Below are 228,262 nucleotides of genomic sequence, written 5' to 3'. Positions count from 1 at the left end.
GTCATCAAGCTCCTTGTTGAGCAATTTCAACCGGCGGCCTTCTGATTCGTATTGCTCACGTCCGATGATCTGATAGACGCCGCGAGGCCTGTACTTCCAGCCCTCTTTAAGTGCTGAATTATAGACCCCGCTCTGAAAGTTATTGCCGAAGATATTCTTCTCCCATCCCCAAACCAGTTCGGCCAGATCCTCTGGCTTGTTAATCAACGTACTGACATCAACGTCTTGCGCGGATGGGTTCGCATCCTTGCGAATTTTGTTTATCCGCTGGATTCGCGACCACCATGGGCTTGCCTCGATCTGGCTGGCGGACTTGAAAGTCACATTCTCGGTGAGCCGCCGGAAATCATTGCTGTCGTAGGACAGTGACCCGAGGACATATGCGAGGACGGCCGGATCCTTGACACCGGACAGGACCGCCGGGTCCGTGAGAGTGTTGAGCCGATCCCATTCACGAAGCAATTCTCTGACATGCTCCGCCTGATTGTGGGAGAGATAATTCTTCTTGTAGGGCGTCAGCGTCGTCCCCTTGACCTTCTCCCATTCCCTGAACTTTTCGTCCCGCCATCCACGCTCATAGCAACTCAGCAGATTTTCATGATCGACACGCTTCGGCGGGTCGCCTTCCGCCTTCGCAAGGTCAGCCATGCGGGCTGCTATCTTGTTTGCCTGTTCAAGGCCGGCCAGCGCGGAAGTCGCTGAACCGTTGAGCAGGTGATAGATCTGAAGCTGGACGCAATCCGCGTTGCTCAGGTTGACGTTTGTCTGCACAAAACTCGTACTGGGCTGGCAATCCCAGAACCGTCCGCTGTCGAGCGCGATGATGTCGCGCGTCTTGTCGGACATCGCCCAGCCAAGCGGAAGATCATAGAAGTAACTCCGCAAATTGGTGCGGTTAAACCGCGGCAGCTCCGGCTGGCCGCTCACCTTTACGATCTGGGATTCCATCCGGGCCCTGTTGAGAGCGATCGCCGCCCGCGCTTCCCGCCCGTTCAGCAATGCACGGATGGGCTCCATCAACTCGTTCATGGAGTAATCGCGCTTGCTCGGGAAATCACCGCTCGACAGGGAAATCAGATAAATCGGGAACGGATCTCCGCCGGTGTCTCCACCCTTGTCCCTCACCGCTCTCTTCATCTCGGTCACCAGATCAAGCGCAGTCTCGACGCCCGAATTGTCGATGTAGCCGCCGTCGACAAGCCTGATCTTCTTGACGAGCTTGTCTGCAATGCAGGGATTGGGGTCGAGCAGACGCGTCGTCGCCGCGGGCGTCACCCACGGAAATCGCGCACTAATGAAGGCCGCTGTGCTGAGCGCAAAGTCATCGGCGCGCTTCGCCGGCGCTAGAACGCAAATATCAGACGCCTCGGACTTCGCCTTGTCGAGGTCGAACGGCGACATGACGATGCGCTTGCCGGAACCACTGTCGGTCGCATTCAGCAGAAGGGCCGGAATCGCTCCTGATGGGCTCCAGTGAGCCTGAAAACTTTCCTCCAGAAGATTTCGCGGCTTTCCCGATGTCAGGACCGTCTTGCTGTCACTGGACCCGATCGGTGATTGCTTGCGCGCATACATCTGTTGCGCCGCCGACTCGAACGTGAACTCCAGCGCCCGGGCACGATCAAGCGAGCCAACGGGTCTTGGAATCAGCGACTGCATGAAATCGGGAAACAGCGTTGACGCCAGGAGCGGGGACAGAAAATCGGAAGACAGGGCGAGGTCTACGTTCGCCTCGGTGTTCCCGATGATATCCAGATTGTCGGCATGTGCGTTCGACAGAAAGCGCCTCATTCGTGGACAGGGGTCCGGCGAAACATCACCCGGCTGAGGACCCGCCTTGCCTGCCGCGTCCAGCGCCGCCGCGAAGGTGGATGCTCCTATGCTGCCGCCAGATACCCCGCTGATTGCGAACAGATGATGGTGAAAGGTCGGGCAAAGATCCTGCATGCGAGCGAGAAATATGGCGGCGTTGTACGCCGCGTAAATTCCGCCGCCCTGTGCCGTGACGACGAACACCGGATACGGGCTCTTGTTGTAGGGCCCTCCAATCGGCAGACCCCGCTGAGCGAGCCACGTCTCAAACGCCGCGCTGGCGTTCAGGCGCTTCGGCATGCTGGTTTCGCCGTCCGCAGGCGATTTTGCCGGCAGCGTCCTGATCACATGATTATCGTTGAGATCAAACAGCGAAATGAGCAGCACGCCAATCAGGATCAGCGGGATGTACGGGATGCGATCCCGGATGGTGATCAAGGAGAGATGAACGCATACGGCGGTCAGGCAGACCGTGAACAGCGCAAGGACGCCAAAGCTCCCGAGAGCGCTCGCAAAGCCGACAGGGTAGCGGACGAACAGAACCGCAAGCAGGATGGTGATAATCGCCGTCGCAGCAAGGAACCGCCGCCTTGCAAAGTAGACCCGGTTTGTCTTGATGGAAACTGCGAGTATGCGGCTGTTCAGCATGGACATCGCTGCTGCGATCAGACAGGCCATCGCGAGAAACACGAATCCGTAAATCAGGAGCGTGTCCTTGACCACGACCAGCGTGTCGTACTGCACACGGAGCACGCTTCCGACCTGCCGCGCCTCCTCCGACACTTTGTCCAGTGACGGCCGGGAGCGGAACAGAGCGATGGCAGCGCATAAAAGCGGGAACGTTCCCAGTACGACAGGCAGATAGTTGTTCAGCTTGGCCGCGCAGGGATCTGCTATGCTGCCTGACGACTGTGTTTGCGCAGCAATCTGTATCGCGCCCAGCCAGATCGCCAAACCGATAAGGGCTACCGCTCCGAACATAAAGAGCGCGACAATTCCGCCTTCGATCGCCGCGATGCGATAAAGTTCGATGACCTGGTTCGGCAACAACAGAGCGCCGCAAAGCAGCAGCGTAATCGCGATCATCCACTTTGAATCGCGAAAGACCTGATAGATCTGACCCAGCATGAAAAATCTCTTTTGATTGAAAAATTTGAAAAATCAGAAATTCAAAAACTCCCCAACTCTAGACATCGGGCGGCGCGCATATCAAGCGTGCCGTTGGCGCCCTATCCGTTGTCTGTCATGCACCACCACAGAAAGCGAAGCCGTAGAACGGCTTATGAGCAGCCACTGACAGCGCATCCGTAGTTTAACGGATGCTGCCGCAACGGAGCGGTTTACCCAGCTCGAGCGAGCCCAGACAGTGCATCCGGTGCCGATTTTATGAGCTCGCTCGATTGCCCTCCTCGTGTATGATGATTTATAAATATCGTCATACTCGCCAGTGTGGCTGGCGCGACTTTATATTACTGAGTGCAGACAGGCCGTGGGCGAGATCGTACCTTCCATTTTCAAAGAAACCTTCCGCTCGCCTCTGATGCGGCGCATCAAGACCGACGCCGCACAGGCCGGACTTGTCGCCCTCGTTTCCTCGCTCATGCTCGCATCCGAAACTGCGGCTCAGCAGGCGTCTGCTCCCGCCGCCAGCACGCTTCCTTCGATCGAAGTGGTCGGCAATCGGCGGAGCAACGTTTCAACAACGAGAGTCAACAACACGCCGCCGTCCACTGACGCATCGATGGGCGGGCCGGTTTCCTCGGCCAGCGAAAAGAATGTCAGCGGAGAAGAGGTCAACGCACGACCCATCTCGCGCCCCGCTGAGGCCCTTGAGGTTGTTCCCGGCCTGATGATCACGCAGCACAGCGGCGAGGGCAAAGCCAACCAGTACTTTCTGCGCGGCTTCAATCTCGACCACGGGACCGATCTCGCCATTTCCGTCGACGGGATGCCTGTCAACATGCGCACCCATGGCCACGGACAGGGCTATGCCGATCTGAATTTTCAGATCCCGGAACTGATCCAGTCGGTCAACATCAGGAAGGGCCCCTACTTCGCCGATGAAGGCGACTTCTCCTCGGTGGGTGCGGTCCACATCAATCTCATCGACAGCATCGCGAAATCGACGCTGTCATCCACCATCGGCAGCTTCGGGTATCGCCGGATGCTCGGAATCACATCCGGGAAAGTTGGAGACGGCACGCTGCTCGTGGCCGGTGAAGCCGGCACCTACAACGGCCCGTGGGACAATCCGGACAAGGTGCGCAAGCTCAACAGCGTTGTCCGCTACACGCAGGGCACGCCCGATAACGGCTTCTCGCTGACCGGCATGGCTTACAGCAACAGCTGGAATTCGACCGACCAGATTCCGCTGCGCACGATCTCGCAAGGACTGATCGGCCTTTACGGCGCGCTCGATCCTACCGACGGCGGCAGATCCAATCGCTTCTCGATTTCTGGCCAGTTCAGGAAGACCGAGGCGGAGGGAACCACGAAGGTCAACTTCTACGTCATCAGGAGTTCGCTCGACCTCTACAACAACTTCACCTATTTCCTGAACGACGCCATGGTGCCTCCCGGCGATCCTCTCAATGGGGATCAGTTCCATCAGCGCGACAGTCGCGTGATCGGCGGTCTGAACGCATCTCATACGTTCAACCACACGTTTGCCGGCCTGCCCATGCAAACAGAGGTCGGCATACAGAACCGCTACGATTCCATCAGGGTCGGACTCTCGAACACGGTTCAGCGCCAATTCCTGTCCGGCACGCGAGACGACAAGGTGCAGGAAGGCAGTACCGGCCTGTTCATACAAAATACCGTTTACTGGACCAACTGGCTGAGAACCATTGTCGGCTATCGCGGCGATTTCTATGCGACCAATGTCAATTCACTTCTCAATCCGGTGAATTCCGGCAAGGCGACGTCCGTAATCGGCAGCCCAAAGGCCAGCATCGTGTTCGGACCGTTCGCCAAGACGGAATTCTTCATCAACGCCGGCGAAGGCTTCCACAGCAATGACGCCAGAGGCGTGACCATCAAGGTATCACCAACCGACCCAAGCGAAGCCGTGTCGTCGTCACCGTTCCTGGTCAAAACGCGCGGAGCTGAGGTCGGAATCCGCACCAAGCTTATTCCCGGTCTGGACAGTTCTCTAAGTCTGTTCGTGCTGGATTCCGCATCCGAAATTCTGTTCGTGGGCGACGCCGGCGACACCGAGCCGAGCCGTCCCAGCCGGCGCTATGGCGTCGAATGGACCAATCACTATCAGCCGGCCTCATGGCTGGCGTTCGACGGCGACATTGCCGTCACGCATGCGCGCTTCCGCGGCACCAATCCGGATCAGCCCGCGGCCTATGCCGAACTGGCGGGTTATCCCGCGGCCCAGATCGGAAATGCGCGAGGCAATTACATTCCAGGTGCGCCCAACATGATCGCATCTGCCGGTGTCAGAATCGGCGAGCGGACAGGATGGTTTGGCGCATTGCGGTACCGTTATTTTGGGCCGCGGCCGCTCACGGAAGACGGCGCTTTCGTTTCACCGGCGACAGGTCTTCTCAACGGCCAGGTCGGCTACCGGTTTGAGAACGGATGGCGCATTCAACTCGACGCCTACAATCTGACCGACAGCAAGTCCGACCAGATCACCTACGCCTATGGCTCGCTGCTGAAGACCGACGCGCTGTTCGCGCAATGCCAGGCGGGCATACCGCCAGCGGCTGTATGCGCGAATGGAGTCATGGACCGGGTTCTGCATCCCGTCGAACCGCTTGCAGTTCGCCTGACGGCGGCCGGGCAGTTCTGACGCATCCGCCGCCCGGACAAACCGGTCGGCCAAGCCGAAACATCGACTCGTCCTCACCAATCCAAAACAACAACCTGTTTGATTTGTTTGGTGGGCGCACCAGGGCTCGAACCTGGGACCCGCTGATTAAGAGTCAGCTGCTCTACCAACTGAGCTATGCGCCCGGATCCAATCCGGATGTCCGTTGAGGACGGCGTCGTTTAGCAAAGCGAAACGGCCATGTCCAGCAAGGTTGCAAGGTTTTCCCGGCCGTGGGCGGCGGGAAAATCGGAGTGGTTCCGAACGAGAAAAACCGCCGGAAAACCGGCGGTTTTTACCTTAACGACAGGCTTTCAGCCGGTCTCTCAGAGGCGTTCGGAGCCGCCTGCGCCGCGATCACGGTCAGGTCCGCGATCCCCGTCGAATCGGTCGCCGTCCAGCCCGCGCTCGAAGCCCCGTCCGCGCCAGCCATGATGGCCGCCCATCCGGGTCAGCACCGCCAGCCGGCGCTTCTGGCCGTCGTTGAGGGTCTTGTAGAGCGGGTCGGCGGCATCGGCGATCTTCTTCAGACCGGCAGCGGTCTCGGCCATCCGATCGGCGCGCTCACGGAGCCGGGCGACCGGATCGCGGGTCTGATCGGGGGCTGACGGCTTGCCGTCCTGACTGCCCTTCAGGTCGCGTTCGGCGCGGCGCGCATCGCGTTCGCTGGCGCGTGCATTGGCCTGCGCCATGCGCTGCTTGGCGAAATCTCGTACCGCCGCCTCGACCGGCGGCCAAAGCTTTTCCTGGTCCGGCGTGAGCTGAAGACCGGCTTTCACCGACGCGATCTTCGCATCGACGAAGGCCGCCCGATCTTCCATGCTCATATGCTGATGATGATGGCGATGCTGTGCGTAGACGGCGGTCGAGCCGATGATTGCAACCGCTGCAACGCCGGCAAGGATGGCTTTCTTCATGGGGACATCTCCAGATGAAACTTCCACGAAGATGGCAGCCCCCGCCGCGCTTTCAACTTAAGCTTTGGACACCTAGGTGAACGCGCATTAATTCAGCATCCCCAACGTTCGCGGCAGCCACAGCGAGATTTCCGGCACGAAAGTCACGGCCACCAGGAACATCAGCATTGTCAGCAGCCATGGCCACACCGCAATGGTGAGTTCGGTAATGCCCATCTTGGCGATACCGGACGCCACATAGAGATTTAGGCCCACCGGCGGGTGACACATGCCGACCTCCATGTTGACCACCATCAGGATGCCGAGATGCACCGGATGGATGCCGAGCTTCACCGCGATCGGGAACAGGATCGGCGCGGTGATCAGCACGATGGAACTGGCTTCCATCACGTTGCCTGCCACCAGCAGCAGGACATTGACGAAGATCAGGAAGGTGACCCAGTTGACGCCCTTCTCCAGCATCCATGCGGTCAGTTGCTGCGGAATCTGCTCACTGGTCATCAGGAACGAGAACAGCACGGCGTTGGTGATGATGTAGAGAATCATCGCGCTCATGCTGGCGGAGCCGAGCAACACGCGCGGCACGTCCCTGATCGTCAGATCCTTGTAGACGAACACCGCGATCACGAACGCGTAGACCGCGCTCATGGCCGCCGCTTCCGTCGGCGTGAACAGGCCGGCGTAAATGCCGCCGAGCACGATCACGATCAGCAGCAGGCCCCAGATGCACTCGCGGAATGCCTTGAACCGTTCGACCCATGTCGCGCGGGGCAGCCGCGGATAATCGAACTTCCATGCGCGGTAAACCGTTGTCAGGCCGAGCAGCGAGGCCAGCATCAGTCCGGGGATCACGCCCGCCATGAACAACTGCCCGACGGAGGCCGATGTCACGCGTTCGCCGCCGGGACCGAAGGCTACGCTGCCGCCGGTCGCGACCGCGTAGATCACCATCACGATGGATGGGGGAATCAGAATTCCCAGTGCGCCCGAGGTCGTGATGACGCCGGCGCCAAAGCGCTTGGGAAAGCCCTGCGCGACCATTGCCGGCATCAGGATCGAACCGATTGCGATCACGGTCGCCGGCGACGAGCCTGAAATGGCAGCGAACAATGCGCAGGCCATCACACCCGCGAGGCCGAGGCCGCCATACCAATGCCCGACCATCGAGGTCGCGAAATTGATCATGCGTTTGGCGACGCCGCCGTGGGTCAGAAAATTACCGGCGAGGATGAAGAACGGGATCGCCATGATCTCGAAGTTCTCGATGCCGGTGAACAGCTTCAGCGCCACCGCTTCGATCGGCACGCTGGTCAGGAAAAACAGGAACGTCAGAACCGTCAGGCCGAGTGCGATCGAGATCGGCATGCCAGTCAGCATCAGGGCGATGAGAAGCGCGAAGATAAACAGCGTGGTCATCGGACGCCCTCCGGCGTCGGACCAATCGCGGTGTCGACCTCGATGCCTTCGACGTGCGTATGATCGTGATGCGGCAGATCACCCGTGCGCCAGTAGGCAAACGCCACTTGCAGGAAGCGGAAGCACATCAGGTAAGAACCCAGCGGGATGCAGAGATAGACGATCCAGCTCGGCAGTTCGAGATCTGGCGAGGTCTGATCGGTGTGCGACAGGCCGTAAACGAAACTGGCGCCCATGGTGCCGATGATGCCGGTGAACAGCGCGCCGCACAGCAAGCCGAACAGGATGGTCCACTTCCGCCACTTCGGACTCAGCGCCAGAACCAGAACGTCGACACCGACGTGAATGCCGGTGCGCACGCCATAGGCCGCGCCAAACTTCGCCATCCACACGAACATGTAGATGCAAAGCTCCTGCGCCCAGGACAGGTGAATCTTGCTGAGAAACACATAAGCGGGCACCGCGCCGGGCCAACTGCGATGGCTGACCACGAAATCCGTGGTGTAGCGATGCGCAACAGCCACAAAGATCACGATGGTCGCGGCCGCTATCAGCGTCGCGATCAGGGTTTCCTCGAGGCCATCGAGGATGCGCATGAATGATTTCAAGTTTGTCCCCACCCGCAGCGGCCGCGTCTTCGCGCGGTCCGATATTCAGCTGACGCCCCGCATCATCCTATCAGACGAAAGTGGCCCGGGTCGATCCCGGACCACTTTCCTGTCACGAAAGCTGTCTCAATTCGTCTTGGCGTTGGCTTCCTTCTGGAACGCCGTGATCAGATCCTTGCCGACGCGCGACGCCATATCGTTGGTGACCGGCTCGAGGGCCTTCATCCACTCGGCACGCTCCGCGGGGGTCAATTCATAGAAGGTGGTGGTTCCCGCCTTCTTCATCGCCGCCAGCGCGTCGTCGTTTTCCTTCTGCGAAATGTCGTTGGCGAACTCCGTCGCCTCCGCCATCGCCTTCTCGACCTGCGGCTTCACGTCCGCCGGAAGGCCATCCCAGAACTTCTTGTTCACGATCACCGCATAGCCGATGTAGCCGTGGTTCGAGATGGTGGCGTGCTTCTGCACTTCGTGCATCTTCTGAGTGTAGACGTTCGACGGCGTGTTCTCGTTGCCGTCGACAACGCCGGTCTGCATCGCCTGATAGACTTCGGAGAATGCCAGCACCTGCGGGATGGCGCCGAGCGCGCGCATCTCGGCTTCCAGCACCTTCGACGACTGGATGCGCATCTTCAGGCCCTGGAAATCAGCAACCTTATGCATCGGCTTGTTGGCCGTCATGATCTTGAAGCCGTTGTCCCAGTACGCCAGTCCCTTGATGCCCTTCGGCTCAAGCTTGGCGAGCAACCCCTGCCCCACCGGACCCTTGGTGATGCGGCCGAGCGCCGCCTTGTCCGGAAGGATGTAAGGCAGATCGAACACCTCGAATTCCTTCACGCCGAGCGGACCGAACTTGGCAAGCGACGGCGCCAGCATCTGCACGGCGCCGAGCTGAAGCGCTTCGACCTCTTCCTTGTCCTTGTAGAGCTGGGAGTTCGGATAGACCTCAACCTTCACCTTGCCGTTCGTGTACTTCTCGGCAAGCTGCTTGAATTTCTCGGCGCCCTGCCCTTTCGGCGTGTTCGGCGCGACGACATGGCTGAACTTGATGACGATCGGCGATTGCGCCGTGGCAGGTCCAACGAGCGCAAGCACGGCGACTGAAGCCGCAGCCAGAATGAGTTTTTTCATGTTACCTCCCAAAGGCATTGTTGAGCCGCGGTTGTTCCGAGGCTTAATTCCGGACCAAACCGGATCATCGCAGACTGGCGTGGTCAAGACCATTGCCCGTTAGAAGGGGGCGCGCCGTCGCGATTGCTGCAACGCAAAACGCGGTGCACCGAAAGATGCACCGCGTTTCGTTTATTCGCAGACGAAGAGACGATCAGTGACCCGCGGCAGCCACCGCAGACGTGTCACGCTGCTTCTTCATGACAATCTTGTTCAGCGCACTGAGATACGCCTTCGCCGAAGCCACCAGCGTGTCAGGATCCGCAGCACGCGCCGTGACGGAACGCCCGTCCTGCGACAGCCGCACGGAGACCTCGGCCTGCGCATCGGTGCCGGCAGTTACCGCATGGACCTGATAGAGTTCCAGCTTTGCTTCGTTCGGCACCAGCGACTTGATGCAGTTGAACGTCGCGTCGACCGGACCGTTGCCCTCGGCTTCCTCGATTCTGACCTGACCATCGATATCGAGCTTCATGGTCGCGCGCTGCGGTCCATGCGTGCCGGCGATCACCGTCAGGGACACGAGATGAATCCGGTCGTGCGAGTGGGCGATCTCCTGATCGACCAGCGCCTCGATGTCTTCGTCGTAGATGTCCTTCTTGCGGTCGGCCAAAGCCTTGAAGCGCACGAAGGCGTCTTCCAATTGGTTCTGCGCCAGCTTGTAGCCCATGTCCTCCAGCTTGTGGATGAAGGCATGGCGGCCGGAATGCTTGCCCATCACCAGCGAGGTCTGCTTCACGCCGACCGTCTCCGGCAGCATGATCTCGTAGGTCTGCGCGTTCTTGAGCATGCCGTCCTGATGGATGCCGCTTTCGTGCGCGAAGGCATTACGACCGACGATGGCCTTGTTGTACTGCACCGGGAACGACGTCGCCGCAGCCACCGACTTCGATGCGCGCGTCAGCATCGTCGTGTCGATATTGTTCCAGTACGGCAACTTGTCGTTGCGCACGCGCATCGCCATCACGACTTCCTCGAGCGCGGCATTGCCCGCACGCTCGCCGATGCCGTTGATGGTGCATTCGATCTGCCGCGCACCCGCACGGACACCGGCCAGCGAATTCGCCACCGCCATGCCGAGGTCGTTGTGACAATGGACCGAGAACACCGCCTTGTCGGCATTCGGCACCGTCTCGCGCACGCGCTTGAACAGGTCGTAGTATTCCTCCGGCACGCTGTAGCCGACGGTGTCCGGGATATTGATGGTGGCGGCACCGGCCTTGATCGCCGATTCCACGCAGCGGCACAGGAAGTCAAATTCCGTGCGGGTGCCGTCTTCCGACGACCACTCGACGTCATCGGTGTGATTGCGCGCCCTCGTGACCTGCGAGATCACCAGTTCGTGCACATCTGCCGGCTCCATCTGCAGCTTGTACTTCATGTGCACCGGCGAGGTGGACAGGAAGGTGTGGATGCGGCCGCGGCGCGCCGGACGGATTGCCTCGGCGCAGCGGTCGATGTCCTTGTGGGCCGCGCGGGAGAGACCGCAAACCACCGCGTTCTTCGTGCGCTTGGCGATTTCGCGGACGGCTTCAAAATCGCCGTCGGAGGCGATCGGAAAACCGGCCTCGATGATGTCGACGCCCATGGAGTCGAGCAAATCCGCGACCTCGAGCTTTTCCTCGAAGGTCATTGTCGCTCCGGGGCATTGCTCGCCGTCACGCAAGGTGGTGTCGAAGATAACGACGCGGTCCTTGTCGGACTTGTTCGCGGTATTCATTGGGAAAATCCTTTGGTCAGATGCGCCACGTCAGGGCGCTCGGGTTTCGGTGCTGTCGTCGAACCCCTGAGTGCCCAGGCGCAAATGCCCAGACGGCCCTCAGGGGCAGATAAGAAGCAGAAGCCCGCCAAGAAGGGACGAAATCGGCGCAGCAGGAATCGCGTCGAGCCCGGCGGCGAATGCCACCGTTCCCTGCTGTCCCTGAATGCCGTCGCGAATCATCGATTTCATCCTCGAAACCGCATAATCGGCCCAAAACCATTGATGGATGGTTGCCGACGCGTTCCGTCAGGCCGTTCTAGACGAGAAAGGCGAGGTCCCGCAACGCCAAAGATTGGTCAGGAAGGCTGCCCTATCGCCCTGGGCGGGCGGATGGCGGCAGGCTGAGAGGGCGCCTCTCGTTTGGCATCCGCGCCCAGCAAGGCGTGCTTCAGATCCGTCACGGTGGCCGTGATTTTTGCCAGCCCGCAGGCCAATGCGTCGTCCTTGCAGGCCGGCTTTTTGCGGGCCCGCATCGGAGGAGCGGCAACAGGCTGCTTTGCGGCAACCGCTGGCTGCGCCGGCTTCTGGCTGACCGGCCTCATCTGATTATTGATCGCCGCGATGGCCTGACCTGCGTCAGCAACCTCAACGGGAGGCGCAGGGTTCACCTCGAGATAGGCCAGATATTCCTGATCCATCCGCTTCAATTCCTGCGGTGTGGGATTCGGACCGGCGATGTCGAAGTGACGGTTTTGCATGAAATCGAAATACGTGTAGCCGCCGCCCGCCTTGCGCCGACCTGCGAATTTTGAATCGCATCCCGAGATGATCTTTTCCTGGGCATCCTTCGAAAGTCCTGGCTGTCCCGCGCTTTGGGAACACTCCTCGAAGTCTTTTGGAGTGTAAAACTTCCACCACTCGGCATGCGCCATCGGACTCAATGCAGCGCCGAGGCCGATCAAGAGCAACAAGAAAACAAGCGTACGCAGGTTAGCCACAGAAGGAATCCTCGCCCATCCGCATACTATTTTCAGCATGCCCTCCCGGCAACCCGCGATGTGATCATTGTGAATTACGGGGGCAGACCAATACGGGAACATATTTTGTTCAAACGTTTCCCTTTTTCGCAGCAGTTGCCTTTGCTTTCGGCACACGAACAGCGCTCCTCCCCTCGCCTTCGAGAGCAGCCTTTACCTTCTTGAGTTCCCCGGCGTCGCTCTTGTCCACTTCCGGGAACTTCAGATTCAGCTTTTCCATCGCGCTCACGATGGCTGAACTGATCACGACCCGGGCAAACCATTTGTGGTCGGCCGGCACGACAATCCACGGCGCATGCTTTGCCGACGTATGATGAATCAGATCCTGATAGGCCGCCTGATACTTGTCCCATAATTTGCGCTCGGCCACGTCGCCGAGCGAGAACTTCCAGTTCTTCGCCGGCTGATCGAGACGGTCGAGAAAGCGCTGGCGCTGCTCCTCTTTGGAAATATTGAGAAAGAATTTCAGGATCAGCGTGCCGTTGCGCGCAAGATATCTTTCGTACGACGTAATATCCTCGAAGCGTTCGCGCCAGATATTCTTCGTCACCAGTTCAGGCGGAATCCGCTGCTTCGCCAAAATCTCCGGGTGCACACGAACCACCAGCACCTCTTCGTAATAGGAACGATTGAAGATGCCGATACGCCCGCGCTCCGGCGCACACTTCGACGTGCGCCACATGAAATCGTGGTCGAGTTCTTTGGTGGACGGCTGCTTAAACGAATAGACCTGACAACCTTGCGGATTGATGCCCGACATCACGTTTTCAATTGCGCTGTCCTTGCCGGCGGCGTCCATGCCCTGGAAGATCAGCAGAACCGACCAGCGATCCTGCGCATAAAGCTTCTCCTGCAGCTCGCGCATCTTTCCGCGATTGGCGTCGACGAGCGCGCGCGCCGCGTCCTTGTCGAGACCGCCCTTCTCGCCGGGCTTATGTGATTTGAGGTGAAATTCCTGCGAACCATCGACCCGGAACGGGTCCACATAGGACTTCAACTGTTTCGCGCTCGGTTGCGCGGACTTGCCGTTCCTGGCCATAACGAAAACTCTCCGATTGATCGCGGCACGCTACACGGCGGCGCACGGCCCGTCGACAGCTTAGCACCGATGGTCCATCATGCAGCATGACCAGCGCCGCGCCGTCCATCGCCTACGAAAATGTCGGCAAGAGCTTCGAGCGGGGCCGTATCAAGGCCGTCGACGGCGTCTCGCTCGATGTGACCGCCGGAGAATTTCTGGCCGTCGTCGGCGGCTCTGGCTCCGGCAAAACCACGCTGCTGCGGCTGGCCAACCGCCTGATCGCCCCCGACAGCGGCACTGTGCGCGTTCACGGCGACGATGTGCGCGGACTCGATCCCATCGCGCTTCGCCGAAGCATCGGATACGTATTCCAGAGCGGCGGGCTGTTCCCGCACATGACGGTCGCAGAAAATATCGGCATCACACCGCGGCTGCTGGGCACCCCGGCTCAAAAGATTTCCGCGCGTATCGATGAATTGATCGATCTGGTCCGACTGGAGCGGGCACACAAAGACCGGTTTCCGCACGAACTTTCCGGCGGCCAGCGCCAGCGCGTCGGCGTGGCGCGAGCCTTGGCAGCAAATCCCAGGATCGTTCTCATGGACGAGCCGTTCGGCGCACTCGATCCCCTCACCCGCGATGCGCTTGGCGAAGACTATCGCGCACTTCACCGCAGCCTCGGCCTGACCACCGTGATGATCACCCACGACATGACCGAAGCTCTGCTTCTTGCGGATCGTGTTGCAGTGATGCGTGCCGGACGCCTCATCGCACAAGGTACCGCGCAGCAATTGTCGAACGCCACGGATGTTTATGTCGGCGAGCTGCTCAACAACCCGCGCCGGCAAGCCGAGCGATTGCAGGAATTATTGCCAAAGGATCGGGCATGAATTTCTGGTCCGATCCACGCTGGAGCGACGCCCTGACGCGCCTGCCCGACTATCTGGGCAGTCACGTCCGCGCCAGCCTGACGGCATTGGCGCTCGGGCTCGTGATCAGCTTTCCGCTCGCGCTGATCGTCCGAAAGCGGCCGTTGCCGCGTGACATCGCACTCGGCGTCGCCAGCATTGTGCAGACCGTCCCGGGGCTCGCACTGCTCGCGCTGTTCTATCCATTGTTACTGGCGCTGGCCGGACTGTCGCTGCAATGGTTCGGCCATGGCTTTTCGGCCTTCGGGTTCCTGCCATCGGTTCTGGCGCTGGCGCTCTACAGCATGCTGCCGGTGCTGCGGAACACCATCACCGGGTTGCAGGGGATCGATCCTGCGATCATGGAAGCCGCGGAAGGTGTCGGCATGACACAGCGGCAATCGCTCACGATGGTTGAGCTTCCGCTGGCGCTGCCGGTGATCATGGCCGGTATCCGTACTGCTGCCGTCTGGGTGATCGGCACGGCAACGCTGTCGACGCCGATCGGCCAGACAAGCCTTGGCAACTACATCTTCGCCGGATTGCAGACGCAGAACTGGGTATTTGTGCTGTTCGGCTGCGCCGCCGCGGCTTTGCTGGCCCTCGCAGTCGATCAGTTGCTGGCGATGATCGAAGGCGGCGTGAAACTGAATAGCCGCATGCGCATCATTGCCGGCTGCCTTGGTCTGATCGCATTGATCGCCGCCACATTGATGCCTGCAATGTCCCGCGCCAGGACGAACTATATCGTCGGCGCCAAGACATTCACCGAGCAGTACATTCTCTCCTCGCTGATCGCGCAGCGCCTGCAGACCGCGGGGCTGTCGGCCTCGCCGCGCGAAGGCCTCGGCTCCAATGTGATCTTCGAGGCACTCGCCTCCGGCGACATCGACGTCTATGTCGATTATTCCGGCACGCTGTGGGCCAACCAGCTCAAGCGCACCGACATCAGGCCCCGCAAGGAATTGCTGAGCGACCTGTCGGTGACACTTAGGGACAAATACGGAATCTCCCTGCTCGGCGAACTTGGGTTTGAGAATGCCTATGCGCTGGTGATGCCGCGCAAGCGCGCCGAAGAACTCGGCATCCGTACCATCGCCGATCTCACGCCGCGCGCTTCCTCGCTGTCGATCGCGGGTGATTATGAATTCTTCTCGCGGCCGGAATGGGCGGCTTTGCGGCAGAGCTACAATCTATCGTTTCGCCAGCAGCGGCAGATGCAGCCGGATTTCATGTATGCGGCGGTTGCATCCGGCGAGGTTGATGTGATCGCGGGCTACACCAGCGACGGCCTGATCGCGAAATACGATCTGGTCGTGCTGGGCGATCCGAAAGCAGCGATCCCGCCCTATGACGCTGTCGTGCTGATTGCGCCGAAACGCGCCGGCGACACGAAGCTGCGCGAGGCATTACAGCCGCTGCTCGGCAGGATCGACATCGCCACGATGCGCGAGGCCAACCTGCGCGCCGGCGGCGGCGATGGGGCCAGTTCACCGGACGCGGTGGCGCGGTGGCTTTGGGAGGAGATTGGGAAGCGCTAAAGGTTCTTCACGAACCCCGCGTCCATCAGAAGGCGATTGAAGCGTTTCGCTTCCGCGCCATCCTTGCATGCATAGAACAGCCCCCGGCAGCGGAGCATGATCTTCTTCTGCTCGACGAACGACGGATCGAGCGGAATGCCCGCTGCATCCTGAATCGCGAGCGGCAGATAGGCCGCATCAAGCGTCTCCAGAGCCGACGACATGTCCGGCTTGTAGTTGAGTGCGTCGATCGCATAGTAGGTTTTGTAGTAGCGCGGATCGTGGGTCATGATGCGATCGGCCAGCAGCGATTGCGGCAGCTTCGGCTCCAGCAACTTCTGCGAGATCGCGGGCTGATGGTCACCGAACCGCACCAGCAGGAACGGCTCATCGGGGTGTTCGCTCTTCAGCCGTGCCACGAAGCTTGCATAGTCGTTGGCCGTCATGGACTGGCGGCGGATGTATTCGTCGACTTCAGCCGTATTGCCCGGCGCCTTCCACCCAGCCGGCGTGAGATCGGAGCGATAGGTCGACGTCCATGGAAAATGATTGGCGGTCAGGTAGACAAAGACGAACATCGGCTGCTCGGCCTTGCGCTCCCGCGCGATCAGTTGCAACGCCTGATCGAAGTAGAACTTGTCGGGCTGCATGTCCTCGCTGACGCCCATGTCGGCCATGTCAATGAATTTTCCGACACCGGCAGAGGTCTGGAAATTCCGTGCACTGAGGAAATTCCCGTACGTCGGATACAGCGAGAATGTCCGGTAGCCGCAGCGTTGCAACGCCTGCGGCAGTCCGCGTGAAATCTTCCCCGCCGTAATCCGCGTCACATAGAACTTCATCTTGCCGAACGACCGCGCCGACAGGCCGGTCAGCACGTTGAACTCGGTGTACCAGGTCGGTCCGCCGCTGGATTCCGTGACGAACGAGCGCCTCTGCCCGTCGGCGGACCTGAAATAGTCCCGATAATCCTCGGGAACCTTGATGCCGGGAGCAGCCGTGATGTCGAAGCTGGATTCGTCCAGCACCATGATGATGTTCGGACGCTTCCCGCGCGGCGTGCAGGTGGTGAGCGGTGTGGCCTGCGCGGACCCGACAAGGCTTTTCGAGTCCGCCTCGATCCATCCTGTCGTCGATGTCAGATGCGACACAGAGACGACGCCGGATCGCGCAAGATTGGAAATGTGATTGACGCCCTGGAACGGCTCCCACGGCTGTTCGGGATTGGCCACCGACAGGCCGACGACCCCAAGCATGCAAACGCCTGCACCGGCAGCGGCCGTCGCGCGGCGAATGCGGAACGGGTCCGCGCGCCAGATCAGCCACATCACAGGCACGGCGATGGCCGCGAGCAGGACGGACTGCGTCTTAAGCTGCGGAAAGATCGAATGCAGAAACGAAACCGTGTCGCGATCGATGATCAGAAAATCCAGAAACGTCAGCGTGAGCTGCGTGATCCCGTACTTGAACTGCGACAGCACGATCAGGCCCGCAACCAGCGCCAGCGACAGCGCGGCTGAAACGCCTGGCCGGCGGAAGACAACAAGCCACGAGAAGTTCAGCAGCGCCCACGTCAGCAGCGCCAGTGTCATCGCGAATGGGCCGTACTCGACCGACGCCAGAACATAGACAGCGGTGAGATGTATCGCCGCGATCAGCGCAACACGCAGACGCCAGAGCCACCCGGTATCGCCGAGCCGTTTCAGCCAAAGCTGAACCCTGCCGCCGGCCGGAGTCGATGTGGTGATCACGGACACGGTGCGCTCCGCTACGGCAGAACGCGACGGCGGGCGGCCATCGAATTCATCGCTGGAGAAGCTGGTGTCGGCAGCGGCAACATTGCCTCGACGCGAACTAAACCCGGCACTGTCCGAGGCCTTGGCTGGCGAAGACCAGGAGGCCAACCGCGCGGCCGGAAACCGCGACGTGTCACAAAAACGTAATAGAACCGTCATGAAGCCGCAAGGGACTGACCCTGCGACATATTTCGTTCGGTTAAGGCCGACATTCAGCCGGTGTTCAGCTGCCCCAAAAGAAAAGACCGGCTACCTCGCGGCAGCCGGCCCGGCCTCCCGAAAGGAGGAGAGATCAGTTCTTGGTCTTGTCGACCAGCGCCTTTTCCTTGATCCACGGCATCATGTCGCGGAGCTTGGCGCCGACCGCTTCGATGTCGTGCGCGTTGGCGCGGGCGCGGGTCGCCTTGAACGACGCCTGGTTGACCTTGTTTTCCAGCATCCAGTCGCGGGTGAACTTGCCGGACTGAATGTCGGTCAGCACGCGCTTCATCTCAGCCTTGGTCTCGGCGGTGATGATGCGCGGACCGGTGACGTACTCGCCGTACTCGGCGGTGTTGGAGATCGAGTAGTTCATGTTGGCGATGCCGCCTTCATAGATCAGGTCCACGATCAGTTTCAGTTCGTGCAGGCACTCGAAGTAGGCCATTTCCGGCGCGTAACCTGCTTCTACCAGCGTCTCGTAGCCGGCGCGGATCAGTTCGACGGTGCCACCGCAAAGAACAGCCTGCTCGCCGAACAGGTCGGTCTCGCACTCTTCCTTGAAGGTGGTTTCGATGACGCCGGCGCGGCCGCCGCCGATGGCAGAGGCGTAGGACAGGCCGAGGTCATGCGCGTTGCCCGACGAATCCTTGTGGATCGCGATCAGGGTCGGCACGCCGCCGCCACGCTGGTACTCGGAGCGGACGGTGTGGCCGGGGCCCTTCGGCGCAACCATCAGCACGTCGAGGTCAGCGCGCGGCTCGATCAGGTTGAAGTGCACGTTGAGGCCGTGGGCGAACAGCAGCGCAGCGCCCTGCTTCATGTTGTTGTGCAGATGATCGCGATAAATGTCGCCCTGCAATTCGTCAGGCGTGAGCATCATCACGACGTCGGCCCACTTCGCGGCGTCGGCAACTTCCATCACCTTGAAGCCGGCGTTCTCGGCCTTCTTGACGGTGGCAGAGCCCTTGCGCAGCGCAATAGCGACATCCTTGACGCCCGAGTCCTTCAGGTTCAGCGCGTGGGCGTGGCCCTGGCTGCCGTAACCGACGATGACCACCTTCTTGCCCTTGATCAGGTTCAGGTCGGCGTCGCGATCGTAGTAAACACGCATTTTCGTTTTCCTTCTCAGGCGGCCACGATTGGCCTTGTTCGTGCGTTTTTCGGATGGGATCGGGCCGGGGCCCGGATGAATTGCCGCCGTTGTGTAGGGCGGCTGGTGCTACGAGACAAGCCCGTAAGCCCCATTTCTGCAGTGCAACTAAATCAGGGCTCCTTCAGAACGGGGTAAAGCGAGGCCAGCAAAAGCAGGGCCATGACGACGTTGAAAATGCGGACCGCACGGGGGGATTTCACCACCGCCTGCAGCGAGGTCCCGAGCAGCACCCAGGTCAGCGACGACCCCAGGCCGATCAGGAACAGCAGGATCGAAAGCGCCGCGATGTTCAGCGGATAGGCCGCGATGGCCGCATAGGCGGTAATCGCACCCACCGCGATCACCCAGCCCTTGACGTTGACCCACTGGAACATCGCCGCACCGAGGAACGTCATCGGCTTACCCTCGCCCGCTCCATCGGTATCGGCGGGACCAGACATCGCAATCACGATGGCAAGGTAAATCAGATAAGCCGCGCCGGCATATTTCAGGATCGTATGCAGCACCGGGTAGGCCGCGAACACCGCGCCCAGCCCGAGCCCGATCACCGCCACCAGAAACGAGAATCCGATGGTGACGCCGGCGACATGCGGCAGCGTTCGCCGGAAACCATAGTTCAGGCCGGACGCCATCAGCATGATGTTGTTCGGCCCCGGCGTGAACAGCGCCGCGGCGGCAAAGGCGATAAACGCGATGGCGAGTTGCTGCGAGATCATGGATCAGGCCACTTCAACCAGAGGCGGCGGACGGCGCGACAGCAGCATCACGGCAATGCCAAACACAACGACAACCATGCCGGTCAGACGCAACGTCCCGAACGTCTCGCCGAAAACGATACTCGATGCACCCGCGCCGAAAAACGGCACCAGCAGCGCAAACGGCACCACCTGCGCGGCGGAATACCTCCGCAGCAGCCGGCCCCAGATCCAGTAACCCAGTGTGGTTCCGAGCAGCGCCAGCGCCAGCACAGATGAAGCCGCCAGAAGAGACATGTGCGTCAGCGCATGCCATGTGACGGCCGGCCCATCGACGGTGAACAGAACCACGAGCAGCGGCAGCATTGCCAAGAGACCAATCCATGCGAACAAGTCGAGCATCGACACATCCTGCGCGCGGCGAAGCATCAGGTTGGAGACCGCAAAGCTGATCGGCGCGGTCATCGATACCGAAAACGCCCAGACGCTGAAATCGTAACCGACTGTGAAGCAGATCAGCAGCAACCCGCACATCGCGATCGCGATGCCGAGCATCTGAAGCCGCGTCGGTAGCTCACGCAGGAAAATCGCCGCGAAGGCGACGGTGAACAGAGCCTGGCTCTGCACGATCACCGCAGTCAGACCGGCCGGCACGCCATGCGCCAAGCCGTAGGTCTGCGCCAGGAACTGCGCCACCAGCAGCCAGCTGATCGCGATGATCAACCCCCATGACAGCTTCGGGCGCGGCAGAAACAGGCATGGCAGCGCCGTAATTCCGAAGCGCAGCGTCGTCAGCAGCGTCGCCGACATCTCGTCGACCGCGAACCGGGTCAGCACGAAGCCAACTCCCCATATCACGGCAATCGCGATTGCGAGTGCGATGTCGATCGGTTTCATGGGCAGGATGCGCGCGCGAGATTACATTTTTTCCGGACCGCGCGAGATGGCGGCGACGCCGGTGCGCGACACTTCGACAAGCCCGAGCGGTACCATCAGGTTGATGAACTGGTCGATCTTCGCAGTGCCGCCGGTGATCTCGAACACGAAGCTCTCGGTAGTGGCGTCGATCACCCGCGCACGAAACGCTTCCGACAGCCGGAGCGCTTCCATGCGAAGATCTCCGGTCCCCTTGACCTTCACCATCGCCAGTTCGCGTTCGATGGCGCGGCCGGTGAGCGTCATGTCCACCACGCGATAGACGGGAATCATGCGGTCGAGCTGATGCTTGATCTGCTGGATCACCATCGGCGTACCGGTCGTGACAATCGTGATCAGCGACATGTGCTTGGCGTGTTCGGTCTCCGACACCGTGAGACTGTCGATGTTGTAGCCGCGGCCGGAAAACAGGCCGATCACTCGCGCAAGCACACCCGGCTCGTTTTGCACGAGCACGGACAACGTGTGCGTCTCGTTCGGATCGTGACGCTCCTCCATGAAGTACGCGGATGCGGGCTGTTCCATTGTATCTGCTTTCATTGTCACACCAGCGCCTTGCCGCCGGCGAACGCCGCGGTCGTTGCTTCTTCGTTTGCTTCCGCCGGAAGCAGCATTTCGTTATGGGCCTTGCCCGACGGAATCATCGGGAAGCAGTTTTCCAGTGCGGCGACACGGCAATCGAACAGCACCGGCTTCTTGATCTTGATCATCTCGTCGATCGCACCGTCGAGGTCGGCGGGCTTCATCACCTGAAGTCCGACGCAGCCGAATGCATCCGCGAGCTTGACGAAATCCGGCAGCGCCTCGGAATACGAATGCGACAGCCGGTTACCGTGCAACAACTGCTGCCACTGGCGCACCATGCCCATGTACTGGTTGTTCAGGATGAAGATCTTGATCGGCAGTTCATACTGAACCGCCGAGGACATCTCCTGCATCGTCATCTGCACCGAGGCATCACCGGCAATATCGATCACGAGGCTGTCCGGATGCGCCACCTGCACGCCGAGCGCGGCCGGCAGGCCGTAACCCATGGTGCCGAGACCGCCGGAGGTCATCCAGCGGTGCGGCTCCTCGAAGCCGAAGAATTGCGCAGCCCACATCTGATGCTGACCGACTTCCGTCGTGATGTAGGTGTCGTGTTTCTTGGTCAGTTCGAACAGCCGCTGGATCGCATACTGCGGCAGGATGATGTCGTCGTTCTTCTTGTAGGCCAGCGAGTTGCGCGCGCGCCAGCGGCCGATCTCGAACCACCACGGATCGATCTTCGGTTTCTTCGCTTCCGCCTTGAACACCGTCAGGATGTCGCCGAGCACATTGGCGACATCGCCGATGATCGGCACATCGACGCGGATATTCTTGTTGATCGACGATGGATCGATATCGATGTGAATCTTCTTCGAATTCGGCGAGAACGCGTCGGTGCGGCCGGTGATGCGGTCATCGAAACGCGCGCCGATGCACAGCATGACGTCACAGTCGTGCATCGCCATGTTGGCTTCGTAGGTGCCGTGCATGCCGAGCATGCCGAGCCAGTTCTTGCCCGACGCCGGATAGGCGCCGAGGCCCATCAGTGTCGAGGTGATCGGGAATCCGGTGACCTCGACGAGCTCACGCAGCAGCTTCGAGGCTTCCCGGCCGGAATTGATGACGCCACCGCCGGAATAGATCACCGGCCGCTTGGCCGACGCGAGCAACGCCACCGCCTTGCGGATCTGCGCGGCATCGCCCTTCACGCGCGGGGCGTAGGAAACATGCACGTCAGATTTGCGCGGCGGATGATAAGTGCCGGTCGCGAACTGCACGTCCTTCGGCACGTCCACCACCACCGGACCGGGACGGCCCGTGGTCGCCACATAGAACGCCTCATGCAGAACCTTCGGCAGATCCTCGATCCGCCGCACCAGCCAGTTGTGCTTGGTGCAGGGCCGGGTGATGCCGACGGTGTCGCATTCCTGGAACGCGTCATTGCCGATCAGGTGTGTCGGCACCTGTCCGGTGATGCAGACCAGCGGGATCGAGTCCATCAGCGCGTCGGTCAGCGGCGTCACCATGTTGGTGGCGCCCGGCCCGGACGTCACCAGCGCAACGCCGGGCAGACCGGTGGAGCGCGCGTAGCCCTCCGCCGCATGGCCCGCGCCCTGCTCGTGCCGCACCAGGATGTGCTCGACATCGCTCTGCTGGAAAATCTCGTCGTAGATCGGAAGCACCGCGCCGCCCGGATAACCGAAGATGTGCTTGACCCCATGGTCCTTGAGCGCGCGGACGATCATCGCCGCGCCGGTCATCTGGTTGGGATCGTGTGTCTTGCTGTCACTCATGGTTCGCTCCGGGGCGCCGCTGGCGCTGATTTGGTCGAGGCTTCCTTACCGCATGACCTGATTTGAAACTGCTTCAAACTCTCGGGGTCATGCGCAAAAACAAAAAAGGGCCCGAGAGGGACCCTTCGCACACCGCCTTCTCGTGGGTAGCCGTCAGCTACCCCCAGCGGTGCGCCAGGGTACGACGGTAATAAGAAGGCTGGTAATTTTATTGCGCATGATCGTCTAAGCGTTTCCAAAGGTTGCGCGGGTTATACGACCCACAGGCCGAAAGTCAAGCCCGCGCTTGCCTTTCCGAGCTTACCGGTTTCCCGGCATTTGGCGATAGCGAAAGTGCATGGGTGAGCCATTCCCGGGCCGCATCGGGGGCCACCCATTCGAACTCCGGGAGCTGGTGCCTGAACCAGGTGAACTGCCGCTTGGCATAGTGGCGGGTGTCGATCTGGCCGGTGTAGACCGCCTGCTCCAGCGTGATCGCGCCCGCTAGGTACCCGATCAGCGCCGGCACCCCATGCGCCTTCATCGCAGGCAGCATCGGATCGAGCTTGCGCGCCGCCAGCGCCGCAACCTCATCCAGCGCGCCTGCGTCCATCATCGCTGTGAAACGCCTGTCGATCTGCGCATAGAGGTCCTTGCGCTCGGGTGCGAGAAACACGGCCTTCACACCCTCCGGTTCAAGCAGCGGCGGCAATCCATCACGATGCCAATCCGGCAGCGCACGGCCCGTCGCCTCGATCACTTCCAGTGCGCGCGCGACGCGCGCACTGTCGCGGGGTTTGAGTTTTTCGCCGGACACAGGATCCCGCCGTGCTAGTTCTGCGTGGAGAGCTTCGACGCCCTCGCGCTCCATCCGCGCCCGCACATCGTCACGCACCTCTTGCGGGATCGGCGGCACTGCCGACAGTCCCCGCGTCAGCGCCTTGAAATAGAGCCCGGTGCCGCCGATGAAGATCGGCAGGCGATTTGCTGCCCTCGCCTCCGCCAGCGCCGCCGCCGCGTCCGCAACCCATGTGCCCGCTGAGCAGTTCACCGCAGCATCGCAGTATCCATACAGCCGGTGCGGAACACGCGCTTCTTCTTCCGGTGAGGGCCGCGCCGTGATGATCCGCAAGTCACGATAAACCTGCATGGAATCGGTATTGATGACGACGCCGCCGGTCGCCTCTGCAAGGGCGAGCGCCAGCGCCGACTTGCCGCTGGCCGTCGGCCCTGCGATAAGCACGGCCTTGGTGCCGCCCTTCCCGTCTCCGTCATCCTTCAACATCGAGCCGTCATGTCTCTCGTCGCCACGCTGATCTGCAATCCCGCCGAGCCCGAGCTCGACTCCACCGCGATCGATGCCGCCCGCTCCGCGCTGACTTCGCCGGAACATGGCGACTGGCTGTTCGAAGGCGTCGCGGCCGACATCCGCTTTAGCAGCACCGAGGACATTCGCACAATTTCAGATCGTTTGCGCCAGGCGATGAGCGACATCCGCGTCGATGTGGTGGTGCAGCCCCAGATCGACCGGCGCAAGAAGCTACTGCTGGCGGACATGGATTCAACCATGATCGGTCAGGAATGCATCGACGAACTCGCCGACTTCGCCGGCCTCAAGGCGCATGTCGCGGCGATCACCGAGCGCGCGATGCGCGGCGAGATCGAATTCGAGCCCGCGCTGCGCGAGCGCGTGGCGCTGCTGAAAGGCCTGCCGGTCACAGTGGTCGATGACGTTCTCAAGAATCGCATCACCCTGACGCCGGGCGCGATCGAACTGGCACGGACCATGCGCGCGCACGGCGCCTACACCTGCCTCGTCTCGGGCGGCTTCACGCTGTTCACGAAAGCTGTTGCTGAGATGATCGGGTTTCAGGAAAACCGCGCCAACGTGCTGCTGGTCGAGGACGGCAAGCTGACCGGCCAGGTGGCCGAGCCAATTTTGGGACGCGAAGCGAAGCTCGCGACGCTGGTCGACCTGCGCGAATCCTTCGACCTCGACAATCTGGATACGATGGTGGTCGGCGACGGCGCCAACGATCTCGCCATGATCGAGCAGGCCGGCGCTGGCGTCGCCTATCATGCCAAGCCCGCTGTTGCGGCTGCCGCCGGCGCGCGGATCGATCACGGCGATCTCTCCGCGCTGCTGTACATGCAGGGTTACAAGCGCAGCGAGTTCGTTGCGGGCTGAAACCGCATATCGATCGCCGCCCGAAAACGAAAATGCCCGGCACATTGGCCGGGCATTTTTTATTATGTTGATCTGGCGCGTTACTTCACCGCCAACGCCACAAAGCGCAGCTCACCGCTGCCGTTGGACACCAGAAGCAGCACGGACTTCTTGCCGTCTTTTTTCAGCTGGTCGACCCGTTTCTTGACGTCGGCCGCATTCGTCACCGCTTCCTGCGCGACCTCGACAATGACATCGCCGGCGCTGAGCCGCTTTTCAGCAGCATCCGACCCATCATCAACGCCGGTCACGATCACGCCCTTGACGCTGTCCTTGATCTTGTAGCGCGCACGCAGGTCCTTGCTGAGACCGGCGAGATCGAGGCCCAGCGCCTTTTGCGTCACAGGCTTTTCGGCCTCGACCGGGCTGGTGGTCTTGGCCGAGGCCTCGACCGGCTTCTCGCCATCGTCGAGACGGCCGAGGGTCACCTTCCTGGTCTCTTCCTTGCCCTTGCGGATGATGACGACGTCCACGGCCTTGCCGACCGGCGAGTCGGCAACAGCGCGCGGAAGATCCTTCATCTCCTTGATGTCCTTGCCGTCGAACTTGACGACGACGTCACCAGGCTCGATGCCGGCAGGCTTGGCCGGACCCTTGTCATCGACGCCCGCGATCAACGCGCCGCGAGCCGGCTTGATGCTGAGGCTCTCGGCGATTTCGTCGGTGACCTGCTGAATGCGGACGCCGAGCCAGCCGCGGCGGACTTCCTTGAACTGGCGGAGCTGATCGACCACCGCCATCACGGTCTTCGACGGCACGGCGAAGCCGATGCCGATCGAGCCACCCGACGGCGAGATGATCGCGGTGTTCACCCCGATGACTTCGCCGTCGAGATTGAACAGCGGGCCGCCGGAGTTGCCGCGATTGATCGCCGCGTCGGTCTGGATGTAGTTGTCATACGGCCCCGAGTTGATGTCGCGGTTGCGCGCCGAGACAATGCCGGCGGTGACCGTGCCGCCGAGGCTGAACGGGTTGCCGATGGCAATCACCCACTCGCCGAGGCGCAGGCTGTCGGAATTGCCGAACTTCACCGCGGTGATCTTCTTCTCGGGCGGCGTGAACTTCAGGACCGCGAGGTCGCTCTTCTTGTCCCGGCCAATCAGCTCAGCCTTGATCTTGGTACCGTCGTTAAGAATGACGTTGATCTCGTCGGCATCGGCGATGACGTGATTGTTGGTCACCACGGTGCCGTCGGTATCGATGATGAAGCCTGAGCCGAGCGAGTTCACCTTGCGCGGCGAGTTGCCCCTGGAGTCCGGACCGCCGCGGCGGTTTTTGAAGAACTCATCGAAGAACTCGCTGAACGGCGAGTCCGGCGGCAGTTGCGGATTGGCGCCGCGCTTGTTGCCACGCTCGTCACTGCCCCTGTCGCCGTCGTTGTTCTTGGCGTCGACGGTCTGCGAGGTGGAAATGTTGACGACCGCGTCGATCACCTTCTCCGCGACGTCGGCGATGCCTTCCGGTCCGCGGGCCAGCGCAGGCGTCGCAACGATGGCGAAGCCGACAGCCGCGGCGAGCGGCAACAGGCGGCGGCTCAATGCTTGAAACGCATCGGACATGGTCGAAAAGTCTCCTGAAAGGGGGCGGATCATTTGCATCCAGATTGCGCCTGAACGCGACGGGTGCGCAAGCACCACCATTGCGCGGCATTCCAGCGATCAACCTGCCGATTACGGCGAAAACCCGGCTTTAGGTCAGCCCTGGTGCCGCACCAGCCAGATCAAAAGCAAGCCTACCACCGCCGAGACAAGCCCGACGGCGCGCAGGATGTTGTCCGGCGAGGACAGCGCGCTCTTCATCGCCGAACGCATCCAGTTCGGGAGCGCCGTGAACAGCAGGCCCTCCAGAACCAGCATGACCCCGACCCCGACAAGGAGGTCGCCGTACCCGATCGACTTCATCCGAACACGGCTCCTGCCTGATCCCGCTCTCCGCGCCGCATATTAACGCGCGGAACCCGCAGCGGCGGGAGGCTTGCCCGCCGGATTTGCGAAGTACCGGAAAAACTCCGAATCCGGCCGCAGCAGGAAGCGCGTATCGTTGCTCTTCAGGCTGTTCTCGTAAGCGGTCATCGAGCGATAGAACGCGAAGAAGTCCGCGTCCTTGCCATAAGCCTCTGCGAACAGGCGGTTGCGCTCGCCGTCGCCCTCACCGCGGACCTGTTCGGCCTGCGAGTTGGCGTCGGCGATGATCACCGTCGCTTCGCGGTCGGCCCTGGAGCGGATTTCCTGCGCCTTCTGGCCACCCTGCGCGCGGAACTCGGCCGCTTCACGCTGACGTTCGGTCTGCATGCGCTGATAGACCGCCTGGCTGTTCTGCTCGGGCAGATCGGCGCGGCGAATGCGCACGTCGACCACCGAAATGCCGTAGCTGGTGGTTTCGCGGTCGAGTTGGGTGCGAATCTTGCTCATCAGCGCATCGCGATCATCCCGGACCACGGTGATGAAGGTCACTTCACCGAGCACACGGCGCATCGCCGCGTTCAGCAGCGTCGTGAGCTGGATGTTGGCGGCCTGAATCGAGCCGAGGGTCTGATAGAAGCGCAGCGCGTCCTTGATGCGATAACGCGCGAACGCGTCCACCACGAGGCGCTTCTGGTCCGACGCGATCACTTCCTGCGCCGGATTCTCCAGATCGAGAATACGCTTGTCGATGCTGATCACGGTGTCGATGAACGGCACCTTGAAGTTCAGGCCCGGCGTCGTCACCACGCGCACCGGCTCGCCGAGGCGCACAAGCAAAACCTGCTGCGTCTCGCTCACGGTGAACAGCGAGCTGTAGCCGACGACAACGGCGACCAGAACTACGAAAAGAGCGACGATACCTGCGATGCCGTTTTTCATCGGTTGCTCCCGCCCTGCTGCGGCGCTGCCGGCGTTGTGCGGCGTCCAATCTCGCTCAATGGCAGATAGGGCACGACGCCCGGCGCCGATGCGTTCGCGCCCTGATCGAGCACGAGCTTGTCGGATCCGCCGAGCACCCGCTCCATCGTTTCCAGATAGATGCGCTGCCGCGTGACGTCCGGCGCCTTTTTGTATTCCTCATAGACCTTCAGGAAGCGAGCGCTTTGGCCCTTGGCTTCCGCCACCGCCTGCTCCTTGTAGCCTTCCGCGACCTGCAGGATCTGCGCAGCGCGGCCACGGGCATCGGGAACGACGCGGTTGGCGTAGGTCTGTGCTTCGTTCTGCAAACGCTCGAAGTCGGCGCGGGCCGCCTGAACGTCGCGGAATGCGTCGATGACCTGCGACGGCGGATCGACCTTCTGCATCTGCACCTGCTGGATCAGAATGCCTGAGCCGTAGCTGTCGAGCGTTTTCTGCATCAGTTCGAGCACAGCCGCTTCAGTCTGCGTGCGCGCGCCGGTGAGGATCGGCTGGATCTGCGAACGGCCGATGATGTCGCGCATCGCGCTCTCGGCAACCGCTTTCACGGTGCCTTCCGGATTCTGGATGTTGAACAGGAAGTCGCCGACGCCGTCAGGCTTGATGCGCCATAGCACCGTGAAGTCCACGTCGACGATGTTCTCGTCGCCGGTCAGCATCAGGCTTTCCTCGGGAACGTCGCGAATGGTGGTGCCACCGCCACGGCGCGAGTCATCGACAACACGCATGCCGATGCTCAGGGTCGAAACACGCAGCGCCTTCGGCAGCAGCACGGTCTCGATCGGATAAGGCAAATGATAGTTCAGGCCGGGCTGAACCGTGCGCACATGCTTGCCGAAGCGCAGCACCACGCCGAGTTCTTCTGACTGTACACGGAAGAAGCCGGACAATCCCCAGATCGCCAATGCGGCGACAAGGATCAGCGCTATGCCCATGCCGCTGAAGTTTCCTCCCGGCAGCATCGTCTGCAACTTGTCCTGGCCGCGGCGCAGAAGATCTTCAAGATCAGGCGGCTTGGGTCCTGGCGATTGCGGCCCGGAGCCCCAGGGACCCTTCGGACCGGAGCCCCAGGGGCCTCCGCCTTGATTCTTCCACGGCATCGTCGATCTCCTCCGCGCGAAGCTCGCGCTCCGCAAACTCTTGGGGCCTTATAGGGGACGCGCCCGGTCCTTACAACGCAGGACGCTGCCCTTCGAGAGCTATGGCGCGGGGCGAATTTGTCAATGGAAACATCGCGAAACGGAGTTAATGCCGCACTCTGCGGCACTTTGCGTCGCAGCCCCTAACGCCGTCTTTCATATGTGACGTAGGAGAAATCGACCGTATCTCTTTCGCCCCTTGAATGGCGGGTTCTTGCTGTTTCCCGCCACTCCGCGAGATCAAGCGGCTTCAGGAACGTGTCGCCTTCCGGCGTCGCGTGAACTTCGGTGATCTCCAGCCGGTCGGCCTTCGTCAACCATTGCTCAAAAATCTCGGCGCCGCCGATCACCATGATCTCAGTGACGAAACGCCGCAGCGCATCGCCCCGCGCAATATCGAGCGCGGCGTCGAGCGATGTCGCGACCGCAATGCCCGGCGCCTGAAAGGCCTTGTCGCGCGTCACGACAATATTGGTACGGCCCGGCAAAGGGCGTCCGATAGACGCGAATGTCTTGCGGCCCATAATGACAGGGTGCCCCAACGTAATCGCCTTGAGACGTTTAAGGTCGGAGCTAAGATGCCACGGCATCGCATTATTGAGGCCGATGACGCCGTTCTCCGCGACGGCAACGACAAAGACGATATGCGGACGTGAAGCTGTCGGCGCGTTCAAACCGCGACCTCGGCCTTGATGTGCGGATGCGGGTCGTAGTTCTCGAGCTTGAAGTCCTCGTAGCGGAACGAGAAGATATCCTTCACATCGGGATTGATCTTCATCGTCGGCAGCGCTCGCGTCGGACGCGTCAGTTGCAGCCGCGCCTGCTCGATATGGTTCAGATAGAGGTGCGTATCGCCAAACGAATGCACGAAATCACCCGGCTTCAGCCCCGTCACCTGCGCCACCATCATCGTGAGCAGTGCGTAAGACGCGATGTTGAACGGCACGCCGAGAAACACATCGGCCGAGCGCTGATAAAGCTGGCACGACAGTTTGCCGTTCGCGACATAGAACTGAAACAGGCAATGGCACGGCGGCAGCGCCATCTTGTCCACTTCAGCCGGATTCCAGGCACTGACGATCAGACGGCGCGAGTCCGGATTTTTCCGGATCATCTCGATCACATTGGAAATCTGGTCGATTGTGCCGCCATCCGGCGCGGGCCATGACCGCCACTGCGAGCCATAGACCGGGCCGAGATTGCCGTTCTCGTCAGCCCACTCGTCCCAGATGCGAACGCCGTTGTCGTTCAGGTATTTGATGTTGGTGTCACCCGCCAGGAACCACAGCAGTTCGTGGACGATCGACTTCAGATGAAGCTTCTTGGTTGTCAGCAGCGGGAAGCCCGACGCCAGATTGAACCGCATCTGATGGCCGAAGATCGACAGCGTCCCGGTGCCGGTGCGGTCGGTCTTTTCCGCGCCGTCGCTGAGGATGCGTTCGAGCAGGTGGTGATACTGGTTCATGGGACCTATTTAGCCTGACGCGCGCCGCGATTCGATTTCGGCCGGGCAATTATACCCTGAAAAGTGGCCTCCCGCGGCGCACGCGCATGATCCGGAAAAGCGGGAACCGGGTTTCCGAAAGATCATGCCCCAAATGACAAAAGACAAGGGGCGGAACTCACGTCCCGCCCCTGCCAAACCCGTTAGATTTCAACAATATCAGTTCGAAAGTGGCTTCAGCACGCCCGACCATTTGGTGATTTCGCTGTCGACCAGGGTCTTCAGCGATTCCGGTGTGCGCTCTGCCGGCTTCGGAATGACGCTGCCGAGCTCGAGCAGGCGCTTCTTGACGCCCTCGTCATCCAGCGCCTTCACCAGCGCGGCGTTGAGCTTGGCGACGATCGGCGCCGGAGTGCCCTTCGGCGCGAAAATCGCGTTCCAGGCCTGTGCCTGATACTCAGGCAGGCCGGCCTCGGCGGTGGTCGGCACGTCCGGCAGTGACGGATTGCGCTCCGGCGTTGCCACGGCATAGGCCTTGATGGTGCCGCCCTTGACCTGCGGCACGGCGTTGACGATCTGGTCGCACATGTAATCGACCTGGCCGCCGACCAGTGCATTCATCGCCGGGCCGGTGCCGTTGAACGGAACGCCGGTCGGGCTGATCTTCAGCACCGAGTCCAGCAACTGGCACGACGAATAGGACACCGAGCCGACGCCGGCGTGGGCTTCATTGAGCTTGTCGGTGTTGGCCTTCAGGTAGGCCACGAATTCCTTGAGATCCTTCGGCGGGAAATCCTTGCGCGCAAGGATCAGGATCGGCGTGCCGGCGATCAAACCGACGGGCTCGAAGTCCTTCGACGGATGATAGGCCAGCTTCGGATACAGCGGCACCGATGCGGCGTGCGTGCCCATGTGGCCGGTGATGAGCGTGTAGCCGTCCGGCGCGGCCTTCGAGGCGCGCGTCGATGCGGTGGTGCCGCCGGCGCCAACCACGTTTTCGATGATGATCGACTGGCCGAGCGTCTGCTGCATATGGCCGGTCACGATGCGGGCGATGACGTCGGTCGGACCACCGGCCGCGAACGGAACGATCATCGTGATGTTGCGCGTCGGATAGTCCTGCGCCTGCGCGGGCGCAGCAGCCAGGCCGGCCGCAGCCAGTGCCGAGAACCCGCACGTCGCGAGCATACGTTTAAGCAAATTCATAACGTTCTCCCGAATGTTATTGATTATGGATAGATGCGTCCTGCCCGCAGTCTCAGCATCACCGGGCTGGATGAGTCCATTCAACTTGATACCTAGAAGAGGCAAAGAGGCGCGGCGCAACGCCGCACCTCCTGTTCTCAGTTCTCGGACTCGACGAAGACCTCATCGCGTTTTTTGCGCAGTGCAGGAAGCAGCGAGAGGATCAGCAGGAATGCTGCGACGGCCATCAGGGTGGCGGAGAGCGGGCGGGTCAGGAACACCGACCAGTCGCCGCGCGAGATCAGCAGCGCACGGCGCAGGTTCTCCTCCATCAGCGGGCCGAGCACCATGCCGAGCAGCATCGGGGCCGGCTCGAAGTCGTGCTTCACCAGCCAGTAGCCGACGAGGCCGAAGGCCGCCGTCAGCACCACGTCCATCGGCGCATTGTTCACCGAGTAGATGCCGATCGCGCAGAAGATCACGATGCACGGGAACAGCAGCCGGTAAGGCACCCGCAGCAGGCGCACCCAGATGCCGACCAGCGGCAGGTTGATGACCAGCAGCATCAGGTTGCCGATCCACATCGAGGCAATCATGCCCCAGACCAGTTCGGGTTGCTTCTGCATCACCTGAGGACCGGGAACGATGCCGTGAATGGTCATCGCGCCGACCATCAGCGCCATCACCGCGTTGGGCGGAATGCCGAGCGTCAACAGCGGAATGAACGAGGTCTGCGCCGCAGCGTTGTTGGCGGCTTCGGGAGCAGCGACACCCTCGATGGCGCCACGGCCGAAGCGCTGCGGCTGCTTGGAGATCTTCTTCTCGAAGGTGTAGGCGGCGAACGACGCGATCACCGCGCCGCCGCCCGGCAGGATGCCGAGGATCGAACCCAGCACCGTGCCGCGCAGTACCGCGGGGATGGAGTCCTTCAGGTCCTTCTTCGTCGGCATCAGGCCGGTAATCTTCTGCTGCACCAGGCTGCGTTCCATCGACGCGCCGGGATCGAGGTTGCGGATGATCTCGGCAAAGCCGAACAGGCCCATCGCCACGGTGGCGAACCCGAGACCGTCGGCGAGCTCGGGAATGTTGAACGACATGCGCGAGGCGCCGGTCTCGATGTCGGAGCCGACCATCGACAGCAGCACGCCGAAGGCGATCATCGCGATGGCCTTGAGCACCGAGCCCTTCGCCAGCACCACGGCGAAGATCAGGCCGAGCACCATCAGCGAGAAGTACTCGGCGGGGCCGAACGCCAGCGCGAGCTTGGTCAGCGGCGCGCCGAGAAGCGCAATGAGGACCGTCGCGACGCAACCGGCGAAGAAAGAGCCGATGGCGGCGATCGCCAGTGCCGGGCCAGCGCGGCCCTGCTTGGCCATCTGGAAGCCGTCGAGCGCGGTGACCACCGAGCCGGCCTCGCCGGGAATATTCACCAGGATCGAGGTGGTGGAGCCGCCGTACTGTGCCCCGTAATAGATGCCGGCAAGCATGATCAGCGCGCCGACCGGCGGCAGGCCGAACGTGATCGGCAGCAGCATCGCCACCGTCGCAATGGTGCCGATGCCGGGCAGCACGCCGACCAGCGTGCCGACCAGCGCGCCGATCAGGCAGAGACCGAGATTGACAGGCGAGAACGCGACGCTGAAGCCGAGCGCGAGATTTGCAAAAATATCCATGACGGCCTCAGCGCAGAATGCGTGGGAAGAGATCGAGCGGAAGCCCGAGCGCATACGGGAACAGCAGCGCACACCCGATCGTCAGGAAGATTCCGACGATGACGGCTTCCGTCCACTTGGTCTCGTCGCTTCCCATCGCGGCGATCAGGAAGCTCACGAACGATGAGACGATCAGGCCGAGGGGACGGATCGCAACCGCGAACGCGAGGATCGACAGCGTCACGAACACCGGGCCGCGAATGCCGTAGCGTTGCAGCGGCGGGCCCTCCATCAGAAACCCGGTCAGCGCAACGCCGGCGCCGAGCGCCAGCAGCAGGTAGGCGAACATCCGCGGCGCCGTGCCCGGCCCGAACGAAAAGCCCCGCATGCCCTGAAGATCGCTGGACGCCCACAGGGCGAACAACGCAATCGCCATCAGCGCCAGACCGCCGTAAAAATCCTGTGGGCCCTTGATAAGTCCTCGCGCGGCCTTGCCCGCTGCGCTCTCCGGCGCGTCACTCATACTCGTCATCCCCCTTGAATCACGGGCTTGAGCCCGGTCTATTCTTGTGGCGCAGGCTGTCCCCCCGCACTCTTTGCTTATCGATTTTCGTCAGACGATGCCAGCAAAACCGAGAATCCCGCCCACAAGCAACATCCACAGCGGGTTGAGCCGGGTCACCAATGCAAGCGCTGCAGCGCCAACGATAACGCACGCCGCAACCCATGTACCACCGGTCGTGAGTGCCAGAATGAGCCCGCTGGCGCACATCAGGCCGATCGATATCGGAACCAGCGCCGCCTGAAGGATCGCGGGCCAGATGGACTGGCTCGATCGCCTCAGCATATTGCTGACGAAATAGGCAAACACCGCGGACGGACCGCACATGGCGAATGTCGCGACCAGCGCGCCCGCAATGCCAGCCACATGATAGCCGATCAGCGTCACGATCAGCACATTCGGCCCCGGCGACAATTGCGCGATTGCGAACATGTCTGCGAACTGCGCGTTCGACAGCCAGTGCTGCACATCGACAGCGACCCGATGCATTTCCGGAATGGTGGAATTGGCACCGCCGATCGCAAGCAGCGACATCAGGCCGAATGTCCATGCCAGCGTCAGAAGCGTTCCCGCGGGCGAATTCACGACGCGGCCCTCCTTCTCATCAGGAAGGTCACAACGATGCTGAGCGGGATCGCCGTGAGCAGAACCGCCACCAGCGGCAGCCGCAACAATCCGATGGCAATGAACACGGCGGCAAGCAACGCAAGAGCAACAGGATCGCGCTTCTTCAAAAGCGGCATCATCATGCGCAGGATGACCGCGAGGAACAGTCCGACCGCAGCACACGACACACCTGTCAGTGTGCGTTGCAGCGCAGGAATCTCTCCATAGCGCGCGTAGATCGCGGCGAGGACCGTCACGATCACCACCGGCGGGCCGACCAGCCCGAGAAATGCGGCGATGCTCCCCGGAATGCCGCGAAAGCGCGCGCCGAACACCACGGACAGATTGACGATGTTCGGGCCCGGCAGGAAATGGCACAGCGCGAAGGCTTCATTGAATTCGTCAGGCGTCATCCAGCGGTGCTGGTCGACGATGGCGCGCCGCGCCCACACGAGGACTCCGCCAAAGCCGGCCAGTGACATCTTCGCGAACGCAACGAACAGTTCGAGCAGCCCCGGACGCTCAGGCGTCAATGCATCAGGAGATTGGGGAATCGCGGAAGCGGTGTCTTGAGACATGGCCCGATTTAGAATGGCCGCTGGTGGCGGCCAAACGCTATTCCGGTGCTGGGCGCATGCGCTGGGCGCGTATCGGGGACGAACGCAAACCTCACGCCGCGTGATGCCGTCCCGCTGGCCTCTTCGCGAAAGCAGAACAGGGGCCTTTTGTCGTCGGGGTTTGCCCCCTATATTGAGGGTGCCGGTTCGCCGGCTATGGAAATAAATGGCCGTCGTAATAAACCATTCGGACCCGGGGGCAGCACCCGGCGCCTCCACCAAAGCCCGGATTTCCCGGCCTGAAAGGGCGGGTTTTGGCGGGGGCGAAACAGGATCGACGAGGGCGTAAAGGGCTCGCTTTTTCTCGGTATGGTTCCGCCGTTATCGGGCTATGCAATAGTTGCAAACGACAACTATGCTCCGGTTGCTCAGGCTGCGTAACGCAGTTTGAAAAACCAAGTCTAAAGTCCTAGGGGATTAAGCCCCTCTAGGCGGGGTTCGGAGGCACCTGGCAACAGAAGCCTCCACTTTCATCTTGTTGCATTGAATTTGTCAGGCGGACGCGTTGCGGCGTGTGAGAATATCTGCGATCTGCCGGGCGCAGGTGCTGACCTGCGGGTCATGACCGGATAGCATGGATCAAACCGCGAGTCGGAACGTTCACGTCAAGCGACTGAATTTCGACGAGACCACACTTCGACAGGACTACCTGATGGCGACCGATCACATTCGTTACGACGTCCTTGCACGCGACGCCCTGCGCGGCGTGCTGAAGCATGTGCTCGCGGACGCCGCCGAGCATGGCCTGCCGGGCGAACATCACTTTTACATCACATTCCTGTCCAAGGCCGAAGGGGTGAAACTGTCCCCGCGCCTGCTCTCGCAGTATCCGCAGGAAATGACCGTGATCCTCCAGCACCAGTTCTGGGATCTCGTGGTGACCGACGATCGTTTCGAGGTCGGGCTGTCGTTCAACGGAATTCCCGAGCGCCTCGTCATTCCGTTCAGTGCGATCAAGAGCTTCTTCGATCCCTCCGTTCAGTTCGGACTGCAATTCGAGCCCGTCGAGGAATCCGCCGCGGCGGCCGATGCGCCGACTGTGGAGACGCTGCCGGTTGCAGCCGCCTCCGAGGCTCCTGCTGAAGCTGGCGACGAGCCCGTCAAGCAGGGTGAAGGCGCCGAAGTCGTGCGGCTCGATCGCTTCCGCAAGAAGTAATCCGGCGCAGACGCCTTTCCCTCACACCATCTTGAAGCATTTCTAAATTCAAGCACGCGTTTCCACACATGCGGGAGCGCGCAGCGGTTGCGTGCGCCTGTTACGAAGTCCTAAACTTCGGCATTCACCAAAACGCACCGGAAAAACATCATGGCGACCCAGAAGAAAACGACGCGCACCGAAACCGACACGTTCGGACCGATCGAAGTGCCGGCGGACCGCTACTGGGGCGCACAGACCGAGCGTTCGAAACACAACTTCAAGATCGGCAATGAGCGCATGCCGATGCCGATCGTCCGCGCACTCGCCATCGTCAAGCTTGCAGCGGCGCAGACGAACCTTGAGCTCGGCCTGCTCGACCAGCGCCGCGCCCGCGCTATCGTCCGCGCCGCCCGGGAAATCATCGACGGCAAGCTCGACGACAATTTTCCGCTGGTGGTCTGGCAGACCGGCTCGGGCACGCAATCCAACATGAACCTCAACGAGGTGATCGCCAATCGCGCCAGCGAACTGCTCGGCGGCGAACCCGGCACCAAGAAGCCGGTGCATCCGAACGATCACGTCAACATGAGCCAGTCGTCAAACGACTCGTTCCCGACCGCGATGCATATCGCAGCCGCAGAGCGCATCACGCACGATCTGATTCCCGCGCTGATCCTGTTGCTGAAGGCGCTGCGCCAGAAGGAAAAAGCCTTCGCCAGGATCGTCAAGATCGGACGCACCCACACCCAGGACGCGACGCCGCTGACGCTTGGTCAGGAATTCTCCGGTTACGCCGCTCAGGTGGAGAGCGGTATCGCGCGGATACGCGCCGCCGCGAAAGATCTTTACCCGCTGGCGCAGGGCGGAACGGCAGTGGGAACCGGCCTCAATTCCAAGCCGCGATTTGCCAAACTGTTCGCCAAACAGGTCGCTACGCTGACGAAGCTGCCCTTCACCAGCGCGCCGAACAAGTTCGAGGCTCTGGCATCGAACGACGCCTACGTGTTCGTGCACGGCGCGATCAATTCGATGGCCACCGGCCTGTTCAAGATCGCCAACGACATCCGGCTGCTCGGCTCCGGACCGCGCTCCGGGCTTGGCGAACTGATTCTTCCGGAAAACGAACCGGGATCATCGATTATGCCCGGCAAGGTCAATCCGACCCAGTGCGAAGCGATGACCATGGTGTGCTGCCAGATCTTCGGCAATGAAACGGCTATCACCGTCGCCGGCAGCCAGGGTCATTTCGAACTCAACGTGTACAAGCCGGTGCTCGCGCATTGCATGCTGCAATCGATCCAGTTGATGGCGGATGCCGTACGTTCGCTTACCGAACACTGCATCCTCGGCATTCGCGCTGATGAGAAACGCATCGATGAACTGATGCGGCGTTCACTGATGCTGGTGACGGCGCTGGCGCCGAAGATCGGCTACGACAACGCCGCGAAGGTCGCGAAGACCGCTCACGCGAACGGCACGACGCTGAAGGAAGAGGCTGTGCGACTCGGCTTCGTGTCGGCAGCTGAATTCGATCGGCTCGTGAAGCCCGAAGAAATGACGCATCCCGGCTAGTTAGAATGAATCTTTGCGTACATTAACTCGCCGTAACATTTCGGACATCTCGTCGCACCGCCTAAAGTCCTACGCCAATTGGCTACCACCTACTAGTTATCGCATGCTAACTTTTCGGTGCTGCGCACTGCATGTGCACACCAACCACGAATGACTTTTTGAACGGACCCGTCTGAGCAACGCAGCTCAACGAGTCGCAGAACACAACAAACCCGCGCCATTGCATCTCGCGCTCTTTGTTGCTGTTGTGAAATGAAGGAGGCGTCATGGGCGACCTGGTCAACCTGAAACAAATCAAAAAGCGCATTGCGCGCGAAGAAGCAGACAAGCAGGCCGAGACCAATCGCATTCGCTTCGGCCGCACCAAGGGCGAGCGCAGCCGCGACGAGCGACAGGCGCAGCGTGCGAGCAACATCCTCGACCAGCATCGCATCGATGATGGGACGCCAGCATGAAATCGCCTGTCGTCAAACGATCGATCGTCGTCGCCGGCCACAAAACCAGCGTCAGTCTCGAAGAGGCTTTCTGGAACGGTATGAAGGAAATTGCTTCGGTGAGAAGCCTGACCTTGTCCGAGCTTGTCGGCGAGATCGATGGCGGTCGCCAGCAGGGCAACCTGTCCTCCGCAATTCGGCTGTTTGTGCTGGACTATTTCCGTTCGCGGGCACTCCCTGCGGCTGGAAACGGCAGCGGCCGGATGCAGGTGGAAGACTCCCATCCGTAGTTTTGCGCACAACGCAGCTACGATCCTGACTCCGCCGTAGGTTTTCGCACGAATACCGCAGGTAGCTGGTTTCAGTTACTATGTACCCGTGTCTCGAACCACATACCGTTTCGGGGCCGGCTGCGGGGGCGGCCATACAGTTTTCGCGACAGCGGTCTGTATTCTGATCCGCGCGGTTCGAGCGAACATCTTGCAAAAGCGCCAGAGGCTCATCTCCGGCGAGACATCGTCTCGCCGCGTGCGGATGCCTGGCCGGTGGAGGATCCTTCGATGCAGGACGATACGATGATGCAGGACCTGGACGCCGCAGAAGGCGTCCGGCCCCGCGGCGTGAAAGAATTCGCGGTGGTCAAGCGCTCCGTCGTGGTCGGCGGCCACAAAACAAGCGTCAGTCTCGAGGACGCCTTCTGGACCAGCCTGAAAGACATCGCGACCCGCCGCGGTCTCCCGCTGTCGACGCAGATCGACGCCATCGATCGAACCCGCAAGACCAGCAACCTGTCGTCCGCGATCCGGTTGTTCGTACTGGATCATTTCCGCGCGCGCGCTGTCACGTCGGTCTTCATTGGCGAACGGCTGCCGTCTCCAAGCATTGCGCCAACAAGTTGATTCACCTCCCAGATTGCTGCGGGATCAAAACGTCCCGGCCGGCGATGATGGAGCCGGGCGCTGCTTCGGCAACCTCATGGCGCCGGGGGCCGGCTTGATGTCGATCGGCGGCGGCAGTGGCTGCACCAAGGGGCCTCCGCTCGAAGCGGGAGCAGGTTGCGCGACCGGCGGAGGCACCGCGGGCGGCGTGACCGCAGGGGAAGCGACCGGTGCACGAGGCACGGCAGCCTTCGCCCCTGAATTCTTGCGCCGCGGATCGCGATTCGGAATCTTCACCTCCGACGGCGGGATAGGCTCGGCCTTCGGCAATTCCTCTTCCCACAAGCCGTCAGGGTCCAGCGACGGCGCAACACCACGCTCCAGCTGATCGAGCCGCCGTGTTTCACGATCGATCGCACGCATGCCGAGCCATGACGACAGCGCTGCCACGTCGACCGTACGCGCCAGCCTGTCCGGCGAGCCATTCAGGTCGACGCGAATTTCCGGGCGCCCTTGAATCAGCCGCGTGGTGACCGGCGACATCACTGCGCGAATATCGGCCTGATCCGCCAATAGGTCGTATCCACCGGCAATCGCAACACGGGCGCGCGACGCGTCGAGGGTCGCAGCTTCGACACGCAAACGGCCGTCCTTGATGGTGAAGGGTATCTGCGCGGACGGCACCTTCAACGCCCCCGCAACCAGCATCGGTTCGACGATTTCCTTCAGCCTGATATCGTCAGTCGCCTGGCCACCATCGCTGGCGCGAACCGCCGCTTCGAACGCACGCGGATCAAGCCCCGCGATACGCGCGTCGGTGAGCGTCAGAGTGCCAGCGCCCGAGAGCGCACCGGTCAATCCGGCGGCGCTGCGCCCCTGCCCGGCCAGTGTCATTTTCAGCGCCACCTTCCCGTCCGGCACCGCAAGGCCGCGGTAGCGAAGCGCCGGGCCATCGACGCCGGTCACCTGCACCCGCGCATTGAACGACGTTCCCTGACCCGTTCCCTGCGCGGCCTGACGCGCATCGAGATCGATCACTGCTTCACCGCCGCCCATGCCAGCTTTGACATTCTCGAGCACGAGAGATTGTCCGTCGCCCTTGATCGCGCCGCTGATCGGGCGCAATTCCCCGCCACCGGGCAACGTCCCGCTCAAGGCCTGAAACGCGAGGCGTCCGCGCCAGCCGCGCAACCATCCCCGGCCGAGCGGCGCCGAGGCATCACGGCCGATTGCTCCGAACGCAACGCCGGTCACCGCCGCGACGTCAAGCGTGTCGAGACCAACCTCCCCGTCGACGCCGATCTCATCACCGCGCGTCAATACAAGCCGGCCGCGGATTCGCGATCCACCCACGGTGGTGTCGAGATCATCGAATGTGAAGGTGTTGCCCGCGACACCGAGGCGCGACGACAGCGAAACGCCTGGCGCTGGCATGCTCCCACGTTGCAGATCGAACAGCGCGGCGAGATCGGCGCGGCGCACTGCGACGGTCAACGCGGCCGTCGATTGGTCCGCCCATGGATTGCCGGTGCCTTGAATGTCGCCATCGACACCCGCCCCCGTCAGCTTGGCTTTCAGTTGCAGCGGCGAACCCCAGACGCCGGCGACCGACGATTCAAATTGCGCGGGGCCATCACCCGGCGAAATGATCCGGTCCAGGCCGAGCGATGCCACGATGGTTGAAGTCTGGTTCGCCGTCAGGCTGGTTTCCAGATTGAATGGGTTGCCTCGCAACGCCGCAAGATCAAGCCCGCGCGCAAGATCGATACTCGGAGATCCCTTTAGCGTAATCGTACCCTTGAGCTGCGGCGCTTCGATGTTGAGCACAGCTTCCGCATCGCTACGGCCGGAACGGTCCTTCGCCTTGCCAAGTGTGGCGGCCACCAGCATCACCGCGGATCCGGGCTCCTTCGGAAGCGCTGCCAGCCGCTCGGCCAGCGCGGGAGCAAAGGGCGAGACGAGGCTTCCAACCCGCTCCAGCGATGAAGCCGATGCGTACAGCCCAAGCTTGCCTCCCCCCTCAGCGCGATCGAACGATCCTGTGCCGCTGACGGCAAGATCGCTGTTCGCATTGCCAATCTCAATGCGATCGAGTGCGAACTTTGTGGGACCGAAACTCAGACTGACTGCGACCGGACGAACCGTCTCTCCAGCCAGCACGGCGCTCTCGGCATTGAGCGTGACTTGCCCCTCGTCCGGCCATCCGGATTGTGGACCCACCAGCGCACCTACAAGCGGCGACATCGCATCGAGATCGAAGCTCGGAGCCTTCAGCACCGCCTCAAACCGCGTCTTGCCGTCAGCGACATTCAACAGCGCGAGGCGGCCCTCCATCGTGCCGCCATTGACGTCCGCCTTAATGCCATCGAATGCGACGCGATCCGCTGCGACCGTCGCATCGCCGCGCAGGCGCAGCGGCTTCTGATTGCGATACGTCGCGTCGCTCCGGCCGTGCAGCCATGCTGCGAGCACAGCCGGATCGGACGATTCGATGCTGACCGGCCCCGTGAAGCGCGCTGATGCACCCGGTTGCGCAACGATGCCGTTCGCCGAAACACGCGTCGCACCGGGTGCGCGCATCTCCAGTTTTACGATGGTCCACGCCTGCTCGTCGCCGCGCAGTTCGACGGCAACATTCTGGAGCGGCCGCCCGCCGAGCGCGATCTGATCGGCACTGGCTTCGATCTGCGCCGGAAGCGGCATCACCGGCAGCGACGTTACCAGCGTTCGCATCGCGGGAAACAGCCGCATCGGTTCGGCGTTCGTAGCCCCTTTCGCCAACAACCGATCGGCATCGAGCTGACGCGCCGACAAGACGAGATGCAGCAGCGGCGATGCACCGAACCTGATATCACCGCTACCCGTCAGCCGCAGTGCATGGTCTTCGGGGCCATACGCAGCTTCGACCTGCTCGAATGCCGCTGACGACGGACTGGCTTTCACACGCGATGTCAGCCGCCACGGTTGTCCGGATTCGGTGGATTTGGCATCGGCCGGCCGCGCCAGCGTCAGGCCGCCCTCGAAAATCGGCACGGCGCTATCGAATGTCAGCACGCCATCGAGATCGGCCAGCAGCGGCCGCTCCCCCGGCTCAACAACGAACCGCACACGCGTCCCCTTGCCGTCACTGCTCTGCCCCGACGAAATGCGAAATGGCGTCCGCGCTCCGAGCAGCGTGAAAGACCCATCCCCGCGCAGGCTGCTAGCCAGCGCGCGCACGTCGCCGCTGAACTTCAGATCGTCCATCAGCAGCGTCTTGCCACTCGACGCATCATGCAGCGCGATCCGCCCGGCGACATTCATCCGGTCGATGGCGAGCGAGCCGAGGTTGAAGCGGCCCCCCGTCGAGGGCCACTCGAAGCGGCCCTGACGGTCGAGGCCGAGGTCGAGCATAAACCCGTCCAGCGACAGCTCGCTGGCACGCCACTCGCCGCGCATCAATGACCCGAGGCTGAATTCGACGTCCAGTTTCCCGGCCCGAACCCTGGCCGGATCGTTGTCGCCGCCGATGGCAACCGACCGCAGCCGCAGTGTCGGCGTCGGCAGCAGAAGGGCATCCAGTTTGCCACCGACGCGCACCGGTGCACCGACGATGCGGGACGCCTCCGCCTCGAATTGAGGGCGGAACTGGTTCCAGTCGACGAAATAGGGACCGACCAGCGCTGCGATTAGCGCAAGAATGAAGGCAATGGCCAGTCCGAGCAGCGTGGTCTGCAAGGTCTTTCCTCAGTGGGATCGGACATCGGATGGCACGAATATTGAACCTGTGTGTGGCTTAGAATACTAAGTTTAACAGGCTTCGTTCACAACCCTGTAACCCCGTGGGGAAGATGTCCGAGAAGATTGCGCGGCCAGCGGAAAGAACCGGCGCCTCACCCGAGGCAATCATGTCGCATTACGACATGGGCAATGACTTTTTCCAACTCGTGCTCGATCCCGAGATGATTTATTCGTGCGCGCTGTTCGGAGATGGCGACGATCTCATTACGGCGCAGCGGCGCAAACTCGATCACCATATCGAAGCCGCCGGTGCAGCGAACACCGCGCGGGTTCTCGACATCGGCTGCGGATGGGGCGCGATGCTCCGGCGGCTAGTCGACCATGCCGGCGTCGCCCATGCGGTCGGATTGACGCTCAGCCCGTCGCAGGCCGCCTGGATCCGCGATGGCAGGAATCCCAAAATCGAGGTGCTGGAACAGGACTGGCGCGACCACAAGCCTGAGCGCCGTTACGACGCCATCATTTCGGTTGGGGCGTTCGAGCATTTCGTCCAGAAGGGGCTCGACCCTGCGGCAAAGCTCAAGGCCTATCGCGAATTCTTCGCCTATTGCGACAGCGTGCTTGCGATCAACGGAAAGGTTTCGCTGCAGACCATCGCCTACTCCGAACGGACCAAAGTCCAGCCGCTGCTGGACAAAACCTTTCCGGAAAGCGATCTGCCGCTGGAGTGGGAGCCGATCGCAGCCGCCGAAGGCACCTTCAGCCTGATCGCCGCGCGCAATGACGCCGATCACTACTATCGGACGCTGGTGCTGTGGGAGCAGAACCTGCTCGCCAACTACGACAAGGCGGTCGCGCTGGTCGGCAAGTCGAACACCGATCAGTTCCGCCGCTACCTGAGGATGTCCGCCGGCGGCTTCCGTGCCGGCATGGTCAGCCTGATGCGTTACAGCTTCCGGAAAAAATACTAATCGCTGGCCTTCAGCTGAACCGGACGAACGGGGCAATCTGGCGAGCCTGACCGAGCACCGACAACGCCTCGGTGGCGACGCTGTTCACATCCATGGCTATCGTATCGGTCACGACGGCAGGATCTTGCCGGGGTTCAGAATGTTGTGCGGATCGAGCGCGGCTTTTAGCGCGCGCATCGCCTGCACGGCTTCGGGCCCGAGTTCTGTTTCCAAATACTGCTGCTTGCCCTGCCCGATGCCATGTTCGCCGGTGCAGGTGCCGCCCATGGCCTGAGCCCGCTCAACCAGGCGATGGAGAAATCCATCCGCGCGCTGCATCTCGTCCGGATCGTTGACATCGACCAGCATCGAGCAGTGGAAATTACCGTCGCCGACATGACCAACGATCGGGGACAGGAGACCGACAGTCTCCAGATCCTTTTCGGTCTTCACCACGCATTCCGCCAGCCGCGAGATCGGCACGCACACGTCGGTCGCCACCGCCTGCGCACCGGGGCGAAGCCCGCGTACGGCCCAATAGGCATCATGCCGCGCCTGCCAAAGCCGGGTGCGGTCTTCCGGACGCGTCGCCCACTCGAATCCACCACCGCCGCATTCAGCGGCAATCTCGGCAAACATCTTCGACTGCTCGGCGACCTCGGCCTCGGTGCCGTGGAATTCCAGCAGCAGCAGCGGCGTTTCAGGCAGCGACAGCTTTGAATAAGCGTTGCAGGCCTTCACCTGTGCGGCGTTCAGCAATTCGATGCGTGCCACCGGAATGCCGGTCTGGATCGCGAGAATGGTGGCGTTGCACGCCCCCTCGACGCTTGCGAACGAACATGACGCAGCGGCGATGCTCTGGGGAATGCCGCGCAGCTTGAGCGTGATTTCGGAGATGATGCCGAGCGTCCCCTCCGCGCCGATAAACAGATGCGTGAGATCGTAACCGGCCGAGGATTTCTTGGCGCGCGTGCCTGTGGTGATGATCTCACCGTCGGCGCGCACGACCTTCAGCGCGAGAATGTTGTCCTTCATCGTGCCATAGCGCACGGCGTTGGTGCCCGATGCACGGGTGGACGCCATCCCGCCGATCGACGCATCGGCGCCCGGATCGATCGGGAAAAACAGACCCTGATCGCGCAGGTGCTCGTTGAGCGCCTTGCGTGTCACGCCCGGCTCGATCAAGCAATCGAGATCGTCGGCATGCACCTCGAGAATGCGGTTCATTTCGCGCAGATCGATGCAGACGCCCCCCGCCGGCGCATTGACCTGCCCTTCCAGCGAGGTGCCGGTGCCGAATGGAATCACCGGAACGCGGTGCTTCGCGCAAATCCGCACCACATCCTGAATGTCTTCCGTGGTCCGCGCCATCACCACCGCGTCCGGCGGCTGCATCGGCAGCCAGGTGGTGGTATGGGCGTGCTGTTCGCGCACCGCCTGTGACGTGATCAGATTGTTACCGAACCGCGCGGCAAGCGCTTCGATGGCGCCGGAGAGCGCGGATGGTGCGGGACGTGTCAGGACTGCGTTGGAAAAGGCCACGGCTGCTCGTTTCTTTTCTTCGAGGCGGTTGTGGCGGGGACGGTGGCAAAGGATATATTGCCGGTCAAGAGAATGCCGACGCCAACCGGGAATTGAGATGACATCAAGCACCCCTCAGAAAAACAATGCGCCGCAACATATCGCTGCGCCGTTTCTCACCACGGTGATGCAGATCGAACCGCAATGGATCGACTACAACGGCCATCTGAACATGGCCTATTACAACGTGCTGTTCGACCGCGGCATCGACGAGATGTGGCTCGAACTCGGCATCGGTCCCGACTACAAGAAGTCACGCAACGGATCGACTTTCACGGCCGAGGCGCATGTGCGCTACCTGCGGGAAGTTCATCTGGGCGATCCGGTGCAGGTGTCGGTTTATCTGATTGAGGCAGACGACAAGCGCATCCACACCTTCGAGGAGCTGCGCCACGCAACTGAAGGCTGGCTCTCTGCAACGTCCGAAAACATGACGCTTCATATGGACATGAACGCGCGCAAAACCGCGCCGTTTCCTCCGGACATCGCCGCGCGCATTCGCGACGTTGTCGCAGCGCACGGAACGGTCACACGGCCCGATGGCATCGGCCGGCGCATCGCCATGCCGGCCAAATAACGCCACCGCACCGCTGGCCGTCGCATCACGGACCGCTGCTGCGGCGAGCGAGGCTCACCACCGCCGAGATCACGAACAGGATCAGGGCGACGAAGAAAACGATCTTGGCGATTTCGATTGACGCGCCCGCGATCCCGCCAAAGCCCAGAAGAGCCGCGACCAGCGCAATAATCAGGAATGTAACCACCCAACTCATCATGACACGCTCCTGCGTTTCGTTTCGAGCGCGAGAACGGCGCTCCGACTGAGAAAACAATCCGCCAGAAGCGCCGGAGTTCCAGCTCCGGGGCCACGCCCGGAAGGGCAAAAAATCAAGCAGGAATGGAACAAAAAGGGCGGGACAGCCTCCCGGCCAGCCTGTTGACGGAGAAAACAGCGGTGTCAGGCAAGCCTAATCATGCCTATATGTCCCCGTACCCTGATATGAAGCCTCCCCTTTCGGGCGTCGCGATGCCATCGTGACGGCAAAGACGAATCGCATGACCGAACCGAACAAGCTGCCGCCGTCAGACCTGTCACGCGCCGTGCCGAGCCACCAGCCAGCCGCTGGCGGCATCGCTGCGCGGGCGCGGGCGTCGGCCGCACCGCAATACCTGACCGCGCTCAATCCCGAGCAGCGGGAGGCGGTCGAGACGCTCGACGGGCCGGTTCTGGTTCTGGCGGGCGCAGGCACCGGCAAGACGCGGGTGCTGACCTCGCGCATCGCGCATATTCTCTCGACCGGCCGTGCGCGGCCGCACGAAATTCTCTCCGTCACCTTCACCAACAAGGCGGCGCGGGAGATGAAGCACAGGCTTGGCCAGATGCTCGGTCAGGCGGTCGAAGGCATGCCGTGGCTCGGCACCTTCCACTCCATCGGCGGGCGAATCCTGCGCTATCACGCCGAACTGGTGCAGTTGAAATCCAATTTCACCGTGCTCGACGTCGATGACCAGATCCGTCTGCTGAAGCAATTGCTGCAGGCCGAGAACATCGATGACAAGCGCTGGCCCGCACGCATGCTGGCCGGGCTGATCGATGGCTGGAAAAATCGCGGACTGACCCCCTCGCAGGTGCCGGGGGGTGAAGCCGCCGTGTTCGGTAACGGCAAGGGCGGCAAGCTCTATGCGACCTATCAGGAGCGGCTGAAAATTCTCAATGCCGCCGACTTTGGCGATTTGCTGCTGGAGAACATCCGGCTGTTTCGCGAACATCCCGATGTGCTGCGGCAGTATCAGAACCGCTTCAAATACATTCTGGTCGACGAGTATCAGGATACGAACGTCGCGCAGTATCTCTGGCTGCGGCTGCTCGCACAGGCGCCGTCGCAGTCGTCATTGCCGGGCTTGACCCGGCAATCCATCGAATCTTCACAAGATGGATCACCGGGTCTCGACGCTTCGCGTCGGCCCGGGGATGACAATCGAGAAAAAGTCGCCCCCCTCGCCGCACCCAGAAACATCTGCTGCGTCGGCGACGACGACCAGTCGATCTACGGCTGGCGCGGCGCCGAGGTCGACAACATCCTGCGCTTCGAGCACGATTTCCCCGGTGCGAAGGTCATTCGCCTCGAGCGCAACTACCGCTCGACAGGCCATATCCTCGCCGCTGCCTCGCATCTGATAGCCTATAATGAAGGCCGCCTTGGCAAGACGCTGCGCACCGAGGATGTCGATGGCGAGAAGGTCACCGTCACCGGCGCGTGGGACTCGGAAGAGGAAGCCCGCGGCATCGGCGAGGAGATCGAGCAACTTCAGCGCGCCGGGCAGAAGCTGAACGAGATCGCCATTCTGGTGCGCGCCTCATTCCAGATGCGCGAGTTCGAGGACCGCTTTGTTACGCTGGGACTACCCTATCGCGTGATCGGCGGCCCGCGGTTCTATGAGCGCGCGGAAATCCGCGATGCGCTGGCCTATCTGCGCGTCATCAATTCGCCTGCCGACGATCTCGCCTTTGAGCGCATTGTCAATGTGCCGAAACGCGGCCTCGGCGACGCCACCGTGCAGATGCTGCACGATGTCGCGCGCAAGCGCCGTATCCCGCTGACCGAAGCCGCCCGCGCTGTGATCGAGACGGATGAGTTGAAGCCGAAGGCGCGCGGTAGCCTGCGCGACGTGATGACCAGCTTCGACCGCTGGCGCGCGCAGCGCGATATCGTTCCGCACACGCAGCTTGCGGAAATCGTGCTGGATGAATCCGGCTACACCGAGATGTGGCAGAAAGACCGTTCCGCCGACGCTGCCGGCCGCCTCGACAACCTGAAGGAACTCGTGCGCTCGATGGAAGAATTCGAGAACCTGCAGGGCTTCCTCGAACACATCTCGCTGGTGATGGACCGCGAAGGCGGAGCCGATGACGATGCGGTGTCGCTGATGACCCTGCATTCGGCGAAGGGCCTGGAGTTCGACAACGTGTTCCTGCCCGGCTGGGAAGAAGGCCTGTTTCCGAGCCAGCGCACCCTCGACGAACAGGGGCGCGCGGGGCTTGAGGAAGAACGCCGCCTGGCACATGTCGGCATCACGCGCGCGCGAAAGCGCGCCATGCTCTACTTCGCCACCAACCGGCGCATCCATGGATCATGGACAACCACCATTCCCTCGCGCTTCCTCGATGAATTGCCGTCGGCCAATGTCGAGATCACCGAGAGCAAGGGCGGCTCGGGATGGGGCGGATCTGGCGGCTACGGCGCATCGCGCTTCGACAACGTGGAATCGTTCGGCTCGACCTACACGACGCCAGGCTGGCAGCGCGCGCAGGCCAATCGCGCCCGCACCGGCGGCAAGGGATTTGATGAAACCGGCGCGCGATATGACTCCGGTTCGCGTGGCGGCTTCAGCCGCAAGCCGACGGTGATCGAGGGCGAACTGATCGCCAAATCCACCGGCGCGAATTCCGAGTTCTCCCCCGGCGATCGCGTATTCCATCAGAAGTTCGGCTACGGCCATGTCGCCAAGGTGGACGGCAACAAGCTGACCATCGCTTTCGAGAAGGCGGGCGAAAAGAAGGTCGTCGACAGTTTCGTGACGCGCGCATAGCGGGCGCGACCGCGGCGCATGACAAATTTGAATACGTCGCCATAGAATTTTCAGTGCGCGCATCAGCCCCGCAAGAGGCATTATGTATTGCGCACTGGCTTGCGCGCGCCTATCTCATGCTCCCGCCTCGACAGATTGTTCCCATGTCCCCCATCATCTCGGTTTCCAACGTCTCGAAGACCTATGCGTCCGGCTTCACCGCGCTGAAGAATATCAATCTCGATATTCGCCGCGGCGAGATCTTTGCGTTGCTCGGCCCGAACGGCGCCGGCAAGACCACGCTGATCAGCGTGATCTGCGGTCTCGCGGTCCAGACCGCAGGGTCTGTGACGGTCGATGGGCACGATATCGTCAAGGATTACCGCGCTGCCCGCTCGCTGATCGGGCTGGTGCCGCAGGAACTGCATACCGACGCATGGGAATCGCCATGGTCGACCGCCTCGTTCAGCCGCGGCCTATTCGGCAAGCCGAGCAACCCCGCCCATATCGAGAAGGTGCTCAAGGAGCTCTCGCTGTGGGACAAGCGCAAGAGCCAGATCATCACGCTCTCCGGCGGCATGAAACGCCGTGTGATGATTGCCAAGGCGCTGGCACATGAGCCGCAGATCCTGTTTCTCGATGAGCCGACAGCAGGTGTCGATGTCGAGCTGCGCAAGGCGATGTGGGACGTGGTGCGCGAACTGCGCGCCTCAGGCGTCACCATCATCCTCACTACGCATTACATTGAGGAAGCCGAAGAGATGGCCGACCGCGTCGGCGTCATCAATAAGGGCGAGATCGTATTGGTCGAGGAGAAGGCCAAGCTGATGCAGAAGCTTGGCAGGAAGCAGCTCAAGCTGCATCTGCAATCGAAGCTCGCCGAAATTCCTGCCGCCCTCGCCGCGCATCATCTCGAGCTGTCGCCGGATGGCGAGGAGCTTACCTACACCTATGACACCAAGGGCGAACGCACCGGTATCACGGCGCTCCTGAACGACCTGAGCGCTGCCGGTGTCCGCTTCAACGATCTCAACACCACTCAAAGCTCGCTCGAAGAAATCTTCGTCAGTCTGGTGCATCAATAATGAACCTCTATGCCATTCGCGCGATCTACAAATTCGAGATGGCGCGCACCTTCCGCACGCTGTTGCAGAGCGTCGTCTCGCCGGTGATCTCGACATCGCTGTACTTCGTGGTGTTCGGTTCGGCGATCGGCTCGCGCATCACCGAGATCGACGGCGTCAGCTACGGCACGTTCATCGTGCCGGGCCTGATCATGCTGTCGCTACTGACGCAAAGCATCGCCAACGCATCGTTCGCGATCTACTTCCCGAAATTCACCGGCACCGTCTATGAGCTGCTCTCGGCGCCGGTTTCGTCGTTCGAAGCCGTGGTCGGCTATGTCGGCGCAGCAGCGACCAAATCGATCATCCTCGGCCTCATCATTCTCGCCACGGCCGGCCTGTTTGTGCCGCTGAGGATCGCGCATCCGGTGATGATGCTGACCTTCCTGGTGCTGACCTCGGTGACCTTCAGCCTGTTCGGCTTCATCATCGGCATCTGGGCCGACGGCTTTGAAAAACTGCAGGTGATCCCGCTGCTGGTGATCACGCCGCTGACATTCCTGGGCGGCAGTTTCTATTCCATTCACATGCTGCCACCGGTCTGGCAAACCGTGACGCTGTTCAACCCGGTGGTCTATCTCGTCAGCGGCTTCCGGTGGAGCTTCTTCGAGATCGCCGACGTCAGCGTAGCCATCAGCCTCGGCATGACGCTGGGCTTTCTCGCCCTGTGCATGATTGTGGTGTGGTGGATCTTCAAGACCGGCTATCGGCTCAAGACCTGATCCCGAACGAAACACGCCCCTCAAACGGGGCGTGTTGAACAAGGACAGCGGCGCCGTTTCAGTTCGGGCGCCAGTTTCCGTTGCTGTCGTAATAGCCGCTCGGGCCTGTACCTGGAGGCGGAGGCACCGTCGTCGGCTGCACGGCATTGCTCACACCGGTGCCGACCACGTTGAGCGTGCCGGCCACAGCGCCGACACCTGCGCCAAGCGCACCGCCGACCAGTCCGCCTACCGGTCCGGCCGCGGTCTTACCCTGATACGTTCCTTGTGCAGCGCCGCTGATGGCGCCGTTGATGGGGTCCTGCTGTTGAGCGGCGGCAGGCGCCATCAGAAAAGCCAGCGTCGCCGCCGTCCGTGCGACACCTGAAATCAATGTGACCGAAGCTGCAATTTTCATGAAGAAACCTCCCTGCCCGGCCGAATCCGGCCCTGAAGCAAATCAGCAGCGTCAAGGTTGCGTCAGGTTCGGGAGAAACACAATCCGCGGCTGCGCCTTATCTCACCTCAAATTTAGCTCTAAAGCCGTGATCCGCCGGGCCGGCCCACAAGATCGGGACATGAAAATGGCGCATCCATTTCCGGACGCGCCATTTTGAAATGATCTTACATCAGGTTAGTGATGCCGCCGGTGATGGCGATAGTGCCGGCTGCGATAGTGGCGGCTGCGGTAACTGCGGCGATTGTCGATGCCGAGCACACCGTTTACACCTCCGACGACACCGCCGACACCTGCGCCAACCGCACCGCCGACAACACCACCGACCGGCCCTGCTACGCGATTGCCGCGATAGGCACCCTCGTTCGCCCCGCCCTCCATGCCTCTGAAGACACCTTGCGCATGTGCAGCCATCGGCAATGCAAGGATCGCCAGAGCCGCCGCGATAAACGTAAGGCGGCGATGCGCCGCGGTGAACATGAACAAAGCCTCAGTCTTCGTCTTCATCCTGAAAATCTCCATGAGCGGGCGAACTTTGACCCATCTTGCAACGCCTTAACCGCCGGAAAGTTGCGTCAAGTTTGGCGAAAAGACGCCACAAACGTGCGCCGTTCACGAAACCGTATGGCCGCTTCCGTCAACCTTAAGACGAAGACACTGTTAAAAAAGCCGCTTTCCATGCTCTATTAAGAGCGAGGGGCAGAGACGAGGCGACAGTCATGCGTGCGGTATTGATTTCGGTTACAGGCCTGATGCTGCTTTCGGGCAGCGCGGCGCAGGCTGCGGTATCCATCCTCGTCAACAAGGACACGCAGCAGATGACCGTCTCGGTCGACGGCGTGCAGCGCTACACCTGGCCTGTCTCCAGCGGAAATCCATCGCACGAAACACCCAACGGCAGCTTCAAGACCTTCCGCATGGAAGAGGATCACTACTCGAAGGAGTTCGATGACGCGCCGATGCCGAATGCGATCTTCTTCACCAAACAGGGTCATGCCATCCACGGCACCGATGCCGTGAGCCGCCTCGGCACCCCGGCATCACACGGCTGCGTGCGGCTGTCGCGCGCCAATGCGCTGAAGCTTTGGGATCTCGTCAAGGCTGAAGGACTGCTCACCACCACAGTAACGCTGACAGGCTCATCGCGGGTCGCTCTTGCGCGCAATCCAAAGCCGCGCACCAATGTCGCAACCACACGCGGCGACGTCGATGCCTACGGGCGGCCGTTGCAGATCGCACCCAGCGGACAGGACGTCTATAGCGAGGACCTGAACGCCAACACCCGCGCGCGCCAAGCCTCGCCCGATCGCGTCTATCGCGATTCAACCTACGCGCAGGACCAGGCCTATTACGGCCCCAGCGACGCGGGCCCGATGCAGCGCCGCATCTACCAGTCGCAGGGCGGATACTATCAGGGCTACGCCCAGGGTTATGAGCAGGACGCACGCTATCAGCGGCGCGTTCAGTCTCCTCGCGGCGGCTATTATTACTACGCCGACTGAGTAAGCGGACGAACCGCTACTCGTCGGGATTCCTGAGCCTGCGCCATACGGCGCCGAGCACGTTGGAATAATCGTCGGTCCAGACCCGCTGACCTTCGGTGGCTTCCGTCAGCACCCACTTTTCGTCCGACGCGATCTTGCCGACATCGGCCTCCTCGCGCGCCGAGATCACGACATTCGTGGTGAAGATGTAATCGGCGTCGCGTCCGGAATCCTCGTTGTAGACCCAGCTCTTGAGATCGTTCTCCTCGGCAATGCCGACGACAACGCTCGCCAGTTCGAGATGCCGATTGGAAACATGCATCACCACCGCGCCCTGCGGCGCGAGCTTGGCCTTGTAGATCGCCATTGCTTCTTCGGTCGCCAGATGAATCGGAATCGCATCCGATGAATAGGCATCGACGATGATGAGGTCGTAGGCGCCGTCCTGTTCCTTGGCGAAGGTCAGCCGCGCATCGCCGATCACCGGCTTCATGCCAGGGTCGCATGCGCTGACGTAGGTGAAGTATTTCGGATCGCGCGCGGTATCGACCATGGTCTGGTCGATCTCGAAATACTTCCAGTCCTCGCCGGGCTGCGATTGACAGGCAAGTGTGCCGGCGCCGAGACCGATCACGGCAACGCGGATCGGACCGCCCTTGCGCTCTCGGATCGCGGCGATCGCGCGGCCCATGCCGCCGTCCTTGTGATAGTAGCTGATCGGCTCCGGGCGGCCTTTTACCGGCGAGCCATCGTCCTCCAGGAATTTCTCCGCGCCGTGAATCGTCGTGCCGTGCATCAGCACGTGATACTGGCCGTTCGAGGTCACCACGATCTTGTGGACGCCGAAGAAGCTGCGCACCGTCTCGACGCGGCCGTCATCGGCGGGATAGACCCGGATCAGGATCAGTCCCAGCACAACCAGCGCGGTGATTTGCCAGCGCCCGATCTTCAACAGCACCGCGAGCATCATCATGGCGCACGCAAAGACCGTGACTATCCAGACCCGGTTGGTTTCCAGGAATTCGGTAACCGTCCCCTGCCGGTAGGCCAACGCGATCAGACCAAGGCCCGCGATCGCCGCAAGCACCCAGAGGCTGAAACCGCCGCGCTCGGTCGGTGCCCCGGCCGGGCGGCACAGCGCAGCCAGCGCCAGCAGGATCGGATATTCGGCGATCCACGAGAAGGTGTAAGGCGCTATCAGGCCCGCGAACAATCCGCCGACCATGCCGCCAAACGACAGCGCAACGTAAAAGCCCGTAAGATAGCGCGCGGCAGGCCGCGTACGCGCCAATTCACCATGGCAGGCCATGGCAATGATGAAGAAACAAAGCTGATGCCCGCCAAGCGTCAGCAGCAGATTCTGTTCGCCGCCGATCACCAGAAGGATCATCACGCCCGCGATAGCGAGTGGCTGGAGCAGCAGCATCAGCCAATGCGGCAACAGCGGGCGCGACTGGAACACCAGCACCCATGTCAGAAGATACAGCGACAGCGGCAGCACCCACAGCAGCGGCGCGGCCGCGACGTCGGTGGATATGTGCGCCGTCACCGCGATCAGAAGACCAGACGGCACGGCGGCCAGAAAGATCCAGCGCAGCCGTGTCGGCCAGCTTGGCGCGGGTGCGTCCCCGTCCGCTGCGCTGACAGCGTCAACCGTCATCGGCGGCGAGCGCAGCAGCAAAACGCCGCAGGCCGCGATCAGGACGATGAGTAATGCATAGCCACCGGTCCAGATCACGTTCTGCGTTCGCAGCGAAAACATCGGTTCGAACAGCACCGGATAGGACAACAGCGCAAGGAAACTGCCGATGTTCGAGGATGCGTAAAGAAAATACGGATCGGGGCCGTCAGGATGTCCGGTACGGACGAACCATGCCTGCAGCATTGGATTGTTGGCGGCGAGCGCGAAGAACGGCAGCCCGATCGAGACAGCGAACAGGCCGAGCAGCCAGAACGCATAGCCGCTGGCCGGCGGCTCCCCCCACCCGCTCGCAATCGACAGCGGCAAGGTGAGCAGCGCGGCGGTCAGCAGCATAAGATGGATGACGACCGGAGCAGTCCTGTTCTTCAAGGTCATCAAATAGTGGGCATAGGCGTAGCCGCCGAGCAACAGCGACTGGAAAAACACCATCGCTACCGACCATACCGCGGGCGAACCGCCGAGCCGCGGCAGCACCATTTTCGTGAACAACGGCTGGACCGAAAACAACAGCAGGGCGCTGGTGAAAATTGCCACTGTGTAAACCACCAGCACAAGCGTATTTCTCGCGCCGGTGGACTGGCTCGCGGTGTCGGACGGCACTGAAATCATGGAAGCTCCGGAATGATCCGGCAAATCACCGGACGCGGGACTGGAGTGGAGCATAGCCTTCACAAGCGGGCAATAACATGCGCGTGACAGAAATCACTCGCGCGTGACGCGACCCGCGATTATGACTGAGGCATGTCGGACTATGATGCGCTCATCATCGGCGCTGGCCATAACGGCCTGACCTGCGCGGCCTATCTCGCGATGAATGGCCTGCGCGTCAAGGTGATCGAGCGCCGCGGGGTGGTCGGCGGCGCGGCGGTGACTGAAGAATTCCATCCGGGCTTCCGTAATTCGGTGGCGGCCTACACGGTCAGCCTGCTCAATCCGAAAGTCATCGCGGACCTGCGGCTGCACCATCATGGCTTGCGGATTGTGGAGCGGCGCGCGCAGAACTTCCTGCCCGCGCCGGACGGTCGCTATCTGTTGACCGGCGACGGCCGCACGCATCAGTCGATCGCCAAATTCAGCGAACGCGACGCGTTGCAGATCGACGATTTCAACCGGGAACTGGAAACCATTGCCGACGTGCTGCGCGCCTTCGTGCTCCGCGCGCCCCCAAATATCGTCGAAGGCTTCGGCGTGCAGGCGATCCGTGAGGCCTTCAATGCTTTCAGCAGCGCCAACATCCTGCGCGCACTGACGCTGGAGAGCCAGCGAACCCTGCTCGACCTGTTCACGCGGTCCGCAGGCGACATGCTCGATGACCGTTTTGAGAGCGATCTGGTCAAGGCGCTGTTCGGCTTCGACGCCATTGTCGGCAACTATGCCAGCCCCTACGCGGCGGGCTCGGCCTACGTCATGCTGCATCACGCGTTCGGCGAGGTGAACGGCCGGAAGGGATTGTGGGGCCATGCCATCGGCGGAATGGGGGCGATCACGCAAGCCATGGCTGCGGCGGCGCGCGCCCACGGTGCGGAGATCCAGACCGGCGCCGGCGTGCGGGAGGTGATCGTCGAGAACGACCGTGCCGTCGGAACGGTCCTCGACAACGGCGAAACGGTCCGCGCGCGCTATGTCGTCTCCGGCCTCAATCCGAAGCTGCTGTACACTAGGCTGGTCCCGGCGGACGCGTTGCCAAAGCCGTTCCTCGACCGCATCGCGAACTGGCGCAACGGCTCCGGCACCTTCCGGATGAATGTGGCGCTGTCGGCGCTGCCCTCGTTCAAGGCGCTGCCCGGCCCCGGCGACCACCTCACCGCGGGCATCATCCTCGCGCCGAGCCTCGCCTACATGGACCGCGCCTGGCTCGACGCGCGCCAGCACGGCTGGAGCCGCGAACCGGTGGTCGAGGTTCTGATCCCCTCCACCCTCGATGACTCGCTGGCTCCACCGGGCAAGCATGTCGCCAGCCTGTTCTGCCAGCATGTCGCGCCGCAGCTACCGGACGGCAGGTCGTGGGACGACCGCCGCGACGAGGTTGCCGACCTGATGATCGCGACCGTCGATCGCTATGCGCCGGGATTCGCCCGCAGCGTCATCGAGCGGCAAGTGCTGTCGCCGCTCGATCTGGAACGGGAATTCGGACTGCTCGGCGGCGACATTTTCCACGGCGCGCTGTCGCTCAATCAGTTGTTCTCCGCTCGCCCCATGCTCGGCCATGCCGACTACCGCGGGCCGCTCAAGGGTCTCTATCACTGCGGATCAGGAGCCCATCCGGGCGGCGGCGTCACCGGCGCGCCGGGACACAACGCGGCAGCCGTTATCCTCCGGGACCATCAGGGAATCTTCTCTTGAAGGGCTGGGGAAAGAACGCCCGTCGGCTGTTGAAAAACTGTGGATAACGCTGTGGATAATCAGAGGATTTCCGCCTGGTTAAAGCTTTACTAACGTGTGGAAAACCCCGGTTAACAAAGTGTGAAGAACCCCGGTATGTTCGGTGCGTAACCGGTGGACAGAGCGTGGGAAAATGGGCGATGCAATCACGATCCTCAGCCCGCTGGACCCGCCCGTGACCTCATCCTCCCCCTCGCCCGCGACGCAGGCCACCTTCGCCATCGGCGACGAACGCACGGCCAGCCGCATCGTGGATGCCATCACCGAGCGCTACCCCAGCCATGACCTCGCCATCGCTGCCTTCGAGGCGCCGGGCGGCCGCTGGGACATCACCATGCATTTCGCCGAAGCCCCGGACGAGGACTTCATCCGGGCGCTGGTGACAGAGACTGCGGGAGACGCGGCGGCCCGGTCGATCGTCTTCGGTACGATCGAGACCAAGGACTGGGTCAAGGCGAGCCTCGCGGATCTGGTGCCGGTCAGCGCCGGGCGATTCGTGGTCCATGGCAGCCATGACCGCGACCGGGTGCCCCCCAACAAGCTCGGGATCGAGATCGAAGCCGCGTTGGCCTTCGGGACCGGCCACCACGGCACCACACGTGGATGCCTCCTGCTGCTCGATCAGGTGCTGAGTCAGCGAACCCCCAAGCGGATTCTCGACCTCGGCTCGGGAACCGGCGTGCTCGCCATCGCCGCAGCGAAGGCGCTGCGCCGGCGGATTCTGGCCAGCGATATCGACTTCCGTTCAGTGATCGTGGCGGATGAGAACGCGCATCTCAACGGCGTCGGAAACTGGGTCGAGGCCGTCCATGCGACAGGCTTCCATTCACCTCACTTCGCGGCGAATGGCCCTTTCGGTCTGGTGATGGCAAACATCCTCGCCAACCCGCTACGGCGGCTTGCGCCCGACATGGCGCGGCATCTGGCGCCGCATGCATTCGTGATCCTGTCGGGATTGCTGCCGCATCAGGCGAACAGCGTGGTTGCCGCCTACCGCGGCGCAGGCTTGAAGCTGCTCAAGCGAATCCAGATCGACGGCTGGAGCAGCCTCTTGATGCAACGGCGCTAAGTCTCGCCGACTTGCAGACGTTATTCCCGTTTCATCCGATGCGGTGTGATGTCGGCCTCGGTATAGCCAGCTTCAAATCGTGCCCGCCGTGCCTCGCGCCGCAACCGGCTTTCCGTCAGGCGATCAAGCATCTGGACGATGACCCCGCGCGGCTCCTTGATCGTGACCGCTGGAATGCCGCTCCCCTGATGTACCGGCGGCGAAATCTTCTCAAACATAAATGCTGGCATGCCCTATCCCCTCTTCATTGAGTTGAAAAACACACCCCTTCGCGCTTCCTGGCGGCGCAGTAACCTCAACAGTTGCAGTCGCCAAATCGTTCCCCGTCACCTGTTAGTCCCCACAGCCGTCGTTGGATGCGGGGTTAATTCTGTGTCAAGCACAAGTCATGCCACCATTGAGGGGCAGCGCATTGCCGCCCCCGCCCCGGAATTCTAAGGTCGCCAGATGTTCGAAGCCCAGTTCCAGTCATTCGACGAGCCCGAAGGCGGCGTCGCGCTGACCGCGCGTCTGTCGGCATTCCGCGAGGAATTGCTGCACCGGCAACTGACCGGGTTCGTGATTCCCCGCGCCGATAGCCAGCAAAACGAGTATGTGCCGCCCTCCGACGAGCGGCTGGCGTGGCTGACGGGCTTTACGGGCTCGGCCGGGTTGGCCGCCGTCCTGACGGGAAAGGCTGCCGTTTTTGTGGACGGGCGCTACACGATCCAGGCCGCGAAGCAGGTCGATACGAAAGCCTGGACCATCGAATCCCTGATCGAACCGCCGCCGGAAACCTGGCTCACCGCGAACCTGTCACCGGGTGACCGCCTTGGATTTGACCCCTGGCTGCACACTTCGGCGGCAGCCGAACGCCTTGCCAGGGCCTGCGAAAAGGCCGGGGCGGAGCTTATCGCGGTGGACAGCAATCCGGTGGATTCGATCTGGACTGACCGTCCCGCCGCGCCGCTCGGGGCGGTGAAAGTCTACCCCGCCCAGTTCGCCGGGGAGAGCGAGAGCGACAAGCTTGCGCGCATCCGCAACGAAATCGCCAAGCTCAATGTCGATGCGCTGGTCTTGTCGGACTCTCACGCGGTGGCATGGACCTTCAACATCCGCGGCGCGGACGTCGCGCACACGCCGCTGCCGCTGTCCTACGCGCTGGTGCCAAAAGACGGCAGGCCGACGATCTTCATCGATCACCGCAAACTGTCGAACAGCGTACGCGATCACCTCGAAAAAAATGCGGGTGTCGAGGAGCCCGATGCGCTGATGCCCCGGCTTGCCGAACTGGCCCGCACCAAGGCCGCCATCGGTCTCGATGCCGCAACGGCCGCCGATGCACTGAGCCGGATGATTGTCGCCGAAGGCGGCAAGCCGGTGCGTGTGGCAGATCCGGTCGCCATGCTGAAGGCTGTGAAGAACGCCGCCGAGATCACAGGCACCCGCACGGCGCACCAGCGCGACGGCGCAGCGCTGGTCCGGTTTCTGGCGTGGATCGACAAGGAAGCGCCATCCGGCAAACTCACCGAGATCGACGCCGTCGAAGCGCTGGAAACCTTCCGCCGCGAAACCGGAGCGCTGAAAGACGTGTCTTTCCCGACGATTTCCGGCACCGGCCCGAACGGGGCCATTGTGCATTATCGCGTGACCCGCAAGTCCAACCGCCGCATCGCGCCCGGCGACCTGCTGCTGATCGATTCCGGCGCGCAGTATGAGGACGGCACCACCGACGTCACCCGCACCATTGCCATCGGCGAGCCGACGGACGAAATGCGCGACCGTTTCACCCGCGTCCTCCGCGGGCACATCGCCATCTCGCGCGCGGTGTTTCCCGACGGCGTCACCGGAGCGCAGATCGACGCTTTCGCGCGGCAATTTCTGTGGCATGCAGGAATCGACTTCGACCACGGCACCGGCCATGGCGTCGGCAGCTATCTGTCGGTGCATGAAGGCCCGGCGCGCATTTCCAAACTCGGCACTACGCCGCTGAAGCGCGGCATGATCCTGTCCAACGAACCTGGCTACTACAAGACCGATGCCTTCGGCATCCGCATCGAGAACCTCGAACTGGTGGTCGAGGCGAAGATCGAAGGCGCCGAAAAGCCGATGAACGCGTTCGAGACGCTGACGCTTGCGCCCATCGACCGGCGGCTGATCAACGCCAACCGCATCAGCAAGCAGGAACTGCGCTGGCTCAACGATTATCACGCGCGGGTGCGGCAGGAGATTCGCCCGCTGGTCGACGAGGCGACGAAAGTGTGGCTCGACGCGGCAACCGAACCCCTGACACACGAGAGATGACGGAAGCTACACGCTGACGACAACCAAAAAGATCCGGACAACGTGACCGATCCAAGAACCGCGGCCGTGAAAGCGGCAAACCCAACCTCGTGGAAACTGCTGCTGATGCTGGTGGCGATGAACGGCCTCGCGCCGGTCTCGCTCTACATCCTTGTGCCGGCGCTGCCGATCCTGGCAAAGACCTTGGGCAGCGACGTTTCCGCGGTGCAGCTCAATGTCTCGCTGTTCATGGTCGGGCTGGCGATCTCGCAACTCGTGACCGGATCATTGTCGGACCGTTTCGGGCGGCGGCCGGTGCTGCTGGCGGGGCTCGGCCTTGCAGTGATTGCCACCATCATCTGCATGTTCGCGCAGACCCTGCCGCAGCTGATCGCCGGACGTTTCCTGCAGGCGCTCGGCGGCGCCACCGGCATGGTGATGAGCCGCGCGATCATCCGCGATCTCTATCCGCGCGAGCGTGTCGGCGGCATGATCAGCCTTGTCATCGCGGTGATGATGATCGCGCAGTTGCTCAGCCCGCTAATCGGCGGCGTGCTGGAAACCAGTTTCGGCTGGCGCGCGATCTTCTATTTCATGGCTGCCACGTCGGTCGCGATCGCGGTCGGCATCGCGCTGGGTCTGCCGGAGACTCGCCCCGCACAGGGCCCGGCAGAGGACAGTGGGTTCTTCAAGGACGTCCGTGCACTGTCGGCAAGCCGTGTGTTCATCGGTTATGTGCTGTGCCAGATGCTGGCGTCAGCGATCATCTTCACCTTCGCGGGCGGCGGCCCCTATATCGTCGTCAACCAGATGCACCGCTCCACCGCAGAGTACGGCCTGTGGTTCGCAACGTCGGGCCTGGCCTACCTGCTTGGCAATCTGGTCTCGGTGCGCCTCTCGCCCCGTCACGGAATCGACCGCATGATCTGGCTCGGGATCGCGCTTCAAATCGGCGGATCGATCCTCAATGTCATCTGGGGCGTCACCGGCCTCAACCAGATGCCATCATGGCTGTTCGGCACTCATATGATCGTGATGTTCGGCAATGCGTTTGCGATGGCCAACGCGTCCGCCGGCGCCATCAGCATCCGGCCGCAAGCTGCGGGCACGGCAGCCGGCGCGATGGGATTTCTGCAAATGGGCTTCGGTTCGCTCTGCTCGCAGCTCGGGGCGTTCCTCGGCGGTCAGTTCGCGACGCCGCTGCCGCTCAACATCGCGATCCTGATCATTTCGGCGTCGTGCGCCGTCGTGATCGTGCTGCTGGTGCCGCGCACGCACGTTCTGGTGACGACTGAAAAAATCATCGAAGCGGAAGGCGAAGAGACGGGATTGATCTAGGGCAACCACTTCCCTTTAGATCGAGGCTTCGCCACCTCAATGCTGCTACTCCCTCTCCCCGGCGGGGAGAGGGTTGGGGTGAGGGGCTCTGGATCTATCGAGAGATTCTACGCCTCACCCGACTTCGCTGCCGCGAAGTCGACCTCTCCCCACGGGAGAGGTGGGGTTAAGCACCACCCACCAGCGCCAGCCACTCGTCTTCGGTCAGCACCTTGACGCCGAGCTTCTTGGCCTCGGCGAGTTTCGAGCCAGCGCCCGGCCCGGCGACGACATAGTCGGTTTTCTTCGACACCGAGCCGGACGCCTTGGCGCCGAGACGTTCTGCGGTGGCCTTGGCTTCATCGCGGGTGAATTTCTCCAGTGAGCCAGTGAAGACCACCGTCTTGCCCGCGAGGGCGGTGTCCTTCTTCGGCTTCTCAGCGTCGCGGATCTTTACCTGCCTGGTCAACCGCTCGACAATGCCGCGATTGTGGCTCTCGCCGAAATATGCCGCCACCGCCTGGATCACCGTGTCGCCGATCTGGTCGAGGTCGTCCATCTCCGCGACGGCCTGATCATCGCCCTTGGCGACTTTCACGCAGGCGTCGTGAAAAGCCTCCCATGAGCCGTAACCCCGCGCCAGCGCCAGCGCGGTGGTTTCGCCGACATGGCGGATGCCGAGCGCATAAATGAAACGGTCGAGGCCGATATCACGCCGCTCGTTGATGGCGTCGAACAGGTTGCGCACCGAGGTTTCGCCGTAGCCTTCGATCTCCTCGAGCTTGAGCGTCCTGTTGCGCGCCTCCAGGGTGAAGATGTCGGCGGGCTCCTTCACCCAGCCCTGCTCGAAGAAATACTCGATCTGCTTTTCGCCAAAGCCCTCGATATCGAACGCGCGGCGCGACACGAACAGCATCAGGTGCTGGATCTTCTGGAACGGACAGGCGAATTCGCCGGTGCAGCGTGTGCGAGATCCTTCCTCGCCGGTCGCCGTCTCTTCGCGGACCACTTCGGTGTGTAACGGGCACGGACACTTTTTCGGGAAGTGATATTCTTTCGCGCCCTTCGGCCGCTTGTCCATCACCACATCGACAACCTGCGGGATCACGTCGCCCGCGCGCTGGATGATGACAGTGTCGCCGATGCGGATGTCGCGCCCCTCGCGCAGCACCTCGCCCTTGCCGCCAATCCCCTTGATGTAGTCCTCGTTGTGCAGCGTCACGTTCTGCACGATGACGCCGCCGACACCGACGGGTTCGAGCTTGCCGACAGGCGTCAGCGCGCCGGTGCGGCCGACCTGGATTTCGATGTCCTTGAGCACGGTCGTGGCGCGTTCGGCCGGAAACTTGTGCGCGATCGCCCAGCGCGGCGTACGCGAGACGAAGCCAAGGCGTTCCTGCCAATCGAGCCGGTCCACCTTGTAGACCACGCCGTCGATGTCGTAGTCGAGATGCGAGCGCTGCGTTTCGATCTTCCGATGAAACGCAAGCAGTTCCTCCACCGAGCGGCAGACCTTCGTCAGCGGATTGGTCTTGAAGCCGCAATGCTCGAACCACTTGATCATGCCCGATTGCGTATCGGCCGGCATGTCGCTCATCTCGCCCCAGGCATAGGCGAAGAAGCCGAGCGGGCGCGAAGCGGTAACCGCCGGATCCTTCTGGCGCAGCGAACCGGCGGCCGAATTGCGCGGATTGGCGAAGATCGTCTCGCCCGCCTCTTTCTGCCGTTCGTTGAGCTTCAGAAAGGCGGCCTTGGTCATATAGACCTCGCCGCGTACCTCGCAGACCGACGGAATGTTGCGGCCTTTCAGTTTGTGCGGCACGTCGTGCAGCGTGCGGATATTGGCGGTGACATCCTCGCCTTCCGCGCCGTCTCCGCGGGTGGCGGCGGTGACGAGTTCACCGTCCTGATAACGCAGCGACATCGACAGGCCGTCGATCTTCGGCTCGGCGCTGAACGAAATGGCCTCGGTGTCGCCGAGCTTGAGAAAACGGCGGATGCGGCCGACGAAATCGGTGACGTCCTGCTCGGCGAACGCATTGTCGAGCGACAGCATCGGCACCGCATGGCGCACCTTTTTGAATCGACCGCTCGGTGCCGCGCCCACCTTCAGCGACAGCGACTCCAGCGTGCGCAGTTCCGGGAAGCGCTCTTCGATCGCGTTATAACGCCGGCGCAAGTCGTCGTATTCGGCGTCGGTGATGCTCGGCCGGTCCTGCTGGTAGTAGCGCTTGTCGTGCGCGGCAATATCCGTTGCCAGCCGCGCATGCTCGGCACTTGCCTGCTTCCGCGTCAGGAGCGCAACGGGGGTCTTGTCGGTTTTAACTTTAGGCATTGCTGTTCCGGCGTGCCCGCGGCGAGGATCGTAGCACTAGAGCCTTTTGTTTTGACGCGTTTTTCACGCGATCCGGTTTCCAATTCCCACTCGAAAACGCTCTAGCCCGCGGCTTTGAGCAGCCGTTCAGCGGCAGCACGCGCCTCGGCGGTGATCTCCGCCCCAGCGAGCATCCGCGCGATTTCCTCCCGGCGATGATCCTTGGCAAGCAGCGCGACCCGCGTGGCAACGCGTTTACCCTTGTCGAGCGCATCCTTGGAAATCAGCAGGTGCTGATCCGCGCGCGCCGCCACCTGCGGTGCGTGGGTCACGGCCATGACCTGAACCTTTTCGGCCAGCCGCGCCAGCCGCGCGCCGATGGCGTCGGCCACGGCGCCGCCCACACCGGTATCGATTTCGTCGAACACCAGCGTCGGCGCCGAACCACGGTCCGAAAGCACGACTTTCAGCGCCAGCAGGAAGCGTGACAGCTCGCCGCCGGACGCGACCTTCATCAGCGGGCCCGGCTTGGTGCCCGGATTGGTCTGCACCCAGAATTCGACGCGGTCGAAGCCCTGCGGGCCGGGTGATGCCGGATCAGATTCAATTTGCGTCGAGAATTTCGCACGGTCGAGCTTGAGCGGCGCGAGTTCGGAGTTGACGGCCTTGTTCAGCTTCTCGGCGGCCTTGCTGCGCGCGGCTGAAAGCTTCTGCGCAGCCGCGTCATAAGCCTTGTCGGCGGCGGTGGCCGCCTTTTCCAGAACCTTCAATTGGTCCGCACCAGCATCGATCAGCGCGACGTCCGACGCATAACGCTGCGCGAGCGCCGCCAGCCCGTCGACCGGTGTCGAGTATTTCCGCGCAGCTCCGCGCAATGCAAACAGCCGCTCCTCAATGCGCTCGAGTTCAAGCGGATCGAAGTCGGCGGCGATCAGCGCCGCATTGAGATGCTGGTCGGCTTCTTCCAGTGCATTGATCGCGGCGTCCATCGCCTTCACCGCGGGCTCGATCAGCGCCGGCGCGGTGCCGGCTCGGCGCTCCAGCCGGCGCACGGCCGCCGCCAGCGACGAGACCGGCGACTGCGGGCCGCCGACCGCGGCCTGCGCCTCGCGCAAATCCTCGGCGATTTTCTCGCCCTGCATCATCACGGTGCGGCGTTCCGCCAGCGAGGTCTCCTCGCCGACCAGCGGATTGAGTTTCTTCAATTCATCCGAGGCGTGGCGCAGATAGTCCGCCTCGCGGGCAGCGCGTTCCATCCCGGCGCGATGCTCGTCCAGCGCCGTGCGCGCGGTCCGACGCGCATCCCAGAGTGCTTCGACGGCGCTCACGTCTTTCTCGAGGGCCGCGAAAGCATCGAGCAGCCGCCGATGCGTGGCGGTATCCACAAGCGCGCGCTCGTCATGCTGGCCGTGGATTTCCACCAGCGTGGTCCCCACCGCCTTCAGGGTCTGCACGCTGATCGCCTGATCGTTGAGGAACGCGCGGGTGCGTCCGTCGGCGAGCTGCACCCGCCGGAGGATCATCTCGCCGGTATCCTCAAAGCCGTTCTCGCGGAGGATGGCGCTGGCGGGATGCTTCTTCGGCACATCGAACACAGCCGTCACCTGGCCCTGCTCGGCCCCGTTGCGCACCAGACCCGCATCGCCGCGCCCGCCAAGCGCCAGCGCGAACGCATCCAGCAGGATGGATTTGCCCGCGCCGGTTTCACCGGTGAGGACAGCCAGACCTTTGAGGAAATCGATATCGAGCCGCTCGATCAGGACGATGTCGCGGATCGAAAGCCGGGCCAGCATGCGGGGTTAGTCCTGCAACGAGAAGATCAGCCGAGGCCAACCTTCTTGAATGCGCGGGTCATCCACGAATCCTTGTTGGCGGCCGGTTCGACACCGCCGGACTTTACAAGATTGTAGGCGTCTTTGTACCAGCGGCTGTCAGGAAAGTTGTGGCCAAGCACGGCGGCGGCGGTCTGCGCCTCGCCGACAATGCCGATCGCCATATAGGCCTCGGTCAGACGCGCCAGCGCCTCTTCGACGTGGCGCGTGGTCTGGTACTGAGTCACCACCACCTTGAAGCGGTTGATCGCCGCCGTGTAGTCCTTCTTGTCCATATAGTAGCGGCCAACGGTCATTTCCTTGCCGGCGAGCTGGTCGCGGGCGGCTTCGATCTTCCGCTTGGCGCTGCTGGCGTATTCCGAGGTCGGATACTTGCGGATCACTTCCTCAAGCGCGGCGATGGACTTTTCGGTGCGGCCCTGATCGCGCGAAACGTCCGGAATCTGGTCGAAGTTCGAGGCGGCGATCAGATACTGCGCATAGGCGGCATCCGGGCTGCCCGGATGCAACGCGACATAACGGTTGGCGGACGAAATGCACTCGTCGTAGTCCCCGTTCTCGTAAGCGGCGTAGGCCGACATCAGCAGAGATTTACGCGCCCATTCCGAATACGGATGCTGGCGGTCGACCTCTTCGAACTTCTTCATCGCCGACTTGCGGTCACCCTTCTTGTTCATCAGGTACAAGCCCTCGTTGTAGAGCTTGTCCGCCGGTTCATCGACGAAGGTTTCTTCCTTGGCGAAATACTTGTCCCACAAGGCGCCGGTGCCGCAGCCGCTCAGCGGCACGGCCAAGACCATCAGTCCGAACGCAAGGCGCGCCCGACGGCCGATACGGCTCATCAGGGACGGGTCGGGACTATTGCGCAGTTCGAGCGTCATACGTTTGGGCCGACCTGAATGTGAATCCGACGCGGTTTGGGTCGCTGACCAGCCTGCTGCCGTCGTCGCGGCAAAAAACAATCCCGAAGCAATCCCCAAGGCTTGTCCAGCGCGCCTATGTAACTGAAAAACGGGCCTTAACCAACCGGATAGGAGGACAATTCGCCGGGATTAAGGCGGGTTTCGGCAGTTCAAGAATGGCTTGGTTAAACGGTACCTTGGTCCAAAGACGAATTGGCTAAACCGGGAGTTCCGGAACGCTCAGGACACATCCGGAGCGTAGGCCACGGCGACCATGCCGCCGGCAACATCGGCGTGCCCCCGCACGGCGCGGCGGGCAACGGCCGGGCGTTCCAGCACCGGCTCGGTGGCTTCAACGATCCGCCAGGCGTGACGGTCGGCCATCAGCGCGGTGAGCACGGCATGGTTGAGCTTGTGGCCGCCACGCACCGAGCGATAGAGGCCGATCAGCGGCAGGCCGGCCAGCGCCAGATCGCCCACCACGTCGAGAACCTTGTGACGGACGCATTCGTCGGCGTAGCGCAGGCCTTCTGTGTTCAGCACGCGCGTGTCGTCGAACACGACGGAATTCTCAAGCGAAGCGCCAAGGGCATAGCCTGCGCTCCAGAGTTTGTTGACATCGCCGACGCAGCCGAAGGTCCGGGCGCGGCAGATATCGCGGCGGAAGCTGCCGGCGTCGAGGTCGAAGGCGTAAGCCTGTCGGCCGATTGAAGAATTGGCGAAGTCGATTTCCAGCTCTGCGCGGAACCCGCCGGCATGGGGGCGGAGTTCGCCGAACGATTCGCCCATCTCGACCTTTACGGGCTTCAAAACTTCGATGAAACGGCGAGCTGCGTTCTGCTGAACGATACCGGCTCTATCAATCGCATCCACGAAGGGAGCGGCGCTGCCGTCCATGATCGGCACTTCAGGCCCGTCGACTTCGATGGTGGCGTTATCGACGCCCATGCCGCGCAGCGCGGCCAGAACATGTTCGGCGGTGGAAACGAGCGGACCCTGGTCGTCGCCCAGCACGGTCGCGAAATCGGTGGCGATGACGGAGGCCGCGATGGCGGCAACTTCACGATCAGCGCGGGTGAAGATGAAACCTGAATTGATTTCGGCTGGTCCGATCGTCACACTGACCGGAGATCCAGAATGAACGCCGATGCCCGTCACGGTGACCTGCGACCGGAGCGTTGTCTGCCGACTCGATTTCATTCCCGCTTGCCCAAAGTTTTAGTCATCCCAAGTCGCTGTAACCGAACTGGTTTCGCCTGTTGAGCCGGCGGTGCGACCGTGGATCGTCCCCAAGTGCGAGAACCTTAACCTCTGCAACAAAGAGCGCCACTCACGCTTGTTTACAGATTGTTACCCCAAACTCGCCGCAATCACGCCGCCGGTCTGGCCATTTTCCCGGTCGCGGGGACGGCTTTCACCCCGGTTCAGGGCAGCCTGTAACCAAATAATTTTATCAGGAAAAACAAATATTTAATTTACATTCCGTCGCCCACGACGGCGCCTCATGAATAATGCCCCGGCTTGTGACCGGGGCATTGTTGCGTTCAGCGATTGTAACAATCGTCAGTTGGCCTGACGCCGCAAAAAGGCGGGGATATCCAGATGGTCGTCCCCACCGCCCTGCGGCGCGGCCGGAGCCGGACGGCCGTGCGAATCAAGGCCTTGAGGTGCCGGACGGCGAGCATACTCAGATACCGGTCCACCGGGTCCGCCGAACTCAGCCGGAACCGGACGTTGCGGCTTGCGCTCCGGCAGCGGCGGCATTGACGGCATGGCCGGGCCGGACGCACGGGCGGCGATCGGGGCTTCGGTTTCCTCGTCGCGACGGCCGAGGCCGACATTGGCCAGGCGCTGCAGCAGCGAAGCACGCTTCTGCGGCGGATGCTCCTCGGCGGTCTCGCCGCGCGCCTGCCTGATCTGGTTCTGCGCTGGAACCGGCAATTCCTCGAACTGCGGCATCCGCGGCGCACGGAGCGGCATACGCTCGGCAGGCTGCGGAATGAAGGACGCAGGCGGCGCGGCCTCCTGAAGGTTCATCGGCTCATCGTGATCCGGAAACAGCGAGGGCTTCGGCGGAATCGGACGCACGCTGACGTCGCCATAGGCGGCGGGCTGCATCGGCGCCGGAGCCGGACGCTCGGTCGGAGACACGGCTTCCGCGATGGCGGCGAGCGCCGCGCGGTCGATCTGGTCGGCGGTGGCACGCACCGGCGCAGGTGCGGCGGCGGCCTTCTGCTGTTGGGCACGCTCCTGCATGCGCTGATTGTCGGCACGCAGACGCGCGGTCAGCTCGGCAAGGCGGCTTTCGGGCGCGCCCGAAGTGACCACCGGCGCCGGCGCGGCGCGGCTGGCGGCGACAGTGTCGATGCCCGTGGCGACCACCGACACGCGGATGATGCCGTCGAGGCTCTCGTCGAACGTCGCGCCGACAATGATGTTGGCGTCGTTGTCGACTTCTTCACGGATGCGGGTTGCGGCTTCGTCGACTTCGAACAGCGTCAGGTCCTTGCCGCCGGTGATCGAGATCAGAAGCCCGCGTGCGCCGCGCATCGAGCTGTCGTCGATCAGCGGGTTGGCGATCGCAGCTTCTGCCGCGGTCAGCGCACGCTTCTCGCCCGTCGATTCGCCGGTACCCATCATCGCCTTGCCCATTTCGCGCATTACGGCGCGGACGTCGGCGAAGTCGAGGTTGATGAGGCCTTCCTTGACCATCAGGTCGGTGATGCAGGCAACGCCCGAGTAGAGCACCTGGTCGGCCATCGCGAAGGCGTCGGCGAACGTGGTCTTCTCGTTGGCCACGCGGAACAGGTTCTGGTTCGGGATGATCAGCAGCGTATCGACGACCTTCTGGAGTTCGGCGATCCCGGACTCTGCGGTGCGCATGCGGCGCTGGCCTTCAAAGTGGAAAGGCTTGGTGACGACGCCGACGGTGAGGATGCCCATCTCGCGCGCGGTAGCTGCGATCACGGGTGCAGCGCCGGTGCCGGTGCCACCGCCCATGCCCGCGGTGACGAACACCATGTTCGCGCCCGAGAGATGATCCTTGATCTCATCGATGACCTCCTGGGCAGCCGCGGCGCCAACGTCCGGCTGCGAACCCGCGCCGAGACCCTGGGTGACCTGCGTGCCCATCTGCACGATACGTTCGGCCTTCGACATGGTGAGGGCCTGCGCGTCGGTGTTGGCGACGACGAAATCGACCCCCTGCAAACCGGCGGAGATCATGTTGTTGACAGCGTTACCGCCCGCGCCGCCGACGCCGAACACGGTGATGCGTGGCCTCAGCTCGCGAACATCCGGGGGTGTGAGATTGATGGTCATGGTTGCCTCTCGATTATGCGCGCGCGTGGGGGCTTGGGCTGCACGCCAAAGCGGTTGATGGATTGATCCGATCCGGTGTTGAGATCATCAGAAGCCCTCTCGAAGCCATCTGCCGACCTTTCCGAAATAGCCGTTGGTCCCTGTCATGAGCTGCCGCGTGTGCCGCGGTTCGACGTGTTCAAGATGTGCGAATTGCGGGTAGACTAGGAGACCGGCCGGCACCGCGAACGATGCGCTCTTGGCTTCGTTGGGCAGCCGGCCGAAGCCGAGCGGGCGGCCGATGCGGACCTCGCGGCCGAGAATGCGGCTGGCGAGATCCGGAATGCCGGTGAGCTGCGAGGCACCGCCGGTCAGCACCACTCGCGCCCGCGGCTCTGCCGCAAAAGGGGAATCCGCGAGCCGGTCCCGGACCATCTCAAAAATCTCCTCGACCCGCTGCTTCACGATGTTCGCGATCGTGGCGCGGGAAACAATCTGCGGCGCATCACCGTCGTGACCGCTCACCGTCGGCACACTCATGACTTCGCGCGCGTCAGAACCGCCGGTCAGCACGGTGCCATATAACGTCTTGATTCGCTCGGCATCCGCAATGCACGCACCTAACCCGCGCGCCAAATCCATCGTCACATGTTGTCCGCCGACCGCAAACCCGCTGGCATGGACGCACTGGCCGCTCGAATAGGTCGCGATCGTCGTGGTGCCCGCGCCCATCTCGACCACGGCAGCGCCAAGATCGGCTTCATCGTCGGTCAGGACCGCTAATCCGGCCGTGTAAGGTGCGCAGGCCATGGCTTCGACGTTGAGATGACAACGCTCGACCACCAGCATCAAGTTTTTTGCCGCCGTAGCGTCAGCGGTGATGACATTCATGTCGATGCCGAAGTGGCGGGCGACCATACCGCTGGGATCGCGGACGCCCCTGACGCCGTCCAGCGAGTAAGTGGCCGGCAGGACATGGAGCACGGTGCGCCCCCGCGGCGTCGCATGATGCATTCCGGCGCTGATGACACGGCTCATGTCGGCGGGTGTTACCGCGCCGCCGCGCAATTCCGAGGAGGCCTCGACCATAGCGCCTTGCAGGCGGCCGGCGGAGACCGACAGCAGCACCGATTCGACGCGGACCTTGGCCATCCGCTCCGCCAGCGCCACGGCCTGACGCACAGCCTGTTCGCACTCATTGAGATCGACCACGGCGCCGGCCTTGACCCCGCGCGACTGGATGTGGCTCAGCCCGATCAGTTCGACGGCATGGGTCCGGCCGCGCAGCGCATCGCTCGGCGGGCATGGCTTCAGCCGCGCGATCAGACAGGCGATCTTGCTGGTGCCGATGTCGAGCGCCGCGACCAGCGCCGTCTTGTTCGGCGGCATCTGGCGGGTCTTCGGGGTGTGAACGCCATCGAGACTGGTCATGCGCTTCCAGCCTTCTTCGGTGTTTTCTTGTCCTTGAGCAGGTCGTTGCGCGCCTTCGCCGCGTCCTCCGACAGGCGTACGGTCAGGCGATCCGGCAGCCTCATGTCGATGGCGGTGATGTCGCGCGAGAACAGGCCGGTCTCCTTGTCCATCTTGGACAGGGTTGCCAGCGCCTTCTCAACCTCGAATTCCGGCAGGCGAACATCAACGCCGTCGGCGAGCCGCAGATTCCATCGCCGCTCACCGACAAACACAATCGCCTTCACCTGCGACCGCACCTGCGGGTATTGCGCCAACAGCCCGAGGAAATCCCTGGCGCGGGTTTCCGCCCCCTTGCCCACCACCAGCGGCAGCGACACGAAACGCCGCGCCACATAGGGCTCAAGCACCGTGCCGTCGGCCGAAATCACGGAGACGCGTCCGTTTTCCTGCCACAGCGCGAAGGGCGAGCGCTCGGTGATGTCGATCTGCAGGCGGCCCGGATAAAGCTTCTGCACGGTGGCGTCAGAGATCCACGGATCGGCCTTCAGCTTGTCGCGCGCAGTCGCGGCATCAAGGAACAGCAGCGACGAGCGGCCATTGACGCCGCCGACGGCGAGGATTTCGTCCTGCGTGAGCTGTTTGCGGCCAGTGATCGCGACGCTGGTGATTCGGAAGCCGACGGAATTGGCCGCAGCGTTGCGGGCGTCGCTCAGCGCGCCGAGCACCTCGTCAGTGTGACCGCCTTTGACCACGCCCAGCACGGCAGCGCCGATCAGCACCACGGCAGTCGCAAAGAGCCCGAAACCGCGCGGACGACGGCGCTCGAGCGCAGCGATCCAATGCGGTTCTTCGTATCGGGTGACGGGTGCATTACCGGCACGGCGGGCCGCACCCTGCGCGCGGGCGCGCGGACGCTGGGCTGCTGAAGCGCCCCTCGTCTGAGGATTAGATTGGGGCCTCTGCGATCTCACCGATCGAGAGAGGCGTCCTCCACCATCCATTGCACCAACTCGTCAAATGTTACGCCTGCGTGAGCCGCAAGCTCTGGAACAAGTGACGTCTCGGTCATGCCGGGTTGGGTATTTACCTCGAGGCAGGTCAGTCCCCCTGTTCCCTCGATGCGATCGTCGTAACGGAAATCCGCACGGCTTACGCCCCGGCAGCCAAGCGCCACATGCGCCGCCAGCGTTAACCTTCGGACTTCCTGGTAAACAAAAGGTAAAATAGGTGCAGGCAGGATGTGTTTTGATGCGCCCGGAGAGTACTTTGCCTCGTAATCGTAGAATTTGATTAAAGGTACGATCTCGATCACCCCGGTCGGCTCGCCGTTGATGACCGCGCAGGTGAGTTCCTTACCTGCAATGTATTTTTCAACCAGAAGCTGGTCGCCATGGGGCCAGTCCTCCCGGAACAGTTCCTGCGGCGGGTGGGCGTGAGCCTCGGTGACAATGAAAACCCCGACGCTGGAGCCATCCGCCACCGGTTTGATGACATAAGGCGGGGCCATGGCGTGCCCCTTGGCCACCTCGGCGCGGGTCAGCGTCAACCCTTCCGGCACCGGCACGCCCGCCGTCGCCATCACGGTTTTGGCAAGATCCTTCTGCATCGCCAGGGACGACGACAGCACGCCTGAATGCGAATAGGGAATCCCGAGCGTCTCAAGCACGCCCTGAATGGTGCCGTCCTCGCCGGGCTTGCCGTGCAGCATCACCAGCGCCACATCCGGCTTCAACTGCTGGAGGACGGTCGCGATGTCGCGTTTCACATCGATGCGCGTGACACGATAGCCCTTGCGCTCCAATGCATCGGCGCACGCCTTGCCCGATCGCAGCGAGACCTCCCGCTCCGACGACCATCCGCCCATCAGCACCGCGACGTGTTTCGATCCGCTCATGACAATCCGTTCTTTACTTTCGCCCTACCTACGCTGATTTGCGCCGATGACCAAGCCGCATGGAGTCGGCTAGTGTCTTCGCAAAACGAGAATCAGGCACGATACCAAGCCTCGAAAAGAAGGTTATTTTCATGATCCGAGCATGGCTCGACCTGGCTCCCGGCGGCATCTTTGCCGTACTTATCGTGCTCTATTTCGGCATGCCGCTGCTATTGGCCGTTTTCACTTTTTGCCGCCCGTTCAAACCTTATTTCCAGTCACTCAGCGGTGTCGTCGCTCCCTTCTTCAGCGGCATCGCCATGCTGTTTGCCCTGCTCACCGGCTTCCTCGCAAACGACGTCGCAGTGCGCGGACGGCAGGCGTACAACGCGGTCCACGCCGAGGCGGGTGAATTGCGGAACGTCCATACCCTCAGCGTCGCCTCCGCGTCCGACATGCGCGCCATCCGGGCAGCTCTGAAGGCCTACGTGAACTCCGTCGTCAACGAAGAGTGGCCGGCGATGGATGAAATGAAAACCTCACCCGCTACGGGAGCCGCGTATGACAGCCTGCTGCGCGAAGTCAGCGTTCCCTCAATTGCGAAAGATTCAGGGCAGGCCGTCCACGCCGCGCTTCTCAACGCGACAGTCCGCGCCGGGACGGCACGCAACGACCGTCTTTCGTTGGCATCGGACCATACCAACGACCTGAAATGGCTGGCGGTGATTGCGCTCGGCCTGCTGACGCAGGTCGGCATCGCCCTCGCGCATCTCGACAAGCCGCGCGCGTTTCTTGCATCGCTGGCAGTTTTCGCGAGCGCGGCCGTGGTGGCCCTCGGCCTCATCGCACTCCAGGAATATCCGTTCGACGGCACGTTCCAGGTTTCATCGGACCCGATCAAGGCGCTGCAGTCGCTGAGCGATTAAGCGCCTTACGTACGCGCGACGCCGATCCGCTTGATCTCCCAATGCAGATCGATACCTGAATTCTCCATCACCCGCGCGCGCACGGTTTCGCCCAGCGTCTCGATGTCGTGACCGGTCGCGTCGCCGGTGTTGATCAGAAAATTGCAGTGCATCTCGGACACCTGCGCGCCGCCGACCCGATAGCCGCGCATCCCGGCCGCGTCGATCAGTTTCCACGCACTATGACCCGGCGGATTCTTGAAGGTCGAACCGCCGGTCTTCTCGCGGATCGGCTGCGCCGTCTCGCGGTGGTTCTGGACCTCGGCCATGCGCGCGCGGATGGTCTCAGGATCGGTGACGCGCCCGCGATAAAGCGCAGAGGTGAAAATCACCGATGTGTCGACACCCGAATTGCGATAGACGAATTTCATATCGGCGTTCGAGAACGTGACCTTCTCGCCTGCGCGCGTAATGCCCCTCGCCTCGACCAAAACATCCTTGGTCTCGCCGCCATTGGCGCCTGCGTTCATGCGCAGCGCCCCGCCGATCGACCCCGGAATCCCGAAGTAGAATTCGAGCCCGCCGATATTGGCTGCTGCGGCAGCTTCCGCGACGCGTTTGTCGAGCGCAGCCGTTCCCGCGCGCACCGTATCGCCCTCTGCCTTGACCTCGCCAAAGCCACGCGGCGAGAGACGGATAACCACACCGCTCACGCCGCCGTCACGCACGATCAGATTCGAGCCGACACCGACCGTGTAGACAGAAATGTCCTCCGGCAGTTTCGACAGGAAATAGGCGAGATCGTCTTCATCAGCGGGGGTGAACAGAATCTGCGCAGGGCCGCCGACGCGAAACCATGTGAGAGGTGCGAGGGATTCATTCGCCAGCAGACGCCCGCGCAGATCGGGCATCGCAGACTTCAGATCGGCGCTGATGTCGGGAAAAGCCACTCTATTTGTCCAGCGCCTTCAACTCATCCGGTAACGCGTAGGCCCATTGCGTGATGTTGCCCGCGCCGAGACAAACGACAAAGTCGCCGGACCTGGCGACATCGCGCACGACCGACGCGAGCTTGTCGACGCCTGGCAGCGGAATCACTTCACGATGACCGTGGGCACGCAATCCGAGCACGAACGCGTCGCGATCGATGCCGGGGATCGGATCTTCACCCGCCGCATAGATGTCCGCGACGATGACCGTATCCGCGTCGTTGAAGCAGGTGCAGAACTCCTCGAACAATGACTGAAGCCGGGTGTAGCGATGTGGCTGCACCACGGCGATCACTTTGCCCTTGGTGGAATCCCGGGCGGCCTTGAGCACCGCGGCGATCTCCACTGGATGATGGCCATAATCGTCGATGATGGTGACGCCGTTCCATTCGCCGGTGCGGGTGAAGCGGCGTTTCACGCCGCCGAAGCCCGCCAGCGCCTTGCGGATCGCCTCATCGGAAATGCCGATCTCGTGCGCGACGGCGATCGCCGCCGTCGCATTCAGCGCGTTGTGACGGCCCGGCATCGGCAGCACCAGATCCGAAATCTCGTGCGTGGCATCGGTCTTGCGGTGGCGGAACGCCACCTTGAACTTCGAACCTCCGCTGAACGGCACGAGATCGACCAGCCGCGCGTCGGACTGCGGGTTCTCGCCATAGGTAATGATGCGGCGGTCTTCGATCTTCCCGACCAGCGTTTGCACCACCGGATGATCGATGCACATCACCGCGAAGCCATAGAACGGCACACCCTCCACGAAGGCCTTGAACGCGTCCTGCACGGCATCGAAGGTCTTGAAGTGATCGAGGTGTTCGGGATCGACATTGGTGACGATGGCGACGTCGGCGGGCAGCTTAAGAAATGTGCCGTCGCTCTCGTCGGCTTCCACCACCATCCAGTCACCTGCGCCGAGACGTGCGTTGGTGCCATAGGCATTGATGATGCCGCCGTTGATGACGGTTGGATCGAGAGCACCGGCATCGAGCAGCGTCGCGACCATCGAGGTCGTGGTGGTCTTGCCATGGGTGCCCGCGATGGCGATGCAGCTCTTGAGCCGCATGAGCTCGGCGAGCATTTCGGCGCGGCGCACCACCGGAATGCGCAATCCGCGCGCGGCCATCAGTTCGGGATTGTCGCGCTTGATCGCGGTGGACACCACCATTACGTCCGCGCCGTTCACGTTCTCGGCCTTGTGGCCGATGCTGATCTTGACGCCCTTGTCGCGAAGCCGGGTGACGTTGGCATTCTCCGAGGCGTCCGAGCCCTGCACGGTGTAGCCGAGATTGCACAGCACCTCGGCGATGCCGCTCATACCGATACCGCCGATTCCGACGAAGTGAATGGGTCCGATCTCGCGCGGCAGTCTCATCAATATCTTCCAGTCATGGGAGGACGCCGTCTCAGGCATCTATGGCATCCTTCAAACAGACGAAGCTGGCCGGGACAAGCCCGGCCAGCTCGGAAAAATACACGATTCTTTTCAAATCAGGCCGGAAAGGCCCAACCCGTCCGCTACTCGGCGGCCGCTGGGCAGACAACCGCTGGACCCAGCCTGGCGCGCCGCATTTCGGCCCGATAGCTCGCCATTGCGAGCACAAGACCAGCCAGCGGCACCAGCGCCGCGATCCACGGCACCGACTCAAGGCCCGGCCCGTGGTCGATAATAGTCCCGCCGAGCCACGCTCCGATGGCGTTGCCGAGATTGAAAGCGGCGATGTTGAAGCTCGACGCCAGCGATTGCCCGGCACCATGCGCCTTGTCCAGTACCCACATCTGAAGCGGCGGCGCCGTCGCGAAAGCGGCAACGCCGAACAGCGCGGCAAAGGCAACCACTGCAATCTTGTTGTGAACCGCGAATGTCATCAGTGCGAGCACAACCGAGAGCGCGAACAGGCTGCCAAATACGGTAGGCATGAGCCGCTTGTCGGCGAACCGTCCACCGAGCAGGTTTCCGATCAGCAATCCGATGCCGACCACCAGCAGGATCGGCGACACGGCAGCATCCGAGAAGCCGGTCACCTTGGTCAGCAGCGGCGCGAGATAAGTGAAGACAGCAAACACGCCAACCCATCCAAGAACGGTGGTGAGCAGTCCTGCAAGCACGGGACCGCGCTTGAGAACCGCAAGATCTTCCCTGAGATTGAAGGCTTCAGGCGCTTCCTTGCTGGCCGGCACCAGCAGCGCAATGATGGCGAAAGCCACGACACCAACCAGCGTGACGGCCCAGAACGTCGCGCGCCAGCCGAAATGTTGTCCGAGCCACGTCCCGAACGGCACACCGAGAATGGTGGCAACGGTCAGGCCCGTGAACATGATCGCAATGGCCGATGCCTTCTTGTCGGAGGCGACCAATGAAGTCGCGACCACCGAGCCCACGCCGAAGAAGGTGCCGTGTGCAAATGCCGTGAGCACGCGCGCGGCCATCAGGGTCCAGTAGTTCGGGGCAAGCGCGCAGGCCAGATTGCCGATGGTGAAGACCGCCATCAGCACAAGGAGCGCCGTCTTCCGCGGCCAGCGAGCGGTGGCGATAGTCATGATCGGTGCGCCAACCACGACGCCGAGCGCGTAGCCGGAGATCAGCAGGCCCGCCGCCGGAATGGAGACACCGAGATCGGCGCCGACCTGGATCAGCAGGCCCATAATAACGAATTCAGTGACGCCGATTCCGAAAGCGCCGGCGGTGAGCGCGTAAAGTGCGAGTGGCATGGAGCATCCCTCAGGCGAATCCGGCCAACCGCCGGCAACTTCGGAGAAGTGGACGCAAAGCCATTCGTGAACTAGACTGCCATAAGTAACAATATTTGTGAAACAAAGTCACAATGGCACGTCAGGACGTCAACCGATCCGGCGAAATGGAAGTGTTCGCACGCGTGGTGGAACTGGGCGGCTTTTCGGCCGCCGCGCGCGCTTTCCGGATGACTCCGTCGGCTGTGAGCAAGCTGGTCGCCCGGCTGGAATCGCGGCTCGGCGTGCGCCTTATCAACCGGTCGACCCGCAAGCTGCAACTGACTCCGGAAGGGACGGCCTACTACGACCGCAGCATCCGCATTCTCGACGACATCAATACGGCAGAACGCGAAGCCGCGATCGGCGCAACCCCGCGCGGCCGGGTGCGGGTCAATACCAGCGTGCCGTTCGGGCTGCACTGGCTGCTGCCGCTGCTGCCCGGATTTCTCAAGTTGCATCCCGGCGTCAATGTCGACGTGGCGCTGACCGATACGGTGGTGGACCTGATGGAAGAGCGCGCGGACATCGCCATCCGCGTGGGACCGCTGCGCGAGTCCCGTCTGCTCGCGCGCAAGCTCGGCGAGAGCCGGATGGTCGTGGTCGCGGCGCCAGCCTATCTCGCGGACCACGGCACGCCGCGCACGCCCGCCGAGCTTGCAAAACACAACATGCTCGGCTTCTGCTTTTCAAAGCAGATCGACGGATGGCCGTTTCGTGACAGCAATGGAGCGGGCACGATCTCCGTGCAGCCGGTCGGCAACACGCTGGTCTCCGACGGCGAGGCCATGCAACGGCTGACGGCCGCCGGCGCTGGGCTCTCCCGCCTGGCCCGCTTTCATGTCGATGCGGATATCAAGGCGGGACGGCTGGTGCCGGTGCTGGAAGACTTCAATCCGGGCGATCTCGAACCGATCCATGCCGTGTTCGTCGGCCACGGCGGGCAGTTGCCGGCGCGGGTACGCGCGTTTCTCGATTATCTCGTTGAGAACGTGAAGTTGTGACGGAAATTGCGAGGCAGGAATGACCTCTTCGTCATGGCGAGCGGAGCGAAGCAATCCATCTGTTAGAACAGAAGGAATGGATTGCTTCGTCGCAAGCGCTCCTCGCAATGACGACTTAATGGATGCACGCTCTCTCGCGGCAATCCGCAACAATCAGCTCTTATGCTGACCCGCAGCCCGGATGATCAGGTCCGCGATCTCCTTGGAATGCGAGACCAACGACAGATGACCGGCATCCAGTTCGACCGTGGTCGCGTTCATGCGCTTGGCGAGGAAGCGCTCCAGGTCGGGATTGATGGTCTTGTCGTCCTTCGACACCGCATAGAATGACGGCTTGTCGTGCCATGCTGCCTGCGTGGTACGCCCGGCAAAGATCGATGCCGCCGTGTCGCCTTGCTCCGCATAAAGCGCTTCGGCCTGCCTGTGCGGAACGCCGTTGGCGAAATATTTCAGGAACGAGTCTTTGGACAGGCGCGTGTAGCCGTCATGGGTCTGAATGCCGGCGCGCACCGGCCCCGTCGAGAATTTGCCGGACAGCGCAACGAAGTCCTCTCCGGCATCGGGGGCCCGCGCTGCAACGTAAACCAGCGACGATACTTTCGGATCGTTGCCGACATCGCTGATGACCGTGCCGCCCCACGAATGCGCAACGAGCACGGTCGGACCGTCCTGAAGCGCAAGCACACGGCGTGTCGCCGCATCGGAATCTTCAAGAGAGCTAAGAGGGTTCTGGACGGCGGTCACATGCAATCCTGCCGCCTGCAAACGCGGGATCACCTCGCCCCAGCTTGAGCCGTCGGCCCATGCGCCGTGCACCAGCACCACATTCTTTGCCGCCACCGGCGGGTTGGTCTGCGCGACCGCTTCCAATGTGCAGTATGCGCCTGTCGCCACGCTGACAGCCACCGCCATAACGAGTTTCACAAACTTCATGATCTTGCTCCGTGATTATTCAGGGGCGTTGCGCCCCTTCACAAAGCACTTCGATTCAAACCGCGCAGCGCAACAAACTCACGGGCTTGTGACATGCGGAAAGAACGGGCAGATCGCCCAGCGCATCATGACTCTTTCGTCATGTTCGCAATTGTCGTCGGAATAACAGTGATAAAAATCTAAATTCCCGCGATCTTCACGGCGAGATCGGCAAGCCGTTCCGCGGCATCGAGGCGTCCGACCGAACGCGCGCTGGTCGCCATCGTGGTCAGCCGCGCCGGATCGGCCGCGAGCGTGGAAATTTCCGACGCCAGACGATCCGGCGTGAATTCGTTTTGCGGAATCCGGATCGCGCCGCCTGCTTTCTCCAGCACACCGGCATTGGCGAACTGGTCCTGATCGATTGCGCCGGGGAGCGGCACCAGAATTGACGGACGACCGATCGCTCCGAGTTCTGCGACAGTGCCAGCGCCCGAACGCGAGATCACCAGATGCGTTGCTGCGAGCCGCGCTGGCAGATCGGCGAAGAACGGCGCCAGCTCGGCCTCGATTTTAAGGCGATCGTAGACCGCGCGCACGCGCGTCATGTCTTCCTCGCGCACCTGCTGGACCAGATTCAATCTGCGCCACAGCGCCGGCTCCAGCCGCTCGATCGCGGGCGGCACGATGTCCGCCATGATGCGCGCGCCCTGACTGCCGCCGACCACGAGCAGACGCAACGGCCCCGTTGTATCCGGCGAAGCGTAAGGCACCGCAGCGGCAGCGAGGATGGCAGGCCGCATCGGCGTGCCGGTGACCGTCGCTTTTCCAGCCAGCGCCGGATCGCGGTCGAGCACACCAGGCAGCGATGTCGCGATCGCGCTGACCCGCGTCGACAGCAAGCGATTGGCGCGGCCGAGCACGGCGTTGGAATCGTGAATGATCGTCGGGATGCCGAGCAGTTTCGCGGCAATCAAAGGTGGCAGTGTCGGATAACCGCCGAACCCGATCACGGCTTTCGGCTTCTGCCGTAAAAGCAGCGCGAGCGACATCGCGCCGCCGGCCGCGAGCATTGCGCCGGTGCGCGCGAGCGCCCACGGCGTGCGTCCACGGACGGTTTCGCTCGGCACCACATCCATCATGTCGGGAGTGAACATTCCGCCGTAGCGCACCGCGCGCGAGTCCGTCATCAGCCGCACGCGCGCGCCGCGCTTCATCAGCGCCACGCCGAGCGCCTCGGCGGGAAACAGGTGCCCGCCGGTTCCGCCCGCCGCCAGCATAATCAAAGGTCTGTTGGGCATAACCGCCTCGTCAGGCGAAGCCGTGCGCGGCGTTGGCAGCGCCGATCGATTCCATTTCGACGCGCGGACGCTGCCGCGTCAGGGCGAGCAGCATGCCGACGCCATAGGCCAGCGAGATCATCGACGAGCCGCCATAGGAAATGAACGGCAGGGTCATGCCCTTGGCCGGCATCAGGTGCAGGTTCACCGCCATGTTGATCGATGCCTGGATGCCGAACATGATCGCAAGGCCCGCCGCGGCAAAGCGCGCGAACATATCCTCACTGGCATAGGCCCGCGACAGCGCGCGGATCACGATGAAGGCGAACAGCGCCAGCAGCGCGAGGCACAGGATGATGCCGAATTCCTCGGCCGCCACGGCGAATACGAAGTCGGTATGGCTGTCCGGCAAGATACGCTTCACTGTGCCCTCGCCCGGCCCCTGCCCGAACCAGCCGCCATGGGTGAAAGCTTCCATCGCCGTGTCGACCTGGAACGTGTCACCCGAAGCAGGGTCCACGAAGCGTTTGATGCGGCCTGCCACGTGCGGCACCATCATGTACGCGCCGAACAATCCGACCGCACCCGCGCCCATCAGCCCAAACACCCAGATCATCCGCATGCCGGCGATAAAGAACAGCGTGCCCCACACCATCAGGATCAGCATGGTCTGGCCGAAGTCCGGCTCCAGCACCAGCAGCGTCACCGTCATCAGCAGCAAGCCGAGCGCCATCGACGTCGCCGGCATTTCGGGCCGCTTGGCGGATTCGGCGAACAGCCACGCGACGAGAACGACGAAAGCCGGCTTCAGGGATTCCGAGGCCTGAATGTTGATGCCGAGGATGGTGATCCAGCGCTTGGCGCCCTTCACCTCCGGCCCGAACAGCAGTGTCGCCACGACCAGCAGGATGCTGACCGTAAACACAACCAGCGCGGTGCGGCGCACCTGACGCGGCGACAGGAACGACACGCCGAGCATCACGATCAGCGACGGCACCAGAAACAGCACATGCCGGTTGAAGAAGTGAAACGGATCGAGGCCGATGCGCGCCGCCACCGGCGGACTCGCGGCCAGCGACAGGATCACGCCGCCGAGCATGAGCGTGATGAACGCGGCCACCAGCAGCCGGTCCACCGTCCACCACCATTCGCTCAAGGGTGTGCGTTGTTCGCGGGAGATCATGGGCCGTCCGCCATCCTGGTACCAGTGTCCTTTCGAATCCGAAGTTCGCCAGTCCTGCTGCACGTTCCGTAGCGAACTTCGGATTCGGAAGGACACTGAATAAATATGCCTTCTCGTGTGGCCTTGGTTCGCCGGTCCGCAAATTGAGCTAGCTGCACAGCGATGCAGACCTGCGAACCGCCACACGAGCGGTTAACGGGGTATTACTCCCGCATCATGGTTTCCGGAGGGTTAAGGATGGGCAAATACGAGAAAAAATCTCGTCAAAGTGCAACGGGATAACGGAAGAGGCTCGCTTCAGGGAGGCGTCAGGCCGCCCGGCAGCGCGTTGGCGACTTCGCGGAAACGGTCGCCCCGCTTCTCGAAATTCGGAAACTGGTCGAAAGAAGCGCAGGCCGGAGACAGCAAGACAACCGGCTCTCCGACACCAGACGCTCGCGCATCGCGTGCAGCATGCGGCACCGCTTCCTCAAGGGTCTTGCTGATTTCGTGCGGCACATCGCCAAGCGTCGCCGCAAACTCCTGCGCCGCCTCGCCGATCAGATAGGCCTTGCGGATGCGCGGAAAGAATTCGCGCAAGGATTCGATGCCGCCGGTCTTCGGCTTGCCGCCGGCAATCCAGAAAATGTCCTTGAACGACGACAATGCGCGCGCCGCGGCGTCGGCATTGGTGCCCTTGGAGTCGTTGACGAACAGCACATTGCCCTGGCGCCCGATCTGCTCCATGCGGTGCGCAAGGCCCGGAAAGCTGCGCAGTCCCTGCTGCAACATCTCGTGACTGACGCCGAGCGCCAGCACCGCGGCCGACGCACACGCCGCGTTCTGCGCGTTATGCAGTCCGCGCAGCGAACCGATCTCGTTGATGCTCGCGATCCGCGACCGCGCACCGCTGTCGACGCGGACGATGGTATCCCCTTCTTCGAGACAAATGCCGTCGGCCACCGGGTGCTTGACCGACACGCGGACGACATTCTTGCCTGCCTGCGCGACGCGGTCGGCAATCGCCGCGCACCAGTGATCGTCGACACCGACGATCGCGGTGCCGTTCCGCTGCACGCCCGCCACCAGCCGCTCCTTCACTGCGGCGTAATGTTCGATGCTGCCGTGACGGTCGATATGATCTTCGGTGACATTGAGCAGGATGCCAACGCTCGGATCGAGGGACGGCGTGAGATCGATCTGGTACGACGACATCTCGATCACATGAACGCGGCCCGTCGCAGGCGGCTCCAGCGACAGGATCGCGGTGCCGATGTTGCCGCCCATCTGGGTATCGTAACCGGCTTCGCGCATCAGGTGCGCGACCAGCGCCGTGGTGGTGGACTTGCCGTTGGTGCCGGTGATGGCGACGAACGGCGCATCGGGCGCATGGCGCTTGCGCTCGCGGCAGAACAGTTCGATGTCGCCGATCACCTCGACGCCAGCCTGCTTCGCGGCGACCACGGTCCAGTGCGGCTGGGGATGGGTCAGCGGCACGCCCGGCGTCAGCACCAGCGCTGCGAAATTCGCCCAGGAGACCGTCCGCAGATCCGCGGTGATGAAACCGGCCCTCGCCGCTTCCGCCATCTTCGCCAGTGTGTCGTCACAGGCGATCACCTCCGCGCCACCCGCCTTCAGCGCATGACAGCTTGCAAGCCCCGATCCGCCGAGGCCGAACACGGCAACCGTCTTGCCCTTGAAGGAAGTGACCGGCGTCACGCGTTCACCGCAGCTTGAGCGTGGAGAGACCGGCGAGCGCCAGCATCACGGAAACGATCCAGAAGCGGATCACAATCTGCGGTTCGGTCCAGCCCTTCTGCTCGTAGTGATGATGGATCGGCGCCATGCGGAAGAAACGCTTGCCGGTGAGCTTGAATGACGCCACCTGCACGATGACGGACAGCGCCTCGACCACGAACAGCCCGCCGATCACCGCCAGCACGATTTCATGCTTCGTGGCGACCGCGATCGCACCGAGCATGCCGCCGAGCGCGAGCGATCCTGTATCGCCCATGAAGATCGACGCCGGCGGCGCATTGAACCAGAGGAATCCGAGGCCCGCGCCGAGCACGGCACCGCAGAGCACAGCGAGTTCGCCGGTGCCGGGGACGTAACGGATTTGCAGATACTCGGCGAACACCGCGTTGCCGACCAGATAGGCGATCATGCCGAAGCTCGCGGCCGCGATCATCACCGGCACGATCGCGAGACCATCAAGGCCGTCGGTGAGGTTCACCGCGTTGCCGGCGCCGACGATAATGAACATGCCGAACATCACATAGAACCAGCCGATGTTGAGCAGGAATTCCTTGATGAAGGGGATCGATACAGCCGTGACGGTCGCGTCGCGGCCGAACCAGACGATGCAGGTGCACGCGATCAGCGCGATCAATCCTTCGACCGCGAGACGCGAGCGTCCCGAGAATCCCTTGTCGGTCTGCTTGGAGACTTTCAGGTAGTCGTCATAGAAACCGACAAAGCCGAAGCCGAGCGTGACCAGCAGCACGATCCAGACATACGCATTGCGCAGGTTGGCCCACAGCAGTGTCGAGACGATCAGTCCCGACAGGATCATCAGCCCGCCCATGGTGGGCGTGCCCTTCTTGGTCACCAGATGCGTCGGCGGACCGTCTGCACGGATCGGCTGACCCTTGCCCTGCGCCAGACGAAGCTGGTCGATAATCCATGGCCCGAACATGAACACGAACAGCGCACCGGTGACCATCGCGCCGCCGGTGCGGAAGGTGATGTAGCGGAACACATTGATGCCGGGGATGGTGCCGGCCAATTCAGTGAGCCAATAAAACATTCCAATTGCCTTAGTGTGTGGCGCCGTCGAGCGCGGCCTTTTCTGGAAAACGCTTCTGCAACGCAGTCACAATCAATTTCATACGAGAACCAAGCGAACCCTTGACCATAATGGCGTCGCCGGCGCCGACAGCGGCGACAACCTGCTGTTCGAGCGCGGCGGAATGATCGGCATAGCCGCCCTTCTTGGCGGAAGGAAGAGCCTCCCAGAGATTGAGCATCAGCGGACCACAGCAAAATACCGCATCGATATTATTCGCCTTGATGGCGTCGGCGAGGCCGCGGTGCAGATCCGGTCCGGTGACGCCGAGTTCCAGCATGTCGCCGAGCACCGCGATTCGCCGTCCGCGCGGGCCGACCTCGGCCTGACCGAGGACATTGATCGCAGCTTTCATCGAAGCCGGATTGGCGTTGTAGCTTTCATCGATCAGTGTGGCGGTGCCCTCCGTGAGGGCAAGCACCTCGCGCACACCGCGCCCGGTGGCGGGCTTGAGCTGCGCCAGCGCCAGTGCGGAGAGTGCGAGATCGGCACCCGCGAGCGAGGCTGCGGCAAGCACCGCCAGCGAGTTCATCGCCATGTGCCGTCCTGGCATACCGATCTTGTAGGTAATATCCTGGCCAAGAATGCTGGCGTGCACCGCCGAGCATGCGGGATGCAGCGAGACGTCGATCAGCCGCGCATCGGCTTTTTCGTCACTACCGAACGAGACGATACGTTCGATCTTCGCTGCCTTGGCGCTTTTGCTCAGCCGCGCGAACTGCGGGTTGTCGCGATTAAGCACAACGGCTCCGCCCGGCTCGACGCCTGAGAAGATTTCAGCCTTGGCGTCGGCAATCGCCTCGATCCCGGAAAAGAATTCCAGATGCACCGGCTCAACGGTGGTGATGATCGCCACATGCGGCCGCACCATCTTCACCAGCGGCTCGATCTCGCCGGCATGGTTCATGCCGATCTCGAAGATCGCGAACCTTGACGACGCCGGGCAACGCGCCAGCGTCAGCGGCACGCCCCAGTGATTGTTGAACGAGGCGACCGACGCATGGGTCTCGCCCTGCGCGCCGAGCACGGCGCGTAACGCTTCCTTGGTCGAGGTCTTGCCGACCGATCCGGTCACCGCGATGACCTTTCCGCCAAGCCTGGCCCGCGCCGCGCGGCCGAGGTCCACCAGCCGGGCGAGTACATCGTCCACCACAAGCAACCGCGCATCCGCGGCGAATTTGTCCGCATGCGCCTTCGAGACCACCGCGAGCCCCGCGCCGTTCTTCAGCGCCGCCTCGACGAAATCGTGCCCGTCGTGTACGTCGCCCTTGATCGCGAAGTAAGCCTCGCCCGGCGTCAGTGTGCGGCTGTCGATCGAGATGCCGGTGATCGCATCGGGCAATGCGCCGCGCGTCGAGGCCTGCATCGCCTTCGCCATCGCCGTGCTTGTCCACAGTGGCGTGCTCATGCGGCGTGCTCCGCCAGTGCCGCCATGGCGGCGTCGTGATCGCTGAACGGCAACACTTTATCTCCAACAATCTGTCCGGTCTCGTGACCCTTGCCCGCGATCAGCAGCGCATCGCCCTGTTGCAGGCCTGCGACGGCGGCGCGGATCGCCTCATTGCGGTCGGCGATATCCTTGGCGCCTTTCGCAGCCGCCATGATGGCGGCCCGGATCGAGGCGGGGTCCTCCGATCGGGGATTATCATCGGTAATGATGACAGTATCTGCGTTCTCAGCGGCGATCGCGCCCATCAGCGGACGCTTACCGGCGTCGCGGTCGCCACCCGCGCCGAACACCACCACGAGCTTGCGTTTTGTATAGGGCCGCAGGGCTTCGAGCGCTTTCGCCAGCGCATCGGGCTTGTGCGCATAATCCACGAAGACTGGCGCGCCGTTGCGCTCACCAACCAGCTCAAGACGCCCCGGCGCACCTTCAAGATGTTCGAGTGCCGCGAACACACGCTTCGCATCGCCGCCGGTGGCAATCACAAGTCCAGCCGCAACCAGTGCGTTCTCGATCTGGAATTCTCCGACCAGCGGCAGCCGCACCTGAATGCGCTTGCCGTCATGCTCCAGCGTCAGCTTCTGCGCAAAGCCATCGACAGCCGCATCAATGAGCTTGATGCCTTCACCCTTGCGTCCGACCGTGATGATCCGCAGCTTGCGGATACGCGCGGCATCGATCACCGCCTGCGAATGGTCATGATCGGCGGCGATGATCGCCGCGCCGCCATCGACGACCAGATCCGTGAACAGCCGCAGCTTGGCTGCGAGATAGTGCTCGACCGTGGGATGATAATCCATGTGGTCACGCGACAGGTTCGTAAACGCGCCCGCACTCACCCGCACTCCGTCGAGGCGATGCTGGTCGAGACCATGCGACGACGCCTCGAACGCCAGATGGGTCACGCCCTCGCCCGCGATCTCGTCGAGTGACCGATGCAACGCGATCGGATCGGGCGTGGTGAGCGAGCCGTAGACCGTCCGCTTCGGCGACACGAGGCCAATGGTCCCGATGCTCGCGGCTGCATAACCGAGACGCTGCCAGATCTGCCGCGTGAATACGGCCACGGAGGTCTTGCCGCTGGTGCCGGTGACCGCCGCAATGGTCGCGGGCTGACGTGGGTAGAATCTCGCCGCGGCCAGCGCCAGCGCGCGGCGCGGATTCGGCACGGCAATAAATGCAACGCGACCGTCGCCCTCCGGAATACGGTCGCTGACGACAGCGACAGCGCCGGACGCAACCGCCTGATCGATGAAGCGCGCGCCATCGGTCTTGACACCGGCCAGCGCGAAGAAAACATCGCCCCGCTTCACCTCCCGGCTGTCCATGGCAATGCCCGCGACCGCAACATCGGCATGTTGCGCGCCGACCACGGCATCCCCGCTGAAAAGATCGCGTAACTTCATCTCACCCCGGATTTGGAATCATAGCGTAGTCTAACCGCAGAACCGGCGCCCGCGCTGCGGGATACGCACGTCCACAAAACTCCGTGAGCGGTTACCGGCTTTCCTTCGATGCCGCAAGAATAAGGCGGTCGGACGGCGGCAGATCGAACCGCGGCACCATCCCGAGCAGCGGGGCGATTCGCTCGATGACCTTGCCGCCGGTCGGGACCGTGTTCCAGCCCGAGGTGATGAAGCCGTGGGTTTCGGGCAACGGCTGCGGCTCGTCAAGCATGATCAGCAGTTGATACTGCGGATTGTCCGCCGGCATGATGGCCGTGAAGGAATTCAGCACCTGCTTCTTGGAATAGCGGCCGTTGACCACCTTTTCCGAGGTGCCTGTCTTGCCGCCGACATAATAACCTTTGACGTCGGCCTTGCGCGCCGTGCCTCTCTCCGCATTCAGCCGCATCATGTAGCGCATGCTGGCGCTGGTCTCCGGCTTCACGACCTGCTTGGCGAGTTGCATGGCATCCTCGCGCGATCGCTTCAGGAATGTCGGCGGGATCAGATAGCCGCCATTGACCAGCGCGTTGATGCCCATCACGGCCTGCAACGGCGCCACGGCCATGCCGTGTCCGAACGCGATGGTGATGGTGTTCAGTTCGCCCCAGCGTTTCGGCACCAGCGGCTCAGCGCTTTCGGGCAGTTCGGTGCGAAGCCGCGAGAGCTGTCCCAGTTTGCGCAGGAACGCCTTGTGCGCCTCGACGCCCATCGACAGCGCGACACGGGCCGCGCCGACGTTCGACGATTCAGTGAACACCTCCCACATCGGCACCGCACGCCCCAGATTGTGGGTGTCATGAATCTTGAACTTGCCGTAGGTCAGCGGCGCACGCGCGTCGTAGAGCGTGTTGACGGTGGCGCGGCCGGAATCCAGCGCCATCGCAAGCGTCAGCGACTTGAACGTCGAGCCCATCTCGAACACGCCGGTGGTCAGGCGGTTGATGCGGGTCGGGTCGTTGGCTTCGCGCGGATTGTTGGGATCGTAATCCGGCACCGAGACCATTGCGATGATCTCACCGGTATTGACGTTCGAAACCAGACCAGCGGCCGCCTTCGCCTTGAACTTGTCCTTGGCCTTGAGCAGTTCATCGCGCAGCGCATGTTCGACGCGCAGATCGACCGCGAGCCGCACGGGCTCCTGTTGCCGGTCGGTGGCGAAGCCGGCCCGGTGCAGATCGGCAAGGCCGTTGCTGTCCAGCCACTTCTCGATGCCGGCAATGCCCTGGTTGTCGATGTTCACATGGCCGATCAGATGCGACACCACGGGACCGCTCGGATACACCCGCTTGTTCTCGCGCAGGAACCCGACGCCGGGCAGACCCAGACGATAGATTTCCTTCTGCTGCGTTGGCGTAATTTCGCGCTTCAGCCAGACAAACCCCTTCTTCGACGAAAGACGATCCCGCACTTCGCCCGCGTCGAGATCCGGCAGCGTTCCGGTGAGAAGCTCGATCGCCTCGTCCTTATCGATAATGCGGCGGGGCTCGCCGAACAGCGACGGCGTCTTGACGTCGGTGGCGAGGATCGTCCCGTTGCGATCAAGGATATCGGGCCGTGCCGTGGCGACGGCATCCTGCGAGGCCGTGCGCCGCGTGCCGTGACCATCGCCGCCGATCGCGAACATGACGAGGCGACCGGCAATGATCGCGTAAACCGCCGCGAAAGCGATGATCGCAAGGCCGACGCGCGCACGCGCCTTGGCCGAGCGGTCCACGTTCTTTCCGTAAAGCAGCGTGCGGATCAGCCGTTGCCGCCAGGGTTCCGTAGGCCGTGTGATTTGCTCGGTCACTGCGCGCCCTCCGGTTTGGGAATCGAGCCGGTGAGCGATTCATCTTCCGACGCGGCCTTGGCAAGCGCTTCCAGATCGACGCTTTCGATCATGGTCCCGATCGGATCGGGATCGCCCGGCCTCACGAAGCTCGGCGGACGCGGCGGCAGGTTCTTCAGCGAGTCATATTGTATGGCTTCGATCGAACGCAGCGACAGGTGACGCGAGGCCAGTTCCTGCAAACGTTTCGGTGATTCCAGTTTGGCCCACTCCGCTCTGAGGGCGGCGATGGAATCGCGCTCCTTGCGGATGTCGGCACGCAGCCGGAGAACGCTTTCGGTCCGCACCGTCGATTCCATCTTGATGCGGTAGACGTAGGCCGCGCCGAAGATCAGTGCGCAGATGACAAAGAGGTGGACAAACCGCATGTCAGCCTCCCCTCATCACGTCAGCAAGCTGCGGCCAGTCGAATGATGCGGTCTCCGATTGCGCAGGCGCATCGGTGCGCGCAGCGGCGCGCAGCTTCGCGGAGCGCGCGCGCGGATTGTCCGCGACTTCTTCATCATCCGCCACGATCGGGCGCTTGGTGAGGATTTCAAAGCTCGGCAACGCCTGATCGACTTCGGGCAGATGCCGCGAACCGCCGCCGCGCTTGCCGCGCTCGTTAAGGAAATTCTTGACGATGCGGTCTTCGAGCGAATGGAACGACACCACGGCCAGCCTGCCGCCCGGCTTCAGCATCTGCTCCGCCGCCACCAGCGCCGCGTGAAGCTCATCCAGTTCCTCGTTGACGAAGATGCGCAGCGCCTGGAACGTCCGCGTCGCGGGATGAATTTCATTCGGCTTGGAGCGCACCACGCGCGAGACGATGTCGGCCAGCGCGCGTGTCGTTGTAATCGGCGCTTCTTTCCGCGCCGCGACGATGGCGCGCGCAACGGCGCGGGAATGCCGCTCCTCGCCGAAGATATAAATGATATTGGCGAGGTCGGTTTCGGACGCCTTGGCGACCACATCGGCCGCGGTCGGCCCGTCCTGGCCCATCCGCATGTCGAGCGGGCCGTTGAGGCGGAACGAGAAGCCGCGCTCCGACTGGTCGAGTTGCATGGATGAGACGCCGACATCCATCACCACGCCATCGACGGAGGTGATGCCCTGTGACGCGCAGACATCCGCCAAATTGGAAAAACGATCCTCGACCAGCGTCAGCCGCCCGCCCGAGGAGTCCACGAGATCGAAGCCGCCGGCGATTGCGGTGCGATCGCGATCGATGCCGATCACGCGGGTGCCGGGAACTTTCAGGATCGCGCGGCTGTAACCGCCGGCTCCGAACGTCGCGTCCACGTAAACGCCTCCGTCGCGCGGCGCGAGCGCCTCAACCGCTTCGCGGCCGAGAACCGGAACGTGGCGTACAGGTGCATCGTCGGGCGACATTTCAAACGCCTGCCGGTGAAAGACGGCCGCATGCCGGCCGGAATATCCGGGCCGATCCGCGAGATCGCGGCCGTACAGCCCCAGATTGGCCCTTTCCGGCATCCAGATCGACCTGAACGCGGAGGCGCTGGCGATGACCCGCCTTAAATTCGAGGTTCCGCATGGGATTTTCTGGCCAGCCATCGAGCTTTTCGCGGGGCTTTTTGCGCATTTAAGGACCACAGCCGCACCCTTCTGGCGCGACTCTCCACCCTTCATTGGCGGCAGTTATCGTTAAGGAATGGTTGACGCAGAGGATTGCCTTTGAAGAAGGTGTTTTCCCGGCGCCGGCGAGCAACCCGGCCATGCGCAATGTTCTGGGGGCTATGGAACCGGCCCCGATTGCGCCGGGTGTGCATTACCCTATCACTAGCCGACTACCGCCCTTCTCTCGCCCCGTTTTGAGTACCTCTATGCCGCGAGGATCGTTTGAGTCTGCTGGATTTGGTTCGAAGCGTCAGCGTCCCGATTGTTCACCTGGGGGAGCCTGCTGAAATGCCGAACTTCGTGCCGGATTCGTCTGTCGTCTCGAATGTCACGCCATCGCCGAACTACGGCGACCGCAAGGGCGTGCTATCGCCGAACATGATCGTGCTGCACTACACCGGGATGGCCGATGCCGCGAGCGCGATCGTCCGGCTGTGCACGACGGGGACCGAGGTCTCCGCTCATTATGTCGTGCTCGAGGACGGCAACATCGTGCAGTGCGTGCGCGAATCGGATCGCGCATGGCATGCGGGCGCGTCGTCATGGGGCAACGAAACCGACATCAATTCCCTTTCGATCGGGATCGAGATCGTCAATCCCGGTCACGACCTTGGCTACACCGATTTCCCGCTGCGGCAGACCGCGGCGGTGATCGCCCTGTGCAAAGGCATCATGATCCGCCGCGATATTCCGAAGCATCGCATTCTCGGACATTCGGACGTCGCGCCGGGCCGCAAGAAGGATCCCGGCGAGAAATTTCCGTGGCGGCTGCTGGCGGATTCCGGCGTCGGCCTCTGGGTCGAACCCGCCCCGATCGTCCGCGGCGTGCAGACCATGCTCGGACAATCCGGCGACGACGTTCTCGCCCTGCAAAAGCTGTTGGCGAGCTTCGGTTACGGCGTGCCGCTGAACGGACTCTATGACGCCGCCACCATGGATGTTGTTACAGCTTTCCAGCGGCACTTCCGGCCGGAGCGGATCGACGGCATCGCCGATCAGTCAACATTGACCACATTGAACGATCTGCTCGCGCTCATGCCGAAAGAAGCGCTTGTGAGCTGAGCGGCGGCCCTAGTTCAGTTCAGAGAGGCGCCGAAGATATAGACGCCGCAACGGTTCGAGACTGGTCGCCTCAAGTGCCTGCATATAGGAAGCGCGCGCTTCGTCGACACGTTTCAGCCGCCGCAACAAGTCCGCACGGACAGCGGGCAGCAGGCCGTAGCCGTCGAGTTCACCACGCGCGGCAAGCGTGTCGACCAGCACCAGCGCCTTGGCCGGTCCATCGACCATCGATATGGCCGCGGCGTGGTTGAGCGCGACCACCGGTGAAGGCGCAATCCGCACCAGCACTTCATAGAGCCCTGCGATCTGCGGCCAGTCGGTTTCGGCAAAACTCGGCGCGCGCGCGTGAAGCGCCGCAATGGCAGCCTGCACGACATAAGGATCAGGACGGCCCGGCGACGACAGCGATTCCTCGACCAGCCGCAGCCCTTCCGCAATCTGGACATGATCCCACAGCGTGCGATCCTGATGCTCCAGCAGCACGATATCGCCCTCTGCCGTCTCGCGGCTGGTACGCCGCGCGTCGTGCAGAAGCGTCAGCGCGAGCAGGCCATGAATCTCGCTTCGCCCCGGCATCAAGACGTCGAGCAGACGACAGAGCCGTATCGCTTCCCGCGCGAGGTCAGGCCGCATCAGCTTCTCGCCTGCGGTCGCGGCATAGCCTTCGTCGAAAACAAGATAAACCACGGTGAGCACGCCGCGCAGCCGCGCGCCCAGCGCATCGTGCTGCGGCACTTCATAGGGAATTCCGGCGAGGCGAATCTTCTGTTTCGCGCGGGTCAGGCGCTGCGCCATCGCGTCCTCGTTAACAAGAAACGCGCGGGCGACTTCCCCCGTGGTTAGCCCGCAGATCGTGCGCAGAGTTAGCGCGACCTGCGTCTCGATAGCGAACGAAGGATGGCAGCAGGTGAAGATCAGCCGCAGCGCGTCGTCATCGACGGCGTCCGTCACACCATCGCCGTCCGCAACATCGGCTCCAAGCAGCTCCGTCTCCTGAACGATCTGGTTCTGCTTCGCACGAAACGCGGTCTCGCGGCGGATACGATCGACGGCCTTGTTGCGGCCGGTCGTGATAAGCCATGCCCGCGGATTTGAAGGTGCGCCGTCCATCGCCCAGCGTTCCAGCGCAGCCGCAAACGCTTCCTGCAATACGTCTTCAGCGAGATCGAAACTTCCGACGAGGCGGATCAGCGTCGCAAGCGCGCGACCCGCCTCGTTGCGGAATATGTTTTCGATGTCCGCGGTCTTCATCGCCTCGCCAATCAGAATCGGCACCGCCTGCTAGCTGTTGTACATGTAGATCGGCCGGACTTCGATCGAACCGACCCGGGCGCCCGGAATTCGGGCTGCAATCGCCAGCGCCGCGTCGATATCCTTCGCGTCGACGATGTAGTATCCGCCGAGCTGCTCGTGGGTTTCCGCAAACGGGCCGTCGGTGGTCAGGGTTTTTCCGTCACGCACGCGCACCGTGGTCGCCATCGACGTCGGGTGCAGCCGGTCGCCGCCCTTGAAGTTCCCGCTCTGGATAATGGATTGCGTGAACGCGCCGTATTCGTCGGTCATTGCCTTGGCTTCAGCCTCGCTCCGTTTGGCCTCATCTGCTTCGTTTCGATAGATCAGCAACAAATACTGCATGTGGGTCACTCCGTTTGACCGGCGCCATTCGCCGTAACCCTAGACGAACGGACCGAGGCCCGAACGACATCTTCAGCATAAATTATTTGAAAGGTCCGCCGCACCGCATTTGACTTGACGCGACTGCCGGGAACGCTCATGTCCTCATCTGTCAGTCGGCTGGACGGCCGCTCCGGCAAGGATCGAAAGGTCGCCGGGGAGGAAAGTCCGGGCTCCATCGACATACGGTGCCGGATAACACCCGGCGGGGGCGACCCCAGGGAAAGTGCCACAGAGAACGAACCGCCTTCACTCCGTGAAGGTAAGGGTGAAAAGGTGCGGTAAGAGCGCACCGCGTTTCTAGCAATAGAGACGGCATGGCAAACCCCACCGGGAGCAAAACCGAATAGGGACGGCACAGTGGAAAGTTCGCTCTCGGGCGATAACTCCGCGGGGCGATGTCAAGCCCGCTGTCCGGGTAGGTTGCTCGAGGCGCAACGCAACTTGCGTCCCAGAGGAATGGCCGTCACGTCTGCGTGGTGTGAACCATTCAGGCCCTACAGAACCCGGCTTACAGGCTGGCTGATATTGATCGCATGATCCCGATAGGATCATGCGAAAGAAGGAGGGGTTCGGCGGAATACGCCGGACCCCTCGCCAATTTTGGAACCAGGTTCCAGTTCCCTCAATTTTGAGCCTTCCGCGGACCCTTCATTTTACCGGGTGCGGATAAGAGTGGCGCCGGCCTCGATAACGGGGCTGCAGGAAGAATTGCGTCCGATGGCCATTTCACCGCTGCAACTGCTCCGGCCTCACCGGCTTCCGGATGGCATCTATGTCGAGATCATCAACGATCTCTTCAGTGCAACGCCGTCGATTGTCGTCTTCTTGCTGAGCCAGTGCGTGATCGGCGCGGCCATCTTCGCGCAAACGGGCGACCCCTACGTTCTGGCGCTGACGCTGATCGCTGTTGCTATCTCCATCGAACGCATCTGGATGATCCGCCGCTATCATCGCGCCGCCACCGGACGACCGCTGTCGCGCGACGCAGCCATGATCTGGGAGCGCCGGTTCGCGATCCGCAGCATCGCGACCGCTGTGACGGTCAGTGCGATGGGCGTTCGCTGCTTCATGCTCCCGGACCCGACCGTTCACATGCTGATCAGCGGAGTCATTTTCACCTATGCCGCAGGCACGGTGACACGCGTGGCGTATCGCCCGCGGCTGGCGCTGCTGAATATCTTCATTGTCGCCATTCCACCGAGCATCGCCTGCATATTGAACGGCGGCCTGATCTATATCTGCCTCGGGCTCATCACGCTCATGTTCCTGTTCGGCGCGTTCGATATCGTCAAGCATGCCTATGCGACGGCGGTCAGCCAATTGACCCTCAAGCGAAAGTTCGCGGGCCTCGCGCGACTCGACGCCCTCACCGGCCTCGCAAACCGGCTCGGCCTCGCCGAAAATCTCGAAACCATCATCGCGGATGCACAGCGCAACGGCTATGGCCTCGCCGTGCACAGCCTCGACCTCGACCGCTTCAAGGCGGCGAACGATCTTTATGGCCATCCAGCGGGCGACGCGATTCTCAGAGAGGTCGCACGGCGGCTGACACGCCTGACGCGCGCGAGCGATCTCCTGGTGCGGCTGGGTGGCGACGAATTTGTGCTGGTGCAGACCGGCGTCGCGGAGCGCGAACAGGCCACCGGACTGGCGTCACGCATCGTCGAGGACATCGGCAGCTTTTACAGCGTCAACGGCTACACCATCGAGATCGGCACCAGTGTCGGCATCGCGCTGCTGACAAGCGAGCCACTCACGCCGGACGAATTGCTCGCCCGCGCCGATCAGGCGCTCTATCAGGCCAAGCGAACGCGAAGCGGCTACGCCGTCTACACCGTCGCACCGCACCTTGTTCCTTCATTGAACGACGGCGACGATTTTCAGGACCACAACGCGATCGGCCGCAAAACGGTCAAACTGCGCTGATCCGCAGATCAGCCGATGCGCCGCGCGCCTTCCCGGAACAGTTCGGCGCTCTCCGGCGCGAACTGCATGGCGGTCAGAAAATCATCGACGCGGTATCCGGGAAATCGTTTGCGGATCACCGCCATATGGACCCGCGCCTCGTCAAGGCGGCCTGCCAGCGCGAGGCAATAGGCAGCAATCGCCAGAATATGCACGTGCGCATTGGGACGGGCGGCCGCCTTGACGCCCCACTCGGCGGCTTCGTCAAACTGCTTGAGCCGCACCAGCGCCATCGCCCGCGCGCCGAGCATGCCGAACAGCAACGGATCGAACGGACTCAGGTGACGCGAATGGTCGGAGAACCTGACGGCCGCGCTCGGATCGCCACCCTGCGAATGCACGAATGCGAGCGTGTAGTGGCCGAGGGCAAAGTTCGGACTGAGATCGATCGCCTGCTCCAGCTCGATCAGCGACTGGTCCTGATGGCCGCGCAGCCACAGTGCGCGGCCCATGGCCCAGTGCGCCCCGGGATCGCGGTCGTCGGCCATCAGGCTCTGCCCGGCAGCATCGAACGCGCGCTCCACCTCCGGCTCGCGCGAGGTCCACCCCTGAAACGCGTTCTGGAAATGCGTGAAGGACAAGCCGCCATATGCCCGCGAGAACGTGGGATCGAGATGCACCGCGGCCTGAAAAAACTGTTGAGCCCGCTCGTTGTCGGCCCTGTTGAATCGGTACATGTGCCACAGGCCGCGATGATAGGCCTCCCACGCATCCAGCGAGTTGGGCGGCTTCAGCATCGCGCGGTTGCGCTCGATCATCTCGATCTCGTTGGCGATGGACGCGACAATCCGGTCACCGATTTCGCCAAGGACAAGGAAGGCGTCGTCCACCTTCTGATCGAAGACTTCTGCCCAGACCACGCGGGCGGTGCGGGTCTCGGCCAGCTCGACCGTAACGGCGAGGCGATTGTCCCGGCGCTGCAACGATCCGCTGACGACATAGTCCACGTTGAGCATGCGGCCGGCTTCCTCCGGCCCGACGTGCCGCTCGTTCAGGGCGAAGACGGAGCCCTGCGCAATGACAAAAAGACTTCGCAGCTTCGCGAGCCTTGTAATCAGGTCGTGGGCGAGGCCACCGGCAGGTCCTCCGGGAGTGATCGGCGCCTCAGCGCTCCGTTCGAGAAACGGCATCACGGCGATGGACGCACGGCGAGGTGATGTGATGATGCTCTCGGCAGGTGTCACACCAGCCCCAGCTGACACGACAACCGCCGGCTCAACCGCCTGAACGTGAAGCATCGGCAATTCTCCATGCGCACGCGCAGCGCGCCACGCCTCCCGGATCGGCGCACAGTCGAGACCTTCGGCTTCAAACAGCCGCGCTGTCGCCGACAGATGGTCTTCCCCTTCACGAATCCGGCCACGGCGGGCGAACGCGCTCAGGAGATTTTCATGAACCCGCAGATCGAACGGCGCGAGCTCCAGCCATTTCTCGAGATATCCGAACACGTCATCACCGGCTTCGCTTTCAACGAGCCGTTCAAGCAAAGCGGCGTGGCGGCTGCGAAACTGGCGGCGCTGCGCGGTGAGCCAGGCATTGAACGCGGGGTTTCGGTCAATCTCGAAGCCATCGAGAAATTCACCATGGCACAGGGACAACAGCGACCGCAGCCGCTCAGGCCGCAGCGTCTCCAGTCCCTCCTGTGTCGCCCGTGTGATCTCGACCGCGTCGATGAGACAATCCGTCAGATCGAACGTGACAGTATCTCCATCGGTCACAACGCGCGGCCGATCCGGCTGGTCAACCACGCCACGCAGTTTGCTGAGACACCAGCGCAGCTCGCCGCGCGGATCGTTCGGGACGTCCCACAGCAATTCGCAAAGCTGGCTTCGCGGCACAGCATGCGGAGCCAGCGCCAGATAGGCGAGAAGCGCGCGCACCTTGCGCGACGCCGGCAACTTCAGCGCAGCGCCGTTTCGGGAAATCGTCAGGGCGCCAAGCAATTGCACCTGCAGCGACAAATCACCGCGGCCGGCGCGCCCCAATTCCACGTGCTTTTCCACGCCGGCTACCACGCTCGTCTCCATGTGCGGCCGCTACGGTATGTCGAGGAAATGGCGCAGATGGCCGGATCCAATGCTTGCTCCGCTCGCGGGGCTATCCCAGGACAATCGGAGAAGAACCATGCTGACTTCCGTCGATACCGTTAGCAAGCCAGCGATCGACTTTACGGCGGTCAAGGCCCGCCAGCAAGGAGCCTGGTCGTCCGGCGACTACGCCGTTGTCGGCACCACTCTACAGATCGTCGGCGAGCAGTTGTGTGAAGCACTCGACATACGCGCAGGGCAAACGGTGCTTGATGTCGCAGCCGGGAACGGCAACGCGTCGCTTGCCGCTGCGCGCCGCTGGTGCGACGTCACCTCGACCGACTATGTGGCCGCGCTGCTCGAGCGCGCCAGGGAGCGGGCAGCGGCCGATCGGCTCAACCTCACGATCCGTGAGGCCGATGCGGAGGCCTTGCCGTTTCCCGATGACAGCTTCGACGTGGTGGTCTCGACCTTTGGGGTGATGTTCACTCCGAACCATGACCTCGCCGCGAGCGAACTGGTTCGCGTCTGCAAGCCGGGCGGCAAGATCGGCCTCGCGAACTGGACACCCGATGGCTTCATCGGCCAGTTGTTCAAGACCATCGGCAAGCACGTTCCCCCGCCTGCGGGTGTGAAGTCCCCCGCCCTGTGGGGCACGCGGGAGCGGATCAAGGAGATGTTCGAACCGCACGCGTCGTCGATCGTGACCGCACAGCGGAATTTCGTTTTCCGTTATCGCTCGGCGGACCATTGGCTGGAGATCTTCAGGACCTACTACGGGCCTGTGCTCAAGGCGTTCGCGGCACTCGAGGGGACGGCGCAATCGGCTCTCGAGCGCGATATCAGAGCGCTTCTCGCCCAGTTCAATCGCTCGGGAGATCACACCGTGGTCGTGCCCAGCGAATACCTCGAGATCGTCATCAACAAGCGCTGAAAAAGGGGGCGGGCTGCGAAGCTTTCACGTGATCGGCAGCCCGTCTCGTCGCCCCGTGCGACATAACTGATGTCAGGAAACCAGATGATAGCCGAACAGCTCATTGACGATATTGACTATGACGAAAGCGGCGATGGACCGACTGTCGTGTTCGTGCCTGGATCGTGCAGCACCGGCGCCGCCTGGCGGCCGGTGATCTCCGCACTGAACGGCCATTTTCACTGTGTGACCACGAGCCTGCTCGGCTATGGCGGAACCACTGAGCGCCGCACCACACGCGATCCTTCGATCTCTCATGAGGCCGAAGTGATCGAAGCCGTCATCCGGCGGACGGGCGGCCCGGTTCACCTGGTCGGTCATTCGTTTGGCGGCCTCGCATCACTTGCTGTCGCGCTCCGCGGAAAGGTGCCGCTCCAGAGCCTGACGATCATGGAGGCTCCGGCGGTCAACATCCTGCGCGAAATCGGGGATTACCGGCACTACCGCACGTTCCGGGAAATGTCCGATGCCTATTTCGCCGCCTTTCGCGGCGGAGACAGGGAAGCGATTTCGGCAGTGATCGACTTCTATGGTGGGCCCGGCACCTTCGCATCATGGCCATCGCGTGTCCGCGCATATGCAACGGAGACAACGCACGTCAACATTCTCGATTGGGCGAGCGCATATGCTTTCCCGTTATTTCCGTCGGAGCTTGCCGGTGTCGACATCCCCGTCATGGTCCTGCGAGGCGGAGAAAGCCATCCGGCCGTGAAGCGCGCCAACGAACTGCTGAGCATTTACATCAAGGGCGCATCGCTCGTGACGACCGAAGGCGCGTCGCATTTCATGATCCTGACTCACGCCGAGGACTCTGCGCGCGCGATTGCCGACCACGTCACCCGCGTTGAAAGGCGTTGCGTGTTCGACGGCTGCGCCGCGGGGTGACGAAGCCGGAACCTTTCGATTCCGGCTTCGCGTTCTTGTGGGACAAGGCCTTACTCGGCCGCCGACATGCGGTCGAGTTCAAGCACCTGCCGCTCGAACAGCGAACGGTAGATGCCGCCGGGACGCCTGGCGAGCGATGCATGCGTCCCCTCTTCCGCGATCCGGCCCCGGTCGAACACGAGGATGCGGTCGAGGCTGCGCACGGTCGACAGACGATGCGCGATCACGATCGCGGTACGGCCCTGGATCAGGCGGTCCATCGCCTCCTGAATCAAGGCTTCCGATCCCGAGTCGAGACTTGACGTGGCCTCGTCCAGGATCAGGATCGGCGCGTCCGCGAGGAAGGCACGCGCCAGCGCCACACGCTGACGTTCGCCCCCCGACAGTTTCACGCCGCGCTCGCCCACCAGCGTTTCGTAGCGCTTCGGCAGCCGCATGATGAAGTCATGCGCATTGGCAAGACGCGCCGCTTCCTCGATCTGCGCCATGCTCGCGCCCGGCCGCCCGTAGGCGATGTTTTCCGCGAGCGAGCGATGGAACAGGGTCGGCTCCTGCTGCACGATGGCGATCTGGCTGCGCAGCGACTGCTGCGTAGCCTTCGCGACATCCTGACCGTCGATCAGGATGCGGCCGCCGGTTGCGTCGTACAGCCGCTGCACCAGCTTGACGAAGGTCGTCTTGCCGGAGCCGGAGCGGCCGACCAGACCGACGCGCTCGCCGGGCCTGATGCTGACCGCAAGCCGGTCGTACAGCGGCGTGTCGTGTCCGCGATAGTGGAACGTCACATCGTCGAACACGATGCCGCCGCCAGCGACCTTGATCGGCCTCGCGTCGGGCGCATCGGCAATGCCGATCACCTCGTCGTGCATCGCCACCAGTTCCTCCATGTCGTTCACCGAACGCTGGAGATGGCTGATGTGCTGGCCGATGTCGCCGAGATAACCGTGAATGACGAAGTAGGTCGTCACCACATAGGCCACCTCACCCGGCGAGGCCCGCCCCGCGGCCCACAGCAGAAGCACGCCGCCGATCACGGTCACGCTCATCAGGACCAGCACGGCATGCTGCGCCGTGCCGACATAGGTGTAGCGCGACCATGTCCGGGTCGCGCGGCGACGCCACTTGCCGAGCACGCCACCGAGACGCTCGTCCTCCCGTGCTTCCGCACCGAACGACTTCACCACCGCATTGCAGGTCAGCGCATCCGCCAGCGTGCCGCCCACTTTTGTGTCGAGCGCGTTGGACAGTTGCGCCGCCGGTGCGATGTAGTTCGTGGTCAGCGCAACCGTCATGCCGACATAGATCACCGTCATCAGGGCGATCACGGCACCCAGCACCGGCCAGTGCCAGCCGACAAGGATGGTCGAGCCGAGCAGCACCACCAGCGACGGGATCAGCGCCATCAGGATGGTGTCGTTCAGCAGGTCGAGCGCCCACATGCCGCGCGTAATCTTGCGCACGGTCGAACCGGCAAAGCTGTTGGCATGCCAGTCGGTCGAGAAGCGCTGGATGCGCACGAAGGCATTCTGCGCCACATCCGACATGATGCGCAGCGTGAACGGAATGATCGCCTTCAAACCGATGAAGCGCGTAATCATCGCCGCAAGGCCGAGTGCGACGATGGCACCGAAGGCAATCATCGCGCCGCGCTTTGCGGCAGCCGGATCGGTCAGCGCGATGGCGTCCACCAGCTTTCCGGCGAACAGCGGCATGAACACATCCGCCGCCGCTGCGGCGATCAGGCCACCGGCAACCACGGAGAGGCGCACCGGCTGATGAGTCCAGTGGCGGAAGACGAACGGAAGCACCGCGCGTAAGGCGGACTTTTTATTACGAGACAGAGTCATGGCATATTTCGGCTGCGCGGGCGCAAGCCGACTCCAGAAATTTTGGACGACGCAGCGGCAACCCGCGCGCAATCGTCACGTGTCAAGAAACAGGTTATGGAAGCTGGTCAGCAGGATCCGCGACAACGCGAACCGGACGACCTCGGACAGGCCATCGGAAAACCGACGGCAGCCGGCAACCTTGCGCGGAGGACCGCGGGGTTAACCGATGGGGTATCCGGACGCCGAGGCGCGAATGCGCATGACTCGCGGGGTCGCGATAAACGCAAACTTCAAATCCATGCGATCCTCCCGTGTTCGAGTCATGCAGACTTACGTTGCGTAAGCCGCTGATGATGTTTTGGGCAATAATTGCGGCAAATTTTGTACCGGCCGTTTAAAATCCGGCAATGTCGGCGCGGCGACACGCCGCACATGCTCACGCCTTGACGAAATACGGGATGCGCAAGTTCGTAAATGGCCTGAATTCCGCGGTGACGTTATCGCCGATGCTCAAATCAATGTCGCCATGCGCCATCATGCGAAAGCCTTCCGCCATATCGACCAGCAGGATCGCATACGGCACATGAGCTTTCGCATCCGGCGTTGCCGCACGGCGCACCACCGTCGCGGCATAGACCACACCGTTCCCGCTCGCCTTGTGGACATGCGGCGAAGCATTTCCGCAGGACGGACAGAATGCGCGGCGGAAATACCAGAGATGACGGCACGCGCCGCACAACTGATAAAGAATCGCATCGGCGCCGTCGGTCCAGCCCCTGAGTTCTGTCGCCTCGCTCATCGCACCCGCTCCAGAAACATGCTGACATGGGATGACATCACGCCGCCGTCGCCGTGCAGCAGCGCCAGCGAGGCGTCGCGCACCTGCCGTGGTCCTGCCCGTCCCGTCATCTGCAACTGCGTCTCGACCAGATGCGCCATCGCACCGCCGCAGCCGCAGTGACCGTAACTCAACAGTCCGCCATGGGTATTGAGCGGCAGCGCGCCCTTGACGCCGAAATCGCCGTTGCGCGCACGCGCGGCGGACTCGCCGCGTTGCGCGAGGCCGAGCTCCTCGATCAGGATCGCCAGCGTGATGGTGAAGCTGTCATAGATCCCGGCATACTTGATGCTGCGCGGATCCAAGCCTGCCTTTGCCTGCGCCCGCTTCAGCGCAACCGCTGCACCGACATCGGACAACGATTTCGCCGCCGTGACGTGCTGATGCAGATGCGCCTGCCCGCAACCCATGATGCGGACATGACGATCGCCGGTCGGCTCGCGGCTGACGATAAAGGCCGCGCCGCCGTCCGACACCGGGCAGCAATCGAGCAGCTTGAGCGGCGAGGAAATCTCGCGTGACGCCATCACATCGGCCACCGTAATCGAATCATGAAACTGCGCGCCGGGATGCTGCATGGCGTGATTGCGCATCAGCACCGCGAACTCCGCCATGTCCTCCTGCGTCAGGCCGTAGTCGTGCATGTAACGCGAGGCGAGCAATCCATAATAGGCCGGGATGGTCGGACCGAGCGGCACTTCGTAGTCAGGATGGCCGACCTGAGCCAGCGTGCTCATCGCCGAGTCGCGCGCCTGTCCGGTGAGACGGTTCTCGCCGGCGACGACGAGAATGGTTTTGGCGACTCCCGCCTCGACCAGTTCATGCGCCAGCATCGCCATCGCAAGCCCGGTCGCGCCGCCGACCTGAATCGCATGCGCATAGGACGGCTGCACACCGAAGTGTTCGGCGAACACGGTTGCCAGCATCAGGTGCGGCATGGTGGTGGAGTACCCGGTCAACAGACCGTCGATGTTCGCACGCCTGAGGCCGGCATCCGACAGCGCGGCCTCAGCCGCTTCGGTCATCAGATCGAGCGTCGAGCGGCCTTCGTGTTTTCCGAAAGACGTCAATCCGACGCCGCTGATGAAGCTCATGTGTCCGCGCTTGCCTTTGCCATGTCCGTGACTGATGTGCCATGGCCACAGCCGGACTTCAATGCGCGTCCGGCGGCGGGCCCATCATGTTCGGCTTCTTGACGAAGAACACCAGCACGCTGAGCGCCAGATAGAAGCATGTGAGGATGAAGAAGGCGTCGCCGAAGCTCATGACCACCGCCTGCCGGTGCACAATCTGCGACAGTTGCTTCAGCGCCATCAGCGAGGCGTTGCCCGCGCCCTGGAATTTTTGGGTCAGCATGTTGAGCGTCTCGACCGCCATCGAATTGCCCCAGGTGACCCGGTCATGCAGCCGCGAGATATGCAGATCGGTCCGGTGATCGAGCACCGTATTGATGACGGCTAGTCCGACAGCACCGCCGAGATTGCGCGTCAGATTGAACAGACCGGAGGCGTTCTTCAACCGCGCGGGCGCCAGCGTGCCGAGCGCGATATTGTTGACCGGCACCATCGCCATCATGATGCCGACGCCGCGCAGGATCTGCGGCACCAGCAGTTCATAGAAATCGTAATCGCGGGTGATGCCGGTCATCATCCAGGAGCTGATTGCGAAAATAACCAGCCCGGCGGCGATCATCAGGCGCAGATCGACCTTGGTCATCAGCCGCCCGATAATCGGCGCACTGACGAACATTGCCGCACCCGAAACAAACATCGTCTCGCCGATCATCAGCGCGCTGTAGCCGCGCACTTCGGCGAGATAGCGCGGATAGATGTAGGTCAGGCCATAAAGTCCGATGCCCACGCAGAACGAGAACATGCAGCCAAGCGCGAAGTTGCGGTCGGTGAAGGCGCGGATATCGACGATCGGCTCTTTCTGCGTCAGCGCGCGATAGAAGAAGACCACGGCGGACACAACGCAAACGATCGCAAAGAAGAAGATCGACTCATCCTGCAGCCAGTCGTTGCGAGGCCCCTCTTCCAGCACGTATTCGAGCGAACCGAGGAAGCCGGCCATCGAGATCAGGCCCCACCAATCGAAATGCTCGAGCAGCGCAAAGTTCGGCTTGTCGAAATCCACCAGCGCCAAAACGCCGATGGTGATGCCGATGCCGGGCACGACATTGATGAAGAACAGCCAGTGCCACGACATCAGGTCGGTGATGTAGCCGCCGACAGTCGGCCCGATAGTGGGCGCCAGCGTCGCGACCAGACCGATGATCGGACCGACGATATGAAACTTGCTGCGCGGAAATACCGTGTAAGCCGACGCAAACACGGTCGGAATCATGCCCGCGCCGACGAAGCCCTGGATCGCGCGCCACAGGATCATCTGTTCGATGGTCGAGGTCAGGCCGCACATGAAGCTCGCAAAGGTGAAACCCGCGGCGGAAATCGCGAACAGCAGTCGCGTGCCGAACGCCCGCGAGAGGAATCCCGACAGCGGGATCGCGATAACTTCGGCGATCAGGTACGAAGTCTGCACCCATGCGACTTCACTGGTGCTGGCCGACAGGCCGGCCTGGATTTCATTCAACGATGCCGAGACGATCTGGATGTCCAGGATCGACATGAACATCCCGAACACCATGATGAGGAACGCGATCAGCCGGCGGGTGCTGATCGTTTCCGCAGGAGCCGGCGCGGCCGGGGCGCCGTTCATGGTTGGTGATGCGGTGTTTGACGCCATCACTCTTTCCTTGAGGCCCGCGATGCGGAACCTCGCACGCGGTTATCGTGCGGTGATCGGATCGACGTGGTCCGGATTTGGCTTGGTGTTCACCGTGGTGATCACCGACATACCGGGCCGCAGAAGGTTTTCACGCGCCACCGAGAACGGCACGCGGATGCGAACCGGCACACGCTGAACCACCTTGGTGAAATTGCCGGTGGCATTGTCCGGCGGCAGCAGCGTGAACACCGAGCCTGAGGCAGGCGCGAGGCTGTCGACAACGCCCTTGATGGTGCGTCCGGACACCGCGTCGACAGTGATCGACACCGGCTGTCCCGGCTTCAGGCGGCCAAGCTGCGTTTCCTTGTAGTTGGCATCGATGTAGACGTCATCGATCGGCACGACATTGGCGAGCCGCTGTCCCGGCTGCACATAATCGCCGACATTGACGATGCGGTTGGAGAAAATACCGTCGACCGGCGCGCGCACAATGGTGAACGACAGATCGCGCACGGCTTTCGCAAGCGCCGCGCGCAGCTCCTGCAACTGGCCCTCGGCTTCGGCCTTCTGCGACTTGATGACATCGACCTGCGTTTCCGCAGCCTCTAGCGTGGCCCGTGCAGCCTGCACGGCGGCGACGGCCTGATCGCGTCCGGCCTGCGAGACGTCGAAGGTCGCCTTCGAGGCGAAGCCCTTCGTGCTCAGCGATTCCTGACGTTCGAAATCAGATTGTGCGCGCTTGATCCCGGCCTCGGCGGAAACCAGTTGCGCCTTTGCCTGATCGACCTGGCTTTGCTGCGCCGCGACCTGCCGTCTGATACGTTCGATGGTGGCTTCCTGGGTCGCGACCTTGGCGCGCGCACTTTCGACGGCGAGCTGATAGTCACCGTCATCAATCGTGAAAACGACATTGCCGGCGCCGACACGCGCATTGTCGCCGACCATCACCTTCGAGATGTGCCCGGCGATCTTCGCGCCCATGGTGGAGTTGTTGGCGCGGACATAGGCGTCGTCGGTGGTCACCATGTAACGGCCGACGACCATGTAGTGATAACCGAAATAGATGCCGGCGAGCGCAGCAACCGCGCCGACGCCGACCAGAACGCGTTTGCGTGTTTTGGATTTGGGTTTCGCGGATTGCCCGATGGGATCATCCGATCCGTCCGCCGCCGGCGCTTCCGCCGGTTGCTCCGCAGGGCGCGAACGCTGCTCGATCTCCGCCACCGGAACGGCGCGCGATGCATCGGTGTCAGATGCGTCAGGCTCAGGGTGAACGACCCTTGCAACCTGGTCTCGGGCAGGCACGGCCATCACGGCCTCCTTAAATTTTCAAACTCAAACGCATGCGGCAAACCTCGGGCGCCGCTGACAGCACCCAGCCTGCGACAAAATTATCATTGACCGAACGGTTCGGTCAATTGTAAATTTGAATCGATACTTGGATACCTCGATCCGGGTTCCCGCATCCTTTCCGGCGGCGCGATCCACAGCGAAACGAAAGAACAGACTAAACGAATGGTTTCACAGACCCATCTCACGGTCGCCTCCGGTGACGAGGACAGCGCGAAACGCCATCAGATCATGGATGGTGCGCGGCGTGTTTTCATGGATCTGGGTTTCGACGGCGCCAGCATGAACGAGATCGCGCGGGCCGCCGGCGTTTCCAAGGGAACGCTCTATGTCTACTTCAACGACAAGAATCGGCTGTTCGAGGCCATCGTCGAGCAGGAAAGCCTCGATCATGGCAAGAAGGCGTTCAATTTCGACCCCACGCTGGATGCCGAAACCAGCCTGAAAGCATTCGGCCGCGCTTACATCGAAATCATCTGCCGGCCCGATGGTGGCTCAGCGGTCCGAACCGTAATGGCCATCGCGGAACGGATGCCCGATGTCGGCCGCCGCTTTTACGACCATGTCATCGCGCACACGATGCGGCTCCTCGCGGACTATCTCGGAGCACGGGTCAAGGCAAAGGAACTCGCAATCGACGACTGCTATCTGGCCGCCGCCCAATTCATCATGATGTGCCAGGCGACGCTGTTTCAGCCTTACGTCTTTCAGGTCAAGCCAGCCCCGACCAAAGAGCAGATCGCAACGGTGGTCGACAGCGCGACGCGGGTTTTCCTTGCCGCTTACCGCGCCCGCCAGAAATAATCAGCGCTCCCGGACGCGGGATTCGTCTTCGATCGAGTCGCGATCTTCCTTCGACAGCGGACCACGCGCGAACATCCGCTTCACACGCTGCCCGATCGAACCGGTAACGCCGCCATCGCGCAGCGCATAACCGCGCGGCGCGGCGCGCTGGGCGATCTCCTCGCCGGACACCGCCGCCGGCTGGCAGATGATGCGCCCGCTCGCGCGGCGCATCAGATCGACGTGAATATGATCGTAGTGATAGACGTTCGATCCCGGCGCCAGCACGGTGTTGAACGTCTGACATGCGGCGGCCTGCACGTCGCGCAGGAAGCCCTGCTCTTCGGGCAATCCCTTCCAGCCATCCTTGACCGAGATGCGCCGGCCGTCCGCCAGCGTGAACGAGGCGATGTCGAGCGCGTTGCCGAACGCGTGCTCTGAAATATGCGCGCGCGAGTTGCCGTTCATGCCGCGGCATGAGTAGGCCGAAATCTGCTTGATCTCCGCGACCGGCGAGCCGAACCAGCGCTGGGCGGCTGGCTGAACCGCGTCCGCCAACCAGCGGTCGAGCGCGGATACGATCGGGCACGCCAGCGTCGCAGCCGGCTTCACGGCGACCGCGCCGAACCTGTTCACCGGCGAGCCCTGCGATGGGCCGAGGCGCGGCGGTGTGTATGGCTGGCTCGCGGGCGGATAAGGCTGCGCCGCATAGGGCGCACGGTTTTGCGGGCGGCTGATGGTCGGCGACGCCGAGTCAGGCCCCGTGGCCAGATCTTCCTCGTCAGGCGGCTCTGTTCCCGGCGCATTCAATCGCATCGGCGCCCCGGCCTGCTCTGGATACGACGGCGAACGCGCTGCCGGATACGGCTGCTGCGATGGGTAAGATGATGGATATGATGGCGGCTGCGACGACGAATAAGACGGCTGATAGGACGGAGGCTGCGGTTGCGATGCCGGCCAGCGCGGCTGATTGCCGATGCTGCCGGGCGGACGCAGCTCATCGGCGTAACCGAGGCTGCTCATCGGCTCGCCGAGTGCCGCCACTTTCAGCGGGAATTCAGCACCGCACGCGCCAGGGCCGGAAATCGGATCGATGCGGACGAGATCGGCAGTCTCCTTGACCGCACCGGATTTCAGGCACGCCTTCTCCGCCTCAGCCCGCCAGGGTTCGCGTTCGGCGGTCATGAAACCGCGGCCGCAACCCGCCAGCGCAACAAGGACAAGGGAGCCGACGACGAACCAACTCACTCCACGCGTCATCCGCGCAAGTTCACCGAAGATAATTAAGGACTCTTCAACGCATTGTTATTCAAGGTTTTTTAACCATGTTGACGCGCCCGGCCGGTGATCCGTCAGCAGGTCTGACTTTTTTGAATGGGGAACGTCTTGGTAGCGTCCGCGTTACATGACCCAGCGTTGAGCCAAGGGAGATTCCCCATGACCATCGTCGGACCTCTGAGCGTCGTTGCAGCGTATGCGTCGTTTATTCTGGTCGGCGCGATCGTGCTGGGCATGTTCTAGAGATATTGTCCGCCAAGCGGATCATCAGATTGAGTGACGCGGTCCACCCTTGATCGCTCACAGGAATCTGCAATCATGGTTCCATGATTTTCCGTCAGCTCTTCGACAGCGTTTCCAGCACCTACACCTATCTTCTTGCGAGCCGCCGCGGCGGCGAAGCACTGATCATCGATCCGGTGCTGGAAAAGGTCGACCGCTACATCCAGCTTCTGCACGACCTCGATCTCAAGCTGATCAAGGCGGTTGATACTCATATTCACGCCGATCACATCACCGGCCTCGGCGCACTGCGCGACAAAACCCATTGCATCACCGTGATGGGCGAGCAGAGTGGTGTCGATGTCGTCTCGATGCGCGTGTCCGACGGCGACAAGATCGACATCGAGGGCCTCAGCCTCGATGTGCTTTACACGCCGGGCCACACCGATGATTCCTACAGCTTCATCCTGCCCGATCGCGTTTTCACCGGCGACACGCTGCTCATTCGCGGCACCGGACGCACCGATTTCCAGAACGGCGACCCCCGCGCACAGTATGAATCGATCTTCGGCCGGCTGCTGAAGCTGCCCGACCAGACGCTGATCTTTCCGGCGCACGACTACAAGGGCGACACGGTTTCGACCATCGGCGAGGAAAAAGCCTGTAACCCGCGGCTTCAGGTCAAGTCGATGGAGCAGTATGTCGACCTGATGAACAGCCTGCACCTGCCGAATCCGAAGATGATGGACGTGGCGGTGCCGGCCAACCTGCATATGGGTTTGGCGCAGGACGAAGTCGCGCGGCGCGGCTGGGCGCTGACAGCGTCGCAAGCCCAAGAAATCGCCGGCCGGCCCGACGTCGTGCTTATCGATCTGCGCGAACGGCGCGAGCGCGAAAAACACGGCGTGATTCCGGGCTCGCTGCATGCGCCCTACCCCGCCCTCGAAGATAATGTGAAACCGGGCGGTGTCCTTCACCAGCTCGGCACCATCACCAGCAATCAGTTGCTGTTCTATTGTGCGTTCGGCGAGCGCTCCGCGATGGCTGTGCAGGCCGCGCAGGAAGCCGGACTCACCACCGCCCGCCATATCCAGGGCGGCATCGAGGCCTGGCGCGTCGCCGGCGGCCGGATCGCGCCCGAGCGATGATGCGCGGGGTTTGAACCTCGACCTCTTTCGCATCACAATTGCAATGAAAAATCCGGCTGCCAGAGCGCGTGGCGTTGCATCGCCCTGCGAGGGCTGTCAAAAATGATGCCATTGTGCGGCCTTTCAGATTGCTCCTCGAGCAGGTGAATATCTTGATGCGCTCTGCCCTGCTCGTTGCATCGATGCTGTGCGGCCTCGCCGTTGCGCCCGCCCATGCAGAACAAATCATCCAGCTCGCACAGGCAACTCCCGCACAACCGGCGAGCCCCGCACCCGCACCGGCGGATTCGTCCGCACCGCCTGCGCAGGCGGGCCAGCCACCATCTGCCGATCAGCCTGCAACCGACACCGAAGAACCGGCGGGAAACGTCGCCACCCTGAAGGGCACTGCCACGGTCACCCGCAACGGCATGACCGGGCCCCTCAAACTGCAAGACGACATCTTCAAGGGCGACGTTCTTCAGACCGGCAAGAACTCGACACTCGGCGTGACGTTCAGCGACGATACCACGCTCAATCTCTCCGCCAGTTCACGCGTTGCCGTGGACAATTTCGTCTATCAGGAAGGGGCTAAGGACAACGCCGCGCTTCTCAATGTCACGCGCGGCACCATGGCCTTCGTCGCAGCCGCCGTCGCCAAGACCGGCGACATGAAAATCGAAACACCCACAGCAACGCTCGGCATTCGCGGCACGACCGGCGTCGTCGAAGTGCCCGAACGCGCAACTGCCACGGCAGCCAATGCCAGCAATGTGGGGATCAAGCTTTATCCCGACGCCGACGGCAAGGTCGGCCGCATCGAAGTCAGGGCGCGCGACGGCGCACCGCTCGGCATGCTGACACAGGCCGCGAGCGGATTCACCGTGCGCGGCACGATGGTGCCAGGCTTCGGCATGCGCATGTCGGCGATGCCGATGGTGATGTCCGCGCAGATGATCGCGCGCGATCGCGGCTTCATGCAGCGCGTTCACACCATGCAGGGCATCGGACGCAACATCGTCTTGCAGCAGCGCAATTTCCGCATGCAGAATCCGAATCGTCCGCCGGCTTTCGGACGGCCCGGCTTCAATCCGAACGCTCCGCAGCGCGGCGGGCTTAACCAGCCCGGCCAACGCCCCGGCCTGAACCAACCGGGCCAGCGTGGCGGCCTCAATCAGAATCAACCGGGCCTGAACAACAGGCCGGGACAGCCCAACCAGCCGGGACTACGCAATCAGCCGGGGCAGCCAAATCGTCCGGGCTTGAATCAACCCGGCCAGCCGGGACGACCGGGTCTGCAAAACCCGCCGGGGCAACGCGGCAATTTGCAGCCGGGCACCGGTCAGCCGGGACGGCCCGGCTTGCCGAACCAGGGCGGACTGCAGCGGCCGCCCGGTGCGCCACCAAATGGATTCCAGCGCACGCCCGGTGCGCCGGGTCAGCTCGGTTCTAGGCCACCGCTTCCGAACCAGCCGGGACTCGCACGGCCCGGCATTCAACAGCCCGGAGTGCCGGGCGGATTCCAGCGGCCGACGGCTTCGCCAAGCGCACCTGGATTGCAAGGCCCGGCAGGAATTCTCAACCGGCTCGGCGTGCCGAACCGTCTCGGCATTCCGCAGGTGCCCTCCGCGGTGCCGCGTCCGGGCCAGCCCGCAGTCCCTGCCTTGCAGAAAAAGCTGCCGCAAACACCAAAGGACAAGCCGCTTCCGAAAGAGTTGTTGCGGTAAGTCGATCCGGCCTCCTCTGATACGCGGGGTGGCGTGCGGTGGACGCGGGCTGTAGCATCGCTGTCGTGATGCTGCCGGAGTCGTTATGCGCTTGAAATTCATCCTGCTCGGGTTGGCGGTGCTTGTCGCATCGTTCGCCGCCAGTCTCTATGCGATGAACAAATTCTGGCCGGCTGAAGTTCAGAAGCCCGTGCTGACAAAACTGCCGCCGCTCCCGCCGGTCTCGCGCAATTCCGAAATCCTGACGCCGATTTCCATCTCGATCGCGGCGCTCCGCGATGGGCTCGATCGCGCCGCGCCGCGCAATGTCGGCGGCAAGGCGGAAAATCCGGTCAGCCAGATTCTCCAGAATGCCGACATCAACTGGACGGTGGCGCGCGGGCCGATTGCCGCCAGCGGCGTGCAGAACGCGCTGTCCCTGTCGACGCCACTCGATGGCAAGCTGACCGTGCTTGGCTCATTGTCCGCAGCAAGCGGCACCGCACTCGGCAACGCGCTGGGAAATGTTCTCGGCAGCAACGCCGTCAAGCAGCTCGGCAGCGTGAATATCAAACAGCTGAATGCCAATGCCGCGATCCACGGCAATGTCGCGATCACCTCGCGCCCTGAAGTCCTGCGGGAATGGCGGATCGATCCGAAGCTGACTGCGCAAGTCACGCTCGGCGAAAGCAGTCTCACCATCGCAGGCGCCAAGGTCGCGGTGCCCGCGCAGGTCAAGCCGATGATCGACAAGACGGTCAACGAGCAGATGGCACAGTTGCAGGCGCGGCTGCGCAACGACCGCTCGCTCGAACAGAATGCGCGGCGCGAATGGGCGAAACTCTGCCGCTCGATTCCGTTGCCACCGGCTGCAACCGGAATGCCGACGCTCTGGCTGGAGATGCGCCCGGTTCGTGCGATGGCCGCGCAGCCGCGTATCGATCCCAACTCGGTGAACTTCATGCTCGGCTTGCAGGCGGAGACGCGCGTTCTTCCGACCGAGACCAAACCGGATTGCCCCTTCCCCGCCAATCTCGACATCGTTCCGCCGCCCGATCGCGGCCGCGTTGCCATCGGCGTGCCGATCGATCTGCCCTTCACCGAGGTCAACAAGATCGTTGAAACGCAGTTGAAGGGCCGCACCTTCCCCGAGGACGGCAGCGGTTCGGTCGATGTCACGGTGAAAAGCGCAAGCGTCTCAGCCGCCGGTCAGCGGCTGCTGATATCGCTGCTCGTCAACGCGAAAGAGAAGAAAAGCTGGCTTGGCCTCGGCGGCGAAGCGACGATCCACATCTGGGGCCGTCCCGTCCTGGATCAGGCGCAGCAGATTCTGCGGCTGACCGATCTCGAACTCGCCGTCGAGTCCGATTCCGCTTTCGGCCTGTTAGGGGCCGCTGCGCGCCCGGCGATCCCTTATCTGCAACGCGCGCTCGAGCAGCGCGCCACCATCGATCTGAAAACATTCGCCGCCAACGCGCAGCAGAAGATTTCCGGGATCGTCGCAGACTTCCGCAAGAACGATGACGGCATTCGCGTCGAGGCATCGGTGTCGAGCGTGCGCCTCGGCAGCATTGCGTTCGACTCCAACACACTGCGCATCATCGCCGAAGCAGAAGGTTCGATCAGCGTCGCCGTGACATCGCTGCCGAACCTGCAGTGAACGCCGACGCATAGCTCGCCCGCGCATTCGCATAGCTGCAAGCCGCTCATATCAGTGCGTTAATTTCCGCGAGTTCCCGCGTTAATTCTTAGGACACGTTCTCTCCACATTTGCTCCGCATTGGAACCGCTCGCGCCCGTTGCCGTTGAGCCGGGCCAGCCGTCGCGCCGGCACAGATGCCCGCGCTGAACCCATCTCCAAGAATTCATCGCTGAGGATTTACATCATGAAACGAGTCCTGCTCGCCGCAGCCGCGGCGATGATGCTGATTCATCCCGCCAGCGCACAGCGCGCCAACTACGAATCGATGGTTGCGAGCCACGCTGCCGCAAACGGCGTTCCTGCGGAACTGGTGCATCGCGTGATCGTTCGCGAGAGCCGCTACAATCCGCGCGCTGTCAGCAAGGGCAATTACGGCATGATGCAGATCAAGCTCGCGACCGCGCGCAGCCTTGGCTACACCGGCACCGCGCAGGGCCTGCTCGATCCCGACACCAACCTCACCTACGCCGTGAAGTATCTCGCCGGCGCGTATCAGGCGGCGGGCGGCAATCACAACCGCGCGGTCTCCTATTATGCGGGCGGCTACTACTATGCAGCGAAGCGGCAGGGATTGTTACAACGGCAGGCGGCCAACGCCGCGCCGGAAGGCATCACACTGTTCGACGCGAACGCGCAGGAAATTCCGCGCAAGCATCGGCGTCATCGTCACTGACGCAAGGCCGCCTGACTAGAATGTAGAGCCGGCTTCAGTTAGAAGCCGGCTTTATTTCTGGCTCGGCCAAGTGGCGCGCCGATGGATCGCGCACATGCGCCACGACGTTGTCGTCGGCGAAAACCTTCTTCCAGCCATCGACATGATCGAACAGTTGCGCGGCCGGGGTTCGCCGCCACAGCAGCGTCGCGTCGATGCGTTGTGACTTGAGCATGTCGAACAGCACGTCCGGATTCTTCAGCATCATGGCGCGATCGAGATCGACCATGAAGCGTTCGCCGTACAGTTCGGTTCGCCCGTCAATCGCAACCGGCACTCCCGACCAGATCAAGTAGCCGCCGAAGTCATAATCGTTCAGCACCCGCGATACGCCACGATCCTTCAATGCGGCAACGGCCGGCGCAATACCGGACGGCGGCGTATATCGGCCGGTCGCTATCGCAAATGCTGTTATCGCGATAACCGGCACCAGCGCCGCCACTGCAACCATCGACCGTGGCCGTGTGCCATTCGTCGGCAGGATCGCCGCCTGTCCGAAACGCGCCGCCAGTGGCGCAGCCAGCACGATCGGCAGCAGTAACGCCAGCACCGCGGCATTGCGCACGCTCGCCAGCGCCATGTGAAGCAGCCCAAGCGTCAGCACGATACGCATCAAGGGGAGCTTCAATCCTTTGAACAGGATCGCCCCCAGCCCAAGCAGCAGAACGCCCTCGAAAGCGCCGAAGCGCGTGAAGTCGGCGGGCCGCCATTCGGTAATCATCGACAACGCCGCGCCGAGATTGAGAATGTTGCGGGCCGCGAGCAGCGAATTCCAGCCATAGGGCGTGATGCAACTCGCCGCCAGCGCGATCAAACCAAACACGAACCAGCGCATCAGCAACGGAGCGCGTGCAGGACGCTCTACGTTCATCAGGGCGTCGAGCGCAATCGCCCCGACCAGCACGAGACCGAAGACAAAACTGCCGTGAAGATTGGCCCAGAGGGTCATCAGCGGCAGCAGCCAGAGTGACGGCGCAACGCCGCGGTCGGCCGCTGCAATCAGGCCCGCAACCCAGGCCACCATCACCGGCATGGCGAGGGCGTGCGGCCGCACCAGAAAGTGCGGCGACGCAATCGCGACCGCGGCCATCAGAAGAACGAGGACAACGGATTTATCCAGACGCCGCGCGAGAAACCACGCAAGCAGCGCGAACGCGGTCGCGATCGATGCGGCCGTCAGGACGACGGGTCCGCCCCAGCCTGCGGTCGAGAAAGCGAGCGCGTAACAGGCCTGTGCCAGCCACTGCGTCGAGATCCAGGGCTGGCCCTGCATCGTGAAGGAAAAGATATCGGTTCGCGGAACGGCCCCGTTATCGAGAATCCACTGGCCGACCTTGATCTGCCAGAACGTGTCGGGATCGGCCAGCATGCGATCGCCCAGCGCGAGCAGTCCCGCGTAAACGCACACGCCTGTCACCAACGATAGCCACATTGCCGGAACGCCGCTGGCCTGCGTCGTCATCGCGCGGCGCCTTCCGGCGGCTTGACGTTGGGCTGGACGGTATGGCGCGCGGCCGCATCGCGGACATGGACGACCACATCGTCATCGGCGAACACCTTGCGCCAGCCATCGATCTGATCGAGCAGCTGCGCGCCCGGCGTCTTTTTGCGCAGCAGGGTCGCGTCGATCTTGTGGCGCTCCAGCAGGTCGAAGAAGCTTGCCGGATTGCGCAAGCCTCTTGCCGCACTGTGCTCGACCACAAATTTCTCGCCGTACAGTTCAGTCCGGCCATCAATGTACGGTGCGACACCCTGCGAGATCAGGTAACCGCCGAAATCATAATCGTTGAACACCCGCTGCACGTGATACTGCTTCAATGCCTGCACCGCCGCGACCGGCGACATGTTCGCTGCCGGGCGATATTGCCCCATGGCAAGCGCCGCCATGGTCATCCCGAGCATCAGCACCACCGTGAGCGCTGCCGCGAGTCCTGGAGACTGCGGAAAGGTCAGGCCGGCGTCGCTGCGTCCGCCGAACTGCGCGGCCAGCGGCGCGGCAACCACCATCGGCCCGAGAAGTGCAAACACGTCCGCGTTGCGGATATGCGCCAGCGCCATATACAGCAGGCCGACAAACAGCACCGTGCGCATCAAGGGCAGCTTCACACCCTTGAGAAACGCAAGCACGATGATCAGCAGCGCGCCCGCTTCCAGCGGGCCGAGGAAACTAAAATCGGCCGGGGCCCATTCGCGGATCAGGGTCAGCGCCTCGCCAAGATTGAGAATGGCGCGCGCCGCCAGCAGCGAATTCCAGCCATAGGGCGTGAGGCAACTCGCCGCGAGCGCGACGAGCCCGAACACGAACCAGCGCAGCAACAGCCGCAGCCGCGCGGATGCCTCGACATTCAGGACCGCATCCAGCGCGATCGGGCCGATCAGCATCAGGCCGAGAACGAAACCGCCATGCAGGTTCGCCCACAGCGTCATCAGCAAGACCAAGACGAACGGCGGCGCTTGCCGCCGCTCAGCGGCCGAGAGCAATCCGGCAACCCACGCTACCATCACCGGCAGCGCCAGAGCATGCGGCCGCGCGTAGAAATGTGGCAGTCCGATGAGGAACGAGACCGGAAGCAGGATCATCACCGGCGTGTCGCCGAAATAGCGAACCAGGAACCGCGTCAGCAGCATGTACGTCACGGCAATCGCCAGCGCCGTCAGCGCGACAAGCCCCGCCCAGCCGAACCATCCATGGACCTGGCTGAAGATCACCTGCGCCAGCCACTGCGTCGACATCCATGGCTGGCCCTGCATCGTGAACGAATACACATCTGTCACCGGCACCGTGCGGTGATCGACCATCCACTGCCCGACCGCGACCTGCCAGAATGTATCGGGATCGATCAGCAGCCGGTTGCCGGTGCTCAGCAGCACGGCATAGACGATAAGGCCGACCCATATCGGCAGCGTGCAGCGCTCCGCCGGTGCTGCGTCGATGGTCTGTGCGGTCATCGTGCCGCGCCTTCCGCTGGTTCTGTTTTTTCCATCTTGCGAACGTGAACGACGGCAATGCCGTCGGTATGGATGCGCTGCCAGTCATCGAGCCGGTCGAGAAGTCCGGCCGCGGGCGTCTCCGGCGTCAGCAGCGTCGCGTCGATCTTGTAGCTGTCGAGCAGGCCGAGAAATCCGCCGACGTCCCGGAGCGCGAGCGCGTCGAATGTCTTGACGAGAAACGGCGCGCCATAAAGTTCGCCGCGTCCGTCGAAGAAGGTCGGAATGCCCTGTGTGATAAGATAGCCGCCGAAGCCGGCGTTGTGGAGAATTCGCGATGCCTTGCGGGCCTTCAGCACATCGACCGCCGCAGCGGGGGTCTGGCTGACCATCGGTGAAAAGGTATGGCTCACGGCAAAGGCCGTGGTCGCCCCCACGACACCGAGAACAACAGCGACAACGCCAATCCAGCTTCTCGTCCGCGCAACAGCTTCAGCTCTTCCGAGTTGCGCAGCGAGCGGACCGGCGACCACCAGCGGCGTCAGCAGCGCGAACACCTCGATATTGCGATTGTGCGAAAGCGCCATGTGCAGCAGGCCGAGCACCAGCAGGATGCGGGGCGGCGACAGCACGATGCCGCGCCAGAGCGCACCGGCCACGGCGGCAAAGAGGCAAATCTCGAACACGCCGAGACTGCTGAAGTCGGCAGCCTGCCATTCGGCGATCAGCGGCATCGCGGGACCGAGATCGAGAATCTGGCGCGCGGCCAGCAGTGAATTCCAGCCGTAGGGCGTGATCCAGCTCGCCAGAAGCGCACCGATGCCGAATGCCGCCCATCGCAGCGTCAGCGAAAATCTCTGCGGCGATTGCGCGTTCCACAGCGCATCGAGCGCAAACGGCGCGATCAGCGCCAGCCCAAGCACGAAGCCGCCGTGCAGGTTCGCCCACAGTATAATGAGCGGCAGCAGCCGGAATGACGGCGCCCTGCGCCCATCGCTGGCCTTCACCAGACCGTAAACCCACGCCACCATCACCGGCAGCGCCAGCAGATGCGGGCGCGCGACGAAATGATGCGCGGACATCAGCACCGAGCCCATCGCCACGATGACCGCATGCGCCGCCGAAAAATACCGGCACAGGATGTGAACCAGCAGCGCGAATGCCGCCGCCGTTCCAAGCGCGGCAAGGATCACCGGCCCTGCCCAACCCGCCACCGCGTATGATGCGGCATAGAGAACCTGCGCCAGCCAAGACGACGATATCCACGGCGCGCCATGTCTCGTGAACGAATAGATGTCGGTATGAGGCAGCGCGCGATGATCGATGATCGATTGCCCGACCACGATCTGCCAGTAGGTGTCGGCGTCCTGCAGCGACCGGTTGCCGCCGATCACCATCAGCAGGAACAGCCCGGCGCCGAACCACAGCCATGCCGGCACCTGGCCGAAGATCCTTTCGGCCGTGCCCGGCTTGTGCCCGATGTGATCGAGACCGGCGATACTCATTATTGATCCTGAAGCGCGGAACCTGTTTCCGCGACCTAACCACCGGCGGCATAATTCCGGGTAAACTCGGGCTGCCGATCTTGCCCGGAACAGGCACAAAACGGCCTCGAATTGCGTCACCCCAAGGTCAACGAACCCTTACTCGCCGGCCGCTCGGCGCTGCCTTCGCGATGCGAAATGCGAAAACGCGTTTCCACGATGCGGAAAAGCCATGCCACATCGCGGGTCCAGCCATTGAAACGCAGGATCATCAGGTCTATCGTATTGATGTTCCGAGGGGGGCTCCGGCGTGGAGCTGAGATACCGCACAATGCGCGGTGACCCTTTGAACCTGATCCGGGTCATGCCGGCGAAGGGACAGGGATGTTACAGAGCGTCAAATCTCCGCAAGGGGAATCTTCCATCAATATTATCGGTGCGGGCATTGCCGGCTCATGGCAGGCATTGCTGTTCGCGCGCGCCGGTTACGACGTCACGCTGCACGAGCGCGGCGACGCCGCCATGATGCAGGCGACCAGCCACTGGGCCGGCGGCATGCTGGCGCCGTGGTGCGAGCGCGAAGCTTCCGAACCGGTCATCACCCGCCTCGGCATCCGTTCGCTCGATCTGTGGCGCGAACAGCTTCCGGAGACGCCGTTCAACGGCTCGCTGGTGGTGTCACATCCCCGCGACCGCACCGATTTCGAGCGCTTTGCCAGGCTGACCACCGATCATGAGCGCCTCGATGCCTCCGGCATTGCGAGCCTCGAACCATCCCTCGACGGACGTTTCCGCGAGGCGCTGTTCTTTCCCGGCGAAGGCCATGTCGAGCCGCGCACCGTGCTGCCAAAGCTGCATGCGAAACTGACCGAGGCCGGCGCGGCGATCAAATTCGAAAGCGATTGCGATCCCGACAAGATCACATCCGGTATTGTCATCGATTGCCGCGGTCTGGCTGCGAGAGAATCTGGCGCGCGCGACGCGTATTCCGGTCTGCGCGGCGTCAAGGGCGAGATGATCGTCATCCAGACGCCCGATGTGCAGCTGTCGCGTCCGGTCCGCTTCCTCCATCCGCGCTGGATGCTTTACGTGATCCCGCGTGACGGCAACCGCTTCATGCTGGGTGCGACCTCGATCGAGAGCGAGGACACCGGCGTCAGCGTGCGCTCCGCGCTTGAACTGCTCAGCGCCGCCTATGCGGTGCATCCGGCGTTCGGCGAAGCGCGCATTCTCGAATTCGGCGCGGGCCTGCGCCCGGCTTTCCCTGACAACCTGCCGCGTATCGCGATCGACGCGAAGCGCATTTCCGTCAACGGGCTTTATCGCCACGGCTTCCTGCTGGCGCCTGCCCTTGCCGAACTGACGCTGGCCTATGTCAAGCGCGGCGCCATTGATAACGAAGTGATGGACAACGAGGTGATGCAATGTTCCTGATCGTCAACGGCGAACGCGTCGAGACCAAGGCCACGCGCGTCGACGCGCTGCTGGCCGAACTCGAGTATGAAGGCACGCATCTGGCCGTCGCGGTGAACTACGACGTGGTGCCGCGCGCACGCTGGGCCGAGACGCCGCTGAACGACAACGACGCGGTTGAAATCCTCACGCCGCGGCAGGGAGGCTGAAATGAAAAATCTCTCCACGTCGTCTCCGCGAAGGCGGGAACCCATCTGTCACCTCTCCCCGTTTACGGGGAGAGGTCGGAGACTGAGCGCAGCGAAGGCTCCGGGTGAGGGGCAGGTTCACGCGCAGTGCGCTGCCCCTCACCCCAACCCTCTCCCCGCAAGCGGGGAGAGGGAGCAGAAGGTGCTCCCATGCTGAAATTCTACGACCGCGAATTCTCCTCGCGCCTGCTGATCGGCAGCGCGCTGTATCCCTCGCCGAAGATCATGCAGGACGCGATTCGCGCCGCCGGCAGCGAAATCGTCACGGTATCCGTGCGCCGCGAAACCGCGGGCGGCAAGACCGGCGACCAGTTCTGGTCGCTGATCCGCGAGCTGAAAGTGACGGTGCTGCCGAACACCGCCGGCTGCAAGAGCGTGCGTGAAGCCGTCACCACGGCAAAGCTCGCGCGCGAACTGTTCAACACCCCGTGGATCAAGCTGGAAGTCATCGCCGACGACGAGACGCTGCAGCCCGACGTGGTCGGCCTTGTCGAAGCGGCCTCCATCCTGATCAAGGACGGCTTCGAGGTGTTCCCCTACTGCACCGAAGATTTGAGTGTCGCCTCGCGTCTGGTCGATGCCGGATGCAAGGTTGTGATGCCCTGGGCCTCTCCCATCGGCAGTGCACGCGGAATCACCAACCGCGATGCGCTGAAGCTGCTGCGCGCCCGCCTGCCCGACATCACGCTTGTGGTCGACGCCGGCATCGGCGCGCCGTCGCATGCCGCCGAGGCCTTCGAGCTTGGCTATGACGCCGTGCTGCTCAACACCGCCATCGCCAAGGCCGACGATCCGGTCGCCATGGGCAACGCCTTCCGCCTCGCCGCCGAAGCCGGCCGCGCCGGATATGAAGCCGGCCTGATGGGCGCGCGCGATTTCGCTTCTCCTTCAACCCCTGTCGTTGGGACACCGTTCTGGCATGCCGTATCCTGATCGTTTCTATCCCGTGGTCGACAGCGTCGCGTGGGTCGCGCGGATGACAAAGCTCGGCGTCGGCACCGTGCAGTTGCGGGCGAAGAATCTCGACGACGCAGCGGCGCTCGCCATCGTGAAGGAGGCGCTGGCCGTTACCAAAGACACGCAGACGAAACTGGTGGTCAATGACTACTGGCGCGCGGCCATCGACGCCGGCGCACAGCATCTGCATCTCGGCCAGGAAGACCTCGACACCGCCGATGTGCATGCGATCCGCCGCGCGGGCTTGACTCTTGGCCTCTCGACCCATGACGAAGCCGAGCTCGACAACGCGCTGGCCTACAAGCCCGACTACATCGCGCTCGGCCCGATCTACGAGACCACGCTGAAGAAGATGAGGTTCGCGCCGCAGGGCGTTGAGCGCATCACAGCATGGAAATTGCTGATCGGCGACATTCCGCTGGTCGCCATCGGCGGCATCAAGCTCGAACAGGCCGAAATGATTTTTGCCGCGGGCGCCAATTCCATCGCCGTCGTCAGCGACGTCACCCAGAACGCCGATCCGGATGCGCGCGTGCGCGCCTGGCTCGACGCGGCCGCGGAGTTGGCGTGATGCGAACAGGAAACAACCGTCATTGCGAGGAGCGCAAGCGACGAAGCAATCCATCCGTTCTTCATAAGAATGGATTGCTTCGCTTCGCTCGCAATGACGACCCAGGATCGACAAACACACCTCAAAGGAGGACGCCATGAACAAACAAATCAACACGGCCGACATCAAGCCCGCCGTCACCACCGGCGGCTTGACCTCGTCACGCAAGATCTACGTGACCCCGGACGAGGCGGCGGACCTGCGCGTCCCCCTGCGCGAGATCATTCTGTCCGAGGGCGCGGGCGAACCCAATCTTCCCGTGTACGACACCTCCGGCCCCTACACCGATCCGAACGTCATCATCGACGTCAACGCCGGTCTGGCGCGCAACCGCCTTGCATGGGTGAAGGAACGCGGCGGTGTCGAGGAGTATGAGGGCCGCCAGATCAAGCCGGAAGACAACGGCAATGTCGGCGCGTCCCATGCGGCCGCCGCCTTCAAGGCGCACCACAAGCCGATCCGAGGCGTCGGCAACGCGCCGATCACGCAGCTTGAATTCGCCCGCAAGGGGATCATCACCAAGGAGATGATCTACGTCGCGGCGCGCGAGAACCTCGGGCGCAAGCAACAGTTGGAGCGGGCGGAAGCCGCGCTGGCCGATGGCGAGTCGTTCGGCGCAGAGATCCCGGCGTTCATCACGCCGGAATTCGTCCGCAGCGAGATCGCACGCGGCCGCGCGATCATCCCGTGCAACATCAACCACGCCGAACTCGAGCCGATGATCATCGGCCGCAACTTCCTGACCAAGATCAACGCCAACATCGGCAACTCCGCCGTGACGTCGTCGGTCGAGGAAGAAGTCGACAAGATGGTGTGGGCGATCCGCTGGGGCGCGGACACCGTGATGGACCTCTCCACCGGCCGCAACATCCACACCACCCGCGAATGGATTCTGCGCAACGCGCCGATTCCGATCGGCACCGTGCCCATTTACCAGGCGCTGGAGAAGTGCGACGGCGACCCTGTCAAGCTGACCTGGGAACTGTACAAGGACACGCTGATCGAACAGTGCGAACAGGGCGTGGACTATTTCACCATCCATGCCGGCGTGCGCCTGCCCTACATCCATCTTACTGCCAACCGCGTCACCGGCATCGTCTCGCGCGGCGGCTCGATCATGGCAAAGTGGTGCCTCGCCCATCACAAGGAGAGTTTCCTCTACACCCACTTCGAGGAAATCTGCGACCTCATGCGCAAGTATGACGTTTCATTTTCTTTGGGCGACGGCCTCCGCCCCGGCTCGATCGCCGACGCCAACGACCGCGCACAGTTCGCCGAACTCGAGACCCTCGGCGAACTCACCAAGATCGCATGGGACAAAGGCTGTCAGGTGATGATCGAAGGCCCCGGCCATGTGCCGATGCACAAGATCAAGATCAACATGGACAAGCAGCTCAAGGAGTGCGGCGAAGCGCCGTTCTACACGCTCGGGCCGCTGACCACCGACATCGCACCGGGCTACGATCACATCACCTCGGGCATCGGCGCCGCGATGATCGGCTGGTTCGGCTGCGCGATGCTCTGCTACGTCACGCCGAAGGAGCATCTCGGCCTGCCGAACCGTGACGACGTCAAGGTCGGCGTCATCACCTACAAGATCGCGGCGCACGCCTCCGACCTCGCCAAGGGTCACCCGGCGGCACAGCTCCGTGACGATGCGCTGTCGCGCGCACGCTTCGACTTCCGCTGGGAGGACCAGTTCAACCTCGGCCTCGATCCGGACACCGCGCGCAGCTATCACGACGAGACGCTGCCGAAGGAAGCGCACAAGGTCGCGCATTTCTGCTCGATGTGCGGCCCGAAATTCTGCTCGATGAAGATCACGCAGGACGTGCGCGACTATGCGGCGACCCTCGGCGACAACGAGAAGGCCGCGCTCAATCTCGACGGCAAGCTCCCCGGCGTCGGCATAACGATCTCGGGCGTGATCGCCGACGGCATGGCGCAAATGAGCGAGAAGTTCGTCAAGATGGGCGGACAGGTCTATGTCGAGGCGGAGGCAGTGAAAGAGAGCAACAAGGCTTTCTGATCCGCAGTAACCTCAACGTCATGCCCGGGCTTGACCCAGGCATCCATCGGAAACGGAAGGCCGGGCGAGAGTCCGGCCTTTTTTCTTTCCCAGCATATTTCCCCTTACTTCCTAAGCTTCTCAGTCATCCGCCGCAGCGCCTCCTCGATCATCGGAATGTCCCGTTCGAGTTCTCCTGCAATCTCGCCTGCGCGCTCCGGCGAGATGATCTTTCCTTCCTCGCAATCGAAAACGACTCCACCGGTAGCCTTGGCGTAAGCGCCACCCGCCATGTACGCAGCGATCCCTTCGTAAGGGTTTCCAGTCCAGCGAAACGCGAGGGTATATTTCCAGCGATGGCCGAAATCGATGTCGGTATAGGTTTCCACTAGATCACCCAGATCCCAGTGACCACATTCGAATGCTGTCTGCCTGTCACCGAGTTGAACCGGCAATACACCGCTCAATTCGATGAAAGGCCGCCCCGTGAAGAGCCGCACCGGAAAGCCACCTACGTCAATAGCCCGTTGCCACTCATCAATAGATTCCAGTCGATGGTCGGATAGGACATACAATTCCATCGACATCTCAAACTCTCCTTGCGTTCGGCACAGCATGGGGCCGAGCCACATATATCGTGCGATCAAACATGACGCGCCGACTCAAATTTACAAGTGATGATCACCTTCCTCTCAGCGCCCGCTGGTGTATACGTCTCGCCTTTCCATCAGGCGGCACACCTTATGAACACGTCCAAGAACTCCACCCCCGCCACCTTCGTCACCCCGAACGATTTCGTTCAGGACGCGCCGGTTGCGGCGGCGCAGGCGCCCGCTATCACGCCTGTCGCGGATCTGATCGACGGTGTCACGGTGACGCCGCTGGTCGCGCGCACCGATCATCGTGGCGCGCTGACCGAGCTTCTCACCACGCGCGACGGCTTGAGCGAGCCGATCGTGCATGTCTATGAGGTGGAAGCGAAAGCCGGATCGATCCGCGGCTGGGTGTATCATCGCCATCAGTTCGACCGGCTGGCCTATACGCGCGGCCGCTTTCGGATCGCGCTGTTCGACATCCGGCAGGACAGCCCGACCTTCAACCAGCTTTCGGTTCTGATCCTCGGCAAGGAACGTCCCGGCCTGCTGCGGATTCCGCCTTTCGTTGTTCATGCCGTGCAAAATCTCGGTGAGGACGCGACGTTCACCAATATGCCGACAAAGGCTTACAATCCCCGCGATCCGGACAAGTGCCGCCTGCCGATCGACGATCCGCGCATTCCGTTCAGCTTCCGGGATTGAGGCCGTCGTGGTCTTCGCGGGAGCGCGCTGATCGCCGCCGCGATGCTAATGCTATTGACGGACGCTACACACCGAACGCCAAGACTGTATGCTGATCACCGTCTTGAAGGATCGGCTCTCCTTGAAATTGATAAAACGCAGCCAGCGTCGTTCGATTTGCGAGCCTTTTCATGGCTGCGCGTGAAGGAAAATCGATAGCTTGAAAACAACGCTTTCATATATTTGGAGGCTACCATGGCATCGCTTGGATCGTATTCATTTAGAGATCCGGAAGGGAATACCTATTCGTTGGAGATGGATCTCGACGACGCCGCGATGATGGAAGATGCGGTCAGCGTCGCCATCACCGGCAAGAAGGAATATGCAGTCACCAAGACGACTATTTCGGTCGAGTTCTCGGTTACGCTCGAGACCAGCGAAAAGCCAAAGCCCTGGAAAATTGTGATCCGGCACGGCGATATGGTCGTCGGCACAATACCGCTGCCTGAATTCGGACCGCCCGAAGATGTTGCGTACGACGCGCTTCCGGACGAAGCTTGGAACCATCTGTCAGACCTCGTCGATAATCCCAATGCGTTGGAGCATGCCATCGCCGCCATTCCCGCCGGAGACCCGATCCTGGGCTGCCTGATCAAGGCGGCCGTCAGCACAAGCGTCGGACAGATATTGAGATGTTACAAGGAGCATCGCGAATCGCCGGATTGGCGGGCCGTTACCCGCAAAGTGTTGCGCTGTCTCGGCGCGCATTCGGCGCGCATGCTGATGACGGCGATCTGGCGCACGGGAAAATGTGCCGTGCTGGCAGGATTTGGGTGATGGTTCGACACAGACGCACGCTGTCGCGGCGCACCTGAGAAGGAAGCACAATCATGCACAACCTCACGCCTCTTTCCGGATTGATCGGCGGCGGGCTGATCGGGCTCGCCGCAGCGATGCTGATGCTGCTGACCGGACGCGTCGCCGGCATCAGCGGCATCTTTGGCGGGCTTCTTTCGCCCGCAATAAGCGATCGCGGCTGGCGGATCGCCTTCGTCGCCGGCCTGATCGCAGCGCCGCTGACCGCGGCACTCGCCACCGGCACGCCGCTCCCCTCACCCGCCATGCCCGCGAGCCTGATCGTGATCGTCGTTGCGGGCCTGCTGGTCGGCTTCGGCAGCCGCATGGGCGGCGGTTGCACGTCGGGTCACGGCGTCTGCGGCGTCGCGCGGCTGTCAGCGCGTTCGCTGGCCGCCACCGCGATCTTCATGGCGGCAGCCATCGCCACCGTCGCCATCGCGCGCCACATGATCGGAGGCTGATGCGATGCCGCTCGTTCTCGTGAGTTTCGTCTGCGGACTCATTTTCGGCGCGGGCCTTTTGATCTCCGGCATGACGGATACAGCGAAAGTGCTCGGCTTCCTCGACATCTTCGGCGCGTGGGACGCGACGCTGGCTTTCGTGATGGCCGGTGCGGTCACGGTCTCGAGCATCGGCTTTGTGCTCGCACGGCGGCGGGGCGCGCCGGTGTTTGCCGCGCAATCTCTCTGGCCGACGCGCAAGGACATCGATGCGCCGCTGGTCACCGGTGCGGTGCTGTTCGGGATCGGCTGGGGACTGGTAGGGCTCTGCCCCGGCCCGGCGCTGGTCAATCTCGCTGGCCTCAGCCTGCCGGTGATCGTGTTCGTCGCCGCGATGGCCGTCGGGATGCTGGGTCATGATGCATGGAGCAGATCCCGCGCATCGGCGCGACAGACCACGCAAGCCACTGTTGCGGCAGGCGGAGACGGCTAACGCCGCCGATTCCATCGGCCGCGCCTTCCGCTGAGTTATGGCAGTCATGAAAACGCTGCTAGAAAGACAGCGTAGCAAATCACTTGTAGCAAATCACCTGGAGTGCAGACGTGGCTAACGACGCGACCACACGGCAACCTCGGAGCGGACCGCAAGGCCCGCAGGGAAAACCCGGAAAGCCGGGACCGCAAGGACATCCGGGCCGCCCCGGGCCGGAAGGTCCGCGCGGCAAGCCGGGGATGCCGGGCAAAGCAGGACCGCAGGGCAAGCGCGGCGAAGCCGGACCGGCGGGCAAGCCCGGCGCGCAAGGCCCGCGCGGCGAACAAGGTCCGCAAGGCAAGCAAGGCCCCGTGGGTGCGCAAGGCCCGCGCGGCGAGCAGGGGCCGCCCGGCCGCCTGCCTTCTTTCGAGGAAATCCTTCCCTGGCTCGAAACGATTTTCGACGCATGGGAAGAGCATCGCCAAAAGCGCGAGCGCGAAGCGAAGGAGCGCGAGGAGCAGGAAGCCGCCGCGCGTTATGCCGCAGCCATAGCGGCTGGCGTGCAAGATGATGATGACGGCGATGACGACGACGATCATCACAAAAAGAAAAAGAAGCATCGCAAGGACAAGAAGTAGCGGCACCGTATTCCGCTGCTCCCTGTGGCCATAGTTCATTGATCAAGCAAAAAGGCCGGGCATGTGCCCGGCCTTTATGATTCAGCGAGCGCCGCAGGTGCGCGCTTACTTCAACGTGATCGCAAGTCCGCTGAGGTCGGCGTTCGCCATCAGCCCGACCTGGCGGCCGGACAGTTCGAGCACCGCGCCCTTCTGGTTGGTCAGCACGATGGCGCGCGCGCCGCCGCCAACCGCAATGCCGGCACCCGCCGCGCCATAGACACCCGCGACGTCCGACGGACGGTTGATGTTGCTCACCCGGCCGCGCAGCACCGTCTTCGATCCGCCGAACACCAGCCCATAATCGATGCCGCCGGTGGACAGTGCATAGCTCCTGCCGCGGAAGTTAAGCGTGCCGCTGCCGCCCGAACCACCGATGAACCATCCGGCCTTGTAGATGACGAGCGACACGGTGCCGCTGTCGGCATGAGCGGATGAGAGGCCGGCTCCGATGAGCGCCGTCACAGCGATCAGCGCGGCGCGAATGGCAGATGACAGACGCATGATGAGTTCTCCGGATGTTGGGCAACAGGTGTGAGCAGGAATGTCGCGAATGAATCGGTAAAACCGAATCAAGTTTAGCCCATGACACGGATTCGCAAAACGCTAATGGCGCAAGCGGAACTCTTATAGCGGAAAATCGATCAACAGATTCGGCCCCGCAACGCGTATCGCCGCACGGATTTCTGTTGTTTAATCGATTCGGGCTTCACAAAGACCGACGGGAGGTTCCTGTGAATCGAGTTGAATGGGATCTGCACGCGGCCAAGTTCGAGTCGCTGGTGTGCGATATCGTCACCGACGAGACGAGTGGCCAGATGCCGCGTTTCGTCGCCGCGGCCTGCCGCTCGCGAAAGAATCTTGAACTGGTCGATCTCGGCTGCGGCGTCGGCAGCTTCGTCAAGAAATTCGGCCATCGCTTCGAGCGGATCACCGGAATCGATTTCGCGCCGCGCATCGTCGCGCGTGCGAAGAAGCGGTGCGCGGACATTCCGAATGCGAAGTGGCTCGCGATGGATGTCACCCGGTCGGCGAAGGTCCTCGGCACCGTCGCCGATCTCACGGTCTGCCTGAACGTCATCACCTCGCCGCGTCAGGCCAAGCGCGACGCGCTGTGGTCGACCATGGCCGACGTCACCAAGCCGTCGGGCTTTGCGCTGGTGGTGGTGCCGTCGATGGAATCGCAATTGATGGTCAACAAGCTCGGCGCATCGGCAGACAAGATCAAGGCGGGCGGCCTCGTCCATCGTGACGGCGTCTGGCAGAAATTCTACGAGCGCGACGAGTTGGTCTCCACCGTCTCGGGGACCGGCTTCGAGATGACCCGGATCGCCAAGGTATATTATCCCTGGTCGGTGGACGGCCTGCGCAAGCCGCGCGGCTCGAAGCAGTTGCCCTGGGACTGGGGCTTTTTGGCGCAGCGCGCGGCGTAACGCGCGGCATCAGCCGCCGCGCGGACATTCCCTGTAGCCGAATTCGTCGATGATCCGTGCGCCGGAGATGGTGCTGAACTCCAGCCTCGTAAGATATCCTTGCGCGACGACGTACTGCCGCAGCTTGGCGTTGTAGGCATTCAGCATCCGCTGGGTCGAACCGGCGTTGATGACATACCTGTTGGGGCCGCGCCCGTGACCGGCGTGAAACAACAGCCGCGCGCTGCGCTCGACACAGACGTTGCGGACGCCGAGAAACAGCGTGCAGTTCGACTGGCAGTGACCGCGGATGCGAAACAGTTCGCCGCTGGCATTCGCCTGATCGATGGCGGGCTGGAATTTCTCGATCCAGCCGCCCATGGCGAAGCGATCCGAGGTGTCGGCTTCCGCGACGGACACCGCTCCAGCCAGAGAGATAGCCATCAGCAGCGCCGTGACGACGTGTTTCATCGAATGCCTCCGGGCGGGCGCGATCTTGCGTAAGGTTAACTTGTCGCGATCTGGCAGCAAGACCATTGCGAACGTGAACAGCGAGGCATAGCTTTTATTTCAGACATTGAACGCCCGGCGGTGAGTCGGCGTCCAACTGCCATACGGTCGATCGGAAGGATTATGACAATGTTGGCGGAAATCTTTTTATTGAAGCTTGAAGCCCTGCTGCGGGTCGCGGCAATCGACCGCCGCGCCAGCGATCCAAGGTTCGTGCCGATCGCAATGCCGCGCTCCTGAAGCACTTCGCAACGCAAAAGAAAACGGGCTGGCTCTCGCTGGCCCGTTTTGCGTTTAGCCGAACCGGGCCCGGCTCCGCTCCCGCGCCTTCTCTGCTTCGACCTCACGATCCCGCGCCGGCGCATGGGTGTGCAGCGACGTCAGCAGCTTGCGTGCGCTGGCGGACACCTCGGCGACGGCGCGATTGAACGCTTCTTCATTCGCCTTCGACGGTGCGTTGAACCCGGAGAGCTTGCGCACGAACTGCAAGGCCGACGCGTGAATTTCGTCTTCGGTGGCGGGTGGTTCGAAGTTGAACAGCGTCTTGATGTTGCGGCACATGGTGCTTCTTCCCTTTCACGCCCTGCGGGCCTGCACTTCACTTTATTTTCCGGCTGTGGGGCGCGCAAATTTTAGGCGTGCTGCGCGACCGATCCGATTTTCCCGAACGATCCCCGGCGGTTCCATCCGGTTCCAATTCGTGAGTTCCATGAACGGGTTACCCCGGAAATTAAGGTCCTGTTAACCATATCGGCCCACCCTTTGAGCGGGCTGAGATCGGAGAACCTTGGATATAGTCTGCGTCCCTGACAGGTGCAGCAGTGGTCAGGAGGTCTCGATGACCCAGGAAATGCACGTACGCGCACCGGAAGTATTACCCGATGCGCCGGCCGTGGCACCGGGCCAGGTGGTCCCGCTGCTCATCGGCGCCACAGTCCAGGAAATCGAACGCGAACTCGTTCTGCAAACGCTCGCGCGCTGCGACGGCAATCGCACCCATGCGGCCCGCATTCTCGGCGTCTCGGTGCGCACCTTGCGCAACAAGATCCGGCAGTATTCGGCGGACGGGGCCGAGGTGCCTGCGCATCACTAGCGTGGGCACCGGAGTTGCGCCCAGGCGGAAAGTTAGAATTCGCGCAATCGGGTTTACCGTTTGATGGGCGGGAATGATCAGGTTACGGTTCCCTCACCCGGAACCTGATCATGACCCGACCGCTCGTTAAATCCCTCGCTGCCTGTGCGGCCATCGCGCTGATTGCCGCCTCATCGGCGCAGGCCGCGGGAACGCCGGAGCAACGCCGCGCCTGCCGCAAGGACGCGATGAAATACTGCCGGGAATTCGTCCCGGACGTGAAGCGCATCACGGCCTGCATGCAGAAGAACGTCAGAAAGCTCAGTCCGCTCTGCCGAACGCAGTTCAGATAGGAACGCGGCGGGCCCATGCACATTCCCGCGACGCTGGATCAGGCCCGCAGCACCCTCGCCGTGATGCTCGGCATTGCCGCCACCGAGGGAATGCCGACCGAAATCGACCATGAGACCATCGCCGCGGCCACGCGTTACATTTTTCATCTCGAGCCGCAGTTCGGCCTCGCCGGACTGACACCGCTCAGCCCCTATCGGCAGGCTGAGCTCGCCGACGATCCTGCCCTTGCCGCACAAGCCGTGAGCTTCGCCGCGGTCATGGCGTTCGTTGGCGGCTCGATCAATCCCGCAAAGCTGAGCGGGGTTGTGAAACTTGCGGACTCCCTCAACGTCAAGGACGAGTTCGTCCACGATCTCGCGCGGATCGCGCTCGGCGATCTGAAAGACGCCAAGACCCACATGCTCCGCGCCAATCTCGAGAGCATAACCGGCCGCGCTTGGGCCGCTGCAGAGATGGCGCCGTGGCTGCAGCCTTACGATGCCGAGCCCGATCCCGCACTTGCGACACGCTTCCATGCGCTGGCGCGGTTGCCGGAGACCACCTTCGGCCATGCGTTCGCGATGTTCTATCAGGCCAATGGCTACGCCTATCCGGGCGAGCCGACGGCACTGAACTTCGAGTTCGCCGTGCCGCACGATTCCACGCATATCCTCGCCGGTTACAACACATCGCCGCGCGGCGAACTGCTGACGTCGACATTGACGGCGACCATGCATCGCGCTCACGCGATGGCGGGGCATGTGCTGCCGGTGATCCTGAGCTGGCATCTCGGCATTCCGCTCAACGATGTTGCAGGCTCCGCCACCGGTGCGTTCGAGCCGGAGGAATTCTTCTATGCCTGGGCGCGCGGCGAGGACACCACCGCCGACCTGTTCGCCCCGGAGTGGGATTTCTGGTCGGCGGCGATCCAGCCGATCGACGCGGTGCGCGAAGAGGTTGGTTTGTTCGTTGCAGATGATGAAACCTAGACCGGCGCACGCCTAACCGGGACACGCAGGATGACTTTTAAGGTCCGTCCCGTCGCCTCTTCATCGACGCCGTCATCGCCAGCGTGAAAGAGATGATTGCGATGCCCGCGGCGATCAGCTCGATGGCGCGGAAGACAAAGGCCGTCTCCACCGCCCAGAGCGGCTGCGGTTCGTCCGCGAAGGCAACCGGCACAATGCCCGGCACGAAAAGCTTCTCAAGCGCAGAAGCCCCGCCCAGAACCGCCGCCGAAATCAGAAACAGACGCCAGCCGTCACTCATCGTCACCCCGCTTCGATCCGGTGTTTCAAAGTATCACGCGCCGCCGCGTCGTCCTTGACCGGGATCAAATCGCTGCATTCCGATGTGGCCGCCCGGCCATGGCAAAGCGATGCGGCACCTTGCGGGCCGGTGAACGGTCTGGATAATGACCGGACACAAACCGGATCCGCGCATGAGTAGTCCCGTCGCTCGCTCCCTGACCGTTGCGGCCCTGCTGTCGTTCAACGGCGGTTTCGTCGATACCGCGGGCTTCCTCGGTCTCGCGGGGCTGTTCACCGCACATGTCACCGGAAATTTCGTCACGCTCGGCGCGGCGCTGGTCCATGGCAGCCATGGCATCGTCGGCAAGATTCTGGCGCTGCCCGAGTTCATTCTGGTGATCGCGCTGGCCCGGCTCGCGGGCATTGCGCTGCGCGCGCACAAACTCCCCGCGATGCAGATCCTGCTCGGTGTGAAGGTCGTGCTTCTGCTGGCCTTCTTTCTTCTCGCCGTCCGGTTCGGACCGTTTCCCGATGCCAACACCCCGATGGCGCTGCTGACCGGCTTTGCCGGCGTCGCCGCCATGGCGATGCAGAACGCGGTCCAGCGTGTGCATTTGGCCAGCCTGCCGCCGTCCACCATGATGACCGGCTCCACCGTGCAGGTGACGCTCGATGCCGTCGATCTCCTCACCGGCGCCAAGCCCGAAGAGCGGCCGCAGGTACGAACCCGTTTCAGCCGTCTCGCGCTTGCGATCTGCTTCTTTGCGCTCGGCTGCGCGGTCGCCGCGGTGATGTATGTCTATGTCGGCTTCTGGTGCCTGGCGCTCTCGGTTGCCGTCGGCCTTGCCGCCGCTGTGATCCGGATCGAGGAAACGCGCCCCGCATAAAGCCGCTTGCGCCCTACTCGCCCCGGTTGCAGGATAAGGGCGGGCCGGGGATTGCGTTGTGCGCCGTATCGCGTTCGCCATGATAGCCGTCTTGCTGTGCGCCGGGTTGGGCGCGTGTTACACGCGCGATCCTTATGTCGCGACCCCGGTCACGACGACGTCCGGCAACTGGAAAATCGAAAAACAGGTCGATCGCATCACCGGCGTTCCGGTGCCGAGCGCGATGCTGATCATCAACAACGCCTCGAACAGCTTTGCCGATTACGCCCAGCCGGCCTCGATGCAGCTCACCTGTTTCGACGGCAAGCCGATGGTGCGCTTCGCCTTCGATTTCAAGGTCGGCACCGATCCGAACTCGACGCTCGGCTATCGCTTCGACGAAAAGCCCGGCCACGACAATGTCGCCGCGCGCTTCCTTCAGGAGTACCGCACCGTCGTAATCGAAGACCGCGCGGCGGTGACCACGTTCGCCAATGAACTTTCGATGTCGAACGTGCTCGTCATCCGGATACGCTCGCTTGCCGCGGGGCGCACCACCGCCGAATTCAGGCTCGACGGCGCCCCTGCCGCGCTTGAAGCCGCCTTTGCCGGTTGCCCGCTGACGCCACCTGCCCCGCAACCTGAAACGAAAAAGAAGCGCAGCGCGAAGGCGTGAGCGATGCTGCGCTGCGTCGTGCCTCAACTACGCACGGGAGGAACACCGCGGCTCGCGCGGGTTTGTCTGGACGCCTTCAACCCGAAGTCGGAAACTCACCTGGACGATTCTGATCGCGGAGGATCGCATGAGGTGGCCTGCTCGCCTTGCCCTGATAATTCCGCTGACGCTGTCTGCTGCTTCGGCTCTCGCGGTCGATCGCGGACAATTCGGCGATGTCCCCGAACACATCCGCAAATGGTTCAAGGATGCGCGCAGTCCGGCCGGCGTGCCGTGCTGCGACGTATCGGACGGGCATCGCACCGACTACGATGTGCGCGAGGGCAGCTACTGGGTGCCGATCGAGGGGCAGTGGTGGATGGTGCCGGAGAAAGCGATCATCCGCACCGGCGGCAATCCTACCGGCGGCGCCGTGGTCTGGTACGTGACGATCCGCGGCAACATCGAGATCACATGCTTCGTGCCGGCTGACGGGTCGTGAGGAACGCAGGCGTCTCCCGATCGTCATTGCGAGCGGAGCGAAGCAATCCATAGCTACAGGAAAGAGCTGGATTGCTTCGTCGCCAAAGCGCGTCGAAGACGCGCTAACGGCTCTTCGCAATGACGAGCATTGGTCTTCAGATGCGCCCTACGCGCGCCCCGGATAGCTCACCGCCATGCCGGCGCGCACGTCCTGCTGCACACCATACTGCGCGAACGGATAGCGGAAACCGTTCTTCGACAGCGCCTTCATCCCGGCGATGGCGCTGACGAGATATTCCGGCGGAGTCGCCATCAGCATTTCCTCGTCCAGCACACCGCCATAGCGGCGCTCGGCGAAACACGGGATCGACAGGCTCGGCAGGCGCGTCGTCAGTGCGCGGCCCCATGAATCCGCACAGGCGGATTCGCCGACCACGCTCCAGTCGAACCGCTTGTAGCCCGACCACTGCAATCCGTTGATGAAATAGATCATCGCGCCGGGTGTTGCGTAGAACAGCGCGATGTCGGGCGGGTCGAGCTTGCCCGACGACAGCGGCCCGACCGCGAGCGCATCGTATTTTCCGTCCGGCACGCAATGCATCGCTTCCTGATGCGCCTGCGCATCCTGCTGCGTCGAAAACCAGACGCCGGTCATGTGCTGGCCGGATTGCCAGGCCTCGGTCTTGGCGCCGCCCAGACCAACCACGGCGCGGCACTGCGCGCCGACCAGATCGTCGCTGGTGATGCCGACCGTCCAGCCGATCCGCGCCGCCTGCGCCACGATCTGATCCAGCGTGTGCACCGATTGCGGCCGGCGAATTTTCGGGATCGCTTCCATGTCCTCGCGCCGCGCGAACATCTTCATGCCGAACGGGATCGAACGCAGCTTCAGCAGCGAGTCGAGGTCACCAACAATCGCAGGCCAGTCATAGGTCATCGCGTTTCTCCCGGATGTTCTTGTTGTTGCCGAGGCTAGAGCATTTTGCGGTGAGGTGAAGCGCAAAAAGAAAAGCCCGGAGCCGCAATCAAGCGGTCCGGGCCTTTGTCTTCAATTGGATCGAGGCAGGAGCGATCAGTGCCCCTCGCCTTCGGGCGGATTGTCGTCGCCGATATCGCCGACATGCTTCTGTTCGTAAAGCTGGATTCCGATGCGCTCGACGAGATCAAGCTGGGTTTCGAGGAAGTCGATGTGATGCTCCTCGTCCTTCATGATGCTCTCGAACAGGTCACGCGAGACGTAGTCCTTGATGCTGTGGCAGTAGGTCGCCGCCTCCTGGTAGAGCGTGCGCGCGCCGACTTCCGCGGCGAGATCGCATTCCAGGATTTCCTTGACGTTCTGGCCGATCCTCAGCGGATCCAGCACCTGCATGTTGGGGAAGCCGTCGAGAAACAGGATGCGGTCGGTGAAGCGGTCGGCATGGTGCATCTCCTCGATGGACTCCTTGCGCCAATGCTTGGCCATGCTCTTCAGGCCCCAATGATTGAGCAGCCGGAAATGCAGCCAGTATTGGTTGATCGCAGTCAGCTCGCTGCGCAGGCCCTTGTTGAGATAGTCGATGACCTTGGGGTCGCCCTTCATATTGCACTCCCTTGCGGAACCGTCGCTTGACGGTCCAAATTCAATTTAGAAGCGTTCTAAATGAGATTACAGGCAACTACAACCCCGGGCCGAGGGACCGGGATCGGCTGGGGAAATTTGAATGTCTGAAGGTGTTTAGCAGGCGGCCTGGGCCAGAAGGACCACCGGGTGCTGGTCCTCGTTGGCCGCTTCATGCTGGCTGTGGGGGCATCCAGAGCAGCAAGCCTTGGCGCAGGCACCCAGTGCTTCGTCCATGATCTTCTTGATGGTGCGGGCGCAACGGCCGCATTCGGCGCTACAGCCCAGACAGCCGTAGACCTGCCCAGCCGTGCGCGGAAAATCCTTGGCCTGGGTCACAACGCTACGCACGTCGTGGTCGGTCAGGACATTGCAGGAACAAACGATCATGGAGGCCCGGAGAACCTGTAAGGACTGTTGACCCACAGGTATTGGAGCGAAGCCACCGATGCAAAAGGAAAACAGCCACTTTTAAGCTATTCCAAACTGGCTAACCCCCTGCAATCCAATCTAGAATCAATCTAAACGGAACCTGCCTGCAAGCTGAAAGGGATTTTAGCGCTGTGGCGCACCCTCCAAATGCAGGGCGCTGCAGATTGGGCTACACGTCAATATCGCAAGAACGGGAGCACGGCGTGGCGCATATCGGACCTGACGACCTCGGCGCCATCTACGCGCCGCCCACCGACCGCGTGATCGCGAAACAGCTTCCGCGCATCGATCGCTACGCCGCGCACTTCATCGGCATGTCACCGTTCTGCGTACTCGCAACATCAGGTCCCGACGGCACCGTCGATGCCTCCCCGCGCGGCGGCAATCCCGGCTTCGTGCATGTCGAAGGCGAAACGCGCCTCCTGATGCCGGATCGCCCCGGCAACAACCGCATCGACAGCTTCCGCAACGTGCTGTCCGGCAGCGGCTATGTGCAACTGATCTTCTTCGTGCCCGGCCTCGACGAAACGCTGCGCGTCGGCGGCAATGCAAAGCTCTCGGCGGATGCCGACCTGCTCGCCTCCATGATCGAGTTTGGCAAGCTGCCGCGCGCCGTGCTCGATATCGCCGTGCGCGAAGTCTATTTCCACTGCGGCAAGGCGCTGATGCGCTCGAAGCTCTGGTCGCCGGATTCGCGTGTCGCCCGCTCGGCGCAGCCGAGCATCTCCGAGGTCATTCACGAGCAGACCGGTCAGGGCACGCCTGAATCCCAGGAAGCCGTCGAAGCTCGCTACAAGACACAACTCTGATTCCATCTCGCTGAAAGTCTCCCCATGGACAAGCTGCTGCCGCTCGCGGAAAAAATCGCCGCATCCCTGATCGCGCGAAAGGAAACCATCGCCATCGCGGAGTCCTCCACCGGCGGACTGATTTCGGCGGCGCTGCTCGCGGTGCCCGGCGCATCGGCCTACTACCGCGGCGGCGGCGTGATCTACACGCCGCGTGCGCGCGCGGCGCTGGTGAACATCACAAAAGATGAGATGGAGGCCATCGGCAATCGCGGCGCGACCGAGCCTTATGCCACCCTGCTCGCGAACCGCGCGCGCGAACTTCTCAACACGACATGGGGCCTCAGCGAAACCGGCGCGACCGGCCCGTCAGGCAATCGCTATGGCGACGCCGCCGGGCATTCGTGCATGGCGGTTGCGGGCCCGTTCGTACGCGTCATCACGCTGGAGACCGGCGACAGCGATCGCATCGCCAACATGCGGGCCTTTGCATTTCGCGCGCTCGAATTGTTCGCCGAAACGATCGGCGCGCCGCGCTGAACTGAACTGAACTGCATCGAATCGCGGATATGCGAATTCTCCAGCATTTATCGGCAGATTTGGTCGTTCATGTTCCCGAATTAACCACGGAACCCGCTTCACCTTTGATGAGCGAATGTTACGGGGGCAAAAACAGCATTGTTTTTGCGGAACAAATCCGCCCCCTAAACCTTAACAAAGAGTAGCGCCCCATTTTCCGGGTTTGTTAACCCACTCATCGCATTTTGGTCACATATGGCACGTACCTCGCGTCCATCATTCCCCACACAGAAGTGAGACAAATGCGAAGATTGCCAATCGCGATTGCGTCTGTTGTTGCCACGTTGGCAATTGCCGCCACTGCACCCGCCTCCGCTCAGGACTTCACTGCGTCCGTCGGCACTGAAGCCGCTGCGCCTCAGAAGAAAGTTTCGATGTTCCAGTCGGCGATGAGCGAAGTCGCCATCATGCGCTATCGCGCGGCGCTGAAACTGCGCGCCGAGCAGGCGAAGTACTGGCCCGCCGTCGCCAACGCGCTGCGCGTTCTCGCACGCGAGCCGCAGGTCAACGAAGCCGCCGTTCGCCGCTTTGCGCCGGCCGCGTCGGCGCTGTTCGCCAGCCTCGATGAGGACCAGAAGCGCACCGCGATGGGCCTCGTTCAGAAGGCGGGTCTGCAGCAGTACGCTTCGCTGTTCTGATCACAGGCCACGCCGCTTTTTTCCGCGGCTTTCGAAAATTCCGGCGGCGCTTCGCATTCGCGAGGCGCCGTTTTTCTTAAGCCCGCGCCTGATGATGGCGGAAATCCGGCTCCTCCATTCAGTTCCCGTTCAACGCAACTGTGAAACCTTCATCGCCGGGACCCGTTATCTAAGGGTCACAACGATGAAAGGTGAAAGCCATGCAGAAGATCGGCGCTAGGAAGATCGTCTTGGCAGTTGCCGCTGCCGCCACTGTCGCAGTCACCGCCCTCGCAGCCCCGGCACCGGCCGAAGCGCGCGGCGGGCGTATCGCAGCCGGCGTGGGCCTCGGCATTCTCGGCGGCGCCATCGCAGGCGCGGCGATTGCAAACAGCGGCGGTTACTACGGCCCGGGCTACGGCTATTACGGGGCCGGCCCCGTCTATTACGGTGGCGCGCCCTGCTACTGGCAGCGTGAGCGCTTCTGGGACGGTTACGGCTGGCGCGTCCGCCGCGTGCAGGTTTGCAACTGACGCAATCGTTCATCGGGCGGCCATTTTTTGGCCGTCCGGGCTTGGAAGAAAGGTACACTCCGGACGGCAAAAGCCGCTCCGGAGCGTTTTTGTTAACGGCCCGCGCGCCAGAATCCGCTATATTGGCGCCGGGACAATGCTGAATCGCCGGTGGGGGATGACGCCGGTACTTTCTAACAGGGGCCAAATCGGGCTATCTTGAGTTCCGTCATTGGATCCTTGCAGACCAATCGCCTTGCGCCGGGCTCTGGCGTGATCTGAGGAGAGATAAACATGAAGAAGGTTCTTTCAGCGTTCCTCGCGGTCGCGACGATCGCTGGTTCGCTTGCAACCGCGATGCCTGCCGCTCAGGCGCGTGATGGCGGCGCTGTTGCCGCCGGCGTTGGCCTTGGCATTCTCGGCGGCGCAATCGCCGGTGCCGCGATTGCCAACAGCCGCCCGGCTTACGGCTACGGCTACGCCCCGGGCCCCGTGTACGTCGAAGAACCCGCCTGCCGCCTCGTGCGCGAGCGTTTCTGGGACGGCTACGGCTGGCGTGTTCGCCGCGTTCAGGTTTGCGATTGATCTGAACACCTCACGATTGCGTCGTGAGACATGCGTTTCAAAACCCGGCCTCGCGGCCGGGTTTTTTGTTTATCGCCCCGCGCTCATCGCGCGCAGCACGTCCGCACTCGGCCAGCAATCGACCTTCAGCCCGGCCCGCTTTTGATAGGCGCCGAGCGCTGCGCGGGTCTGCATCCCCGCCTTGCCGTCAAGTTTCGAGCTGTAGAGGCCGATCCGCGTCAGATGCTTCTGCATCGCTTCCACATCGGTGCTGCGCAACTGTGTCGACGCGGACCACGGCGTGGCGAACGGCTGCCCGCCCGCCATGCGGTCGGCGAGATGGCCGACGAACAGCACGTAGAGATCGGAGAAATTGTATTCCTTGATAACGAAGTAGTTCTTCGTGGTCAGGAATGCCGGGCCATAGATGCCCTCCGGCTGCAGCAGCGATGCGTCCTGCGCCTGTTCGGCGGCGGAGAGGCGCAGGCCGCGCACCGGCACAAAGCCTTCGCGCAACCATTGCGAGATCGGCTTGGTCACCTCCGGCACGCCCTGCGCGCAGTCGGCATTGGCCGGCGCACGGACCTCGTAGGCCCAGCGCAGGCCCGGCTGCCAGCCTTTGTTTTTCAGCTGCTGCGCGGCGGAAGCGAGCGCATCCGGCACCGAGGTCCAGATATTGATATGGCCGTCGCCGTCGAAATCGACGCCGTGCTTGTGAAGTTCCGACGGCAGGAATTGCGTCAGCCCCGTTGCGCCACCCCATGAGGTCCGCAGATCCTTGCGCGTCACGTCGCCGTTCTGGATCAGCTTCAGTGCCTCGATGAATTCGCCCCGGTACTGATCCTTGCGCCGCCCGACATAGGCCTGCGTCGCCAGCACCCGCAGCCCGTCATACGGCAGCGCGTAGCGGCCGTAATCGGTCTCGCGGCCCCAGATCGCCAGAATGATCGTGCCGGGGACACCGAAGCGCTGCTCGATGGCTTTCAGCGTCGCCGCATGCTGCTGCATCAGGGTGCGGCCATGCGCGGCGAGCCGCGCGATGCTCGCCTCCTTCAGATAGTCCGCCGGCACCTGCACGAATTCGGCCTGCGACGGCGCGCCGGTCGATGGACGTCCGGGCAGCAGCAGATCCGGCAGCTTGTAGTCCGGCTCCAGCCCGCGCGTTTGCGCATCGAACGTCGCGCGCGAGACACCGGCTTTCTGCGCCTCGGGCCAGAGCGAGGCGACGAAGTTCGTGAAGCCGGCGTCGGCGGCGCGTGAAGAATGCGGAATCAGAAACAACGTCATTGCGAGGAGCGCAGCGACGAAGCAATCTAGTCTTTTATCGATCATCGCTGCGGGTCCGATATGGATTGCTTCGCTTCGCTCGCAATGACGGAAGAAGGAGAAATTCCATGTTCATCCGTCGCCCGCAATGACGGCTTTCGCGTGGCTGCGTCAATGCCCGTGATGGCCCTTCGCCCCGTGTCCGGTATGCGCCGCTTCGCCGTTCGGCGCGAGCACCGGCCCGTTCGAAATCCGGTCGACATAGGCGATGCCGATGGCGGAGAGGATGAACATGCCGTGGATGATGGTCTGCCACATCACGCCGGCTTCGGTGTAATTGGTGGTACGGCCAGCGCCGCCAAGATTGCCTGCCTCGATGAAGGTGCGCAGCAGGTGGATCGAGGAGATGCCGATGATCGCCATCGCAAGCTTGATCTTGAGCACGCTGGCGTTGACGTGGCTGAGCCATTCCGGCTCGTCCGGATGGCCCTTGAGATGCAGCCGCGACACGAAGGTCTCGTAGCCGCCGACGATCACCATCACCAGGAGGTTGGAGATCATCACCACGTCGATCAGACCCAGAACCACGAGCATGATCTGCTGCTCGGAGAAATCGAACGAATGGGTGATAAGGTGCAGGAGCTCTTTCAGAAAGAGAATGACGTAAACACCCTGGGCCACAATCAGACCGACATAGAGCGGCAATTGCAGCCAGCGTGATCCGAAGATCAGCATCGGAATCGGACGCAACGAGGTATCGCCTCGTGGCGGCAAGGGGGTATCGGGCGTAAGGGACATGTGTGCTCCGGCTGGCCGTTTTCAGACGGTACTCAGCTAAGGAACATGTCAGATTCTGTCGAGGCGCGCTCCAGCGGCTTTTCACCGCAGCGGATTTTCCCGTTCGACATCATCGCGTCAGATTTGTCAGGCTGCGGCGCTACTTGACGATCACGATGAAAATCCGCGGAAACCGCAGCAGCACCTTGCCGTCGGCCTGCGGCAGATAGCTTGCGGCGATGCGCGCCGTATAGGCCTCAAGGAATTCCTTTCGCTCCGGGATCTCCAGCGGATCGAGGAACGGACGCAATCCCGTGCCCTTGACCCATTCGACGATCGCGGCGGCGTCATCGAGCACATGGTAATAGACGGTGTGCCAGATATCGATGCGGCTGCAGAGCGGACGCAGCGCGTCGTAATAAACGCCGGGGCCCGGCAGTTCGCCCCTCGCCTCCAGCGCATGCGCGAGTTGGGTATGGAATTGCGGCAGGCGCGCAACCTCGCGCATCAGCACATGCGATGGCTCGTCCATGTTGTCCGGCATCTGGACGGCCATCGCGCCGCCGTCCGGCAACGCCATGGCAAGACGCATCAGCTGCTTGATGTGGTTCGGCACCCACTGGAAGATCGCGTTGGCGAACAGCACGTCGGTGCCGGCCGGCGGCGCCCAGTGCGAGATATTGGCATCGATGAAGGTGTGCTGCGGCAGCCGCTCGCGGGCCTGACGCAGCATGTCCGCGGAGGTATCGATGCCGGTGATCTTGGCCTGCGGCCAGCGCCTGGCGAGCAGTTCGGTGGAGTTTCCGGGCCCGCAGCCGATGTCGACCACGCCCCTGGCATCCTGAACCGGAATCTGCGCCAGCAGGTCGCGGGCCGCCCGCGTCCGCTCGTCCTCGAATTTGAGGTATTGCTGCGCATCCCAGTCGGCCATCGTGACGCTCCACGCTCGCGCGTATTCCGGAGCGCACCTTTTACGTCAGCCGATATACGATGGCCAGATGACGACCGGTTAACCGCCGCAATTTCCCTGAACCGCAGCCGCCGCCTTCTGGCGCGCGATTTCGCTCGCAGCGCCTGTACCGATGTTCGCCGCGGCGCTGGCGGCGGCGCTGCCGAACGGCAGAAACCCGACCGCGCTCGACAGGACAGACGTTCCCACCGCCGTATTCTGCGCGTCACTGACCGCGTCCTGGCAGCGCCTGGCGCGTTCCATCGCCTGCTGCTGCGGATCGACGGCGCGCTTCGCCGCGCGCGGCTTGGATGGACGCGCAGCTTCCTCCGACAGCACCGAACCCGGCGTTAGCAGCAGAAGCGTGAGTGCAAACACAACAAACCGTAAAATCATGATCTTCTCCCGTGGCTGAAAGGCCACCGGGATCACGCACCCAAAAGGTGCGCTTGCGCTACGTGTTCGATAAGAGGCGCTCGACCCCGGTGGCGGAGAACGGTGATCCATTCCCTTGGCCGACGCCTATAGCGGCACCGCACGCAGGGATCACGCGGGATCGATTGCAGTTTTGCTGTCGATGGCGTCGCTGCCCACCCACACAAAGCCGTGATCGCGCATGATGCGGATTCGCGCCTGCAGATAGCCGTGACCGATGGTTTCAAGCCGCCGCGTCGGCAGCAGAAAGATGCGGCGGCGGTCGTCGGGATCGGTCTGGCGCACGATCATGCCGCTTTTTTCCATGTCGTCGAGGTGGCGCGAGACGGTCGCTTCGGTCACGAAGATTTCGAAGTAAGTCGCCAGTTCCTTGTGCGTGATCGCGCGTCCGGCGAGCCAGCGATGCGCGACGATGCTGAACATCATGTCGGCTTCGAACACACTGCGCCACGGCCGGTTCAGCACATTGGCGGCGATCACGGTGCGGCGGAAATCCGCACGCCACTGCACATAGGCGACATCGATGCCGAGCGCTGCGCGCTCCTCTGCATCGATCGTGCAGTCATCGAGATTGAATGTAACCGCTGGACTTGCGCCGATTTCCTCGGACGTCACCTTCTTGTCGTCGTCCCCCACGAACCTTTACCCCGCGTTGTTGCCGCCGTTCCAGACAAAGCCGTTTTCCCGCATGATCCGCAGACGCGCCTGCTCGAATTCATGCCCGATGCCTTCGAGCCGCCGCGTTGGTATCAGGAACATGCGGCGGCGATCGCCTCCATCGACCCGACGTTCGACCAGACCGTTCTGCACCATGTCGTCGATATGGCGGGAGACCGTCGCGTCGGTCGCGATCGATCCGAAATAGGTCGCCACTTCCTTGAGCGTGACCGGCCTCCCCTTCAGCGCGTGGTGAGCGATGATGGCGAAGATCATGTCGGCCTCGAAGATGCTTCGCACCGGACGGCCGAGCACGCCGTTCGCGACAAGCTTCTGGCGGAACTCCGACCGCCACTGAACCCACGCGACATCCATCGCCAGGAGCGCCCGCTCCTGCTCGTCGAGGTCGCTGTTCAGCGAAGCATTCACCGCGTCAGTTTCTTGTATTTCACGCGATGCGGGATCACCGAATCCTGGCCGAGCCGGCGCATCTTGTCTTTCTCGTAGTCCTGGAAGTTGCCTTCGAACCATTCGACATGGCTGTCGCCTTCGAAAGCGAGGATATGCGTTGCGATGCGGTCGAGAAACCAGCGATCGTGGCTGATGATCACGGCGCAGCCGGCGAAATCCTCCAGCGCCTCTTCCAGCGCGCGGAGCGTATCGACATCGAGATCGTTGGTCGGCTCGTCCAGCAGCAGGACGTTGGCGCCGGACTTCAGCATCTTGGCGAGATGCACGCGGTTGCGTTCACCGCCGGACAGCGCGCCGACTTTCTTCTGCTGGTCCGCGCCCTTGAAGTTGAACGCCGAGCAGTAACCGCGCGAGTTCACTTCCTTCTTGCCGAGCAGGATCTGGTCGTTGCCGCCGGAAATTTCCTCCCACACGGTCTTCTTGCCGTCGAGTGCATCGCGCGACTGATCGACGTAGCCGAGATGCACGGTCTCACCGACTGTAATGGTGCCGGAATCCGGCTTTTCCTGTCCGGTGATCATCTTGAACAGCGTGGTCTTGCCCGCGCCGTTGGCGCCGATCACGCCAACAATGCCGCCCGGCGGCAGCTTGAAGGTGAGATTGTCGATCAGAAGGCGATCGTTGAAGCCTTTGCTGAGCCCCTCGAAGTCCACCACGTTGTTGCCGAGACGCTCGGCCACCGGAATGATGATCTGCGCGGTCTGGGTCTGTTTCTCGCTGGCCTGCTTGAGCAGGTCCTCGTAGCGCTGATAGCGCGCCTTAGATTTGGCCTGACGTGCCTTCGGGGAGGATGCGATCCACTCCTGCTCGCGGGCGAGCGTCTTCTGGTGCGCGGCGTCCTCGCGGCCTTCCTGCTCCAGGCGCTTCTGCTTCTGCACCAGCCACTGCGAATAGTTGCCCTCGTAGGGAATGCCCTTGCCGCGGTCGAGTTCGAGAATCCAGCCCGTGACGTTGTCGAGGAAGTAGCGGTCGTGGGTCACGATCAGGATCGCGCCCGGATAGTTGCGCAGATGGCCTTCCAGCCATGACACGGATTCCGCGTCGAGATGGTTGGTCGGTTCGTCCAGCAGCAGCAGGTCCGGCTGATCGAGCAGCAGGCGGCACAGCGCGACACGGCGGCGCTCACCGCCCGAGAGCTTTGTGACATCGGCATCGTCCGGCGGACAGCGCAGCGCGTCCATCGCCTGATCGACCTTGCTGTCGAGATCCCACAGGCCCGCGGCCTCGATCTCGTCCTGCAATTTGGTCATCTCGTCGGCGGTCTCGTCCGAGTAGTTCATCGCCAGTTCGTTGTAGCGATCGAGGATCGCCTTCTGCTTGGCGACGCCTTCCATGACGTTCTCGCGCACGGTCTTGGTGGCGTCGAGCTGCGGCTCCTGTTCGAGGTAGCCGACCCGCGCGCCCTCGGCGACCCAGGCTTCGCCGTTATAGTCCTTGTCGATGCCGGCCATGATCCGCAGCAGCGTCGACTTGCCCGAGCCGTTGACGCCGAGCACGCCGATCTTGGCGTCGGGATAGAACGACAGATGCACGTTATCGAGCACCTTGCGGGTCGGGTAGGCCTTGGTCAGACCCTGCATGAAGTAGACGAACTGGCGAGCCATCGTGATCCTTTGACGGTTCCGGAAAACCTTCGTTGTGCGGGGAAATTTGCTGCCGTTGATGTAGCGGCGGGAACCGCAAAGGGCAACCGGCGCGGCCCTCCAAAGGTAGGGTTTTGGAAAGGCTGCCGAGAGAATTTTCCAGCGATCTGAGGCCGTTGCCACGACGAAAACGGCTTTTTAATCGAATCCGCGCAACTTGCCGGTTCGAACCGCGGACAGACGCGCCGCGACCAATATTCAGGCGTCAAGAATCAGCACTACAGATCGTCGAGCAGAAGCCATGACGACGCACAGCACACCGATCCATATCGCGGAAATGTCCGCACCCCGCACGGCCCCATCCAAGGGACTGCTGGCCGAGATCGCCGAGTTCTGGCGCACCTTCATCAAGGCGGCCTTCGACCCCTACCACCCGGAACAGCACTATATGCGCGGCCCGGGTCCGGCCTGCGCGGCCAAACAGGCCCGTCGCGGCTGACATCGCCAGATGGAGCCGATCAGATTAACATTTATGATTGCCGGATTCTTTGTCGTTGGCCTACTGGCCCTCTGGGGCGGTTGGTTTGTGATAGATTTTATCTTTGCGACATCGCTCAAAGGTGAACCCAGCCAAGCAAATGCGGCTGCGGTATACGTCCCCATCTACTTTCTGGTCCGATTTGTCGGCATGCCAATCATCGCGATTATAGCCGCGAGTTGCGCGGCCTGGGGTGTTGCGCAATATTAGCTCGCAACGATTGGTCTCGCGCTCCGTTCATAATGACGTGTGCGCTGCCTCACCTCTCCCCGCTTGCGGGGAGAGGGAGCACCACATTCCCGCCAGCAGATCAAAAACGGAAAAACAAAAATGCCCGTGCGCTGCGCCATTCTCGACGACTACCAGAACGTCGCGCTCAAGTTCGCGGACTGGTCATCGCTCAAGGACCGGATCGACATCACGGTGTTCGACAAGCCGTTCGCGTCAAGCGACGAGGCGGTGCGCTCGTTGCAGGATTTCGAGATCGTCTGCGCCATGCGCGAGCGCACGCCGTTTCCGCGCGAGACGCTGAGCGCGCTGCCGAAGCTGAAACTGCTGCTGACCTCCGGCATGCGCAACGCCTCGTTCGATCTTGAAGCCGCGAAGGAGCGCGGCGTCACGGTGTGCGGCACCGGCGGCGTCGGCAACGCCACCGCGGGACTGACCATCGGACTGATGCTGGAACTGACCCGCAAGATCGGCTTAGAGAACGCGCGCATGCACGCCGGCGAGCAATGGCAGACCACCATGGGGCAGGACGTCGAGGGCATGACGCTCGGCGTCGTCGGGCTCGGCAAGCTCGGCACGAAGGTCGCCACGATCGCCAAGGCGCTCGGCATGAACGTGATCGCCTGGAGCCAGAACCTGACGCCGGAGGCCTGCGCCGCCGCGGGTGTGACTTACGCCACCAAGGATGAGCTATTCGCGACCGCCGATATCGTCACCATTCACGTCATCCTGAGCAAGCGCACGCGCGGGCTCATCACGCGCGACGATCTCGCACGCATGAAACCGACGAGCTATCTGGTCAACACCGCGCGCGGGCCGATTGTGGACGAAGCCGCGCTGCTTGACGCGCTCCAGCGCAAGGCTATCGCGGGCGCGGGCCTCGACACGTTCTCGCAGGAACCGCTGCCGCTGGATCATCCGCTGCGCAAGCTCGACAACGTCGTGCTGACGCCGCATCTGGGCTACGTCACCGAGAACAACTACCGGCGCTACTACGGCGACATGGTCGAGGACATCGCCGCGTGGCTCAGCGGCGCGCCGGTGCGGGTGATGACGTAGTGTTCACCCCTCCCCGTTTACGGGGAGAGGTCGGATCGTGAAACGATCCGGGTGAGGGGCGGAAGCATCCGTGATGTGGACAGCTTGCCCCTCACCCCAACCCTCTCCCCACAAGCGGGGAGAGGGAGAAGATATGGCTCCTCGCAATGACGGATGGACGAAGCCTTCACCCGCGTATCGCGGCCTCAATCGCGGCCACGTCGATCTTCTTCATGGTCATCATCGCTTCGAACGCGCGCCTGGCTTCCTCGCCGCCCTTGGCCATCGCGTCCGTCAGGACGCGCGGCGTGATCTGCCACGAGATTCCCCATTTGTCCTTGCACCAGCCGCAGGCGCTTTCCTGCCCGCCGTTGCCGACGATGGCGTTCCAGTACTTGTCCGTCTCCGCCTGATCGTCGGTTGCGATGCAGATCGAGAACGCTTCATTGTGTTTGAAGATCGGCCCGCCGTTCAGGCCGATATAGGGAATGCCCGCCACGGTGAAATCCACCGTGATGGTGTCACCCGCCTTGCCTGACGGATAGTCGCTCGGCGCCTTGTGGACGGCGTTGACCTTGCTGTCCGGAAATACGCTCGCATAAAACTTCGCGGCCTCTTCCGCGTCCTTGTCGTACCAGACGCAGATCGTGCTTTTGTTCTTGGCCATGCGGTTCCTTCCTCGGTCGTTGTCACTCCATCAAGATCGCAAATTTGCAAAGGTTGCATGTCATGCGCAACAAAAAGCCCGGCAAAACCTTAAGGTCTTGGCCGGGCTTCTGTTTAACGGATCAAAAAATCAGAAGTGATAGTTCGCGCCGATGCGCACGACATGGAAGTCAAGATCGCTGAAGTGCGTGTTGTAAGATGAAATTGCGTTACCCGGAACGCCGGGGGCAGCCGAAGTGATGCTGCTGCTTCCAAGATTGACGTAGAGATACTCAGCTTTGAAAGAAGCATTTCGCCAGGCCGCGTATTCAAAGCCGCCACCAGCGGTGTACCCGGTCATCACTTTTGTCGTTGGTCCCGTGTAGCAAGCTCCCGAAGCAGGAGGACATGCGGCACCGAAGCCACCGCCCGTTGCGGTATAGCCTATCGTGTTGCTGAGGGTCGAGTTTGCGTGGACCGAGCCGTAAGCCAGACCGCCCGTTCCGTAAACGAGGAGTTTGTCAGTCGCGAGCCATCCAGCGCGCGCGCGCAGCGTTCCGAACCATTCAACATTCTGCTCGGCGTTAACCTGCCCGGGTCGACCGATGAGCGCGTAGGGCGTGGCCGCCGATCCCTTGATGTCACTGCCCTGAAAATCCGCTTCCAGACCAATCAGCCAATTGGGCGAGACCTGCCAGTTGTAACCAGCCTGCGCGCCGCCAAGAACGCCTTTGACATCGTATGCAACCGAAGCCGCCGGGTTTGGATTGGAAAAGTTGAATACGTTCGCGGATACAGGGTCATTGGGCGCAAAGGTCGCAACCGGATCGTTAAAGCCATAGCCGACGTTGAGGCCGGCGTAGAAGCCCGTCCAGCTTGAGACCGCCGCCAATGGAGGCGCTTTTGTATAGGGGCGCGCCGCGATGTCAGCAGCGTGTGCGCCGGTTGCGCCAAGAGCGGCAACCGCAGCAGCGGCCAAAAGCTTTTTCATGAAATTCCTCAAAAACATGCAACAAAATCTGGATGCACCCTAAGGAGAGTCGAAGGTCGTTACTGTAGCGCGCGGGCAACAGCGTGGAACTCTGTCGATAGGCTTCTTCGACACTGCGAGCCCAAACAAAAATGCCCGCGACAGGCGCGGGCATTTTCATTCGAACTGAAATCCTGATTTACCGGATCGTGACCGGCGCGGGCAGCGGCGGCACAGCCGTCGGTCCCTGATTGGCCACGCCCATCGACGCGGTCGGGCGCTGCGGAGGCGCACCGTTCGCCATCGGCGCGGGAGCGGGTCCGCCCTGATACGGCTGCGGCTGGGCAGACGCGGTGACCGGCTGAGGCTGCGGCAAGGCCGGCGGTTTACCGCCCGGCAGCACCACAACCCGGGTGCCGACCTTGGTGCGCTCGAACAGATCCGTGACATCCTCGTTCAGCATGCCGATGCAGCCGCTTGATACGAACTGGCCGATGGTCGACGGCTGGTTGGTGCCGTGGATGCGGTACACGGTCGAGCCGAGATACATCGCACGCGCGCCGAGCGGATTACCGTCACCGCCGGCCATGAAGCGCGGCAGGTAAGGCTGGCGCTCGATCATTTCCGTCGGCGGATGCCAGTCCGGCCATTCCGCCTTGCGGGTGATCTTCTGCACGCCGGTCCAGGTGAAGCCGTCGCGGCCGACGCGCACGCCGTAGCGGATCGCGCGGCCATTGCCGAGAATGTAGTAGAGGTGCGTATTCGGCGTATCGACGATGATGGTGCCGGCCGGCTCCTTGGTCGGATAATTGACCTCGGTGCGCCGCAGGTTCGGCGGCAATTCCTTGCGCGGGCCGGTTTCGGGCTGCTCTTCAGGCGGCAATGCCGACATCACGGAGCGGCCGTTGGCGCCCTGCGCCGTGCCGGGCGCCTGCAGATCGAGCGCACCCGTCGGCGCACCGTCCACTGTCCCAGGCGGACGCGGACGGTCGGTAAAATCGGTGCCCTGCGGCGGACCGCGGTCGCTGTAGATCGGCGCGGGGCCGCGATCGGAATAACCGGGCGCCGGCGGGGTGTAAGCGGTCGGGCGGCCGTAACGCGGATCGTCCGGCGACATCACCGGGCCGCGCGGGTCGAGGCCCGGCTGCTGCTGGTAGCTCTGCTGCTGCGGAGCGGGCTGCTGCTGGTAATTCGGCTGCTGCTGGTAGCCCGGAGGCGACAGCGCCGTGCCACGGTCATCGCCATCGAGGCGGTCGAAATCCGGCACGCTGCGGTCGTCCCGCGCGTAGGGCGCTGGCTGGAGCGGCTGCGAATAGCCCGGAGGCGGCGGATAGGACTGCGCCAGTGCAACAGATGCACCTGCCAGACCGGCCACCGCGGAAACCGCAAAAGCCGTCGTGAAGGACTTGGCAGAAAAACCCTTGGAAACGCGATTGAACATCATGCCCCTTATATAGCGCGAACCCGCCACCGTATCGTTAACGGCAGTTCGCGCAGGATAGCGGCGCATTCAAGACAATCGTTGAAAAAAGTGCCCGAAAACGGCTGACTTTTTCGCGAGATTGCAGCCGGGCAACAGGTTCCCGCCAATGTGACGCCATCCCCAGCCCCGGCCGAAGTTTTTTCAGGCAAATTCATGGCCTGCGGTATCCTTCCCGAAGGCTTGATTCGTGGCCTTCAGCCGCGCTTCCGGCGTTCAGTTTTTGCTTCTCCAGCGTTCACATGCGTTTCGTTTTGGCTCGAGACCTTCGCGCCTCCACCGCCGAAGGCAGGACACGTCACAATGCTCCCCGGATTTCGAATCCTGTTTGCGACGACCGTGCTGGCGATCTCGATTCTGATCTTCGGCCTCGGCGCGGCCGCGCTGCTGCGCGCGGCGCATGAGGAATTCGCGAGCATGCCGTCGTGGCGGCTGGCGCAGCAGCCGATGCTGGCGCCGCAATTCGAACTCAGCGGACCGACACTGGCGATGCTGCGGGTCGAGGCGCTGACGGCGAAGCCGTCCCCGGACCGGACCATCCGCCAGCAGGCCATCATCCGCGACATTCCGCGCGACCTGCCACCGGCCGAAACCGTGAAGCAGGACGCCGGCGACACACTCAGGGAAGCCGAACAGACACCGGCCGAACCCGCTCCGGCCCCGGAGACGTCCGCAGCTCTGAGCGCAAAGGCCAGCACAGAAGCTCCGGCAGCGGAAGCACCGGCCACGGATGCCAAGCCCTCGGATACCCAGACCTCCGAAGCCAGCGCCACCGACGCGAAGGTTCCGGACGTGAAGCCTCAGGAAGCCGCGCCGGCGGGCGTGAAGGCCTCCGAGCTCCGGATCTCCGAAGCGAAAGCCGTCGACGCAAAATCCGAACCCGGACTGGCTGATCCGAAGCCGACCGAGGCCATATCCTCAGAGACCAAATCTTCGGTGACCGAAGCGTCCGAGCCGCGATCGACGGAGACGGTTGCGTCCCTGGAACGATCGACGGAAGCAACGGCCTCCGCGACGATCCCCCGGCCTGCGGCGAAGAAAGTCCGCCGCGTCAATCCGCGCGCCGTCGCACAGCGGCGTCAGGTCGCTCGCGCCCGCGCGGAGGAACGCGCACGGGCTGAACAATTGCGGCAGCAGCAAAAAGCATTTCCGCTGTTCGGCGGCTAAGGCTGGTTACACCGGCCCTGTCGCCACCGGCGGGCCCCCCTGCTCGCCCCACTCCGCCCATGATCCGTCATAGAGCGCGGTGTCGGCAATGCCGAGGCGATAGAGCGCCAGCGTCAGCACGCCTGCAGATACGCCGGAGCCGCAGCTCGTGACGATGGGTTTGGCGAGATCCACGCCCGCGCCGGTGAATGCCGCGCGCAAATCATCGAGCGGCTTCATCGCGCCGGTGCTGGCATCGAACAGTCCCGCATAGGGAACGCTGCGCGCGCCCGGAATATGCCCGCCGCGCAAGCCGGGACGCGGCTCGGGCACGCTGCCCTCAAAGCGCGCGCTCGGCCGCGCATCGATCACCTGCTCGGCCTGGCTCTCCAGATTGCCGATCAACTGCTGGATGCTGCGCACACGCCTGGCATCGAACGCCGCCTTGAACGACGCGGGCTTCGGCTTAGCCTCGCCGCCCTCGACCGCGCGGCCTTCCGCCAGCCACTTCTTCAGGCCGCCATCGAGCACGCGAACATTCTGGTGGCCGAACGACAGGAACATCCACCACCCGCGCGGCGCGGCGACCCATCCGCCGGCATCGTACAGCACCACCGTGTCATCGTTGCTGATGCCAAGCGCCCCGATGTCGCGACCGAACTGTTCGGCCGACGGAAACATATGCGGCAGCGGGCTTGAATGATCCGACACCGCATCGACGTCGAAGAACACAGCGCCCGGAATGTGCTGCGCCAGATAGTCGTCCTTCGGCAGCGGCAGGATGCCGGGCAGCTTGAACGTCGCATCGAGAACCTTCACGTGCGGATCGTTCAGATGCGCGGCAAGCCATTCGGTGGAGACGAGAGGATCGGTGGCGGGCATGGGCATTCTTCCTCAATCGTCATTGCCGGGCTTGACCCGGCAATCCATCTTTCAAGATGGACACGCGGGTCAAGCCCGCGTGTGACGGTTCGTGATTGAATTACTTCTTCGGCTCGACCTTCTCGATCGGACCGCCTGCGGCCTTCCATCCGGTGAAGCCGCCGCCAAGATGCGCCACGGGAGAGAGGCCCATGTCCTGCGCGGTCTTGGCCGCCAGCGCCGAGCGCCAGCCCGACGCGCATTGAAACACGAACTTCTTGTTTTCCTGAAAGACCGGCTTGGCGTAAGGGCTTTCCGGATCGATCCAGAATTCGAGCATGCCGCGCGGACAGTGAAACGCTCCGGGGATGCGGCCCTCGCGCTCGATCTCGCGCGGGTCGCGCAGGTCCACGATCACGACTTCGCTCTGCCCCACGCCGCCTTGCGGAAAACGCTCGACGGCTTCCGCCGCGTTGATGGTCTCGATCTGGGCGTTGGCCTCGTCGAGGAGTTTCTTGTAGCCGCGGGTGATGGTGGAGGGCATTTGGGGGCGGTCCTTTACGAAGTGTCTTACCCGCAATGTGCCGCTAATCAGTTCTAAAAGCTAGCGTCTCTCTCCGTCATTGCGAGGAGCGCAGCGACGAAGCAATCCATCTTTTCTCATGAGAAGGCCGGAATGGATTGCTTCGGCGCGCTGGCAATGACGATACTCTGCACCTGCCGTCAACGTATGACAGGACGCGCTGATGAAACAACCCTGCGTCTACATCGTGGCCAACCAGCACAACGGGACAATTTACACTGGCGTAACGTCGGACTTGCCCCGCCGCGCCCATGAACATCGCGAAGGACTAATTGACGGTTTCACAAAGAAGTACGGTTGCAAGCGGCTGGTCTGGTACGAACATCACGACACAATGGAAGCAGCGATTGTCCGTGAAAAGCAGATCAAGGCTGGAAGCCGGAACGACAAAATCCAACTGATCCAAGCACTGAATCCGGGCTGGGATGATCTCTACGATACGCTGATCTGAATTTCGATGATCGCTCACGGCCCGTCATTGCGAGCGAAGCGAAGCAATCCATGCGAGGCAGCCACCCGAAAAAGATGGATTGCTTCGTCGCTGCGCTCCTCGCAATGACGAGCAAACCGGCCTTCTTCCTTTGCGCCTACCGCGTCAATTCCTTCATCGCGCCCTCTAGTCCTTCGAGGGTCAGCGGGAACATGCGCTCCGCGAACAGCTTGCGGATGATGGTGGTGGACTCCGAATAGTCCCAGTGCTTGCGCGCGACGGGATTGAGCCAGACCGCGTGCGGATAGGTCCGCGTCACGCGCTCGAGCCAGACCGACCCAGCCTCTTCGTTGACATGCTCGACGGAGCCGCCGGGGACGACAATTTCATATGGGCTCATCGACGCATCGCCGACAAACACGACCTTGTAGTCGTGCGGGTACTTGTGAAGGATGTCCCAGGTCGGCGTGCGATCGGAGAAGCGCCGCTTGTTCTGCTTCCAGACGCCTTCATAGAGGCAGTTGTGGAAGTAGAAATACTCCATGTGCTTGAACTCGGTCTTCGCCGCCGAGAACAGTTCCTCGACCTGCGCGATGTGACCGTCCATCGATCCGCCGATGTCGAAGAAGATCAGGACCTTCACCGCATTGCGCCGCTCGGGGCGCATGTGCACATCGAGATAACCGTGGTTGGCGGTTTCCTTGATCGTGGTGTCGAGATCGAGTTCGTCAGGCGCACCGGTGCGCGCGAACTTGCGCAGTCGGCGCAGCGCCACCTTGATGTTGCGGATACCGAGTTCGACGTTGCCGTCGAGATCCTTGAACTCGCGCTTGTCCCAGACCTTCACCGCGCGGAAGTTGCGGTTCTTCTCCTGGCCGATGCGGATGCCTTCGGGATTATAGCCGTCCGCGCCAAAGGGAGATGTGCCGCCGGTGCCGATCCACTTGCTGCCGCCCTCGTGGCGCTTCTTCTGTTCTTCAAGACGCTTCTTGAGAGTCTCCATGAGCTTGTCCCAGCCCATGGCCTCGATCTGCTTCTTCTCTTCCTCGGTGAGATATTTCTCGGCGGCCTTGCGCAGCCACTCGGCGGGAATCTCCGCCTTCTCCATGGCGTCGAGCAGGCTTTCGAGCCCCTTGAACACGGTGCCGAACACGCGGTCGAACTTGTCGAGGTTGCGCTCGTCCTTCACCAGCGAGGCGCGCGACAGATAATAGAAATGCTCCACGCTCTGATCCGCGAGGTTGGCGTCGAGCGCCTCCATCAGCGTCAGATATTCACGCAGCGTGACCGGAACCTGCGCGTCGCGCAGCGATGTAAAAAATTGCAGGAACATGGGACTTAGATCGCCTCCGAAGCCGCTTCCGTCAAGGGCGGGCGTCGCCCTCGTGACGGGATTAGAGTGATGAAACTACAGGGTTGCGGGCCATTCGTCTGCCTGCGCCCACCCGGAAAACCGCCCTGCAAGGCAGGCTTGCGTTCGAAAACAGCACTGGCACGGTCTGGATTGGTGTGCCATTTCATTTAAACTGTTGTTTGACGCCTCCCGGACTGCTCCGGCCGGAGACAGTTCGCGGCGTTGACCGGGGACGCGCGACACCCCGCAGCGGGAGTCGCAGCGTTTTAAACAAGGGGTTTGGTCCATGGGCATTATTGCTTGGATTATCGTCGGTGCGATCGCGGGCTGGCTGGCCGGCCTGATCGTCAAGGGCGCGGGCTTCGGACTTCTCGGCAATATCGTCGTCGGCATCGTCGGCGCGGTGGTCGCGGGCTGGCTGCTGCCGCAGCTTGGCATCCGGCTCGGCGCTGGCATGATCGGCGAGATCATCAACGGAGCGATCGGCGGCATCGTCGTGCTGGTCATCCTGTCGTTGATCCGGCGCGCATGACGTTTTAAAGGGCTCCTGGAAGCGGCCGCCGATAAAGCGGTCGCTTCTTGTTTGAAGAGATTTCCCGCGGCAATCACGCGAAGCAGAACAAACGAACTCAGACAAACTCACCAAGGCAAACGTCGATGAAATTTACCGGTACCAAAAACTATGTCGCCACCGACGATCTCAAGGTCGCGGTCAACGCAGCGATCGTGCTCGAACGTCCGCTGCTGGTGAAGGGCGAACCCGGCACCGGCAAGACCGTGCTCGCGGAAGAAGTCGCGCGCGCGCTCGATGCGCCGCTGCTGACTTGGCACATCAAGTCCACCACCAAGGCGCAGCAGGGCCTTTACGAGTACGACGCGGTGTCGCGTCTGCGCGACAGCCAGCTCGGCGATCCGCGTGTCTCCGACATTTCCAACTACATCAAGCGCGGCAAGCTGTGGGACGCCTTTACCAGCGAGAAGCGCCCGGTCCTGCTCATCGACGAAATCGACAAGGCCGACATCGAATTCCCGAACGACCTCCTGCTCGAACTCGACCGCATGGAATTCCATGTCTACGAGACCGGCGAAACGATCAAGGCGAAGCAGCGCCCGATCATCATGATCACCTCGAACAACGAGAAGGAACTGCCCGACGCGTTCCTGCGCCGCTGCTTCTTCCACTACATCAAGTTCCCCGACATCGACACCATGAACGCCATCGTGGAAGTGCACTTCCCCGACATCAAGAAGCGCCTCGTTCAGGAAGCGATGAAGATCTTCTTCGAGGTGCGCGACGTGCCGGGTCTGAAGAAGAAGCCATCGACCTCGGAACTGCTCGACTGGCTCAAGCTGCTGCTCAACGAGGAAATGACGGTGGAACAGCTCCGCGAACGCGACCCGCGCAAGCTGATTCCGCCGCTGCATGGCGCGCTGCTCAAGAACGAGCAGGACGTGCACCTGTTCGAGCGCCTCGCGTTTCTGAGCCGCCGGGAAGTCTGAGCGGCGCCTCACGTCTGAAGCGAACAAAGGCGAGAGAGCCCCGGCTCTCTCGCCTTTTCGATTCAGGAATTGATCCGGATTTACGGCCTAGAACGGCACGCCGGCGCCAGCGCGAAATGCGCCGCTGCGCCCGTCATCGACGCCGACGGCGCCTTTCAGGGTGACTGTCTTGTCGCCAACGCGGACACCGAGACCGCCGCTCGCCTCTCCGCCGGGACCCGCCGACGTGTTGAGTGCGGAATAAGGATTTCCGCCGCCACCGGTGGTCCCACCGACACCAGGCACCGCGCCGGTCACCCCGCCAACTGTATTGGTGACCCTGCTCGGCACGGACTGCGCCTGAGCGCCTGTGACGAACAGAACCGCAGTGCAGATCACCCCAAATTTCAGCATGCTTGGCCCCCTGACTCGCCGGAAAGCAAATACGGACGAACGTGTCGCATAATTTCACGCTAAAATGACGACAATTTCAATGTTCCATTCTCGGGGGAAACCAGCCCTGCACCGCGAACTTGCTTGCACGCCAGACTTCGGCCACTGTTGCGAACGCAACGATCCAACACTGGCCACCGCACCCTGAGCCGCATAAACTGGCCGCCTCGGATGCGAGGTGCCGCGTGACCAAGAAGCACGTCGATCGCCGCCTGACAGCCATTCTCGCCGCGGACGTCGCCGGCTACAGCCGGCTGATGGGTGCGGACGAGGAAGGCACCCACGCACAGTTGAAGGCGCACCGCCACGATCTGATCGACCGGCGGATCAGGAAACATCGCGGCCGCATCATCAATACTGCCGGCGACGGATTGCTGGCGGAATTCGCCAGTGCGGTTGAAGCCGTGCGCTGCGCGATCGAAATCCAGCGCGCGATGATTACACGGAACGCGAACGTGCCCGAGGAGAGCCGGCTCGAATTCCGCATCGGCATCAACATCGGCGATGTGATCGAGGACGGCGGCGAAATCTTCGGCGATGGTGTCAATGTCGCGGCGCGGCTGGAGAGTATCGCGCCGAGGGGCGGCGTCTGTATTTCCCGGCAGGTGCTCGATCAGATCGAAGGCAAGCTCAAGCTTCAGTTCCGCGAAATGGGCCGCCAGAACCTGAAGAACATCGCACGGCCGATCGAGGTCTTTGCGATCGATCTCCATGACGGTGCATCCAAGGCCGCGCGTATTCTGACCGGCGCGAATCTTCAACAGGAGATCCGCTACTGCAAGGCGGCGGACGGCGTCCGGCTGGCTTTCGCGAAGGTCGGCAACGGCCCGCCATTGCTGCGCACGGCACACTGGCTGGGGCATCTCGAATACGACTGGGAGCTGCCGATCTTCCGCGGTCTCCTGCTCGAACTGGCCTCGAGCTTTTCGCTGGTCCGTTTCGACGCGCGGGGCAACGGGCTGTCGGATTGGGACGTCGGCAACATCTCGCTGGATCACTGGGTGAGCGACATGGAGAGTGTTGCTGACGCGGCGGGACTCGACCGGTTTCCGATTCTTGCGTTGTCTCAGGGGTGCGCGGTGGCGATCGCCTTCGCGATCCGGCATCCGGAGCGGGTTTCGCATCTGATCCTTTATGGAGGATTTGCCGCCGGCGTCTACAAGAGCCCGAACGTGACGCCCGCCGCACGCGAGCAGTTCGACGCAATGAAGGTCCTGATGAAACTCGGCTGGGGCGCGAACGAGCCAACCTTCCGGCAACTCTTCACAGCGTCGATGATCCCCACCGCGACAAGGGAACAGATGGACGCCTTCAACGAAGCCCAGCGGGTCAGCGCGTCAGCTGAATGCGCCGTTAGATATCTGGAAACGGTGATCAACTTCGATGTCCGCGATCTGCTGCCGCAAATCAAGGTGCCCACCCTTGTCATGCATGTCCGCGATGACCGAAGGGTGCCGATTGCGTCAGGCCGGGAGCTTGCAGCAGGTATCCCCGGCGCACGCCTCGTCACGCTGCCGGGCAAAAATCATATCCCGCTCCAGCAGGATCCGGGCTTGCCGATCTTTCTCGACGAGATCCGCCGGTTCCTCGGCGTCACCTGAATTCATCGGTTCGCTTACGCTGCGCGCCGGCGCCGCGGGCGCGTCACGCTTCCGCGCGGCGGGCATATCACATCCTGCGGCGGGCCTTGGCTCGGCGCAGGATGACCATCTGGGATCGCACACCGTAGCCGATGCCAAAACCGGCCACGAACACCAGAACAAGAACGAATACAGCCTCGGACATGGTTGCCTCATGGCGAGGGCCGCCGATCGCAGTATACCGGCCGACGACCCCGTCTTGTTGTTAACGGACATGGGGCAATTGTCCGCAATCCGACGTTAGTCCGACGGTTTGCGCGCGCAACGAAACCTGCGTTTAAACCTTAATGCCCGCCGCGCAGGTTAATTCCGGAACCGAAACGGCATCTACGAGGGCGCTCCGCGTCATTGCGAGCGAAGCGAAGCAATCCACTCATCAAACTGGATTGCTTCGTCGCTTGCGCTCTCCGCAATGAAGGTGTGGCGACGGCAGCGCGTTACCGCGTCTTCTCGTGCAACTGATAGGTCAGGTGCGCTTTCACCGTCGGCCATTCCGAAGCGGTGATGCTGTACACGACAGTGTCACGCAGGGTGCCGTTCGGCGCGATCTGGTGACTGCGCAGCACGCCGTCGAGCTTGGCGCCCAGCCGCTCGATGCCGCGCCGCGACTGATGATTGAAGAAATGCGTGCGGAACTCGACCGCGATGCAGTTCAGCTTCTCGAACGCATGAGTCAGCAGCAGCAGCTTGCATTGGGTATTCAGCGCAGTCCGCTGGACACGCTTCGCATACCAAGTCGATCCGATCTCGACCCGCCGGTTGGCGGCATCGACATTCATGTAGGTCGTCATGCCGGCGACCTTGCCTTCGGTATCCTTCACCGTGAACGGCAGCATCGATCCCGCCGCCTGCAAACCAAGACGACGCTCGATCTCGGACGGCATCGCCTCCGGCGACGGGATCGAGGTGTACCAGAGCTTCCACAACTCGCCGTCGCGCACCGCGTCCGTGAGTTCGGCGGCGTGATCCCGTGACAGCGGCTCAAGCCGCGCGTGAGGGCCGCTGAGAGTGACGGGAGAAAGCCAGGTCATTTTATACCCCGCGGAGATTCAAGTTGATGCAACGTCACGGCAATTGTCTGCTCCCTCTCCCCGCGTGCGGGGAGAGGGTCGGGGTGAGGGGCACTGCGTGTTGGGAAAAAGCCCCTCACCCGACCGCGTTGCGGTCGACCTCTCCCCGTAAGAACGGGGAGAGGTTAAGTTCACTTATTCAGAAAATTCAGCGGCAGGCCGCCGCGCGGCCAGTCCATCGCCACCAGTTCGCCCTTGCCGGACAGCGTGATGTAGGCGGTCTTCAGCTCCGGCCCGCCGAAGGCGATGTTGGTGGTGACATTGTCGCCGGTCGGCACCTGCTCGACCAGCTTGCCATCCGGCGCGATCACCGAGATGCAGCCGGAGATCAGCGTCGCGACGCAGACGTTGCCCGACGCTTCGACGCCGAGCGAGTCGTACATCTGATAGCCGCCGAGACCGGAAATCGGCCTGCCCATTTCGCCGCGATAGATCGGCTCAACCGGCGCGATCTGCCCCGGCGCACCGATGGCGAACGCCCACAGCCGCGCGGTCGGCGTCTCGGCGACATAGACGGTCTTCTCGTCCGGTGACAGGCCGATGCCGTTGGCGGGCAGCATGTGCGGCACAGCCTCGACGAGTTCTGTGCCGCCCTTCTTCATGTAGTAGACGGCGCCGACATCGAGATCGTGCGCGCGGCGCTTGCCGAGATCGGTGAACCAGAGCCCGCCCTCTTTATCGAAGACAAGATCGTTCGGCCCCTTGAGCTGCCGTTCGTCGCAATGGGTGAACAGCGTCTCGACCTTGCCGTTTGAGAGATCGACACGCTGCAACGAGCCGCCGATATATTCCGACGGACGCGGCGCGCCCGGCATGATGTTGCCGCCCGGACCCGGCGCCCAGGAGAAGCCGCCGTTGTTGCAAAGGTACATCTTGCCGTCCGGTCCCAGCGCCGCGCCGTTCGGCCCGCCGGGAATTTTCGCGATGATCTCCTTGCGCCCGTCGGGATAAACCCGCGTCAGGGTCTGGCGGCGGATTTCCACCAGCACCACCGAGCCATCGGGCATCACCACCGGCCCTTCTGGAAACTCGAGACCGGTTGCGATGACGCGGACGTTGGACATGAAGACCTCCCGATGAGCGTTTTTGATTTTGACGCGCGAAAACCTATCGCGCGGATTCAGCTATGACCAGTGCGTGGATGCAGGGGTGAGTTGTCGAAGTCCGTGCACGATCTGCTCCCTCTCCCCGCTTGCGGGGAGAGGGGTGGGGTGAGGGGCCAAGTTTATCGTGCACCAAAAGATGCCCCTCACCCGGATCACCATAGCGCGTCGAAGACGCGCGTAAACGCGCTAATGGTGATCCGACCTCTCCCCGTAAGAACGGGGAGAGACGTCATTCCTTCGCCGAAAAATCCCTCCACACCAGCCCTGCCGCCGCGATGTCCGACAGCGCATTGCCGACCGCCTTGAACACGGTGATCTCGCTATCGCTGGTCCTGCCCTTGCGCTCGCCCTTGCACAGCTCATTGAGCGAACCGCGAATATCAGCTGGCGCAATCACACCGTCGCGGATCGGGTCGAGCAGTTCGCCGCTTTCCTTCAGCGCATCGTAGGTATCGAGCCAGACGCGCCCGCGCCGGAACACCTCGTCGTCGGCCTCGCGCATGAACGGCGTGAAGCTGCCGACCAGATCGAGATGCACGCCGGGCTTCAGCCATTCACCCTTGATGATCGGCTTGTGCGCAAGCGTCGCGCAGCTCACGATATCCGCCTCGCCCACCGCGCGTTCCAGATCGATCGCGACATGAGCGTCGATGCCTCTGGCGCGGAGATCGGACACCAGCCGGGCCGCGCCGGCCTCGTTGATATTCCACACCGCGACGGTCTCGATCGGCCGCACCGCGCGAAATGCATCCGCTGTGAGGCTCGCGATCCGGCCCGAGCCGCAGACCAGCAGCCTGCGCGCATCCTTGCGTGCGAGAAAGTCCGCCCCGAGCGCGCCGATGCCCGCGGTGCGCCGCGAGGTGATCTCGTTGCCGTCGATCAGCGCGATATGCCGCCCGGTCTCGCCATCGCACAGCAGATAGCTCGAGAAAAGTCCCGGCAGCGCGCGCCTGCCGTTCTCCGGGAAGATCGTGACGATCTTGATGCCGATGAAGGCGCGCTGCCATGCCGGCATGATCAGAATGGTCGCCGTCGAGCCGTCAGGCTGCCGCATGAAATGGTGGTGCCGCAGCGGCACGTCCGCACCGACAGTGAAGGCTTCGCGTAATGCGGCAATCAGCCGGTCGAACGGCAGACTGGCGCGGGTGCGCGCGGCGTCGATGACGATGGGGGATGGGGTGGCGACGGTCATTTACAGTTTCCGAGAATCTCGCGGACGTGCTCCCTCTCCCCGCCTGCGGGGAGAGGGTTGGGGTGAGGGGCATATTGCAAATAATCACGCTTTCGCGAAAGCGCCCCTCACCCGGATTGCTTCGCAATCCGACCTCTCCCCGTCACAACGGGGAGAGGTGAAGAAACATCAGCGCCGCGCGAAGCCGCCCTCACCGCGTCCATCAGCTTCTTCCGGAAAGCTCGGTCGCGCTTGAGGTGCCATTCGCGGCTCATGGCTTCGTTGCGCGTCTGGAACGGTTCGGTGTGCAGCAGCGTCCAGGCCCGGCCGCGTGTCGAGCGCGCGCCGGTGCCGTTGTTATGCTTCGCAAGCCGCTGCGTCACGTCATTGGTCCAGCCGACATAGGAAATGTAACGGCCCTTGTGAAAGCTACCGAGCACATAGACGAAGGCGGCGGGTTTTGATTTTGCCGCACGCTTCTTTGCCTTCGCGGCGCGCGATTTGGCCTTTGTTGTACGCGTCTTCGGCGAACGTGGCGCGGCAATCGTCATGGTGCATCTCGCCAAGCAGCGAGATGTGCTCCCTCTCCCCGCCAGCGGGGAGAGGGGTGGGGTGAGGGGCATAACTCAAACGATCTCGATTGAAAGAAAGCGCCCCTCACCCGGATCACTACGTGATCCGACCTCTCCCCGTAAGAACGGGGCGAGGTGAAGGCCTCAGTATCACATGCGAAGCACATCACTTCGCGCCGGGCGCCTTTGGCGCTTCCTTCGGCGCGTCCTTGGCTGCGCCGTTCGCCGGCTTGCCCAACGCCTGCACCTGACCTTGCAACTGCGCCACAGTGTTCTGCAGCCCGATCACGGTCGCCTTCAGTGCATCGATCTGCCGGTTGGCGGCGTCGATCTTCTGCTGGTGCTCCAGCGAGGCCTTGGTCAGCGACGCCTTGAGGAAATTCACATTGCTCTGGAGACAGCCGGTGCGGCGCTCCATGGTTTTCTCGGCGGTGCAGATTTCGATGCCGGGCACGTCCTGCGCTATCGCTTGATGCGGCACGGCTGCCAGCAGCGCAGCGCCAATCAGAAATCTCACCATGTCCGACCTCCTCAAAGCCTTGCTGCATCGTGCACGTTTCCGCGCATCCGGCGCAAACTGTCTCATAACGTGACGGGGTAACCGCGAAGATGTTGCGCGATCTTAAGGTTTGGAACGCGGGTGGAACGAAACGCGCCCGAATCAGCGATTCATACCATGCTAGCCAGATGGCTGACCGACATCTTGTGTCGCATGCACGCAGCGCGTCCACATCATGCTGTGCGAGGGTTGCGAAGTTCAATCGAAACGTTGAAAACAGGCCATCAATCGTTAACGCCCCCAAAAGAGAGCGAAGCCCGCAATGACCGACCAGCGAACAGACCTGCCAAGAGACTTGCCAAAGGACTTGCTAAAAGACCTGCCAAAGGACTTGCACGGTGTGTTTCCCTACCTCGTCTCGCCCACGGCAACCGACGGCAGCATCAAGACCGACGTTCTGGGCAAGCTCTGCGACGACATGATCAAGGCCGGTGTTCACGGACTGACGCCGCTCGGCTCGACCGGCGAGTTCGCCTATCTCGGCCGCGAACAGCGCACCACCGTGGTGAAGGCAACGGTGGAGGCCACCGCCAGGCGCGTGCCGGTGATCGCGGGCGTGGCCTCGACATCGACGGCAGACGCTGTCGCGCAGGCCAAGGCCTATCAGGCGCTCGGCGTGGACGGCATTCTCGCCATCCTCGAAGCCTACTTCCCGGTCAAGGACGCGCAGGTCGAGGCGTATTTCCGCGCCATCGCGGACGCCGTCGACATTCCGGTGGTGATCTACACCAATCCGAACTTCCAGCGCTCCGATCTCACCCTCGACGTGATCGCGCGCCTCGCCGAGCATCCGCGCATCCAGTACATCAAGGATGCCTCGAACAACACCGGCCGTCTCCTGTCGATCATCAACCGCTGCGGCGACAAGATGAAAGTGTTCGCGGCATCGGCGCATATTCCCGCCGCCGTGATGCTGATCGGCGGCGTCGGCTGGATGGCGGGACCGGCCTGCATCGTGCCGCGCGAAAGCGTGAAGCTCTACGATCTGTGCAAGGCGGGGCGCTGGGACGAAGCGATCGCGCTTCAGCGCAAGCTGTGGCGGGTCAACGAAGTGTTCGCGCGGTTCAATCTCGCCGCCTGCATCAAGGCGGGGCTCGAGATGCAGGGCTATGCCGTTGGCGATCCGATTGCGCCGCAAACCCCGCTCACGCCTGAGGAACGCAAGATCGTCGAAGGTGTCCTGGGCGGGCTCGGCTAGCCATCCGGGCTGGAACCCGGTGCAGCCAAGGCGTTGAAATCGGCGACGCCAGATATCAAGTTAAGGGTCTTGTTTTCGCCAGCCGCAAACTTGAGGTGCCAGCATGGTCAAGGTGGTCTACGAGATAGTCGAGCATGACGGCGGCTGGGCGTACAAGTTCAACAACGTGTTTTCGGAGACCTTTCCGACCCACGAGGCGGCGCGCGCGGCCGCCACCCGCGCCGCGGCGGAACAGCGGGTGCCCGGCCGGACCGAGGTCATCCAGTTCGAGGACGGCCAGGGCAACTGGCGCGAGGAAACTGTCCGGGGCACCGACCGGCCAGTCACCGAAGTCGTGGACAACAAGAAGGCCCGGTAACCGTCCGGTCCTTTTTGCCGCACCCCGGTTTCCATCTCCGCGCAAACTGGTCTAGAAGACCGCCATGAGAGCGGGCAGAGCACTTCAGAACTGGCTGGATTCGCACGGACTGGGAGCGATCATCGCTGCCGTCCTCGGCATCATCGTGGGGCTCGCGCTCATCCTCGTCGTCGGCGGATACTATATCGTCCAACCATGAGCTCCGGCCTGCCGCGGTTCGCGGCGGAGGCGGCGGCACCGGCCGACATCAACTCCACATCAATTTCAGCGAGATCGACAGTGGCCGCCTCGACCGACATCCTGTTCAGTGAAGCGATCTCGTTCCTTCAGGCCGGGCGCACGCGCGAGGCCGAGAAGACCCTTCGCAAGCTGGTGCGCAGGACGTCCGATCATCCGCTGGCGCTCAGTGTGCTCGGCGCCATTCTTGTCGGCACCGGAAAATACGACGAAGCGGAACGGTTGCTGCGGTCCTCGGTGAAGCTCAATCCGGGCGCTCATGTCGCACTCTACAACCATGGGCTCGCGCTCAAGGCGCTGGGCCGTTCCGACGAAGCGCTGACGCAGTTCACACAGGCGCTTGCGATCAATCCCGACGACGCCGAAACCCTGAGCAATCGCGGCACGGTCTACAACGATCTGAAAAACTTTGAGGCTGCGCTGGCCGATTTCGACAAGGCGACCGCGCTCCAGCCGAACTATGCGCTGGCCCATCACAACAGAGGCAACGCGCTGTCCGGCCTCGCCCGTTATGAAGACGCGCTGGCGGCGTATCAGCGCGCGGTGGCGCTGATGCCCGGCCTGATCGACAGTTGGGCGGCCATCGGCCTCAGCCTGCAGAAGCTTGAGCGGCACGACGAATCCGCAGCGGCTTTCGAGACGGCACGGCAGCGCGCCGAAGCGGTCAACGCGCGCCGCCATTAGCCGCCGCCCGCGAAGGGGCAGCGGCAGAATCGAACTTACTGCTCGTCGCGGAAATACGGCTCGACCGGGCCGGTCAGCTTGATGGTCAGCGGATTGCCGTAGCGGTCCTTGGACGAGCCTGCAGTCACGCGCACCCATCCCTCGCTGACGCAGTACTCCTCCACGTTGTTCTTTTCGACGCCCTTGAAGCGGATGCCGACATCGCGCGAGAGAACCTCGGCGTTGTAATACGGGCTGCGGGGGTCGGTGGAGAGGCGGTCGGGCAATTCGCTCATCGTCATATCCTGCTTCTTGTTATTCTGAAGTTACAGCGGTCTTAAATCACAGCGTCCCGGATGACAGGAGCTTTTCGATATCGCGGGTCAGCGCACTGGGCGAGGTGGTCGAGCCGTACCGCGCGACGACCTTGCCGGCGCGGTCGACAAGGAATTTCGTGAAATTCCATTTGATCGAGGCGCCGAGCAGCCCCGGCTTCTCGCGCTTGAGATGATCGAACAGCGGCAGCGCCTTGTCGCCGTTGACATCGATCTTGGCGAACATCGGAAACGTCACGTCGTATTTCTGCGAGCAGAACGCCGCGATCTCCTGCGCGCTGCCCGGCTCCTGCCCGCCGAACTGGTTGCACGGAAAGCCCAGCACCGAAAAGCCGCGCGGACCGAGCGCGCGTTGCAGCTGCTCGAGCTGCGCGTATTGGGGCGTAAACCCGCACGCGCTCGCGGTGTTGACGATCAGCAGCACCTGCCCCTCATAAGTCTTAAGCGGACGATCTTCGCCGTCCAGCGTCGCAGCCGAGAAATCGTAGACCGACGTCAATGGCGCTCTCCCGTCATGCCGCTTGCTGTGGGGGCATGAGCTGATCCGAAAACCGGTTCCCGCTTTTCAGAATCTTGCTCCTCAGGTGCGGAATCCGCCCTTCTGCTGATTGGCGAGCCAGTCGGACAGCTTCGCCGGAGCTTCCTTCTTGGCGGGCTTCGCCGCTGCTGCCCGTTTCGCCTTGGGCGGGGGCGCCGATGCCGCTTCCGCAGCCTCCTTGGCGAGCCGCAGCGCGCGCAGTTTTTCCATATTGGCGCGCACCGCGCGGCCTTCTGCGTCGTACTGCGCCATTGCGCTGACGGCGTCCTGTTTCTTGTCGCTCATTGATGTTCTCCGGGACGAGGTGATGATCCCGAAACGGGGGAACCTGTCGCTACTGCGCTCCCTTTAACCGATCCGGGCTGCCCTGTCTTGCGCTGCGAAAGTGGCCCCAATGGGCTAATTTACCCGATATTGGCAAGGAGGCGCTAAGGCCTGCCGGGACGGAGCCTCGGAAAGCCACAATTGTTCAACATTTTGCGGCAGACTTGACGGCTTTCCGCGACCGGAAACCCGCGATCGAGAAACCCATTGGCGATCAGGACAACATATCTCGTGCTGATATGCGGCGCAGGCACCCTTGCCGCCGTGGGTGGATGGCTGCTCGGCGACCAGTTGTTCTTCCAGCAGGCATCGGCCTCGCTGACGCCGGACGAGCCCGTGTTCGAGGCCCGGTATCCGGTCTCGAACGCGATGATGAAGCAGGACCGCGTGATCGCCTCGCCTGCCCCTGCCGAGAGCACGGACGCCGGTTTGCCGAATGATATGTATGAGACTGCGCGCGCATGGATCAACGCGCCGGTGACACTGCCGCGCCGGCTGACCGCGAAATCCGAGAAGCCGTCGCGGCTGTTCCTCAATGAAAGCCAGATCGCCGGCATCAAGAAGCGGCTCAACCTGACGCCTGCGCAGCAAAAATACTGGCAGCCGGTGGAAAGCGCGATGCGCGAGGTCACGCTGCAGATCGAGGACTATCAGAAGCGGCTGAAGAAGGATCGCGACGATTCGTTCGATACCGAGAGCGACGCCATCGCCCGCCTGAAGACCGCGACGCGCGCATTCTATTCGCAACTCAACGGCACGCAGAAGAACGATCTCGCGCTGCTGGTGCGCATGGCGGGTCTCGGCCCGGCGTTCGCCGAACTCACCGGTACCAAGATGACGAAGAACGAACCTGAGAACTCGCGGTGAGGCTTCTTCACCTCTCCCCGTTTACGGGGAGAGGTCGGAAGCAAAGCGCAGCGAAGCTTCCGGGTGAGGGGCTAACATCCATCAACAAAAAAAATTGCCCCTCACCCGCTCGCTTCGCTCGCGACCTCTCCCCGCAAGCGCGGGGCGAGGTTAAGAAAGACCCAAGGCCGGGACAACAAAACATCAGTTCCTGAATTCGTTGGTCAGCTCGCCGATGCCGTCGATGGCGACGGTGATGGAATTCACCGCCTCCTTCATCACGCCGACGCCGAGCGAGGTGCCGCAGGCGATGATGTCGCCGGGCAGCAGCGTCATGTCGTGCGAGATCTTGCTGACCAGTTCCTGCGCCGAGAAGATCATGTCCGAGATCTTGTAGGACTGCCGCTCCGCGCCGTTGAGAACGGTGCGCACCGTGAGCGACGCAGGGTCGATACCGGTCACGATGGCCGGGCCGAACGGGCAGAAGTCGTCGAATCCCTTGGCGCGCGCCCATTGCTGAAAGGTCGGGTCCTTGTTGAGAATGTCCGCTGCGGTGATGTCGTTGACGCAGGTGTAGCCCAGGATGAAATCGTCGGCCTCTTCGACCGAAACCGCGCGGCAAACCTTCCCTATCACGATGGCGAGTTCGCCCTCATAGACCACCTTGCCGTCGTACCAGGCGGGCTTCTGCACCACCGCATTGGGTGAAGCCGCTGTGGTCGGCGCTTTCAAAAGATAGAGCGGCTCCGGCGGCTCGGGTTTTTCAAGCTTCGCCGCCAGCGCATGAAAGTTGTTCCACAGCGCCACGATCTTCGACGGCGTGGTGGGCGCGAGCAGTTCGACATCGGCCAGCGCGAGCGTTTTGCCGTTCGCCTTCGGGCTGTCGAACATGTTGCCGTGATGCACGGCGATGTTCTGGCCCGACAGCGTGCCGAACCCGATCTGATCCTGATGGCGAAAGCGAACCCAACTCGTCACGATTGAAAACTCCAGGAGAAAGAAAGGATGCCGGCATCTCTTCACCTCGCCCCGCTTGCGGGGAGAGGTCGGAGACGAGCGAAGCGAAGTCTCCGGGTGAGGGGCTTTAGCTTCGGGAGCGACTGCAAAGTGCCCCCTCACCCCACCCCTCTCCCCGCAGGCGGGGAGAGGGAGCACGACGCACAAGCGTCGCGCTACCCGCCATGCAATCTCAATATAGCTCGGCGACCTTGGCGCGCTGCGCCACCAGCGCCAGCACGATATCGATCGACGGCGTCGGGATTTTCGACAGCGTGCCCATCTCCTGGACCACCGTGACCAGCGGATCGATTTCCATCGGCCGGCTGCGTTCGAGATCCTGCAGCATCGAGGTCTTGTGCGCGCCGACCTTGCGCGCGCCCTCGATTCGCCGTTCGACATCGACGCGGAATCTGATGCCGAATTTCTCGGCGATGGTCTGGGCTTCCACCATCATCGACTTCGCCACCGCCCGCGTGCCCGGATCGCTGCCGATCACATCGAGCGTGGCATGGGTCAACGCGCTGATCGGGTTGAAGCAGACGTTGCCCCACAGCTTGAGCCAGATTTCGTCGCGGATGTTCTCGAGCACCGGCGCCTGGAGCCCGGCCTTGACGAACATCGCCGACAGCGCCTCGACATCGGCGCTCTTCTCGCCCGAAGGCTCGCCGAGCGGAAAGCGGTCGCCATAGACATGGCGGATGACGCCCGGCGCTTCGATCTCGGTCGCGGGATAGACCACGCAGCCGATGGCGCGCTCCGGTCCCAGTTCTTTCCACTGACGGCCGCCGGGATCGATGCTCTCCAGCGCCGAGCCTTCGCACTCGTTGCCGTGCTTGTAGAAATACCAGTACGGAATGCCGTTCACCGCGGTGACGATGCGGGTTTTCGGCCCGAGCAGCGGCTGCATCGCATCGATCACGCCGGTGATCGAATGGGCCTTGAGGCAGATGATGACGAAATCCTGCGGACCGAGCTCGGCGGGATTGTCGGTGCAGCGCGGATGAACCACCCGCTCTTCGTCGCCGATCAGGAGCTTTAAGCCGTTGGCCTTCATCGCTGCGAGATGCGCGCCGCGCGCCACCAGGCTGACGTCAGCGCCCGCCCGCGCGAGCTGCACGCCGAGATAGCCTCCGATCGCGCCCGCGCCGTAAATACAAATCTTCATGGTGTTTCCCGAATATCGCGAAGCGAAAAAAGATCAGAGCGCAATCACACCACCGGGGAGATCATGTGATCGCGCTCTGCAGGGAGAACCGTCACACAACAAACGCAGGTTGGGTCGCTTCGAGTTCGGGAATTGCAATAAGGCCATCCACGGCGTTGATATCGCGGATGCTGATCACGCCGATCAGTGTGTGGTCGTCGATCACCGGCACATGCCGAATGTGATTGTCGATCATCAGTTCGCGCACGTGTTCGATCGAGTCGGTGGACTGGCACGACACCAGCTTCTGAACCGAGATCAGCGCGGAAACCTTCATGGCAAGGCCGGCCTGCCCGTGCTCGGAGACGGCGCGCACCACGTCGCGTTCCGAGAACATGCCGACGGCAACATTGCCCTCGGTGCGGCAGACGTCCTTCACGACAAGCGCGCCGACATTGTCGTTGCGCAGCAGCCGCGCGGCAGTGGCGACGGTTTCGTTCATGCGGACGGTGGCGATACGGGTGCTCTTCCTGTTCAGGATGTCTCCGACTCTCATCACAACCTCCTCGCTGGTGGGGATGACCTTCCCCGTGGACGGTTCATGCTGGAGGACAGCTATGTCCTCTCTGATGGGCTGAGATTGGTATACATTATGCCAAGAGTCAATCAGAACAAATTCCTAATTGCGGTGGTATCCCACCGACGGGCCCGGCCGGTTTTCGCGGACGAAACGGCGGCCATCATGCGGTCACCACTCCGCCCTTTGCGGCGGAGTTCGCCACCACTTCGCCTTATGCAGCGATGCGCGCGATGAATCGGGATCAAGGCCTTGAGTTCGGACGGGAAATCTCGCTCTGCGCTCTCTGAGGAAGCGGTTGTGAGAAATCTGCAAATGCAGTCACATTTTCTGTCATTGCGAGGAGCGCTTGCGACGAAGCAATCCAGTCTCGCATGATGATGATCCTCTCCGGATTGCTTCGCTTTGCGCGCAACAACGATGCGGGATCAATCGCAACAAAAATGCCCGGGACCAGCCCGGGCATCTTGATGAATCGCAACGAATGAAAAAGATCAGGGGTCCGTCGTCGCGCGATCACTCGCGCGAACGCTTACCCCTTCAGCACATCCACCAGAGTCTTGCCGAGGCGCGCCGGCGATGGCGAGACACGGATGCCGGCCGCTTCCATCGCGGCGATCTTGGATTCGGCGTCACCCTTGCCGCCGGAGATGATCGCTCCGGCATGGCCCATGCGGCGGCCCGGAGGCGCGGTGCGTCCGGCAATGAAACCGACCATCGGCTTCTTGCGTCCGCGCTTCGCTTCGTCCTTGATGAACTGAGCGGCATCTTCTTCCGACGAACCGCCGATCTCGCCGATCATCACGATCGACTTGGTGTCCGGGTCGGCAAGAAACAGTTCGAGCATCGAGATGAAGTCGGTGCCCTTCACGGGATCGCCGCCGATGCCGACCGCGGTGGTCTGACCGAGGCCTTCGGCTGATGTCTGATACACCGCCTCATAGGTCAGCGTGCCGGAGCGCGACACGATTCCGACATTGCCCTTCTTGAAAATGTTGCCGGGCATGATGCCGATCTTGCATTCACCCGCCGTCATCACGCCGGGACAATTCGGACCGATCAGCCGCGAACTCGAACCTTCAAGCGCGCGCTTGACGCGCACCATGTCGGTCACGGGAATGCCTTCGGTGATGCAGACGATCAATGGCACTTCGGCGTCGATCGCCTCGCAGATCGCATCCGCAGCGCCTGGCGGCGGAACATAGATCACGCTGGCGTCCGCGCCGGTGGCCTCGCGCGCCTGCGCCACCGTGTCGAACACCGGCAGGCCGAGATGGGTGGAGCCGCCCTTGCCGGGCGAGGTGCCGCCGACCATCTGCGTGCCGTAGAGCGCCGCCTGTTCGGAATGGAAGGTGCCGTTTTTGCCCGTAAAACCTTGGCAAATCACCTTGGTATTGCTGTCGATAAGAATGGCCATTACGCGGCTTCCTTCCGTGTGGCGCGAACGATTTTCTGCGCGGCGTCGTCGAGATCGTCCGCGGCAACGACATTCAGTCCGGACTCGGCAATGACCTTCTTGCCGAGTTCAACATTGGTTCCTTCCAGCCGGACCACCAGCGGCACGCCGAGACCGACCTCGCGCACCGCGGCGACCACGCCTTCGGCGACGACATCGCAGCGCATGATACCGCCGAAGATGTTGACCAGGATGCCCTTCACGTTCGGATCGGAAGTAATGATCTTGAAAGCTGCGGCGACCTTTTCCTTGGTCGCACCGCCGCCGACATCGAGGAAGTTCGCCGGCGTGGCGCCGTAGAGCTTGATGATGTCCATAGTCGCCATCGCGAGTCCGGCGCCATTGACCATGCAGCCGATGGTGCCTTCGAGCGCGATGTAATTCAGGTCGTACTTTGACGCCTCGATTTCCTTCTCGTCCTCTTCGGTGAGGTCGCGCAGCTTCATCAGTTCAGGGTGACGGTACAGCGCGTTGGAATCGAAATTGATCTTGGCGTCGAGACAACGCAGGTCGCCCTGCTTCGTCACCACCAGCGGATTGATCTCCAGCATCGCCATATCGGCCGACAGGAAGGCGTTGTAGAGCTGCGCCGTGAGTTTTTCGGCCTGCTTGGCCAGATCGCCACTCAGGCCGAGGACTTGCGCAACCTTGCGGCCGTGATGCGCCATCACACCGGTCGCAGGATCGATGGAGAACGTCACGATCTTTTCCGGCGTATCGTGCGCCACCTTCTCGATGTCCATGCCCCCTTCGGTGGAGACCACGAACGCGATCCGCGAGGTTTCGCGATCGACCAGCATCGAGAGATAGAATTCCTTCGCGATCTCCGAGCCGTCCTCGATGTAAAGCCGATTGACCTGCTTGCCCGCTGGCCCGGTCTGCTCGGTTACAAGCGTACGTCCGAGCATTTCCTTGGCGAAGCTTGCGACCTCATCGATCGACTTCGCCAGCCGCACGCCGCCCTTCGCGTCCGCGTGCAGTCCCTTGAACTTGCCCTTGCCGCGGCCGCCGGCATGGATCTGCGATTTCACGACATAGACCGGACCCGGCAGCGACTTCGCAGCGGCAATCGCTTCATCGACAGTGAACGCCGGCGCGCCCGCCGACACGGTGACTCCAAAACTCTTCAGGACTGCCTTGCCCTGGTATTCGTGGATATTCATCGGATTCCTCCCGTCATGGCCGAAGCCAAAAACACCCTGTTTTCAGGGCTTATGAGATCAGTTTTACCTTCTTGTATTATGTATACCAGAGATTGCCTAGCCGCTCGATGGGAGTCAATCGGGTCGGAAAAAGAAAAACGCGCCCATCCGGAGATGAGCGCGCTCTTGAGACAGTCAGGTCGTTGCGCGTCAGGCCGTCGCCATTGATTTCTCGACCACGACCTTGCGCCAGGGCTTGAGCACGATGATGGCAAGCAGCGAAGCGAGAATATTCGCGCCGGCCGCCACGATGAAGACCATGTCCCACGTGCCCGAGCTTTGCTGCATGTAGTTCGCGGCAGGCACAAGCAGCGCCGCCGTTCCTTTCGCGGTGTAAAGCAGGCCCGCATTGGTGGTCGCGAACTTCGATCCGAATGTATCCGTGCAGGTCGACGGGAAGAGCGAGTAGATCTCACCCCAGGCGAAGAACACGAAGCCCGATAGCAGCACGAACCAGACCGGATCGTGACCCCAGAGGTACAGCAGGTAGATGCCGACGCCTTCCATGCCGAACGCAATGAACATGGTGTTCTCGCGGCCGATCATGTCGGAGATCCATCCGAAGAACGGCCGTGTCAGACCGTTGAGCACGCGATCGATCGTCGCGGCGAACGTCACCGCGGTCATCGTCATTGCCATCAGCGTGACCGGAACGCTGTCGACCTTCCAGTCAACCGCGATCGGCTTGAGGTTCGCGGTGACCATCAGTCCGCCGGCGCCGACGATAACGAACATGAAATACATCAGCCAGAAAATCGGATGGCGGAGAACTTCGGTCGGCGCGTAGTTGCGGCGCGTCTGCTGAAGCGCGGCATTCACCACCGGCGGCGGCACCTGTCCTGCCTTCGGTGCGAACATCAGGAACGAGAGGATCACGATGATGATGCCCTGCCCCAGGCCGAAATACAGGAAGGTGTTCTGGAAGCCGTCGTTCTTGATCATGGCCTGGATCGGCGCGACCGTGAGCGCGGAGCCAGCACCAAAGCCGGCAGCGGTGATGCCCGCGGCAAGACCGCGCTTGTCGGGAAACCACTTCAGTGCATTGCCGACGCAGGTGCCGTAAACGCCGCCGGCGCCGATGCCCGCGATGATCATACCAAGATAGAAACCGTTGAGCGTTGTCGCCTGCGCGTTAATCGCCCAGCCGATCGCGCAGAGAATGCCGCCGACGAGAACAACGATGCGCGGACCGTACTTGTCGACGAACCAGCCTTCGACGGGGACCAGCCACGTTTCGAACAGCACGAACAACGTGAACGCCCACTGGATCGATGCGCGATCCCATCCGAATTGTTTTTGAATATCGGGGACGAAGAACGTCCAGCCGTATTGATAGTTCGCGATCATCACCATGGCGCCAACGCCGATCGCCAACTGGACCCAGCGATACGTATCGCTGACGCGTGCAGCCGCCGGGGCCGCCGTATGAACAGTATCCGTCATCGTTCCTCCGAGTGCGCCCTTGCTCAGTTAAAGTTCGGCAGACGCTACGGCGCGGAGGCTGGTATATGATATGCCAGAATGCAAGAGGTATTCGAGGGAACCTGCGACTTTTTAGCTATGCACTTTGATCATGGATTTCGCAAAAAAATGGCCCCGGCAAGCGCCGGAGCCATTCGATAGGAGAATAATATGTCAGGGAGAGGATGCAGCGGACGTGACTGATCCGGAACGCGGTCCCTCCCTTCTCCTTACTTACATTGCCGTTTTCGGCGCGCGCGACGACAGTCGCGCCCACCCGTTCGAGATCAGGGGCCAGAACAGCGCAATCAATCCCAGCGTCATGATCGATCCGACAAGACCGTTGGAGAAGAAGACGCCGAGGCTACCCTGCGATCCAAGCAGTGCTTGGCGGAAGGCCTCCTCCGCCTTGTCGCCCAGCACGATGGCAAGAACCAGCGGCGCCATCGGATAGTTGCACTTCTTCATCACGTAACCGACCACGCCGAATACCATCATCATCGCGACGTCGAAGGTGTTATTGTGCACGGTGTACGCACCGATGGCGCAGAGGACGAGAATGACCGGCGCGATGATGCTGAACGGAATACGCAGGATCGCAGCGAACAGCGGCACGCAGGTCAGCACCACAAGCAGCCCGACGAAGTTGCCGAGATACATGCTGGCAATCAGTCCCCAAACGAATTCCTTCTGCTCGACAAACAGCAGAGGCCCAGGCTGCAATCCCCAGATCAGCAGGCCGCCGAGCAGCACCGCAGCCGTCGGCGATCCCGGAACGCCGAGCGACAGCATCGGCAACAGTGCAGCAGTGCCTGCCGCATGCGCGGCAGTTTCGGGCGCGACTACGCCTTCGATTTCACCCTTGCCGAAATTCTTGCCCTGCTTGGACATGCGCTTGGCGATGCCATAACTCATGAACGATGCAGGCGTCGCGCCGGCCGGAGAAACGCCCATCCACACGCCGATGAGGCACGAGCGTAGTGATGTCGCCCAATAGCGCGGGAGTTCCTTCCACGTATCCCACACCACCCGCGCATTGATCTTCGCAGGCTTGCCCCTGAAGTTGAGCCCCTCTTCCATGGTAAGAAGGATTTCGCCGATACCAAAGAGGCCGATGACCGCGATCAGGAAGTCGAAGCCGCTGAGCATCTCGGAGAAACCGAAGGTCAGGCGCAATTGTCCCGTTATGCTGTCAAGGCCAACAGCTGCCAGCGCGAAGCCAATCATCATGGCGACAATTGTCTTGAACGGCGGCTCCTTGCCCATGCCGATGAAGCTGCAGAACGCGATGAAGAACACCGCGAATTTTTCTGCCGGGCCAAATTGAAGGGCAAATTTCGCAACCAGCGGCGCAACCAGCGTGATCATGATCACGGCAAACAACGCGCCGACAAATGACGACGTGAATGCCGCGGTGAGCGCCTCGCCGGCCTTGCCCTTCTGCGCCATCGGATGACCGTCGAACGTCGTGGCAACGGACCAGGGCTCGCCGGGGATATTGAACAGCACCGACGTAATGGCGCCTCCGAACAGCGCGCCCCAATAGATGCACGACAGCATGATGATCGCCGATGTCGGAGACATGCTGAATGTCAGCGGCAGCAGGATCGCCACACCGTTCGCACCACCGAGACCGGGCAGAACTCCGATCACCACGCCGAGAACGATCCCGATAACCATCACCAGGATGTTGAACGGCTGCAGCACCGTCGAGAAGCCGTGAAACAGATTTACGATTTCTTCCATATCAATGTCCTCAGCCGCAGCGGGAATTTAGAGACCAAGCAACTCTTCCAGCGGGCCTTTCGGCAGCGGAATGAGGAACCATTTTTCGAAGAACATGAAGACCGCGAACGGCGTGCCGAGTGCCACGGCGGCCGTGGTGGTCCATGGATATTTGCCCAGCCACTTCATAAACAGGGCAATGAGGATGATCGACGAGACATAGATGCCGAGATAAGGAATCATCAAAGCGTAGATGGTGGTCGGAACGAGAACGCAGAGAACCTGGCGAAGCTGCGCCCAATCGGCAAAAAGCTGGCCATCGTCCGGCTCCATCAGGAGCTGGATGCAGTTCACACAACTCGCCAGCACGATGATGATGCCGACATAGAAGGGAAAGAATCCGGACTTGGGACCATCAGGCCCCCAACCAGCCCCTGCCTTCATGCTGCCGATAATCGTGATCACGCCGAACAGAATGCAGAACATACCGACGCCGAACTCGGTCCATCGATGCGACGGTCCGCGCTGGCCAACACCAGAAGAATGCTCGCTCATCTTTTTCCCCAAGCTGAAGCTTTGCCGGCGGAACATGATCCGCCGGCAGCATCGTTGTTGACGTTATTGCGGTGCGACCAGGAAGCCGGCGTCCTTCATCAACGCCTGGTGCCGCTTCTGTTCGTTCTCGACCCACGCCGAATACTCGGGGCCAACCATCATGGTCTGGTTGAAGGCGCCATCCTTCATCAGGCTCTGCCATTCGGGTGTTTCACGAACCTTCTTGAACACGTCTACGTAATAGTCGACCTGTTCCTTGGTCGCTCTTGGCGATGTGAAGAAGCCGCGCAGCATGACGTACTCGACATCGAGCCCTTGCGACTTGCAGGTCGGAATGTCGCCCCATGATTTTCCATCGGCGACAGCGTCCTTGTAGGGAAGTGGCTTGGCGTCGAACACGCAGAGCGGGCGAACAGCTCCACCGCGCCACTGTGCGACTGCTTCGATCGGATTATTGACCGTGGAGTCCACGTGTTTGCCAACGAGCTGGACGGCGACTTCACCACCGCCGCGATATGGGATGTAGGTAAACTTGGTGTTGGATGCCTTCTCGATCGCCACCGTGATGATCTGATCTTCCTGCTTCGATCCGGTGCCGCCCATCTTGAACTCACCGGGCTTCGCCTTCACGGCTTCGATGTAGTCCTTCACGGACTTGTAGGGGCTGTCCGCGTTCACCCAGAGGATGAATTCATCGAGCGCCATCATCGCAACCGGCGTGAGATCCTTGTGGTTGAATGGAATGCCGGTTCCCAATGGCGTTGTGAAAAGGTTGGACAGGGTAATCACCAGCTTGTGCGGGTTGCCTGCCGAACCTTTGACATCGAGGAACCCTTCGCCGCCGGCGCCGCCAGCCTTGTTCACCACCACCAGCGGCTGCTTCATGAGATTGTGCTTGGTGATGATGCCCTGAATGGTGCGGGCCATCTGGTCAGCGCCGCCGCCAGTACCTGCAGGGACGACGATCTCAACCGGCCGCGTCGGCTCCCATGCCGCTGAAGCAGGGCTGAATGCGAACCCCACGCCCAGCGAAGCTCCAACACCCAGTGCAACACCCAATGTTCGATAAGACGACCACTTCATTGCGTTTCTCCCACCCGTTGTTTTATGCCGCTCAACGGCGGCTTAATTCCCAAGATCTGCCTCGCGGGCAATCCTGCGGATAATCGATCCCTAGTGACGTCTGTTAGGTTGCCTCCAGGAATGTTCGTGAAGAGTAGTCATGTCTGGTTCCGATGCACGCTGCATGGCAACTGCGCAGCCACGCTGCGGCAACAGGTCAGCAAAAATCGTCCTGGGGAAATTCACGCCAACAGCCATGGCTTCGTCGCCTGCCTTTCGGCGCAGCCGCGTGGACACCGCAAGAACGGTATCAGCCATGGTCCCTCTCCCAAGGCGCGCTGTTCCATTGAAGACCGACAGCTGCTGCCCGAGGCGTATCGTTGTATGCGATATGCCAGAGCACAAGGGTTATTCTAGACAGCGCTGTGCGGCGTTGCGGCATTGACTTATGGCCAGCACAACAAAAAAGCCCCGGAAAACCGGGGCCTTTTATGACATTATCAGAGATAGAACCTGCGGATTATCCGCGAACTCTCAGTAGCTTAATGCTCAGAGCCCAAACCTCGGCAGATCTCCATTCTTCAAGGAAATCTGAGCGCTCTTCATTAGAAAATGGTCAACGAAAGCAATGATCTGACGAAACAGCCCGTTTGAAGAAGCGAACCCGACAGAGGCAGTCTTGGACATTGGAGGACCTTTCGAAACCGATGATTTCAGCGTGGATATTGCGCTGCGTCACGATCAATTTAGGTATACCAGATGCCAGATTCAATCTGAGATTTTGCATAGCAGCATTTGCTGCATTGCATCGCAATATCGCCTTTCCACGCGACAAAATGCCTCAACTTTCCCACACAGCGACGCTGCGCTGAAAGGTAGCCAGGAACCATAAAAAAGGCCGGCGGAATACGCCGGCCTTTTCCTCGCAAGTTGTAGATAACCTACTCGGCTGCTTCGACCTTGCGGGGTGGCGAGAGAGCACCCGAATTATGGGTCTCCGCAACCTGATTGTCGTTGAAGCCGAGCACCTGCTTCAGGATTTCATCGGTGTGCTCACCCAGCAGCGGCGAGCGCGTCACCACCGTCGGGCTGTCCGACAGTTTGATCGGATTGCCGACCGAGATGTACTTGCCGCGGGTCGGATGATCGACCTCGACGAGCGTACCGGTGGCATAGAGAGATTTGTCCTCGGAGATTTCCTTCATCGACAGGATCGGGCCACACGGGATGTCGTCCTTGTTGAGGATTTCCATCGCCTCGAACTTGGTCTTGGTCATGGTCCACTGTTCGATACGCCCGAAAATCTCGTTCAGGCGTGGCAAACGCGCCGCTGGCTTGGCGTAATCCGGATGCGTCTTCCAGCCAGGCTCGCCGATCACGTCGCAGATCTTTTCCCAGACTGGAGCCTGAGTGATGAAATAGAGATAAGCGTTCGGATCGGTCTCCCAGCCCTTGCACTTCAGAATGCGGCCTGGCTGGCCACCGCCGGAGTCGTTGCCGGCGCGCGGCACCGCGTCACCAAACGGAATGCCTTCACCAAACTGGCTGTATTCCTTGAGCGGGCCATGAGCGAGCCGCTGCTGATCCCGCAGTTTCACGCGGGCGAGGTTGAGCACACCATCCTGCATCGCTGCCGTGACCTTCTGCCCTTTGCCGGTCACGGTGCGTTGATAGAGCGCAGTCACAATACCGAGCGCCAGATGCAGGCCGGTGCCGCTGTCGCCGATCTGCGCGCCCGTCACCAGAGGAAGACCATCACGGAAACCTGTGGTCGATGCCGCACCGCCGGTGCACTGGGCAACGTTCTCGTAGACCTTGCAGTCCTCATACGGGCCGGGGCCGAAACCCTTGATCGAAGCCACGATGAGCTTCGGATTGATCTTCTGGATGGTCTCCCAGGGAAAGCCTATGCGATCGAGCACGCCAGGTCCGAAATTCTCGACCAGCACGTCGCACTTCTTCATCAGCTCGGTGAGGACTTCCTTGCCCTTCGGGTTTTTGGTGTCGAGCGTGATTGAACGCTTGTTGTGATTGAGCATTGTGAAATAGAGGCTGTCCGCGTTCGGAACATCCATGAGCTGGCCGCGGGTGATGTCACCGACGCCGGGACGCTCCACCTTGATCACGTCAGCGCCGAACCATGCCAGCAGCTGCGTGCATGTCGGACCTGACTGAACATGGGTGAAATCGAGAATCCGAACGCCCTTCAGCGCCTGTGTCATCGTTTAATACTCCGTATCGGTCGGACGCCTTCTGACGCCGAGTGCGAGGACTAAAAATCGGCTGGAAGCAATAGGCTTCCAGCCGTGTGAGTTCATCATTTCTTCTTCAAGACGCTTTGCGGATTGAGATTGCCGATGCGGCCGCTCTCGCTGCCCGCAGCAGGATCGATCACGGCATTGATGAGTGTCGGCTTGCCCGAATCCATCGCCGCATTGACCGCGCGCCTCAACTCATCAGGGGTCGTTGCGTTGACCCCGACTCCGCCGAAAGCCTCCATCATTTTATCGTAACGCGCGCCCTTCACGAATACCGTCGGCGCTACATCCGGACCGCCCGAGGGATTGACGTCGGTGCCACGATAGATGCCGTCATTGTTGAAGATAACAACACAGACCGGCAGCTTGTAACGGCAGATCGTCTCGACCTCCATCCCCGAGAAGCCGAATGCGCTGTCACCCTCGACCGCAAGCACCGGCTTGCCGGTCTCAATCGCAGCAGCGATCGAGTAACCCATGCCGATGCCCATGATGCCCCAGGTGCCGACATCGATACGCTTGCGCGGCTGATACATGTCGATGATGCCGCGCGCCAGATCGAGCGTGTTTGCGCCTTCGTTAACAAGGATTGCGTCGGGACGCTCCTTGATGATAGTGCGCAGGACACCCAGCGCGCCGTGGTAGTCCATCGGCGAGTTGTTGTTCATCAGGCGCGGCGCCATCTTGGCGATGTTATCGTCGCGCTTGGTTTGTACAGTTTTGGTCCAGTCCGCAGACGGTGCCGGCCAGTTACCGCCCATGCCCTGCACGAGAGCCGAGACACACGAGCCGATATCGCCAACCACAGGCGCAACGATCTCGACGTTGGAGTCCATTTCCTTGGGCTCGATGTCGATCTGGATGAACTTCTTCGGTGCGTCGCCCCATGTCTTGCCCTTGCCGTGCGACAACAGCCAGTTGAGGCGTGCTCCGATCAGCATGACGACATCGGAATCCTTCAGCACGGTCGAGCGCGCCGCACCGGCGCACTGCGGATGAGTATCAGGCAGAAGCCCCTTCGCCATGCTCATCGGCAGGAACGGAACGCCGCTCTTTTCGATCAATGCGCGGATTTCATCATCAGCCTGCGCGTAAGCTGCACCCTTGCCGAGAATAATGAGTGGCTTCTTCGCTGATTTCAGCACATCGAGTGCGCGCTTCACGGATTCAGGTGACGGAATTTGGGCCGGCGCAGCATCGATCACTTTCACCAGCGACTTCTTGCCGGCGTCCGCATTCATGACCTGCCCGAACAGCTTCGCCGGCAGATCGAGATAGACACCGCCCGGACGACCCGAGACCGCCGCGCGGATCGCGCGCGCGACACCGATCCCGATGTCCTGCGCATGCAGCACACGGAACGCGGCCTTGCACAGCGGCTTTGCAACCGCAAGCTGATCCATTTCTTCGTAGTCGCCCTGCTGAAGGTCAACGATTTCGCGTTCCGACGAACCGGAAATCAGAATCATCGGAAAGCAATTGGTCGTGGCATGGGCAAGCGCAGTGAGGCCGTTGAGGAAGCCCGGCGCTGACACTGTGAGGCAGACGCCCGGCTTCTTCGTCAGAAAACCCGCAATCGACGCAGCGTAACCGGCATTCTGTTCATGACGGAATGAAAGAACACGAATGCCTTCTGCCTGGGCCATCCGGCCGAAGTCTGTGATCGGAATCCCGGGCACGCCGTAGATGGTATTGAGGCCGTTAAGTTTGAGTGCGTCGATGATCAGATGAAAACCATCTGTCAATTCCTGCTCTGCATCATTCGCAGTCGTCGCCTCTAACTTGCTCGCTGCCGTCAGCATCGGTGGCCTCCCTGGTCTCTTTTTTTGATCGTTTGGTCTACGTGAAGATTTCCTGTCCATGGGTTTCGACGTAGGTCGCAAGCCCAAGCGTGTGGTCGCGGGCGCGCTTTTCAGCGAGCTCCGTGTCGCGCTCCTCGAGCGCTTCAATGATGGCAAGATGTTCCGGCAAGGACACCGCAGTGCGTTCCACCCGCCCGATCGTCAACTGCCGGTAGCCGCGCACATGCAGCAGGATGTCATTGGTCATGTCGACCAGAACGGGGGATTCGCTCAGCGAGATCAGCGCCTGATGGAACGCGATGTTCGCTTTCGAATACTCTTCGATGTGATCCTGCGGCAGCCGGTCCTTGTTGAAGTCCTTGAAGAAGTTGCGCAGCGCGGAAATGTCTTTCTTGCGCGCCGTCGTGGTGATGAGGCGCGCGGCCATACTCTCGAGCGCAGCCCATGCCCGGATCATGTCTACGATTTCGGCCTTGGTCTTGCGCACAACAACAATGCCACGGCGTGGAACCGTCTTCACGAAACCATCCTGCTCCAGCATCGCGATCGCTTCGCGGATCGGGGTGCGGCTGACACCCAGATGCTCGGACAGTGCGCGCTCATCGAGCATGACGGGCTCGGGGCTGGCGTAGATGTCCATTTTGAGGATGGCTTCTTTCAAAGCGTCATAAGCCTTGTTCTTGAAACTTGCCTCAGGCGCAATGCGAACGATCGCAATGTCCTGCTCATTCAATGGCGCCTTCGAGATCTTCTGAGTAACCATGAATCATCTCCCTCTCTTCCAGAGGGGCTGTATACCACGGAAGCGATGTTAAGGTTCTTGGCATACCAGATGCCAGAATGTCAAGCAGGGCTCTCAATATCCAAAGGCCTCGTGAATAGGCTTGACAAAGATGGTTCTTGGCATACCAAATGCCAATGATGGATATTTTGTCTCTGCACGACTCTATATGTGCGGGCAAACGCCAAGATGTGGTGATCTAAGCGCTCGGGAACGACCGTCCGACAACCCGCGCGCAACCCAGATTTCAAAAATGGACGTGACAGGAGGAAGTAATGGCTCATTCGCAGGACGCAGCTCGCAAGATCGACGTCGGACAACAGGCAAAGGCTGAAGTTCGGAGGATTCTCGACACCGTAAAGGCCGACAAACGCACCAGCCTGACGGCGCCAGAAGGCAAACTGGTCTGTGACGCCTACGGAATTCCGGTCCCGAAGGAAGGTGTAGCGAAGTCCGCTGCCGACGCTGCGAAGATCGCGACCGGCATGGGGTTCCCGGTGGTGATGAAGATCGTTTCCCCGGACATTCTTCACAAGACAGAAGCAGGCGGCGTGATTGTCGGCGTGAAAACCGCCGCAGACGCTGAAAAAGCCTATGAGACCATTCTGGCAAACGCCAAGAAGTACAAGGCCGACGCCAAGATTGAGGGTATCCAGGTTCAGCAGATGTTGCTGGGCGGTACCGAAGTCATCGTCGGCTCCATCACCGATGGCTCGTTCGGCAAGCTGGTCGCGTTCGGCCTCGGCGGCGTGCTGGTTGAAGTTCTGAAGGATGTCACCTTCCGCCTCGCACCGGCGACCAATGCCGATGCGCTGTCGATGCTCGACGGAATTCAGGCCCACGAAATGTTGAACGGCGTGCGCGGCGGCGATCCTGTCAACCGCGAGGCGCTTGCCGACATTATCGTCAACGTTTCGCAGCTCGTCAGCGACTTCCCTGAAATCATCGAACTCGATCTCAATCCAGTTTTCGCCACCAAAAAAGATGCGATCGCCGCGGACGTCCGCATTGTTGTCGATTTCGACTACAAGCCGCGCCCTGCTCCGCGCTCGAATGACGAAATCGTGGCTGCGATGAACCGCATCATGCAGCCGAAGGCTGTCGCGGTGATCGGCGCCTCGTCCGAAGCTGGCAAGATCGGCAACTCGGTGATGAAGAACCTCATTAACGGCGGATACAAGGGCCAGATCTATCCGATCCATCCAAAAGCGGATGAGATCATGGGCATCAAGGCGTACAAGAGCGTCAAGGATGTTCCCGGTGTGATCGACACCGCAGTGTTCGCGATCCCTGCGAAGTTTGTCGCAGCAGCACTCACCGAATGCGGTGAGAAGAAGATCCCCGGCGCCGTGCTGATCCCGTCGGGGTTTGCCGAGGCCGGCGCACCAGAACTCCAGGAAGAAATCGTCGCTGTCGGCAAGAAGTACGATATCCGCCTGATGGGGCCGAACATTTACGGCTTCTACTACACCCCGGCCAATCTCTGCGCGACCTTCTGTACGGCTTATGACGTGAAGGGCCACGCCGCGCTGTCGTCGCAATCCGGCGGCATCGGTATGGCCATCATCGGCTTCTCGCGTTCCGCCAAGATGGGCGTGTCGGCCATCGTCGGCCTCGGCAACAAGTCCGACATCGACGAAGACGATCTGCTCGCCTTCTTCGAGCAGGACCCCAACACCACGATCATCGCGCAGCATTGCGAGGATCTGAAGGACGGCCGCGCGTTCGCGGAAGCCGCCAAGCGCGTCTCCAAGAAGAAGCCCGTTGTCGTGCTCAAAGCTGGCCGCACCTCGGCTGGTGCCAAGGCGGCCTCGTCGCACACCGGCGCACTCGCCGGAAACGACAAGATTTATGAGGACGTGCTGAAGCAGTCGGGCGTCATTCGCGCACGCTCGCTGCGTCAGCTTCTCGAATTCGCGCGCGGAATTCCGGTGCTGCCGACCCCGAAGGGCGAGAACGTGCTCATCATCACCGGTGCCGGCGGCTCCGGCGTGCTGTTGTCGGACGCCGTGGTTGACAATGGTCTGTCGCTGATGGCGATGCCGCCGGATCTCGATGCGGCGTTCCGCAAGTTCATCCCGCCATTCGGCGCGGCTGGCAACCCGGTGGACATCACCGGCGGCGAACCGCCGATCACCTACGTCAACACCGTGAAGCTCGGCCTGTCGGATGACCGTATTCACTCGCTGATCCTCGGCTACTGGCACACCATCGTCACGCCGCCGATGGTTTTCGCCAGGAACATGGTCGAGGTGAAGAAAGAAATGGAGGCCAAGGGCATCAGCAAGCCGATGGTCGCCTCATTGGCTGGTGACGTCGAGGTCGAGGAAGCCGCTGAATACCTCTATCAGAACGGTATCCCGGCTTACGCCTATTCGACCGAACTTCCGGTCGAAGTGCTCGGTGCAAAATATAAGTGGGCACGCGGCGCGGGCCTGCTCTAAGTTCAGCCAACGGGTGCCGCCCCGGAGGGCGGCACTCACTTGCTTCCCAGCACGACCTTCACCTCTATCCGCGGGCCGTAGGTAGGCGATGAAGAAAAGCGTGATCCGGCGAAAATCTGTCGAGCCGCGGGGCGGCATGGAGACAGAGTCCGAAGGCCGGGATGGCGGCGTCCAGTCCGTCGACCGCGCTTTGGCATTGATCGAAACCCTTGCAGAAGACGACGAAGGCTACCGGCTGACCGATCTGGCGGTGCGCACCGGTCTCTCCACCTCGACTGTACATCGGCTCCTGACGACGCTCGAAAAGCGCCGGTTCGTGCAGTTCGACCGTAGCGAAGCCAAATGGCACATCGGTGTGCGCACCTTCTCGGTCGGCTCGACATTTGCGCGGCGGCGGAACTTCGTCGCCCATGCCATGCCATACCTGCGCAAGCTTCGCGACCTGACGCGGGAAACCGCGAATCTCGCGGTGGTCGACGACGAAACCATTATTGTTCTGACCCGCGTGGAGAGCCGCGAAATCATGCGCTCACTCACCAAGGTCGGCGGTCGCGTGGCCATGGTTGCCTCCGGTGTTGGCAAAGCTGTGCTGGCGACGTATTCCGATGAGGACGTAAGTGCGATCATTCATCGTCAGGGCATGCCGCGCCTGACCGAAAAATCCATTGTGCGGCCTGGCGAACTGTTCAAGGCGCTCCAAACGATCCGGCAACAGGGCTACGCGGTAGACGACGAAGAAGCGCGCATCGGACTTCGGTGCGTTGCTGCCGTCGTCTACAATGATTGCAGCGAACCGCTTGCCACGATTTCCGTGTCCGGCATGACCTCCCGCTTCACTGATGAGCGTCTGCCGGTCATCGGCAACATCGTGCGCGATGTCGCAGCCGAACTGACGGTTGCCCTCGGCGGCGTCATGCCGCCTGCTGCGCACAAAAGCTGACCGCCCCACGCCATCTGCGCAAAGCTGCTTTCACTTTTGCTTCATCCTAGGCATTTGATCGCGCGAGAGATTTTCGCGCGGGCATCGTATCGCGGGAAACAAATTGAAGGCCGTTGAGCCGGCCAGCACGCCTCGCGATGATTGCATCCGAACTTAACCCATTCGAGGTGTGACATGGCGAAGATGCGGGCAATCGATGCGGCGGTGCGTATCCTTGAGAAGGAAGGCGTCGTCTGTGCTTTCGGCGTTCCGGGCGCCGCGATCAATCCTCTGTACTCGGCACTGAAAAAGCGCGGATCGATCAATCACATTCTCGCGCGCCACGTCGAAGGCGCGTCGCATATGGCCGAAGGTTATACCCGGGCCAAGGCGGGGAACATCGGCGTCTGCATCGGGACGTCGGGCCCGGCCGGCACCGACATGATCACCGGATTGTATTCGGCTATCGCGGATTCGATCCCGATCCTGTGCATCACCGGACAGGCTCCCCGCGCCCGCATCTACAAGGAAGATTTCCAGGCTGTCGACATCGAGTCGATCGCCAAGCCGGTGACGAAATGGGCCGTCACCGTGCGCGAACCAGCCCTGGTGCCGCGGGTTTTCAGCAAGGCATTTCACATCATGCGGTCCGGCCGTCCCGGTCCGGTGCTGATCGACCTGCCGGTCGACGTGCAACTCGCCGAAATCGAATTCGACGACGAGACCTATGAGCCGCTTCCCGTCTACAAGCCAGCCGCAACGCGCAAGCAGGTCGAGAAAGCACTTGAAATGCTCAACGCTGCCGAACGCCCGCTGATCGTGGCGGGCGGCGGCGTCATCAATGCCGACGCATCCGACCTTCTCGTCGCGTTTGCCGAGATCGTCAATGTTCCCGTGGTGCCAACGCTGATGGGCTGGGGCGCAATTCCGGACGATCATGTTCTGATGGCCGGAATGGTCGGCCTTCAGACCAGCCACCGCTATGGCAATGCGACGATGCTGGAGTCGGACTTCGTGCTCGGCATCGGCAACCGCTGGGCTAACCGCCACACCGGCTCCGTCGAAACCTACACCAAGGGCCGCACGTTCGTGCACGTGGATATCGAGCCCACACAAATCGGGCGCGTATTCAATCCGGATTTCGGCATTGTGTCGGACGCCAAAGCCGCGCTTGAATTGTTCGTCACGGTGGCGAAGGAATGGCGCAAGGCCGGAAAGCTGAAAGAGCGACAGGCATGGCCAGCGGCAGTTCAGGACCGCAAGCGCACCATGCTGCGCAAGAGTCACTTCGACAATGTGCCGATCAAGCCGCAGCGCGTCTATGAAGAGATGAGCAAGGCGTTCGGCCGCGATACCTGCTACGTCAGCGTGATCGGCCTCTCCCAGATCGCCGGCGCGCAATTCCTCGGCGTCTATAAGCCGCGCAACTGGATCAACGCCGGACAGGCCGGCCCGCTCGGCTGGACCATGCCCGCAGCGCTGGGCGTTCGCGCCGCCGATCCGGACCGGGAGATCGTCGCTCTGTCCGGCGACTACGACTTCCAGTTCCTGATCGAGGAGCTTGCCGTCGGCGCACAGTTCAAGCTGCCCTATATCCACGTCGTCGTGAACAACTCCTATCTCGGCCTGATCCGCCAGGCGCAGCGCGCCTTCGACATGGACTACCATGTGCAACTCTCGTTCGAGAATATCAATGCGCCCGAGCTTGGTGTCTACGGCGTCGACCATGTTGCCGTCGCCGAAGGGCTCGGCTGCAAGGCGATCCGCGTCACCCATCCCGAAGATGCGCAAGCCGCGTTCGCCACGGCGCGCGAAATGATGGCGGAATACGGTGTTCCGGTCGTGGTCGAATTCATCCTCGAACGGGTCACCAACATCGCGATGGGGACCGAGATCGACAACATCGTCGAATTCGAGGAAGTGCTCGACTTGCCGATCGATGACACACCACCAAGTCCGGAGAAGACATCGCGCGGCAAACTGCTGCCGGTCTAGCAACAAGACAAACAAAAAGGACATTCCGTTGTGCCAAAGTTCGCAGCCAACCTGAGCATGCTCTTCAACGAGTTACCGTTCATCGAACGCTTTGCGGCAGCGAAAGCTGCCGGGTTCACGGGCGTGGAGTATCTGTTTCCCTATGAATTCGAAAAAGCGGTGCTCGGGGAGCAATTGCAACAGCACGACCTCACCCAGGTGTTGCACAATCTGCCCGCCGGGAACTGGGGCGCAGGCGAACGCGGGATTGCGATCCTTCCCGATCGCATCGCTGAATTCCGGGACGGCGTAAGTCGAGCGGTCGAATACGCCAAGGCGCTGGGCTGCCGCCAGGTGAATTGCCTTGCCGGCATTGCGCCGGCCGGCGCCGATCCAGCGGAGCTTCGCGCCGTATTCTTGGAAAACCTCCGCTACGCTGCCGATGAGCTTGCAAAGCACCGCATCAAACTACTGATCGAACCGATCAACACCCGCGACATTCCCGGCTTCTTCCTCAAGGGAACAGAACAGGCGATCCAGATCATTTCGGAGGTCGGCTCCGAGAACCTTTTTGTTCAATATGACATCTATCACATGCAGATCATGGAGGGTGACCTCGCCCCCACCATGAAAAAGTACCTCGGCCGTATCGCGCACATCCAGTTGGCGGATAATCCCGGCCGCAACGAACCTGGCACCGGCGAAATCAACTATCCCTTCCTGTTTCGCCATCTCGACGAGATCGGGTATCGTGGCTGGATCGGCTGTGAATACAAGCCGAAGACCACCACCCTCGAAGGTCTTGGGTGGTACGAACCGCATACGGTCGATGCATAATCAAGAATAAGCAGGGAGATGAGGAATGACCGATATCGGCTTTATCGGATTGGGCATCATGGGGCGGCCCATGGCGGGCCATCTTCAGGCTGCCGGACACCGCCTGTTTGTGCTGGAGAAATCCGCCGCCGCGAAAGACCTTGTTGCTACAGGTGCCACCGCCTGCAAGTCAGGCAAGGAAATCGCCGAGAACGCCAGCGTCGTGATTGTCATGGTGCCGGATACGCCGGACGTTGAATCTGTACTGTTCAGTGCAGGCGGTGTTGCCGAAGGGCTTTCGAAGGGCAAAGTCGTTGTCGACATGAGTTCGATCTCACCGATCGCAACGAAGGAATTTGCAAAAAAGGTCAATGCGAAAGGCGCTGATTATCTGGACGCGCCGGTCTCCGGCGGTGAAGTCGGCGCGAAGGCTGCATCGCTGACCATCATGGTGGGTGGGCCACAAAGCGCATTCGATACCGTCAAACCGCTGTTCGAGAAGATGGGCAAGAACGTCACCCTGATCGGCGGTAACGGTGACGGTCAGACCACCAAAGTCGCCAACCAGATCATCGTCGCGCTCACCATCGAGGCCGTCGCTGAAGGCCTGCTGTTCGCCTCCAAGGCGGGCGCAGACCCAACGCTGGTCCGGCAGGCGCTGATGGGCGGACTTGCCACCTCGCGGATTCTCGAATTGCACGGGGAGCGCATGATCAAGCGCACGTTTAACCCCGGCTTCCGCATCGAACTGCACCAGAAGGATCTCAACCTCGCCCTGGACGGAGCGCGAGCGCTCGGCCTGTCTCTGCCAAATACGTCGACAGCCCAGCAGCTCTTCAATTCCTGCGTCGCCCACGGCGGCAAGGCCTGGGATCACTCCGCGATGGTGAAAGCCTTGGAAACAATGGCCAATCACGAGGTCGCCAAGGCTTAATATCTACGGTCCACGCCCTGGTGGAATCTGACGGCGCGGTGAAACAACACCGTGCCGCTTTTCCATGCCCGCCCCAATCGATTAGGCTCCCTCGCTATTCACCGTCGGCAAAAGCCGCTCTGGTTAGAAAACGCCTTGGGGGAGACACATGATTGTCGTGACTGGAGACGCGATCGCCAAGCCTGAAACGTTTGACGAGGTCCGCAGGCTGAGCCTGGAACATGTTCACCGCTCGCGGACAGAGCTCGGCTGCATATCGCATGCCGTGCACATCGATTGCGACAATCCGCTTCGCTTCGTGTTTGTCGAGCAATGGGCCGATAAAGAGGCTCTGCTGGCGCACTTTCACGTGCCAGCGTCCCGCAACTTCGTCAAAACCCTGCGCGGCTTACTTTCGGCATCGTCGACAATTCAGATCTACGACGCCGCGCCTTTACATATGCCATAGCAGCGCTGTGAACAGACCAATGGCTAGTCGGCTGTCCATCCACCGTCGATCATCAAGGACGATCCCGTCATCAGCGCTGACGCATCGCTGGCGAGGAAAACAATTGCCCCCATCAGATCCTCGACTGTGCCAAGGCGACCGAGCTTGATCTTCTGTAGTACACTCTCTTTGAACGCCGCATTTTCAAAGAACGGTTTGGTCATCGGCGTTTCAATGAAGGTCGGACACAGCGTGTTGACGCGGATCTTGCTGGCAGCAAGGTCAAGCGCCATGGCCTTCGAGAAACCTTCCATCGCCCACTTCGACGCACAGTAAAGCGAACGGTTAGCGCCACCGACATGCCCCATCTGGGACGACATGTTAATGATCGAACCTGACACTCCGGCCGCGATCATCCTGCGGGCAACGGACTGGGCAGCGAAGTAAGCCGCCCGCACATTCAGGTTCATGACAACGTCAAAGTCCTCCACCGGCACATCGGTGAAGGAATTCGGGCGGTTGGTGCCGGCGTTGTTGACAAAGGCATGATACGGCTCGCGAGCTTCGACCGCCGCACGAAATGCCGCAATGTCCGTCACATCGAGCGCAAGCGCATCCGCCGAGAAGCCCTTCTTGCGAAGTGCCACGGCAACGTCATCGATCTCACTGGCGGTGCGAGCGCACAGCGTGATATGTGCACCTGCTTCCGCCAAAGCTGTTGCCGCCGCGAGCCCGATACCTCGGCCCGCCCCGGTGACCAGCGCCCGCCGCCCGTCGAGTCGAAAGGCTGGTGTTGTCGGCAAGCCGCTCATTCCGCCGCGCTCGCGTAAGGCACGTTGCGCCCGCCATAGCGCCGGACGCGGACATTGGCCTGCTCGGCATGGCCCACGAAACCTTCGAGCATGCACAGCCGCGAACAGTATTCGCCGATCATGGCGGAGGCTTCGTCGGTCAGGACACGCTGATAAGTCACGGTCTTGAGGAACTTGCCAACCCACAGGCCGCCGGTATAACGCGCCGCCTTGTTGGTCGGCAGCGTGTGGTTCGTGCCGATCACCTTGTCGCCGTAAGCCACGTTGGTCCGCGGTCCGAGGAACAAGGCGCCATAGTTGGTCATGTTCTTCAGGAAATAGTCCGGATCACGGGTCATCACCTGCACATGCTCGGAGGCAATGCGATCGGCCTCCGTCACCATCTCCTCTTCGGACTCGCAGACGATCACCTCACCATAGTCTTCCCACGCCTTCGCCGCGACCGCGCCAGTCGGCAGGATCTTCAGAAGGCGCTCGATCTCGGCCATGGTTTCTCGCGCGAGTTTCTCAGAATTGGTCAGCAGGATCGCTGGTGAATTCGGTCCGTGCTCAGCCTGCCCGAGCAGATCGGTCGCACACATTTCACCGTCCACCGAGTCATCGGCAATCACGAGCGTCTCCGTAGGCCCGGCAAACAGATCGATACCGACCCGGCCGTAGAGCTGCCGCTTGGCTTCCGCCACGAACGCATTGCCCGGCCCCACCAGCATATCGACCGGCGCAATCGATGCCGTTCCGATCGCCATGGCGCCGACGGCCTGAATGCCGCCGAGGCAATAGATCACGTCCGCCCCCGCCAGATGCTGCGCGGCGACAATTGCGGGAGCGGGCTTGCCCTGGAACGGTGGCGCACAAGTGATGATGCGCGAGACGCCGGCAACCTTCGCGGTGATCACCGACATATGGGCGGATGCCAGCAGCGGATACTTGCCGCCCGGCACATAACATCCGACCGAATTGACCGGAATGTTCTTGTGACCCAGGACGACGCCCGGCAACGTCTCGACCTCGACATCCTTCATCGCATCGCGCTGGTGCTGCGCGAAATTGCGCACCTGCTCCTGTGCGAACTTGATGTCGTCGATGTTCCGTTTGGACAACTGCCCGACGCAATCCTTGATTTCCGCATCGGTCAGCCGGTAGTCCTTGCGGTCCCACTGATCGAACTTTACCGACAGTTCACGAACTGCATCATCGCCGCGCTTCTCGATGTCCGCGAGAATTCCTTCAACAGCCGCACGGACTTTCGTATCGTCTTCGGCCCGCTGGGCAGCGTCGCGGCTGCGCTTGAGATACTTTGCCATCAGATATCTCCTCGTTACTTGATTGCCTGAGGATTGATCGGCGATCCGGCCGCGCCGGGCAAATGCATCGGCGGCGCCGCGAAGAAGAACTCATAGACCTTGTCCTGCGCGCAATCTTCCGCCAGTTCCTTCAGATAAAAGATCTCGCCCATGGAGATTCCGATGGCCGGGATCACTACCCAGTGCCACGGCTGGTTGGCCTCATTGGTCTCATTCGGACGGACCTCGCAGCCCCAGGTATCGGTGCAGATCGCCGCGATATCCTTCTCGCGAATCCAGTAACAGGTTTCGAACGCCATGCCCGGCGCATCGCCACCGGCGTAACCCGACCAGTCCTTCTTCTTCAGGCAACGCTCCTGATGACCAGTGCGAACGATCACAAAATCGCCCTTGCGGATCTCCACACCCTGCTGTTTCGCGCAGGCATCCAGATCCGCATTGGTGATTGCATAACCGTCGTTGAGTGACTCCACGCCCTTGAACCGTGCGACATCGAGCAGCACGCCGCGGCCCGCCATCTTGTCGCGCACGTGCTCGATTCCAAGTTTCTTTGCGCCGCGGGCGTCAACGAGTTTGGCGTCGTAGCCGTTATACATCTTGTCATCGAGGAAGATGTGGCAGAGAGCATCCCACTGCGTCGAAGCCTGGCAAGGCATGTTGATTGCGTCGTCGGCGTAACGCAGATACGGCGAAGGAACGTCCTGGTTGCCCGCCGCAGCGTCGGTGCCCGTCGCCAGCATGGTGTGGATCGGATTCCATCGGCCACCGAACAGACCGGATTGAATCGGCTCCTTCAATGAAAGACCGAGCGCGAACACCTTACCCTTCCTGATCAACTTGCCAGCGTTGACAACGTCTTCAGGGCTCACATTGTTGAGCGTCCCGATCTGGTCGTCCGCGCCCCAGCGGCCCCAGTTCGAGAGCTTCTTGGCGGCTTCGTAAATAGCGGCTCTGTCGACTTTCATGTTCCTGCTCCTTATTTTATTTATCGAATGATAATTTAATTGACGAGCGACGGCCAGGGTAGCCTTCCCGGGCTACACCGAGCAGTAGCGCTCCTTGATTTCGTCGTCGGCCAGCAAGGCGGCTGCGGTCGCGTGATGGACGACGGACCCCTGGTCCAGCACATAGGCGCGATCGGCGATATCGAGTGCCAGCTCGACGTTTTGCTCAACCAGCAGAATCGTCGTGCCTTCCGACTTCATCTTGCGGAACAACTCGAACATCTCATCGACAAGCACCGGCATGATGCCCTCGGACGGTTCATCCAGCATGATGAGGTCGGGCTTCGAAATCATCGCGCGTGCAATGGCCAGCATCTGCTGTTCGCCGCCGGACATCGTGACGGCTTCCTGATCCAGACGCTCTGCCAGACGCGGAAAAATCTCGGCGATCTGCGCAATGCGGCGAACCTCTTCCTTCTTCTCCGGCGATGCAACGAGGCCAAGCCGAAGGTTCTCGCGCACGGTCAGCCCCTGCACAATGCGGCGCTCCTCCGGCACATACGCCAGACCGAGACCGAAGCGGACATGCGCGGGCTGGCCCAGGACTTCCTTGCCCTTGAACGTGACCGATCCCCGTGTCTTGTCGAGCAAGCCAATGATCGACTTCAGGGTCGTGGTCTTGCCCGCGCCGTTGCGGCCGATCAGGCAGACGATCTCGCCCTTGTTCACTTCAAGGCCGATGTCCTGCAGCACGTGGCTTGCGCCATACCAGGAGTTCAGATTTTCGACGCGCAACATCGCTTCAGTGCTCCCGCTGGCCAAGATAGACCCGCTTGACCTGCTCATTCTGGCGGACTTCGGTCGGAGTTCCCTGCGCAAGCAGTTCGCCGTGGTGAAGAACCAGCACCCGGTCGCTGATCCCCATCACCAGCTTCATCTTGTGCTCGACCAGAATGACGGTGCGCTCCTTCGACAGTTTGACGATCAGATCCATCATCACGCGGGTTTCTTCCGGGCTCATTCCCGCCGTCGGCTCGTCGAGCAGCAGCAGTCGCGGGTTGGCTGCCAGCGCCATCCCGATCTCAAGCGCACGCTGCTCGCCGTGCGCCAACTCCTTCGCCAGACGCTCGCGGCGATCCCAAAGGCCGACCAGCGCGAGCAGCGCATCCGCCTTTTCAATCAAACCGGGGAGCTTGGAACGCGGACGCCAGATATCGTAGCGCGACACAAAGGCCTGCAACCCGACGCGCACGTTCTCCCGCGTCGTCAACAGCGGGAACACGTTCGTAATCTGGAACGACTTCGCGATGCCCATATGCGCGAATTCGTGCTGCGCGATGTTCGTCACATCGCGCCCCTCGAACTCGACCTTGCCGCCGGATGGAGGAAACGCGCCCGACAGCAGGTTGAAATATGTGCTTTTGCCGGCGCCGTTCGGGCCGATGATGGATGTGATCGCATTGCGCGAAAACTCAGCGGAAATGTTGTTCAGGGCCACGAACTTCCCGAACGACTTGCTCACGCCGGTGGTGCGCAGGATGACCTGCGATGTATCTGTCGAAGTCATCATTTGTTGATCCGCTTCAAGATCGTTCCCCAGATGCCGGCCGGGAAAAACAGGACGCAGATCATGAACACTGCGCCGACGATCAATTGCCAGTGGACGGTCCACAGCGACACCAGATTTTCCAGCAGCAGGAAAACCGCGGCGCCAACGAATGGACCGAAGAAGGTGCCCATCCCGCCTAGCAGAGACATCATGACAACCATGCCCGACGTCTCGATATGCAAGATTTCGATCGGCACGATGGACAGGTGCAACGCCATCAATGCGCCGGCCAGGCCACAGAATGCACCAGAGAGGATGAATGTGATCAGCCGCGTCAGCGTGACATTATACCCCGATGCGCGCGCGCGCGCTTCATTCTCACGAACGGCCTCGATCACAGCACCGAACGGCGACGCCAGAATTCGCGACAGGACGAAGAGCGCCATGATGACGAATGCCGCGACGACATAGTACCGCGTCAGCGGATTGATAAAGTCGAATTTGAAACCGAGGATATCGACCACGCGAACGTTGATCCCGCGCAAACCGTTTTCGCCGCCGGTCCAGTCCACCGCCTGATAGAACAGATAGAAGACACACTGCGACAGCGCCATCGTGACCATGGCGAAGTAGATTCCACGGGTGCGGATCGCCAGCGAACCGATCGCGGCGGCCATGACGGTGCCGCCGAGAACGCCCATTCCAATCGCGACATACCATGGCCACCCGAAATGAACGATGGCGATACCGCACAGATAGGAACCGGTGCCGAACAGCGCAGCGTGACCGAACGACAGCAGGCCAAGATATCCGAACAGCAGATTGAAGCCGACGGCGTAGAGCCCGTAGATCAAGATGTTCACCGCCAGTGCCGTAAACGGCATCACCAGCGGAAACACCAGGACGAAAATGCTCGCCAGAATCGCGCGGTGGCGCTTGGCGAAATCGAACCAGCTTGCCGAAGCAACGGCCGGCTGGATCAAGGTTTGAGAAATCTCATTCATCTCTTTAATACCCGCCTCAACTCATAAGACCCGCGCGGCCGAAGAAGCCTTGCGGACGGATGAGGAGAACAACTGCCATCAGGGCGAAAATCGAAACCTTGGCCATCTCGGGTGCGAACAGCGAGGTCATGCTGACGACCACGCCAACCAGCAGACCGGCAATAACCGCGCCCCCGATCGATCCCATACCGCCGACGACCGTGACGACGAAGGCCTCGGCGAGGATGGTCGCTCCCATTTCGGGGATAACACCCTGCAAGGGTGCAGCAAGAAGCCCGGCCAGCGCGGCGATTCCCGAGCCGATGCCGAATACGAACAGCCAGACCTGCGCCACGTTGACACCAAGCACACGAACGATCTGTGGATCGCGAGCACCGGCGCGAATGATCAGACCGAAGCTTGTCCGCTCGAGGAAGAGCCACAGGCCAAGCAGAACGGCAGCCGCAATACCGATCACGAACAGACGATACAGCGGGAAATATCCAACGCCGATATTCACGGCACCCTGAAGAAGCTCCGGAGTATCGAACGGGTAGCCGCTCTTGCCGAATGCGATGCGCACAAGTTCGACCATCACGTAGCTCAGGCCGAACGTCAGGAGCAACGGGTAGTCGATGCCACGGCCATAGAGCGGACGGATCAGGAACCGCTCGACGACAAGCCCCATGGTTCCGACAATCAGCGGGACGGCAACCAGACACAGCCAGAAATTCCCTCCCAGCGAGAGAAGGAACAACCCGACATAAGCGCCGACCATATAAAAGGCACCATGCGCAAAGTTCACCACGGTCAGCATGCCGAAAATCAGCGACAAGCCGATGGCGAACAACACATAGATCGCGCCGAGCGCCAGCCCCGTAAAGAGCTGCAGGGCGATCAGATCAAAGCTCATGCCGGCCATAGATATCTCCAGGTAAGACGCGCGTCCGCGGCGGACGCGCGTCTGCTAGTTCACAGATCAGGACTTGTGGCCGAGCGCTTCGCAGGTGCGCAGGTTCTTTTCGCTTGGCTCTTCGGTCGCCAGCACGTTGAACACGTCGGAATCGCCCTTCTCCGGCTTCGACTTTGACTCGATAATGAGAACCGACTGCACGGCCTGGTGGTCGCACTTGCGATAGTATTCCGGGCCCTTGTAGTAATCGTACTTCAATGCCTCGACCGCGGCGATAACCTTGTCGGTATCGAGGCTTCCGGCCGCCTTGGCTCCCATCAGAAGCGTCTTGACGCCAGCATAGCCGAGCGCGCCGTAATCCGACGGCACCTTGCCGCCATGCATCTTGCGGAAACGATCATTGAACGCCTTTGCGGACGCGACCTTGTCTTCGATACCCCAGTAGTACGAGGTTCCACCGACAACGCCTTCGAACGCCTGTGCGCCAGCGGCAATCCGGCCGGTATAAAGCAGGATCGGCGCAACGATCTTCATGCTCTTCTTCATGCCGAAGTCGGTCGCCTGCTTCAGCGCGATCTGCTGATCGCGGCCGAAATTGCTTATGACGAGAATGTCCGGCTTCAGCGCCTGAATACGCGGCAGCAGCGCGGAGAAGTCCGTGGTGCCGAGCGGATGGCGGATATCGACAAGGCTCTCAATTCCAAATGCCTTTCCGGCTTCCTGGAAGCCGCGCACCATTTCGTGGCCATAGGCATAGTCAGCGGTGAGGAACGCGACCTTCTTGCCGAATTTCGAGAACGCATACCGTCCAACAGCGCCGGCGGTCAGGTGTGGCGTGAGCGCCTCGTGGAACGTGTACTTACTGAAGTCTTTCGCTTCGTTGATTTCGTCCGACTGGCTGATTGAATTGTAGATGATCCCGCGTTCCTTGGTGACGTTGTTCACCGCAAGCTGAACTGACGCCGACAGACTGCCGACGATGAAGTTGACCTTCTCCTTTTCGATCAGCTCGAGCGTGCGGGTTGCCGCTTCACCGGGATTGAGCTTGTCGTCGCGGACGAGCAGTTCGGCCTTGCGGCCATTAAGACCGCCACCTTCGTTGAACTCGGCAATAGCGACTTCCGCCGCACGAACCTGATCCTGCGCTTCGGTGCCGTATGGTCCGGTCAATGGAACGGGAAATCCGACCTTGATGGTCGCTTCCTGCGCCTGGAGAAGATTGATACGAAACGGCGAGGCCGCCAGAACAGCGCCGGCACTGGCTGTAGTAAGCAGACGGCGACGCGAAATCGAGTTCGAACCAATCGTTTTCTTGGCCATGTATTCCTCCGAGGTTGATATTGTTGTGACGTTGATCAGATGCGTCCGAGAGCGGTGAGAATAACGCGTGGAGTGAGCGGAATTTCGGTAACGGTGACATTGAACGGTGAAAGCGCGTCATTCACGGCGTTGGCAACAACAGCGGCCGCCGCTGCAGTCCCCGCTTCCCCGGCTCCCTTGGCGCCGAGTTCGCTTTCCAGCGTCGGCGAGACGATATGCCCGACATCGATATCCGGCATTTCACCAGACATCGGTACCAGATAGTCCGCCATATTCGCGTTGGTGAGCTGCCCGCGTTCGTCATAGATGCAGTGCTCATAAAGCGCGGCACCAAGTCCCTGCACCACACCGCCGCGAATCTGTTCGTCCACAAGCTGCGGATTGATGATCGTTCCGCAGTCTTCCACCACCCAGTGCCTGAGCAACTTGATAAAGCCGGTCCGGGTATCGACCTCAAGCCACGATGCCTGAATGCCGTTTGTGAAGGCGAATGGGTACTCCCGCGGCACGAAATGGCGGGTCGCCATCAACTCCGGCTGGAAGCCCGGCGGCAAGGTATCAGGCCGGAAATAAACGATACGGGCGAGCTCGTGCAACTCAATGCGCGGCTGGGCCCCTTGAGCATCAACGACGGCGTTGCCGGCGATATCGAGATCTTCCGGCTTGGCTTGCGAGATAGCAGCTGCAACATCGAGAATGTTCTTGCGCAGGATCTTGGCCGCCTGCAGCGCGGCTTCGCCACCGATACCGGCACCACGCGACGCCCAGGTGCCACCGCCATAGGGCGTGTTATCGGTATCGCCGAGGATAACGCGCACGCGCTCCATCGACACGCCGAGCACGCTGCCGACGATCTGCGCAGTAAGAGACTCTGATCCCTGTCCCTGCTCAGTGATACTGGTCTGGCAAATCACGCGGCCAGTCGCGTCCAAACGGACCGCGACGCCGTCCTGCGATGAAATCCGCGCGCCGCCAACACCATAAAATGCCGCGCTGGGGTTAGTCACTTCGATGAAACTGGCGATTCCGATGCCGCGATAGATTCCCTGCTTGCGCAATTCCGCCTGCTCGGTCCGCAGTGCGTCGTAATTCATCATTGCGTACAGCTTGTCGAGGGACGCGTGATGAGAAAGCGCCTCGAACTTCAGGCCCGACGGGGAGCCGCACGGATAGGCATCGTCACGGATCAGATTGCGCCGCCGAATCTCGAACGGATCCATCCCGATCCGTTGCGCAGCGAGATCGACAAGCCCTTCCGTGATCGAGCATGCAATCGGATGCCCGACGCCGCGATACTGACAGGTGACGTTCTTGTTCTGGAAAACCACCCGGGTCCGCGCCCTGTAGTTTTGCGTCGTGTACGGTCCGCCGACCAGATTGACAACCTGATTGGCTTCGATGGCACTGGTACGCGGATACATCGAATACGGGCCAATACCCGTAACATCGTCGATCTCGAATGCGTTGATGGCTCCGTCTTTACTAACACCGATACGCGCCTTGCAGATGTGATCGCGAGCGTGAATATCCGTATTAAAGCTCTCGACCCGATCCGCAACGAACTTGATCGGACGACTAAGCAGCTTCGACAGCGCAAGAGTCGCCATCTCGTCGGCATAGATGTGGACCTTGATGCCGAACGATCCGCCGACATCTTTGCAGACAACCCGAACCTGCGCTTCATCAAGACCGAGGTGCTTGGCTGCGATGTTCTGCACCATATGCGGCGCCTGAGTGCCCAAATAAACCGTCAGACGTTCGTCGCCGCTGTTCCAGTCGGCAACGACAGCGCGCGGCTCCAGCGTGACTCCGGTGTGGCGGCCGAAAACAAACTCAGCCTCAACGACCTCATCCGAGTCCCTGAACGCCTGGTCGACAGCACCGGCATCGAGATTGCGCTCGAAAGCCAGATTATCGCCCAGGTCGGAATGAATCACCGGCGTACCGGGGTCGAGCGCCGTGCGCATGTCCGTAACAGGAACGAGCTCTTCATAATCCACTGAGACAAGTTCGGCGGCGTCCTCAGCGAGCGCGCGGCTGGTCGCAACAATGGCGGCCACCGCTTCGCCCTGCCAGCAAGACCGGTCGACGGCGATTGCATGCTGGGGCGCAGACTTCAGGCCCTTGAGATGTGACAGGACGCCAACCCATGGCGAGATGACCTTCGCGAGCTCCGCGCCGGTCACGACAGCGATCACGCCGGGCATCGCTTTCGCCTCGGTCGCGTCGATCTTCAGAATCTTGGCATGAGCATAGGGCGAGCGCAGAAACACGGCATGCGCCATGCGCGGCAGACTCATGTCGCTGACGTACTGGCCTCGCCCCCGCATCAACCGGGCAAGATTCGGGCGCGGCACGGTCTTCCCGATATACGAATTCGGGCGATCAAGAACTGAAAGAGCGGGCTGCTTTTCGCGGCTATCGTTCATCACGCCCGCCCCGCACGTGCGCGCGCCGTCGCCTCCACAGCATCGACAATCGCATGATAGCCCGTGCAACGGCAGTAGTTACCGGACAGGTGTTCGCGAATTTGCTCGCGGTCGGCGTGCGGCTCATGGATCAGGATGTCCTGTGCAGCCATCAACATTCCGGGCGTGCAATAGCCGCACTGAAGGGCGTTCCGATCCTGGAAGGCAGCCTGCAAGTCGGAAATCTCGCCGCTATCCGACAACCCTTCGATCGTTTCGACCGACGCATTCTCGGCCTGCACTGCGAGCAGCAAACACGCACGCACAATATCGCCATTCACGCGAACTGTGCACGCACCGCAAACGCCATGCTCGCAACCGACATGCGTCCCCGTAAGGGACAGATACTCGCGCAGAAAGTCCGCCAGATTTAGCCGGGGAAGCACATGAGCAGAAACGCGCTCGCCGTTCACGGTCAGCGAGATGGGCATCAGATCAGTCATGCGAGCTTTCTCGTTTCGAGATCGGGCCGCCCGAGCAACGTCACGACACATTGCTCCATGAGCTGACGCGCCAGATAGCGGCGCATGGAAGCCGAAGCCTCCTGATCCTCCTGCGGATCGAGTTCGTCATCGAGGGCGGCCTGCGCATCGGCAAGCATCGATGCCGTCATGGATTTTCCCATGAGACGTTGTGAGGCATGCGCCAGCAGGGGTTTGTCACCAACTGCAAAGAATCCGAGCTTGAGATCGGTAAAAACGTCCCGCTCCAGCACTCCGGACGCCGCCAGTCCCACGATGGCATAGTCACCCTTCCGTCGCGCATATTCACGAAAGAAGTGAACAGAGTTCGGTTTCGCAACAGGAACTTCGACAGCCACCAGCAATTCTTCCGGCGACAGCAACGTCTCGTAGATTCCCGTAAAGAAGTCGGTCGCCGGGATGCGGCGCACATTACCCTTGCCCCGCACCACGATCGTTGCACCGAGCGCGATCGAGCATGCCGGCAGTTCCGATGCGGGATCGGCATGCGCAAGGCTGCCGCCGATGGTGCCTTTGTTTCGAATCGCGGGGTGCGCAACGTGCGCGATAGCCTCGGTCAGAAGCGGAGCGTGTTTTGCGATGTCCGAAGATTTCAAGGTATCGACATGCCGGGTGAGCGCTCCGATTCTGAGAACGCCGTCGGATACCGAAATTCCGCGCAACTCGGCAATCGCGCCGATATCGACCAGCAGAGCCGGCGCCGACAGTCTGAGATTCAGGGCCGGCATCAAGCTCTGGCCGCCTGACAAAACCTTCGCCTGATCGCCGTGCAACGCAAGTATCTCCAATGCGTCGTCGACGCTTGAAGCACGCGTATAGCTGAAAGCCGAAGCTTTCATTCCGGCAACCTCCCTCACTCGCCACAATTTATGATGGGCTTGGATTTTATTAGAGGATGCCAGACATCAAAGGTCAAGCGTTGTTTATCGAACGATTATTTCGCGGCGATGAACAGCTCATGACACTGGCAATTGAAGAACCGTGCGATCCGCGGGTTCAGCACAGACCGGCGGGGCACGACAAATCAACGACAAGGTTACGGAATTCCAAATCGAAAAATGCTTTGGACGGCCGTTGTCGCGCTGCACAAATTTTCTAGCGGCGCCCCGCTGTCCGAACAACGCGCCGTCGCAATACCTGCTGCACACCAGCGCGTTTCTTAAAAACAAGACGCGAGCGCTCGGCCTCCATTTTGAGGATTTCGGCGAACAAGGCCGCCGCCGGAGACATCACCTTGCGCGCCGGCTCGATCAGAACGAACTCGGAATAAAACGGCGGATCATCGAGCGGCCTGACATCGAAGCGTCCTTCGTCCAGGTCCGAAACCATCATTACGAAGGGCAGAATCGCAACCCAATCGCTCGCTGCGACAAATTGCAGCGTGCCCATCATTGCGTCGAGTTCAAGCCGTTGCGCCACCGTCACGCCATTGGCGCTGAAATATGTTTCGATATTACGGCGGCGCGTATTCTGAAGCCCGGGCAATACCACTTTGAGCGGACCGAGGTCGGATAGCCTGACCGGTTTCAGATTATTCTTGGTCCGCTTGGCGCTGACTAGCATCTCCCGATCGCGGGCAAGAAGACGATGCGATATCCCGGTTGCCCCCTCGAATGCCGGAACAATGGCAAAATCCAGTTCGCCTTTCAGGATCATTTCGGTCAGAACCCCTGAATAGGCCTCGATAACGCTGATTTCCGAGCCCGGCGCGGAGCCGAGAAACCTGTCTAGCGCGGGAGCGAGCAGCGATCTGGTAAACGTCGGCATCAGGCCCACACGGATCGCACCGCGGACATGACTGACCGCGACACTTTGCTGCGCCGCCTCCAATTTTTTCAGGACGTCGACGCATTCGCGATAATAGAGCTTCCCAGCCAGCGTCGGCTCAACGTCGCGGCCGTTTCGTTCGAGCAACGCCGCCCCGAGCTCAGACTCAAGTTGCTTGAGATGCTGCGAGATACCCGACTGGGTCGCGCCCTCTCGCTTGGCGGCCGACGTAAACGAGCCCTCTTCGTAGACCGCGACAAAAGACCTGATCTGGCGGAGTGAAACCATCCATCAACTTTCTTAATGTGAGAGAGTAAGAATAATCATTTTTCTAATAGCCCACAATCGCTACTCTTGCCTTCAATCACAAACGTCTCGGGAAACGCGCAATGAAGCTGGGCTTTTTCACCATGCCGATCCATCCGCTGGATAAAGACTGGCGGCAGTCGCTGGCGGAGGATCGCGAGGCTTTCCTGCTCGCCGACGAACTCGGATTTACCGAGGCCTATGTCGGCGAGCATGTCACCGACAAGGCCGAGAATATTACGTCGTGCGTGACGTTTCTGGCGTGGATCGCTGCCGCGACCAAACAGATCAAGCTGGGTACGGGCACCGTCAACATGCCCAACACCCACCCTGCGACGGTCGCAGCCACCATCGCGATGCTGGACCATATGCTCGATGGCCGTTTCATTTTCGGCATCAGCCCCGGCGGTCTCCTGTCCGATGCGGAACTGTTCGGCAATCTCGATTTCAACCGCAACGAGATGTTCCTCGAGGCGATCAATCAGGTGCTTGGCATCTGGTCGGGAGAGCCGCCGTACAATCTGCAAGGCAAGTACTGGACGGTGTCCACGCAGCGAACGCAGATCAAGGAAATCGGCCAGGGCTACATCCCTCGCCCGCTGCAACGACCGCATCCGCCGATCGTCGTGACAGCGGTCGCGCCCTTTTCAAAGGGCGTTACCGAAGCGGCCGTTCGGGGATGGGACCCGATTTCTGCAAACTTCCTGATGCCCGCATGGGTCAAAAGCCACTGGCCGAAATACGTTGAAGGCTGCGAGCGCGGCGGTCGCCCCGCGGATCCCGCAAACTGGCGTGTCGCCAAGAGCGTTTTCGTGGCTGACGATGCCGCGACTGCCAAAGCCTATGCCACCGATCCCAACGGTCCATATGTGAACTATTACCGCTCATTGTTCACAAAGCTGAAGAAGAATGGACGGATCGAACTGTTCAAGACGCGCCGCGATCAGCCGGACGACGAGGTGACCCTTGAGATGATCTGCGACAAGCTGATCATCTACGGCACGCCGGACAGTGTTGCCGATCAGCTTCTTGCTTTTCAGGAGGAGGTCGGCACATTCGGAACGCTGCTCTATGCCGGCAAGGACTGGAAAGACCGCCAACTCGGGCGCAGGTCCATGATCCTTGCGGCGGAGAAAGTCCTGCCGCTGGTGAACGCAGGTTCGCCGAAGCAGGCCAGAGCCGCAGAGTAATTGGTAAAGCAGGTATCTCCATTGACCCTCACTGATCGCGTTCCCTATCAGGCTCTCATCGATCGCCCCAAACTTGTTCTTCCTGGCGACAAGAAGCTGGCAGTCTGGATCATCTTGAATGTCGAGGAATGGCGGATCGAAAATGCGATGCCGCGCACGGTTCTCAGCCCGCCGATGGGTCAGCCGCTGCTCCCCGATGTGCCGAACTGGGCGTGGCATGAATACGGAATGCGCGCAGGTTTCTGGCGCCAGTTGAAAGCGCTGACCGACCGAAACATTCCGGGCACGCTGGCCATCAATGGTAACGTCTGCATATCGTATCCTCGCGTCGCGGCCGCGGCACGCGATGCCGGGTTCGAGTTCATGGGGCACGGCTTCCTGCAAGGGCCGATGCACAAGCTCGACAATCAGGGCGACGCCATCAAGCGCGCCGTGGACACTATCGCAAAATTCGCCGGCAAGGCGCCGCGGTCATGGGAAAGCCCCGGATTGACGGAAACCAACGACACGCTCGATCTTCTCCGGCTGAACGGGATCGAATACGTCGCGGATTGGGTCATCGACGATCTGCCGCAGGACATTGAGACCCCGCACGGCCCGATCACCACGATTCCTTACACTGTCGAAACCAATGACATTGTCGTCCACGCGCTACAGCACATGGCTTCGGACCAGTTCATGCGCCGGTGTATCGACCAGTTCGACCGGCTTTATCTCGAAGGCGCCGAGAATGCCCGTGTGATGGCGATCTCGATTCATCCCTACATCACAGGCGTTCCGCACCGCATCAAGTATCTTGAGCAACTGCTCGACTATGTGATCGGCCACGACGGCGTCGCCTTGATGACCGCGAGCGAAATCGGCGACTGGTATCGCGGCCAGATGACCAAAGCTTAAATTCCGATTGGAGTGCAGACATGATCCGGGCCGCCATTGTCGGACTGGGATGGTGGGGACAGACCATTGCCAGCAATCTTTCAAGCAGCGAGGTCATCAAACCGGTACTGGGCATCGATCCGCTGGAGCCCATGCGCGCAAAGGGTTCCGCATTAGGACTCGAGACATCCGCTCGCTTCGAGGATGCGCTGGCACGCTCCGATATTGACGCCGTTATCCTCTGCACGCCGCAGGATCGCCATGCCGCACAGATCGAGGCCGCAGCCAAATCCGGCCGTCATGTGTTTTGCGAAAAGCCGCTTTGCACGACGGGAGCCGATGCAGAGCGCGCCATAACCGCTGTCACAAAGGCGAAAGTCCAGCTCGGTATCGGGCACGAGCGGCGTTTCGAACCGGCCGTCATCGAAATGCGCAAGCGTTTCGCGGACGGCGAGTTCGGCAAAGCGCTCGTCTTGGAGGGAAATTTCAGTCAGGACAAGTTCCTTAATCTGCCGCCGGACAACTGGCGTCTGTCGAATACGGAGAATCCCGTTGGCCCGCTGTCGGCGACCGGTATTCATCTGGTCGATCTTTCGATCGCGATCCTTGGAAAGCCCACCCATGTCTGGGCGCGGCTCGGCACGCTCGGCAGCCATTTCGCAAACGGGGACACGCTCTCAATCACCATCGGCTTCGAGAACCGCACGACGGCTACGCTGAACGCGGTCCTTGCAACACCCTTCATGGGCCGTCTGGCGCTGCTGGGATCAAAGGGCTGGATGGAAATCCGCGACCGGACCCATCCGGAAAATCCGACGGGCTGGGCTGTCACGCGCGTCCAGCGCGATCGCTCACCGGAAACCGCTTACTATCAGCCCCACCCCGCGGTGCGGGACAACCTCGAAGCTTTCGGGCGCGCTGCGCTTGGCGGGAGCCCATATCCCGTCACACATGAAGAAATGCTGATGAACGTTCGGGCGTTCGAGGCAATTCAACGATCAGTCGCCAGCGGCGGCATTGAACCGGTTTGACTTAACAGACGGCCGCTTGGCGCTATTGCCGGACACGCGCGTGAATCCGGCCAGGTATCCATCAATTGCATTAGCGATCATTTCTTCTTTTTCCTGAAGCGGCTCCATCTCATAGATGTACCTTCGGACGCCGTAATAGAAGATACCGCCATGGAAGACCCACGCCATTTCGATCTCGTATGCCGTCTGCTTGGCCTGCGCAGGCAAACCCGCCTCGAACCTGACCTCCTTGATGATGCGCGTGAGGATTTTGTCGCGAACGACGCCGACGTACCAGCGGTTGATGTCGAGGCCTTTAAGGCCCGAGAACAGATAGATCCTCAGCCACTTCCGCGAAAAGATCACATTGGTATAGGTTTCGTAGAACTGCACCAGACGCTCGCGAATGGGGCGCGACCGGTTGGTGAGGAGCTTCTCCCAGCCGGTGTCGAGCGGCTCGAGATAGACCTTGCGATAGACTTCCTTGATCAGTTCTTCCTTGCTCGGGAAATAGCGATAGAGCAGCGGCTGGGTCACACCCAGCCGGCGCGCGAGTTCACGCGTACCGCCGTTGAATCCCTCCTCGGAAAAGAACTCAGTAGCCTTGCGGACGAATTCCTGACGCCGGTCTTCGGGAGACAGGCGCTTCTGTTTGACGCGCGCAACCGATGGTGACGGTTTCTTTTTCATAAGACCCGCTGGGATTATGCCCCAGGAACAAAGTGACCAAAACTTCCGCGTGCAAACAGCAGCGGCTCTGCCCGGTTGTAATCGTAAGCCTCGACCGCACCAAGGAAAATAACGTGGTCGCCGCCGTAATAGCGGTCGGCACTACGGCATTGAAAGGTTGCCACCGCATCCGCAAGGACCGGCGCATCCCCCAACCCGGGCTTCCATGAGACCCCAGCGAATTTGTCCTCGGCGCGCGTGGCAAATTGTTTCGCCAACCCCTGCTGCGACGCCCCCAGCACGTTGACCGCAAAATGGCTCGCGTTCTGAAAGATGGTCATGCTTGGCGAATAGGTCACCAGACTCCACAGCACGAGTGGCGGGTTGAGCGAAACCGACGCGAACGAATTGCAGGTCAAGCCTGCCTGCTTCCCGTCCGGCGTCGCCGCCGTGATGATAGTAACGCCGGTCGCATAAGCCCCCAGCGCGTTCCGGAAATCGCGCGGATCAATCGATGAACTGTCGCTCGAAAGCTCGTTCCTGAAGTCGGCCGGATTCTGCGAAGCAGCAACCATGACCCGCACCTCTTAAAGGGTCAGATTTTCGGATGGCAGATCAAGCGCGACGCGGCCGTAGTTGGTTCCGGACGCATCGAAACTGAATGCAATGTGTGCGTTAATCGCATGGGCATCGCGGAATTGCCGCTGCAGAGCGCCAGTCGTGTAAAGGCCCCGCGCGCCGCTCGCCGAAAACAATGTGGAAACCGCTTCGGTGCACAGATTGACCGCATATGCGCCGTCGCGCCGGTATCTGGTTTTCTCCGAAAGGTTGGGGACGACGCCGCGACGGGCGTCGGACATCGCCTCAATACAGGTTCGGCGCATGATCAGACGCGCTGCATCAACCTTTGCAGACGCCTCAGCGATCTTGATCTGTGTTGTCTGCAGGTCACCCAGTTTCGCGCGGTTGTAGGTCGAGGCGCGATGCTTGGCGATCCCGACGTAATCATCAAGGCAGGCCTGGGCATTACCCAGGCCTGCTCCCGAGAGAACGAACGGAAACAGTGAAAAGACTGGCAAGGCGTAAAGCGCACCGGGATTCACTGCGCTTCCAGGTGTCGCTCCACCACCAACGTCCCTGACCGCAAGGGTCATGTAATCCGGGACAAATACATCCTTGGCTTCGACATCGTTGGATCCAGTCCCCTTGAGGCCGGTCGAACTCCATGTGTCGAGAATCTTGTAGTCAGACTGCTTCAGCAAGAAGATCCGGTATTCCACACCATCCGCATCATCATCGGACGACACGATGCCTGCCAGCATGTTCCAGCTGCTGGAATCGACGCCCGATGAGAACGGCCAACGGCCTGACAGGGTATACCCACCGGCGACCTTCGTGGCGCGGCCGGCAGGGAATACGAACGACGATGCAATCAGGGCATCGACATTCTCGTTCCAGATCAGGTCCTGCGCACGCACATCGAACATACCCAGCATCCAGTGATGGCTGGCCAGATTCGCGAGATTCCACGCAACCGACGCATCGGCAAGTGCGACGACGTCCGCGAAATCGACCAGTGCCACGTAATCGAGCTCGGAGCCACCCACCCGCTTGGGCTGAAGAATCCTGAACAGGCCGGCTTCATGAAGCTCTCGCTCGGTTTCCGGAGGAAGGCGCCGCATTTCCTCCGTCTTTGCAGCACGCTCCCGCAATTTCGGAACCAGCGCGTGCGCACGCTCCAGCATCTCCGAATATGCATCATCCTGACCGTTTGAACGACGGTCCAGACCAAGCTTATGAACGGTACCCGACATGGTCGCCTCCCTAAAACTATCGCGCCGATGCTTTCCTCGGAGCATTCGGCTTGATATGCGGACGATCGAGATAGAGCGAAGCCTTCAGTCCTTCGTCATCCTGCGTCGCAAATTCGGACAACAGTTTCATCTCCGGAATCCGCGACCGGTCCAGCGTGTTCACATCCGGCCAGTCGATCTCGACCAGATTGCCGGCTGGATCACGCAGGTACATCTGAACACACCCGTCGGGGAGCTCGTTGACGGAATTGCGAAACGCCGAGGAATCGAGCGCTCCGATAGCCTTCGCTTTCTCATAAGCCGCATGAAAGTCATCCACATCGAGCGCAAAGTGCTGATACACCGGGACGCTATCCTCAAGTTCAAACAGGTGGAGTTGAAGATCACCGCAACGCAGATACTTGGTTTTGAAGCCGAAATTATAGGTCGGGATCAACTCCATGCCCAGCACGGTCTGATAGAAGCGGGCGGACTCTTCGAGGTTCTTCGCGCCGATGGAAAGGTGGTTGAAACCAAGGACTTTCATGCCTGCTCTCCCGTAAACTGATCGATGCTTTTTATTTTATCACCTGATAAATAACGCAACGTAGCCGGAATTGCAAGCACGGCACTGCGTAGTGCGCCGCACAAAGCGTGCAGCGCGCCAATCCGTCCTGCAAAATTTCGAATTTCCTGATGCGAAGCGGGCCTTTAGGCTCCTCGCGGTAGCCTAATCTGGCCTGCCCAGCGCTCGCAGTATCTGCGCGCGCGACGAACGCGGGCGATGAATTCCGCACAATGCTGCCTGCAAATCCTGGACGCGTTCTGCGTTGCTGTCGGCCTGGCTGCCATCTGCATTCATGAAGCTATTCTCGAAACCGATCCTGCAATGCCCGCCCATGGCTGCGGCCGCAACCAGCGACGCTGTCTCAGACGCACCAAAAGCGCAAACCCACCAGTCGAACCGCTCGGTACCCCCGTTGTCGCGAACTTTCGCAACGAACGGTGCGAGTTCAGCGGGATCGCTTTCCTGCGCGACAGCATAGCGGCCAAGCGGGAAGATAACGGAGTGCCGGCGACCGGGGATGATCCCGCGTTTCATCAGATCGAGCAGATGATCAAATTCATTCGCAGCATAAACGATGTGCTGGACAGCAATCTTCTGCTCATGGGCCCATCGGTAGAGATCCCCAGCAGCGGCTTCCGCGCTCGCGTCCGGAATCAACTCCTTGGTCGCAATGCTCACAGCCTCGGGACGAACGGCCCGAACCACCGCGATCTGCTCATCGGGCCTGAACATGCCGACAGCCTCGGTTGTGATCTGGATAACGAATTCCGGACCAACGAGCCGCCGCACGGCTTCGGTCGCAGCCAGATAGCGTGACGCATCAAGCGTATGACGCCCGTCCGCATCGCGAACGTGCATATGAACAGCCTGCGCACCGGCTGTCTTGCACGCCAGCGCATCCGCTGCGATCGCTTCGGTTGTCAGGGGTAGATTGTGATGTTCCGCATGGCCTTTGCGTGCGCCGTTCGGCGCAACCATGATTGTCAGATCGGCCATGCTGTACCTTTCGAAGAAGCTTAAGCTCAAGGATGAGAGGAAGCGCCGAAGGCTCTACGGCTTGAGCGTCTTCCGGTCAATTCCATGCATGGTTTCCAGCACGGCACAAACCGCAGCGGTGTCCTGCTCCCGGCGCCCGAGCGCCGAGCCTGCGTGATAAACTTGCGACGCCGCCGCATAAACCGGTAAGGCACAGTCGAGACCGGCCGCAAAGGCGTCGATGATTGCAATATCCTTAAGCTGCATGCGGATCGTTGCAGTCGGTTCATCATAACGCTCGTCGCGCATCAGCGGACCGCGCATCTGGAACATGCGGGATGTACCTGCGCTATCCGCGAGCGTATCGTAGACAATAGCGGGGTCAATTCCGGCCTTGATGCCCAGAACCATCGCCTCAGCCGCCGCGACGTTGTGGATCGTCACCAGATGGTTGGCGATGTACTTCATGATACTCCCGCGCCCGAACGGCCCCAGATAATGCTGCACGCGGGACATGCCGGCAAAAACCGGAGCGCAGCGTTCAAAAGCCGCCTTGTCACCGCTGCCCAGGATCACAAGGTCCTTTGCGACCGCCTGAGCCCCTGTGCCGCTGATCGGGCAGTCGAGAAGCACCTTGCCGCTCTTCTTCATGACATCGAACGCAGCCTGCTTGATATCCAGCGGCAACGTGGAGCACTCGATGACAATCTGCCCGGTGCCTGTCGCATTGGCGACGCCATCGGCGCCGCCAATGACTTCGGTCAACGCTTCGGCTTTCGGCAAGGACATGATGGTGATCGGCGCCGCTTCGGCAACCGCGCGCGGAGAAGCCAGTGCCTGCCCTCCCAGCGAATTCAGGCGCGCGGAGGCCGCGGGCACGGGATCATATCCAACGACGGTAAAGCCTGTCTCGCGCAGGTTACGCGCCATTGCGGTGCCCATAATCCCGACACCGACGATACCAACAGTTTGATTCATTCTGCGCGCCTCTCGTTAACAGCAGGAGTGATGCGCGCAATATCAGCAAGGGTCTTGATCTGACAACAGCAAACTCTCACCAGACGATCATCATGCCCACGACGCCGCGGCCTCGTTGAGGATCCATGAACGGAAAGCCGATATCCGCGGATCGTCAGCCCTGTTTTCTGCACCAACCAGCCAGTAAGAAGTCGCGCTGCTAAAAGCTTCCCAAACCCCGACAAGATCACCGGAAGCCAGGCGACGCAGCAGCAGCTGGCTCACCGAAGCGTTCGCCGGGCTTTTTCTTCAAGCAGCCTGACCATGACAAGAAGCGCCCGGTTGGCTGGCGTCGGAATCGAAAGCTCCTCGCCCCTCCGCACGACATATCCGTTCAGATAGTCAATTTCGGTTTTCTTGCCGCGCGCCAGATCCTGAGCCGTGGATGAGTATTGGTTTGGCATCGAGTTGGCCAGTGCCAGAACGGTTTCACTGATGTTTCCCGGCACGGCAACGCCCAGGGCCGATGCGACCGCAGTGCATTCCGCGACGACGCTCCTGGCAACTTCAGTTACACCGCTGACCTCGAACAACTGCCCATAAGGCAACTGCGCTACCGCCGACAGCGCATTGTACGCACAGTTCGTGATCAGCTTGATCCAGAGTTCATCGATAACCTTGTCAGAGACCACAGTAGGTACGCCAGCCTGTGTGAAGGTTGCAGCGAGATCAGTGCTTGATGGAGAGGCCCCTACAATCAATTCGCCCCTGCCATGATGCTTGACGTGACCTGGTCCAGCCATTTCAGCCGCCACGTAGACGATCGCAGGCACGGCAATCTGATCGATCGTCGTTTGCAGGCGGTCCGCGTTGTCGACGCCGTTCTGCAGGCACAAGATCACCGCACCCTGCTTCAGATGCGGAGCGATCAGCCGTCCGGCAGCTTCCGTATCAGCCGATTTCACGCAGAACAGAACGACATCCGCGCCCGCAACACCGATGGCGTCAGTCGTCGCGGCAACCTGCACGTGGTCCCTGAAATCACGATGTTCGAGTAACAGACCGTGCTGCTTGACCGCCTCCACATGCTGGGACCGGCCTATCAAGGTCACGAGATGCCCCGCCCTAGCAAGCATCGCGCCGAAATAGCAACCGACGGCTCCGGCGCCCATCACTGCGACTTTCATGCTTCGCCTCGAACCCCGTTAACACCGCGCATAGGACGGGTCTAGTTCCCGCCCTTCCTGATGTTGCCCTGCGTAATAAGGCGAGCGCTGCGCTGTCCACTGACATAGATCCACAACCAGCTCAGCGCGACGGCAAGACGATTGCGCAGTCCGATCAGGAAGAAGATGTGAGCGATACCCCACATCCACCAGGCGATGCGGCCCTTCAACTTGATCCAGCCGAAATCGACAATGGCTTCGCGCTTGCCAATCGTGGCGAGGTTGCCCGCGTTCCTGTACGCGAACGGCGCACCTGGGCTGCCACCCTTCAGCCGCGCTCGAATCACCTCCGCGACATAGTGCCCCTCCTGCTTGGCCGCCGGTGCCACGCCAGGCACCAGCTTTCCATCCGCCGTTTCGACATGCGCGGCATCGCCAATGACAAAGATGTTCGGATGTCCCGGCACCGTCAGGTCAGGCTGCACAAGAACCCGGCCTGCACGATCTGCCGGTGCATGCAGCCACTCCGCGGCGGGCGAAGCAGCCACTCCCGCTGCCCAGATGATGGTCTTTGCGGGAAGGAATTCGCCGTCAAGCTCAACTCCGCCTTCTCCGCACTTTGAAACCGCGCGCCCAAGTTTAATCTCGACTCCGAGCCGCGTCAGCGCCCGTTGCGCATAGCCCGACAGATCTTCGCTGAAACTGGAGAGGATGCGAGGTCCGGCTTCGATAAGAACAACCCTCGCGCTTCTTGTATCGAAATTGCGAAAGTCACCTCTCAACGTGTCGCGCGCGAGCTCGGCGATGGTGCCTGCAAGTTCGACACCGGTCGGCCCTGCGCCAACAACGACAAAGGTCAGAAATTTTGCACGCTCTGCCGCGTCCGTCTCCCACTCGGCCTGCTCAAACGCGGACAGAATACGCCGCCTGATTTTGGTGGCGTCTTCCAGCGTCTTGAGCCCGGGTGCATATGGCTCCCATTCGTCGTGACCGAAGTAGGCATGGCGGGCCCCGGTCGCCAAAATCAGGACATCAAAAGCGATCGGCTCCTCGCCGTCCAGCATCACCTGCTTCGCCTCGATGTTAACGCCGGCGACACTCCCGAGCAGCGTTGTGACATTCTCCTGCCTGCGGACAAGATGACGGACAGGCCAGGCGATTTCCGAGGTGGCGAGTGTTGCGGTCGCGACCTGGTAAAGCAGCGGCTGAAACAGATGATGGTTGCGCTGGTCAACGATCGTGATGTGCACAGGTGCGTCGGCAAGACCCCGCGTTGCCTCAAGCCCGCCGAAGCCGGCTCCGACGATGACGACATGTGGACGGGAGGGATCAACAGCCATCTGACCGGCCATGTATCACCATCCTCTCCACAATGAGCCACGCAATCATTTTTTTGCCGTCACAAGCGCAACAGCCGCCTCGGCTGTCAATTGCCGAAACGTGAAGGTTTCCTGCAAATAGAGCTCAACAACTGAACTGGAATGGCTGAGATAACCAATGGAGAAGTCCTGACCGATATCCAGTTCGAAGTCCCCACCGCGCGTGGTGAGCACGAACCCGCCCTCAATGGCAGGCGCCCAGATGATCCCGCCATCCACCACACGCTCGATATGATGAAAGACCGGATACCCATCGTCGCTTCCGCCGGACACGGCTGCGTATGCGCCCGCCCCAAGCACAAGTGCATATGGTCCATCGCAGCCCGCGAGGCGCAATTGGCTGACGGCTTGCGCCACAGCGTCCGGATAGCCCTTCACGCTGCCCGGAAGTGTCACAACGGCATTGCTGCTGCCTTCGCGGATGCCTTGAATTCCGGCCGCAGCATATCCATTGAAAACGGAGCGATCTTCGGCAAATGCGATCTTCCTCGCCGCCTCCTTGACGGGCGACCAATCCGAATCCGTTGCACCGCGCTCTACGTCATCGATCGCCTGTCGCGTAAGTTCGAATGGGACACGTAACTCAACGAGCGCCCTTACCTCGCGTTGCGTGGTCTGGATTCCCTCGCCAGGCGCCGGGATCTGCTTGACATGACCTGTCCCGACGGCGGAAAAATCGAATCCTTTCGGGCCGACAACGTCAACGACACGGCGTGCTGCCAGATGACGCTTGAGGGTGCGGGACGCCTCCTGCTCGATTTGCTCCCATGCTCCCTCCGAAACGGGCGCGAGATGCCGATAGAGATTATTCATGTCCAGCCTCTTTCTTCAGGGATCCTATACCGAGTGAGCCATCGCCAGGACGTGCATCCGATTTTGGCCGAGGCTCAGGAGCCTCTTTCGTCCCGCCCTCCGCAACTGGCTGCACCTCGGCACCAACGTCGTCCAGAAACGTCGCTGTCGGCACGAAGAACAGAGATCCTGTTACCGCACGGCTGAAATCAAGCAGACGGTCATAAGTGCCCGGCGGGTTACCGACAAACATGTTTTCCAGCATCTTCTCGATGCGATGAGGCGACCGCGCGTAACCGATGAAATAGGTACCGAATTCGCCCTTGCCCACCTCGCCAAACGGCATGTTGTCGCGCAGGATCTGAAGCTGCTCACCGTTCTCTTCGATCGAGGTCAGAACATTGTGCGCATAGGGTTTCTTCATGGAGTCGGGTTGTTCGATATCGGACAGCTTGTGCCGGCCGATGATGTTCTCCTGCTCCTCGACGGGCACCTTGTTCCATCGCTCCACGTCGTGCAGGTACTTCTGCACGATCACATAGCTGCCCCCGGAAAAGGCGGTGTCCTCATCGCCGACAAGGGCGGCCAGTTCGGCAGCTTGTCCCACTGGGTTTTCAGTCCCGTCAACGAATCCGATCAAATCGCGGTCGTCGAAAAACTTGAAGCCGTGCACCTCGTCCACGGCGGCGACCGCACCGGCGAGCCGCGACATAATGTGCGTTGCCAGTTCGAAGCACAAATCCATGCTCGCCGCACGAATGTGAAAGAGGATGTCGCCAGCCGTCGAAACGGCGGTGTGCACACCACGAATTTCACGAAAGGGATGCAGGTCCTTTGGTCTCGGCGTTCCGAACAGCCGGTCCCAGGCGTCGGAGCCAAACCCCATGATACAGGACAACTGTCCGTTCAAATCGCGGAATCCCACACCGCGCAGCAGGCTGGAAAGATCGCCGCACAGACCGCGAACGGCCTCTTCAGAAGATGGCCCCGGATTGATCGTCACGACAAGGAAGATTGCCGCACGCGTAAGCCTGGCAGCGACCGACTGGGACACGGGAGGCGGCAAATTTGAAACCATACTCGATCCGTTCGATGCCATTTGCAACACATCGCCAGTTCATCGAACGGGGCGCAAAAGTGCAAGTCACATCGTATCCGCGCCAAGCACGCGACGCCAGAATATTGGGTCCATCGCTGCCAATCGCGGCGAACCTCGATGCGCCGCGCTCTTGGAAGAACAAACCGGATCGCGCCACCGGCTAATCCATGTCCCGAAAGGCGTGTCCGGAAGCTGCTACGCCCTCTATGACGCTCGGAGGAAGCAGGTCTTGTGCGGCACTGCCATCAAAAACCCAATCAGCCTTGTCGGCGAGATCCGGAAGATTTGTCCCTTTGCGCACGTAGAGGCCGATGGCTGGCTTTTTCGCGTTAATGTAGAGATCATACTGTTGCATCGAGGTGACTTTCCTAATTGGCACACCAAATACGGAAATGCGATGGGTCAACGACGAGCTGCCCGCGTGACCGCCTCGAGGAATCCATCACAGCCTGACGGGCCGACCCGACGACTCCTCCTCCAGAGTTACGGCAATGTCCGCATTCGCGGACAGGCGCACCTTGTCCCCTTCTACGCCGGCGACAAACCCCCTCTCGATGTAATGATGACGCCCCTCGTGCTTCCCGAAGCTGTCACTTCTTTTGAGCTTGATGCGATCACCTTCGACGCGATCAACTGTACCGACGTGGACACCATCAGCGCCGATGACTTCCATGTTTTCCTTGATCTGATCTTTCATCACAACGTCCTCCTCATTGAGTTAGCGTGCATTGAAAATCATCCCCCAAGAAACGCGGGCACCAAGTCTTCCTCAACAATGATCTGCGCAGCCTGGGGCGTCTGGTTGCTGCCCACGAGATCGAGGCGTGTCGCCGCCTCAAACAATAGAGCGCGGACATCATCTGGCGAGAGGACATTCTTCGCGACAAGCTTGCGTACCAACGCCTGCAGGATGAGGGGGTCGATTTCGCCGTGTCCCAGCGTGGCCAATCTTCCGCTCATTTTGGATCTCCCGGCTTAGCTCGCAGCTTCGGTGACTAGCCTGCGCTGCAAATCTCGCACCTAAGGTGAGGACTTCTGAATCTCCCGTTGCAACTCCGCGAACGCGCGGCGCAGTCCGTGAAGCTGATCCATCAAATGAAGAATGACGTCGATACCCTCGTCGTTTGCTCCCAGATCGTTTTTCAGATCATGGATAAGATGGGCACGAGCAACGTCGACATCGGAGAACTGAACGCCCGCGGCGGTTTCTTCGGGAATGATCCATTGCTGATCCAGCCAAATATCCAGCGTCTGCGCCTGGAGACCCGAATAAGACAGAAACTCCTGCTTGTTCATGACGTCCTGTCCTCACGTGGATTGAACTCCCTGCCCTCCTCCCAATTCGAGACAAATGCCTCGAGTTCGGGGTCCGGCGATTTAGGCAAAACCACCTTCAGCTTCACGAACTGATCGCCTTGGCCGCCCCCGCGACGGGGCGCGCCTTTCCCTCTCAGCCGCAAGGTCGTTCCGGTATTCGAACCTTTTGGCACTGACATCGACACATCGCCTGTCGGCGTCGGGACGCGAATCCGCCCTCCGAGTACGGCCTCGGATAGGGAGACGGGTAATTCTATAGATATGTCGTCCCCCTCGCGTGTGAAGCGCCGATCCGGCACGACTTCAACCTCGATCAAGGCATCGCCGCGCTCACCCTTGCCGGTGCCTGGCGCTCCCTTGCCTTTCAGGCGCAAGACCTGTCCATCCACCAAACCCGGCGGAATTTTCACGTCGAGCGAGCCGCCGTCCGGCAGCGTCAGGCGCTTGTTTGCACCCGTAATCGAATCCGTAAAATCGATTAGCAAGGTGTAGTGCAGATCACGTCCACGCCGGTTCGCCCGCGCTCTTTGGCCCCTTTTCAGGAGTTCAGCGAACGCGTCGTCAGTGTCCATGTAATCGGAAAAACCGGAACTGTCCGCGTAATGATGCCCCTCGTCCGAGGTTGCAAAATCCCGATAATAATGGTGCTGCGGGCGTTCCGCCCCGGTTGCATCGATCTCGCCACTATCAAAGCGCTTCCGTTTCTCAGCATCGCTGAGAAGATCATATGCGCCGGCGACTTCCTTGAATTTTTCTTCGGCTGATTTTTCGCCCGGATTCAGGTCCGGATGCAGCTTCTTCGCCAGTTTTCGATAAGCCTTCTGGATATCCGCAGAAGAAGCCGTCGGAGAAACGTCAAGAACCTCGTATGGATTTCTCACGACCGTCTCCCGGAGCACGTTGGCCTGCCTGGAAATCCGAGCATACGAACTAACGTCACGACGTCGCAACGTATTTCGCATTGCTGACGATCGTATCGCTCCGCTGGATGCCCAAAGGCAATCCAACCGCGCGGGCGGCGATGCTTCAATCCTGCTGATGCTCTACGGCGTCCGCTAGAAGAACATAAATTCCGAAATGGAATGCAAGCTTGAGCGCAAATTTCTCACTTGGGGATCAGATATCCTGCTCCATCCAATCGCAGGAAATCGGCTCCCATGAACCTGACACTCAAGGCAAAATCTGGTTCCCCTGCCTCATACTTTTCATCGTACGGCCTTGGTGTGGTCAAAGCGCGATGCCTCCCTGTGCACGGACAAACCAGAATGTCCGCCACGCATCGCACCTCGCATCGCCACGGAGAGCCCATGCAATTCAAGTTGCAAGACGCGGATTCACAAACCGACGATCCGCACGACGTCATCGTGGCGCAGCTCCGTGACCTGGCACCACGTCTTGCGCCCGATCCATCCGGACTCAACGTTCCGTCTCCAGTATCCCCGGAACGGGCAGCTGAACCATTGCTCCGTGCAGATCCATTGAATGACAACACCGCTGACATCCGCAATCTGACACCACGCACGGGGGGCCGTCGCGGCACCATCCTGGTCATCGTCTGCGCGGGTATCGCTGTAGCTGCAGCCTGGCATTCCTATGGGGGAGAAGCGAGGCAGAGAGTTTCGGATCTGGTGCCGCAACTTATTCCAGGCGCGGCCGCTCCGGCGCAAAGCGCCGCTGAACCGCAAAACACGGCGCCTCAAGCCGCCGCGTCCCAACCGGCCGCCGATCCAGCTCCCGCGCAGGAGGCAGCGGAGACCGCACCGACGCCACAGCCGGCGACGGCTCCCGCCACGGCGGCGGTGGACGCACCTCCTGCGCAGGGCGTGGTTCCTCCCGAGATTACGCAGTCGATCGAATCGATAACGCGTGAAATCGCTTCGCTGAAGCAAACAGTCGAGCAATTGCAGGCCGGTCAGGCGCAGCTAAGCCGCGACGTCGCCAAAGCCACAGAGCACGAAGCGCGCCGCAAGCTCACCACGCAAGCATCGAAGCCAGCGCCGCCGCGACCTCAGCGTGCACCCGCCGTAGCCCAGCAAAGTCCCACGCCGTATTCACCGCCAACCTACTCGCAACGGCAACCTTACCCGCAGGGCACTGCACAGCGCGAAGCCTACATTCCGCCACCAGCGCCTACGCAGCTTCCGCCGCAACCCGGCGACACCAGCGTTCCGCGGCCGCCAATGCCGCTGCGGTAATCGGCCAGCACTCAGCTGACGATCTTGTCGGCCCACGACGCGACCGCCTTACCGAGGGTCCTCAAATGATCGGCTGCTGAAAAGCCCGATACACTTTTTCGCGGCTTTAAATCGTGATCGCCGTCTTCCAGCCAGAGGATGTCGATGCTCTTCGACAAATCGTACGACCGGACCTCTTCCCGAGAGCCGAACTCATCGCGTGTCCCCTGCACAATCAGGGTTGGCGTTCTAATCTCAGCAAGATGCTGGGTCCGTAGCTGGTCGGGTTTACCCGGCGGGTGGAACGGATAACCCAGACAAAGAAGAGCTGAGATTCGCCGGGACGCATAAAGCTCATCGCTGACCATGCTTGCGACGCGGCCACCCATGGACTTGCCGCCGATAATCAGCGGCCCTTTCACATCGAGCGCATCAATCGCAGCGACGAACTCCGGCTTCAGCTTGTCGGCACGCGGGGGCGGCTTTCGGCCAACGGATGTGCGGCGGCTCGCCATATAATCGAATTCGAAGCGCGCAACGCGAAAACCGGATTCAGCCAGGATCTTCGCCATCGCCGTCATGGCGGCTGAATCCATCGCCGCGCCGGCGCCATGCGCAAGAAGAAGCGTGAATTTGGCATGCTCCGGCCCATCCATCAGGAACATGATCGCCATCCTTTCCTCCCGTTATCTCGTCAGCAGCAGAGGTGCGACAACTGCGGGTCGAAGTCGGCATAGCTCATCCACAGATCCATTTTCCTTCGCAATGGGGTTGATGAATCGCCGATCTGTGGTCCATAAGCCGTTTCCGCGGTCACGATTCACGAACGCGGTTTCTCGCTAAGGAAGACGCTGCGTGGCAAAGACAATATCTCAACGGATCGCCGAAGAACTTGATGTACGCGAACAACAGGTCGAGGCCGCAGTTGCGCTGCTGGATGGCGGCGCGACCGTTCCTTTTATCGCGCGCTACCGCAAGGAAGCCACCGGCGCGCTCGACGACGCACAGTTGCGAACGCTGGAAGAGCGATTGAACTATCTCCGCGAGCTTGAAGAACGCCGTGTCACCATCCTCAACTCGGTTCGCGAACAAGGCAAGCTCGACGCGGCGCTTGAGGCTGCCATTCTCGCCGCGGACAGCAAAGGCCGCCTTGAGGACATCTATCTGCCGTTCAAGCCGAAGCGCCGCACCAAGGCGGAAATCGCCAAGGAGGCTGGGCTTGAGCCCCTCGCAGACTTACTGCTCACACAGCCGCAGAACGATCCGCAAGTCGCCGCCCTGTCTTTCATTGATGCGGACAAACAGGTCGCGGACGCCGCGGCGGCGTTGGATGGCGCGCGTTCAATTCTAGTGGAGCGCTTTGCGGAAGACGCAGACCTCATCGGTGGCCTTCGCGAACACATGTGGTCGAATGGACTCCTCGCCTCGAAGCTGCGCGACGGCAAAAAAGAAGCCGGTGCCAAGTTCAGCGACTACTTCGACTTCAATGAACCCTTGAACAAGCTGCCATCGCACCGAATTCTTGCGATGTTTCGTGGCGAGAAGGAAGAAATACTCGATCTACAGATGCTCCCGGAGGCACCTGCCGCGACGCCTGCTGTCGTCAGCTCCTACGAATTCCGGATCATGCAGCGCTTCGCCATTGCGGACAAAGGACGCCCCGGCGACCGATGGCTGGCTGAAACGGTGCGCTGGGCGTGGCGCACCAAGATCCAGATGCATCTCAACATCGACCTGCGGATGCGGCTATGGACCGCTGCCGAGCAGGAGGCGGTCCGCGTCTTCGCGTCAAACCTGCGGGATTTGCTGCTGGCGGCCCCGGCTGGTGCACGGGTTACCATGGGCCTCGATCCGGGGTATCGCACCGGCGTCAAGGTTGCCATTGTCGATGCAACCGGCAAGGTCGTCGCCACAACGGCAATCTTCCCGCATGAACCGCAGCGGCGCTGGGACGAGACCCTCGCGATTCTCGGCAAGCTTGCGCGCGAGCATCGCGTCGAACTGATTGCAATCGGTAACGGCACGGCATCACGCGAAACCGACAAGCTCGCGACCGAACTTGTGAAGCTGCTTCCGGAACTGAAGATGTCGAAGATCGTGGTGTCCGAAGCCGGCGCCTCGGTCTATTCGGCGTCCGCATTCGCGTCCGAGGAACTTCCGGGACTGGACGTGACGCTGCGTGGCGCCGTCTCGATTGCGCGGCGATTGCAGGACCCGCTGGCCGAACTCGTCAAAATCGATCCGAAATCGATTGGCGTCGGCCAGTATCAGCACGATCTCGGCGAAGCCAAGCTGTCCCGTTCCCTCGATGCGGTGGTCGAGGATTGCGTGAACGCGGTTGGTGTCGATGCAAACACTGCCTCGGCGCCGTTGCTGGCGCGTGTATCGGGTATCGGATCGGGGCTCGCGCAGAGCATCGTCCAGCATCGCGATGCGAATGGGCCGTTCCGGTCGCGCAAGGCGCTCAAGGATGTGCCGCGCCTCGGCCCGAAAGCGTTCGAACAGTGCGCAGGATTTCTGCGCATCACCAACGGCGAGGATCCGCTCGATGCATCCGGTGTCCACCCGGAAGCCTATCCCGTGGTCCGCCGAATTCTCGCCGCCACAAAGAGCGATATCAAGGCGCTGATCGGCAACGCCGAGATACTGCGGCAGGTCAAACCACAGTCGTTTGTCGATGACACATTCGGCCTGCCGACTGTGACCGATATTCTGCGCGAGCTGGAAAAGCCCGGCCGTGATCCGCGCCCAGCCTTCAAGGCCGCAGTCTTTAAGGATGGCGTCGAGAAAGTCAGCGACCTCAAGCCTGGCATGGTGCTGGAAGGTGCGGTCACAAACGTCGCCGCGTTTGGTGCGTTCGTGGACGTGGGCGTGCATCAGGACGGACTGGTGCACATTTCGGCTATGTCCAGGACCTTCATCAAGGATCCGCGAGAGGTCGTGAAGCCCGGCGATATCGTGCGCGTCAAGGTGCTGGAAGTTGACGTGCCGCGAAATCGGATTGCGCTGACGCTAAGGCTCGACGATGAACTCGGCGCAAAGCCAGATCGCAGGAACGAATCCCGGGCCGACACCCGGCCGTCTGCCAAAACGCCGGCCCAGCGCAAGGCGCCGCAACCCGCCTCGTCCGCCGGTGGGGCGATGGCCGAGGGGCTGCGCCGGGCGGCGGAGAAGGCACAAAAGCGATAGCGACGCCCGCGCAGTCACATTCAGCCGAGCTATATGATATTGCCTTGCGCGGTTTTATCGGCCGCGCCCTGCAGGGGCGGCGCTGGTCCACGGCTGCTTCGGGCGGCCTTATTTTCCCATGTGTGTTCGGAACACCACAGGCTCCAACAGCCTGAACCGCTAGCGTGAGGTATTATTTTATTCCGTTTTGACGAGAGACATTTACACATGAAGAAGCTCGCTGTTGCCCTACGCGGGCGTGGAATATCGCCACATTGAACTCGATACCGAGATGCACAAGACAACTACGATCCCGACCGTCGGCGCAGCGCGCTTTATTTCACCGAGCATGGACCTTGTTCAATTCAGGCTTGGCCTCAAGTTTTCGGGTTTCGAGCCCGGCAAGCAGTAGACCGAATTCTCGACGGTTGGCCTTCGCTTGCCCGCAAGGACTTCACCCTCGCTGCATACGTCATTGACACGCTCCTTTTGAACGGAGTCGTCAGAATTTGTATGTCGCAGCGGCGCAGGCGCGAAATGCATGCGCGTCTACGGCCCGAACAGTTGGACACGCTGTCATTACAACCTTTGCGGCGCTCGGTTCGATCAATGTCTCGCTGATATGCCGGTCGCACCGCAGGCAAGCTACTGATGGGTCCTCCGAAGGCACATATCCCGCAGAATCGCGGCAACCCCGGGGCGGGTGTTGTTGAAGGGGCCTGCGCCGAGCAAGCTCTCTTTCTCCGCGAGCAAAGACTGACGTGACCTGTTGGCGTTTGGCGACTTCCAGGAGATCCGTAGACAGCATTGGTGGGCCCGGCAGGACTCGGACCTGCAACCAGACCGTTATGAGCGAGCCAATCGACCAAGACGATCGTGACAAATCAAAGAGTTAGCTGTTGTTCGACCACGTTTGTGTCTATCCATAGCGACCGTTTCATTGGCGAAACGTGGTTCGAATCCTGCTACCGGCGACGCAGTGTTGATCGCGCGTATGGAGCGATTTCAGTCCCACACAGACAACCTGATGTGCAGCCATGGATGCCGGTCAAGGGCGCCCGTCGTCAGACCATCTTGCCGACAATCGTCGTCATGTCCGCAGCCGAGAACGCTCGCAACGATTCGGTGCGTACGTTGCCGAGTGCGCCAAGACTCAAGCTAAGCGACATGGCGGAAGCCTCATCTGGCGCTTCGACGATTGTCACGACGTCATACCGTCCCTGCGTCCAGAAGATGTCCTTCACGGTCACTCCAAACGTCTTCGCTAATTGCTTGAAGGCATCTGCCCGCTTTGGAGACTCCTTAGCACTGCGGATTCCTTGATCGGTGAACTTGGCAAGCACGACATACGTTACCATGATCATCCTCCCTGGTTAGGACCCTATGCAACCCGGCTTGAGCGGTTCTCATAAATTTCAGCATAGCACAGTCACGCGGCGCAAACTTCAGTGCCAAAAATCCCGTTGGTATCAATGGTGTTATCATGAGAATGATGCAACCGGCTGACCACAACCTTCCGCTCGCCCAGGGCGTTCGACGTCGGCTGACCTCGTGCGATCGTATCACTAACTGAGAAGAGCATCCGTTTTGGCGACATCGTCCAGAACTTCGGTGAGCCGATCCACCGCCCAGTCGACTTGTGACTCATCGATGATCAAGGGCGGCGCAAAGCGTATCGTGTTGCGGTGGGTATCCTTGGTCAACACACCCGCCCGCAACAGGCGCATGACCACGGTGCCCGCACTCGCCAAGTCGCGATCTAGTTCAACCCCGGCGAACAGGCCGCGGCCTCGCACATCGCGGATGATCGGGTTCTTGATCGAAGCGAGCCGATTGAGAAGATGGGCGCCGACAGTCGCAGCCCGCTCGATCAATCCCTCGTCAATCAGCGTTTCAAGAGCCGCCAATCCGACCGCAGCAGCGATCGGATTTCCACCGAACGTGCTGCCGTGATCTCCCGGCGTGAAAACCCTCATGACCTCGCGACGCGCGAGAAACAGTGACACTGGCAGAAGCCCGCCGCCGAGCGCCTTGCCGAGCATCAACCCGTCTGGCAAGACCCCCTCATGTTGACACGCCAGCAGTCGGCCAGTGCGTCCCAGGCCACTTTGGATCTCATCGCACAGCAGCAACACGTTGTTTGCCCGGCAGATGCGCTCGGCTTCCGCGAGGTAACCCGGCGGCGGCACGTTTATGCCGCCTTCCCCCTGTATCGGTTCGACTAGGAAGGCCGCCGTATTCGGTGTGATCGCGGCCCTTATTGCAGCTGCGTTACCGAACGGAACGAGTCTGAAGCCGGGCGGGAATGGCCCAAAGCCATCACGATACTGGGCAACGGATGAAAAGCCGACGATGGAAATCGTCCGGCCGTGAAAATTGCCCTCTGCTGCAATGATCTCGGCCTGACCGCCTGGCACGCCCTTGACCTTGTAGGCCCATTTGCGCGCGGCCTTGAGTGCGGTCTCCACCGCTTCCGCGCCGCTGTTCATCGGCAGCGCCAGATCCATGCCGGTCAGGGTGCAGGCCCGCGCGAGAAAAGGCCCCAATCGATCACTGAAATATGCGCGCGATATCGTGTCGAGCTGCCTAGCTTGTTCGGTCAATGCCTGAACGAGACACGGATGGCAATGGCCGAAGCTGGCCGCCGAGTACGCCCCCATCATATCCATGTAGCGTCGTCCGCTCTCGTCCCACACGTAAATGCCGTTGCCGCGAACGATCGTAACCGGCAACGGCGCATAATTTCCTGCGCCGAAACGGGCTTCGAGGCTGGAGAGATCAGTCATGGTGCCACTCCCTTCAAACCCGGGCTGAAACACATCGCGCAGCAACCGTTCGGCATACCTCGAATGATCGCCCGACGGATTATGCAGGCGTCATCAGGGTGCCGGCGCCAGATGCCCGACCACCGAAATCTCATAGCGACGCGACACCATTGTGAGATCGCCGTTCATTCGCGCTCTTCCGGCTGGGTGCATCAACGCCAATGTAGGCAGAGCCGCACAAAAAAACAGGTACGCAGATCCACAACAGGTGCCTGACGTTTCGCACTTCTGCTATAATCAAACCATGACGATCGGGATCACCGGGCCAGAGCGGCAAGCACCGCGGCGGAACGTGGTGGTGGCGCTCCTTATTGCGGCTATCGCTGGAGCTGTCAGCCTAGTTCTGCTGGGGCTCACCGGTGCCATTCTGGTCGACTGGATGTGGTTTTCCGCGATCGGTTACTTGCAGGTCTTCTGGACCACGATCGGTGCAAGAGCTGGCGTTTTTTTCACAGTCTTCGCCGCGACTGCCGTCGTGGTATCGGCAAACGCGTGGCTCGCGCTTAACCTTGCCCGGCAGCGAGTCCAGCCTCACGTTCGCTTCGCACGGAAGCTTACCGCCACCACAACATCATCCGATCTGCTCGAATTTCTGCGTGATCGGCTGCCACGGCCTCTCTCCATCGCTGTTGGCGCAGGACTTGTCGCGTTGCTGGTTGCCTCGGGAGAGGTCAGCAACTGGACCGTTTTTCTGCAGTTCATCTATGGCGTGCCCTATGGCGCGAACGATCCGCTCTTCGACAAGGACATTGGATTCTATCTCTTTTCTTTGCCCGCTTATATCGCCGTGAAGAATTGGATGTTGCTCACGCTCTTCATAAGCGCACTTTTTACTGGACTGATCTATTGGGCGCACGGCGACATCGAATACCAAGCTCGGCAACGATCGATGTCGCCAACATCGATTGCCCACGGCTCAGTGCTGCTCGGCTTATTTTTTGCCGTGAAGGCATGGTCCTATAGTCTCGACCGCTACCTGCTGCTCTACGGTGACAATGGAGTCGTGGTCGGTGCAAGCTACACTGACGTCCACGTCGGGCTTCCTGTCCTCTGGTTGCTGATCGGACTTTCGATCATCGCAGCATTCGCCGCATGGGCGAACCTGCGAGTGCTCAGCTACCGGCTCCCAACTGCGGCGATAATTCTCATCTTTAGCGCCGTTTTCCTATTGTCCGGCGTGGTCCCCGGATTGTTTCAGCGATTGCTTGTCAAACCGAACGAACTGGAGTTGGAACGCCCCTACATCGAACGCAACATCAAGCTGACCCGGGAGGCCTACAATCTTGACAAGATCGCGGCAAAACCATTCCCGGCCGAACAGAACCTTACCTTCAAGGCGCTTGAATCCAACAAGGCGACTATCGACAATATACGGCTGTGGGACTGGCGGCCGTTGTCGGATACGTACGCGCAACTGCAGGAGATTCGCACCTACTACAAGCTTCACAATCTGGATGTAGATCGCTACTGGCTTGGCGGAACCTATCAAAGCGTGATGCTTTCGGCGCGTGAGCTTAAATCCTCGCTGCTGCCACCTAACGCACAGACATGGGTCAACCTCCACCTCCTGTTTACCCACGGCAACGGCGCGGTGATGAGCCCGGTCACCCAAAAGAGCAGTGAGGGGCTCCCACCCTTGTATTTGCGCGATATTCCCCCAGTTACCGACGGAGGTCCTGCAATCCGCGAGCCACGCATCTATTATGGGGAGCACAAGAGCGACTACGTCATCGTTAAGGGAACTACGCCGGAGTTCGACTATCCAAAGGGGAAAGATAACGTCTACGCAACTTATGACGGCGCCGGTGGCGTCCCCCTGTCGGGAATGGTGCGGAAAATCATCTTCGCCCACCACTTCAACGATATGAACCTGCTTCTCTCAAGCTACGTCACCGACGACAGCCGAATAATGATCCGGCGCAGTATCCAGGAGCGGGTACGCGCGATCACCCCATTCCTGACCCTTGATCGTGACCCCTATCTGGTCATCAGCGAGGGGCGGATGTTCTGGATGCAGGATGCCTATACAACGAGCGACTATTTTCCTTCTGCGCAGCCTGCGCCTGACCTCAATCTCAACTACATCCGCAATTCCGTGAAGATCGTCATTGATGCCTATAACGGCAGGGTTGATTTCTATCTGACAGACTCGACGGATCCGATCGCCGCTACCTACCAGCGCATCTTTCCGGGGTTGTTCAAGCCGCTTGCGGCCATGCCGGCGGATTTGCAAAGGCATATTCGCTATCCAGAAGACCTCTTCCTGATTCAAGCGCGGCTTTATCAGGCCTACCACATGGAAGCGGCCGACGTTTTTTATAACCGCGAGGATCTTTGGCAGTTTCCGCGCCAGCCGGACGGCGATGGTGGCGTGGCCTTGATGGTCCCTTACTACATCATCATGCGGCTACCCGGAGAAACCCAAGCCGAGTTCTTCATCATGATCCCCATGGTGCCAAGCCGCCGCGACAACATGATCGCGTGGCTCGCAGCGCGATGCGACGCGCCCGACTACGGCAAACTGATCGTCTATGAATTTCCCAAGGAGAAGCTCGTCTACGGACCGTTCCAGATCGAGGCCCGGATTCATCAGAACACCGAGATATCCCAGCAGATTTCGCTATGGAACCAGATGGGTTCGCGGGTGATCCGGGGAAATTTGCTTGTCATCCCAATCGATAATTCGATCCTCTATGTATCGCCATTGTATTTGCGGGCCGAGCAAGGACACTTGCCGGAGCTCAAGCGCGTAATCGCGGCCTATGGCGAAAACGTCGTCATGAAGGAGACGCTTGCCGAGGCCTTGTCGGCGCTATTCATAGAGGCTGGCACTGCGCCGACAACGCCGAGCAATGCAGCGAAATTGCCAAGCGCGGGCTCTGCGATGAATCGAGCGCAGCAGGCGCTCGATCGTTACAATCAGGCAGTGGAGCGATTGAAATCCGGCGATTGGAAAGGGTTTGGCACGCAATTTGATGCAATGCGCGAGCTATTGGAGGAGATGAACCGAAAATCTACCGGCCATTAGGGTTCGAGCGGAGCAAGGCTCTCGTTACTTAGAATCAAGAGCTAATTCTGACCGGTGGAGCACTATCGACGGCAAACGGCGCAGGGAAGTGAAACAGGAGAGCTCCGTCTATGATTGAGGGGATCAGCGCAATCACACTGGCCACGCACGAAATGTCGCGAGCTGTCCGATTCTACCGCGCGTTGGGGTTTGAGATCCTGCATGGTGGCGAAGAATCGTCATTCACCAGCTTTCGAGCAGGGACGAGCTATCTTAACCTCATCGCCCAGCCTGCAGAGCGGCGCTGGTCTTGGTGGGGGCGCGTGATCTTTTACGTCACCGATGTTGATGCACTTTACAACCGCGCGCTCGCAGCAGGGTGTCAGCCAACGACCGCGCCCTGCGATGCCGAATGGGGTGAGCGCTTCTTCCACCTGACAGACCATGACGGCCACGAACTCAGTTTTGCGCGGCCTTTGCACCCGGTTTAATAGCAACTCGAAGCAGCCTGCCATTCCAACAGGTGCTGGGAGCGCGTATGGCGCTCCGATGAACAATGGCACATTACGTGTTTCAACGACGT

Annotated in this window: 219 protein-coding genes, 1 tRNA gene, 2 other RNA genes and 1 riboswitch (1 of these 223 only partly in view); of the genes, 80 read left to right on the top strand and 142 right to left on the bottom strand. The window is 61.6% G+C overall.

Going from position 1 to position 228,262, the window contains the following annotated elements; all coding sequences use genetic code 11:
• Positions 1-2,940: the 5' portion of a hypothetical protein gene (locus I554_RS0114880; RefSeq protein ID WP_024576304.1), read on the bottom strand. 306 nt of this gene lie to the left of the window's left edge; the window shows 2,940 of its 3,246 coding nt (coding positions 1-2,940); its start codon is at positions 2,938-2,940; its stop codon lies off the left edge, out of view.
• A 613-nt stretch (positions 2,941-3,553) separates the two neighbouring features.
• On the opposite strand from I554_RS0114880, the gene I554_RS0114875 reads away from it, so the two are divergent.
• Positions 3,554-5,617 (top strand): TonB-dependent receptor, encoded by a 2,064-nt coding sequence (locus I554_RS0114875; RefSeq protein ID WP_244432767.1) that lies wholly within the window; start codon positions 3,554-3,556, stop codon positions 5,615-5,617.
• A gap of 88 nt (positions 5,618-5,705) precedes the next feature.
• Here the strand turns inward: I554_RS0114875 and I554_RS0114870 are convergent.
• From I554_RS0114870 to I554_RS0114830, 9 genes are all read right to left on the bottom strand, one after another.
• Positions 5,706-5,781, bottom strand: a tRNA-Lys gene (locus I554_RS0114870).
• Between the two features lie 180 nt (positions 5,782-5,961).
• Positions 5,962-6,552 (bottom strand): Spy/CpxP family protein refolding chaperone, encoded by a 591-nt coding sequence (locus tag I554_RS0114865; RefSeq protein WP_024576306.1) that lies wholly within the window; start codon positions 6,550-6,552, stop codon positions 5,962-5,964.
• Between the two features lie 87 nt (positions 6,553-6,639).
• Positions 6,640-7,968, bottom strand: coding sequence for a TRAP transporter large permease subunit (locus tag I554_RS0114860; protein WP_024576307.1), 1,329 nt, complete (start codon positions 7,966-7,968; stop codon positions 6,640-6,642).
• Positions 7,965-8,564, bottom strand: a complete 600-nt coding sequence (locus I554_RS0114855; protein WP_029659532.1) for a TRAP transporter small permease — start codon at positions 8,562-8,564, stop codon at positions 7,965-7,967. The genes I554_RS0114860 and I554_RS0114855 overlap by 4 nt, the downstream gene beginning before the upstream one ends.
• A gap of 138 nt (positions 8,565-8,702) precedes the next feature.
• On the bottom strand, positions 8,703-9,704 hold the full coding sequence (locus tag I554_RS0114850; RefSeq protein WP_024576309.1) for a TRAP transporter substrate-binding protein: 1,002 nt from the start codon (positions 9,702-9,704) through the stop codon (positions 8,703-8,705).
• Between the two features lie 193 nt (positions 9,705-9,897).
• Complete coding sequence (locus I554_RS0114845; RefSeq protein WP_024576310.1) at positions 9,898-11,463, bottom strand: 2-isopropylmalate synthase; 1,566 nt, start codon at positions 11,461-11,463, stop codon at positions 9,898-9,900.
• 99 nt (positions 11,464-11,562) lie between these two features.
• The gene (locus tag I554_RS27745) at positions 11,563-11,685 is read right to left on the bottom strand and encodes a hypothetical protein (RefSeq protein WP_275450901.1); all 123 of its coding nucleotides are present in this window, start codon (positions 11,683-11,685) and stop codon (positions 11,563-11,565) included.
• Between the two features lie 116 nt (positions 11,686-11,801).
• A complete protein-coding gene (locus I554_RS0114835) occupies positions 11,802-12,599 on the bottom strand; it encodes a hypothetical protein (RefSeq protein ID WP_244432757.1) in 798 nt (265 codons plus the stop codon).
• The gene (locus I554_RS0114830) at positions 12,553-13,521 is read right to left on the bottom strand and encodes a polyphosphate kinase 2 family protein (RefSeq protein WP_024576312.1); all 969 of its coding nucleotides are present in this window, start codon (positions 13,519-13,521) and stop codon (positions 12,553-12,555) included. Before I554_RS0114830 ends, I554_RS0114835 begins: the two co-directional genes overlap by 47 nt.
• Positions 13,522-13,607: 86 nt before the next feature.
• Between I554_RS0114830 and I554_RS0114825 the strand changes: the two genes are divergently transcribed.
• Complete coding sequence (locus I554_RS0114825; RefSeq protein ID WP_024576313.1) at positions 13,608-14,393, top strand: ATP-binding cassette domain-containing protein; 786 nt, start codon at positions 13,608-13,610, stop codon at positions 14,391-14,393.
• Positions 14,390-15,952, top strand: coding sequence for an ABC transporter permease/substrate-binding protein (locus I554_RS0114820; RefSeq protein WP_024576314.1), 1,563 nt, complete (start codon positions 14,390-14,392; stop codon positions 15,950-15,952). The genes I554_RS0114825 and I554_RS0114820 overlap by 4 nt, the downstream gene beginning before the upstream one ends.
• On the opposite strand, the gene I554_RS0114815 is transcribed toward I554_RS0114820, so the two are convergent.
• The 7 genes from I554_RS0114815 to miaA form a co-directional block, all read right to left on the bottom strand.
• Positions 15,949-17,688, bottom strand: a complete 1,740-nt coding sequence (locus I554_RS0114815; RefSeq protein WP_024576315.1) for an LTA synthase family protein — start codon at positions 17,686-17,688, stop codon at positions 15,949-15,951. The two genes, I554_RS0114820 and I554_RS0114815, sit on opposite strands and share 4 nt — an antisense overlap.
• Positions 17,689-18,019: 331 nt before the next feature.
• Positions 18,020-19,039 carry a ketol-acid reductoisomerase gene (ilvC, locus tag I554_RS0114810; protein ID WP_024576316.1) on the bottom strand — a complete coding sequence of 340 codons (1,020 nt, stop codon included), beginning with the start codon at positions 19,037-19,039 and terminating at the stop codon, positions 18,020-18,022.
• Positions 19,040-19,191: 152 nt separating this feature from the next.
• Positions 19,192-19,797: a LysE family translocator gene (locus tag I554_RS0114805; protein ID WP_029659534.1), complete on the bottom strand. Its 606-nt coding sequence runs from the start codon at positions 19,795-19,797 to the stop codon at positions 19,192-19,194.
• Between the two features lie 3 nt (positions 19,798-19,800).
• Entirely contained in the window at positions 19,801-20,673 is an 873-nt protein-coding gene (locus I554_RS0114800; protein WP_024576318.1) for an EamA family transporter, read from the bottom strand.
• 21 nt (positions 20,674-20,694) lie between these two features.
• On the bottom strand, positions 20,695-21,237 hold the full coding sequence (gene ilvN / locus I554_RS0114795) for an acetolactate synthase small subunit (RefSeq protein ID WP_006021663.1): 543 nt from the start codon (positions 21,235-21,237) through the stop codon (positions 20,695-20,697).
• Between the two features lie 17 nt (positions 21,238-21,254).
• Positions 21,255-23,033 carry an acetolactate synthase 3 large subunit gene (locus tag I554_RS0114790; RefSeq protein WP_024576319.1) on the bottom strand — a complete coding sequence of 593 codons (1,779 nt, stop codon included), beginning with the start codon at positions 23,031-23,033 and terminating at the stop codon, positions 21,255-21,257.
• Between the two features lie 274 nt (positions 23,034-23,307).
• The gene (gene miaA, locus I554_RS0114785; protein ID WP_024576320.1) at positions 23,308-24,297 is read right to left on the bottom strand and encodes a tRNA (adenosine(37)-N6)-dimethylallyltransferase MiaA; all 990 of its coding nucleotides are present in this window, start codon (positions 24,295-24,297) and stop codon (positions 23,308-23,310) included.
• A 9-nt stretch (positions 24,298-24,306) separates the two neighbouring features.
• Between miaA and serB the strand changes: the two genes are divergently transcribed.
• A complete protein-coding gene (serB, locus tag I554_RS0114780; RefSeq protein ID WP_024576321.1) occupies positions 24,307-25,200 on the top strand; it encodes a phosphoserine phosphatase SerB in 894 nt (297 codons plus the stop codon).
• An 80-nt stretch (positions 25,201-25,280) separates the two neighbouring features.
• Here serB and I554_RS0114775 read toward each other — a convergent pair whose 3' ends face one another.
• The 11 genes from I554_RS0114775 to I554_RS0114725 form a co-directional block, all read right to left on the bottom strand.
• Positions 25,281-26,798, bottom strand: coding sequence for a DegQ family serine endoprotease (locus tag I554_RS0114775; protein ID WP_024576322.1), 1,518 nt, complete (start codon positions 26,796-26,798; stop codon positions 25,281-25,283).
• A 135-nt stretch (positions 26,799-26,933) separates the two neighbouring features.
• On the bottom strand, positions 26,934-27,140 hold the full coding sequence (locus I554_RS0114770) for a DUF2065 domain-containing protein (RefSeq protein ID WP_024576323.1): 207 nt from the start codon (positions 27,138-27,140) through the stop codon (positions 26,934-26,936).
• 42 nt (positions 27,141-27,182) lie between these two features.
• Positions 27,183-28,082 (bottom strand): protease modulator HflC, encoded by a 900-nt coding sequence (gene hflC / locus I554_RS0114765; RefSeq protein WP_024576324.1) that lies wholly within the window; start codon positions 28,080-28,082, stop codon positions 27,183-27,185.
• Positions 28,079-29,221, bottom strand: coding sequence for an FtsH protease activity modulator HflK (gene hflK / locus I554_RS0114760; protein WP_024576325.1), 1,143 nt, complete (start codon positions 29,219-29,221; stop codon positions 28,079-28,081). Before hflK ends, hflC begins: the two co-directional genes overlap by 4 nt.
• A 182-nt stretch (positions 29,222-29,403) precedes the next feature.
• On the bottom strand, positions 29,404-29,934 hold the full coding sequence (locus tag I554_RS0114755; protein WP_024576326.1) for a dihydrofolate reductase: 531 nt from the start codon (positions 29,932-29,934) through the stop codon (positions 29,404-29,406).
• Positions 29,931-30,725 (bottom strand): thymidylate synthase, encoded by a 795-nt coding sequence (locus I554_RS0114750; RefSeq protein WP_024576327.1) that lies wholly within the window; start codon positions 30,723-30,725, stop codon positions 29,931-29,933. Before I554_RS0114750 ends, I554_RS0114755 begins: the two co-directional genes overlap by 4 nt.
• Before the next feature lie 198 nt (positions 30,726-30,923).
• On the bottom strand, positions 30,924-31,910 hold the full coding sequence (locus I554_RS0114745; protein ID WP_024576328.1) for a tripartite tricarboxylate transporter substrate binding protein BugD: 987 nt from the start codon (positions 31,908-31,910) through the stop codon (positions 30,924-30,926).
• Between the two features lie 137 nt (positions 31,911-32,047).
• The gene (locus I554_RS0114740; protein WP_024576329.1) at positions 32,048-33,562 is read right to left on the bottom strand and encodes a tripartite tricarboxylate transporter permease; all 1,515 of its coding nucleotides are present in this window, start codon (positions 33,560-33,562) and stop codon (positions 32,048-32,050) included.
• A gap of 7 nt (positions 33,563-33,569) precedes the next feature.
• Positions 33,570-34,064, bottom strand: a complete 495-nt coding sequence (locus I554_RS0114735; protein WP_024576330.1) for a tripartite tricarboxylate transporter TctB family protein — start codon at positions 34,062-34,064, stop codon at positions 33,570-33,572.
• A gap of 90 nt (positions 34,065-34,154) precedes the next feature.
• Complete coding sequence (locus I554_RS0114730) at positions 34,155-34,688, bottom strand: chromate transporter (RefSeq protein ID WP_024576331.1); 534 nt, start codon at positions 34,686-34,688, stop codon at positions 34,155-34,157.
• On the bottom strand, positions 34,685-35,287 hold the full coding sequence (locus tag I554_RS0114725; RefSeq protein ID WP_024576332.1) for a chromate transporter: 603 nt from the start codon (positions 35,285-35,287) through the stop codon (positions 34,685-34,687). The genes I554_RS0114730 and I554_RS0114725 overlap by 4 nt, the downstream gene beginning before the upstream one ends.
• Positions 35,288-35,428: 141 nt before the next feature.
• On the opposite strand from I554_RS0114725, the gene ssrA reads away from it, so the two are divergent.
• From ssrA to I554_RS0114700, 6 genes are all read left to right on the top strand, one after another.
• Positions 35,429-35,795, top strand: a transfer-messenger RNA (tmRNA) gene (gene ssrA / locus I554_RS26430).
• A gap of 183 nt (positions 35,796-35,978) precedes the next feature.
• Entirely contained in the window at positions 35,979-36,482 is a 504-nt protein-coding gene (locus I554_RS0114720; protein ID WP_024576333.1) for a ClpXP protease specificity-enhancing factor SspB, read from the top strand.
• A 150-nt stretch (positions 36,483-36,632) separates the two neighbouring features.
• The gene (gene fumC, locus I554_RS0114715; protein WP_024576334.1) at positions 36,633-38,036 is read left to right on the top strand and encodes a class II fumarate hydratase; all 1,404 of its coding nucleotides are present in this window, start codon (positions 36,633-36,635) and stop codon (positions 38,034-38,036) included.
• 266 nt (positions 38,037-38,302) lie between these two features.
• Complete coding sequence (locus tag I554_RS0114710) at positions 38,303-38,491, top strand: DUF4169 family protein (protein WP_024576335.1); 189 nt, start codon at positions 38,303-38,305, stop codon at positions 38,489-38,491.
• The gene (locus I554_RS0114705) at positions 38,488-38,760 is read left to right on the top strand and encodes a ribbon-helix-helix domain-containing protein (protein WP_024576336.1); all 273 of its coding nucleotides are present in this window, start codon (positions 38,488-38,490) and stop codon (positions 38,758-38,760) included. The genes I554_RS0114710 and I554_RS0114705 overlap by 4 nt, the downstream gene beginning before the upstream one ends.
• Positions 38,761-39,030: 270 nt before the next feature.
• A complete protein-coding gene (locus I554_RS0114700) occupies positions 39,031-39,369 on the top strand; it encodes a ribbon-helix-helix domain-containing protein (protein ID WP_029659535.1) in 339 nt (112 codons plus the stop codon).
• 24 nt (positions 39,370-39,393) lie between these two features.
• Here the strand turns inward: I554_RS0114700 and I554_RS0114695 are convergent, their stop codons facing one another.
• A complete protein-coding gene (locus tag I554_RS0114695; protein WP_024576338.1) occupies positions 39,394-43,065 on the bottom strand; it encodes an AsmA-like C-terminal region-containing protein in 3,672 nt (1,223 codons plus the stop codon).
• A gap of 170 nt (positions 43,066-43,235) precedes the next feature.
• Here I554_RS0114695 and I554_RS0114690 point away from each other — a divergent pair, with 170 nt between their 5' ends.
• A complete protein-coding gene (locus I554_RS0114690; protein ID WP_244432756.1) occupies positions 43,236-44,039 on the top strand; it encodes a class I SAM-dependent methyltransferase in 804 nt (267 codons plus the stop codon).
• Between the two features lie 108 nt (positions 44,040-44,147).
• On the opposite strand, the gene I554_RS0114680 is transcribed toward I554_RS0114690, so the two are convergent.
• Positions 44,148-45,560, bottom strand: a complete 1,413-nt coding sequence (locus I554_RS0114680; protein WP_024576340.1) for an FAD-linked oxidase C-terminal domain-containing protein — start codon at positions 45,558-45,560, stop codon at positions 44,148-44,150.
• Positions 45,561-45,657: 97 nt separating this feature from the next.
• On the opposite strand from I554_RS0114680, the gene I554_RS0114675 reads away from it, so the two are divergent.
• Complete coding sequence (locus I554_RS0114675; protein ID WP_024576341.1) at positions 45,658-46,176, top strand: thioesterase family protein; 519 nt, start codon at positions 45,658-45,660, stop codon at positions 46,174-46,176.
• Between the two features lie 25 nt (positions 46,177-46,201).
• Here I554_RS0114675 and I554_RS26425 read toward each other — a convergent pair whose 3' ends face one another.
• On the bottom strand, positions 46,202-46,375 hold the full coding sequence (locus I554_RS26425) for a DUF1328 domain-containing protein (RefSeq protein ID WP_024576342.1): 174 nt from the start codon (positions 46,373-46,375) through the stop codon (positions 46,202-46,204).
• 280 nt (positions 46,376-46,655) lie between these two features.
• Here I554_RS26425 and I554_RS0114665 point away from each other — a divergent pair, with 280 nt between their 5' ends.
• From I554_RS0114665 to I554_RS0114655, 3 genes are all read left to right on the top strand, one after another.
• A complete protein-coding gene (locus I554_RS0114665) occupies positions 46,656-49,190 on the top strand; it encodes a UvrD-helicase domain-containing protein (RefSeq protein WP_024576343.1) in 2,535 nt (844 codons plus the stop codon).
• A 143-nt stretch (positions 49,191-49,333) separates the two neighbouring features.
• Positions 49,334-50,254, top strand: a complete 921-nt coding sequence (locus tag I554_RS0114660; RefSeq protein WP_024576344.1) for an ABC transporter ATP-binding protein — start codon at positions 49,334-49,336, stop codon at positions 50,252-50,254.
• Positions 50,254-51,015 carry an ABC transporter permease gene (locus I554_RS0114655; RefSeq protein WP_024576345.1) on the top strand — a complete coding sequence of 254 codons (762 nt, stop codon included), beginning with the start codon at positions 50,254-50,256 and terminating at the stop codon, positions 51,013-51,015. Before I554_RS0114660 ends, I554_RS0114655 begins: the two co-directional genes overlap by 1 nt.
• Positions 51,016-51,073: 58 nt before the next feature.
• Here the strand turns inward: I554_RS0114655 and I554_RS0114650 are convergent, their stop codons facing one another.
• Positions 51,074-51,343 carry a hypothetical protein gene (locus I554_RS0114650; protein WP_244432765.1) on the bottom strand — a complete coding sequence of 90 codons (270 nt, stop codon included), beginning with the start codon at positions 51,341-51,343 and terminating at the stop codon, positions 51,074-51,076.
• A 285-nt stretch (positions 51,344-51,628) separates the two neighbouring features.
• Positions 51,629-51,958, bottom strand: coding sequence for a hypothetical protein (locus I554_RS0114645; RefSeq protein ID WP_024576347.1), 330 nt, complete (start codon positions 51,956-51,958; stop codon positions 51,629-51,631).
• A 212-nt stretch (positions 51,959-52,170) separates the two neighbouring features.
• Here I554_RS0114645 and I554_RS0114640 point away from each other — a divergent pair, with 212 nt between their 5' ends.
• Positions 52,171-52,953, top strand: a complete 783-nt coding sequence (locus tag I554_RS0114640) for a L,D-transpeptidase (protein ID WP_024576348.1) — start codon at positions 52,171-52,173, stop codon at positions 52,951-52,953.
• A 16-nt stretch (positions 52,954-52,969) separates the two neighbouring features.
• Here I554_RS0114640 and I554_RS0114635 read toward each other — a convergent pair whose 3' ends face one another.
• Complete coding sequence (locus I554_RS0114635; protein ID WP_024576349.1) at positions 52,970-55,246, bottom strand: fused MFS/spermidine synthase; 2,277 nt, start codon at positions 55,244-55,246, stop codon at positions 52,970-52,972.
• Positions 55,247-55,378: 132 nt separating this feature from the next.
• Between I554_RS0114635 and I554_RS0114630 the strand changes: the two genes are divergently transcribed.
• Both I554_RS0114630 and I554_RS0114625 read left to right on the top strand, forming a co-directional pair.
• Positions 55,379-56,980, top strand: coding sequence for an NAD(P)/FAD-dependent oxidoreductase (locus I554_RS0114630; RefSeq protein WP_024576350.1), 1,602 nt, complete (start codon positions 55,379-55,381; stop codon positions 56,978-56,980).
• A gap of 172 nt (positions 56,981-57,152) precedes the next feature.
• A complete protein-coding gene (locus I554_RS0114625; protein WP_024576351.1) occupies positions 57,153-58,088 on the top strand; it encodes a 50S ribosomal protein L11 methyltransferase in 936 nt (311 codons plus the stop codon).
• 20 nt (positions 58,089-58,108) lie between these two features.
• Here I554_RS0114625 and I554_RS0114620 read toward each other — a convergent pair whose 3' ends face one another.
• Positions 58,109-58,318 carry a hypothetical protein gene (locus tag I554_RS0114620; RefSeq protein ID WP_024576352.1) on the bottom strand — a complete coding sequence of 70 codons (210 nt, stop codon included), beginning with the start codon at positions 58,316-58,318 and terminating at the stop codon, positions 58,109-58,111.
• 217 nt (positions 58,319-58,535) lie between these two features.
• Between I554_RS0114620 and I554_RS0114615 the strand changes: the two genes are divergently transcribed.
• Positions 58,536-60,371, top strand: a complete 1,836-nt coding sequence (locus tag I554_RS0114615) for an aminopeptidase P family protein (RefSeq protein ID WP_024576353.1) — start codon at positions 58,536-58,538, stop codon at positions 60,369-60,371.
• 42 nt (positions 60,372-60,413) lie between these two features.
• Complete coding sequence (locus I554_RS0114610; protein WP_024576354.1) at positions 60,414-61,688, top strand: multidrug effflux MFS transporter; 1,275 nt, start codon at positions 60,414-60,416, stop codon at positions 61,686-61,688.
• Positions 61,689-61,854: 166 nt separating this feature from the next.
• Here I554_RS0114610 and ligA read toward each other — a convergent pair whose 3' ends face one another.
• The 8 genes from ligA to I554_RS0114570 form a co-directional block, all read right to left on the bottom strand.
• Positions 61,855-64,002 carry an NAD-dependent DNA ligase LigA gene (gene ligA, locus I554_RS0114605; protein ID WP_024576355.1) on the bottom strand — a complete coding sequence of 716 codons (2,148 nt, stop codon included), beginning with the start codon at positions 64,000-64,002 and terminating at the stop codon, positions 61,855-61,857.
• A 101-nt stretch (positions 64,003-64,103) separates the two neighbouring features.
• Positions 64,104-65,774: a DNA repair protein RecN gene (recN, locus tag I554_RS0114600; RefSeq protein WP_024576356.1), complete on the bottom strand. Its 1,671-nt coding sequence runs from the start codon at positions 65,772-65,774 to the stop codon at positions 64,104-64,106.
• A 26-nt stretch (positions 65,775-65,800) separates the two neighbouring features.
• On the bottom strand, positions 65,801-66,694 hold the full coding sequence (locus I554_RS0114595) for an outer membrane protein assembly factor BamD (protein ID WP_024576357.1): 894 nt from the start codon (positions 66,692-66,694) through the stop codon (positions 65,801-65,803).
• Positions 66,695-66,955: 261 nt separating this feature from the next.
• Positions 66,956-67,915, bottom strand: a complete 960-nt coding sequence (gene lpxC / locus I554_RS0114590; RefSeq protein WP_024576358.1) for a UDP-3-O-acyl-N-acetylglucosamine deacetylase — start codon at positions 67,913-67,915, stop codon at positions 66,956-66,958.
• 363 nt (positions 67,916-68,278) lie between these two features.
• On the bottom strand, positions 68,279-70,036 hold the full coding sequence (ftsZ, locus tag I554_RS0114585) for a cell division protein FtsZ (protein ID WP_024576359.1): 1,758 nt from the start codon (positions 70,034-70,036) through the stop codon (positions 68,279-68,281).
• Between the two features lie 87 nt (positions 70,037-70,123).
• The gene (gene ftsA, locus I554_RS0114580) at positions 70,124-71,446 is read right to left on the bottom strand and encodes a cell division protein FtsA (RefSeq protein WP_024576360.1); all 1,323 of its coding nucleotides are present in this window, start codon (positions 71,444-71,446) and stop codon (positions 70,124-70,126) included.
• A complete protein-coding gene (locus I554_RS0114575; RefSeq protein WP_024576361.1) occupies positions 71,443-72,429 on the bottom strand; it encodes a cell division protein FtsQ/DivIB in 987 nt (328 codons plus the stop codon). The genes ftsA and I554_RS0114575 overlap by 4 nt, the downstream gene beginning before the upstream one ends.
• Positions 72,396-73,322 (bottom strand): D-alanine--D-alanine ligase, encoded by a 927-nt coding sequence (locus tag I554_RS0114570; protein ID WP_024576362.1) that lies wholly within the window; start codon positions 73,320-73,322, stop codon positions 72,396-72,398. The genes I554_RS0114575 and I554_RS0114570 overlap by 34 nt, the downstream gene beginning before the upstream one ends.
• 131 nt (positions 73,323-73,453) lie before the next feature.
• Here I554_RS0114570 and I554_RS0114565 point away from each other — a divergent pair, with 131 nt between their 5' ends.
• Complete coding sequence (locus tag I554_RS0114565; RefSeq protein ID WP_024576363.1) at positions 73,454-74,227, top strand: DUF4239 domain-containing protein; 774 nt, start codon at positions 73,454-73,456, stop codon at positions 74,225-74,227.
• Positions 74,228-74,232: 5 nt separating this feature from the next.
• Here I554_RS0114565 and murB read toward each other — a convergent pair whose 3' ends face one another.
• From murB to I554_RS0114550, 3 genes are all read right to left on the bottom strand, one after another.
• A complete protein-coding gene (gene murB, locus I554_RS0114560) occupies positions 74,233-75,156 on the bottom strand; it encodes a UDP-N-acetylmuramate dehydrogenase (protein ID WP_024576364.1) in 924 nt (307 codons plus the stop codon).
• 1 nt (position 75,157) lies between these two features.
• A complete protein-coding gene (murC, locus tag I554_RS0114555) occupies positions 75,158-76,564 on the bottom strand; it encodes a UDP-N-acetylmuramate--L-alanine ligase (RefSeq protein WP_024576365.1) in 1,407 nt (468 codons plus the stop codon).
• A 143-nt stretch (positions 76,565-76,707) separates the two neighbouring features.
• Positions 76,708-77,901 (bottom strand): MFS transporter, encoded by a 1,194-nt coding sequence (locus tag I554_RS0114550; RefSeq protein WP_024576366.1) that lies wholly within the window; start codon positions 77,899-77,901, stop codon positions 76,708-76,710.
• A 113-nt stretch (positions 77,902-78,014) separates the two neighbouring features.
• Here I554_RS0114550 and I554_RS0114545 point away from each other — a divergent pair, with 113 nt between their 5' ends.
• Positions 78,015-78,923: a LysR family transcriptional regulator gene (locus I554_RS0114545; RefSeq protein ID WP_024576367.1), complete on the top strand. Its 909-nt coding sequence runs from the start codon at positions 78,015-78,017 to the stop codon at positions 78,921-78,923.
• Positions 78,924-79,076: 153 nt separating this feature from the next.
• Here the strand turns inward: I554_RS0114545 and I554_RS0114540 are convergent, their stop codons facing one another.
• The 10 genes from I554_RS0114540 to rsmH all read right to left on the bottom strand — a co-directional run bounded on the left by I554_RS0114540 (position 79,077) and on the right by rsmH (position 91,402).
• Positions 79,077-79,856 carry an alpha/beta hydrolase gene (locus I554_RS0114540; RefSeq protein WP_029659537.1) on the bottom strand — a complete coding sequence of 260 codons (780 nt, stop codon included), beginning with the start codon at positions 79,854-79,856 and terminating at the stop codon, positions 79,077-79,079.
• A 179-nt stretch (positions 79,857-80,035) separates the two neighbouring features.
• Positions 80,036-81,136 (bottom strand): undecaprenyldiphospho-muramoylpentapeptide beta-N-acetylglucosaminyltransferase, encoded by a 1,101-nt coding sequence (gene murG / locus I554_RS0114535; RefSeq protein ID WP_024576369.1) that lies wholly within the window; start codon positions 81,134-81,136, stop codon positions 80,036-80,038.
• Between the two features lie 10 nt (positions 81,137-81,146).
• Complete coding sequence (gene ftsW, locus I554_RS0114530) at positions 81,147-82,298, bottom strand: putative lipid II flippase FtsW (RefSeq protein ID WP_024576370.1); 1,152 nt, start codon at positions 82,296-82,298, stop codon at positions 81,147-81,149.
• A gap of 297 nt (positions 82,299-82,595) precedes the next feature.
• On the bottom strand, positions 82,596-83,996 hold the full coding sequence (gene murD, locus I554_RS0114525) for a UDP-N-acetylmuramoyl-L-alanine--D-glutamate ligase (protein WP_024576371.1): 1,401 nt from the start codon (positions 83,994-83,996) through the stop codon (positions 82,596-82,598).
• Positions 83,997-84,000: 4 nt separating this feature from the next.
• Positions 84,001-85,086 (bottom strand): phospho-N-acetylmuramoyl-pentapeptide-transferase, encoded by a 1,086-nt coding sequence (gene mraY, locus I554_RS0114520; protein WP_024576372.1) that lies wholly within the window; start codon positions 85,084-85,086, stop codon positions 84,001-84,003.
• 10 nt (positions 85,087-85,096) lie between these two features.
• Positions 85,097-86,533, bottom strand: a complete 1,437-nt coding sequence (locus I554_RS0114515; RefSeq protein ID WP_024576373.1) for a UDP-N-acetylmuramoylalanyl-D-glutamyl-2,6-diaminopimelate--D-alanyl-D-alanine ligase — start codon at positions 86,531-86,533, stop codon at positions 85,097-85,099.
• A complete protein-coding gene (locus I554_RS0114510) occupies positions 86,530-87,978 on the bottom strand; it encodes a UDP-N-acetylmuramoyl-L-alanyl-D-glutamate--2,6-diaminopimelate ligase (protein WP_024576374.1) in 1,449 nt (482 codons plus the stop codon). Before I554_RS0114510 ends, I554_RS0114515 begins: the two co-directional genes overlap by 4 nt.
• A gap of 91 nt (positions 87,979-88,069) precedes the next feature.
• Positions 88,070-89,809, bottom strand: a complete 1,740-nt coding sequence (locus tag I554_RS0114505; RefSeq protein ID WP_024576375.1) for a penicillin-binding protein 2 — start codon at positions 89,807-89,809, stop codon at positions 88,070-88,072.
• Entirely contained in the window at positions 89,806-90,216 is a 411-nt protein-coding gene (locus I554_RS0114500) for a hypothetical protein (RefSeq protein ID WP_024576376.1), read from the bottom strand. Before I554_RS0114500 ends, I554_RS0114505 begins: the two co-directional genes overlap by 4 nt.
• Before the next feature lies 1 nt (position 90,217).
• Positions 90,218-91,402 carry a 16S rRNA (cytosine(1402)-N(4))-methyltransferase RsmH gene (rsmH, locus tag I554_RS0114495; RefSeq protein ID WP_024576377.1) on the bottom strand — a complete coding sequence of 395 codons (1,185 nt, stop codon included), beginning with the start codon at positions 91,400-91,402 and terminating at the stop codon, positions 90,218-90,220.
• Positions 91,403-91,753: 351 nt separating this feature from the next.
• On the opposite strand from rsmH, the gene I554_RS0114490 reads away from it, so the two are divergent.
• Entirely contained in the window at positions 91,754-92,527 is a 774-nt protein-coding gene (locus tag I554_RS0114490; protein WP_024576378.1) for an N-acetylmuramoyl-L-alanine amidase, read from the top strand.
• Positions 92,528-92,536: 9 nt separating this feature from the next.
• Here the strand turns inward: I554_RS0114490 and I554_RS0114485 are convergent, their stop codons facing one another.
• Both I554_RS0114485 and I554_RS0114480 read right to left on the bottom strand, forming a co-directional pair.
• Positions 92,537-93,778 carry an RNA polymerase sigma factor gene (locus I554_RS0114485; protein WP_024576379.1) on the bottom strand — a complete coding sequence of 414 codons (1,242 nt, stop codon included), beginning with the start codon at positions 93,776-93,778 and terminating at the stop codon, positions 92,537-92,539.
• 30 nt (positions 93,779-93,808) lie between these two features.
• Positions 93,809-94,162: a YciI family protein gene (locus I554_RS0114480; RefSeq protein ID WP_024576380.1), complete on the bottom strand. Its 354-nt coding sequence runs from the start codon at positions 94,160-94,162 to the stop codon at positions 93,809-93,811.
• A gap of 151 nt (positions 94,163-94,313) precedes the next feature.
• Here I554_RS0114480 and rnpB point away from each other — a divergent pair.
• Both rnpB and I554_RS0114475 read left to right on the top strand, forming a co-directional pair.
• Positions 94,314-94,731, top strand: an RNA gene (rnpB, locus tag I554_RS26025) — RNase P RNA component class A.
• Positions 94,732-94,921: 190 nt separating this feature from the next.
• Entirely contained in the window at positions 94,922-96,130 is a 1,209-nt protein-coding gene (locus tag I554_RS0114475; protein WP_024576381.1) for a GGDEF domain-containing protein, read from the top strand.
• An 8-nt stretch (positions 96,131-96,138) separates the two neighbouring features.
• On the opposite strand, the gene I554_RS0114470 is transcribed toward I554_RS0114475, so the two are convergent.
• Positions 96,139-98,196 carry a transcriptional regulator gene (locus tag I554_RS0114470; RefSeq protein WP_024576382.1) on the bottom strand — a complete coding sequence of 686 codons (2,058 nt, stop codon included), beginning with the start codon at positions 98,194-98,196 and terminating at the stop codon, positions 96,139-96,141.
• Between the two features lie 97 nt (positions 98,197-98,293).
• Here I554_RS0114470 and I554_RS0114465 point away from each other — a divergent pair, with 97 nt between their 5' ends.
• On the top strand, positions 98,294-99,130 hold the full coding sequence (locus tag I554_RS0114465; RefSeq protein WP_024576383.1) for a class I SAM-dependent methyltransferase: 837 nt from the start codon (positions 98,294-98,296) through the stop codon (positions 99,128-99,130).
• An 84-nt stretch (positions 99,131-99,214) separates the two neighbouring features.
• Positions 99,215-100,054, top strand: coding sequence for an alpha/beta hydrolase (locus I554_RS0114460; protein WP_024576384.1), 840 nt, complete (start codon positions 99,215-99,217; stop codon positions 100,052-100,054).
• A 50-nt stretch (positions 100,055-100,104) separates the two neighbouring features.
• Here the strand turns inward: I554_RS0114460 and I554_RS0114455 are convergent, their stop codons facing one another.
• The 5 genes from I554_RS0114455 to I554_RS0114435 form a co-directional block, all read right to left on the bottom strand.
• The gene (locus tag I554_RS0114455) at positions 100,105-101,901 is read right to left on the bottom strand and encodes an ABC transporter ATP-binding protein (protein ID WP_024576385.1); all 1,797 of its coding nucleotides are present in this window, start codon (positions 101,899-101,901) and stop codon (positions 100,105-100,107) included.
• Positions 101,902-102,319: 418 nt separating this feature from the next.
• A complete protein-coding gene (locus tag I554_RS0114450) occupies positions 102,320-102,682 on the bottom strand; it encodes an OB-fold domain-containing protein (RefSeq protein WP_024576386.1) in 363 nt (120 codons plus the stop codon).
• Entirely contained in the window at positions 102,679-103,815 is a 1,137-nt protein-coding gene (locus tag I554_RS0114445) for a thiolase family protein (protein WP_024576387.1), read from the bottom strand. Before I554_RS0114445 ends, I554_RS0114450 begins: the two co-directional genes overlap by 4 nt.
• Before the next feature lie 58 nt (positions 103,816-103,873).
• Positions 103,874-105,466, bottom strand: a complete 1,593-nt coding sequence (locus I554_RS0114440; RefSeq protein ID WP_024576388.1) for a DHA2 family efflux MFS transporter permease subunit — start codon at positions 105,464-105,466, stop codon at positions 103,874-103,876.
• A gap of 42 nt (positions 105,467-105,508) precedes the next feature.
• Entirely contained in the window at positions 105,509-106,759 is a 1,251-nt protein-coding gene (locus I554_RS0114435) for an HlyD family secretion protein (RefSeq protein WP_024576389.1), read from the bottom strand.
• Positions 106,760-106,963: 204 nt separating this feature from the next.
• Between I554_RS0114435 and I554_RS0114430 the strand changes: the two genes are divergently transcribed.
• Complete coding sequence (locus I554_RS0114430; protein ID WP_024576390.1) at positions 106,964-107,602, top strand: TetR/AcrR family transcriptional regulator; 639 nt, start codon at positions 106,964-106,966, stop codon at positions 107,600-107,602.
• Here I554_RS0114430 and I554_RS0114425 read toward each other — a convergent pair whose 3' ends face one another.
• Positions 107,603-108,841: an extensin family protein gene (locus tag I554_RS0114425; protein WP_024576391.1), complete on the bottom strand. Its 1,239-nt coding sequence runs from the start codon at positions 108,839-108,841 to the stop codon at positions 107,603-107,605.
• 344 nt (positions 108,842-109,185) lie between these two features.
• On the opposite strand from I554_RS0114425, the gene I554_RS0114415 reads away from it, so the two are divergent.
• The 4 genes from I554_RS0114415 to I554_RS0114400 all read left to right on the top strand — a co-directional run bounded on the left by I554_RS0114415 (position 109,186) and on the right by I554_RS0114400 (position 114,289).
• Positions 109,186-110,229 carry an MBL fold metallo-hydrolase gene (locus I554_RS0114415; protein WP_024576392.1) on the top strand — a complete coding sequence of 348 codons (1,044 nt, stop codon included), beginning with the start codon at positions 109,186-109,188 and terminating at the stop codon, positions 110,227-110,229.
• A gap of 155 nt (positions 110,230-110,384) precedes the next feature.
• On the top strand, positions 110,385-111,935 hold the full coding sequence (locus I554_RS0114410; protein ID WP_029659539.1) for a FecR family protein: 1,551 nt from the start codon (positions 110,385-110,387) through the stop codon (positions 111,933-111,935).
• Between the two features lie 85 nt (positions 111,936-112,020).
• On the top strand, positions 112,021-113,574 hold the full coding sequence (locus I554_RS0114405) for a DUF4403 family protein (RefSeq protein WP_024576394.1): 1,554 nt from the start codon (positions 112,021-112,023) through the stop codon (positions 113,572-113,574).
• A gap of 226 nt (positions 113,575-113,800) precedes the next feature.
• Positions 113,801-114,289, top strand: coding sequence for a transglycosylase SLT domain-containing protein (locus tag I554_RS0114400; protein WP_024576395.1), 489 nt, complete (start codon positions 113,801-113,803; stop codon positions 114,287-114,289).
• Positions 114,290-114,323: 34 nt separating this feature from the next.
• Here the strand turns inward: I554_RS0114400 and I554_RS0114395 are convergent, their stop codons facing one another.
• The 4 genes from I554_RS0114395 to I554_RS27740 all read right to left on the bottom strand — a co-directional run bounded on the left by I554_RS0114395 (position 114,324) and on the right by I554_RS27740 (position 119,012).
• Complete coding sequence (locus tag I554_RS0114395) at positions 114,324-115,790, bottom strand: hypothetical protein (RefSeq protein ID WP_024576396.1); 1,467 nt, start codon at positions 115,788-115,790, stop codon at positions 114,324-114,326.
• The gene (locus I554_RS0114390) at positions 115,787-117,277 is read right to left on the bottom strand and encodes a hypothetical protein (RefSeq protein WP_024576397.1); all 1,491 of its coding nucleotides are present in this window, start codon (positions 117,275-117,277) and stop codon (positions 115,787-115,789) included. Before I554_RS0114390 ends, I554_RS0114395 begins: the two co-directional genes overlap by 4 nt.
• A complete protein-coding gene (locus tag I554_RS0114385; protein ID WP_024576398.1) occupies positions 117,274-118,761 on the bottom strand; it encodes a hypothetical protein in 1,488 nt (495 codons plus the stop codon). The genes I554_RS0114390 and I554_RS0114385 overlap by 4 nt, the downstream gene beginning before the upstream one ends.
• A gap of 116 nt (positions 118,762-118,877) precedes the next feature.
• Positions 118,878-119,012, bottom strand: coding sequence for a hypothetical protein (locus I554_RS27740; RefSeq protein WP_275450902.1), 135 nt, complete (start codon positions 119,010-119,012; stop codon positions 118,878-118,880).
• A 14-nt stretch (positions 119,013-119,026) separates the two neighbouring features.
• Positions 119,027-119,137: riboswitch (TPP riboswitch) on the top strand.
• On the opposite strand from I554_RS27740, the gene I554_RS0114375 reads away from it, so the two are divergent.
• The 5 genes from I554_RS0114375 (at position 119,125) to thiC (ending at position 123,997) form a co-directional block, all read left to right on the top strand.
• The gene (locus tag I554_RS0114375; protein WP_024576399.1) at positions 119,125-120,174 is read left to right on the top strand and encodes an FAD-dependent oxidoreductase; all 1,050 of its coding nucleotides are present in this window, start codon (positions 119,125-119,127) and stop codon (positions 120,172-120,174) included. Its footprint overlaps the riboswitch before it by 13 nt.
• On the top strand, positions 120,165-120,362 hold the full coding sequence (gene thiS, locus I554_RS0114370) for a sulfur carrier protein ThiS (protein ID WP_024576400.1): 198 nt from the start codon (positions 120,165-120,167) through the stop codon (positions 120,360-120,362). Before I554_RS0114375 ends, thiS begins: the two co-directional genes overlap by 10 nt.
• Positions 120,363-120,551: 189 nt before the next feature.
• The gene (locus I554_RS0114365; RefSeq protein WP_024576401.1) at positions 120,552-121,334 is read left to right on the top strand and encodes a thiazole synthase; all 783 of its coding nucleotides are present in this window, start codon (positions 120,552-120,554) and stop codon (positions 121,332-121,334) included.
• Positions 121,321-121,929: a thiamine phosphate synthase gene (locus I554_RS0114360; protein WP_024576402.1), complete on the top strand. Its 609-nt coding sequence runs from the start codon at positions 121,321-121,323 to the stop codon at positions 121,927-121,929. Before I554_RS0114365 ends, I554_RS0114360 begins: the two co-directional genes overlap by 14 nt.
• 136 nt (positions 121,930-122,065) lie before the next feature.
• Positions 122,066-123,997 carry a phosphomethylpyrimidine synthase ThiC gene (gene thiC / locus I554_RS0114355; RefSeq protein ID WP_024576403.1) on the top strand — a complete coding sequence of 644 codons (1,932 nt, stop codon included), beginning with the start codon at positions 122,066-122,068 and terminating at the stop codon, positions 123,995-123,997.
• 104 nt (positions 123,998-124,101) lie between these two features.
• Here thiC and I554_RS0114350 read toward each other — a convergent pair whose 3' ends face one another.
• Positions 124,102-124,563 carry a hypothetical protein gene (locus I554_RS0114350; protein WP_024576404.1) on the bottom strand — a complete coding sequence of 154 codons (462 nt, stop codon included), beginning with the start codon at positions 124,561-124,563 and terminating at the stop codon, positions 124,102-124,104.
• A gap of 156 nt (positions 124,564-124,719) precedes the next feature.
• On the opposite strand from I554_RS0114350, the gene I554_RS0114345 reads away from it, so the two are divergent.
• The 5 genes from I554_RS0114345 to I554_RS0114325 all read left to right on the top strand — a co-directional run bounded on the left by I554_RS0114345 (position 124,720) and on the right by I554_RS0114325 (position 127,661).
• A complete protein-coding gene (locus I554_RS0114345; protein WP_024576405.1) occupies positions 124,720-125,274 on the top strand; it encodes a dTDP-4-dehydrorhamnose 3,5-epimerase family protein in 555 nt (184 codons plus the stop codon).
• Between the two features lie 234 nt (positions 125,275-125,508).
• Positions 125,509-126,090, top strand: coding sequence for a hypothetical protein (locus I554_RS0114340; RefSeq protein WP_152527671.1), 582 nt, complete (start codon positions 125,509-125,511; stop codon positions 126,088-126,090).
• Positions 126,091-126,143: 53 nt separating this feature from the next.
• Entirely contained in the window at positions 126,144-126,572 is a 429-nt protein-coding gene (locus I554_RS0114335) for a YeeE/YedE thiosulfate transporter family protein (protein ID WP_024576407.1), read from the top strand.
• A 4-nt stretch (positions 126,573-126,576) separates the two neighbouring features.
• On the top strand, positions 126,577-127,044 hold the full coding sequence (locus I554_RS0114330) for a DUF6691 family protein (protein WP_024576408.1): 468 nt from the start codon (positions 126,577-126,579) through the stop codon (positions 127,042-127,044).
• A 110-nt stretch (positions 127,045-127,154) separates the two neighbouring features.
• Positions 127,155-127,661 (top strand): collagen-like protein, encoded by a 507-nt coding sequence (locus I554_RS0114325; RefSeq protein ID WP_024576409.1) that lies wholly within the window; start codon positions 127,155-127,157, stop codon positions 127,659-127,661.
• 105 nt (positions 127,662-127,766) lie between these two features.
• On the opposite strand, the gene I554_RS0114320 is transcribed toward I554_RS0114325, so the two are convergent.
• On the bottom strand, positions 127,767-128,204 hold the full coding sequence (locus tag I554_RS0114320) for a hypothetical protein (protein WP_024576410.1): 438 nt from the start codon (positions 128,202-128,204) through the stop codon (positions 127,767-127,769).
• A 230-nt stretch (positions 128,205-128,434) separates the two neighbouring features.
• Between I554_RS0114320 and I554_RS0114315 the strand changes: the two genes are divergently transcribed.
• On the top strand, positions 128,435-129,133 hold the full coding sequence (locus I554_RS0114315) for a class I SAM-dependent methyltransferase (protein WP_024576411.1): 699 nt from the start codon (positions 128,435-128,437) through the stop codon (positions 129,131-129,133).
• A 9-nt stretch (positions 129,134-129,142) separates the two neighbouring features.
• Here I554_RS0114315 and I554_RS0114310 read toward each other — a convergent pair whose 3' ends face one another.
• Both I554_RS0114310 and I554_RS0114300 read right to left on the bottom strand, forming a co-directional pair.
• Complete coding sequence (locus I554_RS0114310; protein WP_024576412.1) at positions 129,143-129,583, bottom strand: hypothetical protein; 441 nt, start codon at positions 129,581-129,583, stop codon at positions 129,143-129,145.
• 333 nt (positions 129,584-129,916) lie between these two features.
• The gene (locus I554_RS0114300; protein WP_024576413.1) at positions 129,917-130,183 is read right to left on the bottom strand and encodes a DUF2277 domain-containing protein; all 267 of its coding nucleotides are present in this window, start codon (positions 130,181-130,183) and stop codon (positions 129,917-129,919) included.
• 277 nt (positions 130,184-130,460) lie between these two features.
• Here I554_RS0114300 and I554_RS0114295 point away from each other — a divergent pair, with 277 nt between their 5' ends.
• The 3 genes from I554_RS0114295 to I554_RS0114285 all read left to right on the top strand — a co-directional run bounded on the left by I554_RS0114295 (position 130,461) and on the right by I554_RS0114285 (position 132,016).
• Entirely contained in the window at positions 130,461-130,715 is a 255-nt protein-coding gene (locus tag I554_RS0114295) for a helix-turn-helix domain-containing protein (protein WP_024576414.1), read from the top strand.
• Between the two features lie 110 nt (positions 130,716-130,825).
• Positions 130,826-131,047, top strand: a complete 222-nt coding sequence (locus I554_RS0114290; protein ID WP_024576415.1) for a hypothetical protein — start codon at positions 130,826-130,828, stop codon at positions 131,045-131,047.
• 15 nt (positions 131,048-131,062) lie between these two features.
• Complete coding sequence (locus I554_RS0114285; protein ID WP_024576416.1) at positions 131,063-132,016, top strand: hypothetical protein; 954 nt, start codon at positions 131,063-131,065, stop codon at positions 132,014-132,016.
• A gap of 37 nt (positions 132,017-132,053) precedes the next feature.
• Here I554_RS0114285 and I554_RS0114280 read toward each other — a convergent pair whose 3' ends face one another.
• Positions 132,054-132,296 carry a hypothetical protein gene (locus tag I554_RS0114280; protein ID WP_024576417.1) on the bottom strand — a complete coding sequence of 81 codons (243 nt, stop codon included), beginning with the start codon at positions 132,294-132,296 and terminating at the stop codon, positions 132,054-132,056.
• 172 nt (positions 132,297-132,468) lie between these two features.
• On the opposite strand from I554_RS0114280, the gene I554_RS0114275 reads away from it, so the two are divergent.
• The 3 genes from I554_RS0114275 (at position 132,469) to I554_RS0114265 (ending at position 134,300) form a co-directional block, all read left to right on the top strand.
• Positions 132,469-133,164, top strand: coding sequence for a YoaK family protein (locus I554_RS0114275; protein ID WP_024576418.1), 696 nt, complete (start codon positions 132,469-132,471; stop codon positions 133,162-133,164).
• 58 nt (positions 133,165-133,222) lie between these two features.
• Entirely contained in the window at positions 133,223-133,819 is a 597-nt protein-coding gene (locus I554_RS0114270; protein WP_024576419.1) for a hypothetical protein, read from the top strand.
• A gap of 127 nt (positions 133,820-133,946) precedes the next feature.
• Entirely contained in the window at positions 133,947-134,300 is a 354-nt protein-coding gene (locus tag I554_RS0114265; protein WP_024576420.1) for a hypothetical protein, read from the top strand.
• Between the two features lie 147 nt (positions 134,301-134,447).
• Here the strand turns inward: I554_RS0114265 and I554_RS0114260 are convergent, their stop codons facing one another.
• The 3 genes from I554_RS0114260 to I554_RS0114250 form a co-directional block, all read right to left on the bottom strand.
• Positions 134,448-135,218, bottom strand: coding sequence for a DUF169 domain-containing protein (locus I554_RS0114260; RefSeq protein ID WP_024576421.1), 771 nt, complete (start codon positions 135,216-135,218; stop codon positions 134,448-134,450).
• Positions 135,219-135,353: 135 nt separating this feature from the next.
• The gene (gene bfr / locus I554_RS0114255; protein WP_006021769.1) at positions 135,354-135,860 is read right to left on the bottom strand and encodes a bacterioferritin; all 507 of its coding nucleotides are present in this window, start codon (positions 135,858-135,860) and stop codon (positions 135,354-135,356) included.
• A 135-nt stretch (positions 135,861-135,995) separates the two neighbouring features.
• Positions 135,996-136,268: a (2Fe-2S)-binding protein gene (locus I554_RS0114250; protein WP_024576422.1), complete on the bottom strand. Its 273-nt coding sequence runs from the start codon at positions 136,266-136,268 to the stop codon at positions 135,996-135,998.
• Between the two features lie 245 nt (positions 136,269-136,513).
• On the opposite strand from I554_RS0114250, the gene I554_RS0114245 reads away from it, so the two are divergent.
• From I554_RS0114245 to I554_RS0114225, 5 genes are all read left to right on the top strand, one after another.
• On the top strand, positions 136,514-137,119 hold the full coding sequence (locus I554_RS0114245; protein ID WP_024576423.1) for a pyridoxamine 5'-phosphate oxidase family protein: 606 nt from the start codon (positions 136,514-136,516) through the stop codon (positions 137,117-137,119).
• A 24-nt stretch (positions 137,120-137,143) separates the two neighbouring features.
• Positions 137,144-137,638 (top strand): CinA family protein, encoded by a 495-nt coding sequence (locus I554_RS0114240; protein ID WP_024576424.1) that lies wholly within the window; start codon positions 137,144-137,146, stop codon positions 137,636-137,638.
• Between the two features lie 281 nt (positions 137,639-137,919).
• On the top strand, positions 137,920-138,315 hold the full coding sequence (locus tag I554_RS0114235; RefSeq protein ID WP_024576425.1) for a hypothetical protein: 396 nt from the start codon (positions 137,920-137,922) through the stop codon (positions 138,313-138,315).
• A gap of 200 nt (positions 138,316-138,515) precedes the next feature.
• Positions 138,516-138,827, top strand: a complete 312-nt coding sequence (locus I554_RS0114230; protein ID WP_006021774.1) for a hypothetical protein — start codon at positions 138,516-138,518, stop codon at positions 138,825-138,827.
• 273 nt (positions 138,828-139,100) lie between these two features.
• Positions 139,101-139,391 (top strand): hypothetical protein, encoded by a 291-nt coding sequence (locus I554_RS0114225; RefSeq protein ID WP_006021775.1) that lies wholly within the window; start codon positions 139,101-139,103, stop codon positions 139,389-139,391.
• A 69-nt stretch (positions 139,392-139,460) separates the two neighbouring features.
• Here I554_RS0114225 and I554_RS0114220 read toward each other — a convergent pair whose 3' ends face one another.
• The 7 genes from I554_RS0114220 to ettA all read right to left on the bottom strand — a co-directional run bounded on the left by I554_RS0114220 (position 139,461) and on the right by ettA (position 145,529).
• The gene (locus I554_RS0114220) at positions 139,461-140,702 is read right to left on the bottom strand and encodes a lytic murein transglycosylase (protein WP_024576426.1); all 1,242 of its coding nucleotides are present in this window, start codon (positions 140,700-140,702) and stop codon (positions 139,461-139,463) included.
• 105 nt (positions 140,703-140,807) lie between these two features.
• Positions 140,808-141,434: a TIGR00645 family protein gene (locus I554_RS0114215; protein ID WP_024576427.1), complete on the bottom strand. Its 627-nt coding sequence runs from the start codon at positions 141,432-141,434 to the stop codon at positions 140,808-140,810.
• Positions 141,435-141,573: 139 nt separating this feature from the next.
• Positions 141,574-142,344: a trans-aconitate 2-methyltransferase gene (gene tam / locus I554_RS0114210; RefSeq protein WP_024576428.1), complete on the bottom strand. Its 771-nt coding sequence runs from the start codon at positions 142,342-142,344 to the stop codon at positions 141,574-141,576.
• Between the two features lie 78 nt (positions 142,345-142,422).
• Entirely contained in the window at positions 142,423-142,758 is a 336-nt protein-coding gene (locus I554_RS0114205; protein ID WP_024576429.1) for a hypothetical protein, read from the bottom strand.
• A 150-nt stretch (positions 142,759-142,908) separates the two neighbouring features.
• A complete protein-coding gene (locus I554_RS0114200) occupies positions 142,909-143,433 on the bottom strand; it encodes a MarR family transcriptional regulator (RefSeq protein ID WP_024576430.1) in 525 nt (174 codons plus the stop codon).
• Between the two features lie 6 nt (positions 143,434-143,439).
• On the bottom strand, positions 143,440-143,883 hold the full coding sequence (locus I554_RS0114195; RefSeq protein ID WP_024576431.1) for a MarR family transcriptional regulator: 444 nt from the start codon (positions 143,881-143,883) through the stop codon (positions 143,440-143,442).
• Complete coding sequence (gene ettA, locus I554_RS0114190; protein ID WP_024576432.1) at positions 143,880-145,529, bottom strand: energy-dependent translational throttle protein EttA; 1,650 nt, start codon at positions 145,527-145,529, stop codon at positions 143,880-143,882. Before ettA ends, I554_RS0114195 begins: the two co-directional genes overlap by 4 nt.
• A gap of 280 nt (positions 145,530-145,809) precedes the next feature.
• Here ettA and I554_RS0114185 point away from each other — a divergent pair, with 280 nt between their 5' ends.
• Both I554_RS0114185 and I554_RS0114175 read left to right on the top strand, forming a co-directional pair.
• Positions 145,810-146,007 (top strand): hypothetical protein, encoded by a 198-nt coding sequence (locus I554_RS0114185; protein WP_024576433.1) that lies wholly within the window; start codon positions 145,810-145,812, stop codon positions 146,005-146,007.
• A gap of 369 nt (positions 146,008-146,376) precedes the next feature.
• The gene (locus I554_RS0114175; RefSeq protein ID WP_024576435.1) at positions 146,377-147,333 is read left to right on the top strand and encodes a D-2-hydroxyacid dehydrogenase family protein; all 957 of its coding nucleotides are present in this window, start codon (positions 146,377-146,379) and stop codon (positions 147,331-147,333) included.
• A gap of 166 nt (positions 147,334-147,499) precedes the next feature.
• Here the strand turns inward: I554_RS0114175 and I554_RS0114170 are convergent, their stop codons facing one another.
• The 3 genes from I554_RS0114170 to I554_RS0114160 form a co-directional block, all read right to left on the bottom strand.
• The gene (locus tag I554_RS0114170) at positions 147,500-147,979 is read right to left on the bottom strand and encodes a VOC family protein (protein WP_024576436.1); all 480 of its coding nucleotides are present in this window, start codon (positions 147,977-147,979) and stop codon (positions 147,500-147,502) included.
• A gap of 129 nt (positions 147,980-148,108) precedes the next feature.
• Complete coding sequence (locus I554_RS0114165; RefSeq protein ID WP_024576437.1) at positions 148,109-148,948, bottom strand: outer membrane beta-barrel protein; 840 nt, start codon at positions 148,946-148,948, stop codon at positions 148,109-148,111.
• 178 nt (positions 148,949-149,126) lie between these two features.
• Complete coding sequence (locus I554_RS0114160; RefSeq protein ID WP_024576438.1) at positions 149,127-150,368, bottom strand: L,D-transpeptidase; 1,242 nt, start codon at positions 150,366-150,368, stop codon at positions 149,127-149,129.
• 342 nt (positions 150,369-150,710) lie between these two features.
• Here I554_RS0114160 and I554_RS0114155 point away from each other — a divergent pair, with 342 nt between their 5' ends.
• Positions 150,711-151,574, top strand: a complete 864-nt coding sequence (locus I554_RS0114155; RefSeq protein ID WP_024576439.1) for a hypothetical protein — start codon at positions 150,711-150,713, stop codon at positions 151,572-151,574.
• A gap of 6 nt (positions 151,575-151,580) precedes the next feature.
• Here I554_RS0114155 and sseA read toward each other — a convergent pair whose 3' ends face one another.
• Both sseA and I554_RS0114145 read right to left on the bottom strand, forming a co-directional pair.
• Positions 151,581-152,435, bottom strand: a complete 855-nt coding sequence (gene sseA, locus I554_RS0114150) for a 3-mercaptopyruvate sulfurtransferase (RefSeq protein ID WP_024576440.1) — start codon at positions 152,433-152,435, stop codon at positions 151,581-151,583.
• Between the two features lie 100 nt (positions 152,436-152,535).
• Positions 152,536-152,958, bottom strand: a complete 423-nt coding sequence (locus I554_RS0114145) for a rhodanese-like domain-containing protein (RefSeq protein ID WP_024576441.1) — start codon at positions 152,956-152,958, stop codon at positions 152,536-152,538.
• A gap of 202 nt (positions 152,959-153,160) precedes the next feature.
• On the opposite strand from I554_RS0114145, the gene I554_RS0114140 reads away from it, so the two are divergent.
• Positions 153,161-153,448 (top strand): GIY-YIG nuclease family protein, encoded by a 288-nt coding sequence (locus I554_RS0114140; RefSeq protein ID WP_024576442.1) that lies wholly within the window; start codon positions 153,161-153,163, stop codon positions 153,446-153,448.
• Positions 153,449-153,584: 136 nt separating this feature from the next.
• Here I554_RS0114140 and I554_RS0114135 read toward each other — a convergent pair whose 3' ends face one another.
• Complete coding sequence (locus I554_RS0114135; protein WP_024576443.1) at positions 153,585-154,760, bottom strand: VWA domain-containing protein; 1,176 nt, start codon at positions 154,758-154,760, stop codon at positions 153,585-153,587.
• 307 nt (positions 154,761-155,067) lie between these two features.
• Between I554_RS0114135 and I554_RS0114130 the strand changes: the two genes are divergently transcribed.
• Both I554_RS0114130 and I554_RS0114125 read left to right on the top strand, forming a co-directional pair.
• Complete coding sequence (locus I554_RS0114130; protein ID WP_024576444.1) at positions 155,068-155,313, top strand: GlsB/YeaQ/YmgE family stress response membrane protein; 246 nt, start codon at positions 155,068-155,070, stop codon at positions 155,311-155,313.
• 125 nt (positions 155,314-155,438) lie between these two features.
• Positions 155,439-156,281: a MoxR family ATPase gene (locus I554_RS0114125; protein WP_024576445.1), complete on the top strand. Its 843-nt coding sequence runs from the start codon at positions 155,439-155,441 to the stop codon at positions 156,279-156,281.
• An 87-nt stretch (positions 156,282-156,368) separates the two neighbouring features.
• Here the strand turns inward: I554_RS0114125 and I554_RS0114120 are convergent, their stop codons facing one another.
• A complete protein-coding gene (locus tag I554_RS0114120; RefSeq protein WP_024576446.1) occupies positions 156,369-156,674 on the bottom strand; it encodes a hypothetical protein in 306 nt (101 codons plus the stop codon).
• Between the two features lie 224 nt (positions 156,675-156,898).
• Between I554_RS0114120 and I554_RS0114115 the strand changes: the two genes are divergently transcribed.
• Positions 156,899-158,314 carry an alpha/beta fold hydrolase gene (locus I554_RS0114115; protein ID WP_024576447.1) on the top strand — a complete coding sequence of 472 codons (1,416 nt, stop codon included), beginning with the start codon at positions 156,899-156,901 and terminating at the stop codon, positions 158,312-158,314.
• 476 nt (positions 158,315-158,790) lie between these two features.
• Here I554_RS0114115 and I554_RS0114105 read toward each other — a convergent pair whose 3' ends face one another.
• The 5 genes from I554_RS0114105 to I554_RS25630 form a co-directional block, all read right to left on the bottom strand.
• Positions 158,791-159,384, bottom strand: a complete 594-nt coding sequence (locus I554_RS0114105; protein WP_024576448.1) for a GNAT family protein — start codon at positions 159,382-159,384, stop codon at positions 158,791-158,793.
• Between the two features lie 170 nt (positions 159,385-159,554).
• Positions 159,555-160,487 carry an SMP-30/gluconolactonase/LRE family protein gene (locus I554_RS0114100; protein ID WP_024576449.1) on the bottom strand — a complete coding sequence of 311 codons (933 nt, stop codon included), beginning with the start codon at positions 160,485-160,487 and terminating at the stop codon, positions 159,555-159,557.
• Positions 160,488-160,758: 271 nt separating this feature from the next.
• Positions 160,759-161,721: an ornithine cyclodeaminase family protein gene (locus tag I554_RS0114095; RefSeq protein WP_024576450.1), complete on the bottom strand. Its 963-nt coding sequence runs from the start codon at positions 161,719-161,721 to the stop codon at positions 160,759-160,761.
• Between the two features lie 107 nt (positions 161,722-161,828).
• Entirely contained in the window at positions 161,829-162,251 is a 423-nt protein-coding gene (locus tag I554_RS0114090; protein ID WP_024576451.1) for a GIY-YIG nuclease family protein, read from the bottom strand.
• A 187-nt stretch (positions 162,252-162,438) separates the two neighbouring features.
• Positions 162,439-162,792 carry a hypothetical protein gene (locus I554_RS25630; protein ID WP_024576452.1) on the bottom strand — a complete coding sequence of 118 codons (354 nt, stop codon included), beginning with the start codon at positions 162,790-162,792 and terminating at the stop codon, positions 162,439-162,441.
• Between the two features lie 301 nt (positions 162,793-163,093).
• Between I554_RS25630 and I554_RS0114080 the strand changes: the two genes are divergently transcribed.
• The 4 genes from I554_RS0114080 to I554_RS0114065 all read left to right on the top strand — a co-directional run bounded on the left by I554_RS0114080 (position 163,094) and on the right by I554_RS0114065 (position 165,308).
• Positions 163,094-164,029, top strand: a complete 936-nt coding sequence (locus I554_RS0114080; protein WP_244432755.1) for a dihydrodipicolinate synthase family protein — start codon at positions 163,094-163,096, stop codon at positions 164,027-164,029.
• 103 nt (positions 164,030-164,132) lie between these two features.
• A complete protein-coding gene (locus I554_RS0114075) occupies positions 164,133-164,387 on the top strand; it encodes a DUF2188 domain-containing protein (RefSeq protein WP_006021802.1) in 255 nt (84 codons plus the stop codon).
• A gap of 64 nt (positions 164,388-164,451) precedes the next feature.
• Positions 164,452-164,586: a hypothetical protein gene (locus I554_RS27735; RefSeq protein ID WP_275450903.1), complete on the top strand. Its 135-nt coding sequence runs from the start codon at positions 164,452-164,454 to the stop codon at positions 164,584-164,586.
• On the top strand, positions 164,583-165,308 hold the full coding sequence (locus I554_RS0114065) for a tetratricopeptide repeat protein (protein WP_024576454.1): 726 nt from the start codon (positions 164,583-164,585) through the stop codon (positions 165,306-165,308). Before I554_RS27735 ends, I554_RS0114065 begins: the two co-directional genes overlap by 4 nt.
• Before the next feature lie 35 nt (positions 165,309-165,343).
• Here I554_RS0114065 and I554_RS0114060 read toward each other — a convergent pair whose 3' ends face one another.
• From I554_RS0114060 to I554_RS0114050, 3 genes are all read right to left on the bottom strand, one after another.
• Entirely contained in the window at positions 165,344-165,583 is a 240-nt protein-coding gene (locus I554_RS0114060) for a DUF3297 family protein (protein WP_006021805.1), read from the bottom strand.
• Positions 165,584-165,629: 46 nt separating this feature from the next.
• Positions 165,630-166,121, bottom strand: coding sequence for a glutathione peroxidase (locus I554_RS0114055; RefSeq protein ID WP_024576455.1), 492 nt, complete (start codon positions 166,119-166,121; stop codon positions 165,630-165,632).
• 81 nt (positions 166,122-166,202) lie between these two features.
• Positions 166,203-166,445: a hypothetical protein gene (locus I554_RS0114050; RefSeq protein ID WP_024576456.1), complete on the bottom strand. Its 243-nt coding sequence runs from the start codon at positions 166,443-166,445 to the stop codon at positions 166,203-166,205.
• Between the two features lie 246 nt (positions 166,446-166,691).
• Between I554_RS0114050 and I554_RS0114045 the strand changes: the two genes are divergently transcribed.
• Positions 166,692-167,351 (top strand): hypothetical protein, encoded by a 660-nt coding sequence (locus I554_RS0114045; RefSeq protein ID WP_024576457.1) that lies wholly within the window; start codon positions 166,692-166,694, stop codon positions 167,349-167,351.
• Positions 167,352-167,534: 183 nt separating this feature from the next.
• On the opposite strand, the gene I554_RS0114040 is transcribed toward I554_RS0114045, so the two are convergent.
• From I554_RS0114040 to I554_RS0113975, 13 genes are all read right to left on the bottom strand, one after another.
• Positions 167,535-168,308 (bottom strand): fumarylacetoacetate hydrolase family protein, encoded by a 774-nt coding sequence (locus tag I554_RS0114040; protein WP_024576458.1) that lies wholly within the window; start codon positions 168,306-168,308, stop codon positions 167,535-167,537.
• Between the two features lie 211 nt (positions 168,309-168,519).
• On the bottom strand, positions 168,520-169,494 hold the full coding sequence (locus I554_RS0114035; RefSeq protein WP_024576459.1) for a 2-dehydropantoate 2-reductase: 975 nt from the start codon (positions 169,492-169,494) through the stop codon (positions 168,520-168,522).
• 91 nt (positions 169,495-169,585) lie between these two features.
• Entirely contained in the window at positions 169,586-170,029 is a 444-nt protein-coding gene (locus I554_RS0114030; protein ID WP_024576460.1) for a CBS domain-containing protein, read from the bottom strand.
• A 553-nt stretch (positions 170,030-170,582) separates the two neighbouring features.
• Positions 170,583-171,467: a succinate--CoA ligase subunit alpha gene (sucD, locus tag I554_RS0114020; RefSeq protein WP_024576461.1), complete on the bottom strand. Its 885-nt coding sequence runs from the start codon at positions 171,465-171,467 to the stop codon at positions 170,583-170,585.
• On the bottom strand, positions 171,467-172,669 hold the full coding sequence (sucC, locus tag I554_RS0114015; RefSeq protein ID WP_024576462.1) for an ADP-forming succinate--CoA ligase subunit beta: 1,203 nt from the start codon (positions 172,667-172,669) through the stop codon (positions 171,467-171,469). The genes sucD and sucC overlap by 1 nt, the downstream gene beginning before the upstream one ends.
• Positions 172,670-172,858: 189 nt before the next feature.
• The gene (oxlT, locus tag I554_RS0114010; protein ID WP_024576463.1) at positions 172,859-174,151 is read right to left on the bottom strand and encodes an oxalate/formate MFS antiporter; all 1,293 of its coding nucleotides are present in this window, start codon (positions 174,149-174,151) and stop codon (positions 172,859-172,861) included.
• A 252-nt stretch (positions 174,152-174,403) separates the two neighbouring features.
• Complete coding sequence (locus tag I554_RS0114005) at positions 174,404-175,915, bottom strand: tripartite tricarboxylate transporter permease (protein ID WP_024576464.1); 1,512 nt, start codon at positions 175,913-175,915, stop codon at positions 174,404-174,406.
• A gap of 27 nt (positions 175,916-175,942) precedes the next feature.
• Positions 175,943-176,449 (bottom strand): tripartite tricarboxylate transporter TctB family protein, encoded by a 507-nt coding sequence (locus I554_RS0114000; RefSeq protein WP_024576465.1) that lies wholly within the window; start codon positions 176,447-176,449, stop codon positions 175,943-175,945.
• A gap of 63 nt (positions 176,450-176,512) precedes the next feature.
• On the bottom strand, positions 176,513-177,532 hold the full coding sequence (locus tag I554_RS0113995; protein WP_024576466.1) for a tripartite tricarboxylate transporter substrate binding protein: 1,020 nt from the start codon (positions 177,530-177,532) through the stop codon (positions 176,513-176,515).
• Positions 177,533-177,622: 90 nt separating this feature from the next.
• Positions 177,623-177,829, bottom strand: coding sequence for a hypothetical protein (locus tag I554_RS26905; protein WP_152527672.1), 207 nt, complete (start codon positions 177,827-177,829; stop codon positions 177,623-177,625).
• A 623-nt stretch (positions 177,830-178,452) separates the two neighbouring features.
• Positions 178,453-179,733 carry a formyl-CoA transferase gene (frc, locus tag I554_RS0113985; protein ID WP_024576467.1) on the bottom strand — a complete coding sequence of 427 codons (1,281 nt, stop codon included), beginning with the start codon at positions 179,731-179,733 and terminating at the stop codon, positions 178,453-178,455.
• A gap of 95 nt (positions 179,734-179,828) precedes the next feature.
• Positions 179,829-181,571, bottom strand: coding sequence for an oxalyl-CoA decarboxylase (gene oxc, locus I554_RS0113980; RefSeq protein WP_024576468.1), 1,743 nt, complete (start codon positions 181,569-181,571; stop codon positions 179,829-179,831).
• Between the two features lie 37 nt (positions 181,572-181,608).
• Positions 181,609-182,334 carry a GntR family transcriptional regulator gene (locus I554_RS0113975; RefSeq protein WP_024576469.1) on the bottom strand — a complete coding sequence of 242 codons (726 nt, stop codon included), beginning with the start codon at positions 182,332-182,334 and terminating at the stop codon, positions 181,609-181,611.
• A 293-nt stretch (positions 182,335-182,627) separates the two neighbouring features.
• On the opposite strand from I554_RS0113975, the gene I554_RS0113970 reads away from it, so the two are divergent.
• The 6 genes from I554_RS0113970 (at position 182,628) to I554_RS0113945 (ending at position 189,887) form a co-directional block, all read left to right on the top strand.
• Positions 182,628-184,796, top strand: a complete 2,169-nt coding sequence (locus tag I554_RS0113970; RefSeq protein ID WP_024576470.1) for an acetate--CoA ligase family protein — start codon at positions 182,628-182,630, stop codon at positions 184,794-184,796.
• 88 nt (positions 184,797-184,884) lie between these two features.
• Positions 184,885-185,736 (top strand): IclR family transcriptional regulator C-terminal domain-containing protein, encoded by an 852-nt coding sequence (locus I554_RS0113965; protein ID WP_024576471.1) that lies wholly within the window; start codon positions 184,885-184,887, stop codon positions 185,734-185,736.
• A 174-nt stretch (positions 185,737-185,910) separates the two neighbouring features.
• Complete coding sequence (gcl, locus tag I554_RS0113960) at positions 185,911-187,710, top strand: glyoxylate carboligase (RefSeq protein ID WP_024576472.1); 1,800 nt, start codon at positions 185,911-185,913, stop codon at positions 187,708-187,710.
• Between the two features lie 30 nt (positions 187,711-187,740).
• Positions 187,741-188,526: a hydroxypyruvate isomerase gene (gene hyi / locus I554_RS0113955; protein WP_024576473.1), complete on the top strand. Its 786-nt coding sequence runs from the start codon at positions 187,741-187,743 to the stop codon at positions 188,524-188,526.
• Positions 188,527-188,551: 25 nt separating this feature from the next.
• Positions 188,552-189,439: a 2-hydroxy-3-oxopropionate reductase gene (locus tag I554_RS0113950; RefSeq protein ID WP_024576474.1), complete on the top strand. Its 888-nt coding sequence runs from the start codon at positions 188,552-188,554 to the stop codon at positions 189,437-189,439.
• 148 nt (positions 189,440-189,587) lie between these two features.
• Positions 189,588-189,887: a putative quinol monooxygenase gene (locus I554_RS0113945; protein WP_024576475.1), complete on the top strand. Its 300-nt coding sequence runs from the start codon at positions 189,588-189,590 to the stop codon at positions 189,885-189,887.
• A gap of 23 nt (positions 189,888-189,910) precedes the next feature.
• On the opposite strand, the gene I554_RS0113940 is transcribed toward I554_RS0113945, so the two are convergent.
• The 12 genes from I554_RS0113940 to I554_RS0113885 form a co-directional block, all read right to left on the bottom strand.
• Positions 189,911-190,678 carry an SDR family oxidoreductase gene (locus I554_RS0113940; RefSeq protein WP_024576476.1) on the bottom strand — a complete coding sequence of 256 codons (768 nt, stop codon included), beginning with the start codon at positions 190,676-190,678 and terminating at the stop codon, positions 189,911-189,913.
• Positions 190,675-191,982, bottom strand: coding sequence for a histidinol dehydrogenase (hisD, locus tag I554_RS0113935; RefSeq protein WP_024576477.1), 1,308 nt, complete (start codon positions 191,980-191,982; stop codon positions 190,675-190,677). Before hisD ends, I554_RS0113940 begins: the two co-directional genes overlap by 4 nt.
• Positions 191,983-191,996: 14 nt before the next feature.
• Positions 191,997-192,947 carry a cyclase family protein gene (locus I554_RS0113930; protein ID WP_024576478.1) on the bottom strand — a complete coding sequence of 317 codons (951 nt, stop codon included), beginning with the start codon at positions 192,945-192,947 and terminating at the stop codon, positions 191,997-191,999.
• Positions 192,948-193,019: 72 nt separating this feature from the next.
• Positions 193,020-193,724 carry an ABC transporter ATP-binding protein gene (locus I554_RS0113925; RefSeq protein ID WP_024576479.1) on the bottom strand — a complete coding sequence of 235 codons (705 nt, stop codon included), beginning with the start codon at positions 193,722-193,724 and terminating at the stop codon, positions 193,020-193,022.
• 4 nt (positions 193,725-193,728) lie between these two features.
• Positions 193,729-194,496 (bottom strand): ABC transporter ATP-binding protein, encoded by a 768-nt coding sequence (locus tag I554_RS0113920; protein WP_024576480.1) that lies wholly within the window; start codon positions 194,494-194,496, stop codon positions 193,729-193,731.
• Positions 194,493-195,479: a branched-chain amino acid ABC transporter permease gene (locus I554_RS0113915; protein ID WP_024576481.1), complete on the bottom strand. Its 987-nt coding sequence runs from the start codon at positions 195,477-195,479 to the stop codon at positions 194,493-194,495. The genes I554_RS0113920 and I554_RS0113915 overlap by 4 nt, the downstream gene beginning before the upstream one ends.
• Positions 195,480-195,495: 16 nt before the next feature.
• On the bottom strand, positions 195,496-196,371 hold the full coding sequence (locus tag I554_RS0113910; protein WP_024576482.1) for a branched-chain amino acid ABC transporter permease: 876 nt from the start codon (positions 196,369-196,371) through the stop codon (positions 195,496-195,498).
• A gap of 66 nt (positions 196,372-196,437) precedes the next feature.
• The gene (locus I554_RS0113905; protein WP_024576483.1) at positions 196,438-197,691 is read right to left on the bottom strand and encodes an ABC transporter substrate-binding protein; all 1,254 of its coding nucleotides are present in this window, start codon (positions 197,689-197,691) and stop codon (positions 196,438-196,440) included.
• Positions 197,692-197,726: 35 nt separating this feature from the next.
• A complete protein-coding gene (locus I554_RS0113900) occupies positions 197,727-200,120 on the bottom strand; it encodes a xanthine dehydrogenase family protein molybdopterin-binding subunit (protein WP_024576484.1) in 2,394 nt (797 codons plus the stop codon).
• Positions 200,120-200,602 carry a (2Fe-2S)-binding protein gene (locus tag I554_RS0113895; protein WP_024576485.1) on the bottom strand — a complete coding sequence of 161 codons (483 nt, stop codon included), beginning with the start codon at positions 200,600-200,602 and terminating at the stop codon, positions 200,120-200,122. Before I554_RS0113895 ends, I554_RS0113900 begins: the two co-directional genes overlap by 1 nt.
• A complete protein-coding gene (locus I554_RS0113890; protein WP_024576486.1) occupies positions 200,599-201,480 on the bottom strand; it encodes a xanthine dehydrogenase family protein subunit M in 882 nt (293 codons plus the stop codon). Before I554_RS0113890 ends, I554_RS0113895 begins: the two co-directional genes overlap by 4 nt.
• Before the next feature lie 256 nt (positions 201,481-201,736).
• Complete coding sequence (locus I554_RS0113885; protein WP_024576487.1) at positions 201,737-202,696, bottom strand: LysR family transcriptional regulator; 960 nt, start codon at positions 202,694-202,696, stop codon at positions 201,737-201,739.
• Between the two features lie 101 nt (positions 202,697-202,797).
• Here I554_RS0113885 and I554_RS0113880 point away from each other — a divergent pair, with 101 nt between their 5' ends.
• Genes I554_RS0113880 through I554_RS0113870 form a run of 3 tightly spaced genes read left to right on the top strand, consistent with a single transcriptional unit; the run spans position 202,798 to position 205,811 of the window.
• Positions 202,798-203,904 carry an LLM class flavin-dependent oxidoreductase gene (locus tag I554_RS0113880; protein ID WP_024576488.1) on the top strand — a complete coding sequence of 369 codons (1,107 nt, stop codon included), beginning with the start codon at positions 202,798-202,800 and terminating at the stop codon, positions 203,902-203,904.
• A 21-nt stretch (positions 203,905-203,925) separates the two neighbouring features.
• Positions 203,926-204,801, top strand: a complete 876-nt coding sequence (locus I554_RS0113875) for a polysaccharide deacetylase family protein (protein WP_024576489.1) — start codon at positions 203,926-203,928, stop codon at positions 204,799-204,801.
• Positions 204,802-204,821: 20 nt separating this feature from the next.
• Positions 204,822-205,811: a Gfo/Idh/MocA family oxidoreductase gene (locus I554_RS0113870; protein ID WP_024576490.1), complete on the top strand. Its 990-nt coding sequence runs from the start codon at positions 204,822-204,824 to the stop codon at positions 205,809-205,811.
• Here the strand turns inward: I554_RS0113870 and I554_RS0113865 are convergent.
• From I554_RS0113865 to I554_RS0113790, 15 genes are all read right to left on the bottom strand, one after another.
• Positions 205,779-206,480, bottom strand: a complete 702-nt coding sequence (locus I554_RS0113865) for a TetR/AcrR family transcriptional regulator (RefSeq protein WP_024578180.1) — start codon at positions 206,478-206,480, stop codon at positions 205,779-205,781. The two genes, I554_RS0113870 and I554_RS0113865, sit on opposite strands and share 33 nt — an antisense overlap.
• A gap of 14 nt (positions 206,481-206,494) precedes the next feature.
• Positions 206,495-207,034 carry a flavin reductase family protein gene (locus I554_RS0113860; RefSeq protein WP_024576492.1) on the bottom strand — a complete coding sequence of 180 codons (540 nt, stop codon included), beginning with the start codon at positions 207,032-207,034 and terminating at the stop codon, positions 206,495-206,497.
• 12 nt (positions 207,035-207,046) lie between these two features.
• Positions 207,047-208,273, bottom strand: a complete 1,227-nt coding sequence (locus I554_RS0113855; protein ID WP_024576493.1) for an acyl-CoA dehydrogenase family protein — start codon at positions 208,271-208,273, stop codon at positions 207,047-207,049.
• A 16-nt stretch (positions 208,274-208,289) separates the two neighbouring features.
• Positions 208,290-208,799 (bottom strand): VOC family protein, encoded by a 510-nt coding sequence (locus tag I554_RS0113850; protein WP_024576494.1) that lies wholly within the window; start codon positions 208,797-208,799, stop codon positions 208,290-208,292.
• A gap of 183 nt (positions 208,800-208,982) precedes the next feature.
• Entirely contained in the window at positions 208,983-209,816 is an 834-nt protein-coding gene (locus I554_RS0113845) for a 3-keto-5-aminohexanoate cleavage protein (RefSeq protein ID WP_024576495.1), read from the bottom strand.
• A gap of 54 nt (positions 209,817-209,870) precedes the next feature.
• Positions 209,871-210,773 carry an NAD(P)-dependent oxidoreductase gene (locus tag I554_RS0113840; RefSeq protein ID WP_024576496.1) on the bottom strand — a complete coding sequence of 301 codons (903 nt, stop codon included), beginning with the start codon at positions 210,771-210,773 and terminating at the stop codon, positions 209,871-209,873.
• Positions 210,774-211,033: 260 nt separating this feature from the next.
• Positions 211,034-211,939, bottom strand: coding sequence for a 2-dehydropantoate 2-reductase (locus I554_RS0113835; protein WP_024576497.1), 906 nt, complete (start codon positions 211,937-211,939; stop codon positions 211,034-211,036).
• A 41-nt stretch (positions 211,940-211,980) separates the two neighbouring features.
• Entirely contained in the window at positions 211,981-213,270 is a 1,290-nt protein-coding gene (locus I554_RS0113830) for an NAD(P)/FAD-dependent oxidoreductase (protein ID WP_024576498.1), read from the bottom strand.
• A gap of 33 nt (positions 213,271-213,303) precedes the next feature.
• Entirely contained in the window at positions 213,304-214,110 is an 807-nt protein-coding gene (locus tag I554_RS0113825; protein WP_024576499.1) for a family 1 encapsulin nanocompartment shell protein, read from the bottom strand.
• Complete coding sequence (locus I554_RS0113820) at positions 214,103-215,167, bottom strand: Dyp-type peroxidase (RefSeq protein WP_024576500.1); 1,065 nt, start codon at positions 215,165-215,167, stop codon at positions 214,103-214,105. Before I554_RS0113820 ends, I554_RS0113825 begins: the two co-directional genes overlap by 8 nt.
• A 181-nt stretch (positions 215,168-215,348) precedes the next feature.
• Positions 215,349-215,543: a hypothetical protein gene (locus I554_RS0113810; RefSeq protein ID WP_024576501.1), complete on the bottom strand. Its 195-nt coding sequence runs from the start codon at positions 215,541-215,543 to the stop codon at positions 215,349-215,351.
• 87 nt (positions 215,544-215,630) lie between these two features.
• Positions 215,631-215,885, bottom strand: a complete 255-nt coding sequence (locus I554_RS0113805; protein WP_024576502.1) for a DUF2171 domain-containing protein — start codon at positions 215,883-215,885, stop codon at positions 215,631-215,633.
• Positions 215,886-215,923: 38 nt separating this feature from the next.
• Complete coding sequence (locus I554_RS0113800; RefSeq protein ID WP_024576503.1) at positions 215,924-216,148, bottom strand: hypothetical protein; 225 nt, start codon at positions 216,146-216,148, stop codon at positions 215,924-215,926.
• A 60-nt stretch (positions 216,149-216,208) separates the two neighbouring features.
• On the bottom strand, positions 216,209-216,484 hold the full coding sequence (locus I554_RS0113795; protein WP_024576504.1) for a chaperone modulator CbpM: 276 nt from the start codon (positions 216,482-216,484) through the stop codon (positions 216,209-216,211).
• The gene (locus tag I554_RS0113790) at positions 216,481-217,386 is read right to left on the bottom strand and encodes a DnaJ C-terminal domain-containing protein (protein ID WP_024576505.1); all 906 of its coding nucleotides are present in this window, start codon (positions 217,384-217,386) and stop codon (positions 216,481-216,483) included. The genes I554_RS0113795 and I554_RS0113790 overlap by 4 nt, the downstream gene beginning before the upstream one ends.
• Before the next feature lie 426 nt (positions 217,387-217,812).
• On the opposite strand from I554_RS0113790, the gene I554_RS0113785 reads away from it, so the two are divergent.
• A complete protein-coding gene (locus I554_RS0113785) occupies positions 217,813-218,700 on the top strand; it encodes a hypothetical protein (RefSeq protein ID WP_024576506.1) in 888 nt (295 codons plus the stop codon).
• 11 nt (positions 218,701-218,711) lie between these two features.
• Here the strand turns inward: I554_RS0113785 and I554_RS0113780 are convergent, their stop codons facing one another.
• The gene (locus I554_RS0113780) at positions 218,712-219,353 is read right to left on the bottom strand and encodes an alpha/beta family hydrolase (RefSeq protein WP_024576507.1); all 642 of its coding nucleotides are present in this window, start codon (positions 219,351-219,353) and stop codon (positions 218,712-218,714) included.
• Between the two features lie 181 nt (positions 219,354-219,534).
• Here I554_RS0113780 and I554_RS0113775 point away from each other — a divergent pair, with 181 nt between their 5' ends.
• Both I554_RS0113775 and I554_RS27305 read left to right on the top strand, forming a co-directional pair.
• Positions 219,535-221,868 (top strand): Tex family protein, encoded by a 2,334-nt coding sequence (locus tag I554_RS0113775; RefSeq protein WP_024576508.1) that lies wholly within the window; start codon positions 219,535-219,537, stop codon positions 221,866-221,868.
• 223 nt (positions 221,869-222,091) lie between these two features.
• Complete coding sequence (locus I554_RS27305) at positions 222,092-222,259, top strand: hypothetical protein (protein WP_155848260.1); 168 nt, start codon at positions 222,092-222,094, stop codon at positions 222,257-222,259.
• Positions 222,260-222,911: 652 nt separating this feature from the next.
• Here I554_RS27305 and I554_RS0113765 read toward each other — a convergent pair.
• Together I554_RS0113765 and rocD are read right to left on the bottom strand one after the other, a co-directional pair.
• Positions 222,912-223,205 carry a GYD domain-containing protein gene (locus I554_RS0113765; protein WP_024576509.1) on the bottom strand — a complete coding sequence of 98 codons (294 nt, stop codon included), beginning with the start codon at positions 223,203-223,205 and terminating at the stop codon, positions 222,912-222,914.
• Positions 223,206-223,412: 207 nt separating this feature from the next.
• Positions 223,413-224,633 carry an ornithine--oxo-acid transaminase gene (gene rocD / locus I554_RS0113760; RefSeq protein WP_024576510.1) on the bottom strand — a complete coding sequence of 407 codons (1,221 nt, stop codon included), beginning with the start codon at positions 224,631-224,633 and terminating at the stop codon, positions 223,413-223,415.
• A 283-nt stretch (positions 224,634-224,916) separates the two neighbouring features.
• On the opposite strand from rocD, the gene I554_RS0113755 reads away from it, so the two are divergent.
• Positions 224,917-227,700 carry a UPF0182 family protein gene (locus tag I554_RS0113755; protein WP_024576511.1) on the top strand — a complete coding sequence of 928 codons (2,784 nt, stop codon included), beginning with the start codon at positions 224,917-224,919 and terminating at the stop codon, positions 227,698-227,700.
• Positions 227,701-227,810: 110 nt separating this feature from the next.
• The gene (locus I554_RS0113750) at positions 227,811-228,170 is read left to right on the top strand and encodes a VOC family protein (RefSeq protein WP_024576512.1); all 360 of its coding nucleotides are present in this window, start codon (positions 227,811-227,813) and stop codon (positions 228,168-228,170) included.
• Positions 228,171-228,262: the final 92 nt, after the last annotated feature.

Origin of the sequence: Afipia sp. OHSU_II-C1 (assembly GCF_000497575.1) — a bacterium.
Taxonomy (GTDB): Bacteria; Pseudomonadota; Alphaproteobacteria; order Rhizobiales; family Xanthobacteraceae; genus Afipia.
The sequence above is the reverse complement of the archived record's forward strand: the minus strand, read 5'-3'. Positions and strand labels throughout refer to the sequence as shown.

Excerpts from the sequence above, each read along its gene's own strand:
- I554_RS0114875 (WP_244432767.1), top strand. The coding sequence starts at position 3,554 with ATGGGCGGGCCGGTTTCCTCGGCCAGCGAAAAGAATGTCAGCGGAGAA.
- I554_RS0114865 (WP_024576306.1), bottom strand. The coding sequence starts at position 6,552 with ATGAAGAAAGCCATCCTTGCCGGCGTTGCAGCGGTTGCAATCATCGGC.
- I554_RS0114860 (WP_024576307.1), bottom strand. The coding sequence starts at position 7,968 with ATGACCACGCTGTTTATCTTCGCGCTTCTCATCGCCCTGATGCTGACT.
- I554_RS0114855 (WP_029659532.1), bottom strand. The coding sequence starts at position 8,564 with ATGCGCATCCTCGATGGCCTCGAGGAAACCCTGATCGCGACGCTGATA.
- I554_RS0114850 (WP_024576309.1), bottom strand. The coding sequence starts at position 9,704 with ATGAAAAAACTCATTCTGGCTGCGGCTTCAGTCGCCGTGCTTGCGCTC.
- I554_RS0114845 (WP_024576310.1), bottom strand. The coding sequence starts at position 11,463 with ATGAATACCGCGAACAAGTCCGACAAGGACCGCGTCGTTATCTTCGAC.
- I554_RS27745 (WP_275450901.1), bottom strand. The coding sequence starts at position 11,685 with ATGATTCGCGACGGCATTCAGGGACAGCAGGGAACGGTGGCATTCGCC.
- I554_RS0114830 (WP_024576312.1), bottom strand. The coding sequence starts at position 13,521 with ATGGCCAGGAACGGCAAGTCCGCGCAACCGAGCGCGAAACAGTTGAAG.
- I554_RS0114825 (WP_024576313.1), top strand. The coding sequence starts at position 13,608 with ATGACCAGCGCCGCGCCGTCCATCGCCTACGAAAATGTCGGCAAGAGC.
- I554_RS0114820 (WP_024576314.1), top strand. The coding sequence starts at position 14,390 with ATGAATTTCTGGTCCGATCCACGCTGGAGCGACGCCCTGACGCGCCTG.
- ilvC (WP_024576316.1), bottom strand. The coding sequence starts at position 19,039 with ATGCGTGTTTACTACGATCGCGACGCCGACCTGAACCTGATCAAGGGC.
- I554_RS0114805 (WP_029659534.1), bottom strand. The coding sequence starts at position 19,797 with ATGATCTCGCAGCAACTCGCCATCGCGTTTATCGCCTTTGCCGCCGCG.
- I554_RS0114800 (WP_024576318.1), bottom strand. The coding sequence starts at position 20,673 with ATGAAACCGATCGACATCGCACTCGCAATCGCGATTGCCGTGATATGG.
- ilvN (WP_006021663.1), bottom strand. The coding sequence starts at position 21,237 with ATGGAACAGCCCGCATCCGCGTACTTCATGGAGGAGCGTCACGATCCG.
- I554_RS0114790 (WP_024576319.1), bottom strand. The coding sequence starts at position 23,033 with ATGAGTGACAGCAAGACACACGATCCCAACCAGATGACCGGCGCGGCG.
- miaA (WP_024576320.1), bottom strand. The coding sequence starts at position 24,297 with ATGTTGAAGGATGACGGAGACGGGAAGGGCGGCACCAAGGCCGTGCTT.
- serB (WP_024576321.1), top strand. The coding sequence starts at position 24,307 with ATGTCTCTCGTCGCCACGCTGATCTGCAATCCCGCCGAGCCCGAGCTC.
- I554_RS0114775 (WP_024576322.1), bottom strand. The coding sequence starts at position 26,798 with ATGTCCGATGCGTTTCAAGCATTGAGCCGCCGCCTGTTGCCGCTCGCC.
- I554_RS0114770 (WP_024576323.1), bottom strand. The coding sequence starts at position 27,140 with ATGAAGTCGATCGGGTACGGCGACCTCCTTGTCGGGGTCGGGGTCATG.
- hflC (WP_024576324.1), bottom strand. The coding sequence starts at position 28,082 with ATGAAAAACGGCATCGCAGGTATCGTCGCTCTTTTCGTAGTTCTGGTC.
- hflK (WP_024576325.1), bottom strand. The coding sequence starts at position 29,221 with ATGCCGTGGAAGAATCAAGGCGGAGGCCCCTGGGGCTCCGGTCCGAAG.
- I554_RS0114750 (WP_024576327.1), bottom strand. The coding sequence starts at position 30,725 with ATGAACCAGTATCACCACCTGCTCGAACGCATCCTCAGCGACGGCGCG.
- I554_RS0114745 (WP_024576328.1), bottom strand. The coding sequence starts at position 31,910 with ATGAATTTGCTTAAACGTATGCTCGCGACGTGCGGGTTCTCGGCACTG.
- I554_RS0114740 (WP_024576329.1), bottom strand. The coding sequence starts at position 33,562 with ATGGATATTTTTGCAAATCTCGCGCTCGGCTTCAGCGTCGCGTTCTCG.
- I554_RS0114735 (WP_024576330.1), bottom strand. The coding sequence starts at position 34,064 with ATGAGTGACGCGCCGGAGAGCGCAGCGGGCAAGGCCGCGCGAGGACTT.
- I554_RS0114725 (WP_024576332.1), bottom strand. The coding sequence starts at position 35,287 with ATGTCTCAAGACACCGCTTCCGCGATTCCCCAATCTCCTGATGCATTG.
- I554_RS0114720 (WP_024576333.1), top strand. The coding sequence starts at position 35,979 with ATGGCGACCGATCACATTCGTTACGACGTCCTTGCACGCGACGCCCTG.
- fumC (WP_024576334.1), top strand. The coding sequence starts at position 36,633 with ATGGCGACCCAGAAGAAAACGACGCGCACCGAAACCGACACGTTCGGA.
- I554_RS0114710 (WP_024576335.1), top strand. The coding sequence starts at position 38,303 with ATGGGCGACCTGGTCAACCTGAAACAAATCAAAAAGCGCATTGCGCGC.
- I554_RS0114705 (WP_024576336.1), top strand. The coding sequence starts at position 38,488 with ATGAAATCGCCTGTCGTCAAACGATCGATCGTCGTCGCCGGCCACAAA.
- I554_RS0114700 (WP_029659535.1), top strand. The coding sequence starts at position 39,031 with ATGCAGGACGATACGATGATGCAGGACCTGGACGCCGCAGAAGGCGTC.
- I554_RS0114690 (WP_244432756.1), top strand. The coding sequence starts at position 43,236 with ATGTCGCATTACGACATGGGCAATGACTTTTTCCAACTCGTGCTCGAT.
- I554_RS0114675 (WP_024576341.1), top strand. The coding sequence starts at position 45,658 with ATGACATCAAGCACCCCTCAGAAAAACAATGCGCCGCAACATATCGCT.
- I554_RS26425 (WP_024576342.1), bottom strand. The coding sequence starts at position 46,375 with ATGATGAGTTGGGTGGTTACATTCCTGATTATTGCGCTGGTCGCGGCT.
- I554_RS0114665 (WP_024576343.1), top strand. The coding sequence starts at position 46,656 with ATGACCGAACCGAACAAGCTGCCGCCGTCAGACCTGTCACGCGCCGTG.
- I554_RS0114660 (WP_024576344.1), top strand. The coding sequence starts at position 49,334 with ATGTCCCCCATCATCTCGGTTTCCAACGTCTCGAAGACCTATGCGTCC.
- I554_RS0114655 (WP_024576345.1), top strand. The coding sequence starts at position 50,254 with ATGAACCTCTATGCCATTCGCGCGATCTACAAATTCGAGATGGCGCGC.
- I554_RS0114650 (WP_244432765.1), bottom strand. The coding sequence starts at position 51,343 with ATGGCGCCTGCCGCCGCTCAACAGCAGGACCCCATCAACGGCGCCATC.
- I554_RS0114645 (WP_024576347.1), bottom strand. The coding sequence starts at position 51,958 with ATGAAGACGAAGACTGAGGCTTTGTTCATGTTCACCGCGGCGCATCGC.
- I554_RS0114640 (WP_024576348.1), top strand. The coding sequence starts at position 52,171 with ATGCGTGCGGTATTGATTTCGGTTACAGGCCTGATGCTGCTTTCGGGC.
- I554_RS0114635 (WP_024576349.1), bottom strand. The coding sequence starts at position 55,246 with ATGATTTCAGTGCCGTCCGACACCGCGAGCCAGTCCACCGGCGCGAGA.
- I554_RS0114630 (WP_024576350.1), top strand. The coding sequence starts at position 55,379 with ATGTCGGACTATGATGCGCTCATCATCGGCGCTGGCCATAACGGCCTG.
- I554_RS0114625 (WP_024576351.1), top strand. The coding sequence starts at position 57,153 with ATGGGCGATGCAATCACGATCCTCAGCCCGCTGGACCCGCCCGTGACC.
- I554_RS0114620 (WP_024576352.1), bottom strand. The coding sequence starts at position 58,318 with ATGCCAGCATTTATGTTTGAGAAGATTTCGCCGCCGGTACATCAGGGG.
- I554_RS0114615 (WP_024576353.1), top strand. The coding sequence starts at position 58,536 with ATGTTCGAAGCCCAGTTCCAGTCATTCGACGAGCCCGAAGGCGGCGTC.
- ligA (WP_024576355.1), bottom strand. The coding sequence starts at position 64,002 with ATGCCTAAAGTTAAAACCGACAAGACCCCCGTTGCGCTCCTGACGCGG.
- recN (WP_024576356.1), bottom strand. The coding sequence starts at position 65,774 with ATGCTGGCCCGGCTTTCGATCCGCGACATCGTCCTGATCGAGCGGCTC.
- I554_RS0114595 (WP_024576357.1), bottom strand. The coding sequence starts at position 66,694 with ATGACGCTCGAACTGCGCAATAGTCCCGACCCGTCCCTGATGAGCCGT.
- lpxC (WP_024576358.1), bottom strand. The coding sequence starts at position 67,915 with ATGAAATCGAGTCGGCAGACAACGCTCCGGTCGCAGGTCACCGTGACG.
- ftsZ (WP_024576359.1), bottom strand. The coding sequence starts at position 70,036 with ATGACCATCAATCTCACACCCCCGGATGTTCGCGAGCTGAGGCCACGC.
- ftsA (WP_024576360.1), bottom strand. The coding sequence starts at position 71,446 with ATGACCAGTCTCGATGGCGTTCACACCCCGAAGACCCGCCAGATGCCG.
- I554_RS0114575 (WP_024576361.1), bottom strand. The coding sequence starts at position 72,429 with ATGGATGGTGGAGGACGCCTCTCTCGATCGGTGAGATCGCAGAGGCCC.
- I554_RS0114570 (WP_024576362.1), bottom strand. The coding sequence starts at position 73,322 with ATGAGCGGATCGAAACACGTCGCGGTGCTGATGGGCGGATGGTCGTCG.
- I554_RS0114565 (WP_024576363.1), top strand. The coding sequence starts at position 73,454 with ATGATCCGAGCATGGCTCGACCTGGCTCCCGGCGGCATCTTTGCCGTA.
- murC (WP_024576365.1), bottom strand. The coding sequence starts at position 76,564 with ATGAGACTGCCGCGCGAGATCGGACCCATTCACTTCGTCGGAATCGGC.
- I554_RS0114550 (WP_024576366.1), bottom strand. The coding sequence starts at position 77,901 with ATGCCACTCGCACTTTACGCGCTCACCGCCGGCGCTTTCGGAATCGGC.
- I554_RS0114545 (WP_024576367.1), top strand. The coding sequence starts at position 78,015 with ATGGCACGTCAGGACGTCAACCGATCCGGCGAAATGGAAGTGTTCGCA.
- I554_RS0114540 (WP_029659537.1), bottom strand. The coding sequence starts at position 79,856 with ATGAAGTTTGTGAAACTCGTTATGGCGGTGGCTGTCAGCGTGGCGACA.
- murG (WP_024576369.1), bottom strand. The coding sequence starts at position 81,136 with ATGCCCAACAGACCTTTGATTATGCTGGCGGCGGGCGGAACCGGCGGG.
- ftsW (WP_024576370.1), bottom strand. The coding sequence starts at position 82,298 with ATGATCTCCCGCGAACAACGCACACCCTTGAGCGAATGGTGGTGGACG.
- mraY (WP_024576372.1), bottom strand. The coding sequence starts at position 85,086 with ATGTTTTATTGGCTCACTGAATTGGCCGGCACCATCCCCGGCATCAAT.
- I554_RS0114515 (WP_024576373.1), bottom strand. The coding sequence starts at position 86,533 with ATGAGCACGCCACTGTGGACAAGCACGGCGATGGCGAAGGCGATGCAG.
- I554_RS0114510 (WP_024576374.1), bottom strand. The coding sequence starts at position 87,978 with ATGAAGTTACGCGATCTTTTCAGCGGGGATGCCGTGGTCGGCGCGCAA.
- I554_RS0114500 (WP_024576376.1), bottom strand. The coding sequence starts at position 90,216 with ATGCGGTTTGTCCACCTCTTTGTCATCTGCGCACTGATCTTCGGCGCG.
- rsmH (WP_024576377.1), bottom strand. The coding sequence starts at position 91,402 with ATGGCTGGCCAGAAAATCCCATGCGGAACCTCGAATTTAAGGCGGGTC.
- I554_RS0114490 (WP_024576378.1), top strand. The coding sequence starts at position 91,754 with ATGCCGAACTTCGTGCCGGATTCGTCTGTCGTCTCGAATGTCACGCCA.
- I554_RS0114485 (WP_024576379.1), bottom strand. The coding sequence starts at position 93,778 with ATGAAGACCGCGGACATCGAAAACATATTCCGCAACGAGGCGGGTCGC.
- I554_RS0114480 (WP_024576380.1), bottom strand. The coding sequence starts at position 94,162 with ATGCAGTATTTGTTGCTGATCTATCGAAACGAAGCAGATGAGGCCAAA.
- I554_RS0114475 (WP_024576381.1), top strand. The coding sequence starts at position 94,922 with ATGGCCATTTCACCGCTGCAACTGCTCCGGCCTCACCGGCTTCCGGAT.
- I554_RS0114470 (WP_024576382.1), bottom strand. The coding sequence starts at position 98,196 with ATGGAGACGAGCGTGGTAGCCGGCGTGGAAAAGCACGTGGAATTGGGG.
- I554_RS0114465 (WP_024576383.1), top strand. The coding sequence starts at position 98,294 with ATGCTGACTTCCGTCGATACCGTTAGCAAGCCAGCGATCGACTTTACG.
- I554_RS0114460 (WP_024576384.1), top strand. The coding sequence starts at position 99,215 with ATGATAGCCGAACAGCTCATTGACGATATTGACTATGACGAAAGCGGC.
- I554_RS0114455 (WP_024576385.1), bottom strand. The coding sequence starts at position 101,901 with ATGACTCTGTCTCGTAATAAAAAGTCCGCCTTACGCGCGGTGCTTCCG.
- I554_RS0114450 (WP_024576386.1), bottom strand. The coding sequence starts at position 102,682 with ATGAGCGAGGCGACAGAACTCAGGGGCTGGACCGACGGCGCCGATGCG.
- I554_RS0114445 (WP_024576387.1), bottom strand. The coding sequence starts at position 103,815 with ATGAGCTTCATCAGCGGCGTCGGATTGACGTCTTTCGGAAAACACGAA.
- I554_RS0114440 (WP_024576388.1), bottom strand. The coding sequence starts at position 105,466 with ATGGCGTCAAACACCGCATCACCAACCATGAACGGCGCCCCGGCCGCG.
- I554_RS0114435 (WP_024576389.1), bottom strand. The coding sequence starts at position 106,759 with ATGGCCGTGCCTGCCCGAGACCAGGTTGCAAGGGTCGTTCACCCTGAG.
- I554_RS0114430 (WP_024576390.1), top strand. The coding sequence starts at position 106,964 with ATGGTTTCACAGACCCATCTCACGGTCGCCTCCGGTGACGAGGACAGC.
- I554_RS0114425 (WP_024576391.1), bottom strand. The coding sequence starts at position 108,841 with ATGACGCGTGGAGTGAGTTGGTTCGTCGTCGGCTCCCTTGTCCTTGTT.
- I554_RS0114415 (WP_024576392.1), top strand. The coding sequence starts at position 109,186 with ATGATTTTCCGTCAGCTCTTCGACAGCGTTTCCAGCACCTACACCTAT.
- I554_RS0114410 (WP_029659539.1), top strand. The coding sequence starts at position 110,385 with ATGCGCTCTGCCCTGCTCGTTGCATCGATGCTGTGCGGCCTCGCCGTT.
- I554_RS0114405 (WP_024576394.1), top strand. The coding sequence starts at position 112,021 with ATGCGCTTGAAATTCATCCTGCTCGGGTTGGCGGTGCTTGTCGCATCG.
- I554_RS0114400 (WP_024576395.1), top strand. The coding sequence starts at position 113,801 with ATGAAACGAGTCCTGCTCGCCGCAGCCGCGGCGATGATGCTGATTCAT.
- I554_RS0114395 (WP_024576396.1), bottom strand. The coding sequence starts at position 115,790 with ATGACGACGCAGGCCAGCGGCGTTCCGGCAATGTGGCTATCGTTGGTG.
- I554_RS0114390 (WP_024576397.1), bottom strand. The coding sequence starts at position 117,277 with ATGACCGCACAGACCATCGACGCAGCACCGGCGGAGCGCTGCACGCTG.
- I554_RS0114385 (WP_024576398.1), bottom strand. The coding sequence starts at position 118,761 with ATGAGTATCGCCGGTCTCGATCACATCGGGCACAAGCCGGGCACGGCC.
- I554_RS27740 (WP_275450902.1), bottom strand. The coding sequence starts at position 119,012 with ATGATCCTGCGTTTCAATGGCTGGACCCGCGATGTGGCATGGCTTTTC.
- I554_RS0114375 (WP_024576399.1), top strand. The coding sequence starts at position 119,125 with ATGTTACAGAGCGTCAAATCTCCGCAAGGGGAATCTTCCATCAATATT.
- thiS (WP_024576400.1), top strand. The coding sequence starts at position 120,165 with ATGTTCCTGATCGTCAACGGCGAACGCGTCGAGACCAAGGCCACGCGC.
- I554_RS0114365 (WP_024576401.1), top strand. The coding sequence starts at position 120,552 with ATGCTGAAATTCTACGACCGCGAATTCTCCTCGCGCCTGCTGATCGGC.
- I554_RS0114360 (WP_024576402.1), top strand. The coding sequence starts at position 121,321 with ATGCCGTATCCTGATCGTTTCTATCCCGTGGTCGACAGCGTCGCGTGG.
- thiC (WP_024576403.1), top strand. The coding sequence starts at position 122,066 with ATGAACAAACAAATCAACACGGCCGACATCAAGCCCGCCGTCACCACC.
- I554_RS0114350 (WP_024576404.1), bottom strand. The coding sequence starts at position 124,563 with ATGTCGATGGAATTGTATGTCCTATCCGACCATCGACTGGAATCTATT.
- I554_RS0114345 (WP_024576405.1), top strand. The coding sequence starts at position 124,720 with ATGAACACGTCCAAGAACTCCACCCCCGCCACCTTCGTCACCCCGAAC.
- I554_RS0114340 (WP_152527671.1), top strand. The coding sequence starts at position 125,509 with ATGGCATCGCTTGGATCGTATTCATTTAGAGATCCGGAAGGGAATACC.
- I554_RS0114335 (WP_024576407.1), top strand. The coding sequence starts at position 126,144 with ATGCACAACCTCACGCCTCTTTCCGGATTGATCGGCGGCGGGCTGATC.
- I554_RS0114330 (WP_024576408.1), top strand. The coding sequence starts at position 126,577 with ATGCCGCTCGTTCTCGTGAGTTTCGTCTGCGGACTCATTTTCGGCGCG.
- I554_RS0114320 (WP_024576410.1), bottom strand. The coding sequence starts at position 128,204 with ATGCGTCTGTCATCTGCCATTCGCGCCGCGCTGATCGCTGTGACGGCG.
- I554_RS0114310 (WP_024576412.1), bottom strand. The coding sequence starts at position 129,583 with ATGAAACACGTCGTCACGGCGCTGCTGATGGCTATCTCTCTGGCTGGA.
- I554_RS0114300 (WP_024576413.1), bottom strand. The coding sequence starts at position 130,183 with ATGTGCCGCAACATCAAGACGCTGTTCAACTTCGAACCACCCGCCACC.
- I554_RS0114295 (WP_024576414.1), top strand. The coding sequence starts at position 130,461 with ATGACCCAGGAAATGCACGTACGCGCACCGGAAGTATTACCCGATGCG.
- I554_RS0114290 (WP_024576415.1), top strand. The coding sequence starts at position 130,826 with ATGACCCGACCGCTCGTTAAATCCCTCGCTGCCTGTGCGGCCATCGCG.
- I554_RS0114285 (WP_024576416.1), top strand. The coding sequence starts at position 131,063 with ATGCACATTCCCGCGACGCTGGATCAGGCCCGCAGCACCCTCGCCGTG.
- I554_RS0114280 (WP_024576417.1), bottom strand. The coding sequence starts at position 132,296 with ATGAGTGACGGCTGGCGTCTGTTTCTGATTTCGGCGGCGGTTCTGGGC.
- I554_RS0114275 (WP_024576418.1), top strand. The coding sequence starts at position 132,469 with ATGAGTAGTCCCGTCGCTCGCTCCCTGACCGTTGCGGCCCTGCTGTCG.
- I554_RS0114265 (WP_024576420.1), top strand. The coding sequence starts at position 133,947 with ATGAGGTGGCCTGCTCGCCTTGCCCTGATAATTCCGCTGACGCTGTCT.
- I554_RS0114260 (WP_024576421.1), bottom strand. The coding sequence starts at position 135,218 with ATGACCTATGACTGGCCTGCGATTGTTGGTGACCTCGACTCGCTGCTG.
- bfr (WP_006021769.1), bottom strand. The coding sequence starts at position 135,860 with ATGAAGGGCGACCCCAAGGTCATCGACTATCTCAACAAGGGCCTGCGC.
- I554_RS0114250 (WP_024576422.1), bottom strand. The coding sequence starts at position 136,268 with ATGATCGTTTGTTCCTGCAATGTCCTGACCGACCACGACGTGCGTAGC.
- I554_RS0114240 (WP_024576424.1), top strand. The coding sequence starts at position 137,144 with ATGGACAAGCTGCTGCCGCTCGCGGAAAAAATCGCCGCATCCCTGATC.
- I554_RS0114235 (WP_024576425.1), top strand. The coding sequence starts at position 137,920 with ATGCGAAGATTGCCAATCGCGATTGCGTCTGTTGTTGCCACGTTGGCA.
- I554_RS0114230 (WP_006021774.1), top strand. The coding sequence starts at position 138,516 with ATGCAGAAGATCGGCGCTAGGAAGATCGTCTTGGCAGTTGCCGCTGCC.
- I554_RS0114225 (WP_006021775.1), top strand. The coding sequence starts at position 139,101 with ATGAAGAAGGTTCTTTCAGCGTTCCTCGCGGTCGCGACGATCGCTGGT.
- I554_RS0114220 (WP_024576426.1), bottom strand. The coding sequence starts at position 140,702 with ATGATCGATAAAAGACTAGATTGCTTCGTCGCTGCGCTCCTCGCAATG.
- I554_RS0114215 (WP_024576427.1), bottom strand. The coding sequence starts at position 141,434 with ATGTCCCTTACGCCCGATACCCCCTTGCCGCCACGAGGCGATACCTCG.
- tam (WP_024576428.1), bottom strand. The coding sequence starts at position 142,344 with ATGGCCGACTGGGATGCGCAGCAATACCTCAAATTCGAGGACGAGCGG.
- I554_RS0114205 (WP_024576429.1), bottom strand. The coding sequence starts at position 142,758 with ATGATTTTACGGTTTGTTGTGTTTGCACTCACGCTTCTGCTGCTAACG.
- ettA (WP_024576432.1), bottom strand. The coding sequence starts at position 145,529 with ATGGCTCGCCAGTTCGTCTACTTCATGCAGGGTCTGACCAAGGCCTAC.
- I554_RS0114185 (WP_024576433.1), top strand. The coding sequence starts at position 145,810 with ATGACGACGCACAGCACACCGATCCATATCGCGGAAATGTCCGCACCC.
- I554_RS0114175 (WP_024576435.1), top strand. The coding sequence starts at position 146,377 with ATGCCCGTGCGCTGCGCCATTCTCGACGACTACCAGAACGTCGCGCTC.
- I554_RS0114170 (WP_024576436.1), bottom strand. The coding sequence starts at position 147,979 with ATGGCCAAGAACAAAAGCACGATCTGCGTCTGGTACGACAAGGACGCG.
- I554_RS0114165 (WP_024576437.1), bottom strand. The coding sequence starts at position 148,948 with ATGAAAAAGCTTTTGGCCGCTGCTGCGGTTGCCGCTCTTGGCGCAACC.
- I554_RS0114160 (WP_024576438.1), bottom strand. The coding sequence starts at position 150,368 with ATGTTCAATCGCGTTTCCAAGGGTTTTTCTGCCAAGTCCTTCACGACG.
- I554_RS0114155 (WP_024576439.1), top strand. The coding sequence starts at position 150,711 with ATGCTCCCCGGATTTCGAATCCTGTTTGCGACGACCGTGCTGGCGATC.
- sseA (WP_024576440.1), bottom strand. The coding sequence starts at position 152,435 with ATGCCCGCCACCGATCCTCTCGTCTCCACCGAATGGCTTGCCGCGCAT.
- I554_RS0114145 (WP_024576441.1), bottom strand. The coding sequence starts at position 152,958 with ATGCCCTCCACCATCACCCGCGGCTACAAGAAACTCCTCGACGAGGCC.
- I554_RS0114140 (WP_024576442.1), top strand. The coding sequence starts at position 153,161 with ATGAAACAACCCTGCGTCTACATCGTGGCCAACCAGCACAACGGGACA.
- I554_RS0114135 (WP_024576443.1), bottom strand. The coding sequence starts at position 154,760 with ATGTTCCTGCAATTTTTTACATCGCTGCGCGACGCGCAGGTTCCGGTC.
- I554_RS0114130 (WP_024576444.1), top strand. The coding sequence starts at position 155,068 with ATGGGCATTATTGCTTGGATTATCGTCGGTGCGATCGCGGGCTGGCTG.
- I554_RS0114125 (WP_024576445.1), top strand. The coding sequence starts at position 155,439 with ATGAAATTTACCGGTACCAAAAACTATGTCGCCACCGACGATCTCAAG.
- I554_RS0114120 (WP_024576446.1), bottom strand. The coding sequence starts at position 156,674 with ATGCTGAAATTTGGGGTGATCTGCACTGCGGTTCTGTTCGTCACAGGC.
- I554_RS0114105 (WP_024576448.1), bottom strand. The coding sequence starts at position 159,384 with ATGACCTGGCTTTCTCCCGTCACTCTCAGCGGCCCTCACGCGCGGCTT.
- I554_RS0114100 (WP_024576449.1), bottom strand. The coding sequence starts at position 160,487 with ATGTCCAACGTCCGCGTCATCGCAACCGGTCTCGAGTTTCCAGAAGGG.
- I554_RS0114095 (WP_024576450.1), bottom strand. The coding sequence starts at position 161,721 with ATGACCGTCGCCACCCCATCCCCCATCGTCATCGACGCCGCGCGCACC.
- I554_RS0114090 (WP_024576451.1), bottom strand. The coding sequence starts at position 162,251 with ATGACGATTGCCGCGCCACGTTCGCCGAAGACGCGTACAACAAAGGCC.
- I554_RS25630 (WP_024576452.1), bottom strand. The coding sequence starts at position 162,792 with ATGGTGAGATTTCTGATTGGCGCTGCGCTGCTGGCAGCCGTGCCGCAT.
- I554_RS0114080 (WP_244432755.1), top strand. The coding sequence starts at position 163,094 with ATGACCGACCAGCGAACAGACCTGCCAAGAGACTTGCCAAAGGACTTG.
- I554_RS0114075 (WP_006021802.1), top strand. The coding sequence starts at position 164,133 with ATGGTCAAGGTGGTCTACGAGATAGTCGAGCATGACGGCGGCTGGGCG.
- I554_RS27735 (WP_275450903.1), top strand. The coding sequence starts at position 164,452 with ATGAGAGCGGGCAGAGCACTTCAGAACTGGCTGGATTCGCACGGACTG.
- I554_RS0114065 (WP_024576454.1), top strand. The coding sequence starts at position 164,583 with ATGAGCTCCGGCCTGCCGCGGTTCGCGGCGGAGGCGGCGGCACCGGCC.
- I554_RS0114060 (WP_006021805.1), bottom strand. The coding sequence starts at position 165,583 with ATGAGCGAATTGCCCGACCGCCTCTCCACCGACCCCCGCAGCCCGTAT.
- I554_RS0114050 (WP_024576456.1), bottom strand. The coding sequence starts at position 166,445 with ATGAGCGACAAGAAACAGGACGCCGTCAGCGCAATGGCGCAGTACGAC.
- I554_RS0114035 (WP_024576459.1), bottom strand. The coding sequence starts at position 169,494 with ATGAAGATTTGTATTTACGGCGCGGGCGCGATCGGAGGCTATCTCGGC.
- I554_RS0114030 (WP_024576460.1), bottom strand. The coding sequence starts at position 170,029 with ATGAGAGTCGGAGACATCCTGAACAGGAAGAGCACCCGTATCGCCACC.
- sucD (WP_024576461.1), bottom strand. The coding sequence starts at position 171,467 with ATGGCCATTCTTATCGACAGCAATACCAAGGTGATTTGCCAAGGTTTT.
- sucC (WP_024576462.1), bottom strand. The coding sequence starts at position 172,669 with ATGAATATCCACGAATACCAGGGCAAGGCAGTCCTGAAGAGTTTTGGA.
- oxlT (WP_024576463.1), bottom strand. The coding sequence starts at position 174,151 with ATGACGGATACTGTTCATACGGCGGCCCCGGCGGCTGCACGCGTCAGC.
- I554_RS0114005 (WP_024576464.1), bottom strand. The coding sequence starts at position 175,915 with ATGGAAGAAATCGTAAATCTGTTTCACGGCTTCTCGACGGTGCTGCAG.
- I554_RS0114000 (WP_024576465.1), bottom strand. The coding sequence starts at position 176,449 with ATGAGCGAGCATTCTTCTGGTGTTGGCCAGCGCGGACCGTCGCATCGA.
- I554_RS0113995 (WP_024576466.1), bottom strand. The coding sequence starts at position 177,532 with ATGAAGTGGTCGTCTTATCGAACATTGGGTGTTGCACTGGGTGTTGGA.
- I554_RS26905 (WP_152527672.1), bottom strand. The coding sequence starts at position 177,829 with ATGGCTGATACCGTTCTTGCGGTGTCCACGCGGCTGCGCCGAAAGGCA.
- frc (WP_024576467.1), bottom strand. The coding sequence starts at position 179,733 with ATGACACAGGCGCTGAAGGGCGTTCGGATTCTCGATTTCACCCATGTT.
- oxc (WP_024576468.1), bottom strand. The coding sequence starts at position 181,571 with ATGCTGACGGCAGCGAGCAAGTTAGAGGCGACGACTGCGAATGATGCA.
- I554_RS0113975 (WP_024576469.1), bottom strand. The coding sequence starts at position 182,334 with ATGGTTACTCAGAAGATCTCGAAGGCGCCATTGAATGAGCAGGACATT.
- I554_RS0113970 (WP_024576470.1), top strand. The coding sequence starts at position 182,628 with ATGGCTCATTCGCAGGACGCAGCTCGCAAGATCGACGTCGGACAACAG.
- I554_RS0113965 (WP_024576471.1), top strand. The coding sequence starts at position 184,885 with ATGAAGAAAAGCGTGATCCGGCGAAAATCTGTCGAGCCGCGGGGCGGC.
- gcl (WP_024576472.1), top strand. The coding sequence starts at position 185,911 with ATGGCGAAGATGCGGGCAATCGATGCGGCGGTGCGTATCCTTGAGAAG.
- I554_RS0113950 (WP_024576474.1), top strand. The coding sequence starts at position 188,552 with ATGACCGATATCGGCTTTATCGGATTGGGCATCATGGGGCGGCCCATG.
- I554_RS0113945 (WP_024576475.1), top strand. The coding sequence starts at position 189,588 with ATGATTGTCGTGACTGGAGACGCGATCGCCAAGCCTGAAACGTTTGAC.
- I554_RS0113940 (WP_024576476.1), bottom strand. The coding sequence starts at position 190,678 with ATGAGCGGCTTGCCGACAACACCAGCCTTTCGACTCGACGGGCGGCGG.
- hisD (WP_024576477.1), bottom strand. The coding sequence starts at position 191,982 with ATGGCAAAGTATCTCAAGCGCAGCCGCGACGCTGCCCAGCGGGCCGAA.
- I554_RS0113930 (WP_024576478.1), bottom strand. The coding sequence starts at position 192,947 with ATGAAAGTCGACAGAGCCGCTATTTACGAAGCCGCCAAGAAGCTCTCG.
- I554_RS0113925 (WP_024576479.1), bottom strand. The coding sequence starts at position 193,724 with ATGTTGCGCGTCGAAAATCTGAACTCCTGGTATGGCGCAAGCCACGTG.
- I554_RS0113920 (WP_024576480.1), bottom strand. The coding sequence starts at position 194,496 with ATGATGACTTCGACAGATACATCGCAGGTCATCCTGCGCACCACCGGC.
- I554_RS0113915 (WP_024576481.1), bottom strand. The coding sequence starts at position 195,479 with ATGAATGAGATTTCTCAAACCTTGATCCAGCCGGCCGTTGCTTCGGCA.
- I554_RS0113910 (WP_024576482.1), bottom strand. The coding sequence starts at position 196,371 with ATGAGCTTTGATCTGATCGCCCTGCAGCTCTTTACGGGGCTGGCGCTC.
- I554_RS0113905 (WP_024576483.1), bottom strand. The coding sequence starts at position 197,691 with ATGGCCAAGAAAACGATTGGTTCGAACTCGATTTCGCGTCGCCGTCTG.
- I554_RS0113900 (WP_024576484.1), bottom strand. The coding sequence starts at position 200,120 with ATGAACGATAGCCGCGAAAAGCAGCCCGCTCTTTCAGTTCTTGATCGC.
- I554_RS0113895 (WP_024576485.1), bottom strand. The coding sequence starts at position 200,602 with ATGACTGATCTGATGCCCATCTCGCTGACCGTGAACGGCGAGCGCGTT.
- I554_RS0113890 (WP_024576486.1), bottom strand. The coding sequence starts at position 201,480 with ATGAAAGCTTCGGCTTTCAGCTATACGCGTGCTTCAAGCGTCGACGAC.
- I554_RS0113885 (WP_024576487.1), bottom strand. The coding sequence starts at position 202,696 with ATGGTTTCACTCCGCCAGATCAGGTCTTTTGTCGCGGTCTACGAAGAG.
- I554_RS0113880 (WP_024576488.1), top strand. The coding sequence starts at position 202,798 with ATGAAGCTGGGCTTTTTCACCATGCCGATCCATCCGCTGGATAAAGAC.
- I554_RS0113870 (WP_024576490.1), top strand. The coding sequence starts at position 204,822 with ATGATCCGGGCCGCCATTGTCGGACTGGGATGGTGGGGACAGACCATT.
- I554_RS0113865 (WP_024578180.1), bottom strand. The coding sequence starts at position 206,480 with ATGAAAAAGAAACCGTCACCATCGGTTGCGCGCGTCAAACAGAAGCGC.
- I554_RS0113860 (WP_024576492.1), bottom strand. The coding sequence starts at position 207,034 with ATGGTTGCTGCTTCGCAGAATCCGGCCGACTTCAGGAACGAGCTTTCG.
- I554_RS0113855 (WP_024576493.1), bottom strand. The coding sequence starts at position 208,273 with ATGTCGGGTACCGTTCATAAGCTTGGTCTGGACCGTCGTTCAAACGGT.
- I554_RS0113850 (WP_024576494.1), bottom strand. The coding sequence starts at position 208,799 with ATGAAAGTCCTTGGTTTCAACCACCTTTCCATCGGCGCGAAGAACCTC.
- I554_RS0113845 (WP_024576495.1), bottom strand. The coding sequence starts at position 209,816 with ATGGCCGATCTGACAATCATGGTTGCGCCGAACGGCGCACGCAAAGGC.
- I554_RS0113840 (WP_024576496.1), bottom strand. The coding sequence starts at position 210,773 with ATGAATCAAACTGTTGGTATCGTCGGTGTCGGGATTATGGGCACCGCA.
- I554_RS0113835 (WP_024576497.1), bottom strand. The coding sequence starts at position 211,939 with ATGAAAGTCGCAGTGATGGGCGCCGGAGCCGTCGGTTGCTATTTCGGC.
- I554_RS0113830 (WP_024576498.1), bottom strand. The coding sequence starts at position 213,270 with ATGGCCGGTCAGATGGCTGTTGATCCCTCCCGTCCACATGTCGTCATC.
- I554_RS0113825 (WP_024576499.1), bottom strand. The coding sequence starts at position 214,110 with ATGAATAATCTCTATCGGCATCTCGCGCCCGTTTCGGAGGGAGCATGG.
- I554_RS0113820 (WP_024576500.1), bottom strand. The coding sequence starts at position 215,167 with ATGGTTTCAAATTTGCCGCCTCCCGTGTCCCAGTCGGTCGCTGCCAGG.
- I554_RS0113810 (WP_024576501.1), bottom strand. The coding sequence starts at position 215,543 with ATGCAACAGTATGATCTCTACATTAACGCGAAAAAGCCAGCCATCGGC.
- I554_RS0113805 (WP_024576502.1), bottom strand. The coding sequence starts at position 215,885 with ATGAAAGATCAGATCAAGGAAAACATGGAAGTCATCGGCGCTGATGGT.
- I554_RS0113800 (WP_024576503.1), bottom strand. The coding sequence starts at position 216,148 with ATGAGCGGAAGATTGGCCACGCTGGGACACGGCGAAATCGACCCCCTC.
- I554_RS0113795 (WP_024576504.1), bottom strand. The coding sequence starts at position 216,484 with ATGAACAAGCAGGAGTTTCTGTCTTATTCGGGTCTCCAGGCGCAGACG.
- I554_RS0113785 (WP_024576506.1), top strand. The coding sequence starts at position 217,813 with ATGCAATTCAAGTTGCAAGACGCGGATTCACAAACCGACGATCCGCAC.
- I554_RS0113780 (WP_024576507.1), bottom strand. The coding sequence starts at position 219,353 with ATGGCGATCATGTTCCTGATGGATGGGCCGGAGCATGCCAAATTCACG.
- I554_RS0113765 (WP_024576509.1), bottom strand. The coding sequence starts at position 223,205 with ATGGTAACGTATGTCGTGCTTGCCAAGTTCACCGATCAAGGAATCCGC.
- rocD (WP_024576510.1), bottom strand. The coding sequence starts at position 224,633 with ATGACTGATCTCTCCAGCCTCGAAGCCCGTTTCGGCGCAGGAAATTAT.
- I554_RS0113755 (WP_024576511.1), top strand. The coding sequence starts at position 224,917 with ATGACGATCGGGATCACCGGGCCAGAGCGGCAAGCACCGCGGCGGAAC.
- I554_RS0113750 (WP_024576512.1), top strand. The coding sequence starts at position 227,811 with ATGATTGAGGGGATCAGCGCAATCACACTGGCCACGCACGAAATGTCG.